At 62.2% G+C, this 230,686-nt stretch carries 192 protein-coding genes, 3 tRNA genes and 1 pseudogene (1 of these 196 only partly in view); 104 read left to right on the top strand and 92 right to left on the bottom strand.

All coding sequences use genetic code 11. The features are described from left to right. The first annotated feature begins 83 nt into the window (after positions 1–83). Positions 84–356 carry a nucleoid-associated protein HU-beta gene (gene hupB / locus UIB01_RS11390; RefSeq protein ID WP_003282502.1) on the top strand — a complete coding sequence of 91 codons (273 nt, stop codon included), beginning with the start codon at positions 84–86 and terminating at the stop codon, positions 354–356. 204 nt (positions 357–560) lie between these two features. Continuing rightward, the gene (locus UIB01_RS11385; protein WP_038660321.1) at positions 561–2,417 is read left to right on the top strand and encodes a SurA N-terminal domain-containing protein; all 1,857 of its coding nucleotides are present in this window, start codon (positions 561–563) and stop codon (positions 2,415–2,417) included. A gap of 101 nt (positions 2,418–2,518) precedes the next feature. Here the strand turns inward: UIB01_RS11385 and UIB01_RS11380 are convergent, their stop codons facing one another. The 6 genes from UIB01_RS11380 to pqqA (UIB01_RS22780) form a co-directional block, all read right to left on the bottom strand. Next, positions 2,519–3,364: a dihydroorotate dehydrogenase gene (locus tag UIB01_RS11380; protein ID WP_038660319.1), complete on the bottom strand. Its 846-nt coding sequence runs from the start codon at positions 3,362–3,364 to the stop codon at positions 2,519–2,521. Beyond that, positions 3,357–4,457, bottom strand: a complete 1,101-nt coding sequence (gene serC / locus UIB01_RS11375) for a 3-phosphoserine/phosphohydroxythreonine transaminase (RefSeq protein WP_038660317.1) — start codon at positions 4,455–4,457, stop codon at positions 3,357–3,359. The genes UIB01_RS11380 and serC overlap by 8 nt, the downstream gene beginning before the upstream one ends. Then, positions 4,438–4,941, bottom strand: a complete 504-nt coding sequence (locus UIB01_RS11370; protein WP_015277074.1) for a urate hydroxylase PuuD — start codon at positions 4,939–4,941, stop codon at positions 4,438–4,440. Before UIB01_RS11370 ends, serC begins: the two co-directional genes overlap by 20 nt. Positions 4,942–5,026: 85 nt before the next feature. Continuing rightward, entirely contained in the window at positions 5,027–6,172 is a 1,146-nt protein-coding gene (gene pqqE / locus UIB01_RS11365) for a pyrroloquinoline quinone biosynthesis protein PqqE (RefSeq protein ID WP_038660314.1), read from the bottom strand. Further along, entirely contained in the window at positions 6,141–6,437 is a 297-nt protein-coding gene (gene pqqD, locus UIB01_RS11360) for a pyrroloquinoline quinone biosynthesis peptide chaperone PqqD (protein ID WP_038665696.1), read from the bottom strand. The genes pqqE (UIB01_RS11365) and pqqD (UIB01_RS11360) overlap by 32 nt, the downstream gene beginning before the upstream one ends. 56 nt (positions 6,438–6,493) lie before the next feature. Then, on the bottom strand, positions 6,494–6,568 hold the full coding sequence (gene pqqA / locus UIB01_RS22780; protein WP_003282509.1) for a pyrroloquinoline quinone precursor peptide PqqA: 75 nt from the start codon (positions 6,566–6,568) through the stop codon (positions 6,494–6,496). 410 nt (positions 6,569–6,978) lie between these two features. Here pqqA (UIB01_RS22780) and exaC point away from each other — a divergent pair, with 410 nt between their 5' ends. The 10 genes from exaC (at position 6,979) to UIB01_RS11315 (ending at position 18,297) form a co-directional block, all read left to right on the top strand. Then, on the top strand, positions 6,979–8,499 hold the full coding sequence (exaC, locus tag UIB01_RS11355; protein WP_015277070.1) for an acetaldehyde dehydrogenase ExaC: 1,521 nt from the start codon (positions 6,979–6,981) through the stop codon (positions 8,497–8,499). 243 nt (positions 8,500–8,742) lie between these two features. Next, positions 8,743–9,861 (top strand): oxidoreductase, encoded by a 1,119-nt coding sequence (locus UIB01_RS11350; RefSeq protein WP_038660311.1) that lies wholly within the window; start codon positions 8,743–8,745, stop codon positions 9,859–9,861. Between the two features lie 178 nt (positions 9,862–10,039). After that, complete coding sequence (gene pqqA / locus UIB01_RS22775) at positions 10,040–10,111, top strand: pyrroloquinoline quinone precursor peptide PqqA (RefSeq protein ID WP_003284930.1); 72 nt, start codon at positions 10,040–10,042, stop codon at positions 10,109–10,111. 47 nt (positions 10,112–10,158) lie between these two features. Then, complete coding sequence (gene pqqB, locus UIB01_RS11345) at positions 10,159–11,070, top strand: pyrroloquinoline quinone biosynthesis protein PqqB (protein ID WP_038660308.1); 912 nt, start codon at positions 10,159–10,161, stop codon at positions 11,068–11,070. Positions 11,071–11,155: 85 nt separating this feature from the next. Further along, positions 11,156–11,908 carry a pyrroloquinoline-quinone synthase PqqC gene (gene pqqC / locus UIB01_RS11340; protein ID WP_038660305.1) on the top strand — a complete coding sequence of 251 codons (753 nt, stop codon included), beginning with the start codon at positions 11,156–11,158 and terminating at the stop codon, positions 11,906–11,908. Positions 11,909–12,001: 93 nt separating this feature from the next. Beyond that, complete coding sequence (gene pqqD, locus UIB01_RS11335; protein WP_038660302.1) at positions 12,002–12,280, top strand: pyrroloquinoline quinone biosynthesis peptide chaperone PqqD; 279 nt, start codon at positions 12,002–12,004, stop codon at positions 12,278–12,280. Further along, positions 12,252–13,406 carry a pyrroloquinoline quinone biosynthesis protein PqqE gene (gene pqqE / locus UIB01_RS11330; protein ID WP_038660299.1) on the top strand — a complete coding sequence of 385 codons (1,155 nt, stop codon included), beginning with the start codon at positions 12,252–12,254 and terminating at the stop codon, positions 13,404–13,406. The genes pqqD (UIB01_RS11335) and pqqE (UIB01_RS11330) overlap by 29 nt, the downstream gene beginning before the upstream one ends. Continuing rightward, positions 13,403–15,343, top strand: coding sequence for an alpha/beta hydrolase family protein (locus tag UIB01_RS11325; RefSeq protein ID WP_051605077.1), 1,941 nt, complete (start codon positions 13,403–13,405; stop codon positions 15,341–15,343). The genes pqqE (UIB01_RS11330) and UIB01_RS11325 overlap by 4 nt, the downstream gene beginning before the upstream one ends. A gap of 109 nt (positions 15,344–15,452) precedes the next feature. Continuing rightward, on the top strand, positions 15,453–16,616 hold the full coding sequence (gene ercA / locus UIB01_RS11320; RefSeq protein ID WP_038660295.1) for an alcohol dehydrogenase-like regulatory protein ErcA: 1,164 nt from the start codon (positions 15,453–15,455) through the stop codon (positions 16,614–16,616). Continuing rightward, a complete protein-coding gene (locus UIB01_RS11315) occupies positions 16,600–18,297 on the top strand; it encodes a hybrid sensor histidine kinase/response regulator (protein WP_038660293.1) in 1,698 nt (565 codons plus the stop codon). Before ercA ends, UIB01_RS11315 begins: the two co-directional genes overlap by 17 nt. A gap of 304 nt (positions 18,298–18,601) precedes the next feature. Here UIB01_RS11315 and UIB01_RS11310 read toward each other — a convergent pair whose 3' ends face one another. Continuing rightward, the gene (locus UIB01_RS11310) at positions 18,602–19,318 is read right to left on the bottom strand and encodes a phosphatidylserine decarboxylase (protein ID WP_038660289.1); all 717 of its coding nucleotides are present in this window, start codon (positions 19,316–19,318) and stop codon (positions 18,602–18,604) included. 207 nt (positions 19,319–19,525) lie between these two features. On the opposite strand from UIB01_RS11310, the gene gacA reads away from it, so the two are divergent. The 6 genes from gacA (at position 19,526) to UIB01_RS11280 (ending at position 23,245) form a co-directional block, all read left to right on the top strand. Next, complete coding sequence (gene gacA, locus UIB01_RS11305) at positions 19,526–20,170, top strand: response regulator transcription factor GacA (protein WP_003284948.1); 645 nt, start codon at positions 19,526–19,528, stop codon at positions 20,168–20,170. Next, entirely contained in the window at positions 20,170–21,993 is a 1,824-nt protein-coding gene (gene uvrC / locus UIB01_RS11300; RefSeq protein WP_038660286.1) for an excinuclease ABC subunit UvrC, read from the top strand. Before gacA ends, uvrC begins: the two co-directional genes overlap by 1 nt. 34 nt (positions 21,994–22,027) lie before the next feature. Next, a complete protein-coding gene (pgsA, locus tag UIB01_RS11295) occupies positions 22,028–22,585 on the top strand; it encodes a CDP-diacylglycerol--glycerol-3-phosphate 3-phosphatidyltransferase (protein ID WP_038660282.1) in 558 nt (185 codons plus the stop codon). Between the two features lie 69 nt (positions 22,586–22,654). Next, a tRNA-Gly gene (locus UIB01_RS11290) sits at positions 22,655–22,730 on the top strand. A 46-nt stretch (positions 22,731–22,776) separates the two neighbouring features. Next, positions 22,777–22,850: transfer RNA gene (locus UIB01_RS11285), tRNA-Cys, on the top strand. 149 nt (positions 22,851–22,999) lie between these two features. Then, entirely contained in the window at positions 23,000–23,245 is a 246-nt protein-coding gene (locus tag UIB01_RS11280; protein ID WP_038660278.1) for a PA2433 domain-containing protein, read from the top strand. On the opposite strand, the gene UIB01_RS11275 is transcribed toward UIB01_RS11280, so the two are convergent. The 5 genes from UIB01_RS11275 to UIB01_RS11255 all read right to left on the bottom strand — a co-directional run bounded on the left by UIB01_RS11275 (position 23,246) and on the right by UIB01_RS11255 (position 27,469). Then, positions 23,246–23,428 carry a PLD nuclease N-terminal domain-containing protein gene (locus tag UIB01_RS11275; protein WP_196247260.1) on the bottom strand — a complete coding sequence of 61 codons (183 nt, stop codon included), beginning with the start codon at positions 23,426–23,428 and terminating at the stop codon, positions 23,246–23,248. It lies immediately after the preceding gene. Between the two features lie 124 nt (positions 23,429–23,552). Beyond that, a complete protein-coding gene (locus UIB01_RS11270; protein ID WP_038660272.1) occupies positions 23,553–23,783 on the bottom strand; it encodes a thioredoxin family protein in 231 nt (76 codons plus the stop codon). An 8-nt stretch (positions 23,784–23,791) separates the two neighbouring features. After that, positions 23,792–25,051 carry a permease gene (locus tag UIB01_RS11265; RefSeq protein WP_230585245.1) on the bottom strand — a complete coding sequence of 420 codons (1,260 nt, stop codon included), beginning with the start codon at positions 25,049–25,051 and terminating at the stop codon, positions 23,792–23,794. Positions 25,052–25,257: 206 nt separating this feature from the next. Next, a complete protein-coding gene (gene arsB, locus UIB01_RS11260; protein ID WP_038660266.1) occupies positions 25,258–26,337 on the bottom strand; it encodes an ACR3 family arsenite efflux transporter in 1,080 nt (359 codons plus the stop codon). A 46-nt stretch (positions 26,338–26,383) separates the two neighbouring features. Next, a complete protein-coding gene (locus UIB01_RS11255) occupies positions 26,384–27,469 on the bottom strand; it encodes an ArsO family NAD(P)H-dependent flavin-containing monooxygenase (protein WP_038660263.1) in 1,086 nt (361 codons plus the stop codon). A gap of 195 nt (positions 27,470–27,664) precedes the next feature. On the opposite strand from UIB01_RS11255, the gene UIB01_RS23435 reads away from it, so the two are divergent. The 8 genes from UIB01_RS23435 (at position 27,665) to arsJ (ending at position 32,897) form a co-directional block, all read left to right on the top strand. Continuing rightward, positions 27,665–28,078 carry an arsenate reductase ArsC gene (locus UIB01_RS23435; RefSeq protein ID WP_038660260.1) on the top strand — a complete coding sequence of 138 codons (414 nt, stop codon included), beginning with the start codon at positions 27,665–27,667 and terminating at the stop codon, positions 28,076–28,078. A 12-nt stretch (positions 28,079–28,090) separates the two neighbouring features. Continuing rightward, the gene (locus tag UIB01_RS23430; RefSeq protein ID WP_038660257.1) at positions 28,091–28,447 is read left to right on the top strand and encodes a metalloregulator ArsR/SmtB family transcription factor; all 357 of its coding nucleotides are present in this window, start codon (positions 28,091–28,093) and stop codon (positions 28,445–28,447) included. 14 nt (positions 28,448–28,461) lie between these two features. Further along, positions 28,462–28,932, top strand: coding sequence for an arsenate reductase ArsC (locus UIB01_RS11240; protein WP_038660254.1), 471 nt, complete (start codon positions 28,462–28,464; stop codon positions 28,930–28,932). Between the two features lie 17 nt (positions 28,933–28,949). Then, positions 28,950–29,663, top strand: a complete 714-nt coding sequence (gene arsH / locus UIB01_RS11235) for an arsenical resistance protein ArsH (RefSeq protein WP_038660252.1) — start codon at positions 28,950–28,952, stop codon at positions 29,661–29,663. 18 nt (positions 29,664–29,681) lie between these two features. Further along, positions 29,682–30,179 carry a phosphatase domain-containing putative toxin gene (locus UIB01_RS11230; protein WP_038660249.1) on the top strand — a complete coding sequence of 166 codons (498 nt, stop codon included), beginning with the start codon at positions 29,682–29,684 and terminating at the stop codon, positions 30,177–30,179. A gap of 10 nt (positions 30,180–30,189) precedes the next feature. Beyond that, positions 30,190–30,516 (top strand): YnfA family protein, encoded by a 327-nt coding sequence (locus tag UIB01_RS11225; RefSeq protein WP_038660247.1) that lies wholly within the window; start codon positions 30,190–30,192, stop codon positions 30,514–30,516. 25 nt (positions 30,517–30,541) lie between these two features. Further along, the gene (locus UIB01_RS11220) at positions 30,542–31,546 is read left to right on the top strand and encodes an ArsJ-associated glyceraldehyde-3-phosphate dehydrogenase (protein WP_038660244.1); all 1,005 of its coding nucleotides are present in this window, start codon (positions 30,542–30,544) and stop codon (positions 31,544–31,546) included. Between the two features lie 136 nt (positions 31,547–31,682). Further along, on the top strand, positions 31,683–32,897 hold the full coding sequence (gene arsJ / locus UIB01_RS11215; RefSeq protein ID WP_038660241.1) for an organoarsenical effux MFS transporter ArsJ: 1,215 nt from the start codon (positions 31,683–31,685) through the stop codon (positions 32,895–32,897). Positions 32,898–33,243: 346 nt separating this feature from the next. Here arsJ and UIB01_RS22765 read toward each other — a convergent pair whose 3' ends face one another. The 8 genes from UIB01_RS22765 to UIB01_RS11180 form a co-directional block, all read right to left on the bottom strand. Beyond that, on the bottom strand, positions 33,244–33,423 hold the full coding sequence (locus tag UIB01_RS22765; protein ID WP_080695082.1) for a hypothetical protein: 180 nt from the start codon (positions 33,421–33,423) through the stop codon (positions 33,244–33,246). A gap of 135 nt (positions 33,424–33,558) precedes the next feature. Next, the gene (locus tag UIB01_RS11210) at positions 33,559–34,245 is read right to left on the bottom strand and encodes an RES family NAD+ phosphorylase (protein WP_038665690.1); all 687 of its coding nucleotides are present in this window, start codon (positions 34,243–34,245) and stop codon (positions 33,559–33,561) included. Then, the gene (locus UIB01_RS11205) at positions 34,245–34,652 is read right to left on the bottom strand and encodes an antitoxin Xre-like helix-turn-helix domain-containing protein (protein ID WP_038660238.1); all 408 of its coding nucleotides are present in this window, start codon (positions 34,650–34,652) and stop codon (positions 34,245–34,247) included. Before UIB01_RS11205 ends, UIB01_RS11210 begins: the two co-directional genes overlap by 1 nt. A 272-nt stretch (positions 34,653–34,924) precedes the next feature. Further along, positions 34,925–35,011 (bottom strand) — tRNA-Leu (locus UIB01_RS11200). A gap of 81 nt (positions 35,012–35,092) precedes the next feature. Next, positions 35,093–37,372, bottom strand: coding sequence for an ATP-dependent DNA helicase (locus UIB01_RS11195; protein ID WP_038660235.1), 2,280 nt, complete (start codon positions 37,370–37,372; stop codon positions 35,093–35,095). Continuing rightward, positions 37,369–39,006 carry a VRR-NUC domain-containing protein gene (locus UIB01_RS11190; protein ID WP_038660232.1) on the bottom strand — a complete coding sequence of 546 codons (1,638 nt, stop codon included), beginning with the start codon at positions 39,004–39,006 and terminating at the stop codon, positions 37,369–37,371. The genes UIB01_RS11195 and UIB01_RS11190 overlap by 4 nt, the downstream gene beginning before the upstream one ends. Before the next feature lie 146 nt (positions 39,007–39,152). Next, positions 39,153–40,541 (bottom strand): oxygen-independent coproporphyrinogen III oxidase, encoded by a 1,389-nt coding sequence (gene hemN / locus UIB01_RS11185; RefSeq protein ID WP_038660230.1) that lies wholly within the window; start codon positions 40,539–40,541, stop codon positions 39,153–39,155. Between the two features lie 223 nt (positions 40,542–40,764). Further along, the gene (locus UIB01_RS11180; RefSeq protein WP_038660227.1) at positions 40,765–42,384 is read right to left on the bottom strand and encodes a methyl-accepting chemotaxis protein; all 1,620 of its coding nucleotides are present in this window, start codon (positions 42,382–42,384) and stop codon (positions 40,765–40,767) included. Positions 42,385–42,970: 586 nt separating this feature from the next. On the opposite strand from UIB01_RS11180, the gene galU reads away from it, so the two are divergent. Beyond that, entirely contained in the window at positions 42,971–43,810 is an 840-nt protein-coding gene (gene galU, locus UIB01_RS11175) for a UTP--glucose-1-phosphate uridylyltransferase GalU (RefSeq protein ID WP_015277032.1), read from the top strand. A 35-nt stretch (positions 43,811–43,845) separates the two neighbouring features. On the opposite strand, the gene UIB01_RS11170 is transcribed toward galU, so the two are convergent. After that, a complete protein-coding gene (locus UIB01_RS11170) occupies positions 43,846–44,268 on the bottom strand; it encodes a VOC family protein (RefSeq protein ID WP_038660222.1) in 423 nt (140 codons plus the stop codon). Between the two features lie 70 nt (positions 44,269–44,338). Between UIB01_RS11170 and gorA the strand changes: the two genes are divergently transcribed. Continuing rightward, positions 44,339–45,697: a glutathione-disulfide reductase gene (gorA, locus tag UIB01_RS11165; protein WP_038660220.1), complete on the top strand. Its 1,359-nt coding sequence runs from the start codon at positions 44,339–44,341 to the stop codon at positions 45,695–45,697. A gap of 42 nt (positions 45,698–45,739) precedes the next feature. Here the strand turns inward: gorA and UIB01_RS11160 are convergent, their stop codons facing one another. Next, positions 45,740–46,246 (bottom strand): copper chaperone PCu(A)C, encoded by a 507-nt coding sequence (locus UIB01_RS11160; protein WP_038660217.1) that lies wholly within the window; start codon positions 46,244–46,246, stop codon positions 45,740–45,742. Positions 46,247–46,408: 162 nt separating this feature from the next. Between UIB01_RS11160 and groL the strand changes: the two genes are divergently transcribed. Beyond that, positions 46,409–48,022 (top strand): chaperonin GroEL, encoded by a 1,614-nt coding sequence (gene groL, locus UIB01_RS11155; protein WP_038660214.1) that lies wholly within the window; start codon positions 46,409–46,411, stop codon positions 48,020–48,022. Positions 48,023–48,041: 19 nt separating this feature from the next. Here groL and UIB01_RS11150 read toward each other — a convergent pair whose 3' ends face one another. The 5 genes from UIB01_RS11150 to UIB01_RS11130 all read right to left on the bottom strand — a co-directional run bounded on the left by UIB01_RS11150 (position 48,042) and on the right by UIB01_RS11130 (position 54,121). Continuing rightward, complete coding sequence (locus UIB01_RS11150; protein WP_038660212.1) at positions 48,042–48,743, bottom strand: hypothetical protein; 702 nt, start codon at positions 48,741–48,743, stop codon at positions 48,042–48,044. Next, entirely contained in the window at positions 48,724–51,135 is a 2,412-nt protein-coding gene (locus UIB01_RS11145) for a Lon protease family protein (protein WP_038660208.1), read from the bottom strand. The genes UIB01_RS11150 and UIB01_RS11145 overlap by 20 nt, the downstream gene beginning before the upstream one ends. 131 nt (positions 51,136–51,266) lie before the next feature. Then, a complete protein-coding gene (locus UIB01_RS11140) occupies positions 51,267–52,016 on the bottom strand; it encodes a helix-turn-helix domain-containing protein (protein WP_038660205.1) in 750 nt (249 codons plus the stop codon). An 87-nt stretch (positions 52,017–52,103) separates the two neighbouring features. Then, positions 52,104–53,057, bottom strand: a complete 954-nt coding sequence (locus tag UIB01_RS11135) for a ribose-phosphate diphosphokinase (RefSeq protein ID WP_038660203.1) — start codon at positions 53,055–53,057, stop codon at positions 52,104–52,106. Continuing rightward, on the bottom strand, positions 53,054–54,121 hold the full coding sequence (locus UIB01_RS11130; protein ID WP_038660200.1) for a phosphotransferase: 1,068 nt from the start codon (positions 54,119–54,121) through the stop codon (positions 53,054–53,056). Before UIB01_RS11130 ends, UIB01_RS11135 begins: the two co-directional genes overlap by 4 nt. A 357-nt stretch (positions 54,122–54,478) precedes the next feature. Between UIB01_RS11130 and acsA the strand changes: the two genes are divergently transcribed. From acsA to UIB01_RS11100, 6 genes are all read left to right on the top strand, one after another. After that, positions 54,479–56,164 (top strand): acetate--CoA ligase, encoded by a 1,686-nt coding sequence (gene acsA, locus UIB01_RS11125; RefSeq protein WP_230585244.1) that lies wholly within the window; start codon positions 54,479–54,481, stop codon positions 56,162–56,164. Then, entirely contained in the window at positions 56,164–57,156 is a 993-nt protein-coding gene (gene pdhA / locus UIB01_RS11120) for a pyruvate dehydrogenase (acetyl-transferring) E1 component subunit alpha (RefSeq protein ID WP_038660194.1), read from the top strand. The genes acsA and pdhA overlap by 1 nt, the downstream gene beginning before the upstream one ends. Next, positions 57,153–58,127, top strand: coding sequence for an alpha-ketoacid dehydrogenase subunit beta (locus UIB01_RS11115; protein ID WP_038660191.1), 975 nt, complete (start codon positions 57,153–57,155; stop codon positions 58,125–58,127). Before pdhA ends, UIB01_RS11115 begins: the two co-directional genes overlap by 4 nt. 27 nt (positions 58,128–58,154) lie before the next feature. After that, on the top strand, positions 58,155–59,315 hold the full coding sequence (locus UIB01_RS11110; RefSeq protein WP_038660189.1) for a dihydrolipoamide acetyltransferase family protein: 1,161 nt from the start codon (positions 58,155–58,157) through the stop codon (positions 59,313–59,315). Positions 59,316–59,327: 12 nt separating this feature from the next. Continuing rightward, positions 59,328–59,588, top strand: coding sequence for an acyl carrier protein (locus tag UIB01_RS11105; protein WP_038660186.1), 261 nt, complete (start codon positions 59,328–59,330; stop codon positions 59,586–59,588). Between the two features lie 182 nt (positions 59,589–59,770). Next, positions 59,771–60,391, top strand: coding sequence for an SAM-dependent methyltransferase (locus tag UIB01_RS11100; RefSeq protein ID WP_038660184.1), 621 nt, complete (start codon positions 59,771–59,773; stop codon positions 60,389–60,391). 299 nt (positions 60,392–60,690) lie between these two features. On the opposite strand, the gene UIB01_RS11095 is transcribed toward UIB01_RS11100, so the two are convergent. From UIB01_RS11095 to UIB01_RS11075, 5 genes are all read right to left on the bottom strand, one after another. Beyond that, the gene (locus UIB01_RS11095; RefSeq protein WP_038660182.1) at positions 60,691–61,287 is read right to left on the bottom strand and encodes a cytochrome b/b6 domain-containing protein; all 597 of its coding nucleotides are present in this window, start codon (positions 61,285–61,287) and stop codon (positions 60,691–60,693) included. Position 61,288: 1 nt separating this feature from the next. Continuing rightward, the gene (locus UIB01_RS11090) at positions 61,289–62,872 is read right to left on the bottom strand and encodes a tetrathionate reductase family octaheme c-type cytochrome (protein ID WP_038660179.1); all 1,584 of its coding nucleotides are present in this window, start codon (positions 62,870–62,872) and stop codon (positions 61,289–61,291) included. Between the two features lie 249 nt (positions 62,873–63,121). Next, positions 63,122–64,102 carry an SLAC1 anion channel family protein gene (locus tag UIB01_RS11085; RefSeq protein ID WP_038660176.1) on the bottom strand — a complete coding sequence of 327 codons (981 nt, stop codon included), beginning with the start codon at positions 64,100–64,102 and terminating at the stop codon, positions 63,122–63,124. A gap of 382 nt (positions 64,103–64,484) precedes the next feature. Beyond that, positions 64,485–64,901, bottom strand: coding sequence for a DsrE family protein (locus UIB01_RS11080; RefSeq protein WP_038660173.1), 417 nt, complete (start codon positions 64,899–64,901; stop codon positions 64,485–64,487). 382 nt (positions 64,902–65,283) lie between these two features. Beyond that, on the bottom strand, positions 65,284–66,174 hold the full coding sequence (locus tag UIB01_RS11075; protein WP_038660169.1) for a helix-turn-helix domain-containing protein: 891 nt from the start codon (positions 66,172–66,174) through the stop codon (positions 65,284–65,286). A 166-nt stretch (positions 66,175–66,340) separates the two neighbouring features. Here UIB01_RS11075 and UIB01_RS11070 point away from each other — a divergent pair, with 166 nt between their 5' ends. From UIB01_RS11070 to UIB01_RS11040, 7 genes are all read left to right on the top strand, one after another. Further along, entirely contained in the window at positions 66,341–68,398 is a 2,058-nt protein-coding gene (locus UIB01_RS11070) for an FUSC family protein (protein ID WP_038660165.1), read from the top strand. Beyond that, entirely contained in the window at positions 68,395–68,598 is a 204-nt protein-coding gene (locus UIB01_RS11065; RefSeq protein WP_038660163.1) for a DUF1656 domain-containing protein, read from the top strand. The genes UIB01_RS11070 and UIB01_RS11065 overlap by 4 nt, the downstream gene beginning before the upstream one ends. Positions 68,599–68,601: 3 nt before the next feature. Continuing rightward, positions 68,602–69,501: an efflux RND transporter periplasmic adaptor subunit gene (locus UIB01_RS11060; protein WP_038660160.1), complete on the top strand. Its 900-nt coding sequence runs from the start codon at positions 68,602–68,604 to the stop codon at positions 69,499–69,501. After that, on the top strand, positions 69,498–70,970 hold the full coding sequence (locus UIB01_RS11055) for an efflux transporter outer membrane subunit (RefSeq protein ID WP_038660157.1): 1,473 nt from the start codon (positions 69,498–69,500) through the stop codon (positions 70,968–70,970). The genes UIB01_RS11060 and UIB01_RS11055 overlap by 4 nt, the downstream gene beginning before the upstream one ends. Positions 70,971–70,988: 18 nt before the next feature. After that, a complete protein-coding gene (locus UIB01_RS11050; RefSeq protein ID WP_038660154.1) occupies positions 70,989–71,924 on the top strand; it encodes a LysR family transcriptional regulator in 936 nt (311 codons plus the stop codon). 286 nt (positions 71,925–72,210) lie between these two features. After that, the gene (locus UIB01_RS11045; RefSeq protein ID WP_038660151.1) at positions 72,211–72,447 is read left to right on the top strand and encodes a DUF2790 domain-containing protein; all 237 of its coding nucleotides are present in this window, start codon (positions 72,211–72,213) and stop codon (positions 72,445–72,447) included. Between the two features lie 169 nt (positions 72,448–72,616). Beyond that, positions 72,617–73,792, top strand: a complete 1,176-nt coding sequence (locus tag UIB01_RS11040) for a DUF1615 domain-containing protein (protein ID WP_038660148.1) — start codon at positions 72,617–72,619, stop codon at positions 73,790–73,792. Between the two features lie 145 nt (positions 73,793–73,937). Here UIB01_RS11040 and UIB01_RS11035 read toward each other — a convergent pair whose 3' ends face one another. The 3 genes from UIB01_RS11035 to UIB01_RS11025 all read right to left on the bottom strand — a co-directional run bounded on the left by UIB01_RS11035 (position 73,938) and on the right by UIB01_RS11025 (position 78,045). Further along, the gene (locus UIB01_RS11035) at positions 73,938–74,981 is read right to left on the bottom strand and encodes a hypothetical protein (RefSeq protein WP_038660145.1); all 1,044 of its coding nucleotides are present in this window, start codon (positions 74,979–74,981) and stop codon (positions 73,938–73,940) included. A gap of 166 nt (positions 74,982–75,147) precedes the next feature. Further along, the gene (gene ligD / locus UIB01_RS11030) at positions 75,148–77,712 is read right to left on the bottom strand and encodes a DNA ligase D (protein ID WP_038660142.1); all 2,565 of its coding nucleotides are present in this window, start codon (positions 77,710–77,712) and stop codon (positions 75,148–75,150) included. 39 nt (positions 77,713–77,751) lie between these two features. Then, positions 77,752–78,045, bottom strand: coding sequence for a hypothetical protein (locus UIB01_RS11025; RefSeq protein WP_038660140.1), 294 nt, complete (start codon positions 78,043–78,045; stop codon positions 77,752–77,754). A 273-nt stretch (positions 78,046–78,318) separates the two neighbouring features. Here UIB01_RS11025 and UIB01_RS11020 point away from each other — a divergent pair, with 273 nt between their 5' ends. After that, positions 78,319–78,594 (top strand): DUF1652 domain-containing protein, encoded by a 276-nt coding sequence (locus UIB01_RS11020; protein WP_038660137.1) that lies wholly within the window; start codon positions 78,319–78,321, stop codon positions 78,592–78,594. Between the two features lie 15 nt (positions 78,595–78,609). Here UIB01_RS11020 and UIB01_RS11015 read toward each other — a convergent pair whose 3' ends face one another. After that, on the bottom strand, positions 78,610–78,894 hold the full coding sequence (locus UIB01_RS11015) for a DUF2061 domain-containing protein (protein WP_038660134.1): 285 nt from the start codon (positions 78,892–78,894) through the stop codon (positions 78,610–78,612). A gap of 102 nt (positions 78,895–78,996) precedes the next feature. Further along, positions 78,997–79,527, bottom strand: coding sequence for a ferritin-like domain-containing protein (locus tag UIB01_RS11010; protein WP_038660131.1), 531 nt, complete (start codon positions 79,525–79,527; stop codon positions 78,997–78,999). A 201-nt stretch (positions 79,528–79,728) separates the two neighbouring features. Between UIB01_RS11010 and UIB01_RS11005 the strand changes: the two genes are divergently transcribed. After that, positions 79,729–80,841 (top strand): mechanosensitive ion channel family protein, encoded by a 1,113-nt coding sequence (locus UIB01_RS11005; RefSeq protein WP_038660128.1) that lies wholly within the window; start codon positions 79,729–79,731, stop codon positions 80,839–80,841. A 12-nt stretch (positions 80,842–80,853) separates the two neighbouring features. On the opposite strand, the gene UIB01_RS11000 is transcribed toward UIB01_RS11005, so the two are convergent. Beyond that, a complete protein-coding gene (locus UIB01_RS11000; RefSeq protein ID WP_038660125.1) occupies positions 80,854–81,360 on the bottom strand; it encodes a CinA family protein in 507 nt (168 codons plus the stop codon). Positions 81,361–81,657: 297 nt separating this feature from the next. Here UIB01_RS11000 and glgA point away from each other — a divergent pair, with 297 nt between their 5' ends. From glgA to UIB01_RS10965, 7 genes are all read left to right on the top strand, one after another. After that, on the top strand, positions 81,658–83,208 hold the full coding sequence (gene glgA, locus UIB01_RS10995; RefSeq protein WP_038660122.1) for a glycogen synthase GlgA: 1,551 nt from the start codon (positions 81,658–81,660) through the stop codon (positions 83,206–83,208). 12 nt (positions 83,209–83,220) lie between these two features. Further along, positions 83,221–84,996: a malto-oligosyltrehalose trehalohydrolase gene (gene treZ / locus UIB01_RS10990; protein WP_038660119.1), complete on the top strand. Its 1,776-nt coding sequence runs from the start codon at positions 83,221–83,223 to the stop codon at positions 84,994–84,996. Continuing rightward, a complete protein-coding gene (gene malQ, locus UIB01_RS10985) occupies positions 84,993–87,068 on the top strand; it encodes a 4-alpha-glucanotransferase (protein ID WP_038660115.1) in 2,076 nt (691 codons plus the stop codon). The genes treZ and malQ overlap by 4 nt, the downstream gene beginning before the upstream one ends. Continuing rightward, complete coding sequence (locus UIB01_RS10980) at positions 87,065–89,875, top strand: malto-oligosyltrehalose synthase (protein ID WP_038660112.1); 2,811 nt, start codon at positions 87,065–87,067, stop codon at positions 89,873–89,875. The genes malQ and UIB01_RS10980 overlap by 4 nt, the downstream gene beginning before the upstream one ends. After that, positions 89,872–90,219, top strand: coding sequence for a DUF2934 domain-containing protein (locus tag UIB01_RS10975; protein ID WP_038660108.1), 348 nt, complete (start codon positions 89,872–89,874; stop codon positions 90,217–90,219). Before UIB01_RS10980 ends, UIB01_RS10975 begins: the two co-directional genes overlap by 4 nt. A gap of 98 nt (positions 90,220–90,317) precedes the next feature. After that, positions 90,318–92,468 carry a glycogen debranching protein GlgX gene (gene glgX, locus UIB01_RS10970; RefSeq protein ID WP_038660106.1) on the top strand — a complete coding sequence of 717 codons (2,151 nt, stop codon included), beginning with the start codon at positions 90,318–90,320 and terminating at the stop codon, positions 92,466–92,468. 408 nt (positions 92,469–92,876) lie between these two features. Beyond that, a complete protein-coding gene (locus UIB01_RS10965; protein WP_038660104.1) occupies positions 92,877–93,728 on the top strand; it encodes a M23 family metallopeptidase in 852 nt (283 codons plus the stop codon). 9 nt (positions 93,729–93,737) lie between these two features. Here UIB01_RS10965 and UIB01_RS10960 read toward each other — a convergent pair whose 3' ends face one another. Together UIB01_RS10960 and UIB01_RS10955 are read right to left on the bottom strand one after the other, a co-directional pair. After that, entirely contained in the window at positions 93,738–94,577 is an 840-nt protein-coding gene (locus UIB01_RS10960; RefSeq protein ID WP_038660102.1) for a DUF2218 domain-containing protein, read from the bottom strand. A gap of 28 nt (positions 94,578–94,605) precedes the next feature. Then, the gene (locus tag UIB01_RS10955; RefSeq protein ID WP_038665687.1) at positions 94,606–95,421 is read right to left on the bottom strand and encodes a DODA-type extradiol aromatic ring-opening family dioxygenase; all 816 of its coding nucleotides are present in this window, start codon (positions 95,419–95,421) and stop codon (positions 94,606–94,608) included. A gap of 103 nt (positions 95,422–95,524) precedes the next feature. On the opposite strand from UIB01_RS10955, the gene UIB01_RS10950 reads away from it, so the two are divergent. From UIB01_RS10950 to UIB01_RS10930, 5 genes are all read left to right on the top strand, one after another. Beyond that, positions 95,525–96,445, top strand: coding sequence for a LysR family transcriptional regulator (locus UIB01_RS10950; RefSeq protein WP_038660099.1), 921 nt, complete (start codon positions 95,525–95,527; stop codon positions 96,443–96,445). Between the two features lie 373 nt (positions 96,446–96,818). Beyond that, positions 96,819–97,736, top strand: a complete 918-nt coding sequence (locus tag UIB01_RS10945) for a DUF72 domain-containing protein (RefSeq protein WP_038660096.1) — start codon at positions 96,819–96,821, stop codon at positions 97,734–97,736. Continuing rightward, on the top strand, positions 97,733–98,536 hold the full coding sequence (locus UIB01_RS10940) for an endonuclease/exonuclease/phosphatase family protein (protein WP_038660093.1): 804 nt from the start codon (positions 97,733–97,735) through the stop codon (positions 98,534–98,536). The genes UIB01_RS10945 and UIB01_RS10940 overlap by 4 nt, the downstream gene beginning before the upstream one ends. Continuing rightward, positions 98,533–99,774 (top strand): cardiolipin synthase ClsB, encoded by a 1,242-nt coding sequence (gene clsB, locus UIB01_RS10935; RefSeq protein ID WP_038660090.1) that lies wholly within the window; start codon positions 98,533–98,535, stop codon positions 99,772–99,774. The genes UIB01_RS10940 and clsB overlap by 4 nt, the downstream gene beginning before the upstream one ends. Next, positions 99,771–100,778 carry a lysylphosphatidylglycerol synthase domain-containing protein gene (locus UIB01_RS10930; protein ID WP_038660087.1) on the top strand — a complete coding sequence of 336 codons (1,008 nt, stop codon included), beginning with the start codon at positions 99,771–99,773 and terminating at the stop codon, positions 100,776–100,778. Before clsB ends, UIB01_RS10930 begins: the two co-directional genes overlap by 4 nt. Positions 100,779–101,098: 320 nt before the next feature. Here the strand turns inward: UIB01_RS10930 and glgB are convergent, their stop codons facing one another. The 3 genes from glgB to UIB01_RS10915 all read right to left on the bottom strand — a co-directional run bounded on the left by glgB (position 101,099) and on the right by UIB01_RS10915 (position 108,779). Further along, the gene (gene glgB, locus UIB01_RS10925) at positions 101,099–103,312 is read right to left on the bottom strand and encodes a 1,4-alpha-glucan branching protein GlgB (RefSeq protein WP_038660084.1); all 2,214 of its coding nucleotides are present in this window, start codon (positions 103,310–103,312) and stop codon (positions 101,099–101,101) included. Further along, positions 103,305–106,631, bottom strand: coding sequence for a maltose alpha-D-glucosyltransferase (treS, locus tag UIB01_RS10920; protein ID WP_038660081.1), 3,327 nt, complete (start codon positions 106,629–106,631; stop codon positions 103,305–103,307). The genes glgB and treS overlap by 8 nt, the downstream gene beginning before the upstream one ends. A 135-nt stretch (positions 106,632–106,766) precedes the next feature. Further along, complete coding sequence (locus UIB01_RS10915; RefSeq protein ID WP_038660078.1) at positions 106,767–108,779, bottom strand: alpha-1,4-glucan--maltose-1-phosphate maltosyltransferase; 2,013 nt, start codon at positions 108,777–108,779, stop codon at positions 106,767–106,769. A 347-nt stretch (positions 108,780–109,126) separates the two neighbouring features. Between UIB01_RS10915 and UIB01_RS23245 the strand changes: the two genes are divergently transcribed. Next, positions 109,127–109,291: a hypothetical protein gene (locus tag UIB01_RS23245; RefSeq protein WP_180983622.1), complete on the top strand. Its 165-nt coding sequence runs from the start codon at positions 109,127–109,129 to the stop codon at positions 109,289–109,291. 9 nt (positions 109,292–109,300) lie between these two features. Here UIB01_RS23245 and fdhE read toward each other — a convergent pair whose 3' ends face one another. From fdhE to UIB01_RS10870, 8 genes are all read right to left on the bottom strand, one after another. Then, the gene (gene fdhE, locus UIB01_RS10910; protein WP_038660075.1) at positions 109,301–110,251 is read right to left on the bottom strand and encodes a formate dehydrogenase accessory protein FdhE; all 951 of its coding nucleotides are present in this window, start codon (positions 110,249–110,251) and stop codon (positions 109,301–109,303) included. A gap of 22 nt (positions 110,252–110,273) precedes the next feature. After that, positions 110,274–110,978 carry a formate dehydrogenase subunit gamma gene (locus UIB01_RS10905; RefSeq protein WP_038660072.1) on the bottom strand — a complete coding sequence of 235 codons (705 nt, stop codon included), beginning with the start codon at positions 110,976–110,978 and terminating at the stop codon, positions 110,274–110,276. Next, a complete protein-coding gene (gene fdxH, locus UIB01_RS10900; protein WP_038660069.1) occupies positions 110,975–111,913 on the bottom strand; it encodes a formate dehydrogenase subunit beta in 939 nt (312 codons plus the stop codon). The genes UIB01_RS10905 and fdxH overlap by 4 nt, the downstream gene beginning before the upstream one ends. A 10-nt stretch (positions 111,914–111,923) precedes the next feature. Continuing rightward, on the bottom strand, positions 111,924–114,989 hold the full coding sequence (gene fdnG / locus UIB01_RS10895; RefSeq protein WP_146031071.1) for a formate dehydrogenase-N subunit alpha: 3,066 nt from the start codon (positions 114,987–114,989) through the stop codon (positions 111,924–111,926). 349 nt (positions 114,990–115,338) lie between these two features. Then, the gene (gene ligD / locus UIB01_RS10885; protein WP_051605076.1) at positions 115,339–116,262 is read right to left on the bottom strand and encodes a non-homologous end-joining DNA ligase; all 924 of its coding nucleotides are present in this window, start codon (positions 116,260–116,262) and stop codon (positions 115,339–115,341) included. Between the two features lie 11 nt (positions 116,263–116,273). Then, the gene (ku, locus tag UIB01_RS10880) at positions 116,274–117,239 is read right to left on the bottom strand and encodes a non-homologous end joining protein Ku (protein WP_038660060.1); all 966 of its coding nucleotides are present in this window, start codon (positions 117,237–117,239) and stop codon (positions 116,274–116,276) included. Positions 117,240–117,292: 53 nt separating this feature from the next. After that, positions 117,293–118,150, bottom strand: a complete 858-nt coding sequence (locus UIB01_RS10875) for an SDR family oxidoreductase (RefSeq protein WP_038660057.1) — start codon at positions 118,148–118,150, stop codon at positions 117,293–117,295. A 106-nt stretch (positions 118,151–118,256) separates the two neighbouring features. After that, positions 118,257–119,273, bottom strand: coding sequence for a zinc-dependent alcohol dehydrogenase family protein (locus UIB01_RS10870; RefSeq protein ID WP_038660054.1), 1,017 nt, complete (start codon positions 119,271–119,273; stop codon positions 118,257–118,259). Positions 119,274–119,537: 264 nt separating this feature from the next. Here UIB01_RS10870 and UIB01_RS10865 point away from each other — a divergent pair, with 264 nt between their 5' ends. From UIB01_RS10865 to UIB01_RS10845, 5 genes are all read left to right on the top strand, one after another. After that, positions 119,538–120,455: a LysR substrate-binding domain-containing protein gene (locus UIB01_RS10865; RefSeq protein WP_014820192.1), complete on the top strand. Its 918-nt coding sequence runs from the start codon at positions 119,538–119,540 to the stop codon at positions 120,453–120,455. Between the two features lie 232 nt (positions 120,456–120,687). Then, complete coding sequence (gene mexE / locus UIB01_RS10860) at positions 120,688–121,917, top strand: multidrug efflux RND transporter periplasmic adaptor subunit MexE (RefSeq protein ID WP_038660050.1); 1,230 nt, start codon at positions 120,688–120,690, stop codon at positions 121,915–121,917. 97 nt (positions 121,918–122,014) lie between these two features. Then, the gene (locus tag UIB01_RS10855; protein ID WP_038660047.1) at positions 122,015–125,185 is read left to right on the top strand and encodes an efflux RND transporter permease subunit; all 3,171 of its coding nucleotides are present in this window, start codon (positions 122,015–122,017) and stop codon (positions 125,183–125,185) included. Continuing rightward, positions 125,182–126,630: an efflux transporter outer membrane subunit gene (locus UIB01_RS10850; protein ID WP_038660044.1), complete on the top strand. Its 1,449-nt coding sequence runs from the start codon at positions 125,182–125,184 to the stop codon at positions 126,628–126,630. The genes UIB01_RS10855 and UIB01_RS10850 overlap by 4 nt, the downstream gene beginning before the upstream one ends. 147 nt (positions 126,631–126,777) lie before the next feature. Further along, the gene (locus UIB01_RS10845; protein WP_038660040.1) at positions 126,778–127,770 is read left to right on the top strand and encodes a TRAP transporter substrate-binding protein; all 993 of its coding nucleotides are present in this window, start codon (positions 126,778–126,780) and stop codon (positions 127,768–127,770) included. Positions 127,771–127,844: 74 nt separating this feature from the next. Here UIB01_RS10845 and UIB01_RS10840 read toward each other — a convergent pair whose 3' ends face one another. Genes UIB01_RS10840 through UIB01_RS10825 form a run of 4 tightly spaced genes read right to left on the bottom strand, consistent with a single transcriptional unit; the run spans position 127,845 to position 136,786 of the window. Then, complete coding sequence (locus UIB01_RS10840; protein ID WP_038660037.1) at positions 127,845–129,338, bottom strand: efflux transporter outer membrane subunit; 1,494 nt, start codon at positions 129,336–129,338, stop codon at positions 127,845–127,847. Then, entirely contained in the window at positions 129,335–132,439 is a 3,105-nt protein-coding gene (locus UIB01_RS10835) for an efflux RND transporter permease subunit (protein ID WP_038660033.1), read from the bottom strand. The genes UIB01_RS10840 and UIB01_RS10835 overlap by 4 nt, the downstream gene beginning before the upstream one ends. 28 nt (positions 132,440–132,467) lie before the next feature. Next, entirely contained in the window at positions 132,468–135,548 is a 3,081-nt protein-coding gene (locus UIB01_RS10830; RefSeq protein ID WP_038660029.1) for an MdtB/MuxB family multidrug efflux RND transporter permease subunit, read from the bottom strand. Then, the gene (locus UIB01_RS10825) at positions 135,545–136,786 is read right to left on the bottom strand and encodes an MdtA/MuxA family multidrug efflux RND transporter periplasmic adaptor subunit (RefSeq protein WP_038660026.1); all 1,242 of its coding nucleotides are present in this window, start codon (positions 136,784–136,786) and stop codon (positions 135,545–135,547) included. The genes UIB01_RS10830 and UIB01_RS10825 overlap by 4 nt, the downstream gene beginning before the upstream one ends. Positions 136,787–137,066: 280 nt before the next feature. Here UIB01_RS10825 and murJ point away from each other — a divergent pair, with 280 nt between their 5' ends. Then, positions 137,067–138,533 (top strand): murein biosynthesis integral membrane protein MurJ, encoded by a 1,467-nt coding sequence (gene murJ / locus UIB01_RS10820; protein WP_038660023.1) that lies wholly within the window; start codon positions 137,067–137,069, stop codon positions 138,531–138,533. A gap of 103 nt (positions 138,534–138,636) precedes the next feature. Here the strand turns inward: murJ and UIB01_RS10815 are convergent, their stop codons facing one another. The 6 genes from UIB01_RS10815 to UIB01_RS10790 form a co-directional block, all read right to left on the bottom strand. Then, complete coding sequence (locus UIB01_RS10815; RefSeq protein WP_038660020.1) at positions 138,637–139,824, bottom strand: NAD(P)-dependent oxidoreductase; 1,188 nt, start codon at positions 139,822–139,824, stop codon at positions 138,637–138,639. A 316-nt stretch (positions 139,825–140,140) separates the two neighbouring features. Continuing rightward, positions 140,141–140,641: a thiol peroxidase gene (gene tpx / locus UIB01_RS10810; protein ID WP_038660019.1), complete on the bottom strand. Its 501-nt coding sequence runs from the start codon at positions 140,639–140,641 to the stop codon at positions 140,141–140,143. 86 nt (positions 140,642–140,727) lie between these two features. Further along, positions 140,728–142,071: an alanine/glycine:cation symporter family protein gene (locus UIB01_RS10805; protein WP_038660016.1), complete on the bottom strand. Its 1,344-nt coding sequence runs from the start codon at positions 142,069–142,071 to the stop codon at positions 140,728–140,730. A gap of 487 nt (positions 142,072–142,558) precedes the next feature. Next, entirely contained in the window at positions 142,559–146,239 is a 3,681-nt protein-coding gene (locus tag UIB01_RS10800; RefSeq protein WP_038660013.1) for a translocation/assembly module TamB domain-containing protein, read from the bottom strand. Continuing rightward, complete coding sequence (locus UIB01_RS10795) at positions 146,236–147,906, bottom strand: autotransporter assembly complex protein TamA (RefSeq protein WP_180983625.1); 1,671 nt, start codon at positions 147,904–147,906, stop codon at positions 146,236–146,238. Before UIB01_RS10795 ends, UIB01_RS10800 begins: the two co-directional genes overlap by 4 nt. A 207-nt stretch (positions 147,907–148,113) precedes the next feature. After that, a complete protein-coding gene (locus tag UIB01_RS10790) occupies positions 148,114–148,749 on the bottom strand; it encodes a GNAT family N-acetyltransferase (protein ID WP_038660007.1) in 636 nt (211 codons plus the stop codon). 270 nt (positions 148,750–149,019) lie between these two features. Between UIB01_RS10790 and xthA the strand changes: the two genes are divergently transcribed. Both xthA and UIB01_RS10780 read left to right on the top strand, forming a co-directional pair. Next, a complete protein-coding gene (xthA, locus tag UIB01_RS10785; protein WP_038660004.1) occupies positions 149,020–149,832 on the top strand; it encodes an exodeoxyribonuclease III in 813 nt (270 codons plus the stop codon). An 83-nt stretch (positions 149,833–149,915) separates the two neighbouring features. Continuing rightward, complete coding sequence (locus UIB01_RS10780) at positions 149,916–151,283, top strand: phosphate ABC transporter substrate-binding/OmpA family protein (protein ID WP_038660002.1); 1,368 nt, start codon at positions 149,916–149,918, stop codon at positions 151,281–151,283. Between the two features lie 255 nt (positions 151,284–151,538). Here the strand turns inward: UIB01_RS10780 and UIB01_RS10775 are convergent, their stop codons facing one another. After that, positions 151,539–152,765 carry an acyl-CoA dehydrogenase gene (locus UIB01_RS10775; protein WP_038659999.1) on the bottom strand — a complete coding sequence of 409 codons (1,227 nt, stop codon included), beginning with the start codon at positions 152,763–152,765 and terminating at the stop codon, positions 151,539–151,541. Between the two features lie 146 nt (positions 152,766–152,911). Between UIB01_RS10775 and UIB01_RS10770 the strand changes: the two genes are divergently transcribed. Next, the gene (locus UIB01_RS10770) at positions 152,912–153,823 is read left to right on the top strand and encodes a LysR family transcriptional regulator (protein ID WP_015276945.1); all 912 of its coding nucleotides are present in this window, start codon (positions 152,912–152,914) and stop codon (positions 153,821–153,823) included. Positions 153,824–153,847: 24 nt separating this feature from the next. On the opposite strand, the gene gntR is transcribed toward UIB01_RS10770, so the two are convergent. The 4 genes from gntR to UIB01_RS10750 all read right to left on the bottom strand — a co-directional run bounded on the left by gntR (position 153,848) and on the right by UIB01_RS10750 (position 158,463). Next, positions 153,848–154,867 (bottom strand): HTH-type transcriptional regulator GntR, encoded by a 1,020-nt coding sequence (gene gntR / locus UIB01_RS10765; protein ID WP_038659996.1) that lies wholly within the window; start codon positions 154,865–154,867, stop codon positions 153,848–153,850. Between the two features lie 58 nt (positions 154,868–154,925). Continuing rightward, a complete protein-coding gene (locus UIB01_RS10760; RefSeq protein ID WP_038659993.1) occupies positions 154,926–155,942 on the bottom strand; it encodes a TRAP transporter substrate-binding protein in 1,017 nt (338 codons plus the stop codon). Between the two features lie 61 nt (positions 155,943–156,003). Then, positions 156,004–157,281: a TRAP transporter large permease gene (locus tag UIB01_RS10755; RefSeq protein WP_038659991.1), complete on the bottom strand. Its 1,278-nt coding sequence runs from the start codon at positions 157,279–157,281 to the stop codon at positions 156,004–156,006. A gap of 51 nt (positions 157,282–157,332) precedes the next feature. Further along, the gene (locus UIB01_RS10750) at positions 157,333–158,463 is read right to left on the bottom strand and encodes a gluconokinase, GntK/IdnK-type (RefSeq protein WP_038659988.1); all 1,131 of its coding nucleotides are present in this window, start codon (positions 158,461–158,463) and stop codon (positions 157,333–157,335) included. 176 nt (positions 158,464–158,639) lie between these two features. Between UIB01_RS10750 and UIB01_RS10745 the strand changes: the two genes are divergently transcribed. Continuing rightward, positions 158,640–158,918, top strand: a complete 279-nt coding sequence (locus tag UIB01_RS10745) for a peptidylprolyl isomerase (protein ID WP_003285081.1) — start codon at positions 158,640–158,642, stop codon at positions 158,916–158,918. 8 nt (positions 158,919–158,926) lie between these two features. Here the strand turns inward: UIB01_RS10745 and zapE are convergent, their stop codons facing one another. Together zapE and UIB01_RS10735 are read right to left on the bottom strand one after the other, a co-directional pair. Continuing rightward, positions 158,927–160,036, bottom strand: coding sequence for a cell division protein ZapE (zapE, locus tag UIB01_RS10740; protein WP_038659986.1), 1,110 nt, complete (start codon positions 160,034–160,036; stop codon positions 158,927–158,929). 51 nt (positions 160,037–160,087) lie between these two features. Then, positions 160,088–160,996 (bottom strand): LysR family transcriptional regulator, encoded by a 909-nt coding sequence (locus UIB01_RS10735; protein ID WP_038659983.1) that lies wholly within the window; start codon positions 160,994–160,996, stop codon positions 160,088–160,090. A 121-nt stretch (positions 160,997–161,117) separates the two neighbouring features. On the opposite strand from UIB01_RS10735, the gene UIB01_RS10730 reads away from it, so the two are divergent. The 3 genes from UIB01_RS10730 to UIB01_RS10720 all read left to right on the top strand — a co-directional run bounded on the left by UIB01_RS10730 (position 161,118) and on the right by UIB01_RS10720 (position 163,795). Then, a complete protein-coding gene (locus UIB01_RS10730; protein WP_038659980.1) occupies positions 161,118–162,362 on the top strand; it encodes a D-amino acid dehydrogenase in 1,245 nt (414 codons plus the stop codon). A gap of 22 nt (positions 162,363–162,384) precedes the next feature. After that, positions 162,385–162,738: a RidA family protein gene (locus UIB01_RS10725; protein ID WP_038659977.1), complete on the top strand. Its 354-nt coding sequence runs from the start codon at positions 162,385–162,387 to the stop codon at positions 162,736–162,738. A 76-nt stretch (positions 162,739–162,814) separates the two neighbouring features. Continuing rightward, positions 162,815–163,795 (top strand): TAXI family TRAP transporter solute-binding subunit, encoded by a 981-nt coding sequence (locus UIB01_RS10720; protein WP_080695080.1) that lies wholly within the window; start codon positions 162,815–162,817, stop codon positions 163,793–163,795. 43 nt (positions 163,796–163,838) lie between these two features. Here the strand turns inward: UIB01_RS10720 and UIB01_RS10715 are convergent, their stop codons facing one another. Next, entirely contained in the window at positions 163,839–165,899 is a 2,061-nt protein-coding gene (locus UIB01_RS10715) for a TonB-dependent siderophore receptor (RefSeq protein ID WP_051605075.1), read from the bottom strand. 404 nt (positions 165,900–166,303) lie between these two features. Here UIB01_RS10715 and UIB01_RS10710 point away from each other — a divergent pair, with 404 nt between their 5' ends. Beyond that, positions 166,304–167,893 (top strand): ABC-F family ATPase, encoded by a 1,590-nt coding sequence (locus tag UIB01_RS10710; RefSeq protein ID WP_038659971.1) that lies wholly within the window; start codon positions 166,304–166,306, stop codon positions 167,891–167,893. A 109-nt stretch (positions 167,894–168,002) separates the two neighbouring features. Here UIB01_RS10710 and UIB01_RS10705 read toward each other — a convergent pair. Beyond that, a pseudogene (locus tag UIB01_RS10705) lies at positions 168,003–168,963 on the bottom strand (alpha/beta fold hydrolase). 91 nt (positions 168,964–169,054) lie between these two features. Further along, entirely contained in the window at positions 169,055–169,885 is an 831-nt protein-coding gene (locus tag UIB01_RS10700; RefSeq protein WP_038659968.1) for an undecaprenyl-diphosphate phosphatase, read from the bottom strand. A gap of 260 nt (positions 169,886–170,145) precedes the next feature. On the opposite strand from UIB01_RS10700, the gene UIB01_RS10695 reads away from it, so the two are divergent. The 6 genes from UIB01_RS10695 (at position 170,146) to UIB01_RS10675 (ending at position 175,099) form a co-directional block, all read left to right on the top strand. Further along, on the top strand, positions 170,146–171,780 hold the full coding sequence (locus UIB01_RS10695) for a methyl-accepting chemotaxis protein (protein ID WP_038659965.1): 1,635 nt from the start codon (positions 170,146–170,148) through the stop codon (positions 171,778–171,780). 395 nt (positions 171,781–172,175) lie between these two features. Next, positions 172,176–172,445, top strand: coding sequence for a hypothetical protein (locus tag UIB01_RS10690; protein ID WP_038659962.1), 270 nt, complete (start codon positions 172,176–172,178; stop codon positions 172,443–172,445). A gap of 141 nt (positions 172,446–172,586) precedes the next feature. Next, the gene (locus UIB01_RS10685) at positions 172,587–172,868 is read left to right on the top strand and encodes a hypothetical protein (RefSeq protein WP_038659960.1); all 282 of its coding nucleotides are present in this window, start codon (positions 172,587–172,589) and stop codon (positions 172,866–172,868) included. A gap of 100 nt (positions 172,869–172,968) precedes the next feature. Continuing rightward, the gene (locus tag UIB01_RS10680) at positions 172,969–173,661 is read left to right on the top strand and encodes a DUF421 domain-containing protein (RefSeq protein WP_038659957.1); all 693 of its coding nucleotides are present in this window, start codon (positions 172,969–172,971) and stop codon (positions 173,659–173,661) included. Positions 173,662–173,766: 105 nt separating this feature from the next. Further along, positions 173,767–173,931, top strand: coding sequence for a hypothetical protein (locus tag UIB01_RS23240; protein ID WP_165362478.1), 165 nt, complete (start codon positions 173,767–173,769; stop codon positions 173,929–173,931). Positions 173,932–173,989: 58 nt separating this feature from the next. After that, on the top strand, positions 173,990–175,099 hold the full coding sequence (locus UIB01_RS10675; protein WP_051605074.1) for a DNA topoisomerase IB: 1,110 nt from the start codon (positions 173,990–173,992) through the stop codon (positions 175,097–175,099). Between the two features lie 22 nt (positions 175,100–175,121). Here UIB01_RS10675 and UIB01_RS10670 read toward each other — a convergent pair whose 3' ends face one another. The 4 genes from UIB01_RS10670 to UIB01_RS10655 all read right to left on the bottom strand — a co-directional run bounded on the left by UIB01_RS10670 (position 175,122) and on the right by UIB01_RS10655 (position 180,196). Continuing rightward, positions 175,122–176,078, bottom strand: a complete 957-nt coding sequence (locus UIB01_RS10670; RefSeq protein ID WP_038659954.1) for a sensor domain-containing diguanylate cyclase — start codon at positions 176,076–176,078, stop codon at positions 175,122–175,124. A 2-nt stretch (positions 176,079–176,080) separates the two neighbouring features. Next, entirely contained in the window at positions 176,081–177,064 is a 984-nt protein-coding gene (locus tag UIB01_RS10665; protein ID WP_038659951.1) for a response regulator, read from the bottom strand. Between the two features lie 152 nt (positions 177,065–177,216). After that, on the bottom strand, positions 177,217–177,801 hold the full coding sequence (gene nfuA, locus UIB01_RS10660) for a Fe-S biogenesis protein NfuA (protein WP_003300421.1): 585 nt from the start codon (positions 177,799–177,801) through the stop codon (positions 177,217–177,219). A gap of 118 nt (positions 177,802–177,919) precedes the next feature. After that, positions 177,920–180,196, bottom strand: coding sequence for a fatty acid cis/trans isomerase (locus UIB01_RS10655; RefSeq protein ID WP_038659949.1), 2,277 nt, complete (start codon positions 180,194–180,196; stop codon positions 177,920–177,922). A 162-nt stretch (positions 180,197–180,358) separates the two neighbouring features. On the opposite strand from UIB01_RS10655, the gene metH reads away from it, so the two are divergent. Then, positions 180,359–184,051, top strand: coding sequence for a methionine synthase (gene metH / locus UIB01_RS10650; RefSeq protein ID WP_038659945.1), 3,693 nt, complete (start codon positions 180,359–180,361; stop codon positions 184,049–184,051). A gap of 111 nt (positions 184,052–184,162) precedes the next feature. Here metH and UIB01_RS10645 read toward each other — a convergent pair whose 3' ends face one another. Further along, a complete protein-coding gene (locus tag UIB01_RS10645) occupies positions 184,163–185,827 on the bottom strand; it encodes a sensor domain-containing phosphodiesterase (RefSeq protein ID WP_219807510.1) in 1,665 nt (554 codons plus the stop codon). A 372-nt stretch (positions 185,828–186,199) separates the two neighbouring features. On the opposite strand from UIB01_RS10645, the gene UIB01_RS10640 reads away from it, so the two are divergent. Then, positions 186,200–186,526: a DUF5629 family protein gene (locus UIB01_RS10640; RefSeq protein WP_038659942.1), complete on the top strand. Its 327-nt coding sequence runs from the start codon at positions 186,200–186,202 to the stop codon at positions 186,524–186,526. Between the two features lie 5 nt (positions 186,527–186,531). Here UIB01_RS10640 and UIB01_RS10635 read toward each other — a convergent pair whose 3' ends face one another. Beyond that, on the bottom strand, positions 186,532–187,653 hold the full coding sequence (locus UIB01_RS10635) for an acyltransferase family protein (protein WP_038659939.1): 1,122 nt from the start codon (positions 187,651–187,653) through the stop codon (positions 186,532–186,534). Positions 187,654–187,891: 238 nt separating this feature from the next. Here UIB01_RS10635 and pnuC point away from each other — a divergent pair, with 238 nt between their 5' ends. Both pnuC and UIB01_RS10625 read left to right on the top strand, forming a co-directional pair. After that, positions 187,892–188,455 carry a nicotinamide riboside transporter PnuC gene (gene pnuC / locus UIB01_RS10630; protein WP_038659936.1) on the top strand — a complete coding sequence of 188 codons (564 nt, stop codon included), beginning with the start codon at positions 187,892–187,894 and terminating at the stop codon, positions 188,453–188,455. After that, on the top strand, positions 188,452–188,973 hold the full coding sequence (locus tag UIB01_RS10625; RefSeq protein WP_038659933.1) for an AAA family ATPase: 522 nt from the start codon (positions 188,452–188,454) through the stop codon (positions 188,971–188,973). Before pnuC ends, UIB01_RS10625 begins: the two co-directional genes overlap by 4 nt. 7 nt (positions 188,974–188,980) lie before the next feature. Here the strand turns inward: UIB01_RS10625 and UIB01_RS10620 are convergent, their stop codons facing one another. Beyond that, positions 188,981–189,961, bottom strand: a complete 981-nt coding sequence (locus UIB01_RS10620; RefSeq protein ID WP_038659929.1) for a DMT family transporter — start codon at positions 189,959–189,961, stop codon at positions 188,981–188,983. Between the two features lie 42 nt (positions 189,962–190,003). After that, entirely contained in the window at positions 190,004–190,303 is a 300-nt protein-coding gene (locus tag UIB01_RS10615; protein ID WP_003279791.1) for a DUF1883 domain-containing protein, read from the bottom strand. 327 nt (positions 190,304–190,630) lie between these two features. Between UIB01_RS10615 and UIB01_RS10610 the strand changes: the two genes are divergently transcribed. The 8 genes from UIB01_RS10610 (at position 190,631) to UIB01_RS10575 (ending at position 198,237) form a co-directional block, all read left to right on the top strand. Continuing rightward, a complete protein-coding gene (locus tag UIB01_RS10610; protein WP_038659924.1) occupies positions 190,631–191,779 on the top strand; it encodes an MFS transporter in 1,149 nt (382 codons plus the stop codon). A gap of 22 nt (positions 191,780–191,801) precedes the next feature. Further along, positions 191,802–192,842 (top strand): RNA methyltransferase, encoded by a 1,041-nt coding sequence (locus UIB01_RS10605; RefSeq protein WP_038659921.1) that lies wholly within the window; start codon positions 191,802–191,804, stop codon positions 192,840–192,842. Positions 192,843–192,925: 83 nt separating this feature from the next. Further along, a complete protein-coding gene (locus UIB01_RS10600) occupies positions 192,926–194,242 on the top strand; it encodes a leucine-rich repeat-containing protein kinase family protein (protein WP_038659918.1) in 1,317 nt (438 codons plus the stop codon). A 24-nt stretch (positions 194,243–194,266) separates the two neighbouring features. Beyond that, on the top strand, positions 194,267–194,716 hold the full coding sequence (locus tag UIB01_RS10595) for a 3-phosphoshikimate 1-carboxyvinyltransferase (RefSeq protein WP_038659915.1): 450 nt from the start codon (positions 194,267–194,269) through the stop codon (positions 194,714–194,716). A gap of 158 nt (positions 194,717–194,874) precedes the next feature. Beyond that, positions 194,875–195,405 carry an Hsp20/alpha crystallin family protein gene (locus UIB01_RS10590; protein WP_038659912.1) on the top strand — a complete coding sequence of 177 codons (531 nt, stop codon included), beginning with the start codon at positions 194,875–194,877 and terminating at the stop codon, positions 195,403–195,405. A 127-nt stretch (positions 195,406–195,532) separates the two neighbouring features. Beyond that, positions 195,533–195,748 (top strand): DUF2970 domain-containing protein, encoded by a 216-nt coding sequence (locus UIB01_RS10585; RefSeq protein WP_038659909.1) that lies wholly within the window; start codon positions 195,533–195,535, stop codon positions 195,746–195,748. 346 nt (positions 195,749–196,094) lie between these two features. Next, a complete protein-coding gene (locus tag UIB01_RS10580) occupies positions 196,095–197,753 on the top strand; it encodes a nitrite/sulfite reductase (RefSeq protein ID WP_038659906.1) in 1,659 nt (552 codons plus the stop codon). Beyond that, positions 197,737–198,237, top strand: coding sequence for a DUF934 domain-containing protein (locus UIB01_RS10575; protein ID WP_038659903.1), 501 nt, complete (start codon positions 197,737–197,739; stop codon positions 198,235–198,237). Before UIB01_RS10580 ends, UIB01_RS10575 begins: the two co-directional genes overlap by 17 nt. A 270-nt stretch (positions 198,238–198,507) precedes the next feature. Here the strand turns inward: UIB01_RS10575 and UIB01_RS10570 are convergent, their stop codons facing one another. Together UIB01_RS10570 and sohB are read right to left on the bottom strand one after the other, a co-directional pair. Continuing rightward, positions 198,508–199,500, bottom strand: a complete 993-nt coding sequence (locus UIB01_RS10570; RefSeq protein ID WP_038659900.1) for a YhdH/YhfP family quinone oxidoreductase — start codon at positions 199,498–199,500, stop codon at positions 198,508–198,510. 13 nt (positions 199,501–199,513) lie between these two features. After that, complete coding sequence (gene sohB, locus UIB01_RS10565; protein WP_038659898.1) at positions 199,514–200,536, bottom strand: protease SohB; 1,023 nt, start codon at positions 200,534–200,536, stop codon at positions 199,514–199,516. 181 nt (positions 200,537–200,717) lie between these two features. Here sohB and UIB01_RS10560 point away from each other — a divergent pair, with 181 nt between their 5' ends. The 4 genes from UIB01_RS10560 to UIB01_RS10545 all read left to right on the top strand — a co-directional run bounded on the left by UIB01_RS10560 (position 200,718) and on the right by UIB01_RS10545 (position 203,887). Further along, positions 200,718–201,416: a histidine phosphatase family protein gene (locus tag UIB01_RS10560; protein ID WP_038659895.1), complete on the top strand. Its 699-nt coding sequence runs from the start codon at positions 200,718–200,720 to the stop codon at positions 201,414–201,416. Between the two features lie 60 nt (positions 201,417–201,476). Further along, positions 201,477–201,791, top strand: coding sequence for an SCP2 sterol-binding domain-containing protein (locus tag UIB01_RS10555; protein ID WP_014820131.1), 315 nt, complete (start codon positions 201,477–201,479; stop codon positions 201,789–201,791). Between the two features lie 205 nt (positions 201,792–201,996). Further along, positions 201,997–203,064: a phosphotransferase family protein gene (locus UIB01_RS10550; protein WP_038659891.1), complete on the top strand. Its 1,068-nt coding sequence runs from the start codon at positions 201,997–201,999 to the stop codon at positions 203,062–203,064. 55 nt (positions 203,065–203,119) lie between these two features. Beyond that, complete coding sequence (locus UIB01_RS10545; protein ID WP_038665676.1) at positions 203,120–203,887, top strand: SDR family oxidoreductase; 768 nt, start codon at positions 203,120–203,122, stop codon at positions 203,885–203,887. A gap of 45 nt (positions 203,888–203,932) precedes the next feature. Here the strand turns inward: UIB01_RS10545 and UIB01_RS10540 are convergent, their stop codons facing one another. Next, positions 203,933–204,580, bottom strand: coding sequence for a hypothetical protein (locus UIB01_RS10540; protein ID WP_038659888.1), 648 nt, complete (start codon positions 204,578–204,580; stop codon positions 203,933–203,935). A 194-nt stretch (positions 204,581–204,774) separates the two neighbouring features. Between UIB01_RS10540 and UIB01_RS10535 the strand changes: the two genes are divergently transcribed. Further along, positions 204,775–205,560: a TSUP family transporter gene (locus UIB01_RS10535; protein ID WP_038659885.1), complete on the top strand. Its 786-nt coding sequence runs from the start codon at positions 204,775–204,777 to the stop codon at positions 205,558–205,560. Here the strand turns inward: UIB01_RS10535 and nudC are convergent. The 7 genes from nudC to UIB01_RS10500 form a co-directional block, all read right to left on the bottom strand. Continuing rightward, the gene (gene nudC / locus UIB01_RS10530; protein ID WP_038659882.1) at positions 205,528–206,358 is read right to left on the bottom strand and encodes an NAD(+) diphosphatase; all 831 of its coding nucleotides are present in this window, start codon (positions 206,356–206,358) and stop codon (positions 205,528–205,530) included. The two genes, UIB01_RS10535 and nudC, sit on opposite strands and share 33 nt — an antisense overlap. Then, positions 206,358–208,040, bottom strand: coding sequence for a FimL-related protein (locus UIB01_RS10525; protein WP_038659879.1), 1,683 nt, complete (start codon positions 208,038–208,040; stop codon positions 206,358–206,360). Before UIB01_RS10525 ends, nudC begins: the two co-directional genes overlap by 1 nt. A 37-nt stretch (positions 208,041–208,077) precedes the next feature. After that, positions 208,078–208,890, bottom strand: coding sequence for a crotonase/enoyl-CoA hydratase family protein (locus tag UIB01_RS10520; protein WP_038659876.1), 813 nt, complete (start codon positions 208,888–208,890; stop codon positions 208,078–208,080). 180 nt (positions 208,891–209,070) lie between these two features. Then, a complete protein-coding gene (locus UIB01_RS10515) occupies positions 209,071–211,320 on the bottom strand; it encodes an Orn/Lys/Arg family decarboxylase (RefSeq protein WP_038659874.1) in 2,250 nt (749 codons plus the stop codon). Between the two features lie 116 nt (positions 211,321–211,436). Further along, complete coding sequence (gene dnaQ / locus UIB01_RS10510; protein WP_038659871.1) at positions 211,437–212,162, bottom strand: DNA polymerase III subunit epsilon; 726 nt, start codon at positions 212,160–212,162, stop codon at positions 211,437–211,439. A 14-nt stretch (positions 212,163–212,176) separates the two neighbouring features. Continuing rightward, positions 212,177–212,632 (bottom strand): ribonuclease HI, encoded by a 456-nt coding sequence (rnhA, locus tag UIB01_RS10505; protein WP_038659869.1) that lies wholly within the window; start codon positions 212,630–212,632, stop codon positions 212,177–212,179. Positions 212,633–212,671: 39 nt separating this feature from the next. Continuing rightward, the gene (locus UIB01_RS10500; protein ID WP_038659866.1) at positions 212,672–213,442 is read right to left on the bottom strand and encodes a class I SAM-dependent methyltransferase; all 771 of its coding nucleotides are present in this window, start codon (positions 213,440–213,442) and stop codon (positions 212,672–212,674) included. Between the two features lie 111 nt (positions 213,443–213,553). On the opposite strand from UIB01_RS10500, the gene gloB reads away from it, so the two are divergent. After that, positions 213,554–214,333, top strand: coding sequence for a hydroxyacylglutathione hydrolase (gene gloB, locus UIB01_RS10495; RefSeq protein ID WP_038659863.1), 780 nt, complete (start codon positions 213,554–213,556; stop codon positions 214,331–214,333). Positions 214,334–214,433: 100 nt separating this feature from the next. Continuing rightward, the gene (locus UIB01_RS10490; protein ID WP_180983621.1) at positions 214,434–215,990 is read left to right on the top strand and encodes a lytic transglycosylase domain-containing protein; all 1,557 of its coding nucleotides are present in this window, start codon (positions 214,434–214,436) and stop codon (positions 215,988–215,990) included. A gap of 8 nt (positions 215,991–215,998) precedes the next feature. Here UIB01_RS10490 and UIB01_RS10485 read toward each other — a convergent pair whose 3' ends face one another. After that, a complete protein-coding gene (locus UIB01_RS10485; RefSeq protein ID WP_038659860.1) occupies positions 215,999–217,450 on the bottom strand; it encodes an HDOD domain-containing protein in 1,452 nt (483 codons plus the stop codon). A 139-nt stretch (positions 217,451–217,589) separates the two neighbouring features. On the opposite strand from UIB01_RS10485, the gene UIB01_RS10480 reads away from it, so the two are divergent. Genes UIB01_RS10480 through fabI form a run of 6 tightly spaced genes read left to right on the top strand, consistent with a single transcriptional unit; the run spans position 217,590 to position 225,837 of the window. Then, a complete protein-coding gene (locus tag UIB01_RS10480; RefSeq protein WP_038659857.1) occupies positions 217,590–219,419 on the top strand; it encodes an extracellular solute-binding protein in 1,830 nt (609 codons plus the stop codon). Then, a complete protein-coding gene (locus UIB01_RS10475; protein WP_038659854.1) occupies positions 219,416–221,302 on the top strand; it encodes an extracellular solute-binding protein in 1,887 nt (628 codons plus the stop codon). Before UIB01_RS10480 ends, UIB01_RS10475 begins: the two co-directional genes overlap by 4 nt. Before the next feature lie 2 nt (positions 221,303–221,304). Next, on the top strand, positions 221,305–222,378 hold the full coding sequence (locus UIB01_RS10470; RefSeq protein WP_038659852.1) for a microcin C ABC transporter permease YejB: 1,074 nt from the start codon (positions 221,305–221,307) through the stop codon (positions 222,376–222,378). A 1-nt stretch (position 222,379) separates the two neighbouring features. Further along, on the top strand, positions 222,380–223,399 hold the full coding sequence (locus tag UIB01_RS10465; protein ID WP_038659849.1) for an ABC transporter permease: 1,020 nt from the start codon (positions 222,380–222,382) through the stop codon (positions 223,397–223,399). Between the two features lies 1 nt (position 223,400). Continuing rightward, positions 223,401–225,062 (top strand): ABC transporter ATP-binding protein, encoded by a 1,662-nt coding sequence (locus tag UIB01_RS10460; RefSeq protein ID WP_038659846.1) that lies wholly within the window; start codon positions 223,401–223,403, stop codon positions 225,060–225,062. Further along, positions 225,043–225,837 (top strand): enoyl-ACP reductase FabI, encoded by a 795-nt coding sequence (gene fabI / locus UIB01_RS10455; RefSeq protein WP_003282073.1) that lies wholly within the window; start codon positions 225,043–225,045, stop codon positions 225,835–225,837. Before UIB01_RS10460 ends, fabI begins: the two co-directional genes overlap by 20 nt. 69 nt (positions 225,838–225,906) lie before the next feature. On the opposite strand, the gene UIB01_RS10450 is transcribed toward fabI, so the two are convergent. After that, the gene (locus UIB01_RS10450; protein ID WP_038659844.1) at positions 225,907–226,671 is read right to left on the bottom strand and encodes an SDR family NAD(P)-dependent oxidoreductase; all 765 of its coding nucleotides are present in this window, start codon (positions 226,669–226,671) and stop codon (positions 225,907–225,909) included. Between the two features lie 250 nt (positions 226,672–226,921). Between UIB01_RS10450 and UIB01_RS10445 the strand changes: the two genes are divergently transcribed. After that, positions 226,922–227,788, top strand: a complete 867-nt coding sequence (locus UIB01_RS10445; RefSeq protein WP_038659840.1) for a helix-turn-helix domain-containing protein — start codon at positions 226,922–226,924, stop codon at positions 227,786–227,788. A 98-nt stretch (positions 227,789–227,886) separates the two neighbouring features. Here the strand turns inward: UIB01_RS10445 and UIB01_RS10440 are convergent, their stop codons facing one another. Beyond that, positions 227,887–229,665 carry a PQQ-dependent methanol/ethanol family dehydrogenase gene (locus UIB01_RS10440; RefSeq protein ID WP_038659838.1) on the bottom strand — a complete coding sequence of 593 codons (1,779 nt, stop codon included), beginning with the start codon at positions 229,663–229,665 and terminating at the stop codon, positions 227,887–227,889. Positions 229,666–229,943: 278 nt separating this feature from the next. Here UIB01_RS10440 and UIB01_RS10435 point away from each other — a divergent pair, with 278 nt between their 5' ends. Beyond that, a protein-coding gene (locus UIB01_RS10435; RefSeq protein WP_038659835.1) for a substrate-binding protein crosses the window boundary here: on the top strand, positions 229,944–230,686 show its 5' portion. Its footprint extends 496 nt past the window's final position; 743 of the gene's 1,239 nt are visible here — the first part of the coding sequence; its start codon is at positions 229,944–229,946; the stop codon falls past the right edge of the window.

Below are 230,686 nucleotides of genomic sequence, written 5' to 3'. Positions count from 1 at the left end.
CTCTTGTGTCATTGCCATCTAGCACCGCTTTGCTTACACCCGAAAATTAAAGATACGACTCAACAGAAATAAGGGGACTTAGAGTGAACAAGTCGGAACTGATCGATGCTATCGCTGCATCTGCTGATATCCCAAAAGCTGTTGCTGGCCGCGCGCTGGATGCAGTGATCGAATCCGTCACCGGTGCCCTGAAGGCTGGTGACTCCGTTGTACTGGTTGGTTTCGGTACTTTCGCTGTCAAGGAGCGCGCTGCGCGCACCGGTCGCAACCCGCAGACTGGCAAGCCGATCAACATCGCCGCTGCCAAGATCCCGGGCTTCAAAGCTGGCAAGGCTCTGAAAGACGCTGTCAACTAAGCGCTTTTCACCCGGCCAGTCAGCAGTAGCTGCGCTGGCTCGGGGCGGTTGTAGAGCAGGCCTGGCCTGCTGCATTCAGGCTTGGGGGAATAAGCCCAACCGCTCCAAAAGCTCCGAGAAGGCGCATCCCTGGATGCGCCTTTCTTTTATCCGGTTACAACCCGCGTTGCGCAAGCCACCGCGCCGCAGACTCCTGGGGGTCGCATGCTTCAGAACATCAGGGACAATTCACAAGGCTGGATAGCCAAAACCATCATCGGCATCATTGTCGTTCTGTTGGCGTTGACGGGCTTCGAAGCCATCTTCAACGCTACCAGCAACAGCCAGAATGCAGCCGAGGTCAATGGCGAGGAGATTTCCCGCTACGACCTGGACCAGGCGATGAACATGCAGCGGCGTCAACTGGCCCAGCAACTGGGGCAAGACTTCGACGCCTCACTGATCGATGATCGCTTGCTGCGTGATGCTGCGCTCGGTTCGTTGATCGACCGCATGCTGCTTTTGCAAAGTGCCAAGAGTGCGAACTTCGCTTTCTCCCGCGAAGCGCTCGACCAATTGATTTTGCAGACTCCCGAATTTCAGGTGGAAGGCGCCTTCAGCCCTGCACGTTTCGACCAGGTCATCCAGCAGATGGGCTATTCCCGTCTGCAGTTCCGCCAGTTGCTCGAGCAGGAGATGCTGATTGGGCAGCTGCGTGCCGGCATTTCCGGTACCGGCTTCGTGACCGATCAGCAGGTCGAGAGCTTTGCTCGTCTCGAGATGCAAACCCGGGATTTCGCAACGCTTACCGTGCCCGCGCAGCGCGAGTCGATCGAGGTGAGCGACGAGCAGATCAAAGATTATTACGAGGCCAATGCCGATCGTTTCCGTACACCTGAGCAGGTGGTCATCGAGTATGTCGAGTTGAAGAAGGAGTCCTTCTTCGATCAGGTCGAGGCGTCCGATGAGGAGCTTCAAGAGCTTTATCAGAAGCAGATCGCCAATCTCGCCGAGCAGCGCCGTGCTGCGCACATTCTCATCGAAACCGGCGGTGAGCTCAGCGATGAGCAGGCCAAGGCGAAAATTGAAGAAATAGCCGCGCGGGTTAAGGGCGGTGAAGATTTTGCCATCGTCGCCAAGGAAACCTCGCAGGACCCGGGCTCTGCCAATGAAGGCGGTGATCTGGGCTTCGCCGGACCCGGCGTCTATGACCCCGCGTTCGAAGATGCACTTTATGCGTTGAGCGAAGGGGAAGTCTCGGCACCGGTGCAGTCCGAGTTCGGCTGGCACATCATCAAGCTATTGGGCGTCCAGTCACCTGAGGTGCCGTCTTTCGAAAGCATGAAGCCCGAGCTGGTTCGCGAACTCAAGGCGCAGCAGGTCGAGCAGCGGTTCGTGGAAACCAGCAAGCAACTGGAAGACGCTGCATTCGAGGCGTCCGACCTGACGCAGCCGGCGCAGGATCTTGGTCTGATGGTACAGACCACCGAAGCGTTCGGCCGTGACGGCGGCGAAGGCATCACTGCCAATCGCCAGGTTATCCAGGCTGCTTTCAGCGAAGAGGTGCTGGTAGATGGTGCCAATAGCAGCGTCATCGAGCTCGATCCTGATACTTCCATCGCACTACGCGTCAAGGAGCACCTGAAGCCGGCCCCCATCGCGCTGGCGGATGTACGTGACGATATCGTTCAGCAGCTTCAGCGCAGTCTGGCAGCCGAGACGGCTCGTACTCAAGGCGAGCAACTGCTGGCGGATCTGCGTCAGGGGCAGCAGCCGGATGGCCAATGGCAGTCGGTGGAAGCCGCCACGCGGAGTCAGGAAGGTGTTGCGCCGGCGCTGCTGCAGGCTGTGTTCCGCATGCCCCGCCCGGAGCAGCAGGACAAGCCGAACTATTCCGGTGTTGCCTTGAGCAATGGGGACTACGTCGTGGTGCGCCTGAACGGCGTCAACGAGCCCGAGGCTGCGCTATCCGATGAGGAGAAGCTGAATTTCCGTCGCTTCCTGGCCTCGCGTGTTGGCCAGCAGGACTTTGCAGCGTTTCGCCAGAAGCTGCAGGCCGAGGCGAAAATCGAAAAGTTCTGATCGCGACTTGATGAGCAATGATCGGCTGGTTTTCTCGGTCGATCATTTTGACAACGCCCCGGCTGGTCCGGGGCGTTGTCGTTATTGCTGCAGATCGTTGCTCAGCGGAGCAGGTGGCTTGCCAGCCACGGCCCCTGATGCAGCAGTGCTGTGTGAACCTGCACCAGCTCGGCGCCGGCATCCATACGCGCTTGCAAGTGGCTCGCCGTCTGGATGCCACCCACCGAGATCAATGCCATGCCCTGGCCGCAAAAGCGCCGCAAGCCCTCGATTTGTTCACAAGCCAGTGCCTGTTGTTGTGGGTCCTGCCAGGCACGGTAGCGCTCGCGCGCAGCTGGCGGTCCTGGGTCGTGGGCGGCTAATAGCCCGTCGAACTTGAGGTCGAGCAGCATGCTGGCTAGCAAGAAGGGAACCTGCTTTGGCAGGCAGCGTAGCTTCGCTACCAGCGGTACCTGGCGCTTGCCCTCCAGGTTCAGCTGCTGATGCTCCTCACGGAGAGCGGTCAGGAGGTTGCGCAGGCGCACGGCATTTGAGAGCAGAGGTGCGCTGGCCGGGCCGATCAGGTTCAGTACCAGGTAGTCGGCCTCGGACCATGCGTTGCGCAGCAGCGCGCAGCTCTCCGCCACCGAGCTTCCCGCATCCAGGGTCAGGTTTATTCCAAGGCGCGCCTCGCCACGTGACATCGGCTCCAGTTGCGCCAGTCCATCCGCAGTCAGACTACCGATCTCGTTGAAACCGAATCCCAGCGCCGCCACCCGCCGGGCAAGACGCCCATTGCGATCAAAGCCGGCGGCGATACCTAGCGGCGACGGAAAGTTTAGGCCCATCACGGTAAGAGGTCGACCCGGTATGGCGTGCGGCAGACGACAGGCGACGTCGACCAGAGTCAGTGACAGTTGCTGTGCCAGTGAGCGGCGTAAAGCGTGCAGGCCGTGCCTTCTATCCATGCTTACGCTCGAAATCAGTCATGAATTCCACCAGGCGCGCCACTCCGCTCAGTGGCATCGGGTTGTAGAGGCTGGCTCGTATGCCGCCGATCGCTGCGTGGCCGCGCAGATTGGCCAGGCCGTTACGCTCGGCCTCGGTCAGAAAGGTTTCGGTCAGTCCGGGCTTGGTCAGTTGGAAGCAGACATTGATCGGTGAACGGTCTGCGGGGCGTTGCGGACACAGGTAGAAGTCGCTGTTTTCAACGCAGCGATATAGGAGGCGACTTCTTTGCTGAGCTGCGGCAGCCATGGCTGGAACGCCGCCGTTACGTCCCATCCAGCGCAGCATCAGCCCGGTCACGTAGAGGGCGAAGGTGGGTGGCGTGTTGAAGCGGCTCTGCTGCTCGGCCTGCGCCGCATAACTGAACGCGGTCGGCAGACCGGGAGGGGGCGCTCGCAGAAGATCGTTGCGGATTATCACTATGCACAGCCCGGCGACGCCGAGATTCTTTTGCGCGCTGGCATAGATCAGGCCGAAGCGTTCGAGCGGAAGCGGCCGGGTGAGAAAGTCGGAGGTCATATCCGCCACCAGTGGTACCGACAGTTCCGGAAACTCCTGCAGCTGCAGCCCATTACCGGTTTCGTTGCTGGTCACATGGCAATAGCCGGCAGCCGGATCGAGCTGCCAATGATCCAGTGGGGGCAGGGCGGTGAAGGCCTGTTCTGTACCACTAGCGATGACATTGACTGGCGAATGACGGCGGGCCTCGGAGATTGCCTTGCGTGCCCAGTGGCCGCTCTCCAAGTAGTCCGCACTCTGTCCTGACCGCAGTAGATTGAGCGGCAAAAGGCCGAACTGCGCCGAGGCACCTCCTTGCATGAAGAGCACGCGATAGTTGTCGGGGATCGTCAGTAATGTACGCAAGTCGGCTTCGGTCTCGACCATCAGCTGCTTGAAGGCGGTGCTGGTGAAGGGCTGCTCAAGCACGGAGGAGCCGGTATTGCGCCAGTTCGGCAGCTCCTCGCGAATCTGTTCCAGCACCTCCTTGGGCAACATCGCCGGACCGGAGGCGAAGTTGTAGCGTTCGGCGCGCTCAGAAGAAGTGCAGGCCATGACCGCCACTCGCCATCAGGAACAGCAGGGGAAAGGACAGAATGGTGTTGCTGCGCGAGGAGAGGAAGGTAATCCGCGAGCAGCGTACCCGCTCTTCCAAAGTCGCCGGAACGAAGCCGAGCAGCTTTTTCTGATGCGGCCACAGCACCAGCCAGAGATTGAGCAGCATCAGCGTGCCAATCCAGGCGCCCAGGCCGATCACTGCCAGCGGGCCTTGTAGCAGCAATGCATCAGCCAGCCAGCCGCGTTGCCAGAGCATGAACATGCCGGATACCCAGACGACCACGGAGGCGTAGCGGAAGATGCCGTGCTCACGTTTCATCCGCACTTCCAGATCGCGGTTCAACGTGGCGGTATCGATACCGTTCTGCAGTGGCACGAAGCGCGGGTTCTGGATGAAGTTGGCGTAGTTATGACCGACCCAGACCAACGCGAACAGCAGGTGCGCGTAGCGGGCCAGCAGGTCGAGAACGGGTAGCTGCATGGCTCAACCCACTAACCAGTAACGCAGTAGCAGGTAACAACCAAGCGTTAGCGCGAGGCCCGCGCCAACGGTGCCGCCGAACGAGTCATGGGGCAGTTTCAAGTTCCACCCCCTGACTGGCCTGTCGGGTGATCAGCGTGCCCTGCGGGCGCGTAGCTTCCTGCGCCAGCGCCACGGCCTGGCGAATCAGCTGATGATGTGGAGATTTACTGCAGGCCGGATCGGTGTTGGCACCATTGCCGGTCAGCAGCAGGGCCTGGCAGCGGCAGCCGCCGAAATCTTTTTCCTTATCCTCACAGCTGCGGCAGGGTTCGGGCATCCAGGCGTCGCCACGGTAGAGGTTGAATACCGGCGAGTCGTACCAGATCTGCTCTAGCCGTTGCTGACGCACGTTTGGGAAGGTCAGGTCCTTGAAGTTGCTGGCCTGGGAGCAGGGCAGCACGTTGCCGTTTGGCGCGATGGTGACGTGAATCGTGCCCCAGCCGTTCATGCAGGCCTTTGGACGGCCTTCGTAATAGTCTGGGATGACGAAGAAGATGGTCAGTCGATCACCGAAACGCTCGCGTGCGTTATGTACCTCGTCTTCGGCTCTCTGCAGTTCGGCATGGGTCGGCATCAGCGCATCGCGGTTGAGCAGTGCCCAGTTGTAGTACTGCACGTTCGCCAGTTCGAGATACTCGACTCCCAACTCGACGGCGAACGCGATGATCTCCGGCACCTGAGCGATGTTCTGCCGAGTGATCGGTACGTTGAGCACCATGGGAAAGTCAATGGACTTGATCAGCCGCGCCATGCGCAGTTTGCGCTCCAGGGCATCGACGCCGGCCAGCTGACGAGCCACTTCACGGTCGGTTGATTGAAAACCGAGCTGGATGTGGCGCAGCCCGGCATCCTTCAGGGCACGCAGGCGCGCTTCGGTCAGGCCAATACCGGAGGTGATCAGGTTGGTGTAGTAGCCCATGCGGTCAGCCTCGGCGACCAGCGTTTCGAGATCCTTGCGCAGCGTGGGCTCGCCGCCCGAGAAGCCGATCTGCATCGCGCCCATGGCACGGGCCTGGGCCATTACATCGATCCACTCGGCGGTGCTCAATTCGTCCTGGCGGTAATCGGCGAAGTTGCGCGGGTTGCTGCAGAACACGCACTGCAGCGGGCACTGGTAGGTCAGCTCCAGCAGCAGCCAGACCGGGTTGCCGCTGCCATCAAGCCTTAGCTCGGATCCAGCCCTTGCCATGGGATACCTCCAGGAAATTCAGGACGCCGTTGCGAATCGCGTCGACGTCGGATGCGTTGTAGCTAAGCGCGAGCTGATCGATCAGCTCGGCGACGCTGGTCGTGCCGTCGCAGCGCCGCAGAATCTCGCCGCCGGTGGCGTTGAGCTTGACGATGCCCTCTGGGTAGAGCAGCACGTGGGCTTGCTGCGAGTCTTCCCAGCGAAAGAGGAAGGGCGGGCGGATCTCGTAACGGCAGGCTGGTGAAATCATTGTTGTTGTCGTCATGTCCATATCCTCGCTCGACCGGCGTGAAGCGATGTTCGATCACGCCGGTCAGGGGCTCAGCGTACGTAGACGTACGCGGTGACTTCGAAGCCCAGACGCAGGTCGCAGAAGTCCGGATCGATCCACTGCATGGCATATCTCCTCATTGGGTGTTGTGGGGAAAAGCGATGTCGCACCCCGAAGCTAAGGCGCTTTGGCAGGTGGGCTAATAAGACTTTGGGGTTGGTTTTGCCGCCTTTTGGTCGCGCTTTTCTTGCGTTACAGAAGAATTTGCGCTCTGGGCAGACACCCTTGTTCAACGTCATTTTTAGAGTGCGATCCAGGGTCTATCCTGCTCGGCTTTTTCTCCCGATCCAGGCTGGTCGTATCAATCGCAAACCGCCACCAGCTCTGCCTCTGCGCCTTGCCATCTACTACCAAATGAGGAGTCCTCCGCTGCCATGGGTGCATACCGGAGCGAAGACCCCGCTGCCTAAGATCGGTCCATGTCCTGTGCACTTTCCGGCACAGGCTCCGACAAGCAGAAGAAGAGAGGCCCATCATGATCTACGCTCAGCCCGGTACCCCAGGCGCCGTCGTATCCTTCAAGCCGCGCTACGGCAACTACATCGGTGGTGAATTCGTCCCGCCGGTCAAAGGCGAGTACTTCGTCAACACCTCGCCAGTCAATGGTGAGGTCATTGCCGAATTCCCGCGCTCCGGTGCCGAAGATATCGAGAAGGCGCTGGACGCCGCTCACGCTGCCGCCGACGCCTGGGGCAAGACCTCGGTGCAGGACCGCGCGCTGATTCTGCTGAAGATCGCCGATCGCATCGAAGCCAACCTGGAAAAGCTCGCGGTCGCCGAAACCTGGGACAACGGCAAGGCCGTTCGTGAAACCCTGAACGCCGACGTACCGCTGGCAGCGGATCACTTCCGCTACTTCGCTGGCTGCATCCGCGCCCAGGAAGGCAGCGCTGCCGAGATCAACGAGCACACCGCGGCCTATCACTTCCATGAGCCGCTGGGCGTGGTTGGCCAGATCATCCCGTGGAACTTCCCGCTGCTGATGGCCGCCTGGAAACTGGCTCCGGCCCTGGCTGCTGGTAACTGCATCGTGCTCAAGCCGGCCGAGCAGACCCCGCTGTCGATCATGGTGTTCATCGAAGTGGTTGGTGACCTGCTGCCGCCGGGCGTGCTGAACATCGTCCAGGGCTTCGGTCGCGAAGCCGGTCAGGCGCTGGCCACCAGCACCCGCATCGCCAAGATCGCTTTCACCGGCTCGACTCCAGTCGGCTCGCACATCATGCGTTGCGCCGCCGAGAACATCATTCCGAGCACCGTGGAGCTGGGTGGCAAGAGCCCGAACATCTTCTTCGAAGACATCATGAATGCCGAGCCTGCATTCATCGAGAAAGCCGCTGAAGGCCTGGTACTGGCCTTCTTCAACCAGGGTGAGGTCTGCACCTGCCCGTCGCGTGCGCTGATCCAGGAATCGATCTTCGAGCCCTTCATGGAAGTGGTGATGAAGAAGATCAAGGCGATCAAGCGTGGCAACCCGCTGGATACCGACACCATGGTCGGCGCCCAGGCGTCCGAGCAGCAGTTCGACAAGATCCTCTCCTACATGGAGATCGCTCAGCAGGAAGGCGCGCAGATCCTCACCGGCGGTGCCGCCGAGAAGCTCGAAGGCAGCTTGTCGACTGGCTACTACGTGCAGCCAACGCTGATCAAAGGCCACAACAAGATGCGCGTGTTCCAGGAAGAGATCTTCGGACCCGTAGTCGGTGTTGCGACCTTCAAGGACGAGGCAGAAGCGCTGGCGATTGCCAACGACACCGAGTTCGGCCTGGGTGCCGGCGTCTGGACCCGTGACATCAACCGCGCCTACCGCATGGGTCGCGGCATCAAGGCCGGTCGCGTCTGGACCAACTGCTACCACCTGTACCCGGCTCACGCGGCGTTCGGTGGCTACAAGAAGTCCGGTGTCGGCCGCGAAACCCACAAGATGATGCTCGACCACTACCAGCAGACCAAGAACCTGCTGATCAGCTACGACATCAATCCACTCGGATTCTTCTGATGAGGGCCCCGGCGCGTTAGCTCCAGCGCGCCGGCTTACTTTGCTATGCACGTCATGTGCAGGAACCTGCGCCGCTTCTGCTGTAATCCCCCTGGAACCGAGCGCAAGGTTCCTATCGCAACGCGGCCCCGGCCGCGTTTTTTTTTGCCCGGTGGTGAACCAGCCATCGCGTACATCGAACTCCCCGCCGCTGATGCGCCTCCCATCAACATGCCCCCTAATCGGATGGATGAGGAAAACACCATGTCGCAACTGTTCGAGCCCTATACGCTGAAACATATGCGCCTGCGCAACCGTGCGGTCGTCGCGCCCATGACCCGTGTCAGCGCCGAAGCCGAGGGTGCCGCCAACGAACTGATGCGGGACTACTATGCGTCGTTCGCCAAGGGCGGTTTCGGCCTGATCATCAGCGAAGGCATCTATACCGATACGGCCTTCAGCCAGGGCTACTTCAATCAACCGGGGCTGGCCACCGAGGCGCATCGCGATAGCTGGCGACTGGTAGTCGAAGCCGTTCATGACGCGGGCGCCGCTTTCGTCGCTCAGCTCATGCATGGGGGCGCCCAGACTCAGGGCAACATCCATCATGCCCGCCATATCGCGCCGTCGGCGGTGCAGCCCAGCGGGTTTCAGCTGACGTTCTACGGCGGCGAGGGTCCTTACGCGACCCCGGCCGAAATGAGCGAACAGGAGATCCAGGAGGCCATCCAGGGATTCGCCCAGGCTGCGCGTCACGCGCGCGAGGCCGGTTTCGACGGCGTCGAGCTGCATGGTGCCAATGGTTACCTGTTGCACGAATTCATCAGCGCCGAATTCAACCAGCGACTTGATCAGTGGGGCGGCGACTACCTGCAGCGCCTGAATATGCCTCTGGCGGTGATCCGCGCCGTACGCGCCGAGGTGGGTTATGACTTCGTGGTTGGAATGCGTCTGTCCCAAAGCATGGTTTGCGATAGCAAGCTGAAATGGGAAGGTGGAGTGGACGAAGCCGGGCAGCGTTTTCGCGCGCTGGTCGATGCCGGTCTCGATTATCTGCACGTCACCGAGCCGGATGCGGCCGCACCGGCGTTCGGCGAAGGGCCGAGCTTTGCTGCGATCGCCAAGAGCTGCGTCACGATCCCGGTGATTGGGAACGGCGGCATCGTCACGGGCGAGCAGGCTGAAGGCTTACTCGTCGATGGTGATATGGATCTGGTCGCGATAGGCAAGGCTGCGCTGGCCAATAACGACTGGCCGCAGCGTATTCAGCAGGGATTGGAGCTCAGCAAGTTCGACGGCACGATGTTCGTCCCCATGGCGACCATTACCAACGAACTGGCCTGGCGAAACGCCAATGATCGGCCGGCGCTGGGTTCAAGTTGACAGCCTCTCGCCGCAGGCGTTAGCTGAATGAGAAACGGTGTAACAACGGACGGCCGTCTGTCGGGCACTACCAAGGCACGGCGCTGTCTCCTTCCAAAGTACCATTCTGCTTTAGGCAGAACAGGGGGCTTAATTGGGCTGTCGGAATCTTCCGGCACCATAAAAAGAGGACCGACCTATGTGGACTAAACCCGCCTTCACCGACATGCGTATTGGTTTCGAAGTCACCATGTACTTCGCAAACCGTTGATCGATCAGCCCCGGCTCCGGCCGGGGCTTCGCTTTTGGGGGCTGTCCATGTTCATCCGTATTCTTGGTTCCGCTGCGGGCGGCGGTTTTCCGCAGTGGAACTGCAATTGCGCCAACTGCGCCGGCCTGCGCGCCGGCACGCTCAATGCAAAGGCGCGTACCCAGTCGTCGATCGCCATCAGTGATAACGGTGTCGACTGGATTCTATGTAATGCCTCGCCGGACATCCGCGCTCAGCTGGAGTCGTTCCCGACGCTGCAGCCGGCCCGTGCGCCACGCGATACCGCCATCGGTGCCATCGTTCTGCTGGACAGCCAGATCGATCACACCACCGGCCTGCTGACCCTGCGTGAAGGTTGCCCGCATGAGGTCTGGTGCACCGAGATGGTCCATCAGGATCTGACCACCGGGTTCCCGCTGTTCAACATGCTCGAACACTGGAACGGCGGCTTGAAATGGAACCCCATCGCCCTGGCCGGCAGCTTCACCATTCCCTGCTGCCCGAACCTGCATATCACGCCGATCCCGCTGCGCAGCTCGGCGCCGCCGTATTCACCGCATCGCAACGATCCACATCCCGGCGACAACATCGGCCTGCTGATCGAGGATCGCAAAAGCGGTGGCACGCTGTTCTATGCGCCGGGCCTGGGCAAGGTCAGCGATGACTTGCTCGAAACCATGCGCCAGGCCGATTGCCTCCTGGTCGACGGCACCCTTTGGCGTGACGACGAAATGCTCGTGCGCGAGGTTGGCACCAAGCTCGGCAGCGAGATGGGACACCTGCAGCAGAGCGGCCCGGGCGGCATGATCGAGGTGCTCGACGGCATGCCCGCGGTTCGCAAGATTCTCATCCACATCAACAACACCAATCCGATCCTCGATGAAGACTCCGTTGAACGCGAAATCCTCGGCGAGCACGGAATCGAAGTCGCCTTCGACGGCATGAACATCGAGCTGTAGCGACGCGCTGCTAAGACGCGGCTACAGACCGTGAGGCAGCTCGAGTAAAGAACAACGGAACGAAAAGAAAAGGAACGACACCGTCATGAACCTGCCAACCATGAGTCCCGCCGAATTCGAACAGGCGCTGCGCGCCAAGGGCGAGTACTACCACATCCATCACCCGTTTCACCGGGCCATGTATGCCGGCCAGGCGACGCGCGAGCAGATTCAGGGCTGGGTCGCCAACCGCTTCTACTATCAAGTCTGCATTCCGGTGAAGGACGCGGCGATCATGGCCAACTGCCCGGATCGTGATACCCGCCGGGAGTGGATTCAGCGCATCATCGACCATGACGGCGCGCCAGGCGAAGAGGGCGGCATCGAGGCGTGGCTGCGGCTGGCCGAAGCCGTCGGGCTGGATCGCGAGCAGGTGCTGTCGCAGGAACTGGTGCTTCCCGGTGTGCGTTTCGCGGTGGATGCCTACGTCAACTTCGCTCGCCGCGCCAGCTGGCAGGAAGCCGCCAGCAGCTCGCTGACCGAACTCTTCGCCCCGACCATCCACCAGTCGCGGCTGGACAGCTGGCCGCAGCACTATCCCTGGATCGATGCCTCCGGCTACGACTACTTCCGCAAGCGACTGAAGGAGGCGCGCCGCGACGTCGAGCACGGCCTGCGCATCACCCTGGAGCACTACCGCACCCGCGAGGCGCAGGAGCGTATGCTGGAAATCCTGCAGTTCAAGCTCGACGTGCTGTGGAGCATGCTCGACGCCATGAGCATGGCCTACGAGCTGGATCGCCCGCCGTACCACACCGTGACGCGTGAACGGATCTGGCACAAGGGCATCAGCTTCTAGGAGCGTGCGTCCACGGGTGGGCTTCAGCCCACCGCCAACGAGCACAATTGATTTGGCCGGGCTGCCCGCCTGCCTACTGGCGAGACAACGACCATGAGCAATATCCAACTGACCCAGATTCCAGCCTTTCGCCGAGGCTACCGCTTCCAGTGGGAGCCGGCGCAGAACTGCCACGTACTGCTCTATCCGGAAGGCATGATCAAACTCAACGAGAGCGCCGCGGCAGTGCTGACCGAGGTGGATGGAACCCGCAGCGTCGGCGCAATCGTTGCCGACCTGCAGGTCCGCTATCCCGAGGCCGAAGGAATTCAAGAAGATATCGTCGCGTTTCTGGAGGTCGCCGTTGAACGGTTCTGGATCGAGCTTCGCTAAACCTGGCTACGAGCCTGGCCCGCCGCTCTGGCTGCTGGCGGAGCTGACCTATCGTTGCCCTCTGCAGTGTCCGTACTGCTCCAATCCGCTGGACTTCGCCCGCAGCCACGACGAGCTGAGCACCGCCGAGTGGATCGAAGTATTCCGCCAGGCACGCGAGATGGGCGCGGCCCAGCTTGGCTTCTCAGGCGGTGAGCCGCTGGTGCGCCAGGACCTGGTAGAGCTGATCGAAGCGGCACGCGGACTCGGCTATTACACCAACCTGATCACTTCTGGCATCGGCCTCACTGAAGAGAAGATCGCCAGTTTCGCCGAGGCCGGGCTGGACCATATTCAGATCAGCTTTCAGGCGGCCGACGAGGAGGTGAACAACCTGCTTGCCGGTTCGAAGAAGGCCTTCGCGCACAAGCTGGAAATGGCCCGTGCGGTGAAGAAGCACGGCTATCCGATGGTGCTCAACTTCGTCACGCATCGGCACAACATTGACAACATCGACCAGATCATTCGTCTGTGCATCGAGCTCGAAGCCGATTTCGTCGAGCTCGCCACCTGCCAGTTCTACGGCTGGGCCGAACTGAACCGTGCCGGATTATTGCCGAGCAAGGAGCAGCTGGTACGTGCCGAGCGCATCACCAACGAGTGGCGCGACAAGCTCGCCGCCCAAAACCATCCCTGCAAGCTGATCTTCGTGACGCCCGATTACTACGAAGAACGGCCGAAGGCCTGCATGAACGGCTGGGGCAACCTGTTCCTTGATATCACTCCGGACGGCACGGCGCTGCCTTGCCACAGCGCGCGACAGCTGCCGGTGGAGTTCCCCAACGTGCGCGAGCACAGCATCGAGCACATCTGGCGACACTCCTTCGGCTTCAACAAGTTTCGCGGCTACGACTGGATGCCCGAACCCTGCCGCAGCTGCGACGAGAAGGAACGTGATTTCGGTGGCTGCCGTTGCCAGGCCTTCATGCTCACCGGCGACGCCACCAATGCCGACCCCGTGTGCAGCAAGTCGGCACACCACGGCAAGATCCTTGCGGCTCGCGAGCAGGCAGACCACGGCGCACTGGGGCTCGATCAGCTGCAGCACCGTAATGAGAAGACCTCCAAGCTCATCCTCAAGGTATGAAATCGCCCCGCAACGATTCGTCCATGCCCCACCAATCCGCCGAGGCGCTGCCCTATGGCTTCTGGCCCAGCGCCTGGAGCGCCGAGGCCGCAGCGGCCACGAGTCGGGATTATGCTGAGTTGCGGGCCGGGCACGGCGGGCTGTTCTGGATCGAGTACGACCCCGCTCAGGGGCGCTGCACGCTGTGGTTCTGGCAGGCCGGCCGCGCACGCCGCCTGACCCCGGACGACTTCTCGGTACGCAGTCGCGTTTATGAATACGGCGGCGGTGCGTTCTGTCTGGCCGGGCAGGGCATCGCCTTCGTCAACGAAGCGGATCAGCAGATCTACCTGCAGCTGACCGATGAGGCCGAGACCGCGCCGCCGCCAATCGCGCTGACGGCGGCGCCTGAACGCCGTTATGGCGATCTGCAGCATGACCCCGTCAGTGATGCGATTCTGGCGCTGGAGGAATCCCATGAGGCCGTTGGCGTCGTGCATCGTCTGGTGAGTATCTCCATGGTCGATGGTGCGCGTCGTGTTGTTGTGGAGGGCGCCGACTTCTATGCCGCTGCGGTGCTCAGTCCGGACGGTGCACGGCTGGCTTGGATCGAATGGGATCGTCCCGAACAGCCCTGGGCCTCGTCGCGCCTGTGCGCAGCTGAACGCCTGCCTAACGAGCGTTGGGGCAACAGGCAATGCCTGGCAGGCACGGATGGAGGCGAGTCCTTGCAACAGCCACGCTTCGCCTCCGACGGCCGGCTGTTCTGCCTCAGCGACCGTTTGGGTTTCTGGCAGCCTTTCTATGAGGCAGACGGCCAGCTGCATCGGCATTCGCTGACGGCATCCGGAGAGGCGGACGAGGCACAGGACTTCGACTGCGCACCGGCGCCCTGGCAGCTGGGCACCATCAGCTACCTGCCACTGGCTGGTGGCGGCCTGTTGTTGACGCATATGGTCGATGGTTATGGCTGGCTGTTCGAGCACGCTGCCGATGGCAGCCGGCGCCAACTGGCAGCGGACTTCACCCGGTGCCGCCAATTGGCCGCCAACCAGACCCACGTGTTCTGTATCGCTGGCGCTCCGGAGCGAGCACCCGCGGTACTCGCCATCGAAAGGGCCAGTGGAGCGGTGCAGATTCTCGCCGGCGGAGCGCAGCCGCTGTCGGCCAGTCAATTGTCGCGCCCGCAATCCATGTGCTTTCCGACCGGTGATGGCGAGGTCGCACATGCTTTCTTTTACCCACCCGCCAATGCGAACTGCCGCGGCGAGCCGGGGGCCTTGCCACCTCTGGTGGTATTCGCTCATGGCGGGCCGACTTCGGCGAGCTATCCGGTATTCGATCCACGCATCCAGTACTGGACTCAGCGCGGTTTCGCCGTGGTCGACGTGAACTATCGCGGCAGCAGTGGCTTCGGGCGGGCCTATCGACAGCGATTGCGCGAGCAGTGGGGCATTGTCGACGTGGAAGACGCCTGCCAGGCCGCACGGGCATTGGTGGAGCAGGGCGCGGTCGATCCGCAGCGCTTGTTCATCCGTGGGTCCAGCGCCGGTGGCTTCACGGCGTTGAGTGCGCTGGTCGCGACAGCGCTGTTTCGCGGCGGCGCCAGCCTGTATGGCGTCAGTGATCCGCTGGCCCTGCGGCGGGTGACGCACAAGTTCGAGGGCGACTACCTGGACTGGCTGATCGGCCATCCGCAGCAGGTGCCGGAGCGCTTCCGTGAGCGCGCCCCGCTGCATAACGCCGACCGTATTGCTGCACCCGTAATCTTCCTGCAGGGCGGACAGGATGCGGTGGTGCTGCCGGAGCAGACCGAGGCGATGGTTGAGGCTTTGCGTGATCGTGGTATCGCGGTGGAGTACCGCCTGTACCCCGAGGAGCGCCACGGGTTTCGACAGGCAGCCAACCTCGCGGATGCGCTGCAACGGGAACTGCGCTTCTACCAGCAGCTGCTCTGAGGCATTCCGCCAGGCGGGTGGCATGGCCAGCCATTTGGCGCATTGCTTTACGTGAGCATTGCAGTAGGCTTGCGCCAGTTAGTTACAAAAAATAAAAAAGGCCGCAGTCATGAGCCCGAATATCAGCCTCCAGCGCAAGTTCGTCTCTCCAGAAATCATCTTTGGTGCCGGCTGTCGCCATAGTGTTGGCACCTGTGCGGCCAACTTCGGTGCGCGAAAGGTGCTGGTGGTATCCGACCCCGGCGTCGTGAAGGCGGGCTGGGTGGCTGACGTGCAGGCCAGTCTAGACCGGCATCACATCGAACACAGCCTGTTCACTGATGTTTCGCCCAACCCCCGCTGCGAAGAGGTAATGCTCGGCGCCGAGCTGTATCGCAGCGAAGGCTGCAACGTGATTGTCGCAGTCGGCGGTGGTAGCCCCATGGATTGCGCGAAGGGTATCGGCATCGTCGCGGCGCATGGGCGCCATATCTATGAATTCGAAGGGGTGGATACGCTGCGCGTGCCCAGCCCACCGCTGATTCTTATTCCAACGACTGCCGGGACCTCGGCAGATGTTTCACAGTTCGTGATCATTTCCAACCAGCAAGAGCGGATGAAGTTCTCCATCGTCAGCAAGGCAGCCGTGCCGGATGTCTCGCTGATCGACCCGGAAACCACGCTCAGCATGGACCCGTTTCTCTCCGCCTGCACCGGCATCGATGCGCTGGTGCACGCCATCGAGGCATTCGTATCGACCGGCCATGGTCCGCTGACCGACCCGCACGCGCTGGAGGCCATGCGACTGATCAACGGCAATCTTGCGCAAATGATCGCCAATCCAGCGGATATTGCCCTGCGCGAGCAAATCATGCTTGGCAGCATGCAGGCCGGGCTGGCGTTCTCCAACGCGATTCTCGGCGCCGTGCATGCCATGTCCCACAGTCTCGGCGGCTACTTGGATCTACCGCATGGCGTCTGTAATGCCGTGCTGGTCGAACATGTCGTCGCCTTCAATTACGACGCCTCGCCGGACCGCTACCGCAAGGTCGCCGAAACCCTTGGCATCGATTCGCGCGGGCTGAATCACCGGCAGGTGCGCGAACGTCTGGTGCAGCATTTGATCGACCTGAAGCAGCAGATTGGCTTCAGGGAAACGCTCAGCCTGCACGGCGTGAACCTCTCCGATATTCCGTTCCTTTCGCAACATGCGATGCAGGACCCCTGCATCCTGACCAATCCACGCTCGTCGACGCAGCGGGACGTCGAGGTCGTCTATGCCGAAGCGCTCTGATGATCAGCATCAGGCCCTGACGCAACTGCTCGGCTTTGGCAGCCATTCCGCGCGCAAGAGTCACTACCCAGAGCTGGTGGCACGTCTGGAAGAGCTGGAAAACGAGCGCAACCGCTACAAATGGTTGTTCGAGCATGCGGTGCACGGCATCTTCCAGGCCAGCCTCCACGAAGGTATTCGTGCCGCCAATCCTGCCTTGGCACGCATGCTCAATTACGAGACCCCGGAAGAGGCGCTGTGGGCACTGACCGATCTGTCTCATCACCTTTTCATTGGCGGTGAGGAGGAGCTGCGGCAGATCCGCCATACCCTGAGCCAGCAGCATGGCTTGTTCGGCTATGAGACGCGCCTGCGCCGCAAGGACGGCAGCGCCATCTACGTGATCATGAACCTGCTGCTCAAGCCGGATGAGGATGGCTTGGTAGAGGGTTTCGTCGCCGACGTTACCGAGCGCAAACTGGCGCAGTTGCGTCTGTTGCAGCTCAACGAAGAACTGGAGCAGCGTGTCGCCGAGCGCACCTGCGAACTGCGCGAAGCCCGCGATGCAGCCGAGGCCGCGAACCTGAGCAAGGACAAGTACCTTGCCGCGGCCAGCCACGACCTGCTGCAGCCACTCAATGCCGCGCGCCTGCTGATCTCGACGTTGCGCGAACGCCAATTGCCGCAGAACGAGCTGCATCTGGTCGAACGGGCGCATCAGGCGCTGGAAGGCGCCGAAGACCTGCTGACCGATCTGCTGGACATTTCCAAGCTCGATCAGGCCGCGATCAAACCGGATATCGATATCTATTCGCTGGACGATGTCCTGCTGCCGCTGGTGTCCGAATTTCAGTCGGTTGCTGCTGCTGCGGGGCTGCAGTTGGAGCACTACATTCCGCGATTCGCCATCAAGACCGACTTCCGTCTGCTGACGCGAATCCTGCGCAACTTTCTCAGCAATGCCTGCCGTTATACCGATCAGGGTGCGGTGCTGGTGGGTGCTCGCAGGCGTGCCGGGGCGCTGCGTATCGAGGTCTGGGATACCGGCCGGGGCATCCCTGAGGAGGAGCTGGGTTCGATCTTTCTCGAATTCAATCAGCTCGGGGTCGGTCGATCCGCGAAACGCAGTGGAGTCGGGCTGGGGCTGGCCATCGTCGACCGTATCGCCAGCATGCTCGGCTATCAGGTACTGGTGCGTTCGAAACCGGGGCGTGGTTCGGTGTTCAGTATCGATGTGCCGCTGGCCGAAGCGATGCCCCACGAGCGGGTTGCGGCTCCACCGGTCGTGCCGCAGCTGGGCGATCCGCTGCCTGGGCGGCGCCTGCTGGTGATCGACAACGAAGAGAGCATCCTGCTAAGCATGACTGCGTTGCTCGAACAGTGGGGCTGCACGGTGGTGACTGCCACCGACGAGCAAAGCGCAGTGGCAGCGCTGGCTGGCGTCGCGCCGGATGCGATCCTCGCCGATTACCATCTGGATCACGGGCTGACCGGTTGGGACGTCGTGCTCGCGGTGCGGAACTGCTTCAGCGAAACGCTGCCGGTGGTGATGATTACCGCCGATCGCAGTGACCAATGCCGCCAGCAATTGCAGGGCTGCGGTGTGCCGGTGCTGAACAAACCGGTCAAGCCAGGCAAGATGCGCTCGGTGCTCAGTCATCTGCTCGCCGCCAACGGCAATGGCGGACAGGATTCTGGCTGACACGATCTGGATCAGGCTCTCCCGGGTGCGAGCTCGACCCGATTCCTCGCCATGAAAGCCTATCCGCGTCTGCGACCTGTCGTGCTGATCAGCCTGCCTTGTGACCGGCATTGCTGCGCTCGAACTGAGAGACGGAACCTTGCCAAATGCGAAGCGACATGGAGATCTTGCTGGTCGGCGTAGCGCAGCCGCATCTCTCCGTCTCGCTGCCGCAACTCGCAGTACATTACTCCGAGTTATTTCCTGCACATCCCACTGCGTGATGCTAGACCGAGATGATGAAGCACAGGCACGGTTGCGTCGGCTACATCAGCAATAGCAGGAACGAATAGCCGAGCGAGCCGAGCAGGAACGCTCCGAATCGGCTGTTCCTTTCCGTCGGCAGCTCCTCCTTCAGGACGTTGAGGATGATCGCGCCGGCGATGAACGCCGTAACCGCCGATATACCCAGCTCGGAGAGCTGAACTGCCGAGCCAAACGCCCAGCCGATCAGCGTCGATCCCACCAGGATCCATCGGCCGCGCCGAGCGAACAGGTCCTGGTGGTCGTGTTGCAGCGCTACATCGTTGACCATGAAGTGCAGCGACATGGCCACGGTGTACCAGACCAACTCCAGCGCCTGACCTGGGTCTCGGTTGGCGAGGATATGGCCAATCAGTGCGTTGTAGCCGGCGAATGCACTTATGTGCAGCCAGAAAACGCCGGCGTGGGAAGGTGCACCTTCAGGCCGCTCGTCCCGGTGCTGCTTGATCAGCCGTTCTAGCCCGTAGAAGCAGACCAGGCCAAGCAATGCCAGCAGATAGGCGTGGTGTTCCAGATAGCGCAACGGGTGGAGCCCGCTATCTTCCATCACCTCTTGTCCGTCGGCCAGCTCAGGCAGTAGGTGCACGAATACATACGCGACGGCGACGCCGCCAGCAGCAGATAGCCAACGGCTGCGCGGCAGCTGGTGCAGTTTGCTCAGCCTTCCGGCCAGCATGTGGGTGGCTGTCAGGACCAGCGCGGCGATCAGGGTGAGCATGGGAAATCCACGGAAATGATCATCAGGTTTGTGACTTTGGCCGTCCATCGGCGTTCAGCATGCAGTTCGTCGGCTGGCGCCGCAGAGTCATGATCTCGATCAGTTACCTGCATCGTGATCGGCCAGGTCGATGATTTTTTTGATAGAGTTCGCTCCTGAAAAAGCGAGCAGCCAGCCAGCTTTTAGTACGGTCAATGAGGTGTCTGCTTGATTAGGGTGCTGGTGGTCGATGACCACGACTTGGTTCGCACAGGCATCAGCCGCATGCTGGCGGACATCTCTGGTCTTCAGGTGATAGGCCAGGCGGATTCCGGCGAAGACGCGATCCGCAAGGCGCGGGAACTCAAGCCCGACGTCGTCCTGATGGACGTCAAGATGCCCGGCATCGGTGGTCTCGAGGCGACCCGCAAGCTGCTACGCAGCTACCCAGATCTGAAGGTCATCGCTGTAACTATCTGCGAAGAAGACCCGTTCCCGACGCGCCTTCTGCAGGCCGGTGCGGCGGGGTACCTGACTAAGGGGGCAGCACTGGAAGAAATGGTGCAGGCCATCCGCATGGTGTTCGGTGGTCAGCGTTACATCAGCCCGCAAATTGCCCAGCAACTGGCGCTGAAGTCGTTCCAGCCGCAGCTCAGCGAATCGCCGTTCGATCTGCTTTCGGAGCGGGAAATCCAGATCGCACTGATGATCGCCAACTGCCAGAAAGTACAGAGCATCTCCGACAAGCTCTGTCTCTCGCCAAAAACGGTCAACACCTACCGCTATCGCATCTTCGAAAAGCTGTCGATTACCAGTGATGTCGAGCTTGCCCTGCTGGCCGTTCGCCACGGGATGGTCGACACCGTCAACTGATGACAGAAGCCTTCGACTCATCTGCATTCCTGGCAGCTTGCAGCGGCCGTCCAGGCGTTTATCGCATGTTCGATGCGCAGGCCAAGCTGCTTTATGTCGGCAAGGCCAAGAACCTCAAGAAGCGCCTGGCCAGCTATTTCCGCAAGACCGGGCAGGCGCCGAAAACCGCTGCTCTGGTAGCCAAGATCGCGCAGGTGGAAACCACCATCACTGCGAACGAGACCGAGGCGCTGCTGCTCGAGCAGACCCTGATCAAGCAGTGGCGGCCGCCGTACAACATCCTGCTGCGTGACGATAAGTCCTATCCATATGTATTTCTCTCGGCCGGCGAATTTCCACGGTTGAGCATTCATCGTGGGGCGAAGAAGGCGCCAGGGCGTTACTTCGGACCCTATCCGAGCGCCGGGGCGATCCGCGAAAGCCTGAGTCTGCTGCAGAAGGCCTTCTTCGTGCGCCAGTGCGAAGACAGTTACTACCGAAACCGCACACGGCCTTGTCTGCAGTACCAGATCAAGCGCTGCAAGGCGCCTTGCGTGAATCTGGTGGACGCAGACGAGTACGCCGAGGACGTGCGTCATTCGGTGATGTTCCTAGAAGGCCGTAGCAACGCACTGGCCGAAGAGCTGTCACGTAACATGGAAAAGGCAGCGATGAACCTCGACTTCGAGCGCGCGGCCGAAATCCGCGACCAGATCGGCATCCTGCGCCGCGTGCAGGACCAGCAGAGCATGGAAGGCGGCAATGGCGACGTGGATATCGTCGCAGCGGTGGTCAGCCCAGGCGGCGCCTGCGTTCACTTGATCAGCGTGCGCGGCGGCCGCGTGCTGGGGAGCAAAAATTTTTTCCCGCAGGTTGCGATTGAAGAAAGTGTCAGCGAAGTGCTGCAGGCGTTTCTTGAGCAGTACTACCTGGGTGCCTCCGAGCGCGACTTGCCCGGGGAGCTGATCGTCAACGCAGTGCACGAAGATTTCCCCACGCTGATCAGTGCGATCGCCGAGCTGCGCAGCGTCGAACTCACCATCACTCATCGCGTGCGTGGCACGCGAGCGCGCTGGCAGCAGCTGGCGTTGACCAATGCCGAGCAGGCGATGGGTGCGCGCCTGGCCAACCGTCAGCACCTGTCGGCTCGCTTCGAAGCATTGGCCGAGGCGCTGGAACTCGACGAATCACCGCAGCGCCTGGAATGCTTCGATATCAGCCATTCCAGCGGCGAAGCAACGGTAGCCTCCTGTGTGGTGTTCGGCCCGGAAGGCCCTCTGAAGTCGGACTATCGCCGCTACAACATTGAAGGCGTCACCGCAGGCGACGACTATGCGGCGATGCATCAGGCGCTGTCCCGGCGCTTCCGCAAGGCCGCAGAGGGGGAGGGCAAGCTGCCGGACATTCTGCTGGTCGATGGCGGCAAGGGGCAGCTCAACATGGCTCGCGAGGTACTCGAAGAGCTGGCCGTACCGGAACTGATCCTGCTCGGGGTGGCCAAGGGCGTGACCCGCAAGCCCGGATTGGAGACTCTTTACCTCAACGACGCGGCCCACGAATTCACGCTCCCGGCTGACTCCCCGGCGCTGCACCTGATCCAGCAGGTGCGCGACGAGGCGCACCGCTTCGCCATTACCGGCCACCGTGCTAGACGCGGAAAAGCACGGCGGACGTCGACTCTGGAAGAGGTTCCGGGCATTGGCCCGAAGCGCCGCCGCGAACTGCTTACGCATTTTGGTGGTCTTCAGGAACTGTGCAGAGCGAGCCTCGACGAGATCGCCAAGGCTCCCGGTATCAGTAAAAAGCTCGCCGAGTCGATTTATGCCGCTCTGCACAGTGAGTAAACTGTCCTTCGAATTCCGCCGATCAGTGGTACCGATGAATATCCCTAACCTGCTCACCGTTCTACGCGTGCTGCTGATACCTGTTTTTATTTTGCTTTTTTATCTGCCGTTCTACTGGAGCTACTTGGCTGCGAGCGCCGTATTCACTGTGGCAGCGCTGACCGATTGGCTCGACGGCTACCTTGCCAGGCGGCTGGGGCAGAGCACGCCGTTCGGGGCCTTTCTCGATCCGGTCGCCGACAAGCTGATGGTGGCCGTAGCGCTGGTGTTGCTGGTCGAAGAACATGCAAACCTCTGGCTGACCTTGCCGGCAGCGATCATTATCGGCCGGGAGATCGTTGTCTCGGCGCTGCGCGAATGGATGGCAGAGTTGGGCGCGCGTGCGCAGGTGGCAGTATCGAACTTGGGCAAATGGAAGACGGCCGCGCAGATGGTCGCGCTGGTTATCTTGCTGGCGAATCCGTCACAACCCACGATCTGGGTTGGCCTAGGTTATGCGTTGTTGATCGTGGCGGCGGCTCTGACGTTGTGGTCGATGATCAATTACCTGATGGCTGCATGGCCGCACCTGAGCCCCACCGAAAAGAAATAAAAACTTTTTTAATCAAGGGGTTGACGGCAGCATCCGATCGTATAGAATGGCGCCCGTCACCAAGACAACGCGGGAATAGCTCAGTTGGTAGAGCACGACCTTGCCAAGGTCGGGGTCGCGAGTTCGAGTCTCGTTTCCCGCTCCAGTTTGTAAGATCGCGCCGCAGTCATAATGCGGCGCGTTCGTTTTGAGGCCGGTTGGCAGAGTGGTTATGCAGCGGATTGCAAATCCGTGTACGCCGGTTCGATTCCGACATCGGCCTCCATATTGAAAGCCCCAAGCAACTCGTTGCTTGGGGCTTTTTCTTTTACTCGACAGAATGTCGGGGCACTTCGGGCCATCCTTTTTCCGGCGGAGCGACTCTGCAAAGGCTATCTATACTTCGTGAGCACCTCTCACGCGGGAGAATTAGCCATGCGACGCCTCACAGCTTATGCGTTTGCCGTCCTGTTCAGTTCGCCGCTGCTGGCGATGCACTGTCCCATGGACATGGCCAAGATAGACGAGCAGCTCAAGACCAATCCGCCAAAGGACGCTGCCACCCTGCAGCAGGTTCGTGAATTGCGCGCCGAGGGCGAGCAGTTGCACCAGGCCGGCAAGCATGCCGACTCGGTAAGAGTGCTCGGCCGGGCGCTGTATCTGCTGGGTCTGAAGCCCTGATCAATGTGCTCGGCGTAGTCCTGCCAATAGCCAGAACAGCAGGCCCAGCACTGGGAAAATGGCGACACCAATCGCCCAGAGGGCCTTTGCGCCTACGGTTCGGTTGCTTTTGAATACGCTGATGATTGCCAGCAGATTAAGCGCTATCAGTCCCACGGCAGCCGCAATGGCCAAGTACGTCATCGAATCGGACACTTCTCACTCTCCTGGCAGGTTCACTTATGAGGCCTTGAACTGCGCAGGACGGTTCCGTTCGATGGAACAAAGTCGCGCCGCATAATGCAGCACGGCGCTGTCACGGCCTCACTTAGCCAAGGAGTTGCTGGAGCTCATCGCTTCTGGGTACCTTGCCTTCCACGAGGATTTCGTCGTCCACCGCCAGCGCTGGGGTGCGCATGACTCCCGCTTCGATGATGGCGTTGACGTCGGTGACTTTCTCGACCTCGTACTCCAGCCCGAGTCGCTTTGCGGCAGCTTCTGCATTGCTGGTGAGTTGTTGGCACTTGGCGCATCCGGACCCATAAACAGTCATTTTCATCGTCGTTCTCACATCAGTTGGCCATAGATATAGCCGCTGAGCGTGGCCATAACCACTACCAGCGAGCAGTACACGATCGTTTTCTGCGTGCCGAGCACGGTACGAATCACCAGCATGTTCGGTAACGACAACGCAGGTCCCGCCAGCAGGATTGCCAGCGCCGGGCCCTTGCCCATCCCAGCTCCTAGCAGACCCTCGACAATGGGCACTTCGGTCAGGGTAGAAAAGTACATGAAGGCGCCGAGGACCGAGGCGAGGAGGGTGGAGGTGAAGCTGTTGTCGCCCACAGCCCAGACTACCCACTCGCTAGGAATCAGCCCTTCGTGGCCGGGGCGTCCGAGCAGCATGCCGGCGATCAGCACCCCGCCAAGCAGTAACGGCATGATCTGTTTGGTGAAGTCCCAGCTCTGACCGACCCACTCCTGGCCTGCTGCATTCTCGCGACTGGCCTGTAGCATCAACCCCGCGATGCCTATGACCATGGCAAGCTCCGGCCATTGTGGCGCAAGCAGAGCGCTCGCAGTCACCAGCGCGCCGATCATCAGCAGTGGTTGCACCGACCAATTCCAGCGACGTACCAGCAATGTCGCCAGCAAGATGGCGAGCGTTGCGGTGATCGGCCACTTCCAGGCATGTACCGCCATCCAGGCCGAATTCTCCGCACTGGCCCAGTTGGCGAATACCAGAATGCCGATCATCAAGCTGAACAACGCGACGATGTCGCCGAGCGGATGCCCGCTGTCGTCACCGGCGAAGCCGCGGGCACTTTTGGCCGCGCGTGCAGCCTCCTCGTGCCGATAAAGCAGGTGCATGATGGCGCCGATCACCAGTGCGAACAGAATTGCACCAGCGGCGCGGGCAATCCCGAGCTCGGCGCCCAGCACCTTGGCGGTCACCACGATGGCCATCACATTGATCGCAGGCCCTGAATAGAGAAAGGCAATCGCCGCACCTAGGCCGGCTCCACGTTTGTAGATACCGCCGAACAGTGGCAGCACCGTACACGAACATACGGCCAGCAGCGTGCCAGCGATGGACGCCACACCGAACGCCACCGGCTTCGGCGAAGCTGGGCCAAGGTGCTTCATCACTGCGCCCTGGCTGATATAGACGGCCATAGCGCCCGCGATGACGAAGGCCGGCAGCAGGCAAAGAATCACATGCTCGCGGGCGTACCACTGCGTCAGACGTAGGCCTTCCAGTACGGAGTTCTCGAAACGGGGTTGGCCCACCGGCAGGAAGAAGATCAGCAGGAACGCTGCGCACATGCCAAGCAGTATCTTGGCCTCTGTCGGGTGGTCTCGCCAGAAGCTGCCCAAGTGCGTCCTTAGAGACGGTGGTGTGTGAGCGGCGGGTGCTGGTTGGTCTTGCGCAGGGCTATCCATTTCTATGTTCCTGTCAGGCGTCTACATCAATGGTAGCCAGCCTGCGCAACGCCCTGCTGATCAGGATCAAGCGCAGGTTAGCGTCTGGCTCAATCAGCCGGCAATGCGCGGTTGTACCACTCACGACTGCGGTTGATGCTGCGCACTAGCCAGAGCATGACCGGCACTTCGATCAAGACGCCAACCACGGTCGCAAGGGCAGCACCTGAATTGAAACCATAGAGCACGATGGCGACGGCGACGGCCAGTTCGAAGAAGTTCGAGGCGCCGATCATTGCGGAGGGGCCGGCAACATCATGGCGAACCAGAAAGCGACGGTTGAGCCAGTAGCCCAGCCCAGCGATGAACAGTGTTTGCAGCAGGATCGGTACCGCAAGCATGGCGATGATCAACGGCTGGGCTACGATCGCTTCGCCCTGGAAGGAGAACAGCAGGACGAGGGTCGCTAGCAATGCCACGATGGAAAACGGCTGGATCTTCGCCAGTGCCGCCTGGAAAGCTCGTTCGCCACGCTGCATCAGTCGAGCGCGAATGAATTGGGCGATGGCCAGTGGAATGACGATGTACATCACCACCGAGAGCAGCAGGGTGTCCCAGGGCACCGGGATCGATGATACGCCGAGCAGCAGCGCGACGATTGGCGCAAAGGCGAACACCATCACCACGTCGTTCAGTGCGACCTGAGTCAAGGTGAAGTTGGCGTTGCCGTTGCAGAGATTGCTCCAGACGAAGACCATCGCGGTGCACGGGGCGGCGCCCAGCAGGATCAGGCCTGCCATGTAGCTGTCCAGCTCGGATGCCGGTAGCCATGGAGCGAATACGTGCTTGATGAATACCCAGCCCAGCAGGGCCATGGTGAATGGCTTGACCGCCCAGTTGACGAACAGGGTGACGCCCATGCTCGCCCGCTGTGCATAGACCTCCCGCAGGGCCGAGAAATCGATCTTCATCAGCATCGGGATGATCATCACCCAGATCAGCAGGCCGACCGGAATGTTCACATGGGCGATTTCCAGCGCGCCGACCGTTTGCGCTGCGGCGGGGAGGCCCAGGCCGAGGAGGGTGCCGGCAATGATGCATAGGAAAACCCAGAACGTCAGGTAGCGCTCGAAGAATCCGAGCGGCGCGCCGGCGGCTTTCTTGCCGACCACTTCACATTGACTGGACATCGCTTATTTCACCTTCTCGCATGATGATCGGGATTGCATTGGATGGTTACTGCGGACGCTGCTGGGGCGTCGCACCAAGTGCCTGAGCGACCTGGTCGACAGTGCTTCGCGCCGTGCGGGTGACGCCGATCAGTGTGGCAGAAGCCATGCCGGTCCAGTCGCCGTAGCCCACCAGCCAGAGATTGGGTTGCTTCACGACACGGGTTTCTTCTACCTGTACCTTGCCATCTGCCTCGATGATGCCGAGTTCACCAAGGTGATCCAGCGCCGGGCGGAAACCGGTGCACCAGATCACCGCATCAAGATCCTCGCGACGCCCGTCAGCCCATTCGACGCCCGTTTCGGTGAAGCGTACAAAGGGCCGTTCGGCCACCAGAACACCGCGCTCACGGGCTTCGCGCACCGGTGGCACCATGACGATGTCGCCGAAGCCGCCTACCGGTTCGTCGATGCTGCGTCCTTCCTGCTGCGCCTTCCAGCGCTCGGTGGCTCGCTCGAACAGCACGCGGCCGTCGACGTCGTCGGGTAGAAACGCGGGTGGCTCCTGGGCGATCCAGCGTGTCTCGCTGACTTGGGATACCTCGGCAAGGATCTGCGCGCCGGAGTTGCCGCCACCTACCACCATTACCCGTTTGCCTGCGAAGGGAGCCGGATCATGGTAGTGCGCTGAATGAACCTGTTGGCCCCGAAAATCCGCCCGGCCCTGCCAATCTGGAACGAATGGCTTGCCCCAGGTGCCCGTCGCACTGATGACCGCGCGCGCCAGCCACTGCCGGTTGCCGGCTCGCACGCGCCAGAGGTCGCCGAGGCGGCTGATCGCGTCGACGTGAACCGGGCGCTGGACCGGAAACCGGTAGCGGTCTTCATAATGTCGCAAATAATCGATAACGTCGTCGCGCGTCGGATTGCCCGGTTCGGCTGGCGCGGGCATCGGCCAGCCTGCAATCGAACTCCAGGCGGCAGGTGAGAACAGCCTCAGCGACTCCCAGGCGTGCAGCCAGGCACCGCCGGGGCCGGATTGCTCGTCAAGCAGCAGATAGGACATCGATGTGCGACGCAGGAAGTACGCGGTTGTAAGGGCAGCCTGTCCGGCGCCAATGACGATCACATCGAGAACGTTGGACGCTGTCATCAAGCGGCTCCTGTCATTAGCTGTCATCCGTTACATAAATATATGCGGAACAGAATATACGCCCCTTGCGCCGGCTGAACAAACATAGGCTTTAGCCAAATGCGAGCCTTATGTCTGCAATAAATGCCGGGTGCTTTACTTGCATATACGTTAAGCAATATATTCGCCCGAGCACATCTTCTGGAGATCGGCTTCATGGCCTACAAAGCTCGTGTCCTGTTCGTCTGCGTTGCCAATTCGGCACGCTCTCAGCTCGCCGAGGCGCTGTTGCGGCATACCGATTCGGCGCACTTCGAGGCCTTCAGTGCAGGCACTGCCCCTACACAGGTCGATTCGCGCGCGCTCGCAGCGCTCGAGCAGCTCGGCGTTCCGACAGAGGGTTTGCGCAGCAAAGCACTGGTGGAATTGGAAGGGCAGCAGTTCGATTTCGTAATCACACTGTGTGACAAGTCCTCGCTGGAATGCCATGCGCTGCCTGGGGCTGGCGAGTACATTGCCTGGAACTTCGAAGACCCCGCCACCAGCAACCAGCCGGATGCCTACCGGCACACGCTTCACGAGATACACGAGCGCATCAAGATGTTCGTGCTGGTCAAGAACAAGCGTTGAGAAGGCATATCCATGGTCGAGCACCTGACGCCCACCGCTGTATTCAAATGCCTCGCAGACGAGACTCGCGTACGGATCGCATTGCTCATCGCTCGCGAAGGCGAGCTGTGTGTGTGTGAGCTGACCTATGCGCTGGATGAAAGCCAGCCCAAAATCTCGCGCCATCTGGCGCTGCTGCGTGGATGCGGAATTCTGGAAGACCGCCGTCAGGGCCAGTGGGTCTATTACCGGCTCCATCCGCACCTGCCTGATTGGGTGACCGACATGCTGCAGCCGATTCTGGCCGCCAACAGGAATTGGCTCGGCGACAACGTGCAGCGCCTCGAGAGCATGCGCAACCGCCCCGAGCGGGCCAGCTCGTGTGCCTGAATCAAAGGACGACCATGAAGATTCTCTTTCTCTGCACTGCCAACAGCTGTCGCAGCATTCTTGCCGAGGCACTGTTCAACCATCTCGCACCAGCCGGCATGCGTGCGTTCAGTGCCGGCAGCGAACCAAGAGGCGAGATCAACCCGCTGACACTTGCAGCGCTGGGGCGAGCGGGAATTGCCGCGGTTGGGTTGTACAGCAAAAGCAGCGACGCCCATCAGGCGCTGAATCCCGACTTCGTCATCACCGTCTGCGACAAGGCCGCCGGTGAGGCGTGCCCGGTGTACTTCGGTCCGGCCACCAAGGCGCACTGGGGGCTTGCCGACCCCTCCGAGAGCGTCGGCAGCCCCGAGGAAGTCGAGGCAGCGTTCGATGCCACGCTGGCCAGGCTAAGGCTGCGTATCGAAGCGTTTCTCGCACTGCCGCTTGCGCAGCTGGATGCCGCTACGCTGAGAGCTGAGCTGGCTCGCATCGGCGCTCTTTAATTTGCAGGACATGCCTAATGAACGACGATCTGCCCAATATCGACCCCGATCTGCTTGATCTGCCCGACCTCGACAAGCTCGACCTGCCGGCCGGGCAGGCTCACAAACCGCGCATTCTGTTGCTCTATGGCTCCAACCGGGAGCGGTCCTACAGTCGTCTGCTGGTGCAGGAAGCTGCGCGTCTGCTAGAGCGTTTCGGAGCCGAGACGCGCATCTTCAATCCGTCTGGATTGCCGCTGCCGGACGATGCACCGGACAGCCACCCGAAAGTGCAGGAGCTGCGCGAGCTGATGCAGTGGTCGGAAGGTCAGGTGTGGTGTTCGCCGGAGCGTCACGGCTCGATGAGCGCGGTATTCAAGGCGCAGATCGACTGGGTGCCGCTGGCCATGGGGGCGGTGCGCCCGACCCAGGGCAAGACGCTGGCGATCATGCAGGTCAGCGGTGGCTCGCAATCATTCAACGCCCTGAACCAGATGCGTGTGCTGGGCCGCTGGATGCGCATGGTCACCATCCCCAACCAGTCCTCGGTGGCCAAGGCCTTTCTCGAATTCGACGACGCCGGCCGGATGAAGCCTTCGGCCTACTACGACCGCGTGGTCGACGTGATGGAGGAGCTGATCAAGTTCACTCTGCTGGTGCGTGGTCGGGCCGACTATCTGGTCGATCGCTACTCCGAACGCAAGGAGTCGGCCGAAGCGCTGTCCCGTCGCGTCAATCAACGCTCTATCTGACTTTCAGGAATCGCTCGCGTGTCCAATCACCCCTATGACATTCTTGATGTTCCCGGCAGCGCCGCTCAGCTGATCTTCACGCCGTGCCCAGGTAGCAAGGGCACCAGCGTCGATGAGGCGCTGGCCACGTTGCAAGCGGCTGGCGCCGAAGCGCTGATCACGCTGATGCCTGCTGAAGAGCTGGCTCGTAACGAAGCGACTCAGCTGCCGCAGCTGTGCGCCGAGCGCGAACTCGAGTGGTTCCATCTGCCAGTGGCCGACGAACAGGTGCCGCTAGAAGATTTCGACCAGGCCTGGGAACAGTCTGCGGCTCGGATCAATGAACTGCTGGATGCCGGCAAGCGCGTCGCCATTCACTGCAAGGGTGGCTCTGGGCGTACCGGGCTGATCGCCGCGCGCATTCTCATAAACCGGGAAGTGCCGCGCGAAACCGCCATCGCCAGTGTGCAGGTGCTGCGGCCCAAGGCGATCCAGCATCCGGCGCATGTCGGCTGGATCGAACGCTTCGGCGCATGACGGGCTTCTCATGCTGAATACGCTTGGCCTGTTTGTGATCACAGCGGTCGCAGAAATCGTCGGCTGCTACCTCCCGTACCTCTGGCTGAAACAGGGCAAGAGTATCTGGTTGTTGGTGCCGGCGGCGGTCTCTCTTGCGCTGTTCGCCTGGTTGCTGTCTTTACATCCCACTGCTGCCGGGCGCGTGTATGCGGCTTACGGCGGTGTGTATGTCGGCGTGGCGCTGGTCTGGCTGTGGCTGGTCGATGGCGTTCGCCCGACCTGGTGGGATCTGCTCGGCTGCACGGTGGCATTGCTGGGCATGGCGATCATCATGTTTGCACCACGAACCTCCTGAATCACATTTCAAAAGCGAGTCATCCATGAGCATCAAAGTGGGCATCAACGGCTTCGGCCGCATCGGACGTCTGGCAATGCGCGCGGCATGGGATTGGCCGGAGCTGGATTTCGTGCAGATCAACGATCCGGCAGGGGACGCGGCCACCCATGCACATTTGCTGAACTTCGATTCCATCCATGGCCGCTGGCAACACGAAGCGGGATCCGATGGCGACTGGCTGGTGATCGACGGCCAGCGGGTCAAGGTCAGCGCCAACAAGGCGATCGCCGACACCGACTGGTCGGGCTGTGATCTGGTCATCGAGGCCAGCGGCAAGATGAAGACCGTGGCAGTGCTGCAACAGTATCTGGAGCAGGGCGTGAAGCGCGTGGTGGTCAGCGCGCCGGTGAAGGAACCGGGTGCACTGAACATCGTCATGGGCGTTAACGATAGTCTGTTCGATCCGGCGCAGCATCGCATCGTCACCGCGGCGTCCTGCACCACCAACTGCTTGGCGCCGGTGGTCAAGGTGATTCACGAGCAGCTCGGCATCCGTCATGGCTCGATCACCACCATCCATGACCTGACCAATACGCAGAGCATTCTCGATCAGCCGCACAAGGATCTGCGTCGCGCGCGGGCTTCGGGCATGAGCCTGATTCCCACGACTACCGGATCGGCCACGGCGATCGCCGAAATCTTCCCGGAGCTGCGCGGCAAGCTCAACGGCCATGCCGTGCGTGTACCGCTGGCCAATGCCTCGCTGACCGATTGCGTGTTCGAGGTGGAGCGCCCGACCGATTCCGTCGAGGTAAATCAGCTGCTCAAGGCCGCGGCCGAAGGCGAGCTGAAGGGCATTCTCGGGTATGAGGAGCGGCCGCTGGTTTCCATCGATTACCGCACCGACCCACGCTCGTCGATCATCGATGCGCTGTCGACCATGGTGGTCAACGGCACCCAAGTGAAGATTTACGCCTGGTACGACAACGAATGGGGCTATGCCAACCGCACCGTTGAATTGGCGCGCAAGGTGGGGTTGGCGGGATGAAGCGCATTTGAGCGGTGAGGGCGGTTCAAGGTGGAGATAGCTGGTGGGGCAAAGCCCACCGCTGGTTCTCACCCAGGCCGCCTTTTGCACGTTATTGCACTGTAACGACCATTTGACCAACGAACCGGAACCCGCCATGCAAGCCCTTGCGCGACTGTCCCCCGAGGTGCGCCAGTATCTGATCGTCACCGGTAATTACTGGGCCTTCACGCTCACCGACGGTGCCCTGCGCATGCTGGTGGTGCTGCATTTCCACGCGCTGGGTTACTCGCCGCTGCAGATCGCCGCGCTGTTCCTGTTCTACGAGGTGTTCGGTGTCATCACCAACCTGGTCGGTGGCTACCTCGGTGCGCGGCTCGGCCTGAACCGGACGATGAACCTCGGCCTGGCGATGCAGGTAGTGGCTCTGCTGATGCTGACCGTGCCGGCGCCATGGCTGACGGTTGCCTGGGTGATGGGCGCGCAAGCGTTGTCCGGTATCGCCAAGGACCTGAACAAGATGTCGGCCAAGAGCTCGATCAAGCTCCTGGTGCCCGACAGTCAGCAGGGCACGCTGTACAAATGGGTGGCCATCCTCACCGGCTCGAAGAATGCGCTCAAGGGCGTCGGATTCTTCCTTGGCGGCTTGTTGCTCACGCTACTGGGATTCGCCGGCGCGGTGCTGGCGATGGCTGCGGTGCTGGCGGTGATCTGGTTGAGCAGCCTGGTGCTGCTGAGAAAGGATCTTGGCAAGGCGAAGGCCAAGCCGAAATTCAAGGACATCCTCTCCAAGAGTCCGGCGATCAACGTGCTGTCTGCGGCGCGGCTGTTTCTCTTCGGCGCGCGCGATGTCTGGTTCGTCATCGCGTTGCCGGTGTACCTGAGTACGGTGTTTGGCTGGAATTTCTGGATGGTCGGCGGCTTTCTGGCCTGCTGGGTTATCGGCTACGGCATCGTCCAGTCGATCGCGCCGGCCATCACTGGCAAGCGCAGCGGCAAGGTGCCGGACGGACGCGCAGCCTTCATCTGGGCTGCGCTGTTGGCGGCACTGCCCGCGGCGATCGCCGTCGGGCTGACGGGCAATGCGTCGCCTCAATGGGTACTGATCGGTGGATTATTGCTGTTCGGTGCGTTGTTCGCGGTGAACTCTTCGCTGCACAGCTATCTGATTGTCAGCTACGCCAAGGAAGACGGCGTCTCGCTCGATGTTGGCTTCTACTACATGTCCAACGCCATGGGCCGGCTGATCGGCACCTTGCTATCTGGCTGGGTATTCCAGGCCTATGGGCTGCAGGCCTGCTTGTGGGTTTCTTCACTGTTCGTGCTGCTCGCCGCGCTGATTTCGCTGCGTTTACCTCGTCACGCGCACTAGTCGTGCAGGTCGATCGGGTGGGGCGGCGCGACCTGCATCGCTCAGTAGGTGCGCTGCAGCTGCGCCCAGAGCTTGCCGGTGTCCATAGATTGGTCGTTGACGTTGCCAGACCCTTGGCAGCGGGACGGCACGGCTAGTAACCGATGTTGATCTCCCCGTACGCTGGGCTGCCGCGCCCGGCGCGGAAGTCGTGGTCCCGGCACGGTTTGAACTCCGACGAGGGTGTGCTGTTTCTGAGCGTAGGGTAGAGCGCCTGCCGTTGTTGCCGTTGACCGTCGGCCAGGACGCAAAATGCCTGCGACAAACGATCTTCGATCGGATCCAAACATCTAACAATAAGGTGCGCTTAGCTATTTAAAGCTGCTCTTAGCATGCCGACATCCTGTGCGGCGCGCTGAATCAGCGCAGCTGCGTTCGGGCATGGCTTGTCGTGACCGATACGACGCCCGCGGCGCCAGTGCGCCATAGGCTGGAGTGCGCTGATATCCGATCGAGTGACCAGTTCTTCGAGTGATCGCTTGCTCATGTTCGCGTCCTCATCTCGTGAGTTCGGTGGAGCGTCCGTGCGCCATGGGGAGTCCATGAGCAGATAATGCGCGGCGTTTGTTACAGCGCTTTGGCAGCCTCATTCCGGCTGATGAGCGGTGGCAGTCGTCTGCGATCAGACCTCGCCGATTGCGCTGACGCTGGTAATGCCGGCGTTCCAGATCATCTCGTAGTGGGCGGCCTGGATAACGGAAAGCACACAGCGCGGGGTCATCAGGGCCCAGCAACACTGATCCGGCCTGCGCACCGAGTGGTAGCGCAATCCTGGAAAACCGTCCTGCCTGACCTGGCGACCGAACTGACGACCTGCAGAGTAATCCGCGGCATCGTAGATTGGGTCCGTCATCGCAACAGCGATGGCATCCAGCATCCCTGCCTCATTGAAATGGCAGGACAGTCCGCGGAAAACGAAGCGTTCGAAGTTGAGCCCCACGACCTTGGACCAGTACAGCTCCTGATGGTGACGAACCTCTGCGAGCGCGGTTTCCATGCTGTCGGCCAGGTAGAGCACGCCGTAGCTGCCATCGCTGAAGCGCGAGCCGGCGGGATTCACGTGGGTAAAGGGGGCGGTAGCGTAGGAGCAGCCGGGGATGCCAAAGGGGATTTCCGAACGGGGAATCAGTTCGAGGCGACCGGTCTCGTTGTGCAGGCGGGGATTGGTCAAAGCCTGCAGCTGATAGAGCACTTCGAACTCATCGGCATCGGCCACATCATCGAACAGATCAATGGGTGGGAATTTCGAGTTGACCAGCCGGTACGCCTGCAACCTGCCTTCCGGCCGGACTGGCAGGCGCTGCGGCACTACCACTGCGCGCCCCTCAGGCTGTCGATCCGCCGGAACGACTCGTACAGCGAAATCATGTCGCCCTGTGCCATGACCTCCAGGGGCGATCGCCCATTGAAGAACTCGTTGTTGTTGGGCATCGCCGCGAAGCCATAAGTGTTTTCCGGGTTGTCGAAGATCAACCGCAGCGCAGCATGGATATTCAGGATGAGGCTCACCCGCTGCATCTGATCCGCGTCCAGGCTGACCGACCAATCCGGATTGCGCAGCTTGGCGCGAGCATGGGTGCTGCGAGAGATGCGCAATATCCGACATGCCTGTTCGGTAGTTGCCTGCCATTTATCAAGAATGTTCACCGCAGCCCGCAAGCCAGTGGCGCACTGATCCTTGGTAAAAATGACCGCCTCTTGAAGAGTTGCGCTCATATGCGTTCGCCTCAGTTTGATCTGTAGATACAGATTAGCATTATTTGTATCCATGGATGAAATTTGGCGCGAGCGATCTTCATAGGCATTGTGCTGTGGAAGTGGGAATTGAAGCGACGAAGTTAGGCGAAGCGAGTGCTGGTTCTGGAAATTGAGATGGAATCCAAACGCAGTTGCTGGCGGTTTTGTTTGAAACCGTTAGCGCTAGCTGCAGAAAACCTGGAAGGTTGCGGAGATCACTGAACAGCAGTGAGCGGGAGAGCCCAGCGAAGTGGTGCCCGGAGCGGGGGTCGAACCCGCATACCCTTTCGGATGAGAGATTTTAAGTCTCTTGCGTATACCAATTTCGCCATCCGGGCGTCGCAGTGCGCCGATGGAGAATCGGCGGCGCAGGACTATAACGAGCCTCCGTGCCCCACGCAACCACAACGACTGGTCGCTCAGCCACCCGCACTGGTCGAGAGTGACCACCAGCGCGGCAGCAGCCGACGGATCTGTGGGCGGCCGAAACGGTCGTCGATCAGGTGCACGACACCTTCGTCATCCTGAGTACGGATGACCCGGCCCGCAGCCTGGATGACCTTCTGCAGGCCAGGATAGAGGTAGGTGTAATCGTAACCGAGGCCGCGTCCGAATATCTCATCGAAACGCCTTTTGAACTGTTCGTTAACAGGATTGATCTGGGGCAGGCCGAGGGTCGCGATAAATGCGCCGATCAGGCGCCGGCCCGGCAGGTCGATGCCTTCAGCGAAGGCGCCGCCAAGTACGGCAAATCCTATCCCTTTGCTGCGTTCGGTGAATCGACCGAGAAACTCATTGCGCGCTGCTTCCCGCATGCCGCGGGTCTGCTCCCAGAACGGAACATCCGGATACTGCTCGCGCAGTAGGGCGGTCACCTGTTGCAGGTAATCGAAGCTGCTGAAGAAGGCCAGGTAGTTGCCTGGCCGCGTGCGGTACTGCGTGCCGATCAGCTCGACCACCGCGTCCAGCGAGGCTTCTCGGTGCTGGTAACGCGTCGATATGTGTTCAGCCAGGCAGATCTGCAGCTGATGACTTTGGAACGGCGAATCGACTTCTATCCAGGCGCTCGTTTCTGGCAGGCCCAGGGTGTCGGCATAAAACCGCCGCGGATTCAGCGTAGCCGAGAACAGCACGCTGGAATGCGCCTGGGTGAGCCGCGGCTCGAGAAACGGTGCGGGGACCACGTTGCGCAAACACAGGCATGAGCGTTTGGCCGTGCTACGACCCGCCGCCGGCAGCAGGCTGATATCGAACAGCGAATGCTCGCCGAACAGCTCGGCAATCCGGCAGAAGTGCATGGCGTCGAAATAGGCGCGTTGCTGCTCGGCATCCAAGCCGGCGGGCTGCTCGCCAAGGTAGTCGGTGATGGCGCTGACGGCCTGCTGCAATGCACCCAGCAGTTTTAGCGGCAGCTCGGCTTGCACCTGGTACGTCGTCGTCTGCTCGCGATGCAGCTCGTTCCAGCAGCGCTGAACACGACTCAACGGTCGCTTCAGCGGGGCGGGTGCCTTGCTGCCAAGGCCGGCGAAGGTGCGCTGGTCGAGTTCCGCGCTGTACATACCGCGTGCCCGCTCGAGTAGGTTATGCGCCTCGTCTACCAGCACACAGACACGCCAGTCGTTGCTCAGGGTCAGGCCGTGGAGCAGCGCGCTGATGTCGAAGTAGTAGTTATAGTCACCCACCACCACGTCAGCCCAGCGCGCCAGTTCCTGGCTCAGGTAATACGGGCAGACCTCATGTTCGAGCGCAATGCCTCGCAGCGTCGCCTGGTCGAGCATGCAATGCTGAAGCGCTTCGACACGGGCTGCCGGCAGGCGGTCATAGAACCCCTTGGCCAATGGGCAGGAGTCGCCGTGACAGGCCTTGTCCGGGTGCTCGCAGGCCTTGTCGCGCGCGACCAGTTCCAGCGTGCGCAATGAGTCAGCGCCGCTGCGCTGCAGGCTTTGCAGAGCGTCCAGCGCGAGACGTCGGCCGGAGGTCTTCGCGGCGAGAAAGAACAGCTTGTCCAGCTGCTGACCGGGAAATGCCTTGAGCTGCGGAAATAGCGTGGCAAGGGTCTTGCCTATGCCGGTCGGCGCTTGCGCCATGAGCGTAGTGCCGGTGCAGGCCGCCTTGTAAACCGCCTCGGCCAGTTGCCGCTGCCCAGAGCGGAAGTCTGCATACGGGAAACGCAATGCGGTCAGAACCTGATCGCGCGCGGCCCGGTGGGCCAGTTCCTGGTCGGCCCAGTCGATGAATGCCTGGCATTGCACCTCGAAGAATCTGCGCAGGTCCGCAGCGGTGTACCGCTCGATGAACAGGGTTTCCTTGTGACTGGCTATATCGAAATAGACCAATGCCAGCTCGACTTCATCAAGTCCGCGTGCCTGGCAGAGCAGCCAGCCGTAGATCTTCGCTTGCGTCCAGTGCAGCTGCCGATGATTGGCTGGCTGGCGTTCAAGATCGCCGCGAAAGGTCTTGATCTCTTCCAGCCGGTTGCGCACCGGATCGTAGCCATCGGCGCGTCCGCGCACGTTCAGTCGCTCGTACTGGCCTTGCAGCGCGACTTCGCGCTCGTAGCCTTCACCGCGCCGTGCGGTGACCTGGGCATGACCGGCGATACCTTCCAGCGCAGTCGGCGAGGGGGTGAAACGCAAGTCCAGATCGCCGACCTTGGCGGTGAATTCGCAGAGCGCACGCACCGCGACCCGATAGCTCACGACGTTGCCTCGGCCCACTGCACATGACACACGGCGATAGGCAGGCCGTGCTGGTGGGCGTAGTCGATCCAACGCTTCTGGTTGTCCTGCAGGCGATCGCCCGGCCCCTTTACCTCGATCATGCGATAGCGGCGTTCCTTCGGCCACAGCTGGACAAGGTCTGGCAGGCCGGTGCGATTGCCACTGACATCCGCCAGAATGCGCTGGAACATCAGCTTGAGATGGGTGGCGGGAATGCAGTCGAGAGCGAGCGCCAGCAGCTGCTCATCTATCAGCCCCCAGGCGACGAAAGCATTGTGGATACCGAGCTTTGCCTGGAAGGTGCGCCAGATGCAATCACGGTAATCATCGCTGTCGAGACAGGCCAGGCAGGCAGCGAACAGATCGGCTCGTCGCTGATGAAAGTCCGCGCGGTTCAGATCGGCCGGCGCCCAGTGAAACGGATGAAAGAACGCACCAGGCAGCGGAGCGAAGATCGCCTCCCAGCACAGCAGGCCGAACAGGGAGCCGATCAAAGCGTTCTCGACGTAATAGACGGGAGCCTCGGGTGTCGACAGATGCTCACGCACGGCATGCTCGACGCTACAGCCGGCGCTGGCGAGGACCAGATCGAGCTGCTCCGGCTTGCGACTGCGCGAGCGATCGGTGGGGATGCCCAATCCGCGCTGGAGACGCGGCAGGATGCGCTGCAACTGCTGCAATTCATGTTCACTTTCCGGGGCTGTCTGAGCCCGAAGCAGCAGCTCCAGCGCCGCCGCTGGTTGGCCACAGCGTTCCAGCACCCGAATCGCGCGTTCGCGTGCGCCCGGATAGGGGTTGGCTGCGTGCAGACGCAGCGCCTCGGGCAGCTCCCCGAGCCGTTCGGCCTGCTGGCCGATACGCAGGAGCAGCTTGCCGCGGCGGCTTTCCAGCCAGTCGTTGGCATAGGGCGTGAGCGGGATGTCGGCCAGGACATCCGGCAGGGAGTCGCCGGTGTCGAAGCGCTCGCGGCAGCGATGCAGGTGCAGATAGGCATCCAGATCGGTGCGGCAGGTGAAGGCGCGCGAGGTAGGCGAAAAGGCGACTTGCTCGTAGCGATAGATTCCGAGATCGGCCAGAACGAACTCGGACCAATCCTGATGAATATTGCCGAAGAACAGCAGGCGCAGCCGCTCGCAGAGATCGTCGATGCATAGCGCGAAAACCGCATCTTCGATGTGCCTGCACCACGCCTGAAAAGGCTTTGCCGTGTCATGGACGGCCCGCAAGCTTTCCAAAAGCTCGGCTTTGCGTAGGTTGGCGGATGCCGCAGCTTCGAACACCTGCAACAGCTCGCCTTTGGTCATCAGTGCGAACAGCTGCTCCAGCGTCAATGCACGCTCCGCGTCGATCCAGCCGTGCTCGATCAGCGGCAGAGCTGCGTGGCGTGGGCAGCCGATCTCGGGATAGCGCAGCTTGCCCGCGCGAAACAGCGTGCCCTTGCGCATCACCATGCGTACCAGCAGCGCCTGGGAGGCTTGGGGCAACAGTGCGAAACGGTCGATGAAGTCTCGTTCGGCTTCGTCCAGCAGATCGCTGTGGTGACGGCTAACCCAGGCCAGCACTTGCTGAAAGTTGTTGAGATAGTAGAAGGGATTTTCCAGGGCCTGACGCATTGCACATCCGCTGAAGCTGGGGCGTGGGCGGCCCGCTCAAAGACTGGCTATTTATACAGCTTCAGCAGGTTTTGGCAATTCTAAGGCGATCGGCGGAAGGTGGACGGGCGGCCCGATTGCCGCCCACACACGCCAGGGATACGGGATCAGACCGTACGGGAAAAGCGCCCGCGTTGCTCGCCACCGAGATAGGCGTCGAAGGCCATCGCTACGTTGCGCATCATCAGCTGCCCTTGCGGCAACAGGACCAGCGCATCGTCATGCAACTCGACCAGGCCGTCAGCAACCGGCTCAGCCAGCTTGGCCAGCGACTCGGCGAAATACTCGCGGAAGTTGATGCCGTGCTTGCGCTCGATCTGCGCGTAGTCGACGCGGCTGTGGCACATCAGCGACACGATCACGTCGCGGCGCAGACAGTCGTCTTCGCTCAGCTTGTAGCCGCGATGCACGGGCAGCATGCCCTCGTTGAGGCGGGCGTAGTACTGCGAAAGCTCCTTCACGTTCTGGCTGTAGCTGTCGGCGACCTTTCCGATGGAGGAGATGCCCAGCCCGATCAGGTCGCAGTCGGCATGCGTTGAATAGCCTTGGAAATTGCGTTGCAGCGTGCCATTGGCACGAGCCAGGGCGAGTTCGTCTTCCGGCAGGGAGAAGTGATCCATGCCGATATAGACGTAACCGGCGGCGGTAAGGCGCTGGATGGTCAGCTCCAGCAGCTCGAGCTTGCGCTCTGGCGGCGGCATGTCCTCGGGGCGAATCAGCTTTTGCGCACGCACCAGCTCCGGCAGGTGGGCGTAGCTGTAGGCCGCAATGCGATCGGGGCGGATGTCGATGATCTTGTCCAGCGTGGTGTCGAAGCTGGCCACCGTCTGCAGGGGCAGGCCGTAGATCAGATCGACGCTGATGGACTTGAATTGCGCGTCCCGGGCGGCCTGGACCAGCTCGCGGGTCTGCTCCTCGGTCTGGATGCGATTGACGGCAATTTGCACCTGCTCGTCGAAATCCTGCACGCCAAAGCTCAGGCGATTGAAGCCGAGCCTGCGCAGGCCATGGATCTGCTCGGGCGTGACGGTGCGCGGGTCGACTTCCAGCGAGAACTCGTGGTTGTCGCTGTCATCCATGTTGAACGCATGATGCAGGCTCGCCATCAGGTCGGCCAGCTGCTCGCTGGTGAAGTAGGTTGGCGTGCCGCCACCCAGGTGAAGCTGAGTCAGCTTGCGCGAGCGATCGAACAGTTCGCCCTGCATGGCGATCTCGCGCTTGAGGTATTCAAGGTACTCGACGGCGCGATCGGTCTTGTGGGTGATGATCTTGTTGCAGGCGCAGTAGTAGCAAAGGCTCTTGCAGAACGGGATGTGGATGTACACCGAGAGCGGCTTGGGCGGTTGCGTTTGATTGCTGCGTGCAGCAGCGGCGCGGTAATCGTCCTGGGCGAAGGCCTGGTGAAACTGCGGGGCAGTAGGGTAGGAGGTATAGCGAGGACCGGGACGGTCGTACTTCTCGACCAGGGCCCGGTTGAAGCTCGGCAGTTGGTCCATTGTTCGTTTCACCTAAGGGTTGAATTCGGAGTCGGGCGCGGAACGCGGTGTCACCCTTGGGTGTTTCCGGCTCAGGCAGGTCATGGGCGCGGATTATGGACGATTCGCTCCGGCGCGCCGACTGTCTCAGATCAAGAATAGCGTCCCGGCGGCACTCCGAACCGCACCGTTGGGCGATTAGAAATGCGCACCGGGCGCGGCCAGGAAGGCCGCGCCGCTGTGGTCAGAGCTTGAACTGGCCGACCAGTCGGTTCAGTTCGGTCGCCAGGCGCACCAGCTCATCGCTGATCTGCGAAGTCTGTGTTGCGTCCGCCGAGGTGGTGTCGGCGATGCGACTGATGGTCGTGATGTTGCGGTTGATCTCTTCGGCAACCGCGCTCTGCTGCTCGGCGGCCGTTGCGATCTGGGTGTTCATCTCGTTGATGGTGCCGACTTCATCGGCGATCACACCAAGGCTTTGCGCGGCCTTCTCGACGCATTGCGAACCCGAGCGGGCGCGCAATTGCGCTTCGCTCATGGCTTGCACGGCGTTACGTACGCCACTCTGCAGTTGCTCGATCATCGCCTGGATTTCTTCGGTGGACTTCTGTGTACGCGAAGCGAGGGTGCGCACCTCATCGGCAACCACCGCGAAGCCGCGACCCTGTTCGCCGGCGCGTGCCGCTTCGATGGCAGCGTTCAAGGCGAGCAGGTTGGTCTGTTCGGCGATGCCGTTGATCACACCGAGCACCATGTCGATGCTGGCACTGTCGCTTTCGACCCGCTGAATCACTTGCGCCGCCTTCTCGATCTCGGCGATCAGCACTTCAATGCCATCAAGCGCTTCGGTCGCGACCTTCACCCCGGCCTTGGACTCGGTATCGGCCCCGGTAGAGGCGGTGGCGGTCTGGTTGGCGTTACGTGCCACTTCCTGCACGGTCGCGCTCATCTCGTTCATCGCCGAGGCGACCATATCGGTTTCGTTGCGCTGCTCGTTGACTGCCGCCAGGGTCTTCTCGGCGACATGGGAAACGCGCTCGGACACGTCCGTAAGCTGATGAGTGACGCCGGCAACGGCTTCCAGGCTGTGGCGGAACTTGCCGATCATGCGGTTGAAGGCATCGCCCATCGCGCCGATCTCGTCCTTCGCGCCTACAGCAACGCTGCGGCTGAGATCTTCATCTTCGGCCATGGCATTCATGGTGTGGCGCATGGCGGTGATGCGACGAATGATCACATGGCGCACGGTCATACACATGACCACCACGCCAATGACCAGCAACAGCAACTGAATCGCACCACTGATCATGATGTTGCGATCGACTTCCTGATCCAGCGCTTTCAGGTCATAGCTGATGCGCACAGCGCCCATGACTGCATTTTCGCTGACCTGGTGGCAGGTCAGGCAGTTTGTGCCCCGGTAATCAGCGTGCGCGAGGATGGGGTTGATGACGGTCAGCACACGGCCGCCGTTCTGCTTGTTGACCTCGATAATCTCCTCGCCACTCAGCGCGCGCCGATCCAGCGCGTCGGCAGGCGCCTGGTGTGCGAAGCCTGGACCGAACACCTTGGTGACTTCCTCACCCCGGATGATGCGTGCATCGATTACACCCGGGCGCGCGAGGATCTTGTTTCGCAAGACCTCACGCTGCGCCATGGTGCCGGTCAGCATCATGGTGTTGATGCTATCGAAATAGGAGTCGGCGGCATCCTTGGTCTGCTGCTCCACCACCTGCAGGACCAGGCGCTTTTCCGTACTGGCGGCTATGAACAAGGAGGCGGACATGATCGCCACCAGCACCAATACCAGGGCCAGATTGATTTTGGTCTGCACGGACATCTGTCGAGAGGCGGAGCTGTTCATGTTCTTCCTTAGTACTACTGCCACACGGAGGTAGCTGCCATGGCGCACTATTGTTCTTTTTTCCCACGACGCAGCGATGGGCTAGCAATCTCAATCCCTATCGGCGAGCTGGCGAATTTCTTGAAGATCGACGCTAATGCTAGCTATGCGCCATTATCGGGCACGCTATGGTATTGCGTTCCGGTCGATCTCGAGTGCATCAGCAGAGCAATGAGGACGCAAATACAGCTTTCAATGACGCAGGTCAGTGGAGCGTCTCGTGCGCAAGGATGCAATCTGGCTGTAACGGCATGCAGATAGATATGCGTGTAGCGCCATGCTTCACCTTGGTGCGGATGAAAGAGCGCAGGGTCCAGCTTTACAGAATGGCAAAGCGATATTAGCGTTGCCGACCCGTCTGGATCGCGATCATGGAAGCGCTTCGGGTGGCGGGCATATTTTCTGCATTCGCTCAGTGCGCTCGCTGCGAACCCATATGGAAAACGGTGGTCGTAGGCTCTACGCCGGCAAGACCGAGCAACACCGCAAGGCAGCTGCTATATCGACAAGCAGTGCATCGACTGGAACCTTCATTTCAAGGACTCACATGATCAAAAAATGCCTTTTCCCCGCTGCCGGATATGGCACACGTTTTCTTCCCGCAACCAAGGCCATGCCCAAGGAAATGCTGCCGGTGGTGAACAAGCCGCTGATTCAGTACGGGGTAGAAGAGGCACTGGCGGCTGGGCTTAACCAGATCGCGATCGTTACCGGGCGCGGCAAGCGCTCGCTGGAAGACCATTTCGATATCAGCTATGAGCTGGAACACCAGATCCGCAACACCGACAAGGAAAAATACCTGGTTGGTATTCGCCGCCTGATCGATGAGTGCAGTTTTTCCTACACCCGCCAAGTTGAAATGAAGGGCCTCGGCCACGCGATTCTTAGCGGCCGCCCGCTGATCGGCGACGAGCCGTTCGCCGTGGTGCTGGCGGATGATCTGTGCATCAACCTGGACGGTGATCCTGTCCTGGCGCAGATGGTCAAGCTGTACAACCAGTTCCGCTGTTCGATCGTGGCGATTCAGGAAGTTCCGCCGGAAGAGACCAGCAAGTACGGCGTAATTGCCGGCGAGATGATCCGCGACGACATCTACCGCGTCAGCCACATGGTCGAGAAGCCCAAGCCGGAAGACGCGCCGTCCAACATGGCGATCATTGGCCGCTACATTCTGACCCCGGACATCTTCGATCTCATCGAGCAGACCGAGCCGGGCAAGGGTGGCGAAATCCAGATCACCGACGCGCTGATGCGCCAGGCCCAGGATGGCTGCGTACTCGCATACAAGTTCAAGGGGCAGCGCTTCGACTGCGGTAGCGCCGAGGGCTACATCGCGGCGACCAACTTCTGTTATGAGCACTTCTACCTAACCGGTAAGGCGTTCTGAGCCAATTGGGCCACCTCCGGGTGGCCCAATTCGTTTCAGGGCTGCGGCATGTCTTCAGCGCCTGGCCCGAGCGGCTGGCCAAAGCTGAACTCGACATAATTGCCCGCCGGGTCGCGTAGTCCGCAGTAGTAGCCCACCGGATAGGGCTCGTCGCGCGGCTCCCATATCAGACAGCCGTCCTCGCGTGCCCGATCGGCGATCTCATCGACCTCTTCCCGACTGGCCAGCGCAAAACCGAAATGGCTGTAGTCGTCCATCGCCAGCGCCCGATCCTTGCCGCCCGGCATCATCACGAAAATGAACTCGCGCTCCTTGCCAGGCTCGGCCATCCAGACGATTCGTGAGCCTTTGCCAGGGCGTTCGTGGAACACGTGCATGCCGCAGAAGCGTTCGTAGAAGGCGATGCAGGCCTGCAGGTCAGGCACGTGCAGCGCGAGATGGGTAAGGGTAGGGCGCATGGGGCACTCCTTCGGTGAACCAGAGCGGATGCGTGGGTTATGCTGTCGCTACAGAAGGAGACAACATTACATGGCTTACGACTTCGATCTTTTCGTCATCGGCGCGGGTTCAGGTGGCGTTCGTGCGGCGCGGTTCGCTGCGGGTTTCGGTGCCCGGGTAGCGGTTGCCGAAAGCCGCTACCTGGGCGGCACTTGCGTGAACGTAGGCTGCGTACCGAAGAAGCTGCTGGTCTACGGCGCGCACTACGCCGAGGACATCGGCCAGGCGCAGGGTTATGGCTGGACCATCGACGGCGCTACCTTCGACTGGAAAGCCCTGATTGCCAACAAGGATCGTGAGATCCAGCGGCTCAACGGCATCTATCGGAGCATTCTGGTGGACAGCGGCGTGACCCTGCTGCAGGCACACGCTCGTCTGGTGGACGCGCATACCGTCGAGGTTGAAGGCAAACGGTACAGTGCCGAGCATATTCTGATTGCGACCGGCGGCTGGCCGCACGTTCCGGAAATTGTCGGTCGCGAGCATGCGATTACCTCCAACGAAGCGTTCTACCTCGAATCCCTGCCGCGACGCGTGCTGGTCGTCGGTGGCGGCTACATCGCAGTTGAATTCGCATCGATCTTCCATGGCTGCGGTGCGGATACCAGGCTGCTCTATCGTGGCGAATTGTTCCTGCGCGGCTTCGATGGGGCGCTACGCGATCACCTGAAGGATGAAATGATCAAGAAGGGCGTGGACCTGCAGTTCAACGCCGACATCGTGCATATCGACAAGCAGGCCGATGGCAGCCTGCTGGCCACGCTGGAAGATGGCCGCACGCTCGAAGCGGACTGCATCTTCTACGCGACCGGGCGCCGTCCGATGCTGGACAACCTGGGTCTGGAACAAGCAGGCGTGGCGCTGGACGCTCGCGGATACATCGCAGTCGATGATGAATACCGCACTTCGGTATCGTCGATTCTGGCGATCGGTGACGTGATCGGTCGTATCCAGCTGACGCCAGTGGCATTGGCCGAAGGCATGGCGGTTGCGCGACGGCTGTTCAAGCCAGAGCAATACCGCAAGGTGGATTACGCGACCATCCCGACGGCAGTGTTCAGTCTGCCGAACATGGCGACAGTCGGCCTCACCGAAGAACAAGCCCGCGAAAAGGGCTACAAGGTCACCATTTTCGAAAGCCGCTTCCGGCCGATGAAGCTGACCATGACGGACAGCCTCGAGCGGAGCCTGATGAAGCTGGTAGTGGACGCCGAAACCGACCGCGTACTGGGCTGCCACATGGCTGGGCCGGACGCCGGTGAGATCATGCAGGGGCTGGCCGTGGCACTGAAGGCGGGTGCGACCAAACAGGTGTTCGACGAAACCATGGGCATCCACCCGACAGCGGCCGAGGAGTTCGTCACCATGCGTACGCCCGCGGCAATCTGAGGGCGGGAAGAGCGTGCCGGGTTGCCCGGCACGCCAGATGAATCAGTGATGATGGCCCTGCGTCGCGCCGCTAGCAGCGGGGGCATCAACTTCGATACTTACTTCGGTGGTGACCTCGGCGCCACTCTCGAACTGCAGCGTCAGCGGAAAGCTCTCGCCAGCGACCAGCGGCTGCTTGAGTCCGAACAGCATGACGTGGTTTCCGCCCGGCTTGAACTCAACCTTGCCCGAAGCGGGCACGTCGACCGACTCGATCTGCTGCATCTTCATCATGTCGCCCTGATGCACATGGGTGTGCAGTTCGGTCTTCACGGCCCGTGGCGTCTGTGCCCCAACTAGCCGTTGCGGTTGATCACCGCGATTCTCCAGAACGAAATAGACCGCACCGGTGGGCGCGCTTGGCGGCATTGCGCGCGACCAGGCCTGGCTGACAGCGAGTTCAGTCGCAACTGCTTCCACAGGCGCTTGATGGTCGTGGTGGTGTTCCTGCGCGATCGCAGGCATGCAAAGGGCGGTGATGGCACCTGCGGCCAGTAAGCGAAGCAGCATGTAAAAACTCCGATTCCAAGTGAAAGATGGCGTCATCTTACGCCGCTTGGTGCGACGCGCTACGTTTCAGTGCACGACTGCAGCATGGACGTTGATTCCGATCAAACACAACGCCTCCGTGCTGAACAAAGCTGCTGGTCATTGCACAGGAGGATGCGTTTCATGAGCCACACGAAACTGCTGTTCCGTAGCGCTGCGCGCGAGAAAGTGCTGCAGGGCGCCAATCAACTCGCCGAGGCAATCCGCATCACCCTCGGTCCCAAGTCGAAATCCGTGCTGATTCAGAGCGCCTATGGTGCGCCCAAGGTATGCAATGACGGCGTGACGATCGCCAAACAGATCAAGTTGGAAGACCCCGAGGAGAACCTGGGTGCGCAAATGTTGCGCCAGGCCGCCGAGCGGACCGGCGACGCAGTCGGTGACGGCACCAGCACGGCGACGGTTCTGGCTCACGCCATCCTGACCGAAGGCATCCGCAATGTCGTGGCTGGCGCCAGCGCCATCGATATCAAACGGGGGCTCGACCGAGGTCTGCGCGTTACCGTCGAAACGCTGCACAAGCAATCCCGTGCAGTGAAAACGCGCAAGGAAAAAGCGCAGATCGCCGCCATCTCCGCACACAACGACCCTGCGACCGGAGAACTGGTGGCTGATGCCATGGAGCGCGTCGGGGACGAAGGCGTCATCACTGTCGAGGAATCCAAAACCACCGAAACCGTGCTCGACGTCGTTGAGGGGATGCAGTTCGACCGTGGCTACGTTTCGCCGTATTTCATCACTGATAGCGAGAAAATGGAGGCAGTGCTGGAGGACGCCTTCGTACTTTTATGCGAGCAGAAGGTCGGGTTGCTCAAGGATCTGATTCCGCTGCTGGAGACCATTGCGAAAAGCGGTCGACCGCTGCTGATGATTGCCGAAGATATCGAGGGTGAGGCGCTTGCCACGCTGATCGTAAACCACATTCGCGGCGTGCTGCGGGTAGTAGCAGTAAAGGCGCCAGGCTTCGGCGACAGGCGCAAGGATATGCTGCAGGACATCGCGGTGCTTACTGGAGCGCAATTGGTATCGGCCGATGTCGGGATCGCCTTGGAGCAGGTTGGGCTTGATCAGCTCGGCCATGCGCAGCGTGTGGTGGTGGACCGCGAGCATACGACGCTGATCGGTGGCGCAGGCAGTCGTGCCGCGATTGACGCGCGCATGCAGCAGATTCGCACCCAGATCGAGAAGAGCGCCAGCGACTATGACCGCGAAAAGCTGCAGGAACGCCTGGCCAAACTATCGGGCGGGGTGGCAGTCATTCGCGTCGGTGCGCCGACCGAATCGGAGATGAAAGCCCGCAAGGATGCGCTGGATGACGCAATTGCCGCCACCAAAGCGGCCATGTCCGAAGGTATCGTGCCGGGTGGCGGCCTGGCTCTGCTGCGTGCCGTAGCAGCCATAGCCACTGAGGAAGCCAGTGCCGAGGGCGACGAGCGGACCGGACTACAGATCCTGCGGCGCGCATTGGAAGCGCCGGTACGCACCATCGCCGACAACTCAGCGGTCGACGACGGCGTCGTGGTCGCTCGGCTGTTGGCCGAGCAGGGCAGCGTCGGTTTCGATGCCGCCGCAAACCAATACGTGGACATGTACGCCGCCGGGATCATCGACCCCACCAAGGTGGTACGGATTGCCCTGGAAAATGCCGTCTCGATTGCCAGCGTGCTGCTGCTGACCGAGGCGACCATGATCGAAGTGCCGGATGCGCAGGACCGCGAACCGCCGCTGCCAGGCTGACCCAGCTGACCCGGCTGGCTCAGCGCTCGACTGACGGAGCCAGCAGGATAGGGCAGTCCAGGCGTCCGGTAAGCTGCCGAAGTTCGGCGTCGGGCCAGTCGCTCACCGCGCCAGCCAGCAAGACCAGCCGCGGTTGACGGCGCAGCAGCAAAGGCAGCGACTGTTCCGCCGTGGTCCAGCGCATTGGTTCCCAGGCCAGCCCAGGCAGGTGCCCGTCCTGGTCGAGCGATTTCAGCGCAGCACCTGCCGATTGCAATGCTGACGATTCCCGATAAAGCAATACGCCATGCTGGGCCGGCGATTGCGTGTTCCATGGCGAGCACTGCGCGCGCCCGAACACCATGACATCGCGCTGCCCAATCTCGCTCAGGAGCATTTCCAGCCCAGCCCCCCGCAGACGTCGCAAAGACCAGACGATGCCGCTGGGCTCGAGCCGTCGCGCCAGCTCCTCCCGTAATCGGCTTTCACGCACCCGCAGGTCCCGCTCGAGCGTCGTCGGGTCCAGCACACGTTCGACGCCGCTGCGATTAATTTCACGGGCGAAGGGTAGGGCGGCGGCACGCAGCAGCGCCACATCCTCCAGTAGCAGGCTGGTCAGTTCTGCGCGCAAGTCGCGGGACAGTTGTATAGCGATCTGCAACGAGTTCGGGTTGATTCCAGCGGGTTCTAGCGCCAGCAACACCCGGCGCCGAACCTCGGTTTCACTGGTCCGAATGATCACGACCAGTGCCTTCTGATTGAATGTAACGACGCCGCAGGTAGCTGAGCTCGTCCAGGCGTTGCTTCACTGCGGCGTTGACGCTGCCTGGTGGATAACCGCCAGTCTCATCGGCTGCGCCGGCTGGGAGCCCGGTCAACAGCTCCATCGCCTGGTCGACTTCGCTTACCGCATAGACATGGAACTGCCCGTCCCGCACGGCGTTGAGCAGGTCCTGACGCAGCATCAGATGCTTGACGTTGCCCTCCGGAACGATCACCCCTTGAGTGCCGCTCAGCCCGCGTGCGCGGCAAATGTCGAAGAAGCCTTCGATCTTCTCGTTGACGCCGCCGATCACCTGGATGTTGCCGTGTTGGTTGACCGAGCCGGTGATAGCCAGATCCTGACGTAGGGGCAGCCCGGCGAGGGCCGATTGCAGCACGCAGAGCTCGGCGGCCGAAGCGCTGTCGCCCTCGACCGGGCCATAGGATTGCTCGAAGACTAGGCTGGCCGCGAGTGACAAGGGGGCCTCACGCGCAAAACGGTTGGCCAGGTAGGCGGACAGAATCATCACGCCTTTGGAGTGCAGCGCACCACCCAGCTCTACTTCGCGCTCGATATCAACGACCTTACCGTCACCCAGTCGAGCCGTGGCGGTGATCCGTACCGGGTGGCCGAAGGCATGATTACCCAGCTGCACCACCGCCAGCCCGTTGATTTGCCCCACGCTGGAGCCGCTGGTTTCGATCAGGCGCAGATTACGCAGCACGGCCTCGTGCATGCGCTCACGTATCTGGTCGGCGCGATGCAGGGATTCGCCCAGGGCGCGCTCGACATCTTCTCGCGTGACCCGCTCGCTACCGCGTTCGCCTGCCCAGAAATCCGACTCGCGCAACATGTCGAGCATGCTCGCCAGGTGCAGCGACAGCCGTTCGGCATCCTCCACGCGTCTTGACGCATGCTCGATCAGCCGCGCCACAGCGCCTCGCTCCAGTGGCTTGAGCTTCTCTCGCCGCTGCAACGTGGCTAGCAGGCGGGCGTATAGCAAGGTGTTCTGCGGGCTGCGTTCGAAGTCCTCGGCAAAGTCGGCCTCCACCTTGAACAGCAAAGAGAACTCCGGATCGTATTGGTTCAGCAGGTAATAGAGGCGGCGATCGCCCACCAGCACCACCTTGACGTCCAGCGGAATCGGATCCGGCTCAAGAGAGATCGTGCTGGCCATGCTGAGTGTCTGCTCCAGCGACTGCAAACGCAGCTCGCGAGCCTGCAGGGCCCTTTTGAGCGCCTCCCAGGCGAATGGTTGGCTCAGCAGCTTGCGTGCGTCGAGCACCAGATAGCCGCCGTTGGCTCGATGCAGCGCGCCACTCTTGATTAGCGTGAAGTCAGTGAGCAGCGTTCCCATCTGCGCTAGATGCTCGATACGACCGACGAGATTCTGGTAGCTGGGGTGGTCCTCGTAGACCAGCGGCGCGCCGGAACTGGCGGAGTTGTCCACCAGCACGTTGACGAAGTAGCGGTTGAACGGTGTGAGGCGTTGGCTGCCAAGCACCTTGGTCGGTTCGATGTTGGCGAAGTGGTCCTCGCCTCGCTCGATTATGTCCAGCCTGACCTCGGCGAGGAACGCCATCACTCCGGGCAACTGCTGATAGGACGACTGCAGCTCTGCCAGATGGATGTCGACGGTGGCGCGGGTGGTTTCCTGATTGACCTGCTCGATACGCTTGTCGTGCTCTCGATGCCAGCTGGCGACCAGCTGCAGGCCCTGGCGCAGGGCCAGTCGCAGCGTTTCGCTACTCCGCTCGATGCGCTGTTTTTCCTCGGCGGAAAGCTGCTCGTACTCGACTGGGCCCATCACTTCTCCGCTCTTGAGCAGCGGTGCCAGCGTATAGCCGCTGGGCGTGCTCATCAGCATGATGTCCGCCTGGCGCGCCTGCTCGCTCAGCGAGCCCAAAAGCGCCTCCTCGCGCGCCTTGAATTCATCCTTGATGGTCTGCACGGCGTTGCGATAATCGTCGCTGTCGAAGGCGGCCGGCAGCGCGCTGAGCAGCGTACGGACTAGCCGGCGCATATCGGTTTGCAGCGTGTTACCAAAGCCGGCCGGCACACAAAGCACAAGCGGTTTATGTGGCGCGCGGAAATTGTTGATGTAGCACCAGTCCTGCGCCTGCGCGGCCTTGGTGGCACGCTGTTGCAGCAGATTGCGCACGATGGCGTGCTTGCCTAGGCCAGGCGAGCCCATCACATAGAGGTTGTAACCCTCGTGACGCATGCCGACGCCAAGATGCAAGGCACCCAGCGCACGCTCCTGTCCGAGAATGTCGTCGAGATCGGGCAGGTCGGAGGTGGTCTCGAAATCAAGCAGGCTGTCATCGCAGATCTGGTAGAGCCGTTCTGCGGATAATTCGTAGGGCTGCAAATCGAATCTCCAGGTCTGTTACCGCATTCATGCAGCGTTGCCTTTGCTCGGCGGCGAGGCCGGCAGGTGCATCGATTATTTGCGCATGGGCAGGCTCGGCCTTGACAGGCGTCAACCGTTCGCCCAACGCGTCATCCAGCCAAGCAGGAGATTCGCTGCGCCGACGCATCGCGGGCTATTGCCAGCGAGCGTACGTCCAGCAGCTGCACATCCCGCCCTGTAGTGTCGATCAGTCCAAGCTGGCGATAGCGCGTGAACAGGCGGCTGACGGTTTCGGTGGTCAGGCCCAGATAATTACCGATCTCCGCGCGCGTCATCGGTAGGGTGAAGCGGGTTGGAGATAGCCCGCGCCGCGCATGGCGAGCCGAGAGATCAAGAAAGAAGGCGAGGAACCGTTGCCCGGCGCTTTCGCGGTTATGTCGAAGATGGGCCTGCTCGATCTGCAGTTCGTGACTGATGAATTTGAACAGGCGCTTACGTAGGCGAGCGCTGCCCGTCAGCAGCTCCTCCAGCTCCGCAACAGGGATGCCACACACCAGCGAGGGCTCCAGCGCCATGACATGGCTGGCCGATCGGCCACCAGCGAAGGCATCCAGAGCGACGAGCTCGCCGGGAAGGACGAATCCGGTTACCAGTTCGCGGCCGTCGTTGCTGACGATGTAGGTTTTCAGGGCGCCGCTACGCAGGGCATAAATTTGATTGGCCGGCTCGCTGGCGCGCCTGAGATGCTTGTGGCGGGCCACACGGCGGTTGTGGCGGATGATGTTCTCAAATCGACTCAGATCGGGGTCATACAGCGTCGCCGGCAGGCAGACGCCACGTAGTGCACATTCACGGCAAATCAGCGGGGCGGCCTCACAGCCATCCTTGCTTGCTTCCATGACGATCTCCTGATCGTGCTGGTATTTTTTGGCTCTTTTGCATGACTGTAGCCAAGAAATGCAGACAGGCGTGAAGGCCAGCCATGCTCAGCGGTACTGGGCGCCGAGCGTAGCTGCAACCATGGAGCTGGAATCCAGAATCGTCAGGCGCCCGCTAACCAGGTCTGGGGCAAGGCGGAATGGCGGCACTGTATCGGTGATCACCAACTGGTCGAATATCGGGCTTTCCAGTATTTCAGGGCCGCCAGTGAACAAGCCGTGCGCTGCGGCCGCATGTACTTGCCGCGCGCCTGCCTCGCGACAGGCCTCGCCGGCACGCAGCAGCGTGCCGCCAGTGCTGATCAGGTCATCCACGATGATTGCGATCCGTTCGCGTACGTCTCCCACCAGCATTGCCCCGGTCACTATGTCGTTGCTGCGGTACTTCTCCATGTAAGCGCTGCTGACGGCGCGTCCGGTATGCCGCTCCAGTGCGCGGCGAAAGGATTCCGCGCGCTTGGCACCGCCGGCGTCGGGAGAGACTGCCACGAGTTCTGCGTCTTCGGGCAGGCGAGCAAAATGCGCGGCAAACAGCTCAGCGCTCTCGATATGCCGGGTGGTGATACGAAACGCATTGTCGAATGCGGCCAGGTTGTGCACCTCGATGGTGGTCAACTGATCCACCCGGCAGGCTTCGAACAGTGCCGCAACATAGCGGGTGATGATCGGGTCCTGAAACTGGGTGCGCCGCTCCTTGCGCGCATAGCAGAGATAGGGCGCGACCACCTGAACCTGGCGAGCGCCCGCATCCTTGAGCGCGCCGCAGAAGAACAGCAGGCGACAGAGCTTGTCGTTCACGCTGCGCTCGTCGTCACCATATAGCGAGTGGAAAACTACGACGTTACGGCTTTCCACCGGTGTCAGGGCGCGGCTCTTATGCTCGCCGTCCTCGAAGGCGCGCTCTTCGAGCTCAGCCAGCTCGAGCCCCATATGCCGGGCGACGCGGGCAGCATAATCCTGGGTGCCATGCAGTGCGAACAACAGAGGAGGGCGGGTGTTCATGGATGTCTCCTGGGCGAACCGGAAGGAATGGACGTCACCTGCGGATAACCCAGGCCCAGCGCCTGGTGATCAAGCAGATAGATGCGGGACTGCTGCAACAGCATGCGCGCTTGTGCGGCCTTGGCTTCGGCAGCCTCGGGCGTGGTCTGGCGCTGAGCGCTGCTGGCTAGGGTAAAGCAGCGAGTCGCTGCGCGGACCGATAGGAACAGCGGTAACGGCCGGCAATCTTCCGCTTCGCCACTCTCATCCAGATAGGCGCGCAACACGAGCGGAGCCAGGTCGGCCAGTTGGTGGTGCTGAAGATCCATCAACACGAAAGCGAGGTCGTGCAGGATGTCTATGCAGGCGATCTCGTCGCTGAACTCGATGCCGTCGAACAGGGTAGGTCGCCCTTCGAACAGGCAGATGTTCGCCAGTCGCATGTCGCCATGACAGCGCCGAACGTAACCCTCGTGGCGACGCCGATCGAGTTCTGCCGAGAGCTGATCGAGCAGGGTCAGTTGGTCGTGACACAGCGCCTGCACCGCATCCGCATCGAGCAGCCAGCGGTGGCGGCACAGCTCATGGTGATTGCTCTCGATTGACCGATGTATGCCGGTGCTGCCACCAAAGGCGGGCATCCGCTCCGCTCCGGCATGGAAGCGCGCGACTTCCACGCCCAGGGCTTGCATCAGCGAGGGCGTCAGCTCGCCTGCCAAGGCCATGCGCTCGAACAGGGCGGACTGCGGAAACCGACGCATCACCACTACCCAATCCAGCACCTCGCCCTTGCCATCGAAGGCCAGCCGACCAGCACTGTCCCGCGTGATCGAGCGCGCCGCGAGATAGATGCCCGGGGCAGTGCGTCGGTTCAGCAGCAACTCGGCGTGGCAGGCGCGCTCGCGCTTTTGCAGCGTCAGGAAGTCCAGCGACGCATAGGCAATCTCGCGCTTGAGCTTGTAGACCCGCTCGCCACACAGAAAGACAAGCGAGCCATGGGTTTCGATGCGCTCGACCGTGTCGCCCAGAGCGCCGTAGCTTTCGGCACGGGACAGAAACTCGATGACTTCCTGCTGACCGCTCATCCATCCCTCACAGTTGTTCGCGCCGGCTTGTCAGTCCTATCCAGCGCAGCCGACACCTCGCTATGCGCTGCCATCTGCGAGTCTAGCTGCGCTCGGCAGCGTTGCCCGCCACCATGTCGGGTTCCTCTCGGCCTGAAGACCATGAGGCGCTATAGCTTTACGTGGATTGATCGTAATCAATCCACTGCCCCGATTTGGTTCTAGCCTTCTTAACAGTTGCGGTGACGCTTCAATGCATCGTCTGCGCACGGCAGCGTTTACTCCACAGTTTCCTGGGGGATGGCTATGCGCACGGCAATCATCGAAAAGACGGCGAGGGACTTGCCCGTTATCCCCAATTGGCCCGACGACAGGTTCGTGGGCGCTGGTTTTTCCTGGCAGGCGGCGGCCGGGGTGTTGAGCGGGCTACCCGACGGCGGCCTGAATCTGGCCTATGAGGCGGTTGATCGGCACGCCGACAGCGCACGCGCCGGGCATCCCGCACTGCGCTTTCTGGAGCGCAATGGTAGCCGCCGCGAGCTGAGCTACCTGCAGTTGAAGCGCCAGACCAACCGCTTTGCCAATGTGCTAGCGAAACTCGGTGTTGCGCCGGGCCAGCGGCTGTTCGTGCTGTGCAACCGCGGCGTCGAGCTCTATCTCGGTGTACTGGGTGGCCTGAAGAACGGTTGCGTAGTTTCCCCGCTGTTCGCCGCATTTGGCCCCGAACCGTTGGAAACGCGGCTGAGCCTGGGTGATTGCAGCGTACTGCTGACCAGCGAGACGCTGTATCGCAAGAAGGTCGCCGGGATGCGTGCCAAGCTGCCGCTACTCGAACATGTACTGCTGTACGACGAAAGCGGCGGTCACACCCAAGTCGACGGTACGCTGGACCTGCACGAGCTTCTTGCGGTTGCCAGCGAGGAATTCGAGATCGTGCCCACCACTGCGGACAGCCCGTCGCTGCTGCATTTCACCAGTGGCACCACCGGCACGCCAAAAGGCGCACTGCATGTGCATGGCGCCGCGCTGACGCACTACGTCACCGGGAAATATGCGTTGGATCTGCACCCGGACGACATCTACTGGTGCACCGCCGATCCAGGCTGGGTCACAGGCACTTCCTACGGCATTCTGGCGCCGCTGCTGCTGGGTGTGACCAGCGTGATTGATTGCGGTGACTTCGATGCCGAGCGCTGGTACGGCATCCTCGAGAAGGAGCGGATCAGCGTCTGGTACACCGCGCCTACCGCAATCCGCATGCTGATGAAGGCAGGGCCGGAGTTGGCGCGCCGACACTTCCATCCGCAGCTGCGCTTCGTCGCCAGCGTTGGCGAGCCGCTCAACCCAGAGGCTGTCTGGTGGGGCAAGGAAGTGCTGGGCCTGCCGATCCACGACAACTGGTGGCAGACCGAGACCGGCGGAATCATGATCGCCAACCTACCGGCCATGCCAATCAAACCGGGCTCAATGGGCAAGCCACTCCCTGGCGTCGAGGCGGCCATCGTCCGGCATGCCGAAGACGGCAGTCTGGCCATCCTCGGCGACGACGAGATCGGCGAGCTGGCTCTGAAACAGCCTTGGCCGGGCATGTTCCGCACCTATCTCGGTCAACAAGATCGTTATCAGCGCTGTTTCGTCGGTGACTGGTACCTGAGCGGCGATCTGGCGCGACGCGACGCCGATGGCTATTACTGGTTCATCGGCCGCAGCGACGATGTCATCAAGTCCGCCGGCCACCTGATCGGGCCGTTCGAGGTGGAAAGCGCTTTGATGGAGCATTCCGCCGTGGCCGAGGCGGCGGTAATCGGCAAGCCCGACTCTCTGCTCGGTGAGACGGTCAAGGCCTTCGTGTCGCTCAAGCGTGGCCGCGAGCCCAGCGAGGCGCTGCACGATGAGCTGATCGGCCATGCGCGCAAGCGGCTGGGCGCCGCCGTCGCGCCGAAAGAGCTGGAGTTTCTTCCCAGCCTGCCGCGCACCCGCAGCGGCAAGCTCATGCGTCGGCTGCTCAAGGCCCGCGAGCTGGGGCTACCAGAAGGCGATACCTCCACGCTGGAGAATTCGTGATGAGCAAGCCGTCTGCCGTGATCTATCCGTCGGAGCTGGCGCTGGGCCTGCTGCGCGACATGTTGCGCATTCGGCTCATGGAAGAGCGCGCCGCCGAGCTGTATGGCGAGGGCAAGATTCGCGGTTTCCTGCACCTTTATATCGGCGAGGAGGCCGTGGCGGTCGGGAGCCTGCATGCGCTGGCCGCGGACGATGCCGTTATAGCCACCTACCGTGAACATGGCCACGCGCTGATCCAGGGCGTGCCGATGAAGGCGATCATGGCCGAGATGTATGGTCGCCAGCAGGGCTGCTCGCACGGGCGCGGCGGCTCCATGCACCTGTTCGACGCTTGCACGCGCTTCTTCGGTGGGAACGCCATTGTCGGCGGTGGCCTGCCACTGGCGGTCGGTCTGGCGCTGGCCGAGCAGATGCAGAAGGGTTCACGTATCAGTGCCTGTTTCTTCGGCGAGGGGGCGATGGCCGAAGGCGCATTCCACGAATCAATGAACCTGGCGGCGCTGTGGCAGTTGCCGGTGCTGTTTTGCTGCGAGAACAACCTTTATGCAATGGGCACTGCGCTGGCCCGCTCGCAATCGCAGCCCGATCTATGCGCCAAGGCTGCGGCGTATCGGGTGACCGCCGCGGCCGTCGACGGCATGGATGTGGTTGCAGTGCACGACGCCACCCGAGCGGCGGTGGCGCACGTGCGCAGCGGTCAGGGCCCGTATTTCCTGGAGTTTCAGACCTACCGCTTCCGCGCCCATTCGATGTTCGACCCGGAGCTGTATCGCGACAAGGCCGAAGTGGAGCAGTGGAAGCAGCGCGGACCGATCCACACCTACAGCGCCCGACTGAAGGCGCAGGGCCTGTTGGACGAGCCGGGCTTTCTGGCGATAGAGGCTGCCGTGAGGCAGGAAGTAGAGGACGCCGTAGCCTACGCGGAGGCCGGCACGCTCGAACCCATCGAGCAGTTGTGCAGCGACGTATACACACCGCAGGTGCAGCCATGACTACCCGGATCAGCTACCGCGAGGCCCTGCAGGAAGCGCTGCGTGAAGCCCTGCAGCGCGATGAAAGGGTCTTTCTGATGGGCGAGGATGTTGGTCGCTACGGCGGCACCTATGCCGTGTCCAAAGGCCTGCTGGCCGAATTTGGCGAGGCGCGCATCCGCGACACGCCGTTGTCCGAACTGGCGTTCGTCGGTGCCGGTATTGGCGCGGCACTCGGTGGTATGCGGCCGATCGTCGAGGTCATGACGGTGAACTTCGCCCTGCTGGCCCTCGATCCGCTGATCAACACCGCCGCGACGCTTCGGCACATGTCCGGCGGGCAGTTTTCCGTTCCGCTGGTGTTGCGCATGGCCACCGGGGCCGGGCGGCAACTGGCAGCGCAGCATTCCCATAGTCTGGAAGGCTGGTTCGCCCATATTCCCGGCCTGATTATCCTTGCCCCGGCTACGGTCGAGGATGCCCGCGGCATGCTTTGGCCCGCGCTGCAGGCCCCGGACCCCGTGCTGATCTTCGAGCATGCCCAGCTGTACAACCTGGAGGATGAGCTGCAGGCACCTCCAACGGTGGACATTCGCTCGGCTCGTGTGCGACGGCAGGGCAGGGACCTGACCTTGATCGCTTACGGCGGCACTTTGCCCAAGGCGCTGCAGGCGGCCGAAGAGCTGGCAAAAGAGGGCATCGCGGCGGAAGTCATCGACCTTCGTGTGCTGCGCCCGCTGGACGACGCGACCATCCTCGAGTCGGTCCGCAAGACGCGGCGCGTTCTGGTGGTCGACGAAGGTTGGCGCAGCGGCAGCCTGTCGGCGGAGATCATCGCGCGCATTATCGAGCAGGGTTTCTTCGAACTAGACGCGCCACCGGCACGCGTGTGCAGCGCCGAGGTGCCGATTCCGTACGCCAAGCATCTGGAAGATGCGGCCCTGCCACAGGTCTCGTCCATCATCGCGGCGGCCCGCCAGCTGTTGCATTAGCGCGCCGATCTCGGCTATGAGGTGTGCATGATCGTTTTCAAACTGCCATCACTGGGCGCAGACATGGATGAAGGCACGCTGCTGCAATGGAAGGTGAAGCCCGGGACGCGAATCGAACGTGGCGAGGTAATCGCCGTGGTCGATACCGCCAAGGCTGCGGTGGACGTTGAATGCTGGCAAACCGGCGAAGTGCTGCAACTACTGATCGAGCCAGGCTGCAAGATCCCGGTCGGCACCGCCATCGCGACGCTGCTTGAACCCGGCGAATCCCGCGAAGCTGCATTAGCGCAGGCTGCGGTGCTGGTACAAGGCCCGAAAGCCGCTGTACCACAAGGGGAGCCACAACCGGCAGCCGCTACCGCTGTTCAGCAAGGCGCAACGCGAGCTCGTATATCCCCTGCCGCCCGCAAACGAGCCGCTGAACTGGGTATCGACCCGGAGGCGCTCAGCGCCAGTGGCCCTCACGGCACCATTACGCTGGAAGATGTGGAAGCCGCTTCGCCGAAAGCTGCACCGGTAGATCGCAACGCCGCGATGCGCCAGGCGATCGCCGCCGCCATGAGCCGATCCAAGCGCGAGATTCCGCATTACTACCTGAGCGAAACCGTTGCATTCGGCGCCGCCAGCAGCTGGCTCCAGGCCTATAACGCCGAGCGGCCACCAGAGCAGCGCTTGCTCGCCGGTGCGGTGATACTCAAGGCTGTGGCGCTGGCGTTGCGCCAGTATCCATTGCTCAATGGCTACTGGCGTGACGACGGCTTTCGGCCAGCCGAGGGCATCCACCTTGGTGTGGCCATCGCCTTGCGTCAGGGTGGCCTAGTTGCACCTGCGCTGCATGACGTTGCGGAAAAATCGTTGCCGCAACTGATGGATGGATTAGCCGACCTGATACAACGTGCGCGCAGTGGGTCATTGCGCAGCTCGGAAATGAGTGACGTCACGCTAACCGTTACCCAGCTAGGCGAGCAGGGCGTCGACAGCGTGTTTGGTGTCATCTATCCGCCGCAGGTCGCGCTGGTAGGCGTTGGGCGGATCGCCGAGCGCCCATGGGTGGAAGCCGGCTCGCTCTGCGTGATGCCAACCGTCGTACTGAGCCTGGCAGCCGATCACAGGGCGAGCGACGGCCATTACGGCGCGCGGTTTCTCGTCGAGGTGGGCCGTCTGCTACAGAGCCCCGACAGCCTGTGACAGGAGAACGAAATGGAAGAAGCGCAGATTCGCGACATCGCACTCGAGGCGCTGCAACACATCGCGCCGGAGGTCGATGTGAAAACCTTACGCCCCGACCGTCTGCTGCGCGATGAGGTTGACCTCGATTCGATGGATTGGTTGCGCTACATCTCTGCGCTGCATCAGCGCCTCGGTGTGAACATTCCAGAGGCCGATTATCAGCTGCTGATCAGCATCGATTCGGTGGTCAGCTACCTGCAAAAGCGCCTGGAGGAGGGCGCGCACAACTGACTCGCCTGCTTAGTCGCTGCAAGAACGCACACCCGAACTGCTCAGTTTTGAAGAGCCGGCGATTGCATGCCGAGCGCTTGGGTTGCCGCCCTTGAGTACCACCGCGCGGGTTGCCTGTTTCAATACGGCAGGGGGTATATTGCGTTCCGATGTCGTCGCCATGAACAGTTTCGGAGAGCCTTATGGACCCGCAGATCGAACAATGGAATGAGCGCTTCAAAGAGGATGACTACCTGTTCGGCAAGGAGCCCAACGCGTTTCTTGCAAGTCAGGCAGCGCGTTTCACGCCTGGGATGAAGGTCCTGTCGGTAGCCGACGGCGAGGGTCGCAATGGCGTCTGGCTGGCAGAGCAGGGGCTCGATGTGCTGGCGGTGGAGGCCGCACCACGCGCGATCGAAAAGTCACGCCTACTGGCCGCGGAACGGGGCGTAAGCCTCACCCATGAGTGTGCTGACCTGCTGAGCTGGCACTGGGGAACCGAGCGTTTTGACGCCATCGTCGCGATATTCATCCAATTCGCCGCGCCTGACGCGCGTGCTCAGATGTTCGCCAACATGCAGCGCGCGCTGAAGCCAGGGGGCCTGCTGCTGCTCGAAGGTTATCGGCTCGAGCAACTGCAATACGGCACCGGCGGCCCGCAGGACCCGACCCACCTCTATACGGCTGGACTGCTTCGCGAGGCCTTCGCCGGGCTGGAGATACTGCATCTGGCCGAATATGACGTGCACATTGAGGAGGGAACCCGCCATCGCGGAATGTCGGCGCTGATCGACCTGGTAGCACGCAAGCCGCTGGCGGGCTGAGCGACGCCGGGCTCACTAAGGAGCGCCTTAATCACTGAGCGCCTTTTATCCGCTTCGACCACGCCCTGGTGAGGGCTACGACCTGCTGCTTCGGCTAGCCTGCGGCGATGCTGCACGGAGCGAGAAGGGGGCTCGGAACCAGCGGCCGCCTGATGCGGCTACGTCGATCGTGACAGCGCATTGGGGCAGGCCCTACGTGCAGCACCAGGCTCTGCACCCGAGATGCGCTGAAGCGATCCGCTGCGCAATGGCTGGGGCCAATGTCCCTTCGTGGCGGCGGCGAGTGACCAGCGCCGAGGTTAGTCGCGTCCCTCCCAACCGGTGATCATCGCGCGGATGTGCGCCAACGGTGTATGCCCGGTGGTGGTCAGGTACACATGTACGATCAGGAAAATCAGCATCAGGAAGGCCGCGAAGGTATGCACTGTGGCCACCTGCTCCAAGCCCAGCCAGTCAGGCACGTGAGCCTCCAGACGCCCCCAGAACAGATAGAACAGGCCGCTCACCCAGATCAGTGGATTGATCAGCACCAGCACGCCCAGGTAGGCGATGCGCTGCAGCGGGTTGTGCTTGCGCTTGCGGGTAACCTTGTAGGGGTGCGGGGCGCCGGTGAAGATGCCGTGGGCATAGTAAAGCGTCACCCGCTGGATGTTGGTCAGGGTCGGGATGTACTGCTTCCATTGCCCTGTGGTGAAGTGCCAGAAGATGGCGAAAATCCACAGGGCGATCAGCAGCCAAGCGGCCATTTCATGAACTTCGACTGCCGTGCGGAAATCGAGCAGGGCATGGCTGCCGTGAATCGCAAAGCCGCTGAACAGCAGGGTGATGATCAGCGCCGCCTGCGACCAGTGCCAGAAGCGTTCGAAGCGGGTGAATAGGTAGAGGCGTTCGGTCATCTCAGTACCTCCGTCTGCGCTGGTGCGCGACGATGCGCAGCAGGCCGTGGACCAGCACGCCTAGCAGGGCGAGGCCAGCCAGGCTGAAGCCGAGTGTGTCCAGCAGCGAGTTGCGTTCCTTGCCCGGCAACCAGATTCCGGGAACCGCCGCCAAGCGGCTCTGGCTGGAGTGACACTGGGCGCAGTCCAGGGCTTGTTCCTTGGGCGCGACCATGTGGGTGATCGGCCACAGCATCGAGGTGTCGACGAAGCCGTACTGGCCGCTGTAGGGCGCGCCGGTGGCATCTGCGCCGGCCTGCAGCGCTTTGGCCCAGTCGAAGTTGTACCAGAGGGCAGTGTCGTCCGGGATGGCGGTATGTGGTACCAGCAAGGTCATGTGGACCCTGTCGTATGGCTGACGGCTATGGAACGTCTTGACCGGCCAGATGCGAGCATTCGCAGCGCCCGCTGTGCCGTGAAAGACATTGATCGGCACGCGGCTGCTCGGATCGATCCGGGTGTCCGGCTGTACATAGGTGACGGTGCCATCAAACCAGACATAGTTCGGCACCACATCCTCGCCGAGGACGAAGTCGCCTTTGCGACTGTCGTAGATCACGTGGCCCTTGGCGTTTCTGGTCAAGAACGGTTTGCCCTCGCTGTCCAGTCTGCCAACGGTGGACCAGTCCCAGGCCATCTTGGTTGGCACGCCGCCTCGGGCGAAGGTCGGAATATGGCAAGTCTGGCAGGCCAGGGTACGAGTGTGGTCGTTGAGCCGGCTGGCATGCACTACCGAAGCTTTGTGCGGACGTTCCCCATGACAGGACTGGCAGGTGGACGGGTTACGCGCGCTGCGCTCGCCGCGCAGGATCGGCGCATGCGGATCCGCCGCAGTCACGCTAATGCGGCTACCGGCGATCTTGTGCTGGTCGGCAACATGACAGGTGGAGCAACTGAAGTCCGGGCCGTCGCTGGACATGTGTATATCGAGGCTGCGCGGCGGATCGTTCAGCGAAGAGTCTAGATCGCCGTGTTTCACGCCGTCGCCGCCGCCACCATAGTAGTGGCAAGTGCCACAGGTGCGGCGTGAGGTGACGCCGATGTTGCGCGCCACTGCCGCCAGGTCTACCGGCTCAGCGAACTTGCCTGAGCCGGGCGAGGTTTCGGTGCGCACCAGCGGCGGGTGACCGGCCAAACCGGCGAGCTTCACATAGTTGCCGGTGTTGTGGCAGGCCAGGCAGTCGACCTTGCTCTCATCGGAGAAATCGAAGCTGGCATCTTTCCAGCCATAGCCGACGTGACAGGACTGGCAGAAGGCCTCGTTGGACCGGTCGCCTATGCAGAAACCGTTGAGCATGGTCTTCTTGCCCAAGCGCTGGCCGGTGTCCGGATTGGTGTAGTCCCAAGTCCAGTGACGGGTAGCCATAACCTGTTTTGCCGCCTCGGTGTGGCAGCGCAGGCAGGCGCGCGTGACGTCCTCGCCACTTGCGAAAGGCCTTTGCAGCGCCTTGAACTGGCTATGGTCGGCCGTGGCAGCGAGCAGCGAAACAGGAACCAGGAGAGCTAGGTACAGTAACCAGGCGGAACCTCGGCGCAAGATTGTCATAGGTCCCGTCTCCATGGGGGGCAGGGTACAAGGCTCTACCTAACGATAGTTCATTCCGTGCGCGGCAATCGGCGGGCGTTTGCTGGACTGGACCGCCCTCGCATATCACCACGCTCAGCCATCGACTCCCGCGATACGTACATCCCGACGCAGCAGCAGGCTCCAAGTCAAACGCAGCAACTACGAGGAGCGCCTCGCCAAGACAGATCAGACCGGAACTTACCGGGCTGCAGCCCCTTTACCGTTCGTTCACTCGGGCACGCAGATCCTGCCTCCGAAGGCCGCTGTCACTGTTTTCCCTGCAAGTATGGCAACCACGCCGCTCAGTACCGCCAGCAAGGCCCAGCTCAGCCATCCATAAAAGGGCAAGCCGGTCCGGGCAGCCATCTCGAACGTCGCCAGCGTCAGCGCCGCCAACGGGAACGAGTATGCCCAGGCGGAGATGAAAAACGGCACGCGGTAAAAGCGCACAGCATTGCTGGCTAGCAGCAGGCCGAGAAACAACGCAGTGAAGTACAGAATGCGGGCAAAGGCATCGAGGCTGTCGGTCAACGCCAGATAGGCAAGGAAGCCGACCGATGGCGGGGCGAGGAGGATGAACAGGGTTGGTGTCAGGCGCACTGGTAGCGGCTCGTGGAAGAACAGCCGGTACAGCACGATGGTCAGTAGCACGAGCCAGAAGATCAGACCGATGCTGAAGAAGAACCAGCTGATGTCGCTGTGGGCGAAGCCCACGCCAACTACCGGAACCAGAATGTTGCCCACTACAGGAATGAACCAGGCCGGATTGGCGTGTTTGATCTCGAAGTGGGTGTGATGGATCCAGCCGGTCATCGCCAGCAGCGTGAAGATCAGGTGCGATGCCGCACCGATGTTCCATAGCCATTGCGCCACGCTCGGCGCTGCATGAGCCCATGCAACGGCGAGCAGGAGAACACCGACGGAGATTGCAGGAAAGAAGTTCTGCTTGAGCGGATGCGCTCGTTCGGCCATCACCGCTGCGGGGTGCCGCAACAGCTTGATTACATAGACCAAGAGCAGGAATGCGAACAGGCCAGTGGCTAGCCATCGCACGCCACCGCCAATGGCTTCGGGCACCAGCCCCGTCTGGGCGGCCTTGAGCCAGGCGATCGAAAGGCCGGCGATGCCCATTACACTGGCGAACAGGGCGACCGGAAAGTGAGCCAGTCGATGTGGCGCATCGACGCGGGTATCAATGGTGGTATCCATAGCGAGCCTCGGCTTCCAGGCCGGAAACTAACGGCGTGAGTCCTGCGAAACCACCGAGCTGCTTCCATGCAAGGCCTGGAAATGCGCGGAGACAAGCTGGCTGGCTCAAGTCTTCTGAGTGGGGCGATTCGTCGAGCGCCGTCCTAAAGCGCAATGGGTCTATAAGCTATTTAACATAATATAGATTATGCGAAATTACGGCTTCACCTCTGGTCCTATCTTGTATTGCTCTTTATCGCGCATGCACTCACCTGAACTACCTGCTTTCACTGCTTCGGTTTCTTGCCCGTTCTTATCCGGCTCGACTTTCGCTCGGTGCGCCAAACTGATCCGATCCGGTGCCCGACACGAGCGCACAGTCACTCGTGTCGGACACGCCTTGTCAGAAGCTGAACACTTTCCGGCTGGGCTCCAGCATTGCGCTGGCCATTGCGTCGGGCTTGGCAACTGCTACGCCGTCCTTGAGCTTGTCCGGAGTATGGCCAGTGTTAGGCAGGTATAGCGCGCATACCGACGCGGTTGCGCCCTTGCTCATGGCTGCACTCAACAGTTGCGCCGGCGTCACGTCATTGGGTTTCAGGGTGTCGCCACCTGCGTCCTTCAGGGCCAGATCGGCGCCTTGGTCGCAAAGCAGAATATCGACCTGCGCACCTTGCGCCTGCATCTGGTTGGCTAGGACCATCGCCATTCCCTGGGTCATGGGGCTCGCGTCACTAAGTATCACCATCACAGGCTGTTGCTCGGCGATCGCCAAGGAACTCAGGCTTGCCAGGGCAACGGCGGCAAGAAATTTCTTCATCTTCGCTTCTCCTTGAGCCAGTCAGGCTGGCATTCGTGCAGGTTGTCGGGATAACTCAAGTGGCGGCACGGGAAGTCCGCTATCCCTGAAACGTCAGGCATATATCGCTCACATATACCCGTGGGGGTATGCACAGAGTAGACCGTCTTGATTGTTTTGGCTCAACGAACAGCTGCGACAAAATGTCCACCAGCGCTTGCACTGGCGACGTTTACAGAGCCTGACTAGGGGGACGGTCGTGTGCTAACGCGGCTCCAGGCGCCCACGCATCTGCTCAGGGATGGTCTGCCGCGTTTGCTTGAGCCCGCCCTTGTGCTCGACCAGCTGTTCGAGGCAGCCAAATCAATGCTGTTGCAGCGCCAGAGTTGCCCCTTTCTGTGTGCTATGGCTTTCCCGCATGCCGAAACGCCGAGCGAAACTCGCTGGGCTTGAGTCCGACCTGCTTGCGAAAGAAGCGGCTGAAATACGCTGCATCGGCGAAGCCAAGTTCGCGGGCGATTTGCTGGATGTCGAGCGCTGTGTACGCCAGCTGCCGTTGTGCTTCGCGAACGACTCGCTCGCTGATGATCGCCGTCGGTGATTCACCAAGGCCTTCACGGCAGGCTCGGCCCAGTGTGGCTGGAGTGACTCCTAGCGCTTCGGCGTAAAGACCAAGCGGCCAATGCTGTTTGAAATGCGTGTCGACCAACTCGCGAAACTGGCCAAGCAGCTGGGACCGCTTGCCATTGGCTGGTCGAGGGATTGACACTGGCTGTTCCAGCCGGACGACATGTACGAGCAACGCGAGCAACAACGCATGCCCGGCGGCGACATTGCCGCGTTCCTGGCTGTGCGCTTCCGCCTGGATCAGCTGGATTAGCGGCCATACCGGCTCGTTGCCGTCTGCATCCCACGGCAGCGACACCACTGCCGGACGTTGCATCAAGGCCAGCAGGTCACTGGACAGAATCCGCGCCATTGACTCCAGCGGTCGCTGTGCTGCCGTGATGACCGGCCCGTCCGTTTCAGGACTGTAGCGAAAGGCATGCACGGTACGCTGCGGCAGCAGGATCAGGCACGGCGCACGGAAGCCCATGCGGCTGTTCTCCAGCGAAACTTCGCCCTCGCCATTTCGTATGTAGACGATCTGCAGTAGCGAGTCATGCTGATGCGGCTTGATTTCCCGCTGATGCATGTCGCCGCGCTCGCTGATCCATTCCAGATGCAGCAGGTCCTGCCATGCGGGCAATGCAGCCTGGCCGTACAAGGCATAGTTGGGAATGCGTTTACTCATGATTGCCTGCCGTCGTGCCGCTATCCGGCACGAACAAATGCACTGTTCGTCCTAGTGGTTGTTCAGTTTGTCATACGTCTTTGACGTTAAATGTAACCATCTGTGTTGCTGCGTGAATGGCCGCGCCCTCTCCCGCCTCTGGCCCACGCCCCAAAAAACGAACTCTATGAATATGCCAACCTGGCGCGAATGGCTGTTCTCGGCCAAGGCGCTGATTGCCTCCTTGCTCGCGCTGTACATCGCACTGGCGATACCGCTCGAAAATCCTTACTGGGCAATGGCCTCGGTTTACGTCGTATCGCATCCGCTGTCCGGGGCGACACGCTCGAAAGCGATCTATCGCGCGCTTGGCACGCTGCTTGGCGCAGCCGGGTCGGTCGTGCTGCTGCCGACGTTTGCTCAACAGCCGGTGATGTTGAGCCTTGCAATCTCGCTGTGGATCGGGGCCCTGCTCTTTCTCTCGTTGCTGGACCGCTCGCCACGCAGTTACATCTTTCTGCTCGCCGCCTATACGGTGCCGCTGATCAGTCTTGCCGAGGTCAATCACCCAGCGACCATCTTCGATGTCGCCCTGGCGCGTTCCGAGGAGATTCTGCTCGGTATCGTCTGCGCCAGCGTGGTGAACGCCGTGCTGTTTCCCAGCCGCATCGCCCCGACGCTCGCGGCGAAGATGCACGTGCTGCTGCGCGATGGGCGCGGCGCCGTCAGCCGGATGCTCAGTACCCAGCACCTTGGCGAAGCCGACCAGCGTGCGCTGAATGCGCTGCTGGTGGATGTTATGGGTTTGGATGGATTGATCAGCCACCTGAGCTATGACAGCAGCAGTCATCTCTCGACCATCCATGCTCGCGAATTTCGCGCGCGCATGGCGATGTTGATGCCGCAGCTGATCTCAACCGCGGACTCGTTGCACCGGCTCCAGGCTGAGCTACAGGGATTGCTACCGGAACTGGTGGATTACCTGCAGGAGGTGGATCGCTGGATTCAGTCCGATGCCGAGGCTGGGCACGGCGAACATCTGCGCGCACGCAGCCTGCAGCTCGCAGCCTGGCTGGGCGATAGCCATCCGGCGCATGCCCTGGCGATCGACAGCGGCCTGCGCCAGCTGCGTGCGTTGATCGACCTGTGGCAGGACTGCCTCAATCTCTATCAGCAGTTTCATGAGGACCACGCCGAGGCGGCACCGCCGCTGCGCTATCACGTACAGCAACTGGTCGGCGGGCCACGCCACTATGACTACGGCCTACTGGCATTCACCGCGGCTTCGGTAGCGCTGTCGGTGTTCTGCCTAAGCATGCTGTGGTTCGTTTCCGGTTGGGAGCACGGCTATAGCGGCGTGTTCATCGCCGCGGTAGCAGGCTGCTTCTTCGCCAGTCAGGACAACCCGGCGCCGTTCATCAAGTCGTTTCTGGTCGCCACGCTGATCTCCTCCATGGCCGCCGGCATCTACCTCTTCGCGTTGATGCCCAACGTGCATGATTTCGGCAGCCTGGCCATCCTGCTCGCCGTGCCGCTGCTGTTGCTCGGCACCCTCGCCGCTCGGCCGCAACACGCCGGGACGGTGATCGTGATTGCTGTGCAGACGATCTCCAACATCACGCTTCAGGACAGTTACCACGCTGATTTTCAGCTGTTCGCCGACATCGCGCTGTCCACTGCGCTGGGCGTGGTCTTCGCCTTCGTCTGGGCCCGCCTGACCCGGCCCTTTGGCACGCTCTGGGCTGTGCGGCGACTGGTGCAGCACGGCTGGCTGAGCCTTGCGACGCTGGCAGACATGCGGCGCTCGCGCAACGAAGCCGATGACGCCTCGAGTTTCATCGATCGTATCGCCCAGCTGTTGCCACGCCTGGCTCAGCTGGATGACGACTGCCTGGCGCTGAACGATGCCACGCGCGAGCTGCGCGTCGGCTTTCGCCTGCTCGAATTGCGCGAACTGCGGCCGACGCCCGCGATCCAGCATGAGCTGGAGCCGCTGCTGGGCATGATCCGCGCGCATTTCCTTGCCTGCGCCGCGGCGCGAAGCCAACTGCCCGCACCGGAGGGCTTACGCGACGCCCTCGATGCCGCATTGCTCGCTCTGCAGCGCGACGCTTCGCCTATCGCATACCAGGCGGCGCAGGCGGTGCACGGCCTGCGCCTGGCGCTTTTCGCTGATGCGCCGGCCAGAGCCCGGGGAGGCCCGCCACCCGAAGCCGGCCTCTCCCACGCTGGAGCGCACGCATGACCGGTCACCTCGATGTGTACGGCGTCTATGTGCCGGTACTGCTGGTCGCCATGCTGGCCGCCTACGGCGTCAAGAGCCTGCTCGCCTCCGCGCTGCAGCGTGCCGGTTTCTACCGTTGGGTCTGGCATCCGCCGCTGTTTAACGTCGCCCTGTACATCATCGTGCTCGGGGCCCTGTTCAATCTCCTACCCCGGATGTGAATCGTGAATAAATGGATACCCGCCGCCGGCTCGGTGCTGCTGACCTTGCTGGCGGTTGTCATCGCCGTCGTCGTCAGCCTGCACCTGTGGGATTACTACATGGAGGCGCCCTGGACCCGCGACGGCCACGTGCACGCCGACATCATTCAGGTCGCACCGGATGTTTCCGGGCTGGTGACCGAACTGCACGTGCGCGACAACCAGAAGGTCAGCCGCGGCCAGGTGTTGTTCGTGATCGATCAGGCACGCTTCGAGCTGGCCGTCGAAGAAGCCCGTGCCGCGGTGCTCGAGCGCCGCGCGCAGCTGGACCAGGCGCAACGCGAAGCCAAGCGCAATCGGGTGCTGAAAGACCTGATCGCTGCGGAAACCGTGGAAATTGGCGACACCCACGTCAAGCGCGCCGCTGCCGCCCTGGCTACGGCTGAAGCAACCCTCGGCGTGGCGCGTCTGGATCTCGAACGCACCACCGTGCTCAGTCCGGTGGATGGCTATCTCGGTGACCAGACAATGCGCGTGGGCGATTACGTGAAAACCGGTACGCCGGTACTGTCGATCGTCGACACCGATTCACTGCGTGTCGAAGGCTACTTCGAAGAAACCAAGCTGCACGCCATTGAAATCGGACAGCCGGTGGACATCCGCATCATGGGCGAAGCGCAGCATCTGCGCGGCCATGTGCAGAGCATCGCCGCAGGCATCGAGGATCGCGACCGAGTGCGCGGCAACTCGCTGCTGCCGAATATCGACCCGAGTTTCAACTGGGTGCGCCTGGCGCAGCGAATTCCGGTTCGCGTGGTGTTGGACGAAGGCCAGCAGAGCGACATCCGCCTGGTGGTCGGCCGTACCGCGACGCTGTCCGTGCTGCCGTGGCCGCGTGACACATCAGCGACGGTTAGCCAATGAGTCGTGCGGTATATGTACTGCCGTTCGCGCTGACTGTGCTGCTCGCCGCATGCAGCGCGGTGGGCCCGGACTACCGCGTGCCAGACCAAGCCGTGGCCTTGCAGGCCGCTGCACAGAAACCCCTTGATCTGGTCGGCAACGAGCGGGTCGAACAGGCGCCGCTGCCGGACGACTGGTGGCAGCTCTATGACGACCCGATGCTCGATCAGCTGGTGAGTGAAGCCCTGATCGGCAATGCCGACGTGCGCCAGGCGTATCACAACCTGCGTCGCGCCTATGAAGACTTCCAGATGGCGCACCACGCGCAGGAGGTCGTGGTCGGCGGCAACGGCTCGGTTGCACGCGGCCAGCTGTCCAGCGAAGCCCTGGCCCTGGAGGAAAAACTTCCCGTGATGAACCTCGCCGACGTCGGCCTCAGCGTGGGTTACCAGCTCGATCTGTTCGGTCAGCTGCATCGCGCCGCGGAAGCTGCGGGGGCCGATGCCGACGCCAGTGCCGCGCTGCTCGACAAGGCCCGCATAACTGCCGTGGCCGGGGTGGTACGCAGCTACATGACGGCCTGTCATGCCAGCGAGGAACTGACGATAGCGAAGCATTCACTGGCGATTCAGCTGCGACAGCTGGATGTTGCCGAGCGGCTGTTCGAGGGCGGTCGTGGCAACGAAGTCGATGTGGCCCGCGCCCGCGCTCAGCTGGAGGCTCTGCGTGCCGAGCTGCCGCCATTCGAATCGAAGAAGGCAGCCGCGTTGTATCAGCTCGCCGCCCTGCTCGGCCGCACGCCCGGAGACCTTCCCGGGACGGTTACCGCCTGCAGTCACCCGCCGCAACTGCGCCAGGCGATCCCGATGGGTGATGGCACCGCCCTGCTCAAGCGCCGTCCGGACATCCGTGCGGCCGAGCGCGCACTCGCCTCCGCTACGGCACAGATCGGCGTCGCCACGGCGATGATGTATCCGCAGGTCAGTCTCGGCGCTGCGGCCGGTTACACCGGAATGCTCGAACACCTCGGTAATCCGGTAACCCGTCGCTGGGAATTCGGCCCGTCGATCAGCTGGCATTTTCCGACCCAGGTCGATCGCGCGCGCGTTCGCGCCACCGAGGCCGGAGCCGCTGCCGCCCTCGCCCGCTTCGACGGCGTTGTGCTCGACGCCTTGCGCGAAACCCAGACCCTGCTCACGCACTACGCCCACGATCTGCATCGTGACCAGGCGCTGGGCGAAGCACGCGATGCCGCGCGAGCCGCCGCGGACCACACGCGCCGGCTGTATCAGGAAGGACGGCTGGCCTATCTAGACAGTCTCGATGCCGAGCGCACGCTGGCAACGGCCGAAGCCGCTCTGGCGGCATCCCAGGCCCAGCTGTCGCAGGATCAGGTGAACCTGTTCCTCGCGCTGGGCGGCGGCTGGCAAGGCGCGCAAGAGGCATCGGCGCGTGTTGAAAATCCATCGCCGGGCGTGGCTGGCCAATAACCCAGGAGGTTCTAGTCGATGGACATGCTGCAAGCGATGCGGGTATTCGTCCGGGTAGTCGACGCCGGCAGCTTCACCGCCGCGGCGAAGCTGGCCGACACGTCCACCGCGCAGGTTTCCCGCCTGGTTGCGGAGCTGGAGAACCACCTCCATGCGCGGCTGCTCAACCGCACCACGCGGCGGTTGGCGCTGACCGAGGTCGGCGCACGTTTTCTCGAACGATCGCGCGAGATCCTGGCGCAGCTGGACCAGGCACAGGAGGAAGCCTGCGGGGCCCATCTGACCCCGCGCGGGCGCCTGCGCGTGCAGTCGACGACGGGGCTGGGCATCCAGCTGCTGGCAGGGCTGGCCGGAAGATACGGTGAGCGCTACCCCGAAGTCAGCCTCGACCTGACACTTTCGCAACACCACCCCGATCTGCTGGAAGCCGGACTCGACGTCATCATCACGCTTTCCCGCGAGCTGCCGGATTCCGAGCTGATCGCCCAGAGACTGGGCGAGGTTGGCAATGTTGTCTGCGCGGCGCCCGGCTATCTCGAGCAGCATGGCGTACCGCAGCAACCGCGTGACCTGCAGCGGCACCGCTGTCTGCGTCTGGCGGACCCGGTCTTCGCGGACGAATGGCGCTTCGTCGCGGACGGTGTCGAGGACGTGATTCGCCCCGGCGAAGCGTTCAAGGTCAACGTGGCTGAAGCCATGGCCAGTGCAGCAGAAGCCGGCATGGGCATCTGCTTGCTGCCCGACTATGTCGCGGCTCCGGCCCTGCAGCGCGGCGCACTGCTGCGCCTGTTGCCCCGCTACCGCCTGCAGGAAAAGCAGATCCATGCGCTCTACCCGTCCCGGCGTTTTCTCGACGCGAAGATAAAGACCTGGGTCGACTTTCTCGCGCTGGAGCTGCCGCGCGCATTCGCCGAATACCACCGCATCTTGCAGGACCCGGCGCATTGGGCCTGATCGATTGTTGCGCGGTGGGTAAAGGTGCTTCACCGCTGGCGCGGTTTTTCCCGTCCCGGTCGCCCACTAAAATTGTCGAGTGGCAATGGACGCTAGAAGTCAGTCCGCTCCTTCGTCGGTCGAGCGCTCCTTCGATCGGTCGTCCTGCCACCTTTTGGCTGCTTTCCCTCGTGGCAGCCTCGTTTATTTCCCGGCGTCTGCCATCCGGCAGGCGCAGCACGCAAGAAATGCCTGCCGTCGCCCCCGTCGCAGCGACCTGGGTCCGCAGGCGCTCTGGAGGTTACCTGTGAACAAACTGATCTGGATTGCCGGCCTGGTACTCAGTGCCCAGCTGGCGTATGCCGCCGATGAACCCAAGGCCTATCAATATGGCGACAAACTGGACATCGCCAAGGTCATATCCATGGATGTACCTGCTGGCGGCTGCGAGGTCGTGAAGGCCAAGATGACCTATGTGGATTCCAAGGGCGACACCCACGAAACCACGTACCTGCGCCAGGGCCCGGACTGTCACAATTTCTGAGCCCTGCGCGGATGTTTCCCGACACCCAATGACGGTGCGTCGCAGCGCGGTGCACGCCTGCGTTTGGCAAGCGAATCAATCGGTTTTGAACCGCGGCTTCTGAAAGAGCCAGAACGGTTTCGGCTGTTTTACTGTCCGAGCCCCAGGCGCTCATTACATTCAGGACCGCATGACCATTCCGATCTCAACCTGCCGCACCGCTTGCTCAGGCCCATCCGGCTGCCCTGCCGCTGCCCGACCAATTACTGGCAACAATCGCCCGCTCCTAGCGGCAATCGCCGCCGCGGCGTTGCTCGGTCTTGCCGGTTGTGGAACCCAGCAGCCGGAGACTCCAGCGCCCAAGCCGGAAGAAGTCCGGGCCAAGATCGCTCGCCTGATCCCCGCCAACATTCCCGATCGCCAGGGTTGGGCTCAGGACATCTATACAGCCTTCGATTCGCTGGATATCCCACCGAACGATGAGAACATCTGCTCGGTCCTGGCCGTGACGGTGCAGGAGTCGACATTCCAGGCGACCCCGCCCGTCCCCGGCCTGGCGAAGATCGCGCGGGAGGAAATCTATCGTCGTGCCGGCCGCCTGCACGTCCCGCGGTTCGTGGTGGATGCGGCGCTGGACGTGAAGTCACCCAACGGCAAGACCTATAGCCAGCGTCTCGCGGCCGTGCGCACCGAAGAGCAGCTGAGCGCGATCTTCGATGACTTCCTCGGCATCATGCCGCTCGGCAAGCAGTTGTTCGGCACGCTCAACCCGGTCAAGACCGGTGGTCCGATGCAGGTCAGCATCGCCTTTGCCGAGGACCGCAGATGGACCTACCCCTATGAACGGGAAAGATCGATCCGTGACGAAGTCTTCACGCGCCGCGGTGGCATGTATTTCGGCATCGCCCACCTGCTCGACTACCCGACTAGCTATCGGCAGCCGCTGTACCGCTTCGCCGACTTCAATGCCGGCTGGTACGCCAGTCGCAACGCCGCGTTTCAGGCCGCGGTGAGCCGTGCCAGTGGCATCAAGCTGGCTCTCGACGGCGACCTGATCATTCACGGCAGCAGCAAGGCCGGTCAGACCGAACGTGCGGTTCGCGCGCTGGCGGGCAAGCTGGACATGAGCGAGACGGCCATTCGCAATGCGCTGGAGCGTGGTGACACCTATGGTTTCGAGAAAACCGACCTGTATGAAAAGGTCTTCGCGCTGGCCGAAAAGCGCGCCGGCAAGCCCCTGCCTCGGGCGGTGCTGCCGGGAATCCGGCTGGAAAGCCCGAAGATCACCCGCAACCTGACCACCGCCTGGTTCGCCAACCGAGTCAATGATCGGCACCTCGCATGCATGAAGCGCGCTCGCAGCTAGTGAAAGCATGCATGGCCGGCGACCACTGCATGGCGCTCACGCTGGAATCGTCACTGGCCCAGGCCGTAGCGCGTCAAGGGTACTACGGAGAATTAGCGGCCATTGCGAACGTAGCGCGGCCGTTTGACGGCCGCGTCCACACGGCTCAGCGTTGGCTGATCGACGTGCTGTTGCCCGTGCCGTTCTGGACGATGCTGGTGTTCGGCGGCTGCACGTCGAAGGTCGTCACTTGGTTAAGCACGGCGACGTTGGCATCGCCGGTCTGGCTGATTGAAGCCGTGCCATAGGCGGCATCCTGCACCACATCGATTTCGTTGGCCGAACCGTTTTGAGCAATGTCGAGTACAGGGCCATCGTAATCCTGGCTGATATTGACGCGGTTGTCGTTGCCCACCGAGCTGCCGCTGATGATGCCGCTACGCGTGCCCTGCTGTGCATTCAGCTCGTTGCCGATACCCTCCTGGGTGTATTCCACGGTGCTGAAGCCCGCCCATTGCGTCACCTCCGCACGGTTGGATGCGCCGCGCTGCACCAACCGCACCTCGCCGGTGTAGTAGCGTCCTCCGACCTGCGACACTGCCGCCTGGTTGATGTCGCCGATCTGGGTCACCCGGGTTGAGCTGCCGTAGGCCGGCGATTCCTGGAGGATATCCAGACGGTTGCCGTCGCCCAGCTGGCTCAGCTGTGCACTTCCCCCACCGTTCTGCACCACCTCGATCAGGTTGTCGTTGCCCTCAGAGCGTGCTTCCAGCGAATTGATGTAGAAGGTCTGGTTGATCTGCTGCACGTTGCCAGCGCCCAGCTGGTGGAGTATGGCATTGTTGCCATTGCCATCCTGCTGCACCAGTTCGACAAGATTGACTGTACCCAGCTGTTCGACTTGCGCATCGCTGCTGAAATCCAGGTTGGCTTGATAGACGTTGGCTTGGTTCTGGCTGCCGGTCTGTGTGATCTGCGCCTGCAGGTCATAGCCGCGCTGGTCGGTGAGCGCGAGGTTGTTGTCGCCGTCCTGGACCACGCGGGACCAGTTCAGTGTGCCCTCCTGTAACTGGGTAGCCGAGTTCGGGCCGGTCTGCTCGAGGATGATCTGGTTGTCGCTGCCGGTCTGGCTGGTTATGGCCTGTGCCAGCGCCAGACCAGGCAGCGAGCCGAGCAGAATGCAGGCGATAAGCGGTTTGTGCGCGAACATGCAGGAAACTCCTTCGGACATTGTCGTTGGCCGACATCGTGCTGGCCTTGCCTGGCGCCTCCCTCACCCATGCCACTCCCCAGAACGCACCGATTGTTTGCCGAGCGGCGCTGCCCGAGTATCGCCCCGTAGGTGTAGCTCGATGGATGTTTAGACGAACGGCGAATTAAGCCGGCATGCCAAGACGCTCGCGCATCTGTGCGGTGATGGTCTGCCTGATCCGCGTCATATCCGCCCAGGGATCGTCGTCGCCCAGCTCCTGCAGACGCTCCAGCAGGTTGCGTACGGTCCAGAGATTGGCACCCTTGAGGTCCGCCAGTTCTTCGCGGTGGATGGGCACGGAAACCGGCAGACCCTCGCGGGCACGCACCGAATAGGGGGCGACCGTACTGGCGCCACGGCTGTTGCGCAGGTAGTCGATGAAGATGCGTCCGACCCGGTTCTTCGGCCCGCTGACCGCCGAAAAATGCGACGGCAGCAGCTTGGCCAGGTACTTGGCGATGGCCTGACTGAACGCCTTTACCTCGCTCCAGCCGTGTACGGGATCGAGCGGCACGACAATGTGGATGCCTTTGCCCCCGCTGGTTTTGAGGAACGAGGCCAGGCCGATCTCGTCCAGCAATGTCTGGGTCAACTGAGTGGCTTCGAGCATGCTTTTCCAGGGCAGCGCCGGGTCCGGGTCGAGATCGAGCACGAAGCGATCCGGGTGCTCCAGTTCTGGCGCTATCGCATTCCAGCTATGTAACTCGATGGTGCCCATCTGCGCGGCGCCGACCAGCGCTTCGGCGCTGTCGATCACCAGTAACGCACCGTGCTTCGGGTCTAGCGCCGGGTCGAGTTGAGTGATGTGCGGGATGGCCAGTTTGTCGGCGTGCTTCTGGAAGAACAGCTCGCCGGTGATGCCCTCCGGGGCGCGCACCAGGGCCAGCGGGCGCGCTCGCAGCTGCGGCAGGGCCCAGGGGGCGATCTGCGCGTAGAAGCGGGCCAGTTCGATCTTGGTGATGCCGCTGCTGGGATCGATGATCCGCTCGGGACTGGATATCTTGATCCGCCCGCTGCCGATGGGGTCTGTCTGCCGCTGCTCGGCTTTGCTGCTACGACTGGCGGGCTTGGCTCGCTCATGGGTAATGGCGTCGGCGGGCTTGTCCGAGCGCAGGCCATGGAACACCGAATGGCGGACCACGCCTTGGCGGGTCATCTCCGCGTAGGCAACCTCGCACATCAGTTCGGGTTTGAGCCATTGCGCGCCCCGCACATCGGCAGCAGGTGCCGCCGTGGCCAAAGGGCTTTTATCGGTTTCCAGCTTCTTCAACTGCTTGTGCAGACTTTTCAGCGTGGCCTGATTGAAGCCTGTGCCGACCTTGCCTGCATAGAACAGCTTTCCGCTGTCGTCATGCAGCCCCAGCAACAGGGCGCCGAACCCGGTGCGCGTGCCCTTGGGCTCGGTGTAGCCGACGATGATGAATTCCTGCCGGTTGCTGCACTTGATCTTGACCCAGCTGCTGCTGCGCCTGGAGGTATAGGAGCTGCCTGCTCGCTTGCCGATCAGGCCTTCGAGCTTCATCTGGCAGGCACTTTCCAGAATGCTGTCCGGCTGCTCGGTGAAATCCTCGGAGAAACGCAGTAATTCGCTGTCGCTGCCTTCCAGCACTTCACGCAACGCCGCGCGACGCTGTTCCAGCGGCACATCGCGCAGGTCCATGCCGTTCAGATAGGGCACGTCGAACAGGTAATAAAGAATGCTCCCACTGCGTCCGGCTTCGAACGCATTCTGCAACGCCTGGAAGTCCGGAGCGCCCTCCTCGTTCGGCACCACCACTTCGCCGTCGAGCCAGCCGGATTCAAGCCCCAGGCCGGCAAGCGCGGCGGCCTGCTGTGGCATCTTCGCCGTCCAGTCATGGCCGTTGCGGGTGAACAGCGCGACCTTGCCGGCGTCGACACGGGCGAGCATGCGGTAGCCGTCGAATTTGATCTCGTAGCGCCAGTCGCCGCTCGGCACGGCGTCCACCAGCGTCGCCAGCTGCGGCTTGAATGTTTCCGGAAATTCGTCCGGAACGGCCCCTTCCAGCTTTGCCGCCTGGCTCTGCCTGCGTGGCGCGCGTTTTTTTGCCGGCGCCTTGACTGGCTTGGCCGGCACTTCCGCAACGCGAGCCTTGGCCGCTCCGCGTTTGCGTGGGACCAGCGTGCGATCGCTGAGCACGCTGTTCGGCTCGGCGGTGACGACGTCGTACTCGCCCTCCTCGCGCGCGGCCTCGTCACGGGACTTGATGAGGAACCACTGCTCCTCCTTGCCATCCATGTGGGTGCGCACCAGGTTCCAGCTGCCGGCGAGCTTCTCGCCCTCGAGGCTGAACTTGAGCTTGCCCTTGCGATAACCCTCCTGCGGATCACCCTGCGGTATCCACACGCCGCGATCCCAGACGATCACATCACCTGCGCCGTAATGCCCGGCCGGTATGGTGCCCTCGAACGTGGCGTACTCCAGCGGGTGGTCTTCCACGTGCACCGCCAGCCTACGCACGCCGGGGTCCAGGCTCGGGCCTTTGGGGATCGCCCAGCTCTTCAGCGTGCCCTCCAGCTCCAGGCGAAAGTCGTAATGCAACCGCGTGGCGTCGTGTTTCTGGATGCAATACTGCAGCGCCTGGGCTTTGCCCGTCTTTCGCCGCGCCTTGCCAGACGGCTCTGGTGTGGCAGCGAAGTCGCGCATGCGTTGGTAGTCATCGAGCGCCATGTTCGTTCTCCGCGGACGCTGAGCTGCCTAGTCAGGCTGTCACTCCAGCTTGCCTGCATCGGTGGAGGTATCGTTCGGGCCGCCGGGCGCCGAATGACGCGTCGGATCGGTGGAGTTCTCCTTGTCGGGCTGCGGCGCCACTGGCCGGCCATCTTCAGTGACTGTGCGGCCCTCATGATCCTTGCGGGTTTCGACCTCCTCCTGTGGTGTCGGATTGCCCATCGGGCTGGGTCGCGAACCTGTATCGTCCCTCGGCGTCCCGGCAGGAAATTGAGCCATGGCTGGAGTGGCGATCAACGCGCTCAGGATTGCCGTGAGCATCAGTCTTTTCATCTCGGTTCTCCGCAAAGGACTTCGTACTTAATTTGGTCATTCCCCGCTGGTATGAGTTCAGCAAGCGGCGTGCGGCCCGCCCGACGGGTTCCGATGAGTGGCAAGGACCGGAAAAGGCTTGCTAGAGCCCCTCAGGATTTAATCCGCCCGATGGACATATCGCCGCATTTACATCTCGACGCTCGCTGCTACGGTTGAAAGACGTCGGGAAACCTGGGGTGCGCAGCGGAAGTAGTACTGCGCTCAAGTCACCTCCTTATATAGGGAGGATTTATGAATACTCGTCTTCCTCTGTTCAAAATCGAAGCCATCCTGCACACCTACCTGCGGCCATTTCAGTGTGAATGCCGCGCAGAGCCCGACAGCTCGCTAAGCGTACGTCTCTACCGTGAACCCCCGGATGAGGAGCTGACTGTTCTGGGTATTTCCTATGAGCAGTGCCGCGATGCCGCCAATCTCGTACGTCTGGCTCAGGAGTTGCGCATCGAGATGTGTGCCACCCGCAGTACCCTGCGCGCCGACGCCGAGGTAGGCGATTGCCTGAAATGACTACAGCAGGGGGTTTCAGCGAGGCGTTCTGGCGATACGCCCGCTGGAAGCTCGTCCGCGGGACATGTACTTCAGAAATACGTCGTGGCCATAGCTGTGCGATGGGGTCGCCTTCTGGCGGCCGAAGCGCTGCCAGGCGCGCTCGTGGAGGTAGAACACCAAGGTGTTGCACAGCGGCTCGATGAGTGCGACCGCACCGCCTATCACCAGGCTGCCGGTAAGGGCATAAACAACGATGAATGCCGTGGCGAAGTGCAGCACGGCAAATGTGAGTGTTTTGACTAACGGGCGTGGTTTCATTTGCAGCTTCCACCGCACACATGCCTGGTTGGGTATGTGCCGGTTCGTGAAGTGACAGGGTGAGAGCCCGGCCGGATGCCGGCCGGGCTTGCGATGAAGCGGTTAGCGCTTGGCTTCGACGTTGGGCTCGGCAGCCCGGGTGAGATAGGCTTGCGTCAGCTCGGCGAGGTGATCACGGAGCCAGTCGGCCATCGCCACCTCCTCCACCAGAATGCGCTCGCACACCTCCTTCGTCTGCATGTCGCCCACCGCTTCCGCGGCGGCGATGAGAATCTTGTAGGAGGCGATTTCCAGGTTCTCGAACACATAGCCCATCTGGGCGCCTTTGACGATCTCGTCATTGACCATCATTCCGCCCATCGCTTGCCCCATCGCCATCATCTTGCCGCCCAAGTCCTTCAGGCCTGAGTAGGACTTGTCGTAACGCTGTAGGCAGCTCTCGATCAGCTTGGCCTGGTTTTGCGTCTCGGTGATGTGCTGCTCGATCCGGGCCTTGAGCTCGGGGTAATGCTCGATACGGCTGGCCTGCTTGTTCAGCATGGTTTCGGCCTGCGCTTCCATGGCGTGCGCATCGCGCAGCCATTCGATGAGGCGTTCGGTGCGGACGTCGTTGCCGGTTTGTGCACTTTGCATGGGATCACTCCTTAGGTCTGGAAAATCGGGGGTCGAATCTGGACCGCTTGATTTTGTGAAAGACCATGCCTGCAAGAGTTCCCCCTACCCGACCGGCGCGCCGAACAGACGCAACGGCCTGAACTTTTGCCCGCTCGCGTCTGTCACTGGCCTGACGAACGGTAAACCGGAGCCAGCGCTATCGAACTTCCTGCCTATCTCATGCAATGGGAGCAGTACATCAGCCAGCCGGCACTGCGTACGCTGGCGGCAGCGCTGTTCGTGGTGCTAGTGCTCAGCCTGTTCGGTCGTCTGCTGACCGCATTGATGCTGCGTCTGGCCCGGGCGTTTCTGTTCACTCGCGAGTTGTCGGAGCAACTGGAAAAACCCATCCGGGTACTGCTGCCGCTGGTTGGGCTGCAGGGTGTCTGGACATCCGCATCCGATGACCTGGTATTGATCAATGGCGCGCGCCACGTCACCACGCTGCTGATCATCGCCACCCTGACCTGGCTGGTAATGCGTCTGTTACGCGGTTTGCAGCAGTTCATCCTGCTCCGCAACCCGGTGGATGTGGTAGACAATCTGCGCGCCAGGCAGATCCAGACCCAGTCGCGCGTGTTGCTGCGTACGCTGGCGTTCTTCGTATTGCTGGTCGGTGCTGCGGCAATGCTGATGACCTTTCCTGGTGCCCGGCAGTTCGGCGCCAGCCTGCTGGCCTCGGCGGGGCTTGCCGGCCTTGCCGTTGGTTTCGCCGCGCGACCCGTGCTGGCCAACCTTATCGCGGGTTTACAGATCGCCATGACCCAACCGATTCGCCTGGACGACGTGGTCATCGTCGAAAACGAATGGGGGCGCATCGAGGAAATTACCGGCACCTATGTCGTCGTGCGCATCTGGGACGACCGCCGCCTGGTGGTGCCGTTGCAATACTTCATCGAAAAGCCGTTTCAGAACTGGACCCGTCGCGGCTCCAGCCTGATCGGCACGGTGTTTCTCTGGGCCGACTACTCGCTCCCGCTGGAGCCGTTGCGCGAGGAGCTGCGCCGGCTGTGCAAGGAGGTCCCGGAGCTGTGGGATGGCCGTGTCTGCGTGCTGCAAGTAACCGATACCAGTGAGAAATCCATCCAGCTACGGGCATTGGTGAGCTCACCGGACTCGTCGCGCAACTGGGATCTACGTTGCCACATCCGCGAGAACCTGCTGGGCTTCATCCAGCGCCAGTATCCGCAATCGCTGCCGCAGCTTCGGGCGGATCTGAGCGTCGGCCACAAGCGGCGCGTCGATATGTCACAGCCTGAACATGTCGAGCCGGAGCGTCAGCCGCCGGTGTGACGGCCGAGGTGACTACTGCCCCGCGCCCTCCTCCAGCTTTTTTAGTAACTGCGCGTAGCGTTCCGGCAACTGGGTCAGGCCGTGCCGGGCGGCCTGCTTGCGGATCTCCACACGGTCGCCGTCGAACTGCACCGTTTCGCTCACTACCACCTGTCGACCGCCCCGAATCAGTGCATAGGCGTAGCATTGCGTACCGCCTTCATCTTCCTGGTTGTCATCCGCGACGCCAGTATTGGCAACGGCCAGGCTGGCGATGCTGCTTTTCAGCGCACCGATGGCCATCTCGCACGCCACCTCTTCGCTGGTCAGACCAAATTTCTCAATCGTCTCGAAGCTGACGCTGAGCAGACGGTTTTTCGCTTCCGGTGAATAGACCACAAAGCCGCTGTCCAGAGCCTTGCCGCAGCCTGAAATATCCCCCATCAGCGAAGCCATCAACCCGCAGGTACAGGACTCTGCAGTGGTCAGTTTGAGGCCCTCACGCCGCAGGAATGCAACGACTTGCTCGATCTCTTGCATGGTTCTTGCTCCGCCAGTTCTGGGTCATGCCTTCGCGGCCCTGCTATTCGGAGCGAATTGGCCAAGTCAGAGTTCCGGTGATGCGTTATTGGTCTACTTTAAGAACTTCTACCGCGACGTTTGGTCTGGTTTCTGGTAGGGCCAGTGCAGCCCTATCTGTCCTCGCGGCAGCTCCTTATAAGAAAACTCAGCCTGGTCGTGTTCATGGTATGCGGCGGTCATCAGATCGTTGCATAGGAAAAATATGCTCGTAGCTAGCGCCGGCACCTGGAACGCCGGGGCTCTGGGGAGATCGTGATGAGTATTGCCGCTGTGAACGCTCGGCCTCTTGGTTTACCGAAGGCCCAATCCGCTGTGCCCACGGTTACGCGCCCTGCCCTGCAGATCCGCAGTAGCCACGATGACAAACGCAAGATCCTTTTCGTTACCTCCGAGCTGACCGACCTGGTCAAGACCGGCGGGCTCGCAGACGTGTCTGCTGCGCTGCCTAGGGCTCTTGGCGCACGACACGACGTGCGCGTACTGATCCCCGGTTACTCGCAGGTGATCAACAGTGGTCACGCCATCCGGATGGTCGGCTCGCTGAATAGCTATGCCGAAATACCGGGTTGCCGAATTGGGCGCATGGACATGCCTGACGGCCTGATCATCTATGTACTCATCTGCCCCGAACTCTACGAGCGTGAAGGCTCACCTTACGGTGATGGTCAGGGTAACGACTGGCCGGACAATCCGGTGCGCTTCGCGCGCCTCGGCCTTGCCGCCGCTGAAATTGCTGCCGGCACTGCCTGCATCCGCTGGGCACCTGAACTGGTCCACGCGCATGACTGGCCGGCCGGCCTGACGCCCGCCTACATGCGCTGGCGCGGGCTGAATACGCCAAGCGTGTTCACCATTCACAACCTCGCCTACCAGGGCAATATCGACATGGCGCAGCGGCGCCCACTGGGAATACCGGTGGAAGCCTGCGACCCCGAGCGCATGGAGTTCTACGGCAGGCTCTCGCTGCTCAAGGCCGGTATTGCTTATGCCAACCGGGTGACTACGGTCAGCGCTACCTACGCTGAAGAAATCACCACACCCGAATTCGGCTGTGGCATGGAAGGCTTCCTCAGCATGAAAGCCCGCCAGGGCCTTCTCAGTGGGCTGCTCAACGGCATCGACGAGAGCTGGGAGCCGCAAAGCGACCCCTATCTGGTAAGTGGCTTCAGCGCGCGCAACTGGAGCGGCAAGGAGGCGAATGCCGATTATGTTCGGGAGACCTTCGGGCTCGAGCGCTGCCAGGCCCCACTATTCGCCGTTGTCTCGCGCCTGGTACATCAAAAGGGTGTGGATCTGACCCTTGATGTGGCCCATGCCATCGTCGAAGGCGGCGGCCAATTGGCGATTCTGGGTCAGGGCGATCATCACATCGAGGACCAGGTCCGGCAGCTCGCGGCCCAGTATCCCGGCCGAGTTGCGGCGCATATCGGCTTCAATGAGACCGATGCACGGCGCCTGTTCGCCGGTAGCGATTTCTTGCTGATGCCGTCGCGCTACGAGCCGTGCGGTCTCAGCCAGATGTATGCCCAGCGCTATGCCTCGTTGCCAGTCGCACGGCGCACGGGTGGGCTGGCTGACTCGATCGAAGATGGCATCACCGGCTTTCTGTTCAACGAGCCCGACGTGGCCAGCTACCGCCAGGCGGTGCAGCGCGCGCTGGCAATCCATCAGCACCCGCAATTGTTGAGCGCCATGCGCTGCCGTGCGATGGCGGGTGGATTTTTCTGGCGTCATGCCATCGAACCCTATGACACGCTTTACCGGCAACTGCTCGGAGAGCGCCGCGAGGTTCGTCTTTTAATCTGAAGAGGTTGTTTAATGCAGAAGCAGCGTGCCTATGTCGGGCATCACGGTCCGGAGTTGCTGGACGACGGGACAACCCGTTTCAGACTCTGGGCTCCCGATGCACAGAGTGTCAGTCTGATCGTTGTAGGCGCACAAACGCTGCCAATGACCGCCGCGCAGGATGGCTGGTACAGCATTGAGGCACCATACGGGGCCGGTACGCTCTACCGGTTTCTCATCGACAATGAACTGCATGTGCCCGACCCCGCCTCGCGTGCACAGGCCGGCGATGTACACGCACCGAGCCTGGTGGTCGACACCCACAACAACTACCTGTGGCGCAACACCGGCTGGCTAGGCCGGCCGTGGCACGAGACCGTGCTGTACGAAACCCATGTCGGTTTGTACGGCGGTTTCGCCGCAATGGAAGCGCACCTGGCTGGGCTCGCAGAACTGGGCGTGACGGCAATCGAGTTGATGCCCATCGCCGAGTTTCCCGGTGACCGCAATTGGGGCTACGACGGCGTGCTGCCCTACGCGCCGGAAGCCGCCTATGGCAGCCCGGAAGAGCTCAAGCACCTGATCGATACCGCCCACGGCCTGGGCCTAATGGTATTCCTCGATGTGGTCTACAACCATTTCGGCCCGGACGGCAATTACCTCGGCCGCTACGCCAAACACTTCTTCCGCCATGATCAGCAGACGCCTTGGGGCGACGGCATCGACTTTCGCCGCCGCGAAGTTCGCGATTTCTTCATCGACAACACATTGATGTGGCTGATGGACTACCGCTTCGACGGGCTGCGCTTCGATGCCGTGCATGCCATCCCCGATCGCAGCTTCCTCACCGAACTGGCCGAGCGCGTGCACGCCACCGTGGAACCGGGCCGCCATGTGCACTTGGTGCTGGAGAACGAAGACAACCGCTCCAGCCTGCTTACCCAGGGCTTTACCGCGCAGTGGAACGACGACGGTCACAACGTGCTGCATGCGCTGCTGACCGACGAGAGCCAGGGTTACTACGCCGATTACCACCAGGATTCGACGACCAAACTGGCGCGTTTTCTCGGTGAAGGCTTCATCTATCAGGGGCAGAACAACCGCCGGGGCGAATCCCGGGGAGAGCCCAGCGCCCATCTACCGCCGACGTCCTTCGTGCTTTTCCTGCAGAACCACGACCAGACCGGCAACCGCGCCTTTGGCGATCGCCTGGTTACGCTGGCCGATGCCGACGCGCTCAGGGCTGCCACTGCCGTCCTGCTGCTTTCCCCCATGGTCCCGCTGCTGTTCATGGGCGAGGAATGGGGCTCGCGGCAGCCTTTCCTGTTTTTTACCAGTCATCACGGCGAGCTGGCCGATGCGGTGCGCGAAGGCCGCCGCAACGAATTTGCCGAATTTTCCGAGTTTGCCGACGAAGCCACCCGCGAGCGCATCCCAGACCCCAACGCCGTATCAACGTTCGAAGATTCGCGGCCGGATTTCAGTGCCTGTGAACAGCCCGGCCACGCAGAGTGGCACGCGCTGTACCGCCAGCTGCTGAGCATCCGCCATGCCGAGATCGTGCCGCGCCTGCCCGGTAGCGCCTTCCTCGGCTGCAGCGTGCTCGGCGAAGCCGCCGTGCTTGCCCGCTGGCAGCTGGGTGATGGCTGTCAATTGCGCCTTGAGCTGAACCTTGGCGAACAAGCTGCTCCATTGCCCGCCTCGTCTAGCGCTGCGCAACTGCTGTTCGCCAGTCGCGAAGCGAACCCGGACATGCACGACCAATTGCCGCCTCGTATGGCCAAGCTGTATCTGGAGAAAGCCAAATGAGCGACGAATCCCTGATCCGACTGGCGGAAGCCGCCGGACTATCTATCGACTGGGTCGATGCCGATAACCGCGAGCAGCGAGTCGAGCCCACCGTCCTGCGCGAGGTGCTCAGCTGCCTCGGATTGGCGGCGGAGACCGACGCAGACATCGACACCAGCCTGGAAATCCTCGCGCACAAGAACAATCACGGCGGCGTGCCACCGCTGCTGACCTGCGATCAGCACGCAACGCTGGACCTTTCCGCGTACTTTTCCGCGTCCAGTCGTTTCGAGTTGCAGGCAGAAGATGGCGGCGTGCAGCAGGGCACGCTCGACGACCAGGCGCGCCTGCCAGCGGTCGACACGCCTGGCTACTACCGGCTGACCATCGACAAGTATCAGCTGACCGTGGCTATCGCCCCGCTCTCCTGCCCCACAGTCGCCGAAATCGCCGGGGTGGACGCCTGGGGCCTGACGGTGCAGTTATACGGGCTGCGCCGCGCGGACGATGGTGGCCTGGGCGACACCCAGGCACTGGAGGCGCTGGTCAGCAACGCCGCTGCCCACGGAGCCGATGCGCTTGGAATCAGCCCGGTGCACGCCATGTTCGGCGCACATATCGACCAGTACAGCCCTTACTCACCGTCGAGCCGGCTGTTCTTCAACGTGCTGCACGCCGCGCCCGGGTCGATCCTTGGTGAGCGGCCGTTGCGCCAAGCCATCGAGACTTGCGGGTTAGGCGAGGAATTGAAACGGCTCGAGCGCCTGGAGCTGATCGACTGGCCGGCCGTGGCGCGATCGCGGCATCGCCTGTTGCGGCAGCTGTTCGATGACTTCAGCAAGGGCGGCAACCCCCTGCAGGTGGATTTCGACAGCTTCCGCGCGAGCGGTGGCGAGGCGTTGGAAAACCACTGCCGCTTCGAAGCCCTGCACACTCATTTGCGCGACGCGCAAGGCCATCCCCAGCACTGGAACAATTGGCCAAGCGCATATCGCGATCCATCCAGCCCGGCCGTGGAGGCATTCGCTCGCGAGCACGCCGATGAGGTGAGTTACCACGCCTTTGGCCAGTGGTTGATGGCCCGCGGCCTGGAACGTGCCCAGGTCGCCGCGCGCAGCGCCGGCATGCGCATCGGGTTGATTTCCGACCTCGCCGTCGGCGCCGATGGCGGCGGCAGTCAGGCCTGGAGCCGCCAGGCCGAGCTGTTGGCATCGCTGAGTGTTGGCGCGCCGCCGGACATCATGAATCGCGATGGCCAGAACTGGGGCATTTCCGCTTTCTCACCCTGGGGCCTGCGGCAGAACGGCTTTCGCGCCTATATCGAAATGCTGCGGGCCAACCTCGCCCATGCCGGCGGCATGCGCATCGACCATGTACTGGGGCTGAAGCGGCTCTGGGTGGTACCTGCCGGTGCCGATCCTAAGCGCGGTGTGTACCTCAACTTCCCCTTCGACGACATGCTGCGCCTGCTCTGCCTCGAGGCCTGGCGCCACCAGGCGGTGATCCTCGGCGAAGACCTCGGCACCATTCCCCACGGCCTGCGTGACGTACTCGCGGCACGGGGAATCCTCGGCATGCGGGTGCTGCTGTTCGAACAGCACGACGGCCATTTCCAGACGCCTGCCCAGTACCCGGCGCAGGCGCTGGCAACCAGTACCACCCACGATATCCCGACCCTGACGGGCTGGTGGCACGGTCACGATATCGACTGGCGCATCAAGGTCGGCCAGGTGCCCGAATCGGACCGTGATGCCCAGTGGCAAGCGCGTGAGAAAGAACGCGCAGGGCTGAATCGCGCATTGTGCGAGTACAGCGGCAAGAACCCGGACGTGCTGCTGAACGCCGAGGAGGCGGTCGATGCCGCCATCTGCTTCTTGGCGCACACCCCCGCGCCGCTGGTACTGGTTCCGGTGGAAGATGCGCTCGGTCTGGAAGAACAGACCAACATGCCCGGCATCGTCGAAACCCACCCCAACTGGCGTCGCCGTTATCCCGGCGACAGTGCAACATTGCTCGACAGCCCGGCCAGTAGCCGTCGGCTGGCGTCCTTTGCGCAGGCCCGTCGTAACCATCGTGGAGCTGCGCATCGATGAAAGACCTAACCGCAACCCTGAGACTGCAGTTTCACCGCGACTTCACTCTCGACGACGCTACTGCGCTGGTCGACTACTTCGCGGAACTCGGCATCAGCCACATCTACGCGTCCCCATTGCTGACCGCCCGCCCCGGTTCCATGCACGGCTATGACGTGATCGACCCGACCCGCATCAACCCTGAACTGGGCGGCGAACCGGCGTTGCAGCGCCTCGTCGAAGCCCTGCGCGCGAAGGGCATGGGGCTTATTCTGGACATCGTCTCCAACCACATGGCCGTTGGTGGCTCGGGCAACGCTTGGTGGCTGGACGTGCTCGAATGGGGCCGTCGCAGCCCTTATGCGCAGTTCTTCGACATCGAATGGAATTCGCCGGACCCCCTCCTCGAAGGCCAGCTCCTCGTGCCCTTCCTGGGCAGCGACTACGGCGAGGCGCTGCAGCAAGGCACCGTGAAGCTGCGTCTGGATATCGACAATGGCGCGCTCTACGCCGAGCACTACGAGCACCGCTTCCCCATCACCCCGCCGAGCTATGGCGAGGTACTGCGCGCTGCCGACAATCCTCAGCTACGTACCCTGGCGCAGCACTTCGATGCGCTGAAGACAGAACCGGCCCCCTACCAGACCGCTCGCCTGCTGCGCGCCGACCTGGCCGAACAGCTGCAGGACGCCAGCACGCGCCAGGCGTTGGAGCAGGCGCTCAGTTGCTACGACTCGACCACTGACGACGGCTTCAAGCGCCTGCACGGCCTTCTCGAGCGCCAGCATTATCGGCTGGCCAGCTGGCGCACCGCTGGTGACGACATCAACTGGCGACGCTTTTTCGACATCAACGAGCTCGGCGGCCTGCGCGTCGAGCGTCCGGTTGTGTTCGAGGAAACCCACGCCAAGATTTTCGAGCTGATCGCCGATGGCCTCGTCGATGGTCTGCGCATCGACCATATCGACGGCCTGGCCGATCCGCGCGGCTATTGCCGACGCCTGCGTCGGCGCGTTGATCGACTGAACGCGGGGCGTCCGCAGGACGCGGCGCAGGATCACGTGCCGATCTACGTCGAGAAGATTCTCGCCGGCGGCGAGCGGCTGCACGATGACTGGGGCGTGGATGGCACCACCGGTTACGAGTTCATGAACCAGGTTTCGCTGCTGCAACATGACCCGGCCGGCGAGTCGCTGCTCTGTTCCTTGTGGAGCGAGACCAGTGGGCGCACCACCGATTTCATGGAGGAAGCCCGTCAGGCTCGGCAGCTGGTGCTGACCGGCCCACTGGCGGGCGATTTCGAAACGGTGGCGCAGGCGCTGTTACAGGTTGCCCGCGGCGACGTGATGACCCGCGATATCACCCTCGGCGCGATTCGCCGCGCACTGCTGGAGTTGATCATTCACTTCCCAGTGTATCGCACCTACATTGCCGCACCGGGCCGCCGTAAAGCCGACGAGCCGTTCTTCCAACAGGCGCTGGAAGGCGCGAAGACGACCTTGAGCGAAGCCGATTGGCCGCTGCTCGACCATCTGCAGCTCTGGCTCGGGGGTGAAAGCCTGCGGCAACTGCCACGCAGCCTGCGCAAGATTCGTCGCTACGCCTGCACCCGCTTTCAGCAGCTGACCTCACCGGCGGCGGCAAAGGCCGTTGAGGACACTGCCTGCTACCGCTCCGGCATTCTGCTGTCGCGCAACGATGTGGGCTTCGACCCGCAACATTTCAGCGCACCGCTGCAGGCATTCCACGACGAGTGCCTGCAGCGTGCCGAGCACTTCCCACGCAACATGCTGACCACCGCGACTCACGACCATAAGCGTGGCGAGGATACCCGTGCGCGCATCGCCGTGATCAGCGAGCGTGCCGAATGGTTCGCCGGCAAGGTGCGGCGCTGGCGCGAGATGACCGCCAGCCAGATCCAGCAGCTTGATGACGGCGCGGCGCCCTCACCCGCCGATGAGCTGATGCTGTTCCAGATTCTGCTCGGCAGCTGGCCGCTCGACCTCAGGTCCGAGGACGAGGAAGCCATGCAGCAGTACTGCACGCGCATCCTCCAGTGGCAGGAAAAAGCCTTGCGCGAAGCCAAGCTGCGCACCACCTGGAGCGACCCCAACAGCGATTACGAAGGCGCTTGCCGCCAGCATATCGAGTACCTGCTGCTCGCCGCCGAAGGTGCACCAATACGGGACGAAATCGCCGCTGCCGCCGCTGAACTGGCGCCTGCCGGTGCATTGAACAGCCTTGTGCAAAGCCTGCTGCGCATGACCACCCCGGGCGTGCCCGACCTTTATCAGGGCGCGGAATACTGGGATTTCAGCCTGGTAGATCCCGATAACCGGCGGCCAGTGGACTTCGTTGCGCGGCAGCAAAGTGTTGGCGGCACCGCCGCGCTGGAGGAGTTGCTGCAAAGCTGGCACGACGGTCGCATCAAGCAAGCTGTGATCCGCCGCACATTGCAGCTGCGTCGGCGCCATCCTCGGTTGTTCACCGAAGGCCGTTATCTGCCGCTTGCGGTAAGTGGTGAGAAGGCCGAGCAACTGCTTGCATTCGCCCGAGAGCTGGAAGGCGAGTGGCTGTTGGTGGTGGTGCCGCGGCTGGCAGCGAGTCTGCTGGGTGATAGCGAAGTACCGAGCATTCCGCCGCAGCGCTGGGGCAATACCCGGATCGCACTGCCCGAGGCGCTGGACGGTAGTGAATTCGAGCGACTTTTCGACGGAACGACAGTCTCATCCCAACAAGCCAGCCTAGAGGTTGCGCGCGTTCTGGATGGACTATCGGTAGCCGTCCTGCATACGTCTATGACCGCAAATGGAGAATCCCAACAATGAGTTCAGAAGAGCAACGTATCCGCGAGTTCGCTTATCAGATCTGGCAATCCGAGGGCTGCCCGGAAGGGGAAGACGAACGCCACTGGGCAATGGCTCGCAAGCTGGTCGAAGCCGAGCACGGCGCCGCCGCTGCCAAGCCAGCCAGCCGCCCACGCAAAACCGCTACCAAGCCGACCGACGCGACACCAAAAGGCAAAGCCAAGGACTCGAAGGAAACCAAGGACGCCTCGGCAACCAAGCCCCGCGGCGGTCGTGCCGCACCCAAGGCCGGCACCGATGCCAAGGCCGGCACGCCTGAAACCATCAAGAAAACACGCACCCCGCGGGCGAAAAAGGAAAGCTGACCGGCGGCAGGCATCTTGTCGGCGTTGGATCGGTCGAATGATCGTTCGCGCCGACACCCGTCTCGGCACGCTTTCCGGAATCCGCCTTTGGAGATTTCATGAGTAAGAAAAAGCCCTACGTGCCACAGGTGTCGACTCCATCCAGGATCAGCGAGGGCTTGCCCTTCCCTCTTGGGGCAACCTGGGACGGCCTGGGGGTCAATTTCGCCATTTTCTCCGCCCACGCCACCAAGGTTGAGCTGTGCCTGTTCGACGCCAGTGGGGAGGTAGAACTCGAGCGCATCGAGCTGCCCGAGTACACCGACGAGATCTGGCATGGCTACCTGCCGGATGCCCATCCCGGCCAGATCTACGGCTACCGTGTTCACGGTCCGTACGACCCGGAAAACGGCCATCGCTTCAACCCGAACAAGCTGTTGATCGACCCTTATGCCAAGCAACTGGTGGGCGAACTGAAATGGTCGGAAGCGCTATTCGGCTACACCATCGGCCATCCTGACGGTGACCTCAGTTTCGATGAGCGCGACAGCGCGCCCTTCGTACCCAAGTGCAAGATCATCGACCCGGCCTTTACCTGGGGCCGCGATCACCCAGTGCAGGTGCCCTGGGACAAGACGATCATCTACGAGACCCATGTGCGTGGTTACACCATGCGCCACCCGGCGGTGGCGGACGAAGTGCGCGGCACTTTCGCCGGCTTCAAAACGCCGGAAGTGATCGACTACATCCGCAAACTTGGCGTCTCCTCGATCGAGCTATTGCCGATCCATGCCTTCGTGCAGGACCAGCACCTGCTGGAAAAAGGCATGGCCAACTACTGGGGCTACAACAGCATCGCCTTCTTTGCACCGCACCCGAAGTATCTGGCCAGCGGCAAGATCACCGAGTTCAAGGAGATGGTCGCGCACCTGCACAACGCCGACCTCGAGGTGATTCTCGATGTGGTCTACAACCACACGGCCGAAGGCAACGAGCGCGGCCCGACCCTCTCCATGCGCGGCATCGACAACGCCTCGTACTACCGCCTGATGCCGGACGACAAGCGCTACTACATCAATGATTCCGGCACCGGCAACACGCTGGACATGAGCCACCCCTGCGTATTGCAAATGGTCACCGACTCGCTGCGCTACTGGGCGACCGAGATGCACGTGGACGGCTTCCGCTTCGATCTGGCGACTATCCTCGGCCGCGAACACGATGGTTTCGATGAACGTCACGGCTTCCTCGTCGCCTGTCGTCAGGACCCGGTGCTGGCTAAGACCAAACTGATTTCCGAGCCCTGGGATTGCGGCCCCGGCGGCTATCAGGTCGGCGGCTTCCCGCCGGGCTGGGCCGAGTGGAACGACCAGTTCCGCGATACGGTGCGCTCGTTCTGGAAAGGCGACGATGGCCAGCTGGCCGACTTCGCCAGCCGCCTTACCGGCTCCGGCGATCTGTTCAACCAGCGCGGGCGACGTCCGTTCAGCTCGATCAACTTCGTCACCGCCCATGACGGCTTCACGTTGAAGGACCTGGTGTCCTACAACCACAAGCACAACGAAGACAATGACGAGGACAACCGCGACGGCAGCGACAACAACCTGTCGTGGAACCACGGGATCGAGGGGCATACCGAGGATCCGGATATCAACGAACTGCGCTATCGGCAGATGCGCAATTTCCTCGCCACGCTGCTGTTCTCCCAGGGCACGCCGATGATCGTTGCCGGCGATGAATTCGCCCGCACCCAGCACGGCAACAACAACGCCTATTGCCAGGACAGCGAGATTGGCTGGGTCAACTGGGATATCAGCGAGGACAGCTACGGACTGCTGGGTTTCACCCGCAAGTTGATCCGCATGCGCCAGCGCTACCCGATGTTGCGCCGCAGTCGCTTCCTGGTCGGTGCCTTCAACGAGGAACTGGGCGTAAAGGATGTCACCTGGTTGGCGCCGAATGCTGAAGAAATGTCCATCGAGCAGTGGGAAGACGCGCACAACCGCTGCATGGGCATGCTGCTCGACGGCCGAGCTCAACCCACCGGCATCAGGCGTGCCGGCTCGGATGCGACGCTGCTGATCATCGTCAACGCACATCACGACTTGGTGAATTTCACGCTGCCGGAGGTGCCGCAAGGCATTTACTGGAATCGTCTGATCGACACCAATCACCCGACCGCGCGACCCGAGCGTTTCGACTTCAACGACGAATACGCCGTGACGGGCCGCTCGCTGCTGTTGCTTGAGCTGATCAAGTCCGACGAGTGATCGAAGGCGCCCTGACCCAACAGGGTTCGGGCGCCGTTTATCTGCACGACGGTTCGCGGAACCATCGTCCGTCGCCAATACGCCACTCGCACCATCCCACAGTTTGCTTGGAGCCAGGCCATTGCTCGGCGTCCCAGGGCTGGGCGCCGGGCGCCCTTACAGGCCGTTCCGTGTCCCCTGGCACTGACATCGGCTACGTCACCTTGTTTTCAAGGCGCGCCCAGTTGGGCCGTAAGGGTGTCGCACCAGCTTTAAAGTCGCTTCCGCGCCGATGTCGAAAAACGACATGCGGTAGTGAACCTCGTCGCGTGACTCAAGTCCCAAAACCAGCGCGGCCCCTTAACTAACCCAACGGATTCGTTCTGCTCGTCGCCGGCAGCCTGTCTTTTCCGTGATGGATCACACGTCATGCTCTCTCTGCGACCGCTTTTTTATCCCCTTCTATTACTGCTCGGGCTGTCGCCCCTGGTGCCGGCCATGGCCTCCAGCAACCAGGTAAAAGCCGACAAACCGGGCTCGGTGCGCCTGTTCATCAACCGTGCCGGCAGCGGCAAGGCGATGGATGTCAGCAACACGCTGGAAGTGCCGGTCGAGGTCACCTTGCGCCTGACGCGCATGGTCAATGTGGCCGGCGTCGGTAATGGTGTGATTCGCAAGACCGTACCGGCCAACAGCCGGGTCCGCGTGGCGACGCTGAGCAAGCGCCAGGCAGGCGGACCAATCATGTTCAAGCATTCGTTCAGCTACGCAATGCTGTTCTCGCCGGAGCCTGACCAACCTGACGCGGTCTCGGTCGAAGGGCCGGCCTATGCGCTGCCCTGGCAAGGCGGGCCGTTCCGCATTTCCCAAGGCGCTGGCGGCGACTTTAGCCACAACTCGCCCAGCGGCCGCTATGCGGTGGATATCGCCATGCCTGTCGGCACCCCGATCGTGGCGGCGCGGGCGGGCACTGTGGTGAAGATTCGCAACGGTCAGGGCGGGCGCTTCCCGGACCCGGCCGGCAACTACGTGCGCATTGAACACGAAGACGGCACCCATAGCGCCTACCTGCATCTGAGCCGCGGGTCGGTGCGGGTCAAGCCGGGGCAGCAGGTCAAGGTCGGCACGTTGTTGGGCAAGTCCGGCAATACCGGCCGCAGCACCGGGCCACACCTGCACTTCGTGGTGCAGAAGGCCTACGGCAGCTCGATGTTGTCGATTCCCTTCCGCTTCAACCAGCCGGTGAACTCGCTGCCCAACTTTGCGCTGAGCGGCCAGTAAAGCCAGGGCCTAGAGCATGCGCTGCATGATGTCGTCGCGCTTGACCAGGCGGTGATACAGCGCCGCGCCGATATGCCCGAGCACCAGCAGAACGGTGAGCCAGGCCAGCGGTGAATGCACGCTGCCGAGCGAGGCGGCCCAGGCGACCTCCGGGCCTTTCTCCACCAGCTGCTGCCCGAATACCCTAAGCCCGTAGCCATTGCCGACCAGGTAGAGCACGCCGCTGATCGGCATCAGCAACATGCAGCCGTACAGCGCCAGGTGCCCGCCCTTGACCAGCCATGCAGTCGCTGGCTCGTGTAGCGGCCGTTGCTTGAGCTGACTCAGCGACCAGACGATACGCAGCAACACCAGGACCATCAACACGGCGCCCAGCGATACGTGCCAGGGCACCAGGGTCTGTCCGACCCAGTGCTCACCTTCGCCGATGCGGTCGCCCAGTTTGAGAAACTGCCAGACGATCAACAGCGCCATCAGCCAGTGGAATGTGCGCGAAACGGTGCCGTAGCGGCTTCTCGAATCGAGCGTCCGGTTTTCGGCGTTCTGCACGGCTGGCGCGGCACCCGCCTCGGTTTGCCAGAGGATTACCAGCGGCTCGTCGCCGGCCATGCGCTCCAGGTGCTCGGCGACCACCTTCTGGAACTGCGGCAGCTTGGCTTGATCGGGAGACTCCAACTGCGCGTGCAGACAGCCCTCACTCGCGCGCAGGCTGCAGCGGCCGAGCGGTAGTTCGATATCGCCGCCCTGCTCGTCCAGCTGCACGGCAAACTTGTGCCGCCAGTGATTGCACAGGCGCTTGATCAGGCGCGACGGATTGCTCGCCGTGATTCGGCTATGGGATCGGTACATGGTGTTCCCCCTCGATTAAATGTGCGCGTCAGCCGAACCGGTAGGCCGACAGCGTGGTGTGCATGACGCGGTCGCTGAAGACCTTGCGCCCGATCGAATCGCCAGCCGCGCCGGCAGCCACCAGCAGCGGGATCAGGTGTTCCTCGGCCCTGGGTGGGTGACACAGGCGTGCCGACGGCGCCTGTTCCCAGCGTTGCAGCGCGAGGTCGCGTTGCTCGGGCGCGGATTCGACCGCAGCGCTGAGCCAATGATCGAATTCGTCTGAAATCGGAGCGAAACGCGGGTCGCCATAACCGCGCATGTTGTGAAAGCTCATGCCGCTGCCGACGATCAGCACGCCTTCGTCGCGTAGTACCTGCAAGGCACGACCGGCTTCGATGTGCGCCAGCGGGTCGAAGTCGCTGCGCAACGAGAGCTGCACCACCGGAACATCCGCATCCGGGAACATCAGCTTCAGCGGGATGAACATGCCGTGGTCGAAGCCACGCAGCGCATCCTCACGGCCACCGAGCGAAGCGCCTTCGAGCAAGGTGGCGATACGTGCGGCCAGGGTCGGTTCGCCCGGCGCCGAGTAGCGCAACTCATAGGTATGCGGCGGAAAGCCGTGATAGTCGTAGATCAGCCAGGGCCGAGCGGCACTGGTCACGCTGAAAGTCGGCTGCAGCCAATGGCCGGATATCAGCACGATGGCAGTCGGCTTGGCTGGCAGTGTCGCGGCGATGCCCTTTAGGAAATCGGCCATGGCGTTCCAGGCAGTCGGCGGGTTCCACTCCATGAAGAAGCAAGGCCCGGCGCCATGAGGCACGAACAACGTCGGCATAGGGGCTGGTTTGCTGGAAGTCATCATTGCCTGCTCCGAGATGAAGTGGGACAAGCATGGGCTACACTCCCGAGTGTGAGAACCAGGCGAAATGCACTAACAGTTTTTACTCATAGCAGGAGCTGCAATGCTCGACCGAATCACCAGCATGCGCGTCTTCACCCGCGCCGCTACGGCCGGCAGCCTCTCCGCCGCGGCACGTCACCTGGACATGTCACCGGCGATGGCCAGCAAGCATGTCGATGCGCTAGAGAGCCGGCTGGGGGTCAAGCTGTTTCACCGCAGCACCCGACGCCTCAGCCTTACCGAGGCTGGCAGCAACTACCTGGAAGCCTGCCAGCGCATCCTGCCGGAAATCGAGGAAGCCGAAGCCAGCGTTGCGTCCCAGCGGATCGAGGCAACTGGTGTGTTGCGCATGAACGTGCCGCTGACGTTCGGCACGAATTACATTGCCCCGCTGCTTCCGGAGTTCAGCCGCCGCCACCCGGCGGTGAAGGTAGAACTCGGCCTGACCGACAGCAGGGTCGATCTGATCGATGGCGGCTGGGACATGGCCGTGCGTATCGGCAGACTGGAAGACAGCCCCATGCAGGCCAGGCGGCTTGCCGATTGCCCGCTGCTGGTCTGTGCCTCGCCTCGTTACCTGGACGAGCGAGGCGTGCCGCGCAGCGTCGCCGATCTGGCACAGCACAACTGTCTGGGTTACAGCCTGGCGAGCCTCGCCGCAGGCAAGGTCTGGCCCTTTGGCCGCAATGCCGAGGTACGGATCGCAGTCAACGGTGACCTGATCGCCAACAACGGTGAAGCCTTGGTGGCCGCCGCGGTTGGTGGTCAGGGTGTGATCTACCAACCGCAGTTCATCGTCGCTGGGGCCCTGCGCAGCGGTGAGCTGGTTGCCCTGGAGCTGGACCAACCCTGCGTGGGGCTCGGCGGCATCCACGTGGTGTATCCACCAGACCGCCGCCCCCCGGCCAAGGTCCGGGTGATGATCGATTATCTGGTCGATGCCTTCTCCGGCGCTCAACCCTGGGCACTGCAGTCAGTTTGAAGCCGTTGCCGTCGCGCGGCCCGGCCTGCGCACGGCAAAACTCCTCCCCGGCGGGCGTTAGCGCCTGCTTGCGCGCCTTGTCTGCATAGAAAAAAGGTGAACCGCTACCACGCGGAAAAGTCGGAACAGATGTGCGCGCTGGCAATTTCAGCCCGTATACGAACGCTCGGCATCCGACTGCCTGCACCTGGACCCATTGCGTATCCAGTGTCTCTCCTGCAGCGCAGTCCTCTACGCCGAAGTGTGGAAGCACCTTTTCCGGACGAGCTGGAGTGAGTATGAAAGCGGTCTACCCCTTCTCTGGTGGCTCGGCTGTCGAGAAAGCCGGGACCAGCAGGACCACCTGTCCCCTGGCTGCGCGGTAGGCCCGCGCATGGCGAATATACATATCGGTATTTCCGGCTGGCGTTATGCTCCCTGGCGCGGCGACTTCTATCCCAAGGGGCTGACGCAGAAAAAGGAATTGCAGTTCGCCTCCCGGGCGGTAAGCAGCATCGAGATCAACGGCTCGTTCTATGCGCTGCAAACGCCCGAACGCTATACCGACTGGTATGCCGATACCCCCAAGGGTTTCGTCTTCAGCATCAAGGGCCCGCGCTACATAACCCATGTACGCAGGCTGCGCGAGGTGGAAAAACCCATCGCCAATTTCTTCGCCTCGGGCATCTTCCAGCTCAAGGAAAAACTAGGGCCGATACTCTGGCAGTTCCCGCCGTCGTTCAAGTTCGATCCCGAACTGTTCGAATCCTTCCTCCGTCAGCTGCCGCACGACACCGAAGCGGCGCTGGAGGTCGCCAAGGGCTGCGAGCCACGCATGGAGGGCCGCAGCTACCTGTCCATCGACCGCAAGCGCCGGCTGCGTCATGCGGTGGAAATCCGTAACGCAAGCTTCGTCGACCCCGCGTTCATCGACCTGCTGCGTAAATACAAGGTGGCGCTGGTGGTGGCCGATACCGCCGGCAAGTGGCCGCACCACGAAGACCTCACCAGCGACTTCGTCTACATCCGCCTGCATGGCGCGGAGGAGCTCTACACCAGCGGCTACACCGATGCGGCATTGGACGATTGGAGCCAACGCATCCAGCGTTGGAGCGAAGGCAGCCAGCCCGACGATGCGCGCCTGATCAGCGCGAGCAAGCTCCGGCCGCGCCAGTCGCGCGAGGTGTACTGCTATTTCGACAACGATGTGAAGGTCCGCGCGCCCTACGACGCACGGCAACTGCTGAGCCGGCTTGGCCTGGATAAACACCTGCAGGCCACCCCCGGCCAACTAGAAGGAGCATTGGTTTGACTCTGGATAAAGACCATCCCATCGAAAGCGCCGACCTGGACGCCCACATGGCGACCGCGGTCAATTCGATCCGCATTCTCACGGTCAACACCCACAAGGGCTTCACCGCGCTAAACCGTCGCTTCATCCTCCCCGAACTACGCGAAGCGGTACGCAGCGTCTCGGCAGACATGGTGTTTCTGCAGGAGGTGCTGGGCACCCACGACAAGCACGCCCTGCGTTTTCATAACTGGCCGGCCACGCCGCAGTATGAATTTCTCGCCGACAGCATCTGGACCGACTTCGCCTACGGGCGCAATGCGGTCTACCCCGACGGCGACCACGGCAACGCCCTGCTCTCCAAGTTTCCGATCATCCGCTACGAGAACCTCGACATTTCCATCGCCGGCCCTGAACGCCGCGGGCTTCTGCACAGCGTTCTGCAGGTTCCCGGGCATGACGAGTTCCACGCGATCTGCGTACACCTGGGCCTGCGCGAAGCGCATCGGCAAAAGCAGCTGGACCTGCTCTGCAACCTGCTCGATTCGCTACCCGAAGGGGCACCGGTGGTGGTGGCTGGCGACTTCAATGACTGGCGGCTCAAGGCCACGCAAAAGCTCGATCGCTGCGCCGGCCTGCATGAAGCCTTTGCGGTCGCCCATGGCCAGGTCGCCAAGACCTTCCCGGCCCGCTGGCCGATGCTACGACTGGACCGCATCTATGTGCGTAATGCCAGCACCCACCGTGCGCAAATACTTGGTAACAAACCCTGGACGCACTTGTCCGATCATCTGCCCCTAGCGGTGGAGATACATATATGAGTTACCACTGGAGAGACGGAAATCGCCTTCAGTTGCTGGAAAACGGCGAAGAATTCTTTCCTCGAGTGTTCGAGGTGATCGCCCAGGCCAAGAAAGAGGTGCTGCTGGAAACCTTCATCCTGTTCCAGGACAAGGTAGGCATCGAACTGCAAAAGGCGCTGATTGCCGCAGCAGAAAATGGTGCCAGCGTCGACGTGACCGTCGATGGCTACGGCTCTGCGGACCTGCATGGCGAATTCGTCGCAGAGATGACCCGGGTCGGCGTGCGCATCCATATGTTCGATCCTGGCAAGCGGCTGCTGGGTCGCCGGCTCAACGTGTTCCGGCGCATGCACCGCAAGATCGTCGTGGTCGATGGTGAAACCGCGTTCATCGGCGGCATCAACTTCTCCGCCGATCATCTGGGCGACTTCGGCCCGGCGGCCAAGCAGGACTACGCCCTGCAGGTCGAAGGCCCGGTGGTGCGCGATATCCACCATTTCGCCCTGAGCCAGATCGCGCCAGACAAGACGCCGCGTCGCTGGTGGCGGCGCCGTCTGCGCCAGCAGACGCCGGGCTATGGTGGTGTCAGCCGCGGCGAGGCGCGTGCGCTGTTCGTCCTTCGCGACAACGATCAGCACCGCAACGATATCGAAGAACATTACCTGCAAGCGATTCGAGATGCGCGCTCCAGGTTATTGATTGCGAACGCTTATTTCTTTCCCGGCTACCGCGTACTGCGGGAAATTCGCAATGCTGCGCGAAGGGGTGTGCGGGTTCGGCTGATCCTGCAGGGCGAGCCGGACATGCCCATCGCCAAGTTCGGTGCGCGCATGCTCTACAACTACCTGATGCGCGATGGCGTCGAGATCCACGAGTACTGTCGCCGCCCGCTGCACGGCAAGGTCGCGTTGGCAGATTATGAATGGTCGACCGTGGGTTCCAGCAATCTCGATCCGCTGAGTCTGTCGCTCAATCTGGAAGCGAACCTGATCATTCGTGACCATGTCTTCAACCGCCACCTGCACGAGCGGCTCGATCACCTGTTGCAGACCGACTGCCGGCGCATTCCACTGGAACGGATCATCCGCGGTTTCTGGTGGCGGGCGCCGCTGGCCTTTCTGATCTTCCATTTCCTGCGCCACTTCCCGGGGCTGGTGAATCTGTTCCCGGAGCACAAGCCGCGCCTGGAGTTGCTCGACGCCGACACGCCAGAGCTCGACGCGGTGCCCGCCCCACTACAGCGAGAACAACAATGAGCGATACCTCCAAAGGCGAGCCGAAAAGCGGCTGGCGTCGGCGCTGGCCGCTGATCAAGAAGATCCTGACCTACGTCTTCTTCGCCCTTGTGGTCGGCCTGTTGATCGGCCTGGCACGCAACCTCGACTGGCAGGAGGTTTACAGCACCCTGCGCAACTACAAGGCACAGACACTGTGGATGGCCGGCGCGGCAGCGTTCGGCAGCTACGTGGTGTATTGCTTCTTCGACGTGCTGGGCAAAGGCTACGCGCGCCACGATCTACCGATCAGGCAGATTCTGCCGGTGACATTCGTCTGCTATGCGTTCAACCTCAACCTGAGCGCCTGGGTCGGCGGCATCGCCCTGCGCTTTCGTCTGTATTCGCGTCTCGGGCTGAAGCCCTCGCAGATCACCCGGGTGTTCACCATGAGCATCCTGACCAATTGGCTTGGCTACATGTGGCTGGCCGGGATGATCTTCGCCATGGGCTGGATCAAGCCGCCGGCAAGCTGGGAGATCGGCTTTACCGCGCTGCGGATACTGGGTGGCGGCTTGCTGGTGGCGTGCCTGGTCTATCTGGGGCTGTGCGGCTTTTCCAAGCGCCGTTCGTGGACCATTCGCGGTCACGAGATACATCTGCCGTCGCTCCGGCTGGCGCTGGTTCAGCTGGTGCTTGGAGCGGCCAACTGGTCGCTGATGGCGCTGGTGGTCTATTACATGCTGTCGCAGCAGGCAGACTATCCGGAGGTGCTGGGCATCCTGATGATCAGCAGCATCGCCGGCGTGGTGACCCATATCCCGGCCGGGCTCGGTGTTATCGAAGCGGTGTTCGTTGCCATGCTGGCTGACGAGATGAGCAAGGGCGCCATCGTTGGCGGCCTGATTGGCTATCGGGTCATCTACTTCCTGATCCCGCTGCTGTTCGCCACGTTGGTCTACGTAGTACTCGAAGCGCGGGCGAAGAAGCTGCGCAGCAGCAACCAGACCGGCGACCAGCAGGCGGTGTCGCAGGAAACCGGTTGAGGGTACGCGGATCAATTCTCAGGGAAGCCCCAAACCGCGGTGCTTCCCTTTTCGCGGCCAAGCTGCTCCGTCAGAGGTTGCTTGAGCAAAACCATGAGAGTACGGCCGCGCCGTCGGATCAATCATTAGCCTGCTCGCCACATGCGGGTCATGGCGTCAGTCGGAGCGCTGACCGAATGCTTTGGCCGAATCCGCTCCCCCTCTAGGCGTTCAAGAACGCCATGCCGTCCTTTGAGGGGCAGTGTTCACGTTACCCCGCTTCTTTCTCACAAAAAAACCGCTCAGGTTGCCCCGAGCGGCTTCTTTCATCGCAGCGGCACCTAGACCTGCGGACGCAATACCAGCACGCCGAGCGGCGGCAAGGTCAGCGACAGCGAGACCTTCTCACCATGGCTCTCGATCGGTTCGGCGAGCATGCCGCCGCCATTGCCGGTGTTGGAGCCGCCATAGCATTCGGCATCACTGTTGAATACCTCCAGCCATTTGGCGTCCACTGGCACGCCGATCCGATAGGCCTCGCGTACTACCGGCGTGAAGTTGGCAACTACCAGCAGCGGATGGCCGGTCGAACTCTTGCGCAGCCAGGCGAATACGCTGTTGGCACGGTCATCGCCGATCAGCCACTGGAAGCCACGCGGGTCGCTGTCCAGTTCGTGCAGCGCCGGTTCCTGGCTGTAGAGGCGGTTCAGATCGCGGACCAAGTTTTGCACGCCGCGGTGATCGGCCTCTTCGAGCAGGTGCCAATCGAGTTCGCGGTCGTGGTTCCATTCGCGCCACTGGCCAAACTCGCAGCCCATGAACAGCAGCTTTTTGCCCGGATGGGCCCACATGAACGACAGGTAGGCACGCAGGTTGGCAAATTTCTGCCAGCGGTCGCCCGGCATCTTGTCGATCAGCGAGCCTTTGCCGTGAACGACTTCGTCATGGGAGATCGGCAGGACGAAATGCTCGGAATAGGCATAGACCATGCTGAAGGTCATCTGGTCGTGGTGGTACTGGCGGTTGATCGGGTCTTCCTGAACATACTTCAGCGAGTCGTGCATCCAGCCCATGTTCCACTTGTAGGCAAAGCCAAGGCCGCCTTCGCTGGTGGGTTTACTCACGCCGGGGAACGCGGTCGACTCTTCGGCTATCACCAGTGCGCCAGGGGTTTCTATGGCCACCACATCATTCAGATGACGCAGGAAGTCTATCGCCTCTAGGTTCTCGCGCCCGCCGTGGCGGTTGGGAATCCACTCGCCGTCCTTGCGTGAATAGTCGCGATAGAGCATCGACGCCACGGCATCCACACGCAACGCATCGACGTGGAATTCACGCAGCCAGTGCAGCGCTGAGGCCAGCATGAAGCCGTGCACCTCGGTGCGGCCGAGGTTGTAGATGTAGGTATCCCAGTCCTGATGGAAGCCCTCGAACGGATGCGCGTACTCGTACAGCGCCGTGCCGTCGAATTCCCCCAGACCGTGAGCGTCGGTGGGAAAGTGCGCCGGCACCCAGTCGAGGATTACGCCGATGCCGGCGTTATGGCAGGCGTCGACGAACTCGGCGAAATCATGGGCGTTGCCATAGCGGGCGCTGGGGGCGAACTGCGAGAGCAACTGGTAGCCCCAGGAGCCGCCGAAGGGATGCTCCATGATCGGCATCAGCTCGATATGGGTGAAGCCAAGGTCGACTACGTAGGGAATCAGGCGCTCGGCGAGTTCGTGCCAGTCATAGAGGCGACCATGGTCACCGCCGTCGCGCCGCCAAGAGCCGGCGTGCAGCTCGTAGATGCTCATCGGCGCATTGACTGACTGACGCGCGGCGCGCTGATGCAGCCAGGCCTGATCCTTCCACTGATAGTCCAGCGGGCGGGCAATGACCGAGGCGGTTCCCGGCGGATGCTCGGTCGCCAGGGCGATCGGGTCGGCCTTCAGCGGCAGGATGCCGTTCGGTCCGAGGATCTCGTACTTGTAGGTATCGCCCGGTTGCAGACGAGGAATGAACAATTCCCAGACGCCGGAAGGAAAGCGCAAGCGCATCGGATGCCGGCGCCCGTCCCAGCCGTTGAAGCTACCGACCACGGAGACACGCCGGGCGTTGGGCGCCCACACCGCGAAGCGCACTCCCTGCACACCGTCGACTTCAAGCACCTGTGAACCGAACACCCGACCGATCTGCCGGTGGTTGCCTTCGGAGAACAGGTGCATGTCCAGCTCGCCGAGCTGCGGGCCGAAGCTGTAGGGGTCCTCGGTGATCTGTTCGCCGCCGGCCCAGCGGATTTTCAGCAGATAGGGTTGTTGGTGCGGCAAGCGGGTAAAGAAGAACCCTGGCACCTGCCCCTGCTCCATGACCGCCAGCTGACGCTGGTCACGGTCGAGTACCTCGACACCCAAGGCATTGGGCAGGTAGGCGCGGATCACCACGCCTTCGCCATCTGGATGAGGTCCCAGGATGGAAAACGGGTTGCCATGTTCGGCTCGCACCAGGGCGTCTACATCGGTGTCGCTAGGCATCAGGGTTTCCCCTGGCATGGTCAGGGCCGGGCGATCAATCATTGGAACCTCCATCGAAAAGCTGTTGTGCCAGGGCGAGCAATCCCTGTAGCGGGACGGGCAACCAGGCTGGGCGGTTCTCCGCTTCGTAAATGATCTCGTATGCGCATTTTTCCAGGCTGAACAACAACAGTGCAGCATTCGCGCCATTCGGATCGCGCCAATCATGCGGCAACTCGGCCGTCGCTTCGCGATAAGCCTCGAGGAACGCTTGTTGCGCACTGCTCTGGTAACTCGCCGCGATACGATGCCGCGCCTGATCGGCCTCGGTCGTGCTGTCGCTGATCTGCGCGCCGCGAACCGTCATCGCCGCGGCATATTCAAACGAACGCAGCAGGCCTGAGACATCCTTGAACGGGCTGTGTTTCGCGCGGCGTTCATCCAACGAACGCGCCGGTTCGCCCTCGAAGTCGATGAAGTAGGCGTCGCCCTGCACCACCAGTACCTGTCCGAGGTGAAGATCACCGTGCACGCGGGTCCGCACGCCGCCAACGGTTTTAGCAGCCAAACGTTGCACTTGTTCAAGCAGCTTGTCGCGCCGCGCCAGTAGCTGGCCGAGCGCGGCCGCCTCTTTCCGATCCAGACTAGCTCGGTGTTCCTCAAGGCGCTGTAGCGCATGCTCCAGTTGTGCGCTTACATTTTGCTGCCACTTTTTGGCGTCAGCCTTGCTGGTGCTTTCGTAGGCAAAGGCCTGATCTTCGGTCTGCGCGGCCAGCGTCATGTGCATTTCGCCGAGGCGCTGACCGAGCAAGCGGTTGAACGCCTGCAGCTCATCCAGGGCGCTGAACTGGTTCTCGTGCATAGACACGCCGCCGGCGATTTCGTCACGCACCGCGCGGTCGAGGTTGTTCAGTGTCCACACCCAGGCATCGCCCTGGCTGTCGAGGAAGTGCTGAATCACCATCAGCGCCACCGGCTCGCCCTGCTTGTTGATGCGGCTGACCTGGCCGAGCATGGCGGAAATATGGGCGAAGCCCCGTTCGGTGAGAAAGGCGCCCATTTCCAGTTCAGGGTGGATGCCCGGTGCCACGCGACGGAGCAGTTTGATCATGACCTTGTTGTCGATGATCGCCGAGCTGTTCGACTGCTCCGCCGAGATGAAGCGCACCTCGGGGTGCGCCGGCAATTGCAGGTCGGCCAGCCGCGGCATCGCCACGAAGCGGATCTCGCCGTCATTGCAAGGCAGCACCAGTTCGTCGCGCAGGCCCTGAATCACCGCGGCACTGAACTGCTCGAGGGCGAAGGCATCGGTCATCAGGCCGACCTGCGGCCCGCGCCGCACCCGCGCCAGGGCCAGTTGCTGCGGCAGCGCGACCTCGAAGTCGGCCTCGGCAAGAAAGCCCAATGGCAGCTGATACAGATCGCTGCGCCCGACCGATTCCACACAGAGCTCGCTGAGCAAGACCGGCCGGTTCTGATCGCCGAACGGCACGCAGTAGCAGATGCGGATCGACTCGATGGCTACATCCTTGGCAGCAAACCAGCGCCGCTTGGGCAGATAGGCTGGCAGCGCTTCGGTTTCCAGAATGCGCCGGTTGGCGGCGGTCAGGATATCCAGGCGCTTGAGCACCAGTGTCTGGAAGTCCGGCATGGTTTCTACCGGCTCCTGGTGCCAGCTCGGCATCTGATTGGTTGGTGCGAGCTGGAACCAGTAGAAGCCGTAAGGCGGCAACGTCAGCAGATAAGGCAGTTGACCGATCGGTGGAAACGCACTGCCGCCAACCATCTCCACCGGCACCATCCCGGCGTATTGCGACATTTCCAGCTCAGCGGCCTGGGCCGAGCGCGAGACATTGGCCACGCAGAAAATGATCTCCGTTTCGCCGTTCGGCCCGGTGAACTCGCGCATGTAGGCGAGGATGCGGCGGTTGTTCGGCGCGAGCATTTTCAGCGTGCCGCGGCCAAAGGCCTTGAACTGCTTGCGGATGGTCAACATCCGCCGCGTCCAGTTGAGCAGCGAATGCGGATCGCGCTGCTGGGCCTCGACGTTGATCGTGTAGTAGCCGTAGAGCGGGTCCATGACTGGCGGCAGCACCAGGTTCGGTGGGTCGGCGCGGGAAAAGCCGCCGTTGCGGTCCACCGACCACTGCATCGGCGTACGCACACCGTCGCGATCGCCGAGGAAGATGTTGTCGCCCATGCCAATCTCGTCGCCGTAGTAGATCACCGGTGTGCCCGGCATGGAGAGCAGCAGGCTGTTGAGCAACTCGATCCGCCGGCGATCACGCTCCAGCAACGGGGCCAGGCGCCGGCGGATGCCCAGGTTGATCCGTGCGCGCTTGTCCGAGGCGTAGTAGTTCCACAGATAGTCGCGCTCGCGGTCGGTGACCATCTCCAGGGTCAGCTCATCATGGTTGCGCAGGAAGATCGCCCACTGGCAGTTCTCCGGAATATCCGGCGTCTGCCGCAGGATGTCGGTGATCGGGAAGCGGTCTTCCTGAGCGATGGCCATGTACATGCGCGGCATCAAGGGGAAATGGAAGGCCATGTGGCATTCGTCACCCGGACCACCGTCTTCGCCACCGAAATATAGCTGGGTGTCCTCCGGCCACTGGTTGGCTTCGGCCAATAGCATGCGGTCGGGGTAGTTGGCGTCGATCTCGGCGCGGATGGCTTTAAGCACCGCATGGGTTTCCGGCAGGTTCTCGTTGTTGGTGCCGTCGCGCTCGACCAGGTAGGGAATCGCGTCCAACCGCAGGCCGTCGATGCCCATGTCCAGCCAGTAACGCATCACGGCCAGTACGGCCTTCATCACCTGCGGGTTGTCGAAATTGAGGTCCGGCTGGTGTGAGTAGAAACGGTGCCAGAAGTACTGCTTGGCCACCGGGTCCCAGGTCCAGTTGGATTTCTCGGTGTCGAGGAAGATGATCCGCGTGCCCTGATACTTGTCGTCGGTATCGGACCAGACGTAGAAATTGCGCGCCGCCGAGCCCTTCTTCGCCTTGCGCGCCCGCTGGAACCAGGGGTGCTGGTCCGAGGTGTGGTTGATGACCAGCTCGGTGATCACCCGCAGCCCGCGCTTGTGCGCCTCGGCAATGAAGCGCCGGGCATCGGCCATGGTCCCGTACTCCGGATGCACACCGCGGTAATCGGCGATGTCGTACCCATCGTCGCGCCGCGGCGACGGATAGAACGGCAGCAGCCAGATGGTGTTCACCCCGAGGTCGGCGATGTAGTCCAGTTTCTCGATCAAACCGGGGAAGTCACCGACGCCGTCGTTGTTCGAGTCGAAGAAGGACTTGAGGTGAACCTGATACACCACCGCATCCTTGTACCAGAGCGGGTCCTTGATAAAAGCGGCGGGTTTGCGCGGTTTTGCCATGTTCTTCATTCCTGTCGCGGTGTGAAGGCCCGGCCAGGTCGATGACCGGGCAACGGCAGCACTGCAACGAGAAACCACATCATAAAAATCACATAACCATATGATTCGACATGGAATGACGCTGCATTCGAGAATTTACTTGAGGTCCGGATCCGGCTGCTGCGCGGTCAGGCGCCAGATACCGAATGGCAAATGCGCAGGGTCGATGCGCATCCATTGGGTCTTGCCGTACCAGGTCCAGCGGTGGCCGTTCATCAGGTCCTCGCCTTGGGTATGCGCATCGTCCGGCAGGCCCAGCTCCCACAGCGGCAGCTCGAAATGCGCTTCCTGCGCGTTGTGCGGATCAAGGCTGATAGCTACCAGAATGAAGTTCGACAGATCGGGCGTGCGCTTGCCGAAATAGAGGATGTTGTCGTTCCAAGCCACGTAAGCCTTGAAGCCCAGGTGCGTCTGCAACGCCGGGTTTTGCCGGCGAATACGGTTGAGTTGGGCGATCTCGGCAATGATGTTGCCCGGCGCGTGGTAATCGCGGACGCGGATCTGGTACTTCTCCGAGTCGAGGTATTCCTCCTTCCCGGGAATCGCGGCGGACTCGCACAGCTCGAAGCCCGAGTACATGCCCCAGAGGCCGGAGCCCATGGTTGCCAGCGCCGCACGAATCAGGAAGCCGGCGCGGCCAGAGTCCTGCAGGAAGAACGGGTTGATGTCCGGCGTATTGACGAAGAAGTTCGGCCGATAGCAATCGCGCAGCGGCGGTTCGTTCAGTTCGGTCAGGTATTCGCTCAACTCAGCCTTGGTGTTGCGCCAGGTGAAGTAGGTGTAGCTCTGGCTGTAACCGATCTTGCCGAGGCGCGCCATCATGCCCGGCCGAGTGAATGCCTCGGAGAGGAACATCACGTCGCGGTCGCGCTCGCGGATATCGGCAATCAGCCATTCCCAGAACGGCAACGGCTTGGTGTGCGGGTTGTCGACGCGGAACACCTTCACGCCCTGCTCCACCCAGTGCCAGACCACATCGCGCAGTGCCAGCCAGAGATCGGGCGTGGCGTCTTCGGCGTAGAAGTCGACGTTGACGATGTCCTGATACTTCTTCGGTGGGTTTTCGGCGTATTTGATGGTGCCGTCCGGGCGCCAGGAGAACCAGCCCGGGTGCTCTTTCAGCCAGGGATGGTCCTGCGAGCACTGGATGGCGAAATCCAGGGCTATCTCCAGGCCATGCTCACGCGCCGCGGCGACCAGCTCGCGAAAATCATCCAGCGTGCCGAGCTCCGGATGGATGGCGTCGTGGCCACCCTCTTCACTGCCGATGGCATAGGGACTGCCCGGATCGTTCGGTCCGGCGTGCAGGCTGTTGTTCGGACCCTTGCGGTGCTGCCGACCGATCGGGTGGATCGGTGGGAAATACAGCACGTCGAAGCCCATGTCGCGGATCGCCGGCAGGCGCTTGTGCACATCGCGGAAGGTGCCGTGACGACTGGGGTCGTCAGTCTCCGAGCGCGGGAACAGCTCATACCAGCTGGCGAACTGCGCCAGCGGTCGCTCGACATCCAGCGGGTACACAGGGCTGCGGCTGCAGTGCTCGCGTGGGTCTGCGGCAGCCATCGCCGCAGCCGTCTCCGGTGCGAGCAACAGCGACACGCGTTCATCGTCGGTATGCGTCAACCCGAGGCGATGGACAAGATCATCAAGCACCGCGCGATTTTCGCCCTGGGCGCGGGCGGTGGCCTTTTCCAGCAGCAGACGCCCTTCTTCCAGTTCCAGATGCACCGGCACGCCGGCGGTGTGTTTTTTCGAAAGCTCGTAGCGGTAGCTCTCGAACACGTCCCACCAGGCCTCGATGACGAACTCGTGCTCGGCGACCTGGGTGGGCGTGAATTGGCCCTGCCAGGCATCGTTGCCGAGCAGCTTCAGCCGCGCGCGGCGCCAGTTGCTTTCGCCCTTTTCCCGCCAGCACACGGCGGCGGCCAGCTGGTCATGGCCGTCAGCGAAAATCTTGCTGGTCACCACCACCGGATGGCCAATGACCGCCTTGGCGGCGAAGCGGCCTTCATCCAGCACTGGCAAGGTGGATTCGATGGCGATGCGGGGCATCTGCAGAGCTTCTTCGAGTCGAGGGTGGATCGTCGCGTTGGGCTGGGCATCACTCATCGAAAGGGCTCCTGAAGCGCATGGGTTCGGTGGCCCGAGCCGCCTCTGGATGCGTTATCGTGCGGTTCGGGAGGCGACCGGTACGGTTTTGTCGGCTCTTTCTTCCGAGCCAGCCGGCCTTGGAAAGTTCAGCCTTCAGGGCTCGTTAGCCAACCCTTCCGGCGACTGGTCAGAGTGGGCGCCACAGAGCTTCCCGATAAAGGTCGAGAGTGCGCGAAAGCTTGGTCGGCAGCGTTCGAACCGGCTGTCGTTCAGGTCGACGGCCGAGCGGAACCCCGGCGCGCCAAGTGCCTCAATGCAGAACGCCCCGCCGCTGCCCCAGGCAGTCGAACAGAGGAGAACCAGCCATGACTCATGCACGCCCCGATGTGCCGCAACCCGATCCGATCGTCCACGACAAACCGGGCGATGTGCCGCAGGTGCCCTGTGCCGAGGAGCTGGACGAAAACAAGCCCGGCTCGCCCTACGGCAATCAGACGGTCGCGGATACCGACGACCCGCAACCCAGCTGAGCGCGGCGGCTACTGCTCGCCGAATACCAGCAGCGGGTTGTAACCACTCCTGGCGTATAGGCCCTCTTCGGCGAGCAGCAGGTCCAGTGGCAGGCTGGCGAGATCGTCGGCTACGGGATCGGCACGACCCTGCAACTGGCGCAGAACGATCTTCAGGTAGCTCTCGCAGGCGCCACAGGCTTCGGCCTGCACCGGCAGGAAAGGCTGCCCCTGCTCATCATCAAGTCCGAGGTAGACCAGCTGGCCACCAGTGTCGCAATTGCTGCACTTCACTCGTTCCAGATGCCATTCGGTAGCGCACAGTGCGCAGTGCAGAAAGCGCACGCCACTGCGATGGGGTTCGTTGTGCACCACACTCGCTACGGGCGGCGAGCCGCAGCAGGGGCACAAGGCCCGCGCCTCGGCCAGCGGTTGCGCTGGCGGACGTGGCAAGGCCGCCGCCAGGCGCACCCAGGCCACCTGCAGCGCGGCTGCCACCAGCGGCATCAGCCCGCGGGTTTCGGCGCTGCCGGCGCGCTGTTCCAGTACATCCTCGGCGATCGCCTGCAGTGCATCGGCATTCGCGTCACGCAGGGCTTGCAGCAGCGGTCTCTGCCGCTCACCGACGTGCAGCGCCAGCGCATCGAGGATTGCGCGCAGATCACCCTGCCAGTCCAGATCGCGGCTCAACGCACGAAACCCCAGCGGCGGCATGCGATGCTCCAATGCCTGATCGAAGGCATCCGGCGCCGGACGCCAGGACGGTTCGCGCCCACTCAGGACCTGGTGCTGGGCCTGCGCCAGGCGCGCCATGAAGTCGAGAAACTCGTCCAGCGCCGGCACCATGACCATCAGCTCGCGCAGCCGCAGCGCGCGGCGGCTGAACAGCTGGTCGTCCGGCAGGACTACCTGCGGCGGTTCCATGATGGTGGTGGGTGCGCTGCCGAATTCGTGGCTCGCGGGGCCGCGTTTTCCTTTCATGCTCGATTCCCTTGTTGGTCAGTCATGTTCGGGTTCTGGACGCAGCGGCATCGCCGGGCTCGCGATGGGGCAAGGCCGTCTCGTCGTCACGTTTGTCGCCGGCCATGACCTCGTCGTACCAGAGCTTGTGGTGATGCCGGGCCCAGGCCGGGCTGACCCGGCCCTGGGTCATCGCGCGGATCGAACCCTTGACCCAGATGGCTGAGTAGACGTGGATGATCAGCGTGAGGATGGCGACGAAGGCCGTCACCGCGTGGATCAATGCCGCCCAGCGCAGCGCCCAGATCGGCATTTCACTGGCCACCCAGGGCCGCCAGAGCACCACACCGGTTACCAGCAGCACTGGCACCGTGGCCAGGAATACCCAGTACACCAGCTTCTGCCCGGCGTTGTTCTGCCCCACCGGCGGAAGGCGCTCGTCCCGGTTGGACAGCACGTCGCCGATCTGCCGCGCCCATTGCACGTCGTAGCGGCGGAAAAGATTGGCGCGAAAGAAGCGCACCGCCTGGATCAGGAAGAACAGCGTCATGAACACACCGATGTACGGGTGCACGATGCGCGTCGGCTCCGGCCCGCCGAACAGCGCGGTGAGGCCGAAGAACGCTGGGTAGAACAGCGCCAGTCCGCTCAGGGTGAGCAGCACGAAACAGATCGCGACGATCCAGTGATTGGCCCGGGCCCAGGGGCCATAGCGCAGGATGCCCTTGCGTACGTTGGAATGACTCATGGCCGCCGCTCCTCGTCACGCAGATCCTGTTCGCGGTCGGCGTTCGCCTTCACTGGATCGGGATCGTCCTCCGGTTCCTCCTTCGGCCCCTTGGTCATGTAGTGGAAGAACCCGGCCAGCACCGACACGCCCAGTACCGCGGACATGATCGGCTTGGTCACGCCTTTCCACAGCTCCACCGTCGGGCTGATGTGCGGGTCTTTCGGCAGGCCGCTGTAGATCTCCGGCTTGTCGGCATGCTGCAGCACGTACACCACATGGGTGCCGCCGACGCCGGCCGGGTCGTAGATGCCGGCGTTCTCGAAGCCACGCTCCTTGAGCTTCTCGACCCGGTGCGCGCCGTAGTCGAGCATCTGCTCCTTGGTGCCGAACTGGATCGAGCCGGTCGGGCAGCTCTTCACGCAGGCCGGCTCCAGACCGTGATAGACGCGGTCGGAACAGAGCGTGCACTTGTAGGCCTTGTTGTCCTTCTTCGAGATGCGCGGGATGTTGAAGGGGCACCCGGCCACGCAATAGCCACAGCCGATGCAGTGCTCGGAATTGAAGTCGACGATGCCGTTGGCGTACTGCACGATGGCACCGGGCGACGGGCAGGCCTTCAGGCAGCCCGGCTCGGCGCAGTGCATGCAGTTGTCCTTGCGGATCAGCCACTCCAGGTCGCCCTCCTCGTTCTCGTACTCGGAAAAGCGCATGACCTCGAACGACGACGGGGTCAGGTCCTGCGGGGCATTGTAGGTGCCGTCGCACTCGCCGACCTCGTCGCGCAGGTCGTTCCATTCCATGCACGCCACCTGGCAGGCCTTGCAGCCGATGCACACCGACACGTCGATCAGCTTGGTCACCTTCTCCACGCCGCCGGAGCGGATCTGCGGCGAAGGCTCGGTAGTCGCCGAACGCGCGATGATGTTCTGCAGGTTGATCTGGTCACCTCGCATCAGGCGTCTCCTATAGCTTCTCGACGTTCACTAGGAACGACTTGAATTCCGGGGTCTGGGTGTTGCCGTCACCCACGAAGGGCGTCAGCGTGTTGGTCAGGTGCGCCTTCCTGGCCACGCCGGTGAAGCCCCAGTGGATCGGGATACCGATCTGATGCACGGTGCGCCCGTCCACCTGCAGCGGACGCAGGCGCTTGGTCACCACCGCCACCGCATCGATATGCCCGCGTTTGGAGCGCACTCGCACCTTCTCGCCCGCGGCGATTCCCAGCTCCCCGGCCAGCACCTCGCCGATCTCGACGAACTTCTCCGGCTGGACGATAGCGTTGAGCAGCACGTGGGTCGTCCAGTAGTGGAAGTGTTCGGTGAGCCGGTAGGTGGTGGCCGCATACGGGAACTCCTCGAACGTGCCGAAGGTGTCGCGATCCTCGGGGAATATCCGGGCCACCGGGTTGTGATACGCCAGCGGGTTGTTCGGGTGCAGCGGGTTATTGGGGATCGGCGATTCCAGCGGCTCGTAGTGCTCGGGGAACGGCCCCTCGCCCAGCCACTCGCTAGCGAAGAAATGCCCGGTGCCGCTCTCGGTGAGGATGAACGGCTTGACGTCGTCTTCCGGCGGCGCGGCAACGGGGTAGTCAGGCACGTCGGCACCGACCCAACGTTCGCCGTTCCACCACACCAGCGCGCGATTCGGGTCCCACGGCGTGCCATCGGGGCGTGCCGAGGCGCGGTTGTAGAGAATCCGCCGATTCAATGGCCAAGCCCAGGCCCAGCCGAGCGTTACGCCGATGTCGTAAGGGTCCGAGTTGTCGCGCCGGTCCATCATGTTGCCCTGCTCGGTCCAGGCGCCGGAGTAGATCCAGCAGCCGCAGGAGGTTGAGCCATCGGCACGCAGCTCGCCGAAATCATTGAGCAGCTCGCCCTTGCGCCGGTTGATCCGCCCCTGGTCCTCGATGTCCGCCAGGGCGCGGCCGTTGTATTCCTTGGCCAGCTCGGCCGCGGCGGGATGCGCCGGGTCGCTGTAGTCCCAGGTCAGGTTGAGGATCGGTTCGGGGAAGGCGCCGCCCTCCTCCTGATAGAGCTTCTGCAGGCGATGGAACAACCCGGCGAGAATCGCCGTGTCGGTCTTCGCCTCACCGGGCGGCGGCGCGGCCTGGTGGTGCCACTGCAGCCAGCGCGAGCTGTTGGTGATCGAGCCGTCGTCCTCGGCAAAGGTGGTGGTCGGCAGGCGGAACACCGCGGTCTGGATCTGGCTCGGGTCGACGTCGTTGAACTCGCCGTGGTTCTTCCAGAACTCGCCGGTCTCGGTGGCCAGCGGGTCCATGACCACCAGCCACTGGAGCTTCGACAGGCCATCCAGCACTTTGGCCTTGTTCGGGAACGCGGCGAGGATGTTGAAGCCCTGGCAGAAGGCGCCGGTCATCTTGCCCTTGGTCATGTCGTTGACGGCGTAGAGCACGTCGTACAGCGGCTCGGACAGCTTCGGCAACCAGTCGTAGCACCAGTTGTTCTCCGCCGTGGCGGCATCGCCGTAGAACGCCTTCATCATGCTGACGAAGAAGCGCTCGTAGTGCTTCCAGTACGACACCTGGTTGGGCAGCCGCGGCTGACGGATCTTCTGCTTGATGTAGTCGTCGTAGTTCTGCGCGCCAGCTGCAGGCAGCGTCATGTAGCCAGTCAGCAGGTTGGACAGCAAGCCGATATCGGTCAGCCCCTGGATGTTGGAGTGACCGCGCAGCGCGTTCACCCCGCCGCCCGGCATGCCCATGTTGCCCAGCAGCAGCTGGACCATGGCGCCGGTGCGGATCATCTGCGCGCCGATGGAGTGCTGGGTCCAGCCCAGGGCATAGAGGATGGTCATGGTCTTGTCCGGCGCCGCGCTCTGCGCCAGCAGTTCCCAGAGCTGCAGGACCTTGGCTTGCGGCATGCCACAGACTCGCTCGACCATTTCCAACGTGTAGCGGCTGTAATGCTTGCGCATCATCTGGAATACGCAGCGCGGGTGCTGCAGCGTTTCGTCGCGACGGACGAAGCCCTGCTCGTCCAGATCGAAGTTCCAGGTGGCCTTGTCGTACTGGTGGCGTTCCTCGTCGTAGCCGGTGAACAGCCCGTCGTTGAACTCGAAGCCTTCACGCACCAGGTGCGCCGCATCGGTGTAGTGCAGCACGTATTCGTGGGCGTAGCGGTCGTTCTCGATCAGGTAGCTGATCAGCCCGCCAAGGAAGACGATATCGGTCCCGGTGCGAATCCAGGCGTGATAGTCCGCCACCGCGGTGGTGCGGTTGTAGCGCGGGTCGATGGAGATAAGGATCGCATCGCTACGCTCCTTGGCCTGCATGACCCAGCGGAAGCCCACCGGATGCGCTTCGGCCGAATTCCCGCCCATGGACAGAATGATGTTCGCATTGCGGATGTCGACCCAGCTGTTGGTCATGGCACCGCGACCGAACGAAGGGGCAAGACCTGCCACCGTCGGTCCGTGTCAGACGCGCGCCTGGTTGTCGAGTTTGAGAATGCCCAGCGCCCGGGAGATCTTCTGCGTCAGGTACGCCGTCTCGTTGGTGCAGGCGGAGGCCGCGACCATCGAGGTGGTCATCCAGCGATTGACTAGCAGCCCCTCGTCGTCGTGGGTCTCGAAGTTGCGGTCGCGGTCGTCCTTCATCAGGCGGGCGATGCGGTCGAGCGCCTCGTCCCAGCTGATGCGCTTCCACTCGTCTGTGCCTGGCTCGCGCACCTGCGGGTAGCGCACTCGCGAATCGCTCTTGATGAAATCGAGCACACCGGCGCCGCGTGGGCAGAGCGAACCGCGACTGACCGGGTGATCCGGGTCGCCCTCGACATGGAAGATGTGGTCGTGGCTGTTGATCGCGCCGTCGCCGCGCGCGTACAGCAACATCCCGCAGCCGACCGAACAGTAGGTGCAGATGTTGCGGGTGACCTTGGCACCAGTCAGTTTGAAATGACGCACGGAGGCCAGCGCCTCCTGCGGGGCGAATCCCATCATCGCCATGCTGGAAGCACCCAATCCGGCGGCGCCGAACTTGAGAAACTGCCGCCGGGATACTCGTACCGTCATCGGTATCTCCTGCCATTAATGCTCGACCCAACTAGTAGGTCGACTGAGTCCGGCTGGCAGAGGTTCAGATTGGATGACGGGCGGCTCTACCGCCGGGGGTGCGAGCCATTCGGGATCAAGGCGCGCTTTCGTCGCGCCTCGCCGCCAGGGTGCTCCTTCTACATGAGCGCGCAGGTGCAGGGACTGACTTTGTAGGAGGCCGTCCCCGGCGCGAGCCTTTGAGCGTTGAAGCGAGTTTCCGACGCCCTTCGCTGCAGGCGAAGGTCTCCTTAAGCGGGCTGGGTCCGCTTTTGCGGAGGCAGCGAAACACCCCATCGAGTAGTCCAGCTATTCACTGTACAGCGACCGCCTACCCGCCCTCGCGCAACCGATCGAGCAGCTCCCGTCCCAGCCGCTGGCGGGTGTTGCCGTAGTCGGCCCATGGATCATCGCTGCGTTCGTTCAGGTAATCCCTGACGTTGCCCAACCGCCACTGATCGGCGCCTTCCAGACGACGCACCTGCTCCACGCTCACCGGCAGCGACACGCCGAGCCCGGGCCGTGCGCGCACGGAATACGCGGCGACGGTGCTGGCGCCCTTCTGGTTTCGCAGGTAGTCGACGAAGATGCGCCCGACGCGATTCTGCGGGCCCATCTTGTCTACGATCAGCTTTGACGATTCCCGCGCCAGACGCTCCGTCACCGAGCGCGCGAAGCTGCGCACGCAATCCCAGTCGTGCCGTCGCTCGATAGGCACGACCACATGCATGCCGCGGCCGCCGCTGGTCTTGAGAAATGCGCGCAGCCCCAGCTCGTCCAGCAGCGCCAGGGTCAGCTCAGTAGCCTCGACCATGCTCGTCCAGGGCAACGCAGGGTCGGGATCGAGATCGAAGATCACCCGGTCCGGCCGTTCGATACGGTCGCTGCGCGCATTCCAGGTGTGGAACTCCACGCTGCCCATCTGTACCGCTTCGAGCACCGCCGTGATGTTGTCCGCCTGGATCAGCCGCGCATGCTCCGGGTCCAGGCCCTTGGGCAGCGCGCGCATATGCGGCATCTTCAGTCGGCCGCAATGGCGCTGGAAGAAACTCTCACCCCCGATGCCCTCCGGCGCTCGGACAATCGACAGTGGTCGCCCTGCCAGATGTGGCACCAGCCAGTCGGCGACCGACAGGTAGTATTCGGCGAGGGCGATCTTGGTGGTGCCGCTTGCCTCGTCGATCACCCGCTGCGGGTTGCTGATGCCGATGCCGCCAACCTGCGATCGTTCGGTGCTTTTGCGTTTTGCTGGCATCGCGCCCTCGGTCAGCTGGCCTTCTTGCTGGATTTGCTATCGGTGGCCGGTGCCTTGCGTGCTCGCGTCGACGAGGATGCAGTCGATTTGGTTGTTTTGGCCTTGCTCGTGGTTTTCGGTTTGGCCGGCGCCTTTTTCGGCGTGTCGTCCGCCTCGTCCTCCTCGCTGGCTGCCCGGGCCTTGCCGGGCTTGGCGGCAAGGCTGCGCTTGAGCAGTTCGGTAAGGTCGATGACATCCGCGGAACGACGATCCACGGCCTCCTCCGGACCGCCGACGGCTTCCAGCTTGCCTTCGCGCGCCTTCTTCTCCACTAGGTCCATGATCTGGTCCTGGAAGGTGTCCTTGTACTGTTCCGGCTTCCACTTCTCGGTCATGTCCTCGACCAGCCGCTTGGCCATGTCCAGCTCACGCTCGGCCAGATCGGGATCGAGCGCTTCGTCCTTCAGTTCCAGGTACTCGACGCCACGCACCTCGTCGGCCCAGCGCAGGGTGTTCATCACCAAGGCCTTGCCCAGCGGCATCACCACTGCCAGGTGCTGCTTGTTACGTAGCACCACGTTGGCGATGCCGACCTTGCCGGTCTGGATCAGCGTCTCGCGCAGCAACGCGTAGACCTTTTCCCCGCGGCGGTCCGGCGTCAGGTAGTACGGCGTGTCGATGTAGAGAAAGGAGATGTCCTTGGCGTCGACGAAGGCAACGATGTCCACGGTCTGGGTCGCCTTGGGATGCGCTGACTTGATCTCGTCATCGCTGATCACCACGTAATGCCCCTTCTCGTACTCGACGCCCTTGACGATGTTCTCGCTGTCGATGTCCTCGCCGGTGGTCTTGTTGATGCGCTTGTAGCCGACCCGGTCCATGCTGCGTTTGTCCAGCCAGTCGAAATCGATGCCCTGGCGGGTGGTGGCCGGTACCAGCGCCACCGGGATGTGTACCAGTCCGAAACTGACTGCGCCTTTCCAGATCGTGCGTGGCATGGTCGTTCTCCAAGCGTGGATGTGGCCGGGCCGCCCTGCGGCCCGGCAATGGGTCAGCCGTTGACCACGGTGCCGCCGTTGACGTGGATGACCTGACCGCTGACATAGGCCGCATCGCTGCTCGCCAGGTATACGTAGGCAGGCGCCACTTCATCGGGCTGTCCGGGGCGCTTCATAGGCGTATTGGAGCCGAATTCGGCGACCTCGTCGGCATCGAAAGTCGAGGGAATCAAGGGCGTCCAGATCGGCCCCGGCGCGACGCCGTTGACGCGGATGCCACGCTCGGCGAGGTTCATCGACAGCGAACGGGTGAAAGCGGTGATCGCGCCCTTGGTTGCCGAATAATCCAGCAACTGCGGGCTGCCCTTGTAGGCCGTGACCGAGGTGGTATTGATGATCGAAGCGCCCTTGCCCAGGTGCGGCAGCGCCGCCTTGGTCATCTGGAACATGCCGAAGATGTTGGTGCGGAAGGTCTTCTCCCACTGTTCTTCGCTGATGTCCTCGAGCTTTTCCTGCGGATGCTGCTCGGCGGCGTTGTTGACCAGGATGTCGAGCTTGCCGAATGCGGCGAGGGTTTCGTCGATGACCTTGCGGCAGACCTCGCGATCGGCCACGTCACCGGCGAAGGTCAGGCAGCGACGCCCGTAATGTTCGACCACGGTGCGCGTTTCTTCGGCGTCCTGATGCTGGTCGAGGTAAAGAATGGCCACATCGGCGCCCTCGCGAGCGTACAGCACCGCGACCGAGCGGCCGATGCCGCTGTCACCGCCGGTGATGATCGCGACCTTGCCTTCGAGCTTGCCCGCTGCCTTGTAGTCTTCGCCACGGAACTCCGGGCGCGGGTTCATCAGCCCTTCCTTGCCGGGCTCGGGCTGCTCCTGAGGCGGTAGGGTCTGATTGTCTTCGGCCATGGAAAATCCTCCGTCAAGGTTGTGAGCCTGTCTTCGGAGGACTGGAACTGCGCGAGAAAAGTTTCTGCGCGGCGATGAGAGGGCCCTGTACAGGGCCCTCGGATGGTCAGTTCAGCGTCAGCACGACGCGGCCGCGAGGTACGCCGCTTTCCACATACTGGTGGGCTTCGACTGCCTGCTCGAACGGGAACTGGCGGTCGAGCTGCGGCCAGATCAGCCGGTCCACGGTGAGCTGGTTGATATGCTTCAACGCACGCTCCACGGCTTCACGGTTCTGCTCGATGCCCAGCTCCGGCTGCCCGGTGAAGTCGCACAGGCAGTGGAGGAAGAACTTGAAGTTCTTCTTGAAGGCCGCACAGACCGGCAGGGCCGTTTCGTTGCCGCCATTCATGCCATAGAGGATCAGCTTGCCCAGCGGTGCCATGACGTCGCCGAGCAGTTTCATCTGCGAGCCGCCACAGGCATCCAGCACCACGTCGACGCCGCGGCCTTCGGTCACCTTCTGCAGACGGCCGACCAGGTCTTCCTCTTCAGTGACGATCACCGTCTCCGCGCCCAGCTCACGCAGATAGTCACGGTCGTCGCTGGTGTCACAGGTGGCGATTACCCGTCCGCCCAGTGCCTTGGCCAGCTGTACCGCCGCCGGTCCTGTGCAATGCGCAGCCTGGTTGATCAGCACGTACTGGCCGGGCTCCAGTTGAGCCAGCTCCACCAGCGCGAAATAGCTGACCAGCATCGGCGTGTAGTGGATCGCCGCCTCGCTGGCGCTGAGCATGTCCGGATAGTGCACCAGCGCCTGTTGCGGCAACAGCGCGTGCTCGGCGTAGAGCGGATACTGATTGAGGTCGTGGGCCGGGAAGCCTGCAACATGATCGCCGACACTGAAGCCCTGAACGCCCTCACCCACCGCCAGCACCTCGCCCGCCACTTCGCTGCCGAGCCCGGCAGGCAGACGCGCGTGCCGTGGCGCGAGGTCCTGGCGCCAGAGCACGTCATTCCAGCTGACGCCGATGGCGCGCACGCCGATCAGCACCTCGCCTGGGCCGGCAACCGGCATTGCGCGTTCCTCGTGGCGCAGCACGTCGGCCGGGCCGAACTGATGAAAACGGATGATGCGGGACATTTCGACCCCTCACTTACTACATGTGCGAACGGACTCTATCGTCAGTATCGTCACAACTCCAGCGGATGGCGTGGATTCCCATCGATAGTTCCCATGCGCAGTAATGATGGAACTACGTATGTATGCTTGCCAACGCATTGCAGCTTTGTGCATTTCGAAAGCGGGATCGGGCATGCCCTTGGTAACCGAAGCTGTCTAGAATGCAGACCACCCTCCAGAGCCGGACGCCTCCTGGTCCGGCTGCAGGCTCGACGTGAACCAGGTATGAATCGCAACGACCTTCGCCGTGTTGACCTCAATCTGCTGATCGTCTTCGAAACGCTGATGCACGAGCGCAGCGTGACCCGCGCAGCCGAGAAGCTGTTTCTCGGCCAGCCGGCGATCAGTGCCGCCCTGGCACGATTGCGCACGCTGTTCGACGACCCGCTGTTCGTCCGTACCGGCCGCAGCATGGAGCCAACCGCCCGCGCGCTGGAGATCGCTCAGCTGCTTTCACCGGCGCTGGACTCGATCTCCACCGCCGTCAGCCGCGCCTCGACCTTCGACCCGGCGACCAGCACCCAGGTGTTTCGCATCGGCCTGACCGATGAAGTCGAGTTCGCCCTGCTACCGCCGCTGCTGCGCCGCCTGCGCGCCGAAGCGCCGGACGTGGTGCTGGTGGTGCGCCGCGCAAACTATCTATTGATGCCCGGCCTGCTGGCGTCCGGTGAGATATCGGTGGGCGTCTGCTACACCGAGGAGCTGCCGGCCAATGCCAAACGCAAGGTACTGCGCCGGCCCAAGCCGATGCTGCTGCGTGCCGACAGCATTCCCGGCCGGCTGAGCATGGAGGACTACTGCAGCCGTCCGCATGCGATGGTCTCCTTTGCCGGCGATCTCAACGGCTATATCGACGAGGAACTGGCCCTGCACGGCTGCAAGCGCAAGGTGGTCTTGGCGGTGCCGCAGTTCAACGGCCTGGCCAGCCTGCTCGCCGGAACCGACATCATCGCCACCGTCCCGGATTACGCGGCAGCCGCGCTGGCGGCCAATGGCGGCGTGCGCGCCGAACCGCTGCCGTTCCAGACCAGCCAGGACTTCGAGCTGTCCATGGCCTGGCGCGGCGCCCAGGACAACGACCCCGCCGAACGCTGGCTGCGCTCGCGTATCCAGATGTTCGTTGGTGATCCGGACAGCCTTTAAAACCGCTTCATTTGCTTTTCACTTTTGTGTTTCGGTGTCCTTAACCGCTGGCAAGGCACTGACAGGCGTCCGCCGGAGCGGCATTTGCCGCATGGCGCACCTCGTCCGGCGCCGATTCCGAATCGTTAACCATCACCGCCAATGATATTCACCTTCGCCTCGTTCGATTTTTGCTGAACGGCTTGACCGAGCAGACTCCTGCCATCAACAAATCCGACTTGCGGAGTCAAGCATGGAACGTTCGTTCAACGCCTTGCGTTTTCCCCTTATCGCCCTGACGGTGCTGATCACCGCCGCTTGTGGCAAGGCACCGGAGGCCACCCAGGCGGGCATGCCGCCGCCCGCCGTCAGCGTCGCGGAAGTCATCGAGCAACAGGTGACCGAGTGGGATGAACTCACTGGCCGCCTGGAGGCGCCGGAGTCGGTGGAGATTCGCCCGCGCGTGTCCGGTTTCATCGACAAAGTGGCCTTCGAGGAAGGCACGCTGGTGAAGAAAGGCGACCTCCTGTTCCAGATCGACCCGCGGCCGTTCCAGGCCGAGGTCAAACGCCTGCAGGCACAGCTGCAACAGGCGCGCGCAACGCAGCAGCGCACCGTGGCAGAGGCCGAACGCGGTGAACGGTTGCGGCAGAAGAATGCCATCTCGGCAGAACTCGCCGATGCCCGCGTCAGTGCTGCCAGCGAAGCTCGCTCGGCAACCGCCGCGATTCAGGCGCAACTGGACCGCGCTCAGCTTGACCTCTCCTTCACCCGCGTGACCGCGCCCATCGAAGGCCGCGTCGGCCGGGCGCTGATCACTGCCGGCAACCTGGTCAACGCCGGTGAGGCGCTGCTGACCACGCTGGTCTCCACCGACAAGGTCTATGCCTATTTCGAGGCCGATGAGCGTACCTACCTCAAGTACCGCGAGCTGGCGCGCAACGGCGACCGTGGCGAGGCGACCCCGGTCTACCTAGGCCTGTCCAGCGAGGACGGCCACCCGCACCTGGGCCACATGGACTTCGTCGACAACCAGGTCGACCCGCGCACCGGCACCATCCGCGGTCGCGCCGTGTTCGACAACCGTGACGGCAGCTTCACCCCCGGCCTGTATGCACGCCTGAAGCTGGTCGGCAGCGCCACCTACGACGCCGTGCTGATCAAGGACGTCGCCGTCGGTACAGATCTGGGCAAGAAGTTCGTCCTGGTACTGGCTGAAGACGGCACTGTCGCCTACCGGCCGGTCGAGCTCGGTCCCAAGCTCGAAGGGCTGCGCATCGTCCGCAGCGGCCTGGCCAAGGGCGAAAGCATCGTGGTGAACGGTCTGCAGCGTGTGCGGCCGGGCAGCCCGGTGCAGCCGGAATCAGTGCCGATGGCCGACGCCGAAACGCTGGCCACCCTGCGCCAACAGAACCGTGCGATCAGCGAGGCGATGAAACCGCAGGTCGTCGAGCGCACCCTGGCTCAGCGTCCTAGCAGCTGAGCACCTCCCGCAACTGACCTGAACTCCGGCGCGCCTGCCGCGCCAATCCGATCGATCCGCCAGGGCGCCAGACGCGCGCCCTACCCCGGAGTGCGCCATGAATTTCTCGCAATTCTTCATCAAGCGGCCGATCTTCGCCGCCGTGCTGTCGCTGGTGATCCTCATCGGCGGGGCCATCTCGCTGTTCCAGCTGCCGATCAGCGAATACCCCGAAGTCGTCCCGCCCACCGTGGTGGTACGCGCCAACTTCCCCGGCGCCAACCCCAAGGTGATCGGCGAAACCGTCGCCTCGCCGCTGGAACAGGCCATCACTGGCGTCGAGGGCATGCTCTACATGTCCTCCCAGGCGACCGCCGACGGCAAGCTGACCCTGACCATCACCTTCGGCCTGGGCACTGATCTGGACAACGCCCAGGTGCAGGTGCAGAACCGCGTCACGCGCACCATGCCGACCTTGCCCACCGAGGTGCAGCGCCTCGGCGTGACCGTGGACAAGGCCTCGCCGGACCTGACCATGGTGGTGCACCTGACCTCGCCGGATCAGCGCTACGACATGCTCTACCTGTCCAACTACGCCGCACTCAACGTCAAGGACGAGCTGGCGCGGCTGGATGGCATCGGCGATGTGCAGCTGTTCGGCATGGGCGATTACTCCCTGCGCGTCTGGCTCGACCCGGAAAAGGTCGCCTCGCGCAACCTCACCGCATCGGACGTGGTCAACGCGATTCGCGAGCAGAACCGCCAGGTCGCTGCAGGTTCTCTGGGCGCACCGCCGGCACCGGGCGCGACGGACTTCCAACTGTCGATCAACACCCAGGGCCGCCTAGTCACCGAGGAGGAATTCGAGAACATCATCATCCGCGCCGGCGAAGACGGCTCGATCACCCGCCTGCGGGACATCGCCCGCGTCGAGCTGGGCTCCAGCCAGTACGCGCTGCGTTCGCTGCTGAACAACCAGCCGGCCGTCGCCATTCCGGTATTCCAGCGCCCGGGTTCCAACGCCATCGAGATCTCCGACTCGGTGCGCGCACGCATGGCCGAGCTCAAACGCGACTTCCCGGAAGGTGTGGATTACGAGATCGTCTACGACCCGACCATCTTCGTGCGCGGCTCCATCGAAGCGGTGGTGCATACCCTGCTCGAGGCCATCGTGCTGGTGGTGCTGGTGGTGATCCTGTTCCTGCAGACCTGGCGCGCCTCGATCATTCCACTGGCCGCCGTGCCGGTGTCGCTGATCGGCACCTTCGCGGTCATGCACCTGCTCGGCTTCTCGCTCAACGCGCTGTCGCTGTTCGGCCTGGTGCTGGCCATCGGCATCGTGGTGGACGACGCCATCGTCGTGGTGGAAAACGTCGAGCGCAACATCGGCCTCGGCAAGTCGCCGGAGGAAGCGACCCGTCAGGCCATGAAGGAAGTGACCGGGCCGATCATCGCCACGGCGCTGGTGCTCTGCGCGGTGTTCATCCCGACCGCATTCATTTCCGGCCTCACCGGGCAGTTCTACCAGCAGTTCGCGCTGACCATCGCCATCTCCACCGTGATCTCGGCGTTCAACTCGCTGACCCTTTCGCCGGCACTGGCCGCAGCGCTCCTCAGGTCGCACGACGCGCCAAAAGATGGCTTCTCGCGTCTGCTCGATCGGATTTTTGGCGGCTGGCTGTTCGCGCCGTTCAACCGCATGTTCGACCGCGCCAGCCACGGTTACGTCGGCCTGGTGCGGCGCATACTGCGCGGCAGCGGCATTGCCCTGGTGGTCTATGTCGGACTGGTCGGCCTCGGTTACATGGGCTTCGCCAGCACGCCGACCGGTTTCGTGCCTCCGCAGGACAAGCAGTATCTGGTCGCCTTCGCCCAGCTGCCGGACGCCGCCACCCTGGACCGCACCGAGGACGTGATCAAGCGCATGTCGGAAATTGCCGGCAAGCACCCGGGCGTGGAGAACACCGTGGCCTTCCCGGGCCTGTCGATCAACGGCTTCACCAACAGCCCGAACAGCGGCATCGTCTTCACTCCGCTCAAGCCCTTCGATGAGCGCAAGGATCCGTCACTCTCGGCCAATGCCATCGCGGCGGACCTGAACGGCCAGTTCGCGCAGATTCAGGATGCCTTCATCGCCATCTTCCCGCCGCCGCCCGTACAGGGCCTGGGTACCATAGGCGGCTTCCGCGTGCAGGTGCAGGACCGCGGCAACCTCGGCTACGAGGAGCTGTACAGCCAGGTACAGAACGTCATCGCCAAGAGCGCCGACTATCCGGAGCTGGCCGGCCTGTTCACCAGCTATCAGGTGAACGTGCCGCAGGTGGATGCCGACATCGACCGGGAAAAAGCCAAGACCCACGGTGTGCCGATCGACGAGATCTTCGACACCATGCAGGTCTACCTCGGCTCGCTGTACGCCAACGACTTCAATCGCTTCGGCCGTACCTATCAGGTCAACGTTCAGGCGGACCAGAAGTTCCGCCTGGCCCCGGAGCAGATCGGTCAGCTGAAGGTGCGCAACAACCGCGGCGAGATGGTGCCGCTGTCGACCTTCGTCAACGTTACGGACAGCGCCGGGCCGGATCGGGTGATGCACTACAACGGCTTCCTCACCGCCGAGATCAACGGCGCGGCCGCGCCGGGCTACAGCTCCGGTCAGGCCGAGGCGGCCATGGAGCGCCTGCTCAAGGCCGAACTGCCGAATGGCATGAGCTACGAGTGGACCGAGCTGACCTACCAGCAGATCCTTGCCGGCAACACCGCAATCTTCGTCTTCCCGCTCTGCGTGCTGTTGGCCTTCCTGGTGCTGGCGGCGCAATACGAAAGCTGGAGCCTGCCGCTGGCGGTGATCCTGATCGTACCGATGACGCTGCTCTCTGCCATCACCGGGGTGATCCTGGCCGGTAGCGACAACAACGTGTTCACCCAGATCGGCCTGATCGTGCTGGTGGGCCTGGCGTGCAAGAACGCGATCCTCATCGTCGAGTTCGCCAAGGACAAGCAGGAAGAAGGCATGGACCGGCTCGCCGCCATCCTCGAAGCCTGCCGCCTGCGTCTGCGGCCGATCCTGATGACCAGCTTCGCCTTCATCATGGGTGTGGTGCCGCTGGTGCTTTCCAGCGGGGCCGGTGCCGAGATGCGTCATGCTATGGGCGTGGCGGTGTTCAGCGGCATGCTCGGGGTGACCTTCTTCGGTCTGTTGCTGACCCCGGTGTTCTATCTGGTGATTCGCGCCTTCGTCGAGAAACGCGAAGCCCGCAAAGCGGTTTACAAGGAGGCCCGCGCATGAAGTTCTTCGCCCTTTCCCTTCTCACTCTGGCACTGAGCGCCTGCGCGGTCGGCCCGGATTACCGGGCACCGCAACCGGAACCGGCGCGCATCAGCCATGCAGCGAGTGGCGATTACGACCGCTCGCGCTTCGAGGCAGCCTGGTGGCAACAGTTCGAAGACCCGACGCTGGATGCCCTGGTCGGCGAAGCGCTGGCCGAGAACCGCGAACTGCGCATCGCCTATGCCCGCCTGCGTGCCGCACGGGCGATCCGTGATGACGTCAGCAATGATCGTCTGCCCACTGTCACTGCCGGTGCCAGTGCCGATATCGGCAAGGCTCAGCAACCGGGCGTGACCGAGCAGCGCGTGAATGCCGAACGCTATGACCTTGGCCTGGACATGGCCTGGGAGCTGGACTTGTTCGGCCGCATCCAGCGCCGCCTGGAATCCAGCGAGGCGCAGGCCGATGCCGTCGAAGCCGAGCTCTATCAGCTGCAGGTCAGCCTGATTGCCGAACTGGTGGATGCCTACGGGCAGCTGCGCGGTGCCCAGTTGCGCGAGCGCATCGCCCGCGACAACCTGGCGACTCAGCGCGACTCCCACGAGCTGACAGAGCAGCTTCGCGAAGCGGGTGTAGGCAGCGAACTGGATGTGCTGCGCGCCGACGCGAGGCTGGCGGCGACCGAAGCCAGCCTGCCGCAGTTACAGGCACTGCAGGCGCGCGCCCGTAACCGCATCGCCACCCTGCTCGGCCAGCGCGCCGATCAGCTCAGCGTCGACCTTTCGCCACGCGACCTGCCGGCAATCGCCAAGGCGCTACCGATTGGCGATCCCGGCGAGCTGTTGCGTCGGCGGCCGGATATCCGTGCCGCGGAACGCCAGCTTGCCGCGGCCACGGCTGATGTCGGCGTGGCGACGGCCGATCTGTTTCCGCGCGTGAGCCTGTCGGGCTTTCTCGGCTTCGTCGCCGGCCGCGGTTCTCAGATCGGTTCCAGCGCGGCGCGGGCCTGGGGCGTGGCGCCGAGCATCAGCTGGGCGGCGTTCGACCTCGGCAGTGTGCGGGCCCGCCTGCGCGGTGCCGAAGCCGATGCCGATGCAGCGCTGGCCAGTTATGAACAGCAGGTCCTGCTGGCCTTGGAGGAGTCGGAGAACGCCTTTAGCGACTACGCCAACGCTCAGCAGCGCCTGCTCTCATTGCTGCGCCAGTCCACCGCCAGCCGTGCCGCCGCAAAGCAGGCGGAGATCCGCTATCGCGAAGGCACAGCTGACTTTCTCGTGTTGTTGGATGCCGAACGCGAGCGCCTGACGGCCGAAGACGCCCAGGCGCAGGCCGAGGTCGAGCTCTATCGCGGGGTAGTCGCGCTGTACAAGGCACTGGGTGGTGGATGGGAGGTGACCGGTCAGTCACTTCGAGCCAGCACCGCGGCGATGGCCCCAGTGGAGGGACACCAGGCAAAACTGTGACACGGTGCCGCTCCCGTCGGGTTGGTTGGGGAAAGCGCTTTCAGTCGTCACCTATCTTTGGCATAAGGGGCGGCTGAAAGCCTAGACGCGTCCTAGCGGTCGGTCCGCATGGATGCACTGCCAACCAACCAGAATAAAGAGTCTTTCATGAAGCCGATCATTACGCTTGCCGGGGTCTTGCTGGCGCTCGCTAGCGCCTGTGCCCAGGCAGAGCCCATCGTCATCAAGTTCTCCCACGTAGTGGCCGACGACACACCCAAGGGCAAAGGTGCGTTGATGTTCAAGCGTCTCGCCGAAGAGCGCTTGCCCGGCCAGGTGCGCGTCGAGGTCTATCCCAACTCAACGCTGTTTGGTGATGCCACCGAGCTGGAAGCGCTGCGCAACGACGAGGTCCAGTTGCTCGCGCCGTCACTGGCCAAGTTCGAGCAGTACACCAAGCAGCTGCAGGTATTCGATCTGCCCTTCCTGTTCGACGACATCGAGGCGGTCAACCGCTTTCAGAAGCGCACCAAGGGCAAGCAGCTGCTGCGTTCGATGGAAGACAAGAACATCACCGGCCTGGCCTACTGGCACAACGGCATGAAGCAGCTGTCGGCAACGCGCATGCTACGCCTGCCGAGCGATGCCTCGGGGCTGAGCTTCCGCATTCAACCGTCGGCCGTGCTCGAGGCACAGTTCGGTGCTGTCGGCGCATCGACCCAGAAGATCGCCTTCGCCGATGTCTACGACGCCCTGCGTACCGGTACCGTACAGGGCGCGGAGAATCCCTGGTCGAACATCTACAGCAAGAAGATGCACACCGTGCAGCCCTACATCATCGAGACCGATCACGGTGTGCTCGACTACATGGTGGTGAGCAATACACGCTTCTGGATGGGCATGCCGCACAAGATCCGTTTCGAACTCGAAGCGATCCTCGACGAAGTCAGCTTCATGGTGAATCGCGAGGCTGAAGAGCTGAACAGCGCGGATCGCGAGCGGATTCGCCAGGCCGGCACTTCGGAAATCGTCGCCCTGACACCGGAAGAGCGCGAGCGCTGGCGTGAAGCGATGCGTCCGGTGTGGCAGCAATTCGAACCGGTGATCGGTGCGGACATCATCAAGGCTGCTGAAACGGTCAATCGCAAGCAGCGCAACTGACCGAACGAACTGCCGTCACTGAAGCCCCGCCGATCAGGCGGGGCTTTTTGTTGGGCGGCGAAACTCGCTGATGCTTAGGGCATGGAGGGTGTCGTCGACAGCGTTGGCTGTTGCTCCAGCTGCGCGCTGTCCCAGCCGCCGCCCAGTGCAGCGATCAGCAGCACACTGGCGGTCAACCGGTCGCCGAGCAATGTCAGGTTGGTCCGCTGATTGTTCAGTGCCGTAGTCTGCACCGTCGCCACGCTGAGGAAGTCCACGGTACCAGCCCGATACTGGTTCTCGATCAGACGCAGCGATTCCTGCGCGGCCTCCAGAGCCTCACGCTGAACCACTGCCTCCTCTTCCAGCACGCGCAGCTGCACCAGGTAATCCTCGACCTCACGGAAGCTGTCGAGCACCGTCTGCCGATAGTTCGCCACGGTCTGGTCGTAGCTGGCTTCGGCACGCTCGAGTTCGGCGCGCCGGCTGCCGAAGTCCAGCAGTGTCAGCGCGAGTTGCGGGCCGAGCGACCAGAAGCGGTTGGGTACGCTGAACAGGTCGCTGAAGCTGCTGTTGCGGTAGCCACCGCTGGCCGACAGCGTCAGGTCCGGGTACCAGGCCGCTTCGGCGACGCCGATGTTGGCATTGGCCGCCATCACCTGGCGCTCGCCGGAGGCGATATCCGGACGGCGCTCGAGCAATTGCGACGGCACGGCGAGCGGTATCGCCGGCAACGGCGGAATGTCCTCACGCACGGCAATGCCCAATTCCGACGGCGCCACGCCTACGAGCACGGCGATCGCATGCTCCATCTGCGCGCGCTGCCATCTGAGATCGATGGCCTGGGCTTGGGTGCTCTTGAGTTGCGTCTGCGCCTGGCTGACGTCGGACTTGGGCACGATGCCTGCGCGATACTGGTTCTCGGTCAGACGCAGCGAGCGTGCATAGGCTTCGACCGTCTGATCGAGCAGCCGCTGGTGTTCGTCGATCACACGCAGCTGCAGATAGGTCTGCACCAGTTCTGCCTGCAGGCTGAGCCTGACCGCAGCGAGGTCGGCGGCGCTGGCCTGCATGCTGGCTCGGTTGGCTTCCAGGTTGCGGCGCAGCCGACCCCAGATATCGGCCTCCCAGGATGCGCTCAGGCCCGCCTCGTAGCTTTTACCCACCCCACCATTGAAAGTACTACCGGTGCTGTTGGTGCCACTGCTGCCTTGGGCCGAACGACTGACGCCAGCGCTGCCGGACAGGATCGGAAACAGCTGCGAGCGCGCGCCGCGCACCAGCGCCCGTGCCTGGCGGAACTGCGCCTCGGCAGCAGCAAGGTTCTGGTTGGAGACGTTCAGCCGCGCTACCAAGGCATCCAGTTCGGCATCGCCGTATAGCCGCCACCACTCGCCACGTTGCAGCGCGTCGGCCGGCGCAGCGGGTTTCCAGCCTTCGGCCTGCTTGAATTCGCCGGCCACCGGCAGGTCCGGCCGTTGGTAGTCGGGCCCCAGCGTGCAGGCTCCCATTGACAGAGCGAGCACAGCAACAGCGAGGGGGCGCAGGGCATGCTTCAGCGATGAGGGGTTCAACGACGACGGGTTCATAGCGAGTTTTCCAGGGCGGCATCGGTGCGTACACCGCGCCAGCTGTTGAAACGATGGCGCAGACGGTCCAGGTACAGATAGACCACCGGCGTGGTGTAGAGCGTGAGGATCTGGCTCAGCAGCAGCCCGCCGATGATGGTCAGGCCCAGCGGCTGGCGCATCTCGGCGCCCTCGGCGCCACCGAGCAGCAAAGGCAGCGCGCCGAGAATCGCCGCCATGGTGGTCATCAGGATCGGCCGGAAGCGCAGCAGGCAGGCGCGATGGATCGAGTCGGCGGGCGACAGCTTGTCGTTGCGCTCGAACTGCAAGGCCAGGTCGATCATCAGGATCGCGTTCTTCTTCACCACGCCGATCAGCAGGAACAATCCGAGCAGTGAGATCAGGCTGAACTGATCGCCGGTTAGGATGATCGCCAGCAAGGCGCCCACGCCCGCCGACGGCAGCGTCGAAAGGATCGTCAGCGGGTGGATGTAGCTCTCATAGAGGATGCCAAGCACGATATAGACCAGCAGCAAGGCGCCGAGAATCATCAGCGGTTGCCCTTCCTGGGTGGTCTGGAATGCGCTGCCGGTGCCGCCAAGACGACCCTGGACCTCACTGGGCATGCCGATGGCCGCCACGGCGCGCTCGATGGCCAGGGTCGCCTGGTCAAGGCTGACGCCGGGGGCGAGGTCGAAGTCGATGTTTTCCGCTGCGAACTGGCCATCGTGGCTCACGCGGTCTTCTTCCAGGCTGCGCTCGTAGCGGGCAAAGGCCGCCAGCGGCACTCGGCGGCCGTCACTGGTCACCACGTGAATCTGCTCCAGCACCTCCGGATACTGCGCGTAGCTCGGGTCGATCTCCATGACCACCCGATACTGGTTCAGCGACTCGTAGATCGTGGAAATCTGCCGCTGGCTGAAGGCGTTGTTGAGCAGCGTGGTCACCGTGCTCATGTCGATACCCAGACGCTTGGCCGCGTCACGGTCGATCTTCAGGCTGATCTGCTGCGCACCTTCGCCGTCATTGGCGTCGATGCTGGTGAGCTCCGGCAGCGCCGACAGCGCTCGAGTGACCTGTGGCACCCAGGTGCGCAGGTCGTTGAGGTCGCTCGCCAACAGCGTATAGGCATAGGCCGAGCTACTCTGCCGGCCACCGCCGAATTGCAGGTCCTGGTCGGCCATGAGGAACATCCGTCCACCGGGCACCTTCGGCTGATTCTTGCGGATGCGCTCGATCACCTTTTGCGCCGAAATACCGCGCTCATTCAACGGTTTCAGCCGCACGATCATGAACGCATTGTTGATGCCGCCCTGGCCGCCGATAAAGCCGGCCACGCTCTCCACCGCCGGATCGGCGAGCACTGCCTTGCGGAAGATCTCCATCTTCGGCTGCATGACCTGAAACGACATGCCATCGTCGCCGCGGATGAAGCCGGTGATCTGCCCAGTGTCCTGCTGCGGCAGAAATGTCTTGGGCACCTGCACGTAGAGCACCACGTTCAACGCAATGGTCGCCAGCAGACTGAGCAAGGTGATGCGCCGATGACGCAGCGCCCAGCTCAGCGAGCGATCGTAGTAACGCAGCAACCACTGATGGGCATCGTGGCTCCAGCGCTGCAGGCGCCCTTCTTTCTCCGGCTCATGCGGTTTGAGCCAGCGCGCGCAAAGCATTGGCGTCAGTGTCAGCGAGACCAGCAGCGATACCAGAATCGCCGCCGCCAACGTGATCGAGAACTCGCGGAACAGCCGCTCGACGATGCCCCCCATGTAGAGGATCGAGACGAACACCACCACCAGCGACAGGTTCATCGACAGCAGCGTGAAACCGACCTCGCGGGTGCCGACGTAGGCCGCCTTCAGCGGGGGCATGCCATCGTCGATATGCCGGGCGATGTTCTCCAGCACCACGATGGCGTCGTCCACCACCAGCCCGGCCGCGAGGATCAGCGCCATCAGCGACAGCACGTTGAGCGAGAAGCCGAACATGTACATCACCGCAAAGGTGCCGACCAGCGACACCGGCACCGCCAGCGCGGGAATCAGCGCGGTGCGCAGGCGCCCGAGAAACAGGTATACCAGCACGATGACCAGGCCCACCGCGATCAGCAGCGTGCGTTCGGCCTCGTGCAGCGTGGCGCGGATCACCGGCGAACGGTCCATGGCGACGTTCAGATCGACGCTGCCCGGCATGATTGCCTGCAACGCCGGCAGCTCGCGGCGGATGCCTTCGGTGGTCTCGATGATATTGGCGCCGGCCTGGCGGTTGACGATCAGCAGCACGGCCTGTTCGTTGTTGAAGAAACCGCTGTTGTAGCGGTCTTCCACCGAATCCCGCACCCGCGCAACGTCACCGAGACGCAACGCGGCGCCGTCCTGGTAGCGGATTATCAGCGGCGTGTAGTCGGCCGCCTGGTGCAGCTGGTCGTTGGCGCGAACCTGCCAGTGGCGGTCGGCATCCTCGACCATGCCCTTGGGCCGCCGCACATTGCCATTGGCGATGGTCTGGCGCACTTCGTCCAGCGATATACCGTACTGCTCGAGTTGCTGAGGCTGCAGTTCGACACGCACCGCCGGCAGCGAACTACCGCCGACTTGGATTTCGCCAACGCCGGATACCTGCGACAACTTCTGCGCCAGGATGGTCGAGCCGATGTCATATAGCTCGGCCTTGTCCAGCACCTCGGAGGTCAGCGAGAGCACCATGATCGGCGCCTGCGAGGGGTTGATCTTGCGGTAGGTCGGCATGCTGCGCATGCCGCTGGGCAGCAGGTTGCGCGCGGCATTGATGGCGGCCTGCACATCGCGGGCAGCGCCATTGATGTCGCGCTCGAGGTCGAACTGGATGATGATCCGCGTCGAGCCCTGACTGCTGCGACTGGTCATCTGGCTGACGCCGGCGATACTGCCCAGGGAACGCTCCAGCGGTGTCGCCACGCTGGACGCCATGATTTCCGGGCTCGCACCCGGGAGGCTGGCCTGCACGGTGATCACCGGGAAATCCATGTTCGGCAGCGGCGATACCGGCAGCAGGCCGAAGCTGACACCACCGAGCAAGAGGATGGCCAGGCTGAGCAACATGGTTGCCACTGGGCGGGCGATGAAGGGGGCTGAAAGGTTCATACCCGCCCCCGCAAGGTCGCAGGCTGGCTCACGCTTCGGCCTCCTGCAGCGTCTCGCGGCGGCGACCGAAGCGCTGTCCGAGGCGATCGAAGAACAGGTAGATCACCGGCGTGGTGAACAGCGTCAGCAATTGACTCAGTAGCAGCCCGCCAACCAACACCAGACCCAGTGGTTGTCGCAGTTCGGCACCGGAGCCGGACGCCAACATCAGCGGAATCGCACCGAACAGCGCCGCCAGCGTGGTCATCAGGATCGGCCGGAAACGCAGCAGCGCCGCGCGATAGATCGCGTCCTGCGGACTCATGCCCTGCTGCCGTTCGGCCTCCAGGGCGAAGTCGATCATCATGATCGCGTTCTTCTTGACGATGCCGATCAGGAGGATGATGCCGATGATCGCGATCAGCCCGAGGTCGTTACCGGTCAGCAACAAGGCTAGCAAGGCGCCGACCGCCGCCGAGGGCAGCGTGGAGAGGATGGTGATCGGGTGGATATAGCTCTCGTAGAGCACGCCGAGCACGATGTACATGGTCACCACCGCTGCGAGGATCAGCAGCAGCGTGCTCGACAGCGAGGCGCGGAACGCCTCGGCAGCACCTTGGAAGCGCGTCTGGATGCCCGCGGGCAGGCCGATCTCCTGCTCCACCGCTTCAATCACCTCGACCGCCTTGCCCAGCGACACGCCGCTGGCCAGGTTGAAGGACAGCGTAACCGCCGGGAACTGGCCGATATGGTTGATCAGCAGTGGCGCTTTGCGCTGCTCCAGGGTTGCCAGGCTGGACAGCCGCACCGGCGTACCGCCTTCGCTCTGCACGAACAGCTGCTCCAGCGCCTGCGGGCCGAGGCGGTTGCCGGCTTCCGCTTCCAGCACCACGCGATACTGGCTGGCCTGGGTGAAGATGGTGGAGATCTGCCGCTGGCCGAAGGCGTCGTACAGCGCATCGGTGATGTCCGCGACCTGGATACCCAGGCGCGCCGCGGCGTCGCGGTCGATGTCCAGGTAGATCTGCAGGCCGTTGCTCTGCAGGTCGCTGGCGACATCGGTCAGTTCCGGCCGCTCTCGCAGCGCCTCGACAAGGCGTGGCGTCCATTCCTGTAGCAGTTCGCCGTCCGGGGTTTCCAGGCTGAACTGAAACTGCGTGCGGCTGACCCGATCCTCGATGGATAGATCCTGCACCGGCTGCAGGTACAGCTCGATACCTGGCACCTTGGCCAGCTCCGGTCGCAGCCGGTCGATGATCTGGCTGGCGGTCAGGTCGCGCTCGCCGTGGGGCTTGAGGTTGATCAGCAGACGGCCACTGTTGAGCGTGACGTTGTCGCCGTCCACCCCGATATAGGACGACAGGCTTTCCACCGCCGGATCGGCCAGAATGACCCGTGCCAGTGCCTGCTGGCGTTCGCTCATGGCACGGAAAGAGATCGACTGCGGCGCCTCGCTGATGCCCTGGATCACGCCGGTGTCCTGCACCGGGAAGAAGCCCTTGGGTACGGCAAGATAGAGCACGACGGTCAAGCCAAGCGTCCCGACCGCCACCAGCAGGGTCAGCGTCTGATGGCGCAGCACCCAGGTCAGCCAGCGCGAGTAACGGCCGATCAGCCGCTCGACCCAATCCGGTTTGGCCTCGGCTGCGGTCTGCGGTTTGAGCAGCTTGGCGCACATCATCGGGGTCAGCGTCAGCGACACTACCAGCGAGATCAGAATCGCCACCGCCAGGGTGATGGCGAATTCACGGAACAGTCGTCCCACCACGTCCTGCATGAACAGCAGCGGAATCAGTACGGCGATCAGCGAGAAGGTCAGGGAAATAAGGGTGAAGCCGATCTGGCGCGCGCCCTTCAGCGCGGCGTTGAGCGGTGTCTCGCCCTCCTCCAGATGCCGCGCGATGTTCTCTAGCATGACGATGGCATCGTCCACCACGAAGCCGGTGGCGATGGTCAGTGCCATCAGCGTCAGGTTGTTCAGTGAGAAGCCGCAGAGGTACATCACTGCAAAGGTGCCGACCAGCGACAGCGGCACCGCGATCGACGGGATCACGGTGGCCGAGAGCTTCTTGAGGAAAACGAAGGTCACCATCACCACCAGAAAGGTGGCGAGCATCAGCTCGTGCTGCACATCGGTGACCGCGGCGCGGATGGTCTGGGTTCGGTCGGTGAGCACCACCACGTCGAGCCCAGCCGGCATGCTGGCCTTTACTTCCGGCAGCAGCACCTGGATGCGCTCGACCACGTCGATGACGTTGGCGCCGGGCTGACGCTGGACATTCAACAGTACCGCCTGGCTGTCGTTGGCCCAGGCGGCAAGACGCTCATTCTCGGCGCCGTCGACGATATCAGCCACATCTTTGAGGCGCAGTGCGGCGCCGTCCTGATAGGTCAGAATCAGCTCGGCGTATTCCGCCGGCGTCTTCAGCTGGTCGTTGGCATCGAGCATCGACACCCGGGTCGGGCCATCGAAGTTGCCCTTGGGCTGGTTGACGTTGGAGCTGGTGATCAGCGAGCGCACATCGGCCAGCGACAGGCCGTAGGCCGCCAGTGCTTCGGGATTGGTGCGGATACGCACCGCTGGGCGCTGGCCACCGGCGATGCTGACCATGCCAACACCGTTGATCTGCGCCAGCTTCTGCGCCATGCGCGTATCGACCAGATCATGCAGCTTGGGCAGCGGCAGCGATTCTGAGGTCACCGCCAGGGTCAGCACCGGCGTGTCGGCCGGATTGACCTTGTTGTACACCGGCGGCGCCGGCAAATCGTTGGGCAGCAGGTTGTTCGCCGCGTTGATCGCCGCCTGCACTTCCTGCTCCGCCACATCCAGCGCCACGTCCAGCGAGAAACGCAAGGTAATCACCGAGGCGCCGCCGGAGCTGGTGGATGACAGCTGGGCAAGGCCCGGCATCTGACCGAATTGCCGCTCCAGCGGCGCGGTGACGGCGCTGGTCATGACCTCGGGACTGGCGCCGGGGTAAAGCGTCATCACGCGGATGGTCGGGTAGTCCACCTGTGGCAGCGCAGCCACCGGCAGCAGCTTGTAGGCGATCAACCCGGCCAGCAGGATCGCGACCATGCTTAGCGTGGTCGCGACCGGCCGCAGGATGAACAACCGGGAGATGTTCATCGCTCCTCGCGCTCCGCTGCCTCGCCACCACCCAGAACAGGATTCTCGGCCGCCTCTTCAGCCATGCGCCGGCTGCCGACCACCTCGACGTCGGCGCCATCGCGCAGGCGGTCGGTACCTTCCATCACTACGCGCTCGCCGACCTCCAGCCCCTCCAACACCACAGTTGTTTCGCCATTGCTCGGCCCAGCCTTGAGCAGGCGCAGCTGCACCTTGTTGTCCTCACCCACGACATAGGCAAAGGTGCCACGCGAGCCGAACTGCAGGGCAGCCGATGGGATCAGCACCGCATCGGTCTGCGTTTCGACGCGCAGGCGCACGTTGACGAACTGATTGGGGATGAGCAGTTCCGCTTCGTTGTCGAAACGTGCTTTCAGGCGCAGCGTGCCGGTAGTGGCGTCGATCTGGTTGTCGATACTCTCCAGGACACCCTCACCGAGCATGACCTTTTCACCACGATCCCAAGCCTGGACGACGAGCTTTTCACCCTGGCGATAACGCGTAAGCACCGGCAGCAGATCGCCCTCAGGCAAGGTGAAGCTGATCGAGATCGGCTGGGTCTGGGTGATCACCACCAGCGGCGTGGTGTCGTTCGCAGCGACCAAGTTGCCTGCATCGAGCTGGCGCAGGCCGACGCGACCGTCGATAGGCGAGCGAATCTGCGTGAACTCCAGGTTCAGCCGCGCCTCGTTGACCGACGCCTGATTGGCCGCCAGTGTGCCCTGGTACTGACTGACCAGCGCTTCCTGGGTGTCGAGTGTCTGCTTGGCGATGCTGTCATCGGCGAAGAGCCCACGGTAGCGCTCGAAATCGACCTGGGCGTTCTTCAGCTGAGCGCGGTTCTGCTGCAAGGTGCCTTCTGCCTGCTGCAATGCAACCTTGTAGGGGCGCGGATCGATGACGGCGAGCAAGTCACCCTTCTTGACGCGTTGGCCTTCCTCGAAACGCAGCTCGACCAGCTCTCCGCCTACGCGGCTGCGCAGATTCACGGTATTGAGCGGCGTTACGCTGCCGAGTGCCTTGTTGAACACTTCGAACTCGCCCTGTTCCACCTTGGCGACACGCACGGGAACCGGCCCGCCGAACGCACCGAAACCTGGCCGGCCACCGGGACGCTGCGGCGTTTCCTGAGGTGCGGGCCATAGCCACCAGACCAACAAGCCGATAACGGCTACGGCGAGAATTAGGAACAGCCAGCGAAGGCTGAAACGAGCGGAAGTAGAGTGAGCCTCGGACATGAACGGCGTTCGCTTGAAAAGGAGCGTGAACCATAAGCAGTCGCGAACCACTCGCAAAGTGCCTTTACGGCATTTTTACGTATCGACACATTTGATCGGGCCCAAGGAACCGATTCGGGTTGGAACCAAGGCATTAACGCCCAGTCTATCTACCGTTCGACTTACTGGCCTTTGGCTTGTACGCCAACGCTAGTGACCAGGCTTTCACCTGCAGCACGTCGCATTGGACGTTGTCGTGTCGTTAACCAGCCACCTCTGGATGGCTGTAAAGGATCAAGGAATGAACACTTCACTGGTCATCCTGGCGCTCACCATAGCCAGTTTTCTCCTCGGCTTCTTGCGGGATATCTTCATCGCGCGCGAATTCGGCATCAGTTGGGACGCTGACCTGATCTTCGTCGCGTTGATCCTGCCGCTGTTCTTCGAGAACTTTCTCGGATTGGCGCTGCGCGACGCGATGATTCCGTATCTCCAAAGATTGCGCAGCCAGTCCGATGAGGTATTCAGGGCAGTTGCTCGCTGGCTGTACTGGCGTATCAGCCTCGCGGGCTTGGCCGTTGCCGTACTTATCATCGCCGGCAATTACTGGATTCTCAGCCTGCTGGCTCCGGGGTGGAACGCCGCCCAGCTCGACGCCGGGCAACTGGTTTTCTGTGCGGGCGCAGTGCTGATCGCGGTGCAAGCAGTAATTTACTGCCAAAGCGCCCTGCTAAACATGGACGGCGTTTTCATACTGCCGATGACCCGCACGGTACTGCTCAACGCGGGTGCGATCATCGGGATCCTAATCTTCGGACCTCAGGGCATTATTATTTTCGCCGGCATGCTACTGCCGCAGGTGATGCTCATCGTGCTGCAGCACCGACGCCTCGGATATTTGAGCGGCTGCAGTAAGGCGGCGGGCAAAGGCCGTGGCGGCGACTTCGGCAAGGCTTTGGCCCCGGTATTGCTCGCTGCTGGCGCGCAGCAAGCGTGCATCCTGGCTGAGCGGATCTTCGCCTCCTATCTGGAGGATGGCACCATCACGATGCTGTCGTTCTCCTACCGAATCGTAACCATTCCGCTGACGCTCTATGCACTGTCGATTCTTGCGGTACTGTTCCCGAAGTTCGCATCCAGCTGGCATGACAATGACCATGACGCTTTCGCCGCAACTATCCGCAAGGGACTGCTGGCCACTCTGCTGTTCCTGGTCCCAGCTGCCGTCGTGCTCAGTTCCTTCCCCGAAACAGTGGTGACGGTGCTGTTGGAGCGTGGCGAATTCGGCGCCGAGCAAACCAGTGCTACAGCGCCGCTAGTTGCGCTCTATGGATTGGGGCTGCCAGCCATGGGATTGGCGTTGCTCTGGGGCCGCGCCCTACTGGCGCAACAACAAGGACGGCTGTTTTTCATCATCACGTTGATCAGTTCATCAATGACCATTGGCCTCGACGCATTGTTATACCGCCCTTACGGCGCTGAAGGGCTGGCGCTGGCCTTCTCCGCTGGTGCATTTCTGCAAGCGCTGTTCATGGGGCTCTACGTGCATCGATCTGCTCCTGCAGCGCTGGGCCTGCGTGTATTGATGCGCTGGACCGTTACCGCCAGCGCCCTGGTCGTCGGGCTGCACTTTGTCCCGCAACCGCATGGCCTTATCGAACTGTGCCTGTATATCGCGATGGTGCTGGTCGCCTTCGCTGCCGGGGTCGGGCTGCTCGGCGAGCGTGACCTATTCAGGCCGAGCTATTGGTCCATGCGGAACGTCTGACGCTGCGGAGACGATTACCTAGTCGCCGCGTTAGATACCCATAAAACGCAACACAAAAAAAGGCCGCTGACTGATGACAGCGGCCTTTTTGTTGACGCGACGCTCAGCCTCCGAAAGCAAGCATTCCCATCGTATTGATGCCCGGTGCAGCCCAATTTGAAGAACTGTTCTCAACCTCGATCAGGCGCGGCTTGCGCTGTTCCATGACGATATCCAGCGCGCGGCTTGGCAGGATGTCGATGTCGTCGAAGGTAATGATCTGGCCCGGCTCGACAGCGCGCTTGAGAGCAGTCTTGCGCAGCAGCCCGATAGGGACGTGATCCGGATGCTGGGCCAGTTTGATCGCCTCGCCGCGGAACTGGAAACCACCGATGCCGCGCTCGATCAGTTCGCCAGGCTTCATTGCGCGCTTGGCAATGGCGGCAACGCCAAGGGTCGGTTCAGTGGAGTTGTTGAGCAGCACGCCGCCGCCGTTCAGTACGCGGCGCACAGTCTTGCCAACCTCGAGCGAGCAGAGATGGAATGGACGCACCAAGGTGTAAAACGGGCCACGGCCAAGTTTGAAGTACTCGATGGCCCGTGCCTGATCCTCGTCGTGCTTGCCGACCAGAAACACGCCACCGGCCGGATAGCCGGAAGGAATGACGTAATCGACGATCGGCTGCCCTACCCGCTCGGCCATCATGCCTAGCAGACTGGCGCTATCGTCCAGATTGGTCGAAGCCAACCCTTCCATGCCCTGACGGGTGATGGTCGCGCCGAGACCGTTGCCGATGATCACCTGCTCGATCTGCACCTTGGTGCCATCGGTGAATGAGGTGGTCTGGTCGACGCTGATGCCCTGGCGGTTGGCCCAATACACCATGTCCTCAGGAGAAGGATCATGGTTCAGGTAGCCCTTCATATTGCCGTATACCAGCGGCTCGAAGCCCATCTGCAGCGCGTCTTCACGCAACGCGGCAAGCGACCCCGGCTGATCGCCCTCCGCTTCGGTGATGAACCCTTTCCCGGCCAGATACGAGCCGGTGGTCACCTGCAGTTCGGCGTTGACTGTGACAACCGGCAACCCGGCTTCGAAGGCGCGCTCGATGACGGATGTTCCGTGGAACACGTCACCGCTGCATTCGACGATAAGATCGGAGTGGTCGATCAACTCGTCCAACGAATTGGTGAGTACATCCGCAAGCGGAAAGTCAGCCATCGAGGAAAGCGGGCGGCGGGTCAGGACGCGGGATATTTGCATGTCCGGATAGTGGTTCCTGATCAACCGCACAAAACCGTGGGCGATCATTCCGGTTCCGGAAACGCCAATTCTCTTGATATCTGAAGTAGGCATAAGTGAATCCATTCAATGGGCATCAGCGCTATGACAGCAGCTGCGCGAAAAGATTTTTGAAAAGCTGCCTATTTGCCACTTCTGCAGACTTCTCCACACACCCGGAACTCCTGAGGCGGGTGGCGTGGTTGAAATTAGTTGCCGGCGAGGGATTGCGCTAATTGACGCTGACAAGCGGTTGGTCGGCTGTTGATGGTTTTCTGCCGCCAGAAAACAAAAGGCGAGTGCTCGGATGAGCAGCTCGCCGTCTGGGTGTTGCTAGTCCGTAGACTCAGCTGAGCGAAGCGATTGCCGCCTCGTAGTTCGGCTCGCTGCCAATCTCGCTGACCAGTTCGCTATGCAGCACGCGATCCTGCTCGTCCAGCACGACAACTGCACGCGCTGCAACACCTGCCAGAGGGCCGCTGGCAATGGCCACGCCATAGTTCACGAGAAACTCGGCGCCGCGCATGGTCGACAGGTTGACCACATTTTCCAGCCCCTCAGCGCCGCAGAAGCGCTTCTGCGCGAACGGCAGGTCGGCGGAAATACAAAGCACCACGGTATTCGCCAGTGCATTGGCCTGGGTATTGAACTTGCGCACCGAAGTGGCACAGGTCGGGGTATCGATGCTCGGGAAAATATTGAGGATCTTGCGCTTGCCGGCGAACGCCGAGAGTTCGACATCGGCGAGATCCGCGCCAACCAGGCTGAATGCCTTGGCCTGCTGGCCGACTTGCGGGAAGTCACCGGCTACCTGGACGGGCGCGCCTTTCAGAGTGATTTCAGTCATTACTTGTCTCCTTGATACACAGAGGCAGAAAAAAGCCGTGGAACCTCATCAGCCCCACGGCTTTGGAAGATGGCCGATATCGGACATCAACTACGTGCGAAATATTCCTTGGTCAGCTTGACCACCACCGGACTCAGCAGCAGCAGCGAGATCAGATTGGGGATCGCCATCAGACCGTTGAGCGTATCGGCGAGTAGCCAGGCGAAGTCGAGTTGAGCGATGGCACCGAACGGCACGGCCAGTACCCAGATCACTCGAAACGGCCAAATGGCCCGGGTGCCGACCAGAAACTCCCAGCACTTCTCACCGAAATAGCTCCAGCCGAGGATGGTAGTGAAGGCGAAGACCACCAGGGCGATGGTCAGGATGATGCCACCGATACCTGGCATGGCTGATTCGAAGGCCGCTGCGGACAGTGCGGCCCCACTTTCGCCGCTGGTCCAGACGCCAGTGCAGATGATCGCCAGACCGGTCATCGAGCAGACGATGATGGTGTCGATGAACGTCCCCAGCATGCCGATCATGCCCGAGCGTACCGAACTGGTGGTGGTGCCAGCAGCCTGGGCGATACCGGCCGTGCCGAGGCCCGCCTCGTTGGAGAAGATGCCGCGGGCGACACCAAAGCGAATTGCCGCCATGACCGCAGCACCGGCGAAGCCGCCGGTGGCAGCGATCGGGGTGAAGGCGTGGGTGAAGATCAGGTCGAATGCTGCCGGAATTGCAGAGACATTCACTACCAGCACCACCGCAGCGGCGATCAGGTAGGCCAGGCACATAAACGGAACGAGCGATGCAGCCACCACGCCGATGCGGCGGATACCACCCAGGATCACCAGGCCGACGATCACCATGGTGACCAGGCCTGTCGCCCACAACGGTACCGAGAAGGTGGTTTCCAGGGCGTGGGCCATGCTGTTGACCTGCACCATGTTGCCGATGCCGAAGCCCGCCAGACCGCCGAAGATGGCGAAGGCCGTTCCCAGCCAGACCCACTTCTTGCCCAGGCCGTTCTTGATGGCATACATCGGACCGCCGACATGCTCGCCTCGGTCGTCCTTCTCGCGGTAGTGAACTGCCAGCACGACTTCGCAGTACTTGGTGGCCATACCGACCAGCGCAGTGCACCACATCCAGAACAACGCACCCGGGCCGCCGAGGAAGATCGCGGTGGCCACACCGGCAATGTTGCCGGTACCAACGGTTGCCGCCAGCGAGGTCATCAGTGCCTGGAACGGACTGATCTCGCCCGTTGCTTCGTCGCCCTTGGTACGTCCACCCCACATCAGCGCAAAGCCGGTCGGGATGCGTGTCAATGGCATGAACTTGAGGAAGATCATCAGGAACAGACCGGTGCCAAGGATCAGCACCAGCATGGGCGGGCCCCAGACGAGGCCATTGACGCTATTTACGAGGTTGTTCAGAAATTCCATTCGAGCACCTTATTTCTTATAAGCGAGTTCCCTCGCGTTAGGGTCGCGCTACCTTCGAGTCGTTGAAAAACATGACGCTTGTGGCGGTGGTTTTTCAGCGACCGGGTAACGACGATTCCAATCCGCCTCTGGAGCCTTACGCAGCGCCGAGGTCGGCAGGCGCATTGCAAGACTCGTGCTAGAGCGTTGCGCGGTTATAACCGCGACGGTCGGAAGCGTGGATGCTACCACTGCATTCGCTCGTTGGGCTCAGGGCAATCGCGCCAGATTCAATGATCGAATCGACGAGAAAGCAGACCGAACGGTCAAACCCTGGCAACTCGCCCCCAGCAAAGAACGAACGGCGCGGAAAGCGAAATCAGCGTAGCCCACTCTGGTGCGCTTGCCAGTCGTGCTTGATGCGCTTTGGTGCACTCATCAGTGCGATGGCGATATGGCGTCGAGTTGGTGCAACCGCGCGCGCGCACCAGCCAGTGCATGGGATCGGTCAGAAATCGCGGCGGTAGAACACGTCCAGGGAGCTGGCCAGGCCGCTGGCCGCTTCGAGGAAGATCCGGCGGGTCAGTTGATAGCGCAGCGCGATGGTGTTCGATGGCTCGAATACGCCGACGCCATAGCGCAATGCCAGCCGTTCGGTCAGGCGTCCGGTGGCGACCACGCTTGTACCGGCTCCGGTGCCCTCGGTGTCCAGCTGGAAATCCTGGATCCCCAGGCGTTGCGCCAGCCCACCGGTGATGGATGAACTGCCGGCCAGGCCGAGACCCAGCGCCGCCTGCGCCAACAGGTTGCTATCGCCAGTGTCCGCACCCAACGGCCTGCCTAGCACCAGATAGGCCAGCGCCTGCTCCTGACTCATGGCCGGCTCGGAAAACACATCGATCCGCGGCTGCTCGGCACTGCCGGTAATGCGCAGGCCGGCTACAACATTCTCCGCCTCGATTCGACGTATCGCTTCGATATTGAGGAACGGTTGGCTGATCAGGCCAGTAAACAGCAACTCGGCACGGCGGATGGTCAACCGTTGGCCATAGGCGCGGTAGCGGCCGTTCTTCAGCTGCAGCTCGCCCCGTGCATCGAGGTTGTCGCCGATGTGCAGATACCCGGCGAGATCGGCAGTCAGGCCGAAACCGGTGAAGCGCAGACGATCCTGCCCCACCTCGACATCGATGTCCATTTTCACCGCCAGCGGCGTAGCCGGTTCTTCGGCCTCGCGGCCAACGATGACCGTGTCTTCCGAGACCCTGACCGTCGTCGGCGGCAGCTCGCGGACGGTGATTGCACCCCGCGGCACTGCAACCCGCCCACTGACGGCGAGGTCCTGGCCGCTCAGCACGATACGCAGATCGGGCTCGACTTCGAGATCCGCGTAGGGCTCGACCACCAAGGGCAAGCGACTGCCTTTTATGGCCAGGTCCAGGTCCAGCGCATCGCGCCAATCCAGCGTGCCGCTCAGATTGCCGCGCCCTTGATCGCCGGCGCGCCAATCGCCGTCGATGCTCAGCCGCTCACCTTCGATCAGCATGCGCACGCGAAGGTTCTCGAATGTCGTCGGCAGCTCGCTGCCGGCTATTTCGCCACCACTGAGCAGTAATTGGCCGTTGAGGGTCGGTTGCTGAAGGCTGCCGGAGAGCTGCCCGCTGCCGTTCAGCTGGCCCCGCAAGCGCTCCACCATCGGCACGAACGGCCGCGCTACGGCGAGATCGAAGCCGCTTAGGCGAAACTCGCCATTGATTGGCTTGTTTTCCGGGCGCGGATCGATGCGCACCTGCACGTCGAGATCACCCAGCTCTCCACCCTGGAAGCGCAGCTCGCTATCGATCCGCTCAGGCAGCAGGCGGCTGTTGAGCACAAGCGTCTGGTACGGGAAGTCATGCCATTCATCCGCGTCACGGATGCGCAGCACGCCGGGCCCGGCATCAACCTGAACGCGACCGTTGGGACCGCTGGCGGGAATATCCAGTTCGATATCCGCATTCAGTTCACCCTGCCAGCGAAAGTCATCGGGCAGGTATTCGGCCAGGGACTGCAGTGCGAAGTCGCGCAGCCGGTAACGAATCCGTGGATCAGGCATGATGCGCTGATCTTCGGCGCAGAGGCTGGCTGGGCCGGAGAGCCAGCAATGCGCGCCGAGCTCCAGCCGGCCGTCGGCGAAGCGCTGCAGCGTAGCCGGTCGTTGCAATGCCCAGTTCTGCTGCTCCGCACTGAGCTCGCCACGCAGCAAACGTCCGATCCAATCATCACCACGCAGACCACCGTCGAAGGCCAGCGCCAGGTCGAGCAGCGGGCCCTGCAGCTGCAAGTCAGCCTGATGCTTATCCGCTGTGCCTTCCGCCCTGACCTGTAGAGCGCCAAGATCGGTCTCACCGGCACGAATGCGTTCCGCGTTGAGCACCAAATGGCCGCGCTCACCGTCGGATAGCTGCCCCTGGACACGGAGGCGACGCAGTCGATTGTCCTGGTAAGCGAGATTGCGCCCATCGAGCTCGACCTGGCCGCTGGGCGCCGCAGCTGTGCCCCCCAATGTCACCTTACCGTTCAGTTGGCCGCGAAGACCCGGCCAAAGCTGCGCCAGGCGGCGCAATTCCAGCTGCACTCGCCCGTCCAGTGTTTGCGCCCAGACGCCCTCACCGTGCACACGGTTGTCGCCCATGCGCAGGTCGATGAGCGGTAGGTTCCAACGCTCGCCCTCGCCGCTGGCCTGCAACTGGAGACTTGTGTTCTGCCCACGCAGGCGGCCTTTTATATCGAGGCGCGCCTCGGCCTGCAGGCGCTCGTCGCGCAAGCCACCCTGGCTTTGCAACGTGCCGCCGAGGTTGCCCGGCAACTCCGCCAGCCAGTACGCCGGATCGAGATCGCTCAGGGCCAGATCGGCTTTCCAGTCGATGCCATCGGCGAACCCGATGCTGACCGAACCCGTGGCACTCCCCTGCCCGGCTCGCAGTTCCAGTTGCGGCAGGTGGACCGCCTCGAGATTACCGCTGACCGGGCTGTTCAGCGTGAAGTCCCCAGCCGGACCGGTCATGGCTGATTCGAAGTTACCGAGGTAGTTGCCATCCTCGTACTGAATTTGTGCCTTGAGTTCGCGCAGCGTTACCGGTGGCTCTTCGATCTCTGGATACAGGCGCCGCCAGGGGAAATCGCGCCAGAGCAGATCGGCGTTCGCGGCCAAGCCGTTCTGCCAGTCGATATCACCAGTCAGGCGTACGTGACGCTGTTGGCCGGCGTCCAATTCCAGCATGGCGATCTGCGCGCCGGTGGTGCTGACGATACCTTCGAGCGCGACCCGCACGGCGCCGCCATCTCCCGGTAAACGGGTGGTGCCAAGCAGACGATAGCCGTCCTGCATATTGCCGCTCGCCGTCAGCTCCAGATCATCCAGGCGCAAGGTTTCCGGCAGATCAGGCAGCGCCTTGAAACCGTCCGCATTCAGCCTGACGGTCGCAGGCAGCTGCTCGTCTAGTGCACGCAAATGACCGCTGAGGCTGCCCTGCAGGTAGCCCTGACTCTCGACCTGCAACTGCAGCTGCTCGCGCAGATCCCCTTCGATGGCGATCATCAGTGCCCAGGGCTGTTCGTCCGGAGACTGCAACGCAGCCTGCCCTTGCAGTTGCAGCGGCCAGTTACCGCTGGGTTGCAGGCGGCCGGTCAGCGTCAGATCGAGATCATCCCGGCGCACATCCAGACGCTGTATATCCAGGCCGTCAGCACGCCAGTTCGCCTGCAGCTGCAGGCGCCGCAATTGCTCGGCGTCATTGAGCGTCACCTGCCCAAATTCGATGCGCTCTACCTGCAAAGCCAACGGCAGGTCGATATCCGGCAGGCTGAAAGGCTCGGCGTTGGGGTCCGGTTCGCTCGGCGGAAAATTGAGCTCGATATTCCCCGTCACCAGCTCATCGATACACAGGGTGCGTTTGAGCAGGCAAGCCGGCGACCAGGCGAGTCGGGGCTGCTGAACCTCCACGCGGCTGCCATCCTGTTCCCAAATCAGTCGATCGGCCTGCCAGCGTTGGCCGAGGCGCCCTTCGAACGCCTCGACCGTCAGACCAGGTACCTGCGTCAGCAACCAGCGACTGCCGGCCGACGTACCAAGCAACGTGCCGAGCGCGACGGCCAGCAACAAGACCAGCCCAAGCAATGTCCAGCCTAGGCCACGCAATATCCGCCTCACAGCTCAGGCCCCATGGAAAAGTGCAGGCGGACACCGCCTTCGCTATCCAGTGGATGAGCGAGGTCGACGCGGATTGGACCGACCGGTGAAACCCAGCGCACGCCAACACCAACGGCGCTTTTAAGCGTGGGAATCTCCAGCGAGTTGAAGGCATTGCCCTGGTCGACAAAGGTCGCGACGCGCCATTTCTCGGCGATCGAGTACTGGTACTCCGCGCTGACGGCGAACTGGTAGCGACCACCGATCTTGTCGCCGTCGGAGTTGGTTGGCGACAGGCTCTGATAGTCGTAGCCACGCACGCTCTGATCGCCACCGGCGAAATAGCGCAGCGATGGCGGCACGTTGACGTATTCATCGGTCCAGTTGCCACCAAGCTGCACCCTGCCGAGAAAACGATGGCGCTGGCCGAGCGTAGTGAGTCCGCGCAGCAGCACGTTGGCGTGAACCAGATCAGCATCGGACAGCACGCCGGACTTGGCTGCCGCCACTTCGAACTGCAGACGGTAGCCGTGGCCAGGATCGATGCGATTGTCGCTGCGCAGATAGCTGTAGGCGATGCCAGGCATCAGCAGGGTGCTCAGCCCCGAATCATCGCCAAGCTTGTATTCCTCGTGCTGCCACTTCAGCGATAACACACGCAACCAGCCGCTGGGCAAGCGGCTGTGCCACTCCGGACCGACTTTAAGCAAGCGGCTCAGGCTGTCCGTACCGGCAATCTCCTCGTACTGATAACCCCCAACGAAGCGCAGCTTGTCGGTCAGCGGTGGATCAAGGGGAATGTCGTACCAGAGGCCGACGTTCTGCCGCGGTGCCGATAGTTCGGTTTCGGCACCGTAGCTGTGGCCCTGTGGGTTGACCCAATGTCGGGTCCAGTTCATTCGTATACGCGGCCCGACATCCGTCGAGTAACCCAGGCCAAGGCCGAACGTCCGCGGTTTGCGCGTCGTGAGTGCCACCGCTACGGGAATGCGCTGCTCACTGGCGCTGGTTGGGTTGGCATCAACGCGAACACCTTCGAAATAGCCACTCGACTGCAATGCCTGGCTAAGCTCGGCGATCAGTTCGGAGTCGTAGGGGGTATCGGCATCGAACGGCACCATGCGCCTGAGCAGGTCGTCATCGAACGGTGCATCGCCTTCGAACTGCACATCGCCCAGGCGATAGCGTGGACCGCTGTCGAATACCAATTCAACGTCTGCTGTGTTTTCCCGCGGGTCGACCGCCAGGCGCTGGCGAGTGAAGCGGCCATCGAAATAACCATAGCGCGAGGCCTGGTTGAGGAACTGCTGCTTTACGTCCTCATAGCGTCCGTGATTGAGCACATCGCCCTGCCGTAGGGTGCGCTGGGCGACGCGAAAGCCGGAGAACTCTGCTGCCGGCCCGTCCAGGCGGACGGTGATGTTGCGCAGGCGAACTGGCTCACCGGTCTGCACACGCAAAACCAGGGTCGGCTCATCACCTTCACGGACATCGGTTCGGATTCTACTGCGGTAGTAGCCCAGCGCTTGCAGAGCCTTCTCCGCCTGGCGTTGAGCAACCCTGCTGTAGCGCAGCAACTCGTTGGCATCGCGATCGCCCAGCTCACCGATGTAATTCTCGATGTTCTCGCGAAGTGCCCGGTTCTGCGGCTCGATACGAACGTCGAGTTCAGCGGCGCTGGCTTGCATGCCGCTTAGCACCAGGAGTGCGGCTACCAGCGGGCCGATTCGGTTGGATTTGCACATGGCGCGCAATGCTATCACGGGCTCTGCGGCAGGCCCGAACACGCGGGCTAGACAGTATGTAAGGTGACTTTGCGGGGGGACGGGCATCAACTGACATCGCGTGGCTTCAGACCAGTCAGACTGGTCTGCCCGAATAAAATTCGGCCACACCTAACGCGCCGCTTCCATCCGCCTGGGTGCCGGATGGAAAAAGATGTGCTCGACCACCGGCCCAACGGCGATCTGGCCGATCTCCTCGTAGCCCTGCCGTTGATAGAAATTCAGGTAGCGCGGGTTACCGGTGTCGATCACCAATCCCCGAGAGGTTTCATCTTCGGCACACCATTCGTGCACGGCTTGCAACAGTTGCTCGCCGTAATGCTGCCCCTGGAACTGCGGATGTACACCGAGCAAAGGCAACAGATGCACTGCTCCGGCAGGTAGACAGGCCAATACCGCCGCGTGGTAATCCAGATAGCGGCGCGTGCAACGAAACCCTGCCGTCAACAACATCCGCGCCCGCCAGGCCCAGCTTTCGGTGATATCCAACCGACGCTGGGGCGGCGCTATCAGCGCGACGGCAATCAGCCGATCATCCAGCAGCAGGCCAAGCGCCGGCTGTTGCTGCAAAAAATGCTGATTGACCAGCTCCCGCACCGTGGCACGGACCCGTTGCTGGTAGCCCGGACGGTCGGCTTCGAACAGGTAGGCGAAGGTCGGTTCATGGCGGTAGGCGTGATACAGCAACGAGCGGGTTTCGCGGTCATAACCACTATCGAGCGTGCGAACCTCGGCAAACATCGGCATGGCAACTTCTCGGCTTTCTTATGGAGGACTGCTTGCAAGTTAGCAGCGCTTGGCCCGCCCCGCCACGCGGTTGAATCACCGGCCCAAGCGCGCCCATCAGCAGATGATGCAGATGCTGGCGCAACGCGCTGCATCGCAGCAGGCGTCTCGGCAGTTGGTAAGCCTGGCGCCACCTCTCTAGAATCACGTCTTCGTGATCACAATGGATCGGCAGTTCCAGCAGCGCCGCGCCCGCGGTGCCAGAGCCGATCACAGCCACTACGGAATACCATGAAAATCATCTCTTTCAATATCAATGGATTGCGCGCACGACCTCATCAGCTCTCTGCGATCATCGAAAAACATCAACCTGACGTGATCGGCCTGCAGGAAACCAAGGTGTCGGACGAGCAGTTCCCGCAGGCGGAGATCGAAGCACTCGGCTATCAAGTCCACTTTCATGGGCAGAAGGGACATTACGGCGTCGCCCTGCTCTCCCGCCAGGCACCGTTGGAGATTCACAAAGGCTTCCCCACCGATGGTGAAGAGTCGCAGAAGCGCTTCATCTGGGGTCGCTTCGCCGATGCCAATGGCCAGCCGGTAACCGTGATGAACGGCTATTTTCCCCAAGGGGAAAGCCGCGCTCACCCTGTGAAATTTCCTGCCAAGACCAAGTTCTATGCCGACCTGCAGGCATTGCTCGAGCAGCAGTTCCGCCCCGATGAATCCCTGGCGCTGATGGGCGACTTCAACATATCACCGCAAGATTGCGACATCGGCATCGGTGAAGTGAACGCCAAGCGCTGGCTACGTACCGGTAAGTGCAGCTTTCTACCTGAAGAACGCGAATGGCTCGAGCGTCTGAAAGCCTGGGGGCTGCAGGACAGCTTCCGCACGCTCAACCCTGACGTGGTCGACCGCTTCAGCTGGTTCGACTACCGCAGCCGCGGCTTCGAGGATGACCCGCGCCGAGGGCTGCGTATCGACTACATCCTGACCACCGCGGCGCTACACCAGCGCGTCACCGATTGCGGCGTCGATTACGAGATTCGGGCTATGGAGAAGCCCTCCGACCACTGCCCGGTCTGGATTGAACTCCGCTGACTCGCAATGGTGAATGCCTTGGCTGTCATTTTTCGGTAACCAAATCGTCTTAATCTCGCGGCCTTCTACAAGGAGGTCGCAAGATGACATCACGCTCAGTTGGACGGTTTCGAAATCGGGCGCTGCCCCTGTTGTTGCTCGCATTGGGCTGCGTGTCGAACACTGGTCTTGCGGCCCTGCCGATCCCGGCAGACGGCTCGCCCGTTTTGCGCATCCAGGGCTCCAACACGGTAGGCGCCAAACTTGCGCCCATGCTCATCGCCGGCCTGTTCGAGGCGGAAGGCTATGAGGAGGTGAGCATCCGCCCGACCGAGGTGGAAAACGAGCAGCGGATCAGCGCTCGCACAGCTCAAGGCAAGCAGGTCTACGCCACTATTGCCGCACACGGAACCGGAACCGGCTTCGCTGGGCTGAAGAACGGCCAGGGCGATCTCGCAGCGGCCTCCAGGCCAATCAAGACCGGCGAGCGCACCGAGCTGGCCGGCCTGGGCGACATGCGCAGTGCCAAAGCGGAGCAGGTCATCGCCATCGACGGTCTGGCCATCGTGGTACATCCCGGCAACGCGCTCGCTTCGCTGACGACCGTCCAGCTGGCGGCGCTTTTCGCAGGCGAGATCCGCAACTGGCGCGAGCTTGGCGGGCCGGACCTGCCGGTTCGGCTACACGCTCGCGATGATCGCTCGGGCACCTACGACACATTCAACGAGCTGGTATTGGCTCGCCAGGGCAAGACACTCTGGAGCGATGCGAAACGCTACGAGTCAAACGACGAGCTGTCCCGTGCCGTTACGCTGGACCCCGGCGCCATCGGCTTCACCGGCCTGGCCTCGCTCGGCAAGGCCAAAGCCCTGGCCATCGCCGATGGCGACTCACAACCAATGCCTCCCTCCCGCGCCTTGGTCGCAACTGAGGATTATCCGCTATCGCGCCGGCTGTTCCTCTATGCCCATCCGCTCAAGCAGTCCCCGTGGACCGAGGCCTACATCGAGTTCATCCATAGCAGGGCCGGCCAGAACATCGTCGAGCGATCCGGCTACGTCGCCCAGCACGTCGAGGCGATCCGGCAAACCGCACTCGTCGACATGCCCGTTTTCTATCAGCAGCTGGCGAGCGAAGCCCAGCGCCTGACGGTCAACTTCCGCTTCGAGGAAGGTAGCGCCCAGCTGGACAACAAGGCCCAGCGTGACCTCGAGCGGGTGGCTGAATACCTGCGCGACAATGGCAAGCTCACTGACAGCGCCGCGCTGGTGGGCTTCGGCGACGCGACGGGCGATCCGGCGCGTGCCGCACTCCTCTCCAAGCTGCGCGCGATGACCGTGCGCCGCGAACTAAACAAACGCGGCGTGTTTCTCAAGGAAATCAACGGAATGGGCTCTGAACTTCCAGTCGCCTCTAACGATGCGGGCAGCGGCCGGGTGAAGAATCGTCGGGTCGAAGTCTGGGTGTACTAGCAAGCCACGCAGCGATGTATCCGCGTTCAGCCAGCGAGACCTGGAACCCTGTGAAACCGAGCCTGAACAAGACCTGAAAACAGCCTTAAGGCGTCCTGGTCGGTTCTCGAGCACGCCCGCCCTTGCCGCAAGCCGCCCTGTAGCAGGGAGCTAGTTGCGAATGACCGTTTAGCGCATTCCGCCCATAGCGCCATAAAAAAGCAAAGCCACTGTTCGTGGCTTTGCCTTTGGTCCTGCGTGTGCGCCGGGCAACCCTCAGCGGCTACGCAGCGCCTCGCGCGGCACGTACTTGCCCAGCTCGTGGCGGGCAATCGCCACCCTATGCACCTCGTCCGGGCCATCGGCCAGGCGCAGCGTGCGCTGCATCGCCCACCAGTGCGCCAGCGGGAAGTCCTCGGAAACCCCGGCACCACCGTGGATCTGGATGGCGCGGTCGATGACCTTCAGCGCGACGTTGGGTGCGACGACCTTGATCTGCGCGATCTCGCTGGCGGCGATCTTGTTGCCCACGGTGTCCATCATGTACGCCGCGTTCAGTGTCAGCAGGCGCGCCATGTTGATCTCGATGCGGCACTCGGCGATGTAATCGAAGTTGGCACCCAGCCGGGCCAGCGGCTTGCCGAAGGCGGTGCGGCTGACGGCGCGTTCGCACATCAGCTTCAGTGCACGTTCCGCAACGCCGATCGAGCGCATGCAGTGGTGAATGCGGCCCGGGCCAAGACGGCCCTGAGCGATCTCGAAACCGCGGCCTTCGCCGAGCAGGACGTTCTCGTAAGGCACGCGCACGTTTTCCAGCAGCACCTCGGCATGGCCGTGCGGCGCGTCGTCGTAGCCGAACACCGGCAGCGGGCGCAGCACCTTCACGCCGGGGGTATCCATCGGCACCAGGATCATCGAGTGCTGGGCATGGCGCGGCGCGTCCGGGTTGGTCAGGCCCATGAAAATCATGATCTTGCAGCGCGGGTCGCAAGCACCGGAGGTCCACCACTTGCGACCGTTGATGACCCACTCGTCACCCTCGCGCACCGCCCGGGCTTCCATGTTGGTGGCGTCGGACGAAGCCACGCCCGGCTCGGTCATGCCGAAGGCCGAACGGATTTCGCCGCGCAGCAACGGTTCCAGCCACTCGCGCTTCTGCGCCTCGCTGCCGTAGCGCACCAGTACTTCCATGTTGCCGGTATCCGGCGCCGAGCAGTTGAAGGCTTCCGGGCCGAGGCCCGAGCTACCCATGATTTCCGCCAGCGGTGCGTATTCGGTGTTGGTCAGGCCCGCACCCAGTTCCGATTCCGGCAGGAACAGATTCCACAGCCCCTCGGCCTTGGCCTTGGCCTTCAGCTCCTCGACGATGGCAGTCGGCTGCCAGCGGTCACCTTCGGCGACCTGCTGGTAGAACACCTTTTCGGCGGGATAGACGTGAGCATCCATGAACGCTTGCACGCGCTCTCTCAGCTCTTGAACCTTCGGGGAGTAGGCGAAATTCATGGGCGACAACCTTCTGGCAGGTAATGTTTTGTAGTTTTGAATGCTAGAGGAGGCCTGGTGATTTATCTAAGCTATTTTCCTCGTGTATAAACATTCATCACCGATATATGATCGGCGAATTCCGATACACGCCGGAGAGCACAACAATGAACCTGAACAAGGTCGATCTGAATCTATTCATCGTCTTCGACGCCATCTACACCGAAGCGAACCTGACACGCGCCGGGCAGATCGTCGGCATCACCCAGCCCGCAGTTTCCAACGCCCTCGCCCGCCTGCGCGAAACCTTCAACGATCCGCTGTTCGTGCGCACCGCGCAGGGCATGGTGCCGACGCCAATGGCGCAGAACATCATCGGCCCGGTGCGCAATGCGCTGCAGCTGCTGCGGGTGTCGGTGCAGGAAAGCCGGACCTTCAGCCCGGCGCAGGCGAACAAGACCTTCCGCATCAGCATGACCGACCTCACCGAGGCGGTGATGCTGCCGCCGCTATTCCAGCGCCTGCGCCGACTGGCACCGAACGTGAAGATCGAGAGCATGCTGGCCAAGCGTCGCGAGACGACCAAGGAACTGGCTGCCGGCCGCCTGGATTTCGCCATGGATGCACCGCTCAACACCGATCCGCAGGTGCGTCACGTCAAGCTGCTGGAAGATCGCTACATCTGCGCCATGCGCCGCGGCCACCCGCTGGCCAAGGACAAGCTGACACTGGAGCAGTACCTGTCGCTGTCGCACATCCATATTTCCAGCCGCCGCAGCGGGCTCGGTCTGGTGGATCTGGCGTTGGGCAAGATGGGTCTGCAGCGCAAGATCGCCCTACGCTCGCAGCACTACCTGATGGCAACTCAGGTGATCGACCAGACCGACATGGCGGTGACCGTTCCCGAGCGTTTCGCCCGGCGGCACAACCTGCACCAGGTCGATCTGCCGGTGGATATCCAGCCGCTGGAAACCCACATCTACTGGCATGAAAGCACCGATCAGGACCCGGCCAACCGCTGGATGCGCGAGCAGATGATCGAGATCGCCCAGCAGGTCACTGCGCAGCAGGATCTCTGATGCCCTGGCGGGTGAAATCCCGCCTCAGGCGCTGTCGCGCATCACCACTTCGAAACCCACATCGATACAACGCTCGGCAGGCTGCTGACCCCGCATCAGGCTCAGCAGCATCTGCGCCGCCAGCTCGCCGATCTCGCCGCGCCGGGTGCGCACGGTGCTCAGCGCCGGGTGCATCCAGGCCGCCGCCGGCAGGTCATTGAAACCGGCAATCGCCAAACGCCCCGGCACGTCGAGCCCCAGCTGATGGGCGCGGAACAGCGCCCCGAGGGCCAGGTCGTCGTTGTTGAAGAACACCGCGTCGATCTGCGGATGCTGCGCCAGCAGCCGATCCAGCAACTCCGCACCGAGACCGATGGACGACAGCTGCGGCGTCAGCAGTTCCAGAGTCGGTTCATAGCGCCCGGCCTGGCGCATGGCCTGGCGGTAGCCTTCGGCCCGCTGCAGGGTCCGCGGGTCGAGCTGCGCCGCGGCAAAGGCAACGTGACGATAGCCGCGCTCCAGCAGCGTGCGAGTCATTGCCACGCCGGCTTCCAGTTGCGAGAAACCTACGCAGTAGTCATCCGGCCGTTCGCTCAGCTCCATCAGCGTGACCATTGGTGCGGTGTAGTTGGCTGGCACCGCACGCGCGGCGTCGCTTCGTTCGAACCCGGTGATCAGCAGACCGGCCGGCTGATGCGCCAGATAGGCGCGCAGCAATCGCTCGTCCTCTTCGGGGCGATAGTGGCTGACGCCGATCATCATCTCGTAGCCCGCCGGCATCAGCACGCGCTGGATGGCCTCGACCGTGTCGACGAACACCGCGTTGGACAGCGAGGGGATGATCACCGCCACCAGATTGGAGCGCGAACTGGCCAGGCTGCGCGCCGCGGGATGCGGCACATAGCCAAGCGCCTTGACCGCCTGCTCGACACGCTCACGCAACGCATCGGAAACCAGATCCGGTTGCGATAGCGCGCGGGATGCCGACATCAGCGAGCAGCCGGCGCTACGTGCGACATCCGAGAGGGTTATCCGCTCGGCAGAGCGGCGACGGCGTGTGGTCATGCGCGTTCCATTGGTCGAAAGCGGCGGATTCTAGCAGCGGGCATTCTGGGGGCGCCTCCTAAGGTGCGGCCTTTTCCACTTCGGCCTGCACCTGATCGAACAGGTCCTGGCCGACCGCATCGATCACCGTCTGGATCGCCGGATGCGCCTGCTCACGCATGCGCTGGATTTCCTCCGGGGTGACCTCGTTGATCTGCATGCCGTGCTCCTTCAGTGCTGCCAACGCCTGACTGGCCTCGCGACGGGTGTCCTCGCGCTCGGCATCGCGTGCCTTTTTCGCGGCGTCCATGAGGATGCCCTGCTCGGTCGCGGACAGCCCGTCCCACCAGCGCTTGGAAACCGTGACGATCCAGGGGCTGTAGACGTGATTGGTCACGCTCAGGTACTTCTGCACTTCATAGAACTTGGACGAGAGGATGGTATTGAACGGGTTTTCCTGGCCGTCCACGGCCTTGGTTTCCAGCGCCGTGAACAGCTCGGAGAACGGCAGCGGCACCGCGTTGGCGCCCATGCGCTTGAAGGTGTCGATGAACACCGGGTTGGGCATCACGCGCAGCTTGATGCCATTGAAGTCCTCAAGCTTCTCTATCGGCCGCGCGCTATTGGTCACGTTGCGAAAACCGTTCTCCCAATACACCAGCCCGACCAGGCCTTTCTCCTCGAGCTTGTCCATCACCTGCCTGCCTACCGGGCCGTCCAGTACCTGATCCGCCTGGCGCGGATCGGTGAACAGGAACGGCGTATCCCACACCGCCATCTCCTTGCTGATGCCAACCAACGTCGCGGTCGAGCCGACCATCATCTCCTGCGCGCCGCCGATCAGTGCGTTCTGCATCTGGTCGTCCGAACCGAGGCTGGCGGAGGCGAAGGTGCGCACCTTCAACTTGCCGCCGGAGGCCTTGGCCACTTCCTCAGCCAGCAGCTTAGCCGCCCTGCCCTGGTTGCTGTCTTCGTTGAGGCCGTAGCCGAAGCGGATCATGCGTGGGCGGATGTCGTCCGCGGCCTGCGCGTAACCGAGGCTGAGTGTGCTGCCGAGCAAGGCGGCGGCCAGGGTGTTGATGAGAAGTCGTTTCATGTCGCGTTACCTTCTTGTTGTTGGACGTTGGTTTATTGAGCGCTTGGTTGCACGACCGGCGTTACCGCAGCCAGGCCAGGGGTACGGTGATGATCGAGGGCACGGCGATAAGCAGCCCGACGATCACCAGATAGATAAGGAAGAACGGCATGACGCCGCGCACCAGGGTTTCCATGCGCAGCCGGCCGATGCCGCCGACCACGTTGAGCACAGTGCCCACCGGCGGCGTGATCAGCCCGATGGAGCCGATCAGCACGAACATCACACCGAAGTACACCGGGTCGATGCCGGCCTTGATCGCGATCGGCGCCAGCACCGGACCGAGGATCAGGATGGTCGGGGTCAGGTCCAGCACCATGCCGACGGCGATCATCAGCAGCATGATGGCGACCATCAGCAGTTTCGGGTCCTGCGCCAGCGGGCCGAGCATCGTGGCGATCTCGTCGGGCAGTTGCGCCAGGGTGATCATGTACGCCGACACCGTTGCGGCGGCGCAGAGAAACATCACCGAGGCCGTGGTGCGGCTGGCACGGGTCAGCACCTCGACCAGCCCGGCCCAGTTCAGCTCGCGGTAGAGCAACGTCGAAACGGCCAGGGCATAGACGGCGGCGACCACGGCGGCTTCGGTCGGGGTGAACAGACCGCCACGCAGCCCGCCGACGATGATTACCGGCAGCATCAGCGCGGCGGCACCGTCGACCAGCACGCGGCGGCGTTCGGCGGCGCTGGCCTTTTCCTGTTTCGGTTCGTCGATCCGCCGGGCGATCAGCGTCCAGGCGACGATCAGGCCCATGCCCATGATCAGCCCCGGCACCATGCCGGCGAGAAACAGCTGGCTGATCGACGTGCCGGTCACCACGCCGTAGATCACGAACGGCATCGACGGTGGGATGATCGGCGCGATGATCCCGCCCGCCGCCACCAGACCCGACGATGAACTCAGCGGATAGCCGCGCTCGCGCATCATCGGCAGCAGCAGCGTCGCCAGCGCGGCGGTATCGGCCAACGCCGAGCCGGACATGCTCGCCAGCAGCACCGAGGCGGCAATCGCCACGTAACCCAGGCCGCCACGCTTGTGACCGAAATAGGCCTGCGCCATGGCGATGATGCGCCGCGAGATGCCGCCGGCATTCATCAGTTCGCCAGCAAGGATGAAGAACGGCACCGCCAGCAGCGGGAAGCTGTCGGCACCGGCCTGAAGGTTCTGCGCCAGCAGTTGCACGTCCCAGAAATCCAGGTACCACATCAGCACCGAGCCGGTGAGCAGCAGCGCGAAGGCGATGGGCATGCCAAGGGTCATGAAGCCCAGCAGCGATGAAAGGAAGACGACGACGGTCATACAAGTTCCTCGGTTGGGCAGTGCCCGTATTGTTCTGAATGCGGCGTCGCTTCAGTCCGCGGTGACATTCGCAGCGGCAGTGGCCGATGGCTGATCGCGCCGCCAGACATTGACCAGCTGCAGCAGCGCGAGCACCGCCAGCGCCACCATGCTGGCCGCCACGGGCAGCATCGCCAGGCCGAGCGGATAGCCGACTACCGGGCTGTTGATGGTCCAGCCGAACTGCATCTGGTTCCAGCCGCCCCAGGCCGCCAGGCAGCTAGCTCCAGCCACCAGCAGCCAGCTGATGGAGTCGACGACGCGGCGGAACAGCCGCGGGAAACGGTCGCGCAGCATGGAAAAGCTCATCAGCTCGCCGCGGCGCATGCTCGAAGCGACGCCGACGAACACCAGCCAGACGAACGCCAGCCGCGACAGCTCCTCAGCGCCGGTCAAACCGGTACCGAATGCGTAACGCAGCACCACGCTGGAAAACACCACGATGACCATGAAGGCCATCAGTGCGGCCATCAGCCAGTCGGTCAGGCGGTCGAAGTGCTGCGCGACCGTGCCGCCGTAGATCGGCTCGTTGGTCAGTGGCGGCGCCGTGGTAGCGCTATCAAATGGACGCGAAGAAAGATCGACCCGGGTTTCGATCAGCTCATCCAGTCCGCTGCCCTGCATCCATTCGACGATCTGGCGCAAGACGACCTCGCGCGGTTGACTGGCATCCACCGTCAATACGCCGGGTTCGCCCTCGGGTGATTCGAGAGTGGCGAACTGGCTGTCGACCAGGGAAATCGGCATGAAATGCCCCGGCCTTCCGCCGACGCGCTGCACGGCAGTTTCGTAATCGATGGCCAAATGGGCGAAACGCAGCTCTGGAACAGCACTGCGCAGCAATTCCCGGTAGCTGCGCTTGAGCGCCGAGCAAGCCAGCACGAAGCCGCTGCCCGCCTCCAGGGTGCGCTGCATCTCGGCGATCAACGCGTGCAGCCACTCCACGCGATCGGCGTCGGACAGCGGCGTACCGGCACGCATGCGCGCCACGTTTTCCGCCGGATGAAAGTTGTCCGCTTCGATGTGCGGCAAGCCGAGCGCGTCGGCTACGGCGTGGCTGGTCTCCGTCTTGCCGGAACCGCTGACGCCCATGACGACCAGCACCGGAAGCGCGGAAGCCTTTGAGGTATGCACTGAAGGCATGCGAGGAATCCATTGTTTTGCTTGTTTGGCCGGATGTTAGCGCTATCAAATGACACGATAAAACTACCGCTCGTCGACCGATAAGTCACAAAACGGCTGCATCGAAGCGCTATCCCGTTCGACATTCGCCGCGGCACGACTACAATCGCGCCCCTGTGCAATCAAGGACACCGAGCATGCCCAAAGCAATGTGCCGCCACATTCTGGTCAAGACCGAGGCCGAAGCCGCGCAGCTGAAAAAGCGCATCGCCAATGGCGAAGCCTTCGACGTGCTGGCGCGCAAATACTCGACCTGCCCGTCCGGCAAGAAAGGTGGCGATCTCGGCGAAGTGCGCCCCGGGCAGATGGTGCGCAGCATCGATCAGGTGATCTTCAAGAAGCCGCTGCGCGAAGTGCACGGCCCGGTGAAAAGCCAGTTCGGCTATCACCTGGTGCAGGTGTTCTACCGCGACTGAGCCAGCGCTCAGCCAAAGCGCTGCAGCTGCATTTCCCGCAGACGACTCAATGTGCGGCGGAATGGAAACGCCAGATAGCCCTCGGTGTACAGCTCATCCAGCGCCACTTGTGCCTCGATATACAGCGGAATCCGCCGGTCATAGCACTCGTCCACCAGCGCGATAAAGCGGCGCACGGCATCATCCCGCGCGGCGAGCCTGGGCAGCTGGCGGTCGCCCGCCTCGACCCGCGCGGCTCCATCCTCGGTGCCGCGGGCAATGCGCCCATCGCGCTGCCTGCCGCCCAGCCTGGGCAGGTCACCAATCAGGATCGCCGTGAAACGGTCGCACAGCTCGATGAAGTCCAGCGCTGAGAATGGCTGCTCGCAGAGATCAGCGAAGCGGCACCAGAGCACCAATTCGCTACGCCGCACGACGTCGAGCTGGCGGCGGCTGAGGGCCAGCGGCTCGGCACTGACCGATCCAGCGGCGAGCGCCTCGAACGTCGCCTCCAGTGCGCTGCTGTTGTCGGGCTGTGCGATCCAGTAGCGCTGCAGCGCAGCGCCGGGACGCAGGCGGTGATCGGCGCCACCATCCACATCCACCACATGCATGTGTTGCACGATGGCGTCGATGGCCGGCAGAAAGCGCTCGCGATTGAAGCCGTCGGCATACAACTGCTCCGGCGGTTGATTGGAGGTGGCGACGATCACCACGCCGTGCTCGAAGAGCAGCTGGAACAGGCGCCCCAGGATGATCGCGTCGCCGATGTCGCCGACGAACAGCTCGTCGAAGCAGAGCACGCGAATCTCTTCAGATAGTTCTTTGGCCAACGCCTGCAACGGATCGGCCGTGCCGTTGAGCTGGAACAGTCGGATATGCACCCAGCGCATGAAATGATGGAAATGCTGCCGCCGCGACGGAACCGTCAGGCCTGCGTGAAACAGGTCCATCAGCCAGGTCTTGCCACGTCCGACCGGACCCCAGAGATAGACACCAAGCGGCAGCTCCGCACATGAAACCAGTGCCTCATGACAGGCCTGGAGCCGCGCGACAGCGCGCTGTTGAGCCGCATCGGGTACGAACCCGTCTTGCGCAATGGCCTGCTGATAACGTTCAAGGGGCGAGTCGGCGTGCATGATCGTCCGGCGCAAAAGCCGCCATGGTAGCGCACGCCTGTGCGCGATCGCTCAGTTGTGCCCGTCCTGCAGCAGTCGCTCGGCCTGGGCGCCGAGCTGCTCAAGCAGCATCGCCTGCGCCGGCAGCGGCTGCTCGTGAACACGGGTCACTGCGTAGACCGGCACGCTGATGGCCGGCTCGAGCAGACGGGTCTGCACCTCGCCGCCAGTGGCCGCCAGTGCGGTGAACGGATCGACCAGCGCCACGCCCTGTCCCGACGACACCAGCTGTCGCGCCAACTGATAAGTCTGCACCCAGGTAACCACGCGCGGCGGCGGATCGAGCTCCTCGATGTGGCCGCGCAACAGGCTGCCCAGGGCATCGCGGGCGTCGATACCGATCAGCGCTTTACCCGCTAACGCCTGCAGCCGCAGCGGACGATGCAGTTCATCCGGCTGCCACCAGCCAGGCGGCGCGATCACACGCATACGGCCCTCGGTCAACAATTGGCTGCGCAGTCCCGGATGCTCCACGGCCTGTGACGTCAGCCCGAGATCGGCTTCACGCAGCAACAGCGCCTCGACGATTTCCGCCGTGTGCTGCGTGGCGAGCTGACAGACCGTACGTGGAAATCGCTCGCGCCAGGCGCGCAGCGCCTGTGGCAGCAGCGCCTGAGCCAACGCCGGGGTGCAGATCAGGCGCAATGCGCACTCCTCGCCCCGGCCGAGGCTGTCTGCAAGGCGCCGCAGACTCTGCAGGTCGATGGCCAGGCGTTCGGTCTGCTGCTGCAACACGCGTGCCTCGGCGGTGGGCTGCAGCTTGCCGCGCACTCGGTCGAACAGTGCAAAGCCCAGCTGCTGCTCGGCATGCTTGAGAATCTTGCTCGCCGCCGGTTGGGAGATATGCAGCAGCTCGGCCGCGGCCGTCAGGCTGCCGGTTTGCAGGATCGCCTGGAACAGTTCGATATGACGCAGCCGCATGCATGTCCCTCCTTCAGTCGATCGAGCATAACCGCAGGTTATGGGAGCGCTCCATCCTTTCATTGGCCGTCCCGCTGGCCGACGTCTTAGGCTGCGCTGATCGAGTCGGAGGAGCGGTTGTATGCGGGTAGCAGTCATCGGCGCAGGGGTCATCGGGCTTGCCACGGCCTATTCATTGGTGCGCCAGGGGCACAGCGTGGAGCTGATCGAACGGCGCGACGATGTCGCTCTGGAGACCAGTTTCGCCAATGGTGGGCAGCTCAGCTACCGCTATGTTTCTCCCCTGGCCGATGCCGGCGTGCCGCTGCAGGCGATTGGCTGGATGCTGCGCGGAGCCGATGCCCCGTTGCGCTTCCGACCCCAGGCGAGCCTGCATCAGTGGCGCTGGTGTTTGCAGTTCCTGCTGGCTTGCCGGCGTTCGGTCAACCGGCGCAACGCGGCTCACTTGCTGCGGCTCGCCCTGCACAGCCAGCAGATCCTGCGCAGCTGGCGCGAACAGGACCAGCTGGACGGCTTCGCCTGGCGCGCCAACGGCAAACTGGTGATCTATCGCGATCAACACAGCCTGCACAAGGGCGCAGCGGCCATTGACGACGATTCCGGGCAGCGGCTGCTGGACGCCGCGCAATGCGTCGACGTCGAGCCGGCGCTGGCACCATTGGCGGCATCGCTGCACGGCGGCATCTATTCGCCCGGCGACGAGGTTGCCGACTGCCATCTGTTCTGCACCGAACTGCTGCGGCGACTACGCGCATCACCTCGGTTTCGTCTGCATACCGGGCAATCGGTGAGCGCATTGCGCAGCGAAGGCAAGCACGTTCGCGCGGTCGTATTCGGGCGCGATGAGATCGCCATTGACCATCTGGTAGTGGCGGCCGGCACCGGCAGCGTCGGACTGCTTCGGCCACTGGATATCGACCTGCCGATCTACCCGCTCAAGGGTTACAGCCTGACCGTTGGGCTGACCGACCAGAACCGCGTGCCGCAAACCAATGTCACCGACTACGACAACAAGGTTGTCTACGCCCGCCTCGATGACCAGTTGCGCGTCGCGGCGATGGTGGATATCGCCGGCTGGGATGCCGGGCTCGACCAGCAGCGCATCGCTACCCTGCAGCGTCTGGCTGGTGCCACCTTCCCCGGCGCCGGCGACTACCAACGCGCGCGGCAATGGGCAGGCCTTCGCCCGGCCACGCCCCAGGGCACACCCCTGCTCGGCCGCAGCGGATTCGAAAATCTATGGCTCAACGTCGGCCACGGCAGCCTCGGCTTCACCCTCGCCTGCGGTAGCGCCGACCTGCTCGCCAGCGTAATCGGCGGATCACCACCCACCGTTTCCCTGGACGGCTTGAGTCTGCCCGCCTGACCACTCCAAAGAGGAAACCGATATGCCCTTGCACCGCATCGAGAGCAATCCGCGCATGTCCGCCGCGGTCATTCATGCAGACCTTGTGTTCCTCGCCGGCCAGGTGCCGGACGACCGCGGCCTGGATGCCGCCGGACAGACCCGCGAGGTGCTGGCGAAGATCGACCGGCTGCTGGCCGCCGCCGGCTCCAGTCGCGAAAACCTGCTCAGCGCGCAGATCTGGCTGAAGGACATCGACGCCGACTTCGCCGCCATGAACGAGGTCTGGAGCGACTGGCTGCCAGCAGGCTGCGCACCGGCACGGGCGACGGTGCAGGCGCGTCTGGCCTCACCCGAGGTGCTGGTCGAGATCATGGTGATCGCCGCACGCGCCTGACCACAGCGGTCTATCGTTCCTGCGCCGGCCACACCGCAGTTGCAACCACCCACAATACAAACAAGAGGGAACCGCAATGAACCACCAGATCCGTAACGGCCTGTTCGGCATCACCCTGGCCGGCGCACTCGCCGGCGCTTTGGTCAGCACCAGCGTGCTGGCGCAGGAGCGCTTCATCACCATCGGCACCGGAGGGCAGACCGGCGTGTACTACACCGCCGGCCAGTCGGTGTGCCGCTTCCTCAATCGTGCCGAAGTGAAGCCCGCCATCAAATGCAACGCACCCTCGACCGCGGGCAGCGTGACCAACATCGTCTCCTTACACAAAGGCGAGTACGACTTCGGCTTCATCCAGTCCGACCATCAGCACAAGGCGCTGCAAGGCCTGGCGCCCTTCGACAAGGAAGGCGCGGTCGAACTGCGCGCCGTGTTCTCACTGCAATCGGAGATTCTCACCGTGGTCGTCCGCAACGACAGCGGCATCACCGATCTGGCCGGACTCGAAGGCAAACGGGTGAACATCGGCGTGCCCGGATCAGGCAGTCGCGACACCTTCGAGGAAGTCATGCAGGCCAAGGGCTGGACGAATGCCAGCTTCGCCCTGGCCGCGGAACTCAAACCGGCGGAAATGGCTTCCGCCTTGGGTGACAACAACCTGGACGCCATCACCTATGTGGTCGGCCATCCGAGCGGTGCAATCCAGGAAGCCTTGACCAATGTGAAGGGCAGGATCATTCCGGTGCGGGGCGCCGAGATCGACAGCCTGCTGGCCAAGGCCGATTACTACAGTGCCGTGGAAATCCCCGCCGGGCTCTACCCGGGTGTGGACGGCGCCATTCCGTCGATCGGCGGTAAGGCCGTGCTGGCAACCACCAGCAAGACCGACCCGGAGGTCGTCTATCAGCTGGTCAAGTCGGTATTCGACAACCTCGACCGGTTCAAGCGTCTGCATCCGGCCTTTGCCGATCTCAAAGCCGAAGACATGATTCGCGTCGGCCTGACTGCGCCACTGCACGAGGGCGCCGAGCGTTATTACAAGGAGAAGGGTTGGCTGTAAGAAGCTGCCATCAGCGGGCGACAGCGCCCGCTGATGTACAGATTCAGAGCTCCATGGACAGACTTACGCTCAGGTTGCGCGGCTCACCCGGCATGACCCAGACATTGCTGTAGGAACGCTCGTAGTAGGTCCGGTCGAAAGCGTTGTTCAGGTTCATGCCGAGGGTCAGCTTTTCCGTCGCCTTGTAGCGCGCCAGCAGATCCACGGTCGTGTACGACGGCAACTCGAAGTCGCTATCGGCCTGCCCTGCCCGGTCACCCACGTAGTTCACCGCGCCGCCAATGGAGAGCCCGCTGAGATCGCCATCGAGGAATTCGTAGGTAGTCAGCAGGCTGCCGCTGTGGCGTGGCACGTTGAGCAGCCGGCTGCCGCTAGCCAGGGTGTTGTCGCGAGTCACCTCGGCATCCACGTAGGCATAGCCTCCGATCACCCGAATCGCGTCGGTCAGCTGCCCGGCCAGCTGCAGGTCAATCCCGCGACTGCGCACCTCACCCGCTGCTATCTGAAAACCGTCGTTCACCGGGTCGCTGGTCAGCACGTTTTCCTTGGTCAGATGGAAGGCGGCGGCGGTGAGCCCGAGTCGTCCATGGAACAGGTCGAGCTTGACCCCAGCCTCATAACCCACGCCCTCTTCTGGATCGAACGTCGCGCCGCTGAAGTCCGCACCATTGTTTGGCTTGAACGACTGAGAGGCGTTGGCGAACAGCCCGACCTCCGGCACCAGCTGATAGAGCACGCCAACACGCGGCGTAACCTTTTCATGGGTCTGCTCGGTGCGCCGGCCGGCAACCTCATTGTCCAGGCGTTGTTCGTAGTGATCATAGCGGGCGCCGATAACGCCAAAGAGCTTGTCGGTAAAGCGAATCTGGTCCTGCAGGTTCAGCGCCCGGCTATGCACCAGCTCATTGCGGTCAACCGTACGCGCCGGGTTGAACGCCGGACGCGGTGCACCGTAGACCGGGTTGTAGAGATCGATGGTGCGCAGGTTGTTGGAGCGCAGCATGGATTCGCTCAGGGCGTAGCGCTCGTACTCGGTGCCGATCAACAGCTGATGCTCGATCGAGCCGGTATCGAAGCGCCCGCGCAGCTCCAGCTGGGTGATTGCGTCCTGCCAATCGTAGTCGCGATAGCGCAGGTTGCGTGTCAGGGTGCGGTCATCGTCGGCAACCGCAGCCGCTTCGGTGGCGTAACCGTCCATCCGGCCCTGCTTGTAGTGGCTGGCCAGGCGCAGGGTCCAGACCTCGTTGAGGTCGTGTTCGAGTTCGGCCTGCAGCGTTTCGTTGTCGTTGCTGATCGGCCCATCCGAGGGCTCGCCATAGAAAGCTGAGCGGGACACCTTGCCCAGGTCGCCTCCCGGCGCGACCACACCGCGATCGAAGGTCTGGCGGTTGCGCACCACCTCAGCCTGCACCAGTAATCGCGTGTCTGGGCTCAATTCCCAGCTGAAGGACGGCGCGACGAACTGGCGCTCAGCCTCGCGGTGGTCGCGGAAACTGTTGTTGTCTTCGACGGCGATATTCATGCGATAGAGCATGTTGCCGTCTTCATCGAGTGGCGTATTCACGTCCAGCGCGGTGCGATAGCGATCCCAGCGACCGGCGCTTAGATCGAGACGGGCAAAGCTGTCCAGCTGCGGCCGCTTGCTGACGATATTGATCGTGCCGCCCGGATCGCCGCGTCCGTAAAGGCTGGCAGAAGGCCCCTTGAGCACTTCGACCCGCTCGATACTGGAAGCATCCGGCGGGTTCATGTAACCACGGTTGACGCTGAACCCATCTTTATAGAACTCACCGGTGGTCAACCCGCGCACGCTGTACTCGTACATGGTCAGGCCGCCGAAATCGTTCTGCCTGGCGACGCCGCCGGCGAAATCCAGCGCCTTTTCGACGCGTGGGCTGTCCAGATCCCGCAGCACGGATGCTGGAACGACGCTGATCGACTGAGGTATTTCCTCGATGGGCGTGTCGGTTTTCGTCGCGCTGCGCGAGCGGTTGGCACGGTAGCCCTGAACCGGTCCATCGGCGCGTTCCTGATCGGCCGTGATGATGACCGAATCCAGTACCGCCGCGTCCTCTGCCACAGCCAGCGGCGCACCCGCCAGCATCAATGCCGCTCCGCAACCCGCCCATTTCACTACCGCACTTGCGTTATTCATGCTTTAACTCAGATACCGATGTTATATCGTAACAATGCTCTCTGTTTGGCATCCGGGTGTCAATGAAACGATTCGCATCCGCTCGAGCTCGACGACCGCTACCGGGCGATTCTGGGTTGCCTCGTCAGCCTGTCCTTACGCCGGCCAGTGCAGCTATGCGACAATGCGCGGCTGAAGTTCGGTAGCCACCCCGCATTCATCCGGCAGCAGGCGCAAACGCCCACCGTTGTCATTCACCTCAAGAATCGCTGGATCGACCAGCTCCCTGTCGGAGCGAGCTGGACCGCTGAGTATTGGTATCGGATCGGTATCAGCCTGATTCACGCAGCCACACGTCATTGATAGGTAAGCCCTTGATCTCCACCGCCAACATCACCATGCAGTTCGGTGCCAAGCCGCTGTTCGAAAACGTTTCCGTCAAATTCGGCGGTGGCAACCGCTATGGCCTGATCGGCGCCAATGGCTGCGGCAAGTCGACTTTCATGAAGATTCTCGGCGGCGATCTGGAGCCATCTGCAGGTCAGGTGATGCTCGAACCGAACGTGCGGCTGGGCAAGCTGCGCCAGGATCAGTTCGCCTACGAAGAATTCAACGTCATCGACACGGTGATCATGGGCCATGAGGACCTGTGGAAGGTCAAGGCTGAGCGCGACCGCATCTACTCGCTACCGGAGATGAGCGAAGAGGACGGCATGAAGGTAGGCGAGCTCGAAGGTGAGTTCGCAGAGATGGATGGCTACACCGCCGAATCCCGTGCCGGTGAACTGCTGCTTGGCCTGGGTATTCCGCTGGAGCAGCACTTTGGCCCGATGAGCGAAGTCGCTCCCGGCTGGAAGCTGCGTGTGCTGCTGGCCCAGGCGCTGTTCTCCGATCCAGATGTGCTGCTGCTGGACGAACCGACCAACCACCTGGACATCAACACCATCCGCTGGCTGGAAACGATTCTGACGGCGCGTAACAGCACCATGATCATCATCTCCCACGACCGCCACTTCCTCAACTCGGTCTGCACCCACATGGCCGACCTGGACTACGGCGAGCTGCGCCTGTTCCCGGGCAACTACGACGAGTACATGACCGCCGCGACCCAGTCGCGCGAGCAGCTGCTGTCGGACAACGCCAAGAAAAAGGCACAGATCGCCGAACTGCAGACCTTCGTCAGCCGCTTCTCGGCGAACGCCTCCAAGGCCAAGCAGGCCACCAGCCGCGCCAAGCAGATCGACAAGATCCAGCTGGCCGAGGTCAAGCCGTCCAGCCGTATCAGCCCGTTCATCCGCTTCGAGCAGACCAAGAAGCTGCACCGCCAGGCGGTGACCGTGGAGCGTCTGTCCAAGGCGTTCGACGACAAGGAGCTGTTCAAGAACTTCAGCTTCACCGTCGAGGCCGGCGAGCGCGTGGCGATCATCGGTCCGAACGGTATCGGCAAAACCACCCTGCTGCGCACCCTGGTCGGCGAGCTGACTCCGGACAGCGGTAGCGTCAAGTGGACCGAAAGCGCCGACTACGGCTATTACGCCCAGGACCACGCCCACGACTTCGAGGACGACGTCAGCCTGTTCGACTGGATGGGTCAGTGGACCCAGGGCGGCGAGCAGCTGGTGCGCGGCACCCTCGGCCGCATGCTGTTCTCCAATGACGAGATACTCAAGTCGGTGAAGGTCATCTCCGGTGGCGAGCAGGGTCGCATGCTGTTCGGCAAGCTGATTCTGCAGAAGCCCAACGTGCTGGTGATGGACGAACCGACCAACCACCTCGACATGGAATCCATCGAGGCACTCAACCTGGCACTGGAGAACTACCCGGGCACGCTGATCTTCGTCAGCCACGACCGTGAGTTCGTCAGCTCGCTGGCGACCCGCATCATCGAACTTTCCGAAAACGGCGTGACCGACTTCAGCGGCAGCTACGATGACTACCTGCGCAGCCAGGGCGTAATCGTCTGACCTTCTGCGATTGATGAAGCGGCCTTGCCGGCCGCTGTTGCCGCTTCATCCGCTGGGCGCCGGCCCGGTGGATGAGAAAGCGCTCAACCAGAGCAGCAGGCCCCTCGCATCAGCCCACAAAGCGCCGCGCCAGAAAATCCAGCAGCAACGCGTTTACCCGCTCCGCCTGCTCGTTCTGAATCCAGTGGCCGCACGGCGCCAGCAGGTGCTGCTCCAGGTCCGGTACCCACTCCGGCATCATCTTCAGCGTATAGGCCTCAAGCTCGCCTACCGGATCGTGGTCGCCGATCAGAAACATGGTCGGCTGGGTGATCTTGCGCCCCTGCAGTGGCGCGGTGACCTGCCAGTTGCGTTCGAAGTTGCGATACCAGTTCAGTGCGCCGCGAAAGCCTTGCTTAGCAAAGGCCTGCCGATATACGGCGAAGTCGTCTTCGGAGCACCACTCGGGCAACGGGCCCGCCTGCATGTCGTTTTCAAACAGCGTGCCGTCGGCTGACTTTTCCTGCAGCAGCAGGTTTCGCTCCTGGTAGTACATCAGCAGGCGCAGAGTACGATCGACATCTGCATCCAGCTCACGCTCGGCGCGACCGGACTGCTGGAAATAGAGGATGTAGTTAAAACGATCACCGCTGGCCTCGCGCATGATCTCGGTCGCAGGCCGCCGCGGTCTTCCCGCGAACGGCACCGACATGGTCACCAGCGTAGTGACCCGCTCCGGCTCCAGCAACGCGAGATACCAGGCGACCATCGCACCCCAGTCATGCCCTACCAGCGCGGCCTGCCGATGACCGAAGTGATCCATGGCCGCCCGAATATCGCCGCACAGCGTCAGCACGTCATAGGCGGCAACCTCAGCCGGCGCACTGCTGCGCCCGTAGCCGCGCATCTCCGGGACGAACACGCGATAACCAGCCGCCACGAGCGAATCGATCTGATTGCGCCATGAATACCAGCACTCGGGAAAGCCATGCAGGAGCCACACCGGCCTGCCCTGTTCCGGGCCGGCGCTATACAGCGCTGAGAGAGATACCGTTCAGGTCAAGCTGGAAATGTTCGGCGGTAGCGGTCATGTGGCCTCCTGCTGGAGATCCACTATGGCAAAGCCAGGCGCGCCTGTGCGCGCCATCACCCAAACGAAGGCAAAGCCATCGATCCGGTGGATCAGGCCTGGACGCTGGTCCAGTCGATTAGACCGAGTTGCCAGGTGGCCAGAATCAGCAGGCCAAAGCCGATCCGGTACCAGGCGAACGCCGCGTAGCTGTGGTTGCCGATGAACTTGAGCAACGCCCGCACCGCAAGCATCGCGAAGATGAATGAGGTAACGAAGCCGATGGCGAACACCGCAAAATCACCAGGCTGAAACAGGTCGCGGTACTTGTAGCCCGAGTACACCGCCGCGCCCACCATGGTTGGCATGGCCAGGAAGAAGGAGAACTCAGTCGCCGCCTTGCGCGACAGCCCAAACAGCAATCCGCCGATGATGGTCGATCCCGAACGCGATGTACCAGGCACCAGCGCCAGGCACTGGGCGAAGCCAACTTTCAATGCCAGCGACCAGTTCATGTCGTCGACAGTCTCGGCGCGAATCGCGTGATCGCGCCGCTCGGCCCAGAGCATGACGATGCCGCCCAGCACCAGAGCAGTGGCGACGGTGATGGGGTTGAACAGATACTCGTGGATCAGGTCGGCAAAGGCGACGCCGAGCACTACTGCCGGCATGAAAGCGATCAACAGATTGATCGTGAATTTCTGCGCCTGACGCTCCTTGGGCAGACCCACAACTACGTCGATGATCTTGCGCCGGTATTCCCATATCACCGCGAGAATCGCGCCCAGCTGAATGATGATGTTGAAGGCCAGCGCCCGCTCGCCACCAAAACCTATCAGATCCGCAACGATGATCTGGTGGCCCGTGCTGGAAACCGGCAGAAACTCGGTTACACCCTCCACCACACCCAAAATCAGCGCCTGAATCGCAACCCAAACATCCATCTATTCCCCTAAAGCGATGCAGTCCATCGCGGCTCAATGCAACCAAGGTATATGTCAGAAAGCCATCTGGCCGGCTGTTCTGACTTGTTCAAGCGAACTAAATTCCACGGCAGACGAAAAAGGCGCTCATTTTTAGCCACGCCCGGCCGAAAAGCTATACAGAGTGCCGTGGCACGACCGGTACGAAGAGGTCGGGGTGAACTGCCCTACCACCGACCAGCGATAAAGAACGATAAGAAACACCACCTGGAGCCCTATCCATGAATCTGCTGCGAAATGTTCCTATCAGCAAGCGCCTTTGGCTGATCCCCGTGGTCGCCATCGTCATGCTGTTCATTCTCGGCGTGCTGATGATTCAGCAAGTCCGCTCCGACTTGTATCGCGGCAAGCAAGAGGCAACACGGAACGTAGTTGAGGCGGCCTCCGGTGTTTTCGAGCACTACCGCAAGCTGGAAACCAGCGGCGCCATGAGTACAGCCGAGGCTCAGCAGGCGGCCATCGAACAGGTTCGCCTGCTGCGCTACGACGGCCAGGACTATTTCTGGATCAACGATCTGGGCCCGACCATGATCATGCATCCAATGCAGCCGAAGCTCGACGGCCAGGATCTATCGAAGATCAAGGACCCGGAAGGCAAGGAACTGTTCAACGAGATGGTCAAGATCGCCCAGCGCGACGGGGCTGGCCTGGTCGACTACATGTGGGCCAAGCCCGGCGAAGAAGACCCTGTGCCGAAGATCTCCTACGTGCAGCTGTTCAAGCCCTGGGGCTGGATCATCGGCTCAGGCATCTACGTAGATGACGTCGAGCAGGAATTCTGGAACTACCTGACTCGTTTCTCCCTGATAGGTCTGTTTATCTCGGCGATCATGGCCGTGCTGGTGGCGATCCTGATCCGTAGCATCGTGCGCCCCCTTCGCCACACCATGGCTGCAATGGCGAATATCGCGAGTGGTGAGGCCGACCTGACCCGCACGCTGGACGTATCCGGCAACGACGAATTGACTGCCCTCGGCCGTGATTTCAATCAATTCACGCAAAAGCTGCGCACCGTCGTTGGCCAGTTGTTCGAAACTGCTGGGGCGCTGGACCATTCCTCTCGCTCGCTCAGCCAGCTGTCCGGTCAGGCCCACGAGCAGAGCCAGCAACAAATGCTGCAAATGGAACAGGTAGCCACGGCCATCAACGAAGTCACCTACGCCGTGCAGGAAGTGGCAAAGAACGCAGAACACGCCTCCAGCGAGGTGGGTAGCGCGGAGAATCAAGCGGGCCAGGGCCAGCGCAATATCGAAACGAGCCTGCAACAGATCGACGAGCTTTCAGCGACCATCGGCCAGGCTGTCGACGTTATTCAGTCGCTGGCTGATGAAACCACGAAGATCGGTTCGGTACTGGAGGTGATCGGCTCGATCGCCGAACAGACCAACCTGCTCGCACTCAATGCCGCAATCGAAGCTGCCCGTGCCGGCGAACAGGGTCGTGGCTTCGCGGTAGTAGCCGATGAAGTTCGCCTGCTGGCGCAGCGCACCCAGCAATCAACTGCAGAGATTCACAGCATGATCGAGCGCCTGCAGAAAAATTCCGGTGCTGCGGTCAACGTCATCATGGAAAGCAATCGTGCTTCCCAGCTCACCGTGGAGCAGGCCAGTCAGGCGGGCGAAAGCCTTGGCGAGATCGCGCAGGCCCTGCGTAACCTTTCCGGGCTGAACGCCTCGATTGCCAGCGCCACGCTGCAACAGTCCCACGTGGTCGAAGACATCAACCAGAACGTAACGCAGGCGGCTGGGCTGGCGCAGGAGAGTACGCTCGCGGCAGAGCAGTCCAGCGAAGCTGGCAAGCGCCTTGGCGAACTCGCCAACCAGCTGAACCGCCTGCTCAGCCAGTTCAGGGTCTGATATCGGCCTGCGGTCCGCATCTGACGGACCGCAGGCTCCACGATGAGGCGGTAAACGTTCCCCGCCGCACCGGGGCGAAGCAGGCATCGCTCAAGCCAGCAATTTCTCCTCGCGACAGGTTGTCGCAGTAAAAATGGACGCGTGCGCGCCCTGCTCGTCACCCCACGTCACCCGCAGTTCATTTTCCCCAGCATTTACAGAGGTTTAGCTTCACACTTCGCCCTTCGGCCATCTGAGCGTCAAGCTTATACCTTTGGCTAATTGCAAAGGCCGTCAAACTTTTTCGAACTCGCATGTGACTTGCCAGTCCTCTGGGTACATCAACTGCAATGTAAGACCAATGCCAACGAGCTTGGCTGCAGGTATTTTGGGTATCACACAGAGAGACATGCCCCATGCACACACCGCTGCGTATCAACGAAGCCCTTCTGATCACCGATCGCGCATTCAAACCATTCCAGTGCGTCGCCTGGACACTTCCCGAAGGTAATGGCGAAGTCAGCATCACCGTCGTCGACCGCGACGAAGCTCGCCTGCTCGGCCGCTGCAAAATGTCCAGCAGCGTCTTCACCGACCCGGTAAAGCTCGGCGAGACCCTGGAACAAACCCGCGAACAGCTGAGCCGCGACGGCGCTCACTTCTCGCCGTGGCACATGCCCGAGTAACCATGGGCTGCTTGAACAAAGGCCTGCAGCGGCGAGCTCCAGGCCTTTTTTCATGCTCCGCGTTTTCCTACAGCAAGCCGCGGACTGATCCATTCGCCTGTTTGAGGGTCACAACATCAACAAGCGAAACAGGAGAAGCTCATGAAAGGTGCAGAAGCATACGTCAACGATCAATGGCACAGCTGTGGTCTCGCCGACCTCCCACAGGGGCCTGACGCCCATACCGTCAAACTGCATTTCATCGTGCCGCGAGACGCTCAGATGCCCGGTTTGATCGACCACATCAACGAAGTCGCACTGCGGCATCTGAACGAGCTCTATGAAGGCCGAGGCGTAGTGCCCAAGCCAGTGGTCGGCTCGGTGGTGGGTGATGGCACGGGTGACGGCATCGATCTGGAGTTCGAAGTAGCAGCGGCCGGCTGAATCGACAACGAACTGCCCTGCCCAGACGTGCGCTCTGGGTTCAGCCATACACACACGCTCAGTTGCGTTCCCGCCAGCGCTATCCGAAGGATGAACCGACATGACTCCCTTTGACTTGCAGCGCATGCTTCTGCACGAATTTCCGTTGATGTTCGTCGCGGAGGTCGCACTGCGGGCCCTGCTGGCTTTCATGGCCGTGTTTGTCTTCCTCAAGGTCAGCGGTCGCCGCGGTATTCGCCAGCTATCGGTGTTTGAACTGGTGATCATCCTGACTCTCGGATCGGCCGCGGGCGACGTTTCCTTCTATGACGATGTGCCGTTGCTCCCCGTGGCGGCAGTATTCGCCACACTGTTAGCGCTGTACCGCCTGACAGTGTTCTTCATGAACCGCAGCCCGCGCTTTGGCGTCTGGCTGGAAGGCAAGCCGGTCACCATCATCCGCGACGGCATCTATGAGCTTCGCAGTCTCGATGGCCTGAATATCTCCGCCGACGAGTTCTTCATGGAGCTGCGCCAGCAAGGCGTCGAACATCTCGGGCAGGTCAGGCTCGGCATTCTGGAAAACGACGGCAATGTCAGCCTGTTTTTCCATGAGCCGGACGCGGTACGTCCTGGGCTGTCCGTCCTCCCACCAGAGTATCGGCCGGTATTCCACCAGGTTCCCGCTGCCGGGATGTACGCCTGCAGTCGCTGCGGTTTTCCGCAGGCTCTGGAGAGCCAGCAGAAACAGCATTGCCCCAGATGCTCCAACCCCAGCTGGTCGAAGGCGCTTTCTACGCTCAGGTCACGCTGATACACGGTACGAACCGCTACGCAGGTTGCCGGTCAGTTGTTAGAGGCGGCAGAAGCAAACGTTTCTGGCCACCATCTTCCTCCGATTCAGCAGCAGGAGCACACCATGCTTGGCGACTACTCATCGATCAACGACCACCTCGAAACCGCGCGCAAACATGCCGACCAGGCGGAAACCGAGGCCAAACCTGAGCTCTATCGTGAAGCCGTGGATGAATTGGTCGCAGCCATTCGCTTGTTGATGCGCAACAGCGACGAAAAGGACAACTGAGCCCATCCGAGTGCCTCGTCGGCGGGTAGCCGGCGAGGTCGTACGGGAACCGTCATACATGCGCAACGATAGCTTGATGGATGAACCTCCACCGCTCGCCGAAGGCACCCGCCCCGTTCCCGTCGACGAAACCGGCGACACCGGCACCCTGCTTTGCCCGACCCTGCCGCCGGATCTGCATTACGTCGACGACTCGCAGCCAGGCATCAGCCGTAAGGTTCAGCGTGGGAAATTTGTCTACTTCGAGCCGAACGGCGAGCGGATTCGCAACGAAGACGAGATAAGGCGCATCAACAAGCTGGTAATACCGCCGGCTTATCGTGACGTATGGATCTGCCCCGACCCTCAGGGGCATTTGCAGGCCACCGGACGTGATGCGCGTGGGCGCAAACAGTATCGTTACCACACCCGCTGGCGTGAAATCCGCGACAGCGACAAGTACGAACGGATGCTCGAATTCGGCGAGGCATTGCCGGACCTACGCCGCAATCTGGAAAAGCATCTCGCGCTGCCTGGAATGCCACGTCAAAAGGTCATGGCACTGGTCGTCATGCTGCTCGAATCAACACTGATCCGCATAGGCAATTCACGCTATGCGCGAGACAATCGATCCTATGGCCTGACCACCCTACGCACGCGGCACGTGGACATCCGCGGCACCTCGATCCGCTTTCATTTCCGCGGCAAGAGCGGTGTGGAACACCAGGTGACCCTGCGTGACCGCCGCTTGGCGAGACTCATGCGACGCTGCATGGAGCTGCCGGGCCAGCAACTCTTTCAGTATCTGGACGGCGATGGCCAGCGCCGCGCCGTCAGTTCCGGGGACGTGAATCTCTATCTTCGCGAGATGACTGGCCGTGATTTCACTGCCAAGGACTACCGCACTTGGGCCGGTAGTGCTCTGGCCCTGGAAAGGCTACGCAAGCTGGACGCTGCCCCGGAAAGCGTCGCGAAACAGAATCTTGTCGATACAGTCAAACAGGTCGCCCAGCAGCTGGGCAATACCCCGGCGGTTTGCCGTCAGTGCTATATCCATCCGGCGATCCTGCAAGCATTTGGAGCGGGCGATCTGGCCGAGCTACGGGCGGCGCGCAAGCGCAAATGGCTGAGTGCCGAAGAGGTCGCCTTGCTAAATTTTCTGCGTGCGCAGCAGACCGATCAGGCGTGACACAGCACGGGGCGCAGCATCTTCAGTGTTGATACAGCGTAACGCGATTGCGCCCACCGGCTTTCGATGCGTAAAGCCCCGAGTCCGCCCATTCGATCAATTGGGCATGGCTGCTGGTAGGAACGCTGAGATCGGCTACACCCAGGCTGATCGTGAAGCGGATGCGGTGCTGCTCGTGGCGGATTTCGCGTAGTTCGACCGCCTGCCGCAGCCGCTCGGCAAATATCAAAGCACCTTGCTTGTCGGTATCCGGCAACAGCACCACGAACTCCTCGCCACCGTAGCGCCCGGCTACATCCGAGTCGCGCAGATTCTCCCGGATCAGATCGGCCACCTGCTGAATTACGCCATCCCCCGCCTGATGGCCATAGCTGTCATTGATCGCCTTGAAATGGTCGATGTCGAACATGACCAGCGCGGCCTGACTGTCGTAACGCCGATGGCGAGCGTATTCCAGGCGCAGCATTTCTTCCCAGTGCCCGCGATTGTAGAGCCCGGTGAGGCGGTCAGTGCTGGACAGGCGCTGCAACTCGGCGTTGGCGGCCTGGAGCTGGCGTCGGTTCACGGCTACGTCGGTGACGTCATAGATAATCAGGCACACCTGGTCAATGCTGCCGCTGGTGCCTTTGAGGGGTAGCAGCGTGGTGTTCTGATACATGAAATCTTCCAGACCGGTGATCGGCTGGTAGTTCTTGAAGCGCAGCAAGTACGGCCGCTGCTCCCAAATCGTGAATGACGGCGTGCCGAGGGTCATCACGCTTTCCACTTTGCGTCGAAACCAGTCTTCATCCACTTCGGGAAAGAGGGTGAAGAAGGTAACGCCACGTGCCTTGTCGGGGTGCAACCCGGACCGGTTCTCCATGAAGGTGTTCCAGACCTCGACACGATAGTCGCGGTCCAGCACCACGACACCCACGTCGATGCTCTGGACGATCGCCAGTAACCAGTGAAGCTCGTTCAACTCGGCAGAATTGCTCATGCTCAATCCATCAGGTGGGCGAGCTTGCGCGTCAGCAGCTCGACCGAATCTTCCGTGAACAACAGCAACAGGTCAAAGTGGATATCGTGCCCTTCAAGGCTGTAGCTGATTTCCACTGCCAGGGTCTTCTTCCATCGGGCGCTATTGAGTCTTATCAGTTCTTCGATCGATGCATGCTGCCCCAGCACTTGCGGATGCCCCTGCGAAAACACCACTTCGATCTGCTCGGCAATTCCACTGAGACATGCGCTGATCAGCACGCTCGACAGATCCAGGAGCATCTCCATCTCCAGGTAATCCTGCCGTCGCATCAGACGCGCCATGTCGGCCACTTCGGAGTCATGGAACAGCAGCAGCGCCTCGCCTGCGATACCGCCGCCGATGTAGCCCTGGCAGACGGCGGTCAACTTCTCGCCGCGGGCGGCATCGGCCAGCGCCATATGCAGCTCGCCGACTTCTAGAATATTGACGTTAGGAATCGGCAACTGGATGAACACACCCAGCACGCGCGCCAGCAGCGCCGCAGCTCTGCCCATGGCGATGTTGACCACTTCGCGAAAGGTATCGCGGAAGCCGATCTGCTCCCCTTCGACCCTAGCGATCAGAGGCGAGACATCATCCAGCAGGCCAAGGCTAGCCAGCGTCTGGTGTAAATGCACCGGGTCGGCGGGCTTCTTGATGAAGGCCAGCGCGCCGAGAGCCAGGACGCGCCGCACGGCCTCATCCTGAATGTCGGCAGAAATCACAATCGTCTTGCACTGCAGCTGCTCTTCGCGCAGTTGCGCGAGCACCTGATAACCATCCAGCTCCGGCATGGTGAGATCAAGCAGCAGGACGTCGACGCCGCCCTCGCGAATCCGCTCCAGCGCTTCGAGGCCAGTGGCCGCCTGGCTGACGTCGACTGGCCAGCCAGCAGGCAGCGCTTGCAGAAGCTGCTTGCGCGCCAGGGCGGAGTCATCGCAGATCAGCAGGGAAATGACAGACATGTGGTACGAGCTCTCGTTGCCCGATCAACCTTGACACGAGAGCTTATCGCAGGAATGACGCGCTGTGCGCATCATGAAGGCAAAATAGTGGCATTTCGCCTTAAAAACTGCCGAACGGCCCGACGGTGCTGCTCCGCCGGGCTGTGCCGGGATCAGTAATAGGCGTTCTCACGATTGGTGTGATCGGTCACGTCGCGTACGCCCTTGAGTTCCGGAATACGGGCCAACAGCGTCTTCTCGATGCCCTCCTTGAGCGTGACATCCGCCTGCCCACAGCCCTGGCAACCGCCGCCGAACTGCAACACTGCGATGCCCTCCTCGACCACATCGATCAGAGTGACCTGCCCGCCATGGCTGGCCAGGCCCGGATTGATCTCGGTCTGCAGGTAATAATTGATACGCTCGTTCATCGGGCTGTCTTCGTTGACCATTGGCACCTTGGCATTCGGCGCCTTGATGGTCAGCTGGCCACCCATGCGGTCGGTCGCGTAGTCGACCAAGGCATCCTCGAGGAAGGGCTCGCTGGTGCCATCGATCCAGGCGGTAAAGCTCTTCAGCGCCAGTGCGATGTCGTCTGGTTTCTCCTCGCCCGGCTTGCAGTAGGCGATGCAGGTTTCAGCATACGGGGTGCCCGGCTGGGTAATGAAGATGCGAATGCCGATGCCGGTAGTGTTCTGCTTCTCGAGCAAATCGGCCAGATAATCGTGTGCAGCTTCGGTAATGGTGATCGCGCTCATAGGAACTCCTCGCAGACATGCGCCGCAGTGTACGCCAAACCACTGCCGCGGTTAAGTCCTAGTATTTTAGTCGGGTTAAACGTGGCCGAGTTCCAGCCGCACTTGCCGCTCGCGCGGATCAGAGGTTTTCGTAGCGATTCATATCCAGCACGCCTGCTTCCAGCGGCTCGGTTTCTTCGAGGTAGCCGGTCAGATCGTTGAAGTAATCCCAGAAATGCGGATGGCTGCGGCGCACGCCCCAGCGCTCCACCAGGCGCTCGAAGTCACGGCTCTCCCTCACCTGCTCCAACTTCGTGACGAATGCTGGCACGTCCGTCGCGCTCATAGTGAACAGGAAGTTCGGATAACTGCTCAGAATGCCTGGATAGACCGTCAAGGTGTCCAGCCTCGGCTGCCAGCGCAGCGATTCGCCATACATGAAGGCAACATTGCTGTGGGCCCGGTTGCGCAGCAGGCTGTAAATCTCACGCCGGCCACCATCGTACTCGACACGCAGCAGCGTGGCCTCCGGCAGCTGCTGGATAACCGGCAAGCCGGCAGCAAGCCGGTTGGTCAGGCGACTGAGTGCCTGTTCGGCTCGTTGCAGCGGCGCGGGCTGATCTGGGCGATAGCAATGGCTGCCCTGGCAGCGATTGATCGGATCAGCTGTCGCATTTACGCCGGCATACCTCGCCAGCATCTGCCGGGCAAACGCTTGTTTGGCGTCGGCCTTGCCGAGGTCGAGCAGCGAAGGTGTCGAACTGTCTATAGAGGTATAGGCCAGCAGCAATTTCAGCTGCCCGCCTTGCTCGTACCAACCATTCAGGATCGCCTGCCGGGACGCAGCCGGCAGCAACCGCAGGAAATTCAGCTCCGCGCCATTGCGGATCAGGTCGAAGTAAAGACGCGTCTGCCCCTGATGGGAGACATTGCCGAACACGTCGAAGTTGACCACCAGCTGGTAATAGGTGCGCTCAAGCAGCGGATAGTCCATCCACCAGAGCGTCTGCGGAATCTCCCCGATGAGCCCCTTGCGCACCGAGGCGCTGTCATGCTGGCGGAAGATGCTGAGCATGGCGTTGTCATTGCCGGACCAGATCTGTTTCCACTGCGCAGGTTTGTTGGCGTAGGCCTGCGTGCGCAACTGCTCGTACTGGTTGCGTTTCACGCGGTAAGTCTTCCAGAACGCCAACAGGTTGCCCATCTCATCGAACTGTCCCGGCATCGCCAGCAACGGTGTTGTCTGCTCGCGGTAGCGGCGGTCCGTCACGTACAAGTCGTGCTGAGGGTCCTGAAAGAACACCCAGAAGTGGTCGCGAATCACGTCGGTTGCGATCTGTCCGCGACACACCGGTCCGCGAATGAACGTGCGAACGAAATACTCCGCGTTGTCCAGCATGAACTGGTAGCGGGCCTCGGCGGGGATCGCCTGGAAGGTCTTGAATGGATTGGCGCGGTGATCGGCGCCGTAACCGGGAATGGTATCTACCGCCCAGTCACTTTCGAAGAAGAGCGACTTGACTCGTGCCAGCTTGGCCGCACTCAACGGATAAGTGATGTGGGTCTTGTGCACGATCACGTCGGGAATCGGCCGTAATCGATAGCTGAAACGAGTACCCGGATCGTCGTTGGGGCGCCGCGTCGCGATGGGGTCGACCGGCTCGCCACTGGGCGTGCGCGAGCGCACCAGCTGATAGAAGTGACCGCTCTCGCCGCCTTCGAAGTACAGGTGCGCAATAAAGAGGTGCTCATACAGCCAGCGCCCGACCAGACTACCGCGGGCGCCAGGTGTGTTGAGCAGACGTTCCCATTCGGCAATCTGGGACGTCTCTGCCGGCGAGGGAAACAGCTGCCGATGCTCAACCGGCGCGCCCTGCTCCAGCCAGCGCTGCACAATGGCATATTCGTTATCGCTCAGCCCGGTGACGGCGAAGGGCATGCCGCCATGGGACGTCTTGCGTGCATAGGCATCGAATTCACCTGGGAGTGGGCAGCTGTTCTCCCGACCGATGCCGATCTCCAGACCCAGTGGTAGCTTGGTGTTGGGCGTCAGCGGCTGGCTGCGGCCCAGCTCCAGCATTCGCGCCATCAGCGCCGCCTGATCACCCTCGGCACTGAGCACCGAATGGAACCCCTTGCGTCGCCAGGCGGCATCGCCATCGGCATCGAGAAACAGCCGGGTCGGCTGCTGCGCCTTGACCCGAACGCCGTTGTAGACCGGCAGTTTGTGCCCGCCGCGGGACGCTCCCTCGCCGCTGCCGAGATTGAGCTGGCAGGGCGAGTCATAACAGGCATGACAGGCAACGCATTTGGCCGTGAAGATCGGTTGAATGTCGCGTTGGTAAGAAATAGCTTCGGCCTGTACCGCCCCGCCAACCAGTAGCAGGACGCAGCCAAGCCAGAAACGGAGGGACATGAATCAAACGCCTTGAAGTGAGCCCGCATTCTATGCGCCTGAGGCGGCCGCCGCTTGCTGGCTCAACCTGAATAATCTTCATGCAAAAGCGCAGAAGCTAAAAAAGCATGCAGCTTTGCTATCATTCGCGCTCTCTGTTTTCGCTTTTTTCAGGTAGTCCTCATGTCCACTCGCAGCTCCCGTCTTCAGGCACTCCATCAAGCGCTCCAGGAGCGCATCCTGATCCTCGACGGCGGCATGGGAACCATGATCCAAAGCTACAAGCTGGAAGAAGAGGACTACCGTGGCACGCGCTTCGCCGACTGGGCGCAGGACGTCAAAGGCAATAACGACCTGCTGCTGCTCAGCCGCCCGGACGTCATTCAGGCCATCGAGAAGGCTTATCTCGACGCTGGCGCCGACATCCTCGAGACCAACACCTTCAACGCGACTCGCGTCTCTCAGGCCGACTACGGTATGGAAGAGCTGGTCTACGAACTGAACGTCGAAGGTGCGCGCCTGGCCCGTGAAGTGGCGGACGCCAAGACCGCCGAGACGCCGGACCGTCCGCGCTTTGTTGCCGGCGTGCTCGGCCCGACCAGCCGCACCTGCTCGATCTCCCCGGACGTCAACAACCCCGGCTATCGCAACGTCACCTTCGATCTGCTGGTGGAGAACTACGTCGAAGCGACGCGCGGCCTGATCGAGGGCGGTGCCGACCTGATTCTGATCGAAACGATCTTCGACACACTGAACGCCAAAGCGGCCATCTTTGCCGTGCAACAGGTGTTCGAGGATGAAGGCGTCGAGCTGCCGATCATGATCTCCGGCACCATCACCGACGCCTCCGGCCGTACCCTGTCCGGGCAAACCACAGAGGCGTTCTGGAACTCGGTGCGTCACGCCAAGCCGATCTCCGTTGGCCTGAACTGCGCCCTCGGCGCCAAGGACCTGCGCCCGTATCTGGAAGAACTGTCCAGCAAGGCCGACACTTTCGTTTCTGCGCACCCCAACGCCGGCCTGCCAAACGCTTTCGGCGAGTACGACGAAAGCCCGGCAGAAATGGCTGCGGTGGTCGAGGAGTTCGCCGCTTCCGGCTTTCTCAACATCATCGGCGGCTGCTGCGGCACCACGCCGGCCCACATCCAGGCGATTGCCGAGGCCGTCAGCAAATACTCGCCGCGCGTGATTCCGGACATTCCCAAGGCCTGCCGGCTGTCGGGCCTGGAGCCGTTCACCATCGACCGCAGCTCGCTGTTCGTCAACGTCGGCGAGCGCACCAATATCACCGGTTCCGCCAAGTTCGCCCGCCTGATCCGCGAGGAAAACTACACCGAGGCGCTGGAAGTCGCCCTGCAGCAGGTCGAAGCCGGCGCCCAGGTGATCGACATCAACATGGACGAGGGCATGCTGGACTCGAAGGCGGCCATGGTCACCTTCCTCAACCTGATCGCCGGCGAGCCGGACATCTCCCGCGTGCCGATCATGATCGACTCCTCGAAGTGGGAAGTGATCGAGGCAGGCCTCAAGTGCATCCAGGGCAAGGGCATCGTCAACTCGATCTCGATGAAGGAAGGCGTCGAGCAGTTCAAGCAGCACGCCCACCTGTGCAAGCGCTATGGCGCCGCCGTGGTGGTGATGGCGTTCGACGAAGCCGGCCAGGCCGATACCGCCGCACGCAAGCGCGAAATCTGCCAGCGCAGCTACGACATTCTGGTCAACGAAGTGGGCTTTCCGCCGGAAGACATCATTTTCGACCCGAACATCTTCGCCATCGCCACCGGCATCGAGGAGCACAACAACTACGCGGTCGACTTCATCGAAGCCTGCGCCTTCATTCGCGACAACCTGCCCTACGCGCTGACCTCGGGCGGCGTATCCAACGTGTCTTTCTCCTTCCGCGGCAACAACCCAGTGCGCGAAGCGATCCACTCGGTATTCCTGTTCCATGCGATCAAGGCGGGCCTGACCATGGGCATCGTCAACGCCGGCCAGCTGGAGATCTACGACGAGATTCCCAAGGAGCTGCGCGATGCGGTCGAGGACGTGGTACTCAACCGCAGCGCCAACGGCACCGAAGGCTTGCTGGAGCTCGCCGACAAGTACAAGGGCGATGGCTCGGTCAAGGAAGCCGAGACCGAGGAATGGCGCAATCTGCCGGTGGACAAGCGCCTTGAGCACGCGCTGGTCAAGGGCATCACGGCCTTCATCGTGGAGGACACCGAGGAGTGCCGCCAGCAGTGCGCACGCCCCATCGAGGTGATCGAAGGCCCGCTGATGAGCGGCATGAACGTGGTGGGCGATCTGTTCGGCGCGGGCAAGATGTTCCTGCCCCAGGTGGTCAAGTCCGCCCGCGTGATGAAGCAGGCCGTGGCACACCTGATCCCCTTCATCGAGGCGGAAAAGGGCGACAAGCCGGAAGCCAAGGGCAAGATCCTCATGGCGACCGTCAAGGGCGACGTACACGACATCGGCAAGAACATCGTCGGCGTGGTGCTCGGCTGTAACGGTTACGACGTTGTCGACATGGGCGTGATGGTGCCGGCGGAGAAGATCCTGCAGACCGCCATCGCCGAGAAGTGCGACATCATCGGCCTCTCCGGCCTGATCACGCCGTCACTGGACGAGATGGTCCACGTCGCCAAGGAAATGCAGCGCCAGGGCTTCAGCCTGCCGTTGATGATCGGTGGCGCCACCACGTCCAAGGCACATACCGCGGTGAAGATCGACCCGCAGTACCACAACGATGCGGTGGTCTACGTCACCGACGCCTCCCGCGCGGTGGGTGTCGCTACTACGTTGCTGTCCAAGGAGCTCAAGCCGGCCTTCGTCGAGAAGACCCGCGAAGAGTACGCCATGATCCGCGAGCGCACCGCCAACCGCAGTGCACGCACCGAGCGCCTGAGCTATGCCCAGGCCGTCGCCAACAAGCCGCAGTTCGACTGGGCCAGCTACACGCCGGTCAAGCCGAGCTTTACCGGCCGCCAGTTGCTGGAAGATATCGACCTGCGCACGCTGGCCGAGTACATCGACTGGACGCCGTTCTTCATCGCCTGGGACCTGGCCGGCAAGTATCCGCGCATTCTCGAGGACGAAGTGGTCGGCGAAGCAGCCACCGCACTGTTCAGCGATGCCCAGGCCATGCTGAGCAAGCTGATCGACGAGAAGCTGATCCGCGCCCGTGCCGTGTTCGGCTTCTGGCCGGCCAACCAGGTGCAGGACGATGACTTGGAAGTCTACGGCGACAATGGCGAGAAGCTGGCCACCTTGCATCACCTGCGCCAACAGATCATCAAGCCGGATGCCAAGCCGAACCTGTCCCTGGCCGATTTCGTCGCACCGAAGGACAGCGGCATCACCGACTATGTAGGCGGCTTCATCTGCACCGCCGGCATCGGCGCCGAGGAGTTGGCCAAGGCCTATCAGGACAAGGGCGACGATTACAACTCGATCATGGTCAAGGCGCTCGCCGACCGTCTTGCCGAGGCCTGCGCCGAATGGCTGCACGAGCAGGTGCGCAAGCAATATTGGGGCTACGCCAAGGATGAGCAGCTGAGCAACGAGGAGCTGATCCGCGAGCAGTACAAGGGCATCCGCCCTGCCCCCGGCTACCCAGCCTGCCCGGACCATACCGAGAAAGGCACGCTGTTCCAGCTGCTGGATGCCGACGGCATCAGCCAGGTCACCCTCACCGAGCACTACGCCATGCTGCCGACCGCAGCGGTCAGCGGCTGGTACTTCGCCCATCCGGAGGCGCAATACTTTGCCGTCGGCAAGATCGACAAGGATCAGGTAGAAAGCTACAGCCGGCGCAAGGGCGAAGACATCGCCGTCAGCGAACGCTGGCTGATGCCGAACCTGGGCTACGACAACTGACTGCAGATGCCGCGCTCTTCCGGCAAGGGCAAGCGCGGCAAACCAGTGTGCGGCCACGGCAATCGCCTGGATGCACGGCGTGCACCGGATCGCCACAGACGAATAGGAGCATTAGGAATCGTGCCGATGCGCCAACCAATGCTCGAAAGCTTCGACAGGTAGCGGCCTTGACAGTAGGTAGCCCTGCGCCTCATCACAGCCGATGGCTTTCAGGAAATCGTAGACCTCAGGTTCTTCGATGCCTTCAGCCACCACGCTGTACCCCAAATCATGGGCCATGCCGACCATCGCTTTGACCAGCGTCTGGCTACGTGGACGCTGGTCAAGAAGCGAAATGAACGAGCGGTCGATCTTCACTACCTGCGCGGTAATCTTCTGCAAATAAGACAGGCTGCTATAGCCGGTTCCGAAGTCATCAATGGCAATACTGATCCCTGCCGCTTGCAGCATTTCCAACTGACTGGATGCTGCGGGGCCGTTGCCGATCATCGCGCTTTCAGTCAATTCGAGTTCGATGGCTGAAGAAGGCAGGTTGCGCTCGGTCAGTGCCGAAACCAGGTTCTGGGCGAAGTCCGTCTCTTCGAGATTCAACGCTGTAACGTTAATCGAGATACAGACTTCCAGACCGATGCTTTGCCATCTTGCTGCCTGCTCCACTGCCTGGGCGACGACCCATCTGGTCAGCGGTCGCGCCATTTTGGTTTGCTCAATCAGCGGAATGAACTCTGCGGGGGAAATGTCACCCAGTAACGGATGCTTCCAGCGAATCAGCGCCTCGGCACCGACGCACGCCCCGGTTTTCATGTGGACCCGGGGCTGGTAGTTGAGCCGCAACTGGCTTGCATCCGTCAGCGCGCAGCTAAAGTCGTCCAAGAGGACGAAGCGGCGCCGATAGCGGGCATCGAGCTCGCTGGAATACAGCCCGACACCGCCCTCCAACTGCCGAGCATCCTGGCTGGCGCAGTGTGCAACACGCAGCACATCCTCTCCGAGGCCTTCGCCCAGGCGGAAAGGTGCTACGCCAATGACCGGGCGCGTCATCAATGCCCCGGAATCATCCGGAGCAACAACGGCGAGATTTGCGCGCAACGCGCTGGCGAGTTCTACCGCCTCCTGCGCACTGGACGCTTCCATGACATGGACGAATTGGTAGGGGCTTACGCTGTAAAGCTTGACGCCCTTGTGCAAGGATCGCTGCAAGCGCATCACGGCAGACTTGGTCTGCTTGTCTAGAAACGCAGGCCCCATCACCCGCTGGATGGACATCATCTGCTCTATGTCCACCAGGTCGGTGAAAAAGGCGAACAGCGACCTGCCTGGCTGGTCACGACCAAGGTCCTCCAGGTCCTCTAGGAACTGGCTGCGATTGGCCAGCCCAGTCAATGGATCAACACGGCCATAGGCATGCTGCATCTCGATCTGCCCCATGACCATGGATGCCAAATCGCGCAGCACTGCTTGCTCATGTTCGGTGACGTCACGAGGCTCAGTACCCAGCACACACATGGCACCTAATGTGTATCCCTCCCGCGTGACCAGCGGCGCACCGGCGTAAAAGCGTATCCCGGAATGCGCGAGGGTACTATCGCGATAGTACGGCGATGCCAGCAGATCATTGATCACCAACATTTCGGAGCTGTCCGCCACTTCCCCGCAGCAGGCCTTGAATCGCGGGATTTCCGTGTGCGCTACCCCGACGCGGGATTTGAACCACTGCCGATCGCTGTCGGTTAGCGAAACCGCTGCTATTGGCAGGTCGAACAGCTGGCTCGCCATCCGCGTTATCCTGTCAAAGCTCTCGCTAGGGGGGGGTATCAAGAATGTTCAACTGCCTTAGGGTAAACAGCCTTTCTTGCTCGTAGTGCGGCATGGCGCATTCAACTCCAGACTCATTTCATAGGCGCCGCGAGCAGATTCACCCCGAAGTACCGACCAGCACTTCACCAAGTGCCGGCGCAGCAGATTCGGGCAGATAGGGTGACCGGCGTGGTAACGCGTTGCGTGGACAGATCATCGGCTGCGAGCTGCCCATCTTGATGTCCATTGATCGCCAGCGGCGGGTGTCGCCGCACTCGGTTTACTGGCTGACCGGCGCCTCTAGGCGTTTAATAGCAGCCCTCACAGAATCGCTCCCCTCAGGACCACGCTATGCCCGCTGACACTCCCTACCTGCTTGATCAACTAGAAACCGCCGACATGCTGATCGTTGACGATCTGCATGCCTGGCAGTTCATGCTGAATGAGGCGCTGCTCGATGCGGCCGACGCCGCGGCCGAAGCCAATCAGCCATTTGCCAGTGAAGACACGCTGCTGACTATCGATCTGGTGGACGGCCGCACTCGCCGCCAGTGGCAGTTCAGCTACAACCAGATAATGGAAGCCCAGCTCCAGGTCGATGGCGAAACCTGGCTACTGGAGGGCCCGCACCGGCTGCAGTGCCTAAGCGCGATCGGCGGTGACGAAGAGGCCGAATAAGCCTGTCAGCCGCCTCGCCCGACCCGCGCGACGGCTGCTATCGAACGTGCAGTCGCACTCGCCCTATCCCCGGCGAGTGCCGCTGACTTAGCGCCATCCATCAGCGGGCGTTCGATATAGCGATAGCTCAGGCCGGCGACGATCAGCGACATCGTTAAACAAACCGTCACACGCGGCAGCAGCGGCTGGTCGTCGAGGCCGGTCATGCACAGCAGCCAGACGGGGATATGGCACAGGTAAAGCGAAAACGATACCTGTCCGACTGCCTCCAGCGGGCGCGACAACGCGCCGAAGATCGCCTCGCTGGAACAGACCGCCAGCATGAATGGCACAGCCAGCACCAGCGTCGTCGCCGCCCAGCGAAATGAAGCGAGCGGTTCCAGAGCGATGGCGAGAAGGCTCGCCGAGGCCACCGCCAGACCGCTCACCAACACTTTGCTGGTGGCGGTCATCGCCGCGATGTCGCGCTCGACGACGCGAAACTGATCCAGCGATGACAGCTTCCATAGCAGCAGCCCCATGAACAGGCCGTTCGCCCGGAACAGCCACTCGGGCGCGAAAGGGTTGGCGAAGCTGAACCAGAGCACGATACCGATCACCGCCGGCCAGAATGCCCGGCGTAGCAGAAGCAATAGCGGAAACAAGAGGTAGAACTGCACCTCAAGGGCGATCGACCAGAAATAGCCGAAGTCGGTCTCATGCAACCCGTTGAAGATATTGGCGAGAAAGAACGCCGCGCTCGCCGTCACGCCGAGCAGGGTATCCAGCGAATAGACAGGCGCCCCACGCGGCGGCTCGACAACGCTGAACAGCAGTACCACCGCTGCCCAGAACCACGTCGGCAGCAGCACACGGCGGATGCGCTTCTTGTAGAAGGCGTACACCGCCAGGGCATCGAAACGCTGCTGCTTGCGCAGAAAGGTCGCGCCCATCAGGTAGCCGGAAATAAGAAAGAACAGATCGACCCCGACACCCGGCAAGAAGCGTTGCAGCAAGCCATCCCACCAGTCGGCCTCCACGCCGACCAGCATCACCGACGCATGGGCCAGCAGTACCATCACGATCGCCAGCCCACGGAGAAATTGAATATTGCGATTCTTGCCGTGCCGCGCTCCGGCATCAGTCATAAGCAGTCCGATATTCGCAAGCCGCCGCGACTACCAGCCATTGCCTGGGTCATTCAGGATCGATTCCATTACCTCGGGGCTTTGTTCAACACCTGGCCAGCCTCCCGCTGCACCCTCGCCTGAACCATGACCAGTCGATACCCGCGTCGTTCAATCCCGGCGCGCCTCACAACATGCAGCCATCGGCGGAGACGTCCGCTATGATCGCGCCCCTCCTCTGCAAAGCCGGTTTCACGCCATGTCGTCTCTCGAACTGATCGCCTCGCTGCTCGGCGTGATCGCCGTATGGCTGACGGTGCGCCAGAACCCGTGGTGCTGGCCGCTCGGGTTGGGCATGGTGTCGCTCTACGCCTGGTTTTTCTTCGACGCAAGGCTGTATTCGCAGGTCCTGTTGCACAGCGTATTCGCCGCGATGCAACTGTACGGCTGGTGGGCCTGGACGCTGGGCGCCGCGGTCGACCAAGGCAGGCCCGTGACCCGAGCCAGTACGCAGGAAGTCGCAATCGGAATTGCCGGCGCAGCAATTGGCAGCCTGCTGCTCGGCAGTGCAATGGCAAGCTTCACCGAGGCTGCCTTTCCCTGGATCGACGCCGCCTTGACCGCGTTCAGCCTGCTCGCGCAGCTGTGGATGGCACTCAAGCGCTTGCAGTGCTGGGTCCTTTGGATCGTCGTGGATGTGCTGTTCATTGGCTTCTTCAGCCATCAGGGCTATTGGCTGACCGCAGGTCTCTACGCGCTGTTCACCGGGCTTGCGGTTATGGGGCTGCGAGAGTGGCGAACGGCGCTGGGCGCCACGCGATGAAGGTTTTGGTGCTTACCGGCCCGGAGTCCACCGGCAAAAGCTGGCTTGCGGAACGGCTGCTGCGCACGTTCGGTGGCGTGCTGGTCGGCGAGTACGTGCGTGACTACATCGAGCAGAGGCAACGCGACACGACGTTTGCCGATATTCCGGCCATCGCCCGTGGCCAGCTGGTCCGCGAAGATGCCGCGAGAATCCAGGCACCGCATCTGCTGATTCTGGATACGCACCTGCTGAGCAACATGCTCTGGAGTCATACGCTGTTCGGCGATTGCCCCGCCTGGCTCGAGGATGAGCTGCTGGCGAGGGATTACCACCAGCACCTGCTGCTCTCGCCCGAGAATATCGAGTGGCATGCCGACGGCCAGCGCTGCCAGCCGGATATCAGCGAACGACTGGACTTCTTCGAGGCATGTCGCAGCTGGCTAGTGCAGCGGGACCAGCCCTTCGTCGAAATCGGCGGTAACTGGACCGAGCGAGAGCGTCATGCGATTGCACATACCCGCGCACTGCTGGAGTGACTGATCGTCAGCGCGATGGCTGGCGAGCACCTCGCAATAGCAGGCCGATGGCAAGCACGACCAACAGGCTGCCGGGCAACCAGTGCATACCCATGCGTGCCGGCTGATCGAAGAACAGCAGCAGCATCGAGACAAACGGCACCAGATAGCTGTAGGCCGTGACCGCGCCAGGCGTGAGCACGGAGGTCGCTCGCTGTTGGAGGAAGAAGGTCATGGCGCTGGAAAACACGCCGAGGTAGGTCACCAGAAGCAGATCCAGCAGGTTCATGCGCAACAACGTTGCCGGTCGTTCCCAGAGCAGGCCCATCAGGCCGATCAAAAACGCGCCGGCGATCAGGCTCCAGAAGGTGCGCAAGCCTGCCTGCCGCGGCAGCATGCCGTTCGCCATCCCCCATTTGCTCAGTACCGGGTACAACGCCGAAGCGACGCAGCCAAAAAAGAAGCCCAATTCGCCCAGACCCAACTGCATACCGGAAAAATCGCCACCGTTCTCGGCCCATGCCAGCCCCAACGCTCCGCTCGCACCAAGCGCCAGGATGGCCAGTAGGCGGCCTGCAGGTTGCTCGACGCCCAGCCCACGGCCCAGGCAATAAGCCAACAGCGGTACGCTGACGAACAGCGTCGCCATCGACAGTGCGCTGACCCGATGGGCCGCCCAGAACATGGTGCCGAAAAAGCCCGCCAGGCATAGGCCCATGGCAGCGTAAAGCAGCAGAGTGCGCCAACCCGGTCGCCCTTCGCTCTGACTCCAGGCCAGCGGCGCCAGGACCAGCGCGGCGATGCTGAAGCGCATGGCTGTCAGCAACAAAGGCGGCAACCCTTCGCTTAGCAAGCCCACCGCCGGGAAGGACAACCCGACAAAAAGCGCCCACAACAGCATGCCGAGATGCGCACGGGTGGTCCCGCCGCGGCTATCGCTGCTGCGCACCTCCGGCGTTTGGCTGTTCAGACTGGTGTTGATGGCGTAACGACGGTGACTGCGGTTCAAAAAGGTCGCTCCCTGTTCGTTGCCTCGCAGCCCATGTGGCGATTACAGACGCGAGGGGGACCGTCGAATGACCCTGATCGAGTGACTGAGGTTCGGTTTGCGCGTCACGCTGATCGGCCGCCGGGTGACCGTATCGATGGTGATATTCCAGAAGCCGGTGCTCGGCACCACGATCTTGGCCGGAAACTTATCGAACGCCCCGCCATGGTACGTATGCCGCCCGCCGTTCTTGAAACTGCGGAAGTTCGCATCGTTCATCAGGCGGATGTTGCAGGTCTGCGAGCATTCGATGACGACGATATCGTCCTCGTTGAGGTGCTCGCGCTGGTGTATGAACTTCATCGACTGCTCCGACAGCGCACATGGCGGCAAAGCGGCTAACGATAGCATGCACCCCCGTCGCATCGGCCGGATTGTGTACAGCGCTGAGCGGATCGTGAGCGCCTGCACTCGGGTTGTTCCTTAGCCGGGGTTGTGTATCCTCTGTGCACTATCTAACAGCTGCTCCCTCCGCCCATGCTCAGTACGTCACTCCCCTGCTCTTCAAGCCTGCCCGCGGGAAGCCGACTGCTGTTTCTCTTCGATACCGGATTGTTGGCCCTCTGGTGATTGGCGGCCCCGCCCGCGCTCAACACATCACCAAACCCAGTTCATCGAGGAATGCCGCCAATGCCTGCGGTCCGTAATACCGTTCAGATCGACGCCCCTATCGTGCGCAACGCGACCCGTTGCGGTTTCTTCATGGCCGGATTCGGCCTGTCCGTCTGGGCACCACTGGTGCCGTATGTACGCGAACGCATCGAGATGACCGATGCAGTGTTCGGCCTGCTGCTGCTCTGCATCGGCGTCGGCTCGCTGACCTGGATGCCGCTGTCCGGCGTATTGGTAAGCCGCTGGGGCATCCGTCCAGTGCAGTTGTGCAGCGTCGTGCTATTGGCGTTGGCTCTGGCCGGCATGGCCCTGACCGACTCGATGCTGTTGCTGGCCCTGGCACTGTTCTGCTTTGGCGGCAGCCTGGGCGTCATCGACGTGATCATGAATATTCAGGCGGTGCTGGTGGAAACCGCGGTCGGCCGCCGACTGATGTCGAACTTCCACGGCATGTACAGCCTCGGCGCCATCAGCGGCGCACTGATGCTCACCGGCCTGCTGACCGTCGGCCTGGCGCCGGAAATCGGCAGCTTTCTGATGATTGGGCTGATCGTTGCGGCGAATCTCGGTCTGGCCCGCGGCTTTCTGCCGAATCGTGCGCCGGGCGGCGGCTTTGCCTTCATACGGCCCACTGGGGTGGTGCTGTTGGTAGGCCTGATGTGCTTTGTCGTGTATCTGGCCGAAGGCGCCGTGCTGGACTGGAGCGCGCTTTACCTGACCGGCGAGAAAGGCCTCGAAGTGGCCAAGGGCGGCCTGGGTTACGCAGCCTTCGCCCTTATGGTGACCATCGCGCGCTTCGCTGGCGGCCCGCTGGTTAATGCGCTCGGCACGGCGCGAGTCATCGCTTTTGGTGGTCTGCTCGCGGCGTTTGGCATCGGCCTGAGCCTGGCCTCCGAACACTGGGCCGTGGCGCTGATCGGCTACGGCTTGTGCGGGCTGGGTTGCGCCAACGTCTCGCCGGTGCTGATTTCGTCCCTGAGCCGGCAGGACGGCATGCCGGTGCAACTGGCCGTCACCGTGGCGACCACCATCGGTTTTGCCGGGGTCCTTGCCGGCCCCGCCATGATGGGCGTGGTCGCGCATTTCAGCTCGCTGGGCATGGCCTTCGCGCTGCTCGCCGTCCTCCTGGTCGGCATCGTGCCGTTCTGCCGTCGCTTCACCGCGTGACCCCGGATAGAATGCGCGCCCTATGCGAATCCCAGACTTCCAGCAACGCCTTGCCGACATCGGCGCCAAGCCCCGTCATATCGGGCGAATGACCCGTGCCTGGCTCAAGGGTCTGCCACTCGATGTGGGCCGCCGTCAGCAACAGGCCGAGGACTTCCTGCCGCTGAGCGTGCGCGAAGGCCTGCCGGCATTGAACGCGGAACTCGATGGTCTGGCAAAGCTGCGTTCCGAACATCCGGCTGCCGATGGCTCGGCACGCCTGCTGGTCGAGCTGGCCGACGGGCAGATGGTGGAGAGCGTATTGCTGCCGCGCGACGGCCTGTGCGTTTCCAGCCAGGTCGGCTGCGCGGTGGGCTGTGTGTTCTGCATGACCGGCAAGAGCGGACTGCTGCGTCAGCTGGGTAGCGCCGAAATCGTCGCCCAGGTCGCCCTCGCCCGACGTTTCCGCCCGGTGAAGAAGGTGGTGTTCATGGGCATGGGCGAGCCCGCCCACAACCTCGACAACGTGCTCGAGGCCATCGACCTGCTCGGCACGGACGGCGGCATCGGCCACAAGAATCTGGTGTTCTCCACCGTCGGCGATATGCGCGTGTTCGAGCGTCTGCCGCAGCAGCGGGTCAAGCCGGCGCTGGCCCTGTCGCTGCACAGCACCGATGCCGCATTGCGTCAGGCGCTGCTGCCACGGGCACCGCAGATTGCTCCCGACGAGCTGATCGACCTCGGCGAGACCTACGCCCGCGCAACCGGCTTCCCGATCCAGTACCAGTGGACGCTGCTCAAGGGCATCAACGACAACCAGGCTGAGATGGATGGCATCCTGCGTTTGCTCAAAGGCAAGTATGCGGTGATGAACCTGATCCCCTACAACAGCCTGGAAGACGACGAATACCAGCGTCCCGATGGCGATCGCATCGTGCAGATCGTGCGTTACCTGCACAGCCGCGGCGTATTGACCAAGGTACGCAATTCGGCCGGTCAGGACATCGACGGTGGCTGCGGCCAGCTCCGTGCAAGGGCCGAGCAGGTGCTCAATCGCAAGGGGCGCGTTGATCGCGGTGTCTGAACCCGCAAGCCCCACTCGCTGTCCCAGCGCAATACGATCGACGGCCCGCTCGGCCTCATACAGCAAGGAAAGCGCAAAGCCGCATGCATACATTGGAACAACTGGAACGTGGCGAATTGGCCGGAATCCGCCGACTGGATCTCTCCGCCGATCTGCAGACCTTTCCGGAAGCAATCTTCGATCTCGCCGATACGCTGGAAGTACTGAATCTCTCCGGCAATCAACTCAAGCGCCTGCCGCCCGACCTGTCCCGCCTGCGCAAACTGCGCATCCTGTTCTGCTCTGACAACCTCTTCACCGAGCTGCCGGACTGCCTTGGCGACTGCGAGCAGCTGGAAATGATCGGCTTCAAGGCCAACCAGATCCGTCATCTTCCCGCCGCCGCGCTGCCGTCGGCGTTGCGCTGGCTGATCCTCACCGACAACCAGCTGCAGGCGTTGCCCGAGGAGATCGGCAACTGCCGCCGCCTGCAGAAGTTGATGCTCGCCGGAAACCAGCTGGCCTCACTGCCGGACACGCTCGCCAATTGCGTCAACCTGGAATTGCTGCGCATCGCCGCCAACCGCCTGCCAGCGCTGCCCGCCTGGCTGCTGACGCTGCCACGACTCAGTTGGCTGGCCGCTGCCGGCAACCCCTTCAGCGATACCAACGAAGCGATAAGTCTCGCGCGCCACTCACTACCGGCGATCCCGCGCGAGCAGATCGTCCTGCACGAGCAGCTGGGCCAGGGTGCGTCCGGCATCATCTACCGTGCCGAGTGGCAGCAGAGCGGACAGCCGGCCAAGCAGATGGCCGCCAAACAGTTCAAGGGCCACGTCACCAGCGATGGCCTGCCCCATAGCGAGATGGGCGCCTGCGTGGCCGCCGGCCCCCATCCAAACCTGATCGATGTTGCCGGGCCGCTGGCGGATCAGTCGGGTCAAACGCCGGGGCTACTGATGGATCTGATTGAGCCGGCCTTCCAGCCACTGGCTGGTCCGCCTTCCCTGGCCAGCTGCACGCGTGACTGCTATGCCGATGATCTTACGTTCAGCCTCGATCAGGCGTTGCGCATCGCCCTCGGAGCGGCATCCGCAGTGGCACACCTGCACCAGCGCGGCATCCTGCACGGCGACCTTTACGCCCACAACCTGCTGGTCGATGCACAGGGCAACTGCCTGCTCAGCGATTTTGGCGCCGCGTCCTTCTTCGAGCCGGACAGTCTGGTCGGTGAGGCCCTGCAACGCATCGAGTCCCGCGCCTTCGGTTGCCTGCTTGAGGAGTTGCTGCAGCGCTGCCCTGGTTTCGATGACGACTCACGTTGGCATGCCCTGTACGAACTGCAGAACCAGTGCTTGTCAGAGCAGCCGGAGCTCCGCCCCGCCTTCGGCCAGCTGCACACCATCCTCGCCGCGCTCTGACGCGCCTTACCGGAGCGACCCGCAATGACATCACCCGCAGCAGACGAAGAACGTACGCCCTACCCCAAGCCCTATGCAGATACTGCGCTGGACCACGACCCGTTCATCCGCGGCCTCAAGCAGCGCCTTCCCGACCATCTGCGCGATTCCTTCAGCGAGGAACAGCTCGACGCACTACGTGGAGTTTTCGGCGCACGGTCATGGGTCAAGCACCGAGTCGATTTGCGCGGAACGGTGAAATTGTGGCGTGATCGCTATTACTTCGCGATCGTTGCTGGCCGTAACAAACGAAACCTGACGCGTCCGCAGCAGAATCTTTCGCTCATGGCCAAGGCCGCGCTGGCGACCCTGTTCCTGCTGTTCTCAGCATTGATAGGCCTGGTGATTCTTTATTTGCTCAAGTCCGCGCTGGGGATCAACCTCTTCCCAGACTTCTCGCTGGGGCTGTGGGACTGGTTCAAACAGAGCCTTTGAGACGAAGGCGCCGCACCTCTTGTCGGCAGGCATGGACGAACTACTCTTGAGGTCACCACGATAAGTGGATCCGCCGTTGATCGGAATCAAACCGTATTCCATACGACGGAGGAAACTGAATGCGCTGTTGACTTCCCGAGCTCAAAGGAGTTTGCGAAATGAATGACGTTTCGAAAAAACCTGCAGTAACTACGGATGAAAAAAAGATCCCGTCTGCGCCTCAGGAACCATGGCGCCCCTTCGACTCGCTACGCCGACAGGTAGACCGCCTGTTCGATGATTTCGATCGCCCCTGGCATCTGCCGTTCAGCCGTCACGTCATGGACGCCGCGCCGCTATGGCAGGGTGGCCCCAGTCAAATGCCAGCAGTAGACGTGGTCGAGAAGGAAAGCGCATACGAAATCACCGCCGAGTTGCCCGGTCTGGATGAAAAGGACGTAGAAGTAAAGCTGGTCGGTAATAGCTTGGTCATCAAGGGTGAGAAGCGCCAGGAACATAAAGAGGAGAAAGACGGCTACCACCTCTCAGAACGCTCCTTTGGCAGCTTCCAGCGCAGCTTTGCGCTGCCAGAAGGCGTGGACCGCGACAAGATCGAGGCCAAATTCGGCAAAGGCGTGCTGCGCCTTTCGCTGCCCAAGCAGCCGGGCACTGCCGATAGCGCAAAAAACATCGCTGTCAAAGCCGAGTAATGTCGGCGGGACCGGTCACCGGCAGGCCGGTCCCCGCTTCAGCCCCGACATATCATCGGCCGCGTCCCGCCCCGCCACCTTTACCTCGCTCGACTAGACTTCGGAAAAATCACCGTACGAGGCCGCCATGAAAGACGAGCAGGAAAAGAGTCTGACGCTTCGAGAAATGCTTAGCAGCGTGCTAGCTGCAGCCCTGGGCGTACAAAGCGGCAAGAACAGAGCTCGGGATTTCAGCCACGGCAAACCCAGCCACTTCATCATCCTCGGCGTGAGCTTCACCGTACTGTTCGTGCTGGCCATCCTGGGGCTGGTGAAGCTGGTGCTCTACCTGGTCGGTAACTGAGCTGTACCCTACTGGTGACTGACCCAGAATATCGCCGTGCCCACCGCGAGCATGATCAGACTGAAGATCGCCGCGGCGTCCACCACACTGTCGCGCTGCTCGTTTCTCACGGGACTTCTCCTCTTAGCATTCGATGATATCGACAGCTTCTTTCAGGCAGTTAAGACCACGCTTGTGCGTTGCTCAAGGACGGCGGGTTATAAGTCCATTTCGCTTGGTTTAGTTCTAAACATATTCCCAAACATCACTTTTGCGCATAACCACGAGCTGGTATCGTGCCGCCCTCCCTAAATGGGTGCGCGGCCGTGCGCGCGAATGCTGTAGACAGCCTGAAAACAGGACATTTATGTACGTTTACGATCAGTACGACCAACACATCATCGAGGATCGGGTCCGGCAGTTCCGCGACCAGACCCGCCGCTTCCTGGCTGGCGAACTCGCTGATGAGGAATTCCGCCCGCTGCGTCTGCAGAATGGCCTGTACATCCAGCGCTACGCGCCAATGCTGCGTGTAGCCGTGCCCTACGGCCTGCTGTCCTCCACCCAGGTGCGCAAGCTGGCGGAGATCGCACGTCATTACGACAAAGGCTACGCGCACATCAGTACGCGGACGAACGTGCAGTTCAACTGGCCCGAGCTGGAAGACGTACCGGAGATTCTCGCCGAGCTGGCCACCGTGCAAATGCACGCGATCCAGACCAGCGGCAACTGCATCCGCAACACCACCACCGACCAGTTCGCCGGTGTCGCAAAGGACGAGCTGATCGATCCACGGCCTTGGTGCGAGATCATTCGCCAGTGGTCGACCTTCCACCCAGAATTCGCCTTCCTGCCGCGCAAGTTCAAGATTGCCGTGAACGGCGCGGTCAGCGACCGTGCCGCCATCGAAGTGCACGATATCGGCCTGGAAGCGGTGAAGAACGAGGCCGGCGAACTGGGCTTCCGCGTTTCGGTTGGCGGTGGCCTCGGTCGGACCCCTATCGTTGGCAGCTTCATCAACGAATTTCTGCCTTGGCAGCACCTGCTGAGCTACCTTGACGCCATCCTGCGGGTTTACAACCGCTATGGCCGTCGTGACAACAAGTTCAAGGCCCGTATCAAGATCCTGGTCAAAGCACTGACGCCGGAAGTGTTCGCCGAGCGCGTCGAGGCCGAATGGGCGCACCTGAAGGACGGCCCGACGACACTGACCGAAACTGAAGTTCAACGCGTCAGCAAGTTCTTCGTCGATCCCGAGTACAAAACCCTGGAAGACCAGGACGCCGCCCTCGCCCAAATGGACGCCGAGCATCCGGGCTTCGCCCGCTGGCGTCAACGCAACGTCGTCGCACACAAAAAACCCGGCTACGCGGCAGTCACCCTCTCACTGAAGAGCACGGGCGTGGCCCCCGGGGACGTCACTGACAAGCAGCTCGAGGCCATCGCCGATCTGGCAGATCGCTATAGCTTTGGCGAGGTGCGCAACTCCCACGAGCAGAACATGATCCTTGCCGATGTCGAGCAGGCCAAGCTGTTCGAACTCTGGCACGAACTGCGCGAGCTGGGGCTGGCCACGCCGAACATCGGCCTGCTGACCGACATCATCTGCTGCCCTGGCGGCGACTTCTGCTCGCTGGCCAACGCCAAGTCGATTCCGATCGCCGAATCCATCCAGCGTCGCTTCGATAACCTCGATTACCTGTTCGACCTGGGCAACATCGACCTGAACATCTCGGGCTGCATGAACGCCTGTGGCCACCACCATGTCGGTCACATCGGCATTCTGGGCGTGGACAAGAAAGGTGCGGAGTTCTACCAGGTTTCGTTAGGCGGCAGCTCCGGCCGTGACGCGAGCCTCGGCCAGATCCTCGGCCCATCGTTCGCTCAGGACTCGATGCCCGATGTGATCGAAAAGATCATCAACGTTTACGTGGAGCAGCGTACCGAAGATGAACAGTTCATCGACACTTACCGCCGCATCGGCATTGATCCCTTCAAGGAGCGCGTCTATGCAGCGAATCATTAAGAACGATCAACTGGTCGATGAAACCTGGCACCTGCTGCCCCAAGAGCAGACGCTCGACGACCTGTGCAACAGCGATGACCTGATCGTTCCGCTGCATCTCTGGCTCGACCATGCGCATGCGTTGAAAGCACGCGACGGTGGTCTCGGCGTGTGGCTTGACGCGCACGAACAGATCGAAGATATCGCCGACGACCTGGAGCATTTCCAGGTAGTCGCGCTGAATTTCCCGAGCTTCACCGACGGTCGCCACTACTCCAGTGCCCGCCTGCTGCGTGAGCGCTATGGCTATAAAGGCGAAATTCGCGCCATCGGTGACGTACTGCGTGACCAGCTGTTCTACATGCGTCGCTGCGGCTTCGATGCTTTTGCCATTCGCGCCGATCGTGACCCAGTCGACGCGCTGGAAGGTTTGAAGGACTTTTCGGTGACCTATCAGGCCGCGGCCGATGATGAGCGCCCGCTGTTCCGTCGCCGTCAGGGCTGATACCAGCCCAGTCGAACCGGCAAATAAAAAGCCCGCCTATTGGCGGGCTTTTTATTGCTTCATTGATACATCCAGAAATTAGGGTGTTCGACCGGAGCGGTAACCTCTACGGCCTTTTTTCCGGAAGCGATCTGTTTGATTTTCTCGGCAAGCTTCTTCATGAACGATTTCCTCGGTTGCGAACAGCGATGGCGCTAGGTTCCGCCAATTGCCGCTTCCGAGGAAATTCATTGCCACTATCGCGTCGATAAATCGCTTAGCAGGCGCAACTCAATCGACACGTACCAATATCCGGCCTACCTGGCCCCCGGCCAAGATGCGCTCGATCGCCTCTGGCAACTGCTCAAGAGCGATCTCATGGGTCAGATCGTCGAGGTTGGGCAGCTTCCACTGCAGCGACAGCTTGTCCCACATGGAGGCCTTGACCACCAGCGGAATCTCCACCGAGTCCACCCCCAGCAGATTGACTCCACGCAGAATGAAGGGCAGAACGCTGGCCTGAAAGTGAGTGCCCGCAGTGAGTCCGCAACAGGCTGCGCTGGCACCGCGCTGCAGCGACTTGACCACGTTGAACAGGATATCTCCGCCGACCGTATCAACCGCGCCGCCCCACTGCTCCTTGAGCAGCGCCTTTTCCACGCCAGCCTGCAATGCAGAACGTTCGACAATCTGGCTTGCGCCCAGGCGAGTGAGAAAGTCAGCCTGATCGGCCTTGCCGGTCACCGCCGCAACCTTGTAGCCAAGGCTGGCCAGTAGCGCCACGGCAATGCTACCCACCCCGCCAGTCGCTCCCGTCACCAGCACTGGCGCTTCACGCGGTTCCAGGCCAGCCTGCTCAAGCTTGTCGATACAAAGTGCTGCAGTCAGCCCGGCAGTACCGAGGATCATCGCTTCGCGCAGCGAAAGGCCCTGGGGACGCTTGATCACCCAGGCAGCCGGGACGCGGATGTACTGAGCGAAGCCACCGGCGGTGTTCATGCCCAGGTCATAGCCCGTAACGATCACCTCATCACCTTCGGCGAATTCGCCGACACTGGAAGAAGCCACGATACCTGCAGCGTCAATGCCAGGCGTATGCGGATAGGATCGGGTCACGCCGCGATTACCGCTCGCCGATAGCGCGTCCTTGAAGTTCAGCGAGGAATAATGAACCCGGATGAGCACCTCACCTGCGGGCAGCTCGTCGATACCACGCTCGACGACTTTGGATTCGAAACGGCCCTCGGCCACTTCGCTGACTTGTAGCGCCTTGAAGCTGCTCATCGCGGTCCCCTTGTCATTGCCAAAAACGTTGTTCGTTCAGCCGGCTCCAGCCTTTCAGCAAGCCGTGCTCCATTACCGTACTGGCCGCCATGCCGAAACGTTCCGGCAGGCTCTTCTTCTGGATGTAATGCAGCTGGAACAGTTCCGCTTCCTGCGCCCGCTCGGCGAGGTACTGATCACTGGTTTTCAGCTCGTCCGCCAGATGCTTACCCAGCGCAGCGATGCCGAGCCAGACCTCGCCCGTTGCAACATCATCTATCGAGAGGTTCTGCCGATAGCGAGCGACGAAGTTCTTGAACAACTCATGGGTCGTTTCCAGATCTTCCTGGAATTTCTCCCGGCCCTTGTCGGTGTTCTCGCCAAAAACGGTCAGGGTTCGCTTGTACTCACCAGCGGTCAGCACTTCGAAATCCACATCATGCTTTTTCAGCAGGCGATGGACATTGGGCAGCTGCGCCACCACGCCGATGGAACCAAGGATGGCGAATGGCGCAGTAAGAATGCGATTACCGATGCACGCCATCATGTAGCCGCCGCTCGCGGCCACCTTGTCGACGCAGACAGTCAGCGGCACACCGGCATCACGGATACGCACCAGCTGTGATGCGGCCAGGCCATAGCCGTGCACCATGCCACCACCACTCTCCAGCCGCAGGACCACTTCATCCTGCGGTGTCGCCATCGTTAGCAGCGCGGTGATCTCGTGGCGCAGGTTGTCGACGGCCGATGCGCGAATGTCGCCATCGAAATCGAGGACGAATACCCGCGCGGGCGTTTCAGGCTTCTTGTTCTGTTTGGCGGCCTTGGCTTCGCGCTTGCGCAATGCTTTCAACGCGTCCTTCTCCAGCACAGCCTGCTCCAGGCGCTCGCGCATGGACTTATAGAACTCGTTGAGCTTGTGCACTTCGAGATGGCCACCGCCCTGCTTGCTGCGTCCGCGCCGCATCGAAGCGAGAGCGATCAGCACGATCACGATTGCGACCACCAGCGTGACAGTCTTGGCCAGGAAGCTGGCGTAATCGACAAGAAATTCCACGTATCCCCCTCGGTGAGTTCCGGCGCCGACAGGTATCCCTTCGGCGGCAAGCCGCCAGCATACCGGCGGGCCTTTGGCTGGGCTAGCGCGCGCAATTCAAACAAACGTTCGAATTATCGTTGACACTCCCGAACGATGCCCCTACCCTCGCGAAAAAACAGTGCCGGCCGGAGCAGCAAGCATGGGCAGTATCTACCTGATCAGGCATGGTCAGGCGTCTTTCGGCGCAGAAAACTACGACGTGCTCTCCCCACTGGGCTATCGCCAATCCGAAGCGCTGGGCGACTACCTTGCGCAGCTTGATGTGACCTTTGATCGCTGCCTGAGTGGCGAGCTGGATCGCCAGCAGGACACTGCCCGCGCCACGCTGGCGAGACTGGGGGCTCAGCCGGAGCTTGAAGTCGACGCCGCCTTCAATGAATTTCACGCCGATGCGGTTATACGCGCCCACCTCCCCGACTTGCTTCAGCTCGAGCCCAATGCATTGCACATCCTGCGCAACGCGGCGGATCATCGTGCCGACTTTCAGCGGCTGTTCACCCATGTAGTGCATCGCTGGATATCCGGTGAGCACGAGAAGGAAGAACTGGAGAGCTGGCAGCATTTCCTCGATCGCGTACGGGGTGGTCTGGATCGCGTTCTGGATCAAGCAGGCAAGCGTGATCGCATCGCCATCTTCACCTCCGGCGGAACTATCACCGCACTGATGCAACTGATCATAGGCGTGCCGCCGATCAAGGCATTCGAGATGAACTGGCAGATCGTCAATACCTCGCTCAGCCTGTTGAAGTTTCGTGATCGAGATGTCGCGCTGGCTTCGTTCAACAGCCATGCGCACCTGCAACTCCTGAAGAACCCGGAGCTCGTCACCCATAGATGAGCCCAGCCCCAAGCGGCCCCTAGCTGCGTGTACCCATAACGACCCAAAAAGGAAACCCTCATGAGTAACGTCGCCGAGACTTTCAAAGGCATGCAGTCGAAGTTCAACCCCAGCGCCGCTGCCGGCCTGGATCTGGTGTTCCAGTTCAACATCACTGATGCCGAAAACTACTACCTGGTGGTAAAGGATGGCACCTGCGATCTGCAGCAGGGCGATTCCAGCGATGCAAACGTCACCTTGATCATGGACAGCGAAACCATGCAGGGCATCGTCAGCGGTGAAACCGACGGCATGCAGGCTTTCATGGCCGGCAAGCTGCGCGCCGAAGGCGACATGATGCTGGCCATGAAGCTAAGCGAACTGTTCCCGGCGTAAGGCCAGGACCACCGCTGCGACGCAAAAAGCCGAAGTCACTGACTTCGGTTTTTTTTTGGCCGAACAACCCTGAACAGCGAATCAGGCAGCTTGATTGACGGGCAACACTCCGGCCAATAACAGCGGCCATGACTTGGTCTACGCGATCTCGAGCATTAGATTACTGAATCATCTTGGGCACCGAACATAAGTAGAAGGGATAACAATGGCGCTTACAGATCAAACCACGCGCGTCCGGGAAGGCGAGGAGTTACCGGTCGATATCATCGACCAATACCTGAAGGCGCATATCCCTGGCCTGAACGGTACGCCGCAGATTTCCCAGTTCCCCGGTGGCGCATCGAATCTGACCTACCTATTGCAGTACCCTGATCTCGATCTGGTCTTGCGCCGCCCTCCCTTCGGACACAAGGCGAAATCCGCCCACGACATGGGCCGTGAGTTTCGTATTCTCAATCAGCTCAACAAAGGCTTTCCCTACTGCCCGAAGGCCTATGTTTACTGCACGGATGATTCAGTGATAGGCGCGGAGTTCTACGTGATGGAGCGCGTCAACGGCATCATCTTGCGCTCCGAGCTGCCGCCGGAACTGAGCCTCGATGAAGGCCAGACCCGTGCCCTCTGCGAGAGCTTCATCGACAAGTTCGTCGACCTGCACAATGTCGACTATCAGGCCTGCGGCCTTGGCGACCTGGGCAAGCCTGAAGGTTACGTGAAGCGCCAGATCGAGGGTTGGAGCGAGCGCTACGAGCGCGCCATCACCCCCGATGCGCCCGCCTGGGAGGCGGTGAAGGCCTGGCTTAAGGACAAAATGCCAGCGGATCACGCAAAGCCCGGGATCATTCACAACGACTACCGCTTCGACAACGTCATCCTCAACCCGAATAACCCGATGGAGATCATCGGTGTACTGGACTGGGAAATGACTACCATCGGCGATCCGCTAATGGATCTGGGCAATACACTGGCCTACTGGATCGAGGCCGATGATCCACAACCGATGCAGGCGATGCGTCGCCAACCAAGCCATCTACCTGGCATGCATACCCGGCAGGGCTTCGTCGATTACTACGCGCAACGGGCCGGCATCGAGATCCCCTGCATCGACTTCTACTACACCTACGGCCTGTTCCGCCTGGCTGGAATCGTTCAGCAGATTTACTACCGCTTCTATCACGGCCAGACACAGGATCAACGTTTCGCCTCGTTCATCCATATGAACAAGTTGCTCGAACAAAAAGCGCTGCAAGTGATCGGGCAATCGAAGCTCTGAAGCCATCCAAGCCCTGTGGCACGCACAGGGCCGAACAAGAAAAAGAGGAATGACCATGTCCAAGACCACCCTGTTCGACCTAGACGGCAAGATCGCCTTCGTTTCCGGCGCCAGCCGCGGTATCGGCGAGGCCATTGCCAAGCTGCTCGCGCAGCAAGGCGCCCACGTGATCGTATCCAGCCGCAAGATCGAGGGCTGCCAGGCTGTAGCCGACGCGATCATCGCCGAAGGTGGAAAAGCCACCCCGGTTGCTTGCCATATTGGGGAGATGGAACAGATTCAGGCGGTTTTCGCTCAGATCCGCGAGCAGTTCGGCCGCCTCGATATTCTGGTCAACAACGCTGCTACCAATCCGCAGTTCTGCCACGTGCTGGATACCGACGTATCGGCCTTCCAGAAGACCGTCGACGTGAACATCCGCGGCTACTTCTACATGTCCATCGAGGCCGGCAAGCTGATGCGCGAGCACGGCGGCGGCAGCATCATTAACGTCGCCTCCATCAACGGGGTGACACCGGGTAACTTCCAGGGCATCTACTCGATTACCAAGGGCGCCGTGATCAACATGACCAAAGCTTTCGCCAAGGAATGCGCGCAGTTCGGTATTCGTTGCAATGCGCTGCTGCCGGGCCTGACCGATACCAAGTTCGCCTCGGCACTGGTCAAGAACGACTCGATTCTGCAAATGGCACTGCAGCACATCCCACTGAGCCGTGTCGCCCAACCGAGCGAAATGGCCGGTGCTGTGCTCTATCTGGCCAGCGATGCGTCCAGCTACACCACGGGGGTGTCACTCAACGTCGATGGCGGTTATCTGGCCTGACGCTTTGCGGGACTACCAGAAGGGAGCCTAGCGGCTCCCTTTTGTTTACCAGTTCTTCAACGCCTCGGTCGCCGCTGCGTTCATGGGCTTGGCAATCAGCCCGGTCGGAGCGAGCTCCACAGTATAAGCGGCGCCATCGGCGATCGGCATGTAATCGACGCGCAGCAGCTGTGCATCGACCAGATGCATGCTGCGCTGTCCAAGTTCCAGCGATTGCCAGATATCCACCCCTAGGGGCTTCTCGCTCAGCACTACACGGCCATGGCGCGCCACATTCTGCTGCTCGACAGCGAGGTAGCGTCCGGTGAGGCGCTCCAGCCGATAGCCGGATTCCAGGCCGATCAGCTCAGCCAGACTCTTCCAGCGCAACACATGCAGGTCGAGCTGCCAGAGATCCCCTTCCAGCATCGCCGTACGCGCCTCCTTGCCCTGCTCCAGCCTGACCTCGTAACGCTGCGATCCCTGAGCCTGGAAGGTAACGGTAACCAGCGGCCGGTCGCTCGGCAGCGCCGAATAGGTACTGATGTCGTAGCCAATCAGTCCGATAAGCCCGGCAAGCGCGAGGACAGCAAAGCCACAGGTGCCACGCAGCCAGCCCATCAGCCAGCTCCCTCCCAGCAGCAAACGTAGCGCCACCAGCAATACGATAACCGCCAGTAACGCGATCACGATTGCAAGCCCGAGATATTGCATAGCCAAGCGTCCTTTTCATTGGGTGCGACATTATCCGCAGCAGCCATCAGCACAGCCAGCACCGGCATGGGACGGCGGTCACGAGCTGGCGTTCTTCTTCGTGCACAGCATGAGGCAGCTCAGGCGATTCGTCCCCTTTCGCCAGCATGAAGGCAGCATTATCCTCCGCTGTCCTTCAGCCCATCGAGGCTCGCATGCCCTTAGCACTTGAGCTCGCGCTCGACCCTTCGACCCTGTTGATTTTGTTCGCCGTTGCCTTCACCGCCGGATTCATTGATGCCATCGCCGGTGGTGGCGGGCTGCTGACCATTCCTGCCCTGTTGACTGCCGGCCTGCCACCTCATCTCGTGCTGGGCACCAACAAGCTGTGCGCTACCTTCGGCTCGGCTACCGCCAGCTATACCTTCTATCGCCGTCGCCTGTTCGAGCCTGGGATATGGCGCAGCGCGCTTGCGGGCACCGCAATCGGAGCGGCGCTGGGTGCAGTTCTCGCGCAGTTCATGCCTGCAAGCTGGCTTAACCAGCTGCTGCCCCTGGTGGTATCTGCCTGCGGCATCTACCTCCTATTCAGCCGCATGCCCACCCGCGCAAGCGGCGATGCGACGCTGATCGGGCGCAAGCGACAGTGGCCACAGGGCCTTTCGCTCGGTTTCTACGATGGCGTGGCGGGCCCAGGCACCGGCGCCTTTTGGACCGTCAGCAGCATGCTGCTCTATCCACTCGATCTGCTGCGGGCCAGCGGTGTTGCGCGAACCATGAATTTCGTCAGCAACGCAGTGGCGCTGAGCGTGTTCGTGATTGCTGGACATGTCGCATGGGTACTCGGAATCGGCATGGGCCTGGCACTGATGGCCGGCGCCTATTTTGGCGCGCGCACGGCAATCCGTGGCGGCTCGCGGTTCATCCGCCCGGTGTTTATTCTGGTGGTGCTGGCGATGAGTCTGCGTCTAGCCTGGCAGCACTGGTTCGGGGCGGCCTAGGCGGCGAGCCAAGTACAGCTCGATCAGATAACGCGCAATGGATTGGCGTGCGGGTAATGCCGGCAGGTTGTCGATGGCGAACCAGCGCGCGTCTTCGATCTCCTCGGGCTGAGGCACGATCTCACCGCTGGCGTACTCGGCATGAAATCCCAGCATCAGCGAGTGCGGAAACGGCCAGCCCTGGCTTGCGATGTATTGTGGCGCATGGATCGCCACGCCAACTTCTTCCCGCACTTCACGCGCCACGCACTGCTCCACCGACTCACCCGGCTCCACGTAGCCGGCCAGGGTGCTATAGACGCCGGGAGCGAAACGCGGCGAGCGAGCCAGCAGCAGCTCATCCCCGCGGGTGACCAGTACGATCATGCTCGGGGACAGTCTGGGGTAGTGCTGAACGCCGCAGGCCGGGCAGTGCATCGCCCGCTCGCCTGCGCGCAGCTTCATCGGCGAGCCACAGCTGCCACAGAAACGATGCTGGCTAGCCCAGGTACCTATTTGTGTGGCGTAGCCGAGCAGTCGGAACAGATCGCGGTCATCTTCCTGCATGAACTGACGCAGGCCCTGCCAGCGCGCACCGGGCACCTCCGCGGAGAACTCTAGCTCAAAAAGAAAAACCGGCTCCCCGTCAAAATGACCCAGCCCCTGCTCGCTTAGCAGCGGTAGGTCCAGGCGCTTGAGCCAGTCCCGCGGAAACAGCACGCCATTGTCGTCGAGGAGAAACTGCTGCCGGCAATGCACCACCGCCCAGCCCCCCGGCACTGAGGGGTCGAGCAGCGCCGCCTGCCAGCGCAGACTCATCAGGCCGCTACCGGCATGCCCAGCGCGCGCACGCTCTCGCTGGCCAGATCAAGCACGCTCACGCGTGAATCGTCACGGCGTAGAACCGCCCCACCTTCGAGGTAGTATTCCAGGCTGGTAAGGGCGTCAGCGAGGGTTTCCAAGAGTTGCTCAGGCGGCATCTGATTCGACTCAAGCATTTGCTTTTGAATGAAATCGGCACAGGCGCCAATCAGGTCAGCCGCACGCTCCTGCTCGAGGAAACGTAATCCGCCACGCACCGCCTGCAGGCTGAATGGCACATTGGCCAGGTGCAGCTTCTCCCCATTGGATTCCAGATAGGCGGTAATCGCCCGTTTGGCGAGGGCGAGTCCGGCGGTCGCTTCGTCGATTACTACGATGCGCGCCTCAGTCAGCTGGTGATTGGCGAAGGCTTCGGCCTCCATCCCTGGGCGGGCGACTTGGGGCTTCGTATCACGCCGATCTCCACGCTCCAGGCTGGCGACCATGCTTTCGACATAGAGCACGGCGTCGGCAAGGCGCTGAATGACGTGCGCCTCGGGCGTATGCTCCAGGCTCCAGACAGAGACGTCGCCCAGCTGCGTCTGCAAGGTACTGGCCGCGGATGAAAGGCCAACCATCCCCAGGGTCTTGGCCATCTTGCCGAGCAGGTTATGCAGATTCGAATAGGCTTCCGCCTGCGCGGTACCGCGCTCGATCAGATCCAGCAAATCCTTCAGGCTAGCCAGCTCCTCGCGGATTGCCGAGGACAGCGAGCGCATCACCGCCTGCCCAGGGCCAGCCAGGCGTTGAGACTCCTCTTCGAGCAGATGGTCAGTGAACGGCAGCGAGCTTAGCGAGAACACCTGGCGAACCTGGCTGGCAATAGGTCCCTGCGTATCCGCCAAGGCGACGACGTACAGCAGCTCTTTGAGCAGACTCCGCGGGGCCTCGTACGCAGGGTTGCCGAGTACCTGCTTGAGCTCGCGGTCGAGCCGCGAAAACAGCTGCTTGCGCGACTTGCGCGGCAGCAGCTGGCCGTCCAGCTGCGATTCGAGGGCCGCACTGCCGATCCAGCACAGCCGGCTGGCGGGGGATTCGATGAAGAGATGATCCAGGCGCGTCAACGCACGGTTCATGAGTTTCAGGCTGGCTGGCAGATTCTCTTCGCGGATGAAGCCCAGCAACCCAACCTGATACATCTGACGCAGGCGCCGGGCCTCGGCAACTGGCGCAGCACCGGACCGGGCTGGTACATCTACCGCAGGGCGAGCGTGATCGAGTCGAACGCTGAAGAAAAAACTCTCCGGCAATGCCGGCTGCGCGCAAGCCTGTCGCAGCGCGTTGATCGCCGGAAGCAGCAGCTCGGGAATTTCCTGGCGGCTGGCATCGACGCTTTCCAGATAGCGTCGCAACACGTAGAGCGCGTTGCTCAACGCGGCAAGCTGTACGTCGCGGTCTTCGCCGGCACCAACAGGGATATCGGTCGCCAGCTGCAGGATCTCCTGCGCCAGCAACTCGGCCCCCGTCAGCTCGATGAGATTGAGCGTACCGCGCACCTGCTTGAGGTTTTCCACGGCCTGCTGCAGCAGGCCGCCGTTGTTGCGATCAATGATGAAGTGTTCAAGGCTCTGCTCGGCCTCTTCCATGGTGGCGAACAGTTCGTCACGTACCAGACCAAGTGAAGTAGCTCCAGTAACCATGCCTAGTGCGCCTCCCGCGCAAACGTTTGATGGCGCATCAGTCGGCAAAGTCCGGCTTTTGTTTGCTCATATGAGCAGCGATGGCGACCTTGATATCGGCCGACTGCAGCATGGCTGCATTCCAGGTGGCGATATATTCGAGGCCGTCGTCGACGCGATGATCACGCATGTAGCGGATCATTTCCTTGGTGCCACGAATGGCGACAGGTGATTTGCGAGCGATGTCGCGGGCCAACTCCAGAACGCCATCCATCAGCGCCTGCTGGTCGGCATAGGTACGATTGACTAGGCCGATGCTGCGCGCTTCTTCGCCGTCTATCGTGCGACCAGTAAACGCTAACTCACGCATCATGCCATCGCCGATGATGCGCGGCAGACGCTGCAAGGTCCCGACATCGGCGGCCATGCCCATGTCGATTTCCTTGATCGAGAATTTCGCGCTTGCAGTGCTGTAACGCATGTCGCAGGCGGAGATCAGATCGATGGCGCCGCCCAGGCAGTAGCCCTGGATGGCCGCGATGACCGGCTTGCGGCAGTGATCGACAGCATTGAACGAGGCCTGCAGCGAAAGGATCTTGCGGCGCAGCTGCTCGGCGTTGCGCCCGACATCACTGCCCAGCTTGCTACCGACCGAGGCCAGCAGCTGCAGGTCGATGCCTGAAGAGAAATGGTCACCGGCCCCGCTGAGGATCACTACGCGCACCTCGTCGGTGGCATCGATCCAGTTGAAGATATCGATGATTTCCGCCCAGAACGCGGCATCCATCGCATTGATCTTCTCGGGTCGGTTGATCACGACTCGGGCAATCTTGTCTGCCAACTCTACGCGGAAGGCTTTGTATTCGGTCACGCTATCATCCTCGACAGCAAGGGCGCATGGGGCGTCATGGCGGGTAAGCCGCAAGACGGTGGGCAACTATAACAACTGGTGCCACCGGGAGTGAATGTCGATGCAGACGATGTGATACAGACCACGCCGCCGGTCGACCTGTTCATGCCGCGGTAGACGGCCTGGCCCGTAGCCGAATGATCATTCGCGAATGCAATCGACGGTGTACACGCTACCATCCGTACCAACCTCGTGCTGCAACCCATGTACATCGGCGTCGAACCCAGGAAAGCGCTCGGCGAAATCGCGGGCGAAGCGAAGGTAATCGAGAATCGAGCGAGTCTCCCCAGTAAAGCGCTCGCCCGGCATGATCAGCGGGATGCCCGGCGGATACGGCACCAACATGACGGCCGCGATGCGCCCTTCCAACGCCTCGATCGGCACCGCTTCGACCTCGCCCCGGACCAGCTTGTCGTACGCCTGTGCCGGGGTCATCGCGGGCTCTGGCAATGCGGTGTACATCCTGCGCATGGCTCGCGCCGTGGCGTTCTCGCAATAACAGGCATGCAGGGCATCGCAGAGGTCGCGCAAGCCCATACCGGCGTAGGTCGCTGCGCCGGCTCGCACGATTGATGGCAGCGCATCGGCCAGCGGTATATCGGCGTCGTAGTGCCGCTTGAACTCCAGCAGCTCGGTGAGCAGCGTGCTCCACTTGCCTTTGGTGATACCCATGGAGAACAGCACGAGCATCGAGTAGAGCCCGGTCTTCTCCACCACCAGGCCGCGTTCCCATAGAAACTTGCTGACCACTGCCGCCGGGATGCCGCTCTTGCCCAGCGCACCCGATGCACTAAGTCCAGGCGTGACGAGCGTGACCTTGATCGGATCGAGCAGCACGTAATCGTCGGCAATATCGCCGAAACCATGCCAGTCAGCCGTTGGCTCGAGTAGCCAATCCGGAGTAACCAGCGCCTCGGCGCCATCGACCAGCGGCGGCTGCCAGATGCTGAACCACCAGTCGTCCGCATCGATATGCTGGCGCAAGTTGGCCAGCGCCCTGCGAAAGCTCAGCGCTTCGTCGAAGGTTTCCTGGATCAGCGAGCGCCCAGCCGGCCCCTCCATCATGGCCGACGCCACATCCAGCGATGCCAGGATGCCGTACTGCGGCGAGGTGGAGATGTGCATCATGAAAGCTTCATTGAAGCGGTCGCGGTCAAGTTGCCGGGTCTGGCTGTCGAGCACGTGAATCATCGATGCCTGGCTGAACGCAGCGAGCAGCTTGTGCGTGGAATGGGTGGTGAAGACCAGCGGGCCCTGCTCCCGCGTGTCCATGCCATAACGGCCATCGTAGAACTCGTGAAACGCCGCATAGGCATACCAAGCCTCGTCGAAATGCAGCACTTCGACGTTGTCGGCGAGGGTGCGCTTGATCAGGTTGGCGTTGTAGCAGAGCCCGTCATAGGTCGAGTTGGTCACCACCGCCAACTTCACCTTGGGCGGCCGACCGCGGGCCAGCGGGTTGGCGGCGATCTTGGCCTGAATGGACTCGCGGGTGAATTCTTCCAGCGGAATCGGCCCGATGATACCCAGCTCGTTGCGCGTCGGGCTCATGTACAGCGGTATTGCACCGGTCATGATTATCGCGTGCAGAATCGACTTGTGGCAGTTGCGATCGACCAGCACCAGATCGTCCCGCGCGACCATCGAATGCCAGACGATCTTGTTCGCCGTCGAGGTGCCGTTGATCACGAAGAAGGTGTGGTCGGCGCCGAAGTTACGCGCCGCGCGAGCCTCGGCCGCCGCAACCGGCCCGGTGTGATCGAGCAGCGAGCCAAGCTCGGGCACCGACACCGAGAGATCCGAACGCAGCGTGTTCTCACCGAAGAACTGATGGAAAGCCTGCCCGACCGGACTCTTGCGATAGGCCACTCCCCCGCCGTGCCCCGGCGTATGCCAGGAATAGTTTGACTCGCCAGTGTGTCGGACCAGCGCACTGAAGAATGGAGGCAGCAGGTCCTCGAGGTAACCGCGCGCGGCGCGCGCGACCTGCCGCGCCAGAAAAGGCACGGTGTCCTCGTACAGATAAAGCAGACCGCGCAACTCATTCAGATCGGCCATCGCCTCGGCTGGCGCATTCTCGATGGTGATCTGCTCGCCAAGGGCGAAGATCGGCAGACGCGGGGCGCGGCGCCGAGCAACCCGAATCAACTCCACCACGTCATGCAGCAGGCGCTGATTTTCACCGGCACCCTCCGCGGCCACCAGGATGCAAGCCAGCCCGTGGTGAGTAGAGGCAACGATGCGCCCTTCGGTTGAGCTGGCGGTGGGGAGGATATTGAAGCCGTCGCGCTCCAGCTCCGAAGCGATGCCACGCACGCGTTCGCCAGCAACGGTGTCGGCCTTGATGTCACGGTGAACGATAAGGATGGGGAATTTCAGGTCTTTATACATGCGTGCTCTCTGCGGACGATCCTTCTACAGGGTAGAAGTGTCCGCAACAAAGGAACAGCGCATCAAGCCGACGGCAGTCGCCAGCATCTCCGTGCGAGTCAGCGACACCAGCAGCTTCAGCCTTCGAGCTGAGCCCACAGCGGGGCGGCACCCGCCGCTTTCTCGATCGCGGCCATGCGCGCCATATGCGCTGCAAGTTCTTCCTCGCTGGCACGCAGCACCGCTGTGCGCGGTCGATCAGCCGGCAGGCGACGGATCGGGCTGGGCTGTTGCCGGCCACCGTCGGAGCTTTCACCGTCACCGGCAAGAGACAGGTTGGTCTGCCCGCCGGTCATGGTCAGCCAGACATCGGCCAAAATCTCGGCATCGAGCAGAGCGCCGTGCAGATCCCGGCCGGAGTTGTCCACGCCGTAGCGTTTGCATAGCGCATCGAGGCTGTTGCGCTGGCCCGGATGGCGCTCGCGGGCCATCAGCAGGGTGTCGAGCACCGAGCAATGGTCGGTGATCTCGGCACGCTCCTGCTGGCCGAGCAGAGCAAACTCATTATTGATGAAGCCAAGGTCGAACGCAGCGTTATGAATGACCAGCTGCGCGCCTTTGATGAACTCGAAGAACTCGTCAGCGACATCACGGAAACGCGGCTTGTCGACGAGAAACTCGTTGGTGATGCCGTGAACGGCAATCGCCCCTTCATCCACTTCGCGATCAGGCTGCAGATAGACGTGGTAGTGCCGCCCGGTCAGGCGGCGACCGATGACTTCGACACAACCAATCTCGATAATCCGGTGGCCATCGGCCACCGGCATGCCGGTCGTTTCGGTATCCAGCACTACGCTGCGCATGTCGTTTCGCTCACTTACACAATCGGTTGACGTTTGGCCTGCACCACGCCGCGGTTGGCCAGTAGGTCGGCGTGCTCGTTGCCAGGATGTCCGGTATGTCCGCGGACCCACTCCCAGCTCACCTGATGCCGATTGACCTGTTCGTCGAGCTGCTGCCAAAGGTCGGCATTCTTCACCGGCTGCTTGCTCGCCGTTTTCCAGCCGCGTTTCTTCCAGTTCGGCATCCAATCATTGATGCCCTGCATGACGTATTGCGAGTCGGTCACCAGACGCACCTTGCATGAACGCTTCAGCTCGGCAAGTGCACGAATGGCAGCCATGAGCTCCATTCGGTTATTGGTGGTTTCGGGTTCGCCACCCCAGAGTTCACGCTTGACGCCCTTATATATAAGCAGCGCGCCCCAGCCGCCTGGGCCAGGGTTGCCCTTGCAGGCACCGTCGGTATAAATCTCGACCCAGTCGTCACTCATGTTCGATCGCTTACTCTGTTTGCCGGCAGGGTCTGGTCTTCAAGGGAGCCGGTGCTGCTCGGCGTCGCGGCGGCTGATCTTAGCCACCGGCATCGGCAGCAGCTTGCCCATTCGCTCGCGCCGCTCCTGGCGCAACGGTCGAAGACCGATCATCAGCTTACGCGCCACCAATAGATAGAAGCCGCCGGTCGGCGCCTGCAACTGCTGCCCAACCGACTCCAAGCGTGATAAACGCGCCTGCCAGTCGCCCGAAGAAAGCGGCGGACAATAGCATCCGAAGCGACGTTTCTCCAGCGCGAATCCCAGCAGGTTCAGCCAGTCACCAACCCTCGACGGGCGGATACAGCGTGCTTGGCGGAATGCCTCACGCGATAGCAGATGCCGCACGCCCCAGGCACTCCAGGGATTGATTCCGACGATCAGCAGATGTCCACCCGGACGAACGCCGCGTGCCGCTTCGCGCAGCAGCCCATGGGGCGAAAGACTGAAGTCCAGCGCATGTTGCAACACCACGACATCGGCCGCGTGCTCGCCGAGCGGCCAGGCCTGTTCCTCGCAGTGGATTTCAACCCCAGGCAAAGGCGCCCCCAAGCGCACGCTGCGTTTGATGTTCTGCGGCTGTACTGGATCTCCGCTGAACGGACCGTTATGCACTAGATAGCTGCCGAAGCAGCGCGCCAGCTCTTCGGTAAGTACGAGCTTCTCTTGAGCAAGCAGTTGCTGACCCAACGGACCCTCGAACCAGTCAGATGCCTGATTGATCATGGACAGCCAATGGTCGTTGCCCTGGGTGGACGGTCGATCGTTCATCGCTCGGCTCCGTTCGCCGTGCGTATCTGCGCGGCACTGGGTTCACTCGGGTTCAACTTTTTCATGGGACTGCTAGGATGCGCCTTTGTCACCCGATTGGCGACCCGCCCCATGTTCAAGATCGAAGCACTGCCCGCCTTCACCGACAACTACATCTGGTTGCTGCAGGACGAAGCAACGCAACGATGCGCGGCCGTCGACCCCGGTGACGCCGCGCCGGTGCTGCGCTGGCTGCAAGAGCATCCGACCTGGCAACTCAGCGATATCCTTATCACTCATCACCATCACGATCACGTTGGCGGCGTCGAACGACTCAAGGCGGAGACCGGCGCCCGCGTTTACGGGCCTGCAGCCGAAAACATCCCCGCGCGCGATGAGGCGCTGAGCGATGGCCAGCGCATCCAGGTGCTGGACAAGGTGTTGCAGGTCATTGCGGTGCCTGGCCATACCCTCGGGCACATAGCCTATTTTCACGCCGATGCCGAGCAGCCTTGGTTGTTGAGCGGTGACACCCTGTTCGCGGCAGGATGCGGACGACTGTTCGAAGGTACAGCCGAGCAGATGTTCGCATCGCTACAGCGTCTGGCGGCGCTACCGGACTGCACGCTCATTTATTGCACCCACGAATACACCCTGAGCAATCTGCGTTTCGCCCGGGCCGTAGAGCCGGGCAACCCAGACATCCAGCAGCGCCTGCACGAGGTAGCCGCGCTGCGGGAAGCAAATCGCTTCAGCCTGCCTACTCGAATGAACATCGAGCGCGCCAGCAACCCCTTTCTGCGCAGCGGCGTTGAGGCAGTCCAACAGGCCGCTAGCGAGCACAGCGGCCGCAAACTAGAGGGCGACGTCGCGGTTTTCGCGGCTTTGCGCGCCTGGAAAGACCGCTTCTGACAAGCTCGACAGGTTCCCGAAACGGAGCCTGCAAACTTGACCCCACCAGGGTGCGTTCCTAGAATCCCCCGAATTTTGTTTCCGGGGAAGATTCCAGCCAATGCCGCCAGCTCCCAAGAAACGCCACGAAACGGACGCCTTGGCAGCCTCTGGTCGTGCGTTGGCCCTCGCCATATGCGTCGCCCTAGCGGGCTGTCAGAGCAACGCCGTGCGCGACGAGGGCCGCGAGCAGACAAGGCGTGCGATGGCGCCAGTGGCGCAAGAGCCCATCTGGCTGAGCGACACTACCGCCGTCACCGAGCACGAAGATATCTGGGAGCGAATCCGCGAGGGCTACAAGCTACAGGAGCATCTGGACAGCAACCCGCGCATCGAGCAGCAGCGCCTGCTGCTCTCAAGCCGCCCCAAGTCCATCGAAGTTGTCAGCGAGCGCAGCAGTCCGTTTATTCACTACATCGTCGAGCGTCTTGAAGAGCGCGACATGCCGCTGGAACTGGCGCTGCTGCCAATCATCGAAAGCTCCTACGACCCCTTCGCCTACTCCCCCGCGCATGCCGTCGGGCTTTGGCAGTTCATTCCATCCACCGGTCGGCACTTCAATCTTCGCCAGACCAGCTGGTATGACGGCCGCCGGGATATCACGGCATCGACCAACGCCGCGCTGCGCTATCTGAGCTACCTGCACGGTCTCTTCAACGGGGACTGGCTGCTTGCCCTGGCGGCTTACAACGCCGGCGAAGGCACTGTCAGTCGAGCGATCGAACGCAATCAGAAGCTGGGCCTGCCAACCGACTACTGGAACCTCCCGCTGCCACGTGAAACTCGTGACTATGTGCCGAAGCTACTGGCGCTGTCGCAGTTGATCCAGGCTCCCGAGGCTTACGGCATCAATCTCAACCCGATTGCCAACGAGCCCTACTTCGAGGTGATCGCACTCAAGCAGCGCATGGATCTGGCGCGGGTCGCCAAACTCGCCGACCTCGACGAGGACGAGCTCTACCAGCTGAATCCCGCCTTCACCCGCCGCATCACCCTGGACGGTCCGCAGCAGCTACTGGTGCCGTTGGAAAAAGCCGAGATGCTGGCAGCCAACCTGGCAATGATGAAGCCGCAGGATCTGGTCGACTGGCAGCAATATCAGGTGCGCGCAGGAGACACCCTGGGCGTCATCGCCAACCGCCATCATCTGACCGTGAATATCATCCGCGACGTGAACCGACTGAAGAGCGACACGCTACGGATCGGACAGGTGCTCAGCCTTCCGACCAGTGGTGACGCCGGCACCTCGCGGGAGCTTCTGCATGCCGTGGCACGCCAGCCGGCAGCGACGCCGCGCAGCTACCGAGTCAAGCCTGGAGACAATCTCTGGGACATCGCCAAGGCTCAAAGGGTGTCGGTACGTGACCTGCAGCGCTGGAACAAGCTTTCCGGTAGCCAACTGAAGGTTGGTCAGGCGCTGTTCCTGCAAGGCCCTGCAACCAGCACGGCGGCGAAAAAAGACAATTCGCCGACCTACTACAAGGTGCAGAAAGGCGATTCGCTATACCAGATAGCCAAGCGCTTTAACGTGCAACTGACCAATCTGAAGACTTGGAACCCGAAAGGAACCGAAGTACTGCGACCTGGCCAGCTGCTGACGCTCTATCTTCCGAACTGAGCCCGCGCTCAACCAACCGAGCGCTTGCTCAGCGCCTCCAGACAGCGCCCGGTCAATTGGGCGAAGCGCTGGAAAGCCACGAATTGCTCGTGTTTCAGTGCTCGTCCGGAGAGCCTGCAATCCCCATACAGCACTCCGATTTCGCGAGTACCAGCCATCAGTGGCGCGATGAAGAACATGCCGTTGCCAAACCACTGGCGCAGCGGCTGGGTCACCAGATCTGCCAAGTTATAGCTCGCTGGCACGCCCATCCATAGCGACTGCCGATGGCGCAACGCATAGCTGAAGACATGCGGCTGTTCGGGCTGATCTGCCGGTAGGACGAAGCCCTGCAGCCAGGCCTCCGTTCCTTCGCCTACGGCGCAGCGTGCCTTAAGGCGCGTCTGCTGATCCGCCAGTACCGCCACCATTACCCGTTCCAGACCAACCCCGCGGTGCAGGCCTTTCAGCAGCGTATCCAGAATCAGCCCTGCCTCGCCTCCACCCGTAGCCAGCAGCCCGAGGTCCTGCAGGGTTTGCTGCATCAGCAGCAGGTCCGGCTGCAACAGGGCTGCCTGGCGCTGGGCCTGCTGCAAACGAATCTGTTCCGGGTCGGTGCTGGGGATGAGCCTACCTAAGCGGCTGGCGCCGAATGTCGTCGCCACCTGCACCGTTTCGTCGGCGCTGGCGAGTATCTGCTGCAGCGCGTCCTCATCATCTACCCCTGTGAACTCCGCGACAGCCTTGGTCAGCGCGGCCATCTGCTCGCACTCCCAGCCGTTCAAAGCGGCTTCACTGATTTGCACGCCCAGCGCTACCGCGCGAGCAGCTGGATCGCCGCTGGCTGCCTGGCTATGTGCGAGGCTGGTCAGTTCCCCCAGATTCCAGCTCCGGACCAGGCCAAGGCTGAGCTGCTTAAAGCTCGTGCCCAGTACCGCCTGAACTGCCTCATCAGCCTTGATCCCCGTTTGTGCCAGCTGGAGTGCCAGCTCCTCGACCTGTTCACCACCACAACCCCAGAATGCCAGTTCACCGATGTTGTAGAGCAGCGCTGCGATGAACACCTCCTCCTCGTGGCGGGACAGCACGTACCCTGCGATATTGCGCGCCTGTACCGCTGCGTGAAACGAGCGAGCAAGCAACTCCAGCAATTGCTCCCGCGGAGCGCGCTCAAGCAGGCTGTCGATCAAGGTCACCGACAGACTGATCAGCCGTACATTCTCGAAACCGATCATCACGATCGCCCGGGAAATCGTCTTGATGGTTTCCTGCGAAGGGTTGTAGTAGCTGCTGTTGCCGACCCGGAGCACCTTGGAAGTCAGCGACGCGTCACGCAACAGCACATCGGCCAACTGCTGTACCGAAGAATGCTCATGCTCGGCCAGGCGCTGAAGGTCCTTGACCACGGACGCCAGCGCGGGCAGCTCCGATTGATTCAGGCGGTCGACCCACGCCTGCAGACCCTGGGCACGTACATCCAAGAGGTCACCTCTGCACAATGCCATGACGGGAAATGACTCGCAGTTTGCCCGAGTTGTCCGGCCTTTTTCCAGCGCATACAAGCTGTTACTGTACCGGCCCGAGAAGCCCGTAAGCGCCAAGGACCGGATCCCCCGTCTGATGCGAGCCCTGCTACTGTTACTGACCTGCCTGGCCTTGAGCTTTCCCGCCCTCGCCACCATCAGCGAAAGCCATGGTTATGCGCAGTTCGGCACTCTTAAGTACCCAGCCTCATTCACCCACTTCGATTGGGTGAATCCGCGTGCGCCCAAGGGTGGCCAGATCAAGCTGATGGCATCGGGCACCTTCGACACGCTCAACCCCTATACCTTCAAGGGCACCAGCCCAAGCGCGACGCCGGGGTTCCTGCAGTACGGCATTAGCGAGCTGAACGAACCGCTGATGGTCGGCACCGGCATCTACGACCCGTCTGGCGACGAGCCCGCGTCCAGCTACGGGCTGATCGCCGAATCGGTGGAATATAGCGACAACAACAGCTGGGTAGTTTTCAACCTGCGCAAGGAAGCCCGCTTCCATGATGGCAAGCCGATCACCGCCTACGATGTCGCCTTTTCCTACCGGCTGCTGATCAAGGATGGTCATCCCCAGTACCGCACCAACCTGCAGGGTGTGAAGCGCGTCGACATCCTCAACCGACACCGCATTCGCTTCGTCTTCGAGCAACCAAACAACCCGTTGCTGATCATGCGTCTCGGCGAGCTACCGGTACTGCCGCAGCACTACTGGAAGAACCGTGACTTCAAGGCCACCACCTTCGAACCACCGCTGGGCAGCGGGCCTTATCGCATCACCCATGTGCAGCCGGGCCGGCAGGTAGTGTTCGAGCGGGTGCGTGACTGGTGGGGTGCCAAGCTCCCGGTCAACCAGGGCAAATACAACTTCAAGCGAGTCGACGTCGAGTTCTATCGCGACAGCGTCGTGGCCTTCGAAGCCTTCAAGGTCGGCGAGTTCGACTTCTTCATCGAGCACCAGGCGAAGAACTGGGCCAACGGCTACCAGTTTCCCGCAATGATGCGTGGCGACATCATCCGCGCCGAAATTCCGCACCAGATTCCTACCCAGACCCAGGCGCTGTTCATGAACGGCCGCCGCTCGACCTTTGCCGACCAGCGCGTGCGTGAGGCCCTTGGTCTGATGTTCGATTTCGAATGGACCAATCGTGCGTTGTTCTATGGCGCCTATCGCCGCAGCGAAAGCTACTATCCCAACAGCGAATTCACCGCGACCGGCAAGCCTGAAGGCGGCGAGTGGCTGCTGCTCTCACCGTATCGCAAGCAACTGCCGGCCAAGCTGTTCACCGAGCCGTTCCAGTTACCGAAGACCGATGGTCGCGGCATCCCGCGCGAGACGCTGCGTCGTGCGCTGGGCCTGCTCGCCGAAGCCGGCTGGAAAGCCTCGGACGCCGGTCTGCTGGACAGCACCGGGCAACCGCTGCGGTTCGAGATACTGTTGGTCAATCCGCGGCTGGAGCGAATCCTCCAACCCTACGTCGAAAACCTCGCGCGCATCGGCATCCAGGCCAACCTGCGCACGGTCGACAGCGCACAGTACAAACAGCGGCTCGATCACTACGACTACGACATGATCCTGATGACGCTGGCGCAAAGCCTCAGTCCCGGGATCGAGCAGCACCTGTATTTCCATTCCAGCCAGGTCGACATCAAAGGCGGCCGCAACTATGCCGGCATCGCCAACCCGATCATCGACGACCTGATTGCCAAACTGCTCGCCGCGCAAACCCGCGACGAGCAGGTCGCGGCCGCCCGCGCCATCGACCGAGTGCTGCTGTGGAATCACTACACCATTCCGAACTGGTTCATCAGTAACCACCGCCTGGCGTACCGCAATCGGTTCGCCCATGTCACCACGCCGCCCTATACGCTGGGCTTGCGCGCCTGGTGGCTGAAGAGCCTGGAGAAGACCAAATGAACAATCGCGTGCGCTTTCCTCTGCTTCGCGCCAGCCTGCTGAGTCTGCTCTGTCTGGCGGGCCTGGCAGACGCCGCCCCTCGCCATGCCCTGACGCTGTATGACGAGAAACCGAAATACCCGGCCAATTTCAAACACTTCGAATACGTCAATCCGGAAGCGCCCAAGGGCGGCACCCTGCGCCAGGCGGGATTCGGCAGCTTCGATTCGCTCAACCCCTTCATCAACAAGGGCGTTGCTGCCGATGACATCAGCCTGATCTACGACACACTGACCAGCAACAGCCTGGACGAGCCCTTCACCGTCTACGGCCTGCTGGCAGAGAAGATCGAAAAAGGTCCGAACAACAGCTGGGTGCGCTTCCACCTGCGGCCGCAGGCACGCTTCCACGATGGCGAGCCGGTCAAGGCGGAAGACGTGGTGTTCACCTTCGAGACGCTGATGAGCCAAGGCGCCCCGCACTACCGCGGCTATTATGCCGATGTGGAGAAGGTCGTCGCCGAAAGCCCGCGACGGGTTCGTTTCGACTTCAAGCATGCCGGCAACCGCGAACTACCGATGATTCTCGGCCAGCTGCCAGTGTTGCCGAAGCACTGGTGGGAGGGACGCGAATTCACTTCAGGCAGCCTGGAAATCCCGCTGGGTAGCGGCCCGTACCGCGTCGAGAAGGTCCAGGCCGGGCGTTCGATCCGTTATGCCCGGGTCGAGGATTACTGGGGCAAAGATCTGCCGGTGAACCGAGGCTTCTACAACTTCGATCACGTCAACTTCGATTACTACCGGGACAATACGGTAGCGCTGCAGGCCTTCAAGGCCGGCCATTTCGACTACTGGTTCGAAACCAGCGCGAAGAACTGGGCCACCGCTTACGACATCGCCGCGGTCAGGGACGGACGCATCGTCAAGGACGAGATCCGCAACTACAACCCCACCGGAATGCAGGGGTTCATCTTCAACATCCGTCGCCCGCAGCTTGAGGACCGCCGTGTCCGCGAAGCCCTTGGGCTGCTGTTCGACTACGAATGGACCAATCGCCAACTCTTCAACGGCGCCTACACCCGCACGCGTAGCTATTTCGACAACTCCGAACTGGCGTCTTCCGGTTTGCCGGATGAGAACGAGTTGAAGGTGCTCGAGCCGCTGCGCGGCAAGGTTCCGGACGAGGTGTTCGACAAGGCATTCGAACTGCCGCGTACCGAGGGCAACGGGGTAATCCGTGAACAGCAGCGCCAGGCGTACCGGCTGCTGACCGAAGCGGGCTGGAAGGTCGAGAACGACCGGATGCTGGATGCCCAGGGCAAGCCGGTAAAGCTGGAATTCCTGCTGGTGCAGGCGGAGTTCGAACGGGTTCTGCTGCCCTACAAGCGCAACCTCGCCGATCTCGGCATCGAGCTGGAAATTCGCCGGGTCGACGTGTCGCAGTACATCAACCGACTCCGCTCGCGTGACTACGACATGATCGTCAGCGGCTTCGGCCAGTCCAACTCGCCGGGCAACGAGCAGCGCGAATACTGGCACTCGGCGAGTGCCGACAACCCGGGCAGCCGCAATTTCATCGGTCTCAAGGACCCGGCAATCGACAGCCTCGTGGACGGACTGATCGGTGCCGACTCGCGCAAGGAACTGGTCACCCACACCCGCGCGCTCGATCGTGTGCTGCTCTGGGGCCATTACGTGGTGCCGAACTGGCACATCAAGACCTGGCGCGTGGCCTACTGGAACCACCTGGCTCACCCAGAGGTAACCCCCAAGCAGGACATCGGCCTGATGACCTGGTGGCGCAAGCCCGATGCGAAGACTCCGGTCGCCGATCCGGTGGAAGCGAAGAAAGCCGAGGAAGCTGGCGCGAGCACGCCAGCCGGTGACGGCGAGGCGGAGCGCTAAGCATGCTGGCTTATATCTTTCGCCGCCTGCTGCTGATCATTCCGACGCTGTTCGGCATTCTGCTGATCAACTTCATCATTATCCAGGCTGCGCCCGGCGGCCCGGTGGAACAGGCAATCGCCAAGCTGGAAGGCTTCGAAGGCGCCACCAGCCGCATCGCTGGCGGCGGTTCGGAAGTTGCGGTCGCCGGCACCAGCTACCGCGGTGCGCAGGGCCTGGACCCCGAACTGGTGGCCGAGATCGAACGCCTGTACGGCTTCGACAAGCCGCCGGTTGAACGCTTCTGGATCATGCTCAGTAACTACCTGCGGCTGGATTTCGGCGAGAGCTTCTTCCGCGATGCCAAGGTGACCGACCTGATCATCGAGAAGATGCCCGTCTCCATCTCGCTTGGCCTGTGGAGCACGCTGATCATGTACCTGGCCTCGATCCCGCTGGGGATCGCCAAGGCCACGCGGCATGGCAGCAAGTTCGACGTCTGGACCAGCTCGGCGATCATCGTCGGCTACGCGATACCGGCGTTTCTGTTCGCCATCCTGCTGATCGTGCTGTTCGCCGGCGGCAGCTACTGGAACTGGTTTCCGTTGCGCGGGCTGACGTCGGCCAACTTCGATGACCTGACCCTGGGCGGCAAGATCATCGACTATTTCTGGCATCTGGCCCTACCCGTCACCGCGCTGGTAATCGGCAACTTCGCCACACTGACGCTGCTGACCAAAAACAGCTTTCTCGACGAGATCAACAAACAGTACGTAATCACGGCACGGGCCAAGGGCTTGAGCAAGAATCGGGTGCTCTACGGTCACGTGTTCCGCAATGCGATGCTGATCATCATTGCCGGCTTTCCGGCTGCCTTCATCGGCATGTTCTTCACCGGTTCGCTGCTGATCGAGGTGATCTTCTCCCTCGACGGACTCGGCCTGCTCAGTTTCGAGGCGGCGATCAACCGCGACTATCCGGTAGTGTTCGGCACCCTCTTCCTCTTCACCCTGCTCGGCCTGGTGGTGAAACTGATCGGCGACCTGACCTATACGCTGGTCGACCCACGCATCGACTTCGAAAGCAGGGAGGCCTGAAATGCAGTTGTCCCCCCTCAATCAGCGTCGGCTGGCACTGTTCAAGGCACACAAGCGTGGCTGGTGGTCGCTGTGGATTTTCCTCGCGCTGTTCGTACTCAGCCTGGGTGCCGAGATCATCGCCAATGACAAACCGATCGTGGTGCGCTACGACGGCGAATGGTTCGTCCCGGTGTTCAAGCGTTATCCGGAGACGGCCTTCGGCGGCGAGTTTCCGCTGCAGGCAAACTACAAGAGCCCGTACATCCAGGAACTGATCGCCGAAAAGGACGGCTGGATGATCTGGCCGGTCATTCCGTTCAACTACTCGAGCATTAACTACGAGCTTCAGGTGCCCGCGCCCGCGCCGCCGTCGCTGGAGAACTGGCTGGGCACCGATGACCAGGGTCGCGACGTATTGGCCCGGGTGATCTACGGTTTCCGCATCTCGGTGCTGTTCGCCTTGACGCTGACCCTGATCAGCTCGGTGATCGGCGTCATCGCCGGCGCGCTGCAAGGCTTCTACGGCGGCTGGGTCGATCTGGTCGGGCAACGCCTACTGGAGATCTGGTCCGGTCTGCCGGTGCTCTATCTCCTGATCATTCTCGCCAGCTTCGTACAGCCGAACTTCTGGTGGCTGCTGGGGATCATGCTGCTGTTCTCCTGGATGAGCCTGGTGGATGTGGTACGCGCCGAATTCCTCCGTGGACGCAACCTCGAATACGTGCGCGCCGCCCGTGCGCTGGGCATGCAGAACGGCGCGATCATGTTCCGCCACATTCTGCCCAATGCCATGGTCTCCACCATGACTTTCATGCCATTCATCCTCACCGGCGCCATCGGCACGCTCACCGCGCTGGACTTCCTTGGCTTCGGCCTGCCTGCCGGTTCGCCGTCGCTCGGTGAACTGGTCGCCCAGGGCAAGGCCAATCTGCAGGCGCCCTGGCTGGGCATCAGCGCCTTCATGGTGCTGGCGGTCATGCTGACCCTGCTGGTGTTTATCGGGGAGGCGGCGCGCGATGCCTTCGACCCAAGGAAATAACATGGCCGAACAACCGATAGCCGAGAATCTGGTCGAGGTCCGCGATCTGGCCGTCGAATTCGTCACCGGCGATCAGGTCCAGCGAGTCGTCGAAGGCGTCACCTTCGATATCCGCAAAGGCGAGACCCTGGCCCTTGTCGGCGAAAGCGGCTCGGGCAAATCAGTTACTGCGCACTCGATACTGCGCCTGCTGCCCTACCCGCTCGCCCGGCATCCGCAGGGGCAAATCCTGTTCCATGGCCAGGATCTGCTCAAAGCCGACGAAAAGGCCATGCGCAAGATCCGCGGCAATCGCATCGCCATGGTCTTCCAGGAGCCAATGACCTCGCTCAACCCGCTGCACACCGTGGGCAAGCAGATCAACGAGGTATTGGAGATTCACAAGGGTCTGCGTGGCAAGGCGGCAACCGCCCGCACGCTGGAGTTGCTGGAACTGGTTGGCATCCCCGAGCCGCGCAAGCGCATCCGTGCCTACCCGCACGAGTTGTCAGGCGGGCAACGCCAGCGAGTGGTGATTGCCATGGCGCTGGCCAACGAACCGGAGCTGCTGATCGCCGACGAGCCGACCACGGCCCTCGACGTCACCGTGCAGCTGAAAATCCTCGAACTGCTGAAGGAATTGCAGGCCCGGCTGGGCATGGCGCTGCTGCTGATCAGCCACGATCTCAACCTGGTTCGACGCATTGCCCACCGCGTATGTGTCATGCAGCGCGGTCGCGTCGTCGAACAGGCGTTGTGTGAAGATCTGTTCCGTGCGCCCCAGCATCCGTACACCCAGGAACTGCTCGCGGCCGAGCCCAGTGGCGGTCCGGTGGCAGTCGAGGAAGCGGCGCCATTGCTGGAAGTGGACGACCTGCGCGTGTGGTTCCCGATCAAGAAGGGTCTGCTGCGACGCACCGTCGATCACATCAAGGCAGTCGACGGCGTCAACTTCAGCCTGCCCAAGGGGCAGACGCTGGGGATCGTCGGCGAAAGCGGTTCCGGCAAGTCCACCCTGGGCTTGGCTATCCTTCGATTGTTGGGTAGTCGCGGCGAGATCCGCTTCCAGGGTCAGCACCTGCAAAACATGTCGCAGCGCCAGGTCAGGCCGCTGCGCCGGCAGATGCAGGTGGTCTTTCAGGACCCCTTTGGCAGTCTGAGCCCACGCATGTCGGTGGGGCAGATCGTTGGTGAAGGGTTGCACATCCACCGGATGGGCAATGCCAAGGAGCAGGAACAGGCAATCATTGAGGCGCTCGTGGAGGTTGGTCTCGATCCGGAAACCCGGCATCGCTACCCCCATGAGTTTTCCGGCGGACAACGGCAGCGTATTGCCATTGCCCGGGCTCTGGTGTTGAAGCCGGCGCTGATACTGCTCGACGAGCCGACCTCCGCGCTCGATCGCACGGTGCAGCGCCAGGTGGTGGAGCTTCTGCGCTCGTTGCAGGCCAAGTACAACCTGACCTACCTGTTCATCAGCCATGACCTGGCGGTGGTCAGGGCGCTGAGCCACCAGATGATGGTGGTCAAGCAGGGCCAGGTGGTGGAACAAGGTGCGGCCGCTGACATCTTTGCGGCACCGCAACATCCGTATACACAGCAGCTGCTGGAATCCGCCTTCATGGCGCCCGGCACTGCCGAACAACCAGAAGAGGGACAAGCACATGGGTTTTCTCACCGGTAAGCGCGTACTGATCGTCGGCGTTGCCAGCAAACTGTCGATTGCCTCGGGCATCGCCGCGGCCATGCATCGCGAAGGTGCAGAACTGGCTTTCACCTACCAGGGCGACAAGCTCAAGGGTCGCGTCGAGGAATTCGCTTCCGGTTGGGGTTCGAGCCCTGAGCTGTGCTTCCCCTGCGACGTTGCCAACGATGAAGAGATCGCGCGCGTATTCGAAGAACTGAGCAAGAAGTGGGACGGCCTGGATTGCATCGTGCACTCCGTCGGCTTTGCTCCGGGCGACCAGCTCAACGGCGACTTCACCGAAGTCACCACCCGTGAAGGCTTCAAGATCGCCCACGACATCAGCGCCTATAGCTTCGTTGCCCTGGCCAAGGCCGGTCGCGAGATGATGAAGGGCCGCAATGGCAGCCTGCTGACCCTCTCCTACCTGGGTGCCGAGCGCACCATGCCGAACTACAACGTGATGGGCATGGCCAAGGCCAGCCTGGAAGCCGGCGTCCGCTACCTGGCCGGCAGCCTCGGCCCGGAAGGCACCCGCGTGAACTGCATCTCGGCCGGTCCGATCCGCACCCTCGCCGCCTCCGGTATCGCCAGCTTCCGCAAGATGCTGGCTGCCAACGAGAAGCAGACCCCGATGCGCCGCAACGTCACCATCGACGAAGTCGGCAATGCCGGTGCCTTCCTCTGCTCGGATCTCGCTTCCGGCATCAGCGGTGAAATCCTCTACGTCGACGGTGGCTTCAACACCACCGCGATGGGCTCGCTGGAAGACTGATCGCGCACCCACCGACGCAAAGCACCGAACCCCGCCTACTGGCGGGGTTCGTGTTTCTGCGCAGCGGCCTCAGCCGGCCGTCACCGTCATGCCGCCGTCGGCCATGACCACCGAGCCCACCATGAAGCTGGCCCGCTCCGAGGCGAGAAAGGCGACGATCTCGGCGATCTCCTCCGGCTGCGCCGCGCGCCCGATGGGTGCGGCTTGCCCATGCTGGGCGAGAAAGCCCGGCCCGTCCTCGACCACGTCGTTGAGGATGTTGGTCACCACGTCACCGACGCCGATGGCATTGACCCGAATGCCATGCTCGATCGCCTCCAGCGCCAGCGTGCGGGTCAGCTGGGCCAATGCGCCTTTGGATGCCGTGTAGGCCGCGATGGTCGGAAAGGCGAAATAGGACGCGTAGGAAGCGATGTTGACGATCGCCCCCGAGCGGTTCGGCATCATTGCCTTGACCGCTTCGCGGCAATGCAGGAACGCTGCGGTCGCGTTGACCGACTGGATGAGTTCCCAATCCTGGCGAGTCATGTCCACTACCAGTTTGTTGATAATGATTCCGGCGTTGTTGACCAGGATATCGAGCCGGCCGAAATGCTCGAGAGCCAGCGCGACCGCACGCTCGGCGGCGCCGTCTTCGGTGATATCCGCCTGCAGCGGCACCAGTCCTGGCCGCGCGAGCTCCTCGACCGCTGGATTGATGTCTTCAGCGACAACTTTTGCGCCGCGCTCGTGCAGCAGCAAGGCGATGGCCCTGCCGATGCCGCTGGCTGCGCCAGTGACCAGCGCAACCTTTCCTTCGACTTCCTGGATAACTGGGTGCTTGGAATCAGTCATGGTGCTCTCCTCCCGTTACGGCGACGCCTGGGGCGCCTTCGTTATTGACGGGTTCAGTCTCCCTCGGTGCTGCAGGCCCGGCTTTCGCACGCTTGCGCTGGCTGTCGGAGTTTTGCGCGCAGCATTGCGGGCCAGTGGCGAGGGCCTGCGCTAACCTATCGACGCCGACTTGTTATCCAGGGAGCACGCCGTGCCTCGGTCGTCCGAAGCCCCACCCGTGCCTGATACGTGGCGCGCCACCGCTCAGTCGATGCGCGATCACCTGCCCGGAGATGCTGATTTGACCGCGCTGCCGCCGTTGCAGGATGTGGTCGTGCAGCTCTTCAGCCATCGCACCATCACCGAGCCTATTCGGGTACCCGCAGTGGTAGAGCCGCTACTGGTGCTGGTGCTGGCCGGTACGGCCCGCGTCGAGGAACGCGTGTTGGATGGACCCTGGAGCGCAGCAACCGTGAGGGCCGGCGACTTCTATCTGACCGATACCCAAGAGCCGTACGAGATGCGCTGGCAGACGCTTGAAGGGGACAGCTTCGAGGTGATGCACCTGTATCTCGGCCTGCCATTCATCGAACAGGCCGCACGGGAGCTGCTCGGACCACAGAGCACTGCGGTCGCGCTGCTGGATGTTTCCGGCGCACGAGACGAAACGGTTCACTGGCTGATGGAGAGCATGCGCCGTGAGTTGCTCGACCAGCGCACGCCCAGCCTGCTGTGCCTGCGTGGCCTGGCTCAAACGCTGGCCGTGCATCTGCTGCGCCACTACCGAGCCCCACAAGGCGTCATCCGCCGCAGCAATGCGCTGCAGGCGTACAAGCTGCGGAAAGTCATCGACGCAATGAACGCTCAGCTGGCCGACGAGTTCAGCCTCACCAGGCTGGCCCGTACCGCCGAGCTGAGCGAGTACCACTTCAGCCGGATGTTCAAACGTGCCACCGGATTCTCGCCGTCGCAGTACTTCATCGGCTTGCGCATGGCACGGGCTCGACAACTGCTGATCGAAACGCAGCGCAGTGTCATCGACATCGGGCTGGAGGTGGGCTACTCGAGCCCGAGTCATTTTTCCCAGGTGTTTCGCCGCGAAGTCGGCGTTACGCCGAGCGCCTATCGCCAGGCCTGAAGGCATGCCTGCTGCGAAACGAAAAAACCCCGGCCACGACGACCGGGGTTCTTCGTTTGTGGAGCCCGACGGTTGCCGGGCTCCGTGACACAGGCCGATCAGCGCTTGGCGATCTGATCCTTCGGCAGTTTGAAGGTCCAGACCATACCGCCCTGGTTGAACTCCTTCACCCGCTTGGCGACCTCGCCGCCCCACAGCGGGACCGCACCACCCCAGCCGGAGAGAACGGAGACGTACTGCTCGCCGTCCATTTCCCAGGTAACCGGAGAACCGATCACGCCCGAGCCGGTGTTGAACTCGTAGAGTTTCTTGCCGGTCTTGGCGTCGAAGGCCATCAGGTAGCCTTCCGGGTTGCCGGTGAACACCAGGTTGCCCTTCGTCGCCAGCACCCCGCCCCACAGCGGCGCGTAGTTCTTGTAGCGCCAGACTTCCTTCCCGGTCTTCGGATCGATGGCGCGCAGCACGCCGATGTAATCGTCGTTGAGCGGATGGATGGTGAAACCGGCACCCAGGTAGGCCGCGCCCTTCTTGTAGGCGGTGCCTTCGTTCCAGATATCCATGCTCCACTCGTTGGACGGCACATAGAACAGCCCGGTGTCCTGGCTGTATGCCATCGGCATCCAGTTCTTGCCACCAAGGAACGACGGCGCCACGGTTACAGTCTTGCCCTGTGCGCCAGCGTCGTTGGGCGAGCCCGGACGATTAGCGTCGTCGTAGATCGGCCGGCCGTTCTTGTCCAGGCCCTTGGCCCAGGTGATCTTGTCGACGAACGGGAAGCCACGGATGAACTTGCCGTTAGTGCGATCGAGTACGTAGAAGAAGCCGTTGCGGTCGGCAGTACCGGCAGCCTTGATGGTCTTGCCGCCTTCCTGATAGTCGAAGGACACCAGTTCGTTCACACCGTCGAAGTCCCAGCCGTCATGCGGTGTGGTCTGGAAATGCCACTTGATCGAGCCGTCGTTCGGGTCCAGCGCCAGGCGCGAGGAGGAATACAGGTTGTCGCCAGGACGCAGGTGCGAGTTCCACGGTGCCGGGTTACCGGTACCGAACAGCAGGGAGTCGGTGTCCGGATCGTAGTAGCCGCCCAGCCAAGGAGCTGCACCGCCGGTCTTCCACAGGTCGCCCGGCCAGGTCTTGCCCGCTTCGCCGCCGGAGATACCGCTCTCGACCTTTTTGCCGTCCTTCCACACGTAGCCCATGTGGCCTTCGACCGTCGGACGGGTCCACAGCAGCTCACCGTTCTTCGGGTTGTAGGCTTCGATCTTGCCGACCACGCCGAACTCGCCACCGGACACACCGGTAATCAGCTTGCCCTTCACGATCAACGGAGCTGCGGTCAGCGAATAACCGGCCTTGTAGTCGGCGACGGTTTTCTTCCAGACGACCTTGCCGGTGTCCTTGTTCAGTGCGACCAGCTTGGCGTCCAGCGTGCCGAAGATCACCAGATCGTCATACAGCGCCACGCCACGGTTGATCACGTCACAGCACGGCATGATGCCGTCGGGCAGGCGCGCATCGTACTGCCACAGTTCCTTGCCGGTACGGGCATCGACCGCGTACACGCGGGAGTAGGAACCGGTGATGTACATCACGCCGTCCTTGATCAGCGGCTGCGCTTCCTGACCGCGCTGTTTTTCACCACCCAGAGAGAAGCCCCAAACCGGTCGCAACTGATTGATGTTATTGGTGTTCAACGCGTCCAGCGTGCTGTAGCGCTGGCCCTGCAAGCCCATACCGTTGGTCACGATCTGGTCGGTGGACTTGGCGTCGTTGAGGATTTCCTGGTCGGTTACGGCCCAGGCGTGCAGGCTGGACATCGCCACCGCGGCGCATAGCGCCGTCAAGGCGAAGGGCTTGCGAAGACCGGTGTGCTTCATTGCGGCTACCTCTGCGGGTTCATTGTTATGCCGGGAATTTTTCCCGGTCTGGGGTTGATTCTTGGTTTGCACCGCCTCGCCAACAATTGCCCGCAGTACCGATTTTCCTCCTCCCTTGGTAGCAATACGCCTCCGCAAGCCACGAATGAGGCGTGATTCAAGCCTCGCTCGGCAACGGGCGGCACCGAAAGTCGCACTTATCCGGCCGGAAAAGACTATTCCGCCAGGGCCACTCCACCCCCTAAAACGGACGCCCCTTGCTCAGAAGGATAAGAGCCATGTTTCGCACTACGCTGGTCATCGCCCTCCTCGTCCTCACGCTACAAAGCGCCCATGCGGCCGAGCCGATCCGCTTGGGTCTGAACTACCCAAGCACCGGCAACTACAAGTCCGAAGGTCTGGAGCTGCGTCGTGGCGCGCTGCTCGCCGTCGACCATATCAACCAGGACGGTGGCTTGCTGGGCCGACGCCTGGAGCTGGTCAGCCTGAATTCGGCGGCACGCGCGGAAAAGGCGCGGACGAACATCGATCGCTTCGCCAATCACGGCGCGGCGATGGTGCTCGGCGGCGCCAATAGCGAGGAAGCCCTTGCTGCCGGCCAGCGTGCCCGCGAACTCGGGCTGCTCTATTTCCCCACCCTCGGCTACGCCAATGAAATCACCGGGCGCGACGGCCATCGTCATCTGTTCCGCGAGTCCAACAGCGCCTGGATGAGCGCTCGCGTGCTCGGCGAATACCTCAGCTGGCACATGCCCAATCGCCGCTATCACTACATCAGCCTCGACGATGCCTGGGGCCGCAGCATGGAGCAGGCTTTACGCGAGGCGACCAAGAGCCGCGACCGCGCGCGCCATGGCTACTCGAAGATCGCCGAACGTGGCGCACGGCGCGGCGACTACCTGGCTGCTCTGCAGAAAGCCGCCGCCAGTAACGCCGATGTACTGGTGATCGTTCTGCTCGGGGAGGATCTGGTGCAGACCATGCGTCTGGCGCACACCCTGGAGCTGGGCAAACGCATGCA

The sequence above is a fragment of the Stutzerimonas decontaminans genome (assembly GCF_000661915.1).
Lineage (GTDB): Bacteria > Pseudomonadota > Gammaproteobacteria > Pseudomonadales > Pseudomonadaceae > Stutzerimonas > Stutzerimonas decontaminans.
This window is presented reverse-complemented; position numbering and strand designations above follow the sequence as displayed.

Excerpts from the sequence above, each read along its gene's own strand:
- UIB01_RS11385 (WP_038660321.1), top strand. The coding sequence starts at position 561 with ATGCTTCAGAACATCAGGGACAATTCACAAGGCTGGATAGCCAAAACC.
- UIB01_RS11380 (WP_038660319.1), bottom strand. The coding sequence starts at position 3,364 with ATGGATAGAAGGCACGGCCTGCACGCTTTACGCCGCTCACTGGCACAG.
- serC (WP_038660317.1), bottom strand. The coding sequence starts at position 4,457 with ATGGCCTGCACTTCTTCTGAGCGCGCCGAACGCTACAACTTCGCCTCC.
- UIB01_RS11370 (WP_015277074.1), bottom strand. The coding sequence starts at position 4,941 with ATGCAGCTACCCGTTCTCGACCTGCTGGCCCGCTACGCGCACCTGCTG.
- pqqE (WP_038660314.1), bottom strand. The coding sequence starts at position 6,172 with ATGGCAAGGGCTGGATCCGAGCTAAGGCTTGATGGCAGCGGCAACCCG.
- pqqD (WP_038665696.1), bottom strand. The coding sequence starts at position 6,437 with ATGACGACAACAACAATGATTTCACCAGCCTGCCGTTACGAGATCCGC.
- exaC (WP_015277070.1), top strand. The coding sequence starts at position 6,979 with ATGATCTACGCTCAGCCCGGTACCCCAGGCGCCGTCGTATCCTTCAAG.
- UIB01_RS11350 (WP_038660311.1), top strand. The coding sequence starts at position 8,743 with ATGTCGCAACTGTTCGAGCCCTATACGCTGAAACATATGCGCCTGCGC.
- pqqB (WP_038660308.1), top strand. The coding sequence starts at position 10,159 with ATGTTCATCCGTATTCTTGGTTCCGCTGCGGGCGGCGGTTTTCCGCAG.
- pqqC (WP_038660305.1), top strand. The coding sequence starts at position 11,156 with ATGAACCTGCCAACCATGAGTCCCGCCGAATTCGAACAGGCGCTGCGC.
- pqqD (WP_038660302.1), top strand. The coding sequence starts at position 12,002 with ATGAGCAATATCCAACTGACCCAGATTCCAGCCTTTCGCCGAGGCTAC.
- UIB01_RS11325 (WP_051605077.1), top strand. The coding sequence starts at position 13,403 with ATGAAATCGCCCCGCAACGATTCGTCCATGCCCCACCAATCCGCCGAG.
- ercA (WP_038660295.1), top strand. The coding sequence starts at position 15,453 with ATGAGCCCGAATATCAGCCTCCAGCGCAAGTTCGTCTCTCCAGAAATC.
- UIB01_RS11315 (WP_038660293.1), top strand. The coding sequence starts at position 16,600 with ATGCCGAAGCGCTCTGATGATCAGCATCAGGCCCTGACGCAACTGCTC.
- UIB01_RS11310 (WP_038660289.1), bottom strand. The coding sequence starts at position 19,318 with ATGCTCACCCTGATCGCCGCGCTGGTCCTGACAGCCACCCACATGCTG.
- uvrC (WP_038660286.1), top strand. The coding sequence starts at position 20,170 with ATGACAGAAGCCTTCGACTCATCTGCATTCCTGGCAGCTTGCAGCGGC.
- pgsA (WP_038660282.1), top strand. The coding sequence starts at position 22,028 with ATGAATATCCCTAACCTGCTCACCGTTCTACGCGTGCTGCTGATACCT.
- UIB01_RS11280 (WP_038660278.1), top strand. The coding sequence starts at position 23,000 with ATGCGACGCCTCACAGCTTATGCGTTTGCCGTCCTGTTCAGTTCGCCG.
- UIB01_RS11275 (WP_196247260.1), bottom strand. The coding sequence starts at position 23,428 with ATGACGTACTTGGCCATTGCGGCTGCCGTGGGACTGATAGCGCTTAAT.
- UIB01_RS11270 (WP_038660272.1), bottom strand. The coding sequence starts at position 23,783 with ATGAAAATGACTGTTTATGGGTCCGGATGCGCCAAGTGCCAACAACTC.
- UIB01_RS11265 (WP_230585245.1), bottom strand. The coding sequence starts at position 25,051 with ATGTGCGCAGCGTTCCTGCTGATCTTCTTCCTGCCGGTGGGCCAACCC.
- arsB (WP_038660266.1), bottom strand. The coding sequence starts at position 26,337 with ATGTCCAGTCAATGTGAAGTGGTCGGCAAGAAAGCCGCCGGCGCGCCG.
- UIB01_RS11255 (WP_038660263.1), bottom strand. The coding sequence starts at position 27,469 with ATGACAGCGTCCAACGTTCTCGATGTGATCGTCATTGGCGCCGGACAG.
- UIB01_RS23435 (WP_038660260.1), top strand. The coding sequence starts at position 27,665 with ATGGCCTACAAAGCTCGTGTCCTGTTCGTCTGCGTTGCCAATTCGGCA.
- UIB01_RS23430 (WP_038660257.1), top strand. The coding sequence starts at position 28,091 with ATGGTCGAGCACCTGACGCCCACCGCTGTATTCAAATGCCTCGCAGAC.
- UIB01_RS11240 (WP_038660254.1), top strand. The coding sequence starts at position 28,462 with ATGAAGATTCTCTTTCTCTGCACTGCCAACAGCTGTCGCAGCATTCTT.
- arsH (WP_038660252.1), top strand. The coding sequence starts at position 28,950 with ATGAACGACGATCTGCCCAATATCGACCCCGATCTGCTTGATCTGCCC.
- UIB01_RS11225 (WP_038660247.1), top strand. The coding sequence starts at position 30,190 with ATGCTGAATACGCTTGGCCTGTTTGTGATCACAGCGGTCGCAGAAATC.
- UIB01_RS11220 (WP_038660244.1), top strand. The coding sequence starts at position 30,542 with ATGAGCATCAAAGTGGGCATCAACGGCTTCGGCCGCATCGGACGTCTG.
- arsJ (WP_038660241.1), top strand. The coding sequence starts at position 31,683 with ATGCAAGCCCTTGCGCGACTGTCCCCCGAGGTGCGCCAGTATCTGATC.
- UIB01_RS22765 (WP_080695082.1), bottom strand. The coding sequence starts at position 33,423 with ATGAGCAAGCGATCACTCGAAGAACTGGTCACTCGATCGGATATCAGC.
- UIB01_RS11205 (WP_038660238.1), bottom strand. The coding sequence starts at position 34,652 with ATGAGCGCAACTCTTCAAGAGGCGGTCATTTTTACCAAGGATCAGTGC.
- UIB01_RS11190 (WP_038660232.1), bottom strand. The coding sequence starts at position 39,006 with ATGCGTCAGGCCCTGGAAAATCCCTTCTACTATCTCAACAACTTTCAG.
- hemN (WP_038660230.1), bottom strand. The coding sequence starts at position 40,541 with ATGGACCAACTGCCGAGCTTCAACCGGGCCCTGGTCGAGAAGTACGAC.
- UIB01_RS11180 (WP_038660227.1), bottom strand. The coding sequence starts at position 42,384 with ATGAACAGCTCCGCCTCTCGACAGATGTCCGTGCAGACCAAAATCAAT.
- galU (WP_015277032.1), top strand. The coding sequence starts at position 42,971 with ATGATCAAAAAATGCCTTTTCCCCGCTGCCGGATATGGCACACGTTTT.
- UIB01_RS11170 (WP_038660222.1), bottom strand. The coding sequence starts at position 44,268 with ATGCGCCCTACCCTTACCCATCTCGCGCTGCACGTGCCTGACCTGCAG.
- gorA (WP_038660220.1), top strand. The coding sequence starts at position 44,339 with ATGGCTTACGACTTCGATCTTTTCGTCATCGGCGCGGGTTCAGGTGGC.
- UIB01_RS11160 (WP_038660217.1), bottom strand. The coding sequence starts at position 46,246 with ATGCTGCTTCGCTTACTGGCCGCAGGTGCCATCACCGCCCTTTGCATG.
- groL (WP_038660214.1), top strand. The coding sequence starts at position 46,409 with ATGAGCCACACGAAACTGCTGTTCCGTAGCGCTGCGCGCGAGAAAGTG.
- UIB01_RS11140 (WP_038660205.1), bottom strand. The coding sequence starts at position 52,016 with ATGGAAGCAAGCAAGGATGGCTGTGAGGCCGCCCCGCTGATTTGCCGT.
- UIB01_RS11135 (WP_038660203.1), bottom strand. The coding sequence starts at position 53,057 with ATGAACACCCGCCCTCCTCTGTTGTTCGCACTGCATGGCACCCAGGAT.
- UIB01_RS11130 (WP_038660200.1), bottom strand. The coding sequence starts at position 54,121 with ATGAGCGGTCAGCAGGAAGTCATCGAGTTTCTGTCCCGTGCCGAAAGC.
- pdhA (WP_038660194.1), top strand. The coding sequence starts at position 56,164 with ATGAGCAAGCCGTCTGCCGTGATCTATCCGTCGGAGCTGGCGCTGGGC.
- UIB01_RS11115 (WP_038660191.1), top strand. The coding sequence starts at position 57,153 with ATGACTACCCGGATCAGCTACCGCGAGGCCCTGCAGGAAGCGCTGCGT.
- UIB01_RS11110 (WP_038660189.1), top strand. The coding sequence starts at position 58,155 with ATGATCGTTTTCAAACTGCCATCACTGGGCGCAGACATGGATGAAGGC.
- UIB01_RS11105 (WP_038660186.1), top strand. The coding sequence starts at position 59,328 with ATGGAAGAAGCGCAGATTCGCGACATCGCACTCGAGGCGCTGCAACAC.
- UIB01_RS11100 (WP_038660184.1), top strand. The coding sequence starts at position 59,771 with ATGGACCCGCAGATCGAACAATGGAATGAGCGCTTCAAAGAGGATGAC.
- UIB01_RS11095 (WP_038660182.1), bottom strand. The coding sequence starts at position 61,287 with ATGACCGAACGCCTCTACCTATTCACCCGCTTCGAACGCTTCTGGCAC.
- UIB01_RS11090 (WP_038660179.1), bottom strand. The coding sequence starts at position 62,872 with ATGACAATCTTGCGCCGAGGTTCCGCCTGGTTACTGTACCTAGCTCTC.
- UIB01_RS11085 (WP_038660176.1), bottom strand. The coding sequence starts at position 64,102 with ATGGATACCACCATTGATACCCGCGTCGATGCGCCACATCGACTGGCT.
- UIB01_RS11080 (WP_038660173.1), bottom strand. The coding sequence starts at position 64,901 with ATGAAGAAATTTCTTGCCGCCGTTGCCCTGGCAAGCCTGAGTTCCTTG.
- UIB01_RS11075 (WP_038660169.1), bottom strand. The coding sequence starts at position 66,174 with ATGAGTAAACGCATTCCCAACTATGCCTTGTACGGCCAGGCTGCATTG.
- UIB01_RS11070 (WP_038660165.1), top strand. The coding sequence starts at position 66,341 with ATGAATATGCCAACCTGGCGCGAATGGCTGTTCTCGGCCAAGGCGCTG.
- UIB01_RS11065 (WP_038660163.1), top strand. The coding sequence starts at position 68,395 with ATGACCGGTCACCTCGATGTGTACGGCGTCTATGTGCCGGTACTGCTG.
- UIB01_RS11055 (WP_038660157.1), top strand. The coding sequence starts at position 69,498 with ATGAGTCGTGCGGTATATGTACTGCCGTTCGCGCTGACTGTGCTGCTC.
- UIB01_RS11050 (WP_038660154.1), top strand. The coding sequence starts at position 70,989 with ATGGACATGCTGCAAGCGATGCGGGTATTCGTCCGGGTAGTCGACGCC.
- UIB01_RS11040 (WP_038660148.1), top strand. The coding sequence starts at position 72,617 with ATGACCATTCCGATCTCAACCTGCCGCACCGCTTGCTCAGGCCCATCC.
- UIB01_RS11035 (WP_038660145.1), bottom strand. The coding sequence starts at position 74,981 with ATGTTCGCGCACAAACCGCTTATCGCCTGCATTCTGCTCGGCTCGCTG.
- ligD (WP_038660142.1), bottom strand. The coding sequence starts at position 77,712 with ATGGCGCTCGATGACTACCAACGCATGCGCGACTTCGCTGCCACACCA.
- UIB01_RS11025 (WP_038660140.1), bottom strand. The coding sequence starts at position 78,045 with ATGAAAAGACTGATGCTCACGGCAATCCTGAGCGCGTTGATCGCCACT.
- UIB01_RS11020 (WP_038660137.1), top strand. The coding sequence starts at position 78,319 with ATGAATACTCGTCTTCCTCTGTTCAAAATCGAAGCCATCCTGCACACC.
- UIB01_RS11015 (WP_038660134.1), bottom strand. The coding sequence starts at position 78,894 with ATGAAACCACGCCCGTTAGTCAAAACACTCACATTTGCCGTGCTGCAC.
- UIB01_RS11010 (WP_038660131.1), bottom strand. The coding sequence starts at position 79,527 with ATGCAAAGTGCACAAACCGGCAACGACGTCCGCACCGAACGCCTCATC.
- UIB01_RS11005 (WP_038660128.1), top strand. The coding sequence starts at position 79,729 with ATGCAATGGGAGCAGTACATCAGCCAGCCGGCACTGCGTACGCTGGCG.
- UIB01_RS11000 (WP_038660125.1), bottom strand. The coding sequence starts at position 81,360 with ATGCAAGAGATCGAGCAAGTCGTTGCATTCCTGCGGCGTGAGGGCCTC.
- glgA (WP_038660122.1), top strand. The coding sequence starts at position 81,658 with ATGAGTATTGCCGCTGTGAACGCTCGGCCTCTTGGTTTACCGAAGGCC.
- treZ (WP_038660119.1), top strand. The coding sequence starts at position 83,221 with ATGCAGAAGCAGCGTGCCTATGTCGGGCATCACGGTCCGGAGTTGCTG.
- malQ (WP_038660115.1), top strand. The coding sequence starts at position 84,993 with ATGAGCGACGAATCCCTGATCCGACTGGCGGAAGCCGCCGGACTATCT.
- UIB01_RS10980 (WP_038660112.1), top strand. The coding sequence starts at position 87,065 with ATGAAAGACCTAACCGCAACCCTGAGACTGCAGTTTCACCGCGACTTC.
- UIB01_RS10975 (WP_038660108.1), top strand. The coding sequence starts at position 89,872 with ATGAGTTCAGAAGAGCAACGTATCCGCGAGTTCGCTTATCAGATCTGG.
- glgX (WP_038660106.1), top strand. The coding sequence starts at position 90,318 with ATGAGTAAGAAAAAGCCCTACGTGCCACAGGTGTCGACTCCATCCAGG.
- UIB01_RS10965 (WP_038660104.1), top strand. The coding sequence starts at position 92,877 with ATGCTCTCTCTGCGACCGCTTTTTTATCCCCTTCTATTACTGCTCGGG.
- UIB01_RS10960 (WP_038660102.1), bottom strand. The coding sequence starts at position 94,577 with ATGTACCGATCCCATAGCCGAATCACGGCGAGCAATCCGTCGCGCCTG.
- UIB01_RS10955 (WP_038665687.1), bottom strand. The coding sequence starts at position 95,421 with ATGACTTCCAGCAAACCAGCCCCTATGCCGACGTTGTTCGTGCCTCAT.
- UIB01_RS10950 (WP_038660099.1), top strand. The coding sequence starts at position 95,525 with ATGCTCGACCGAATCACCAGCATGCGCGTCTTCACCCGCGCCGCTACG.
- UIB01_RS10945 (WP_038660096.1), top strand. The coding sequence starts at position 96,819 with ATGGCGAATATACATATCGGTATTTCCGGCTGGCGTTATGCTCCCTGG.
- clsB (WP_038660090.1), top strand. The coding sequence starts at position 98,533 with ATGAGTTACCACTGGAGAGACGGAAATCGCCTTCAGTTGCTGGAAAAC.
- UIB01_RS10930 (WP_038660087.1), top strand. The coding sequence starts at position 99,771 with ATGAGCGATACCTCCAAAGGCGAGCCGAAAAGCGGCTGGCGTCGGCGC.
- glgB (WP_038660084.1), bottom strand. The coding sequence starts at position 103,312 with ATGATTGATCGCCCGGCCCTGACCATGCCAGGGGAAACCCTGATGCCT.
- treS (WP_038660081.1), bottom strand. The coding sequence starts at position 106,631 with ATGGCAAAACCGCGCAAACCCGCCGCTTTTATCAAGGACCCGCTCTGG.
- UIB01_RS10915 (WP_038660078.1), bottom strand. The coding sequence starts at position 108,779 with ATGAGTGATGCCCAGCCCAACGCGACGATCCACCCTCGACTCGAAGAA.
- UIB01_RS23245 (WP_180983622.1), top strand. The coding sequence starts at position 109,127 with ATGACTCATGCACGCCCCGATGTGCCGCAACCCGATCCGATCGTCCAC.
- fdhE (WP_038660075.1), bottom strand. The coding sequence starts at position 110,251 with ATGAAAGGAAAACGCGGCCCCGCGAGCCACGAATTCGGCAGCGCACCC.
- UIB01_RS10905 (WP_038660072.1), bottom strand. The coding sequence starts at position 110,978 with ATGAGTCATTCCAACGTACGCAAGGGCATCCTGCGCTATGGCCCCTGG.
- fdxH (WP_038660069.1), bottom strand. The coding sequence starts at position 111,913 with ATGCGAGGTGACCAGATCAACCTGCAGAACATCATCGCGCGTTCGGCG.
- ligD (WP_051605076.1), bottom strand. The coding sequence starts at position 116,262 with ATGCCAGCAAAACGCAAAAGCACCGAACGATCGCAGGTTGGCGGCATC.
- ku (WP_038660060.1), bottom strand. The coding sequence starts at position 117,239 with ATGCCACGCACGATCTGGAAAGGCGCAGTCAGTTTCGGACTGGTACAC.
- UIB01_RS10875 (WP_038660057.1), bottom strand. The coding sequence starts at position 118,150 with ATGGCCGAAGACAATCAGACCCTACCGCCTCAGGAGCAGCCCGAGCCC.
- UIB01_RS10870 (WP_038660054.1), bottom strand. The coding sequence starts at position 119,273 with ATGTCCCGCATCATCCGTTTTCATCAGTTCGGCCCGGCCGACGTGCTG.
- UIB01_RS10865 (WP_014820192.1), top strand. The coding sequence starts at position 119,538 with ATGAATCGCAACGACCTTCGCCGTGTTGACCTCAATCTGCTGATCGTC.
- mexE (WP_038660050.1), top strand. The coding sequence starts at position 120,688 with ATGGAACGTTCGTTCAACGCCTTGCGTTTTCCCCTTATCGCCCTGACG.
- UIB01_RS10855 (WP_038660047.1), top strand. The coding sequence starts at position 122,015 with ATGAATTTCTCGCAATTCTTCATCAAGCGGCCGATCTTCGCCGCCGTG.
- UIB01_RS10850 (WP_038660044.1), top strand. The coding sequence starts at position 125,182 with ATGAAGTTCTTCGCCCTTTCCCTTCTCACTCTGGCACTGAGCGCCTGC.
- UIB01_RS10845 (WP_038660040.1), top strand. The coding sequence starts at position 126,778 with ATGAAGCCGATCATTACGCTTGCCGGGGTCTTGCTGGCGCTCGCTAGC.
- UIB01_RS10840 (WP_038660037.1), bottom strand. The coding sequence starts at position 129,338 with ATGAACCCGTCGTCGTTGAACCCCTCATCGCTGAAGCATGCCCTGCGC.
- UIB01_RS10835 (WP_038660033.1), bottom strand. The coding sequence starts at position 132,439 with ATGAACCTTTCAGCCCCCTTCATCGCCCGCCCAGTGGCAACCATGTTG.
- UIB01_RS10830 (WP_038660029.1), bottom strand. The coding sequence starts at position 135,548 with ATGAACATCTCCCGGTTGTTCATCCTGCGGCCGGTCGCGACCACGCTA.
- UIB01_RS10825 (WP_038660026.1), bottom strand. The coding sequence starts at position 136,786 with ATGTCCGAGGCTCACTCTACTTCCGCTCGTTTCAGCCTTCGCTGGCTG.
- murJ (WP_038660023.1), top strand. The coding sequence starts at position 137,067 with ATGAACACTTCACTGGTCATCCTGGCGCTCACCATAGCCAGTTTTCTC.
- UIB01_RS10815 (WP_038660020.1), bottom strand. The coding sequence starts at position 139,824 with ATGATCGCCCACGGTTTTGTGCGGTTGATCAGGAACCACTATCCGGAC.
- tpx (WP_038660019.1), bottom strand. The coding sequence starts at position 140,641 with ATGACTGAAATCACTCTGAAAGGCGCGCCCGTCCAGGTAGCCGGTGAC.
- UIB01_RS10805 (WP_038660016.1), bottom strand. The coding sequence starts at position 142,071 with ATGGAATTTCTGAACAACCTCGTAAATAGCGTCAATGGCCTCGTCTGG.
- UIB01_RS10795 (WP_180983625.1), bottom strand. The coding sequence starts at position 147,906 with ATGCAAGCCAGCGCCGCTGAACTCGACGTTCGTATCGAGCCGCAGAAC.
- UIB01_RS10790 (WP_038660007.1), bottom strand. The coding sequence starts at position 148,749 with ATGCCGATGTTTGCCGAGGTTCGCACGCTCGATAGTGGTTATGACCGC.
- xthA (WP_038660004.1), top strand. The coding sequence starts at position 149,020 with ATGAAAATCATCTCTTTCAATATCAATGGATTGCGCGCACGACCTCAT.
- UIB01_RS10780 (WP_038660002.1), top strand. The coding sequence starts at position 149,916 with ATGACATCACGCTCAGTTGGACGGTTTCGAAATCGGGCGCTGCCCCTG.
- UIB01_RS10775 (WP_038659999.1), bottom strand. The coding sequence starts at position 152,765 with ATGAATTTCGCCTACTCCCCGAAGGTTCAAGAGCTGAGAGAGCGCGTG.
- UIB01_RS10770 (WP_015276945.1), top strand. The coding sequence starts at position 152,912 with ATGAACCTGAACAAGGTCGATCTGAATCTATTCATCGTCTTCGACGCC.
- gntR (WP_038659996.1), bottom strand. The coding sequence starts at position 154,867 with ATGACCACACGCCGTCGCCGCTCTGCCGAGCGGATAACCCTCTCGGAT.
- UIB01_RS10760 (WP_038659993.1), bottom strand. The coding sequence starts at position 155,942 with ATGAAACGACTTCTCATCAACACCCTGGCCGCCGCCTTGCTCGGCAGC.
- UIB01_RS10755 (WP_038659991.1), bottom strand. The coding sequence starts at position 157,281 with ATGACCGTCGTCGTCTTCCTTTCATCGCTGCTGGGCTTCATGACCCTT.
- UIB01_RS10750 (WP_038659988.1), bottom strand. The coding sequence starts at position 158,463 with ATGCCTTCAGTGCATACCTCAAAGGCTTCCGCGCTTCCGGTGCTGGTC.
- UIB01_RS10745 (WP_003285081.1), top strand. The coding sequence starts at position 158,640 with ATGCCCAAAGCAATGTGCCGCCACATTCTGGTCAAGACCGAGGCCGAA.
- zapE (WP_038659986.1), bottom strand. The coding sequence starts at position 160,036 with ATGCACGCCGACTCGCCCCTTGAACGTTATCAGCAGGCCATTGCGCAA.
- UIB01_RS10735 (WP_038659983.1), bottom strand. The coding sequence starts at position 160,996 with ATGCGGCTGCGTCATATCGAACTGTTCCAGGCGATCCTGCAAACCGGC.
- UIB01_RS10730 (WP_038659980.1), top strand. The coding sequence starts at position 161,118 with ATGCGGGTAGCAGTCATCGGCGCAGGGGTCATCGGGCTTGCCACGGCC.
- UIB01_RS10725 (WP_038659977.1), top strand. The coding sequence starts at position 162,385 with ATGCCCTTGCACCGCATCGAGAGCAATCCGCGCATGTCCGCCGCGGTC.
- UIB01_RS10720 (WP_080695080.1), top strand. The coding sequence starts at position 162,815 with ATGAACCACCAGATCCGTAACGGCCTGTTCGGCATCACCCTGGCCGGC.
- UIB01_RS10715 (WP_051605075.1), bottom strand. The coding sequence starts at position 165,899 with ATGCTGGCGGGTGCGCCGCTGGCTGTGGCAGAGGACGCGGCGGTACTG.
- UIB01_RS10700 (WP_038659968.1), bottom strand. The coding sequence starts at position 169,885 with ATGGATGTTTGGGTTGCGATTCAGGCGCTGATTTTGGGTGTGGTGGAG.
- UIB01_RS10695 (WP_038659965.1), top strand. The coding sequence starts at position 170,146 with ATGAATCTGCTGCGAAATGTTCCTATCAGCAAGCGCCTTTGGCTGATC.
- UIB01_RS10690 (WP_038659962.1), top strand. The coding sequence starts at position 172,176 with ATGCACACACCGCTGCGTATCAACGAAGCCCTTCTGATCACCGATCGC.
- UIB01_RS10685 (WP_038659960.1), top strand. The coding sequence starts at position 172,587 with ATGAAAGGTGCAGAAGCATACGTCAACGATCAATGGCACAGCTGTGGT.
- UIB01_RS10680 (WP_038659957.1), top strand. The coding sequence starts at position 172,969 with ATGACTCCCTTTGACTTGCAGCGCATGCTTCTGCACGAATTTCCGTTG.
- UIB01_RS23240 (WP_165362478.1), top strand. The coding sequence starts at position 173,767 with ATGCTTGGCGACTACTCATCGATCAACGACCACCTCGAAACCGCGCGC.
- UIB01_RS10675 (WP_051605074.1), top strand. The coding sequence starts at position 173,990 with ATGCGCAACGATAGCTTGATGGATGAACCTCCACCGCTCGCCGAAGGC.
- UIB01_RS10670 (WP_038659954.1), bottom strand. The coding sequence starts at position 176,078 with ATGAGCAATTCTGCCGAGTTGAACGAGCTTCACTGGTTACTGGCGATC.
- UIB01_RS10665 (WP_038659951.1), bottom strand. The coding sequence starts at position 177,064 with ATGTCTGTCATTTCCCTGCTGATCTGCGATGACTCCGCCCTGGCGCGC.
- nfuA (WP_003300421.1), bottom strand. The coding sequence starts at position 177,801 with ATGAGCGCGATCACCATTACCGAAGCTGCACACGATTATCTGGCCGAT.
- UIB01_RS10655 (WP_038659949.1), bottom strand. The coding sequence starts at position 180,196 with ATGTCCCTCCGTTTCTGGCTTGGCTGCGTCCTGCTACTGGTTGGCGGG.
- metH (WP_038659945.1), top strand. The coding sequence starts at position 180,359 with ATGTCCACTCGCAGCTCCCGTCTTCAGGCACTCCATCAAGCGCTCCAG.
- UIB01_RS10645 (WP_219807510.1), bottom strand. The coding sequence starts at position 185,827 with ATGGCGAGCCAGCTGTTCGACCTGCCAATAGCAGCGGTTTCGCTAACC.
- UIB01_RS10640 (WP_038659942.1), top strand. The coding sequence starts at position 186,200 with ATGCCCGCTGACACTCCCTACCTGCTTGATCAACTAGAAACCGCCGAC.
- UIB01_RS10635 (WP_038659939.1), bottom strand. The coding sequence starts at position 187,653 with ATGACTGATGCCGGAGCGCGGCACGGCAAGAATCGCAATATTCAATTT.
- pnuC (WP_038659936.1), top strand. The coding sequence starts at position 187,892 with ATGTCGTCTCTCGAACTGATCGCCTCGCTGCTCGGCGTGATCGCCGTA.
- UIB01_RS10625 (WP_038659933.1), top strand. The coding sequence starts at position 188,452 with ATGAAGGTTTTGGTGCTTACCGGCCCGGAGTCCACCGGCAAAAGCTGG.
- UIB01_RS10615 (WP_003279791.1), bottom strand. The coding sequence starts at position 190,303 with ATGAAGTTCATACACCAGCGCGAGCACCTCAACGAGGACGATATCGTC.
- UIB01_RS10610 (WP_038659924.1), top strand. The coding sequence starts at position 190,631 with ATGCCTGCGGTCCGTAATACCGTTCAGATCGACGCCCCTATCGTGCGC.
- UIB01_RS10605 (WP_038659921.1), top strand. The coding sequence starts at position 191,802 with ATGCGAATCCCAGACTTCCAGCAACGCCTTGCCGACATCGGCGCCAAG.
- UIB01_RS10600 (WP_038659918.1), top strand. The coding sequence starts at position 192,926 with ATGCATACATTGGAACAACTGGAACGTGGCGAATTGGCCGGAATCCGC.
- UIB01_RS10595 (WP_038659915.1), top strand. The coding sequence starts at position 194,267 with ATGACATCACCCGCAGCAGACGAAGAACGTACGCCCTACCCCAAGCCC.
- UIB01_RS10590 (WP_038659912.1), top strand. The coding sequence starts at position 194,875 with ATGAATGACGTTTCGAAAAAACCTGCAGTAACTACGGATGAAAAAAAG.
- UIB01_RS10585 (WP_038659909.1), top strand. The coding sequence starts at position 195,533 with ATGAAAGACGAGCAGGAAAAGAGTCTGACGCTTCGAGAAATGCTTAGC.
- UIB01_RS10580 (WP_038659906.1), top strand. The coding sequence starts at position 196,095 with ATGTACGTTTACGATCAGTACGACCAACACATCATCGAGGATCGGGTC.
- UIB01_RS10575 (WP_038659903.1), top strand. The coding sequence starts at position 197,737 with ATGCAGCGAATCATTAAGAACGATCAACTGGTCGATGAAACCTGGCAC.
- UIB01_RS10570 (WP_038659900.1), bottom strand. The coding sequence starts at position 199,500 with ATGAGCAGCTTCAAGGCGCTACAAGTCAGCGAAGTGGCCGAGGGCCGT.
- UIB01_RS10560 (WP_038659895.1), top strand. The coding sequence starts at position 200,718 with ATGGGCAGTATCTACCTGATCAGGCATGGTCAGGCGTCTTTCGGCGCA.
- UIB01_RS10555 (WP_014820131.1), top strand. The coding sequence starts at position 201,477 with ATGAGTAACGTCGCCGAGACTTTCAAAGGCATGCAGTCGAAGTTCAAC.
- UIB01_RS10550 (WP_038659891.1), top strand. The coding sequence starts at position 201,997 with ATGGCGCTTACAGATCAAACCACGCGCGTCCGGGAAGGCGAGGAGTTA.
- UIB01_RS10545 (WP_038665676.1), top strand. The coding sequence starts at position 203,120 with ATGTCCAAGACCACCCTGTTCGACCTAGACGGCAAGATCGCCTTCGTT.
- UIB01_RS10540 (WP_038659888.1), bottom strand. The coding sequence starts at position 204,580 with ATGCAATATCTCGGGCTTGCAATCGTGATCGCGTTACTGGCGGTTATC.
- UIB01_RS10535 (WP_038659885.1), top strand. The coding sequence starts at position 204,775 with ATGCCCTTAGCACTTGAGCTCGCGCTCGACCCTTCGACCCTGTTGATT.
- nudC (WP_038659882.1), bottom strand. The coding sequence starts at position 206,358 with ATGAGTCTGCGCTGGCAGGCGGCGCTGCTCGACCCCTCAGTGCCGGGG.
- UIB01_RS10525 (WP_038659879.1), bottom strand. The coding sequence starts at position 208,040 with ATGGTTACTGGAGCTACTTCACTTGGTCTGGTACGTGACGAACTGTTC.
- UIB01_RS10515 (WP_038659874.1), bottom strand. The coding sequence starts at position 211,320 with ATGTATAAAGACCTGAAATTCCCCATCCTTATCGTTCACCGTGACATC.
- dnaQ (WP_038659871.1), bottom strand. The coding sequence starts at position 212,162 with ATGCGCAGCGTAGTGCTGGATACCGAAACGACCGGCATGCCGGTGGCC.
- rnhA (WP_038659869.1), bottom strand. The coding sequence starts at position 212,632 with ATGAGTGACGACTGGGTCGAGATTTATACCGACGGTGCCTGCAAGGGC.
- UIB01_RS10500 (WP_038659866.1), bottom strand. The coding sequence starts at position 213,442 with ATGAACGATCGACCGTCCACCCAGGGCAACGACCATTGGCTGTCCATG.
- gloB (WP_038659863.1), top strand. The coding sequence starts at position 213,554 with ATGTTCAAGATCGAAGCACTGCCCGCCTTCACCGACAACTACATCTGG.
- UIB01_RS10490 (WP_180983621.1), top strand. The coding sequence starts at position 214,434 with ATGCCGCCAGCTCCCAAGAAACGCCACGAAACGGACGCCTTGGCAGCC.
- UIB01_RS10480 (WP_038659857.1), top strand. The coding sequence starts at position 217,590 with ATGCGAGCCCTGCTACTGTTACTGACCTGCCTGGCCTTGAGCTTTCCC.
- UIB01_RS10475 (WP_038659854.1), top strand. The coding sequence starts at position 219,416 with ATGAACAATCGCGTGCGCTTTCCTCTGCTTCGCGCCAGCCTGCTGAGT.
- UIB01_RS10470 (WP_038659852.1), top strand. The coding sequence starts at position 221,305 with ATGCTGGCTTATATCTTTCGCCGCCTGCTGCTGATCATTCCGACGCTG.
- UIB01_RS10465 (WP_038659849.1), top strand. The coding sequence starts at position 222,380 with ATGCAGTTGTCCCCCCTCAATCAGCGTCGGCTGGCACTGTTCAAGGCA.
- UIB01_RS10460 (WP_038659846.1), top strand. The coding sequence starts at position 223,401 with ATGGCCGAACAACCGATAGCCGAGAATCTGGTCGAGGTCCGCGATCTG.
- fabI (WP_003282073.1), top strand. The coding sequence starts at position 225,043 with ATGGGTTTTCTCACCGGTAAGCGCGTACTGATCGTCGGCGTTGCCAGC.
- UIB01_RS10450 (WP_038659844.1), bottom strand. The coding sequence starts at position 226,671 with ATGACTGATTCCAAGCACCCAGTTATCCAGGAAGTCGAAGGAAAGGTT.
- UIB01_RS10445 (WP_038659840.1), top strand. The coding sequence starts at position 226,922 with ATGCGCGATCACCTGCCCGGAGATGCTGATTTGACCGCGCTGCCGCCG.
- UIB01_RS10440 (WP_038659838.1), bottom strand. The coding sequence starts at position 229,665 with ATGAAGCACACCGGTCTTCGCAAGCCCTTCGCCTTGACGGCGCTATGC.